The 198,052-nt window shown below is 46.1% G+C and carries 177 protein-coding genes, 1 tRNA gene and 1 pseudogene (1 of these 179 cut by a window edge); 57 read left to right on the top strand and 122 right to left on the bottom strand.

Annotated features, from left to right (window positions below; translation table 11 throughout):
• The 6 genes from ACFOEK_RS06680 to ACFOEK_RS06705 form a co-directional block, all read right to left on the bottom strand.
• Positions 1–649, bottom strand: the beginning of a protein-coding gene (locus ACFOEK_RS06680) for an ABC transporter substrate-binding protein (RefSeq protein ID WP_386718582.1). 1,031 nt of this gene lie to the left of the window's left edge; the window shows 649 of its 1,680 coding nt (coding positions 1–649); it begins with the start codon at positions 647–649; its stop codon lies beyond the left edge, outside the window.
• 189 nt (positions 650–838) lie between these two features.
• Entirely contained in the window at positions 839–1,111 is a 273-nt protein-coding gene (locus tag ACFOEK_RS06685; protein WP_386718585.1) for a DUF2160 domain-containing protein, read from the bottom strand.
• 25 nt (positions 1,112–1,136) lie between these two features.
• Positions 1,137–1,943: a carbohydrate ABC transporter permease gene (locus ACFOEK_RS06690; protein WP_449280219.1), complete on the bottom strand. Its 807-nt coding sequence runs from the start codon at positions 1,941–1,943 to the stop codon at positions 1,137–1,139.
• 10 nt (positions 1,944–1,953) lie between these two features.
• The gene (locus ACFOEK_RS06695) at positions 1,954–2,820 is read right to left on the bottom strand and encodes a carbohydrate ABC transporter permease (RefSeq protein WP_386717998.1); all 867 of its coding nucleotides are present in this window, start codon (positions 2,818–2,820) and stop codon (positions 1,954–1,956) included.
• On the bottom strand, positions 2,817–3,917 hold the full coding sequence (locus ACFOEK_RS06700) for an ABC transporter ATP-binding protein (protein WP_386718001.1): 1,101 nt from the start codon (positions 3,915–3,917) through the stop codon (positions 2,817–2,819). Before ACFOEK_RS06700 ends, ACFOEK_RS06695 begins: the two co-directional genes overlap by 4 nt.
• On the bottom strand, positions 3,910–5,010 hold the full coding sequence (locus ACFOEK_RS06705) for an ABC transporter ATP-binding protein (protein WP_386718004.1): 1,101 nt from the start codon (positions 5,008–5,010) through the stop codon (positions 3,910–3,912). The genes ACFOEK_RS06700 and ACFOEK_RS06705 overlap by 8 nt, the downstream gene beginning before the upstream one ends.
• A gap of 334 nt (positions 5,011–5,344) precedes the next feature.
• On the opposite strand from ACFOEK_RS06705, the gene ACFOEK_RS06710 reads away from it, so the two are divergent.
• The gene (locus ACFOEK_RS06710) at positions 5,345–7,306 is read left to right on the top strand and encodes a sigma-54-dependent Fis family transcriptional regulator (RefSeq protein ID WP_386718007.1); all 1,962 of its coding nucleotides are present in this window, start codon (positions 5,345–5,347) and stop codon (positions 7,304–7,306) included.
• A 37-nt stretch (positions 7,307–7,343) separates the two neighbouring features.
• Here the strand turns inward: ACFOEK_RS06710 and blaOXA are convergent, their stop codons facing one another.
• Both blaOXA and ACFOEK_RS06720 read right to left on the bottom strand, forming a co-directional pair.
• Positions 7,344–8,165 (bottom strand): class D beta-lactamase, encoded by an 822-nt coding sequence (blaOXA, locus tag ACFOEK_RS06715; protein ID WP_386718590.1) that lies wholly within the window; start codon positions 8,163–8,165, stop codon positions 7,344–7,346.
• 150 nt (positions 8,166–8,315) lie between these two features.
• On the bottom strand, positions 8,316–8,762 hold the full coding sequence (locus ACFOEK_RS06720; protein ID WP_386718010.1) for an HPP family protein: 447 nt from the start codon (positions 8,760–8,762) through the stop codon (positions 8,316–8,318).
• A 112-nt stretch (positions 8,763–8,874) separates the two neighbouring features.
• On the opposite strand from ACFOEK_RS06720, the gene ACFOEK_RS06725 reads away from it, so the two are divergent.
• A complete protein-coding gene (locus ACFOEK_RS06725) occupies positions 8,875–9,426 on the top strand; it encodes a TetR/AcrR family transcriptional regulator (RefSeq protein WP_386718013.1) in 552 nt (183 codons plus the stop codon).
• On the opposite strand, the gene ACFOEK_RS06730 is transcribed toward ACFOEK_RS06725, so the two are convergent.
• On the bottom strand, positions 9,421–10,002 hold the full coding sequence (locus tag ACFOEK_RS06730; protein ID WP_386718016.1) for a hypothetical protein: 582 nt from the start codon (positions 10,000–10,002) through the stop codon (positions 9,421–9,423). The genes ACFOEK_RS06725 and ACFOEK_RS06730 overlap by 6 nt on opposite strands.
• 377 nt (positions 10,003–10,379) lie before the next feature.
• Here ACFOEK_RS06730 and ACFOEK_RS06735 point away from each other — a divergent pair, with 377 nt between their 5' ends.
• Genes ACFOEK_RS06735 through ACFOEK_RS06745 form a run of 3 tightly spaced genes read left to right on the top strand, consistent with a single transcriptional unit; the run spans position 10,380 to position 14,107 of the window.
• Complete coding sequence (locus ACFOEK_RS06735; protein ID WP_386718019.1) at positions 10,380–12,134, top strand: hypothetical protein; 1,755 nt, start codon at positions 10,380–10,382, stop codon at positions 12,132–12,134.
• The gene (locus ACFOEK_RS06740) at positions 12,109–12,831 is read left to right on the top strand and encodes a response regulator transcription factor (protein WP_386718022.1); all 723 of its coding nucleotides are present in this window, start codon (positions 12,109–12,111) and stop codon (positions 12,829–12,831) included. Before ACFOEK_RS06735 ends, ACFOEK_RS06740 begins: the two co-directional genes overlap by 26 nt.
• Positions 12,818–14,107, top strand: a complete 1,290-nt coding sequence (locus ACFOEK_RS06745; protein ID WP_386718025.1) for an ATP-binding protein — start codon at positions 12,818–12,820, stop codon at positions 14,105–14,107. Before ACFOEK_RS06740 ends, ACFOEK_RS06745 begins: the two co-directional genes overlap by 14 nt.
• Before the next feature lie 28 nt (positions 14,108–14,135).
• Here the strand turns inward: ACFOEK_RS06745 and ACFOEK_RS06750 are convergent, their stop codons facing one another.
• Both ACFOEK_RS06750 and ACFOEK_RS06755 read right to left on the bottom strand, forming a co-directional pair.
• On the bottom strand, positions 14,136–14,975 hold the full coding sequence (locus ACFOEK_RS06750) for a hypothetical protein (protein ID WP_386718028.1): 840 nt from the start codon (positions 14,973–14,975) through the stop codon (positions 14,136–14,138).
• 163 nt (positions 14,976–15,138) lie between these two features.
• Positions 15,139–15,423, bottom strand: a complete 285-nt coding sequence (locus tag ACFOEK_RS06755; RefSeq protein WP_386718031.1) for a winged helix-turn-helix transcriptional regulator — start codon at positions 15,421–15,423, stop codon at positions 15,139–15,141.
• Between the two features lie 177 nt (positions 15,424–15,600).
• Here ACFOEK_RS06755 and ACFOEK_RS06760 point away from each other — a divergent pair, with 177 nt between their 5' ends.
• Positions 15,601–15,927 carry an ATP-binding protein gene (locus ACFOEK_RS06760; RefSeq protein ID WP_386718034.1) on the top strand — a complete coding sequence of 109 codons (327 nt, stop codon included), beginning with the start codon at positions 15,601–15,603 and terminating at the stop codon, positions 15,925–15,927.
• Between the two features lie 109 nt (positions 15,928–16,036).
• Here ACFOEK_RS06760 and ACFOEK_RS06765 read toward each other — a convergent pair whose 3' ends face one another.
• The 15 genes from ACFOEK_RS06765 to ACFOEK_RS06835 all read right to left on the bottom strand — a co-directional run bounded on the left by ACFOEK_RS06765 (position 16,037) and on the right by ACFOEK_RS06835 (position 26,707).
• Positions 16,037–16,363, bottom strand: a complete 327-nt coding sequence (locus ACFOEK_RS06765) for a DUF1801 domain-containing protein (RefSeq protein ID WP_386718037.1) — start codon at positions 16,361–16,363, stop codon at positions 16,037–16,039.
• A 151-nt stretch (positions 16,364–16,514) separates the two neighbouring features.
• A complete protein-coding gene (locus tag ACFOEK_RS06770; RefSeq protein WP_386718040.1) occupies positions 16,515–16,724 on the bottom strand; it encodes a cold-shock protein in 210 nt (69 codons plus the stop codon).
• Between the two features lie 204 nt (positions 16,725–16,928).
• Entirely contained in the window at positions 16,929–17,726 is a 798-nt protein-coding gene (locus tag ACFOEK_RS06775) for a DODA-type extradiol aromatic ring-opening family dioxygenase (protein ID WP_386718043.1), read from the bottom strand.
• A 99-nt stretch (positions 17,727–17,825) separates the two neighbouring features.
• On the bottom strand, positions 17,826–18,296 hold the full coding sequence (locus tag ACFOEK_RS06780) for a lysozyme inhibitor LprI family protein (protein WP_386718046.1): 471 nt from the start codon (positions 18,294–18,296) through the stop codon (positions 17,826–17,828).
• A gap of 1 nt (position 18,297) precedes the next feature.
• Entirely contained in the window at positions 18,298–18,681 is a 384-nt protein-coding gene (locus tag ACFOEK_RS06785; protein WP_386718049.1) for a winged helix-turn-helix transcriptional regulator, read from the bottom strand.
• A gap of 237 nt (positions 18,682–18,918) precedes the next feature.
• On the bottom strand, positions 18,919–19,470 hold the full coding sequence (locus ACFOEK_RS06790; RefSeq protein WP_386718052.1) for a prolyl hydroxylase family protein: 552 nt from the start codon (positions 19,468–19,470) through the stop codon (positions 18,919–18,921).
• Positions 19,471–19,506: 36 nt separating this feature from the next.
• Positions 19,507–20,253, bottom strand: a complete 747-nt coding sequence (gene map, locus ACFOEK_RS06795) for a type I methionyl aminopeptidase (RefSeq protein WP_386718055.1) — start codon at positions 20,251–20,253, stop codon at positions 19,507–19,509.
• Between the two features lie 154 nt (positions 20,254–20,407).
• The gene (locus ACFOEK_RS06800; RefSeq protein WP_386718058.1) at positions 20,408–20,944 is read right to left on the bottom strand and encodes a hypothetical protein; all 537 of its coding nucleotides are present in this window, start codon (positions 20,942–20,944) and stop codon (positions 20,408–20,410) included.
• Between the two features lie 240 nt (positions 20,945–21,184).
• On the bottom strand, positions 21,185–21,697 hold the full coding sequence (locus ACFOEK_RS06805; RefSeq protein WP_386718061.1) for a methylated-DNA--[protein]-cysteine S-methyltransferase: 513 nt from the start codon (positions 21,695–21,697) through the stop codon (positions 21,185–21,187).
• 25 nt (positions 21,698–21,722) lie between these two features.
• The gene (locus ACFOEK_RS06810) at positions 21,723–22,103 is read right to left on the bottom strand and encodes a DoxX-like family protein (protein WP_386718064.1); all 381 of its coding nucleotides are present in this window, start codon (positions 22,101–22,103) and stop codon (positions 21,723–21,725) included.
• Positions 22,104–22,170: 67 nt separating this feature from the next.
• Positions 22,171–22,542, bottom strand: a complete 372-nt coding sequence (locus ACFOEK_RS06815; RefSeq protein WP_386718066.1) for a DUF5329 family protein — start codon at positions 22,540–22,542, stop codon at positions 22,171–22,173.
• 87 nt (positions 22,543–22,629) lie between these two features.
• The gene (locus ACFOEK_RS06820; protein ID WP_386718069.1) at positions 22,630–23,166 is read right to left on the bottom strand and encodes a hypothetical protein; all 537 of its coding nucleotides are present in this window, start codon (positions 23,164–23,166) and stop codon (positions 22,630–22,632) included.
• 20 nt (positions 23,167–23,186) lie between these two features.
• Complete coding sequence (locus ACFOEK_RS06825) at positions 23,187–23,642, bottom strand: RebB family R body protein (RefSeq protein ID WP_386718072.1); 456 nt, start codon at positions 23,640–23,642, stop codon at positions 23,187–23,189.
• Between the two features lie 92 nt (positions 23,643–23,734).
• On the bottom strand, positions 23,735–24,061 hold the full coding sequence (locus tag ACFOEK_RS06830; RefSeq protein ID WP_386718075.1) for a hypothetical protein: 327 nt from the start codon (positions 24,059–24,061) through the stop codon (positions 23,735–23,737).
• A gap of 177 nt (positions 24,062–24,238) precedes the next feature.
• Positions 24,239–26,707 carry a LuxR C-terminal-related transcriptional regulator gene (locus ACFOEK_RS06835; protein WP_386718078.1) on the bottom strand — a complete coding sequence of 823 codons (2,469 nt, stop codon included), beginning with the start codon at positions 26,705–26,707 and terminating at the stop codon, positions 24,239–24,241.
• Positions 26,708–27,350: 643 nt separating this feature from the next.
• Here ACFOEK_RS06835 and ACFOEK_RS06840 point away from each other — a divergent pair.
• Complete coding sequence (locus ACFOEK_RS06840) at positions 27,351–30,101, top strand: peroxidase family protein (RefSeq protein ID WP_386718081.1); 2,751 nt, start codon at positions 27,351–27,353, stop codon at positions 30,099–30,101.
• A 128-nt stretch (positions 30,102–30,229) separates the two neighbouring features.
• On the opposite strand, the gene ACFOEK_RS06845 is transcribed toward ACFOEK_RS06840, so the two are convergent.
• Genes ACFOEK_RS06845 through ACFOEK_RS06870 form a run of 6 tightly spaced genes read right to left on the bottom strand, consistent with a single transcriptional unit; the run spans position 30,230 to position 33,543 of the window.
• On the bottom strand, positions 30,230–30,709 hold the full coding sequence (locus ACFOEK_RS06845) for a DoxX family protein (RefSeq protein ID WP_386718084.1): 480 nt from the start codon (positions 30,707–30,709) through the stop codon (positions 30,230–30,232).
• Positions 30,710–30,720: 11 nt separating this feature from the next.
• Positions 30,721–31,521: an HvfC/BufC family peptide modification chaperone gene (locus tag ACFOEK_RS06850; RefSeq protein WP_386718092.1), complete on the bottom strand. Its 801-nt coding sequence runs from the start codon at positions 31,519–31,521 to the stop codon at positions 30,721–30,723.
• Positions 31,514–32,416, bottom strand: a complete 903-nt coding sequence (bufB, locus tag ACFOEK_RS06855; protein WP_386718095.1) for an MNIO family bufferin maturase — start codon at positions 32,414–32,416, stop codon at positions 31,514–31,516. Before bufB ends, ACFOEK_RS06850 begins: the two co-directional genes overlap by 8 nt.
• 13 nt (positions 32,417–32,429) lie before the next feature.
• Positions 32,430–32,720 carry a BufA1 family periplasmic bufferin-type metallophore gene (locus ACFOEK_RS06860; RefSeq protein ID WP_386718098.1) on the bottom strand — a complete coding sequence of 97 codons (291 nt, stop codon included), beginning with the start codon at positions 32,718–32,720 and terminating at the stop codon, positions 32,430–32,432.
• Positions 32,721–32,728: 8 nt separating this feature from the next.
• Complete coding sequence (locus tag ACFOEK_RS06865) at positions 32,729–33,067, bottom strand: thioredoxin family protein (RefSeq protein WP_386718101.1); 339 nt, start codon at positions 33,065–33,067, stop codon at positions 32,729–32,731.
• A complete protein-coding gene (locus tag ACFOEK_RS06870; RefSeq protein ID WP_386718104.1) occupies positions 33,067–33,543 on the bottom strand; it encodes a YHS domain-containing (seleno)protein in 477 nt (158 codons plus the stop codon). The genes ACFOEK_RS06865 and ACFOEK_RS06870 overlap by 1 nt, the downstream gene beginning before the upstream one ends.
• Positions 33,544–33,688: 145 nt before the next feature.
• Here ACFOEK_RS06870 and ACFOEK_RS06875 point away from each other — a divergent pair, with 145 nt between their 5' ends.
• Both ACFOEK_RS06875 and ACFOEK_RS06880 read left to right on the top strand, forming a co-directional pair.
• The gene (locus tag ACFOEK_RS06875) at positions 33,689–34,513 is read left to right on the top strand and encodes a cupin domain-containing protein (protein WP_386718107.1); all 825 of its coding nucleotides are present in this window, start codon (positions 33,689–33,691) and stop codon (positions 34,511–34,513) included.
• 26 nt (positions 34,514–34,539) lie between these two features.
• The gene (locus ACFOEK_RS06880) at positions 34,540–36,483 is read left to right on the top strand and encodes a RecQ family ATP-dependent DNA helicase (protein WP_386718110.1); all 1,944 of its coding nucleotides are present in this window, start codon (positions 34,540–34,542) and stop codon (positions 36,481–36,483) included.
• Positions 36,484–36,572: 89 nt separating this feature from the next.
• Here ACFOEK_RS06880 and ACFOEK_RS06885 read toward each other — a convergent pair whose 3' ends face one another.
• The 3 genes from ACFOEK_RS06885 to ACFOEK_RS06895 are packed head-to-tail and all read right to left on the bottom strand — an operon-like array spanning position 36,573 to position 37,870.
• Entirely contained in the window at positions 36,573–36,779 is a 207-nt protein-coding gene (locus tag ACFOEK_RS06885; protein ID WP_386718113.1) for a 2-hydroxymuconate tautomerase family protein, read from the bottom strand.
• A gap of 48 nt (positions 36,780–36,827) precedes the next feature.
• Entirely contained in the window at positions 36,828–37,217 is a 390-nt protein-coding gene (locus ACFOEK_RS06890; RefSeq protein ID WP_386718116.1) for a nuclear transport factor 2 family protein, read from the bottom strand.
• Between the two features lie 44 nt (positions 37,218–37,261).
• Positions 37,262–37,870: a glutathione S-transferase family protein gene (locus ACFOEK_RS06895; RefSeq protein WP_386718119.1), complete on the bottom strand. Its 609-nt coding sequence runs from the start codon at positions 37,868–37,870 to the stop codon at positions 37,262–37,264.
• Positions 37,871–37,993: 123 nt separating this feature from the next.
• On the opposite strand from ACFOEK_RS06895, the gene ACFOEK_RS06900 reads away from it, so the two are divergent.
• Together ACFOEK_RS06900 and ACFOEK_RS06905 are read left to right on the top strand one after the other, a co-directional pair.
• Complete coding sequence (locus tag ACFOEK_RS06900; protein WP_386718121.1) at positions 37,994–38,890, top strand: LysR family transcriptional regulator; 897 nt, start codon at positions 37,994–37,996, stop codon at positions 38,888–38,890.
• Positions 38,891–38,993: 103 nt separating this feature from the next.
• On the top strand, positions 38,994–40,175 hold the full coding sequence (locus ACFOEK_RS06905) for an AAA family ATPase (RefSeq protein ID WP_386718124.1): 1,182 nt from the start codon (positions 38,994–38,996) through the stop codon (positions 40,173–40,175).
• Between the two features lie 71 nt (positions 40,176–40,246).
• Here ACFOEK_RS06905 and ACFOEK_RS06910 read toward each other — a convergent pair whose 3' ends face one another.
• From ACFOEK_RS06910 to nirB, 32 genes are all read right to left on the bottom strand, one after another.
• Positions 40,247–41,086, bottom strand: a complete 840-nt coding sequence (locus tag ACFOEK_RS06910; protein WP_386718127.1) for a hypothetical protein — start codon at positions 41,084–41,086, stop codon at positions 40,247–40,249.
• Between the two features lie 259 nt (positions 41,087–41,345).
• Positions 41,346–41,750, bottom strand: a complete 405-nt coding sequence (locus ACFOEK_RS06915) for an NUDIX hydrolase (RefSeq protein WP_386718130.1) — start codon at positions 41,748–41,750, stop codon at positions 41,346–41,348.
• Positions 41,751–42,037: 287 nt separating this feature from the next.
• On the bottom strand, positions 42,038–42,274 hold the full coding sequence (locus tag ACFOEK_RS06920) for a hypothetical protein (protein WP_386718133.1): 237 nt from the start codon (positions 42,272–42,274) through the stop codon (positions 42,038–42,040).
• A gap of 175 nt (positions 42,275–42,449) precedes the next feature.
• The gene (locus tag ACFOEK_RS06925; protein WP_386718136.1) at positions 42,450–42,890 is read right to left on the bottom strand and encodes a hypothetical protein; all 441 of its coding nucleotides are present in this window, start codon (positions 42,888–42,890) and stop codon (positions 42,450–42,452) included.
• A gap of 41 nt (positions 42,891–42,931) precedes the next feature.
• Entirely contained in the window at positions 42,932–43,477 is a 546-nt protein-coding gene (locus ACFOEK_RS06930) for a DinB family protein (RefSeq protein WP_386718139.1), read from the bottom strand.
• Positions 43,478–43,651: 174 nt separating this feature from the next.
• Complete coding sequence (locus ACFOEK_RS06935) at positions 43,652–45,736, bottom strand: hypothetical protein (protein ID WP_386718142.1); 2,085 nt, start codon at positions 45,734–45,736, stop codon at positions 43,652–43,654.
• Positions 45,737–45,923: 187 nt separating this feature from the next.
• The gene (locus tag ACFOEK_RS06940) at positions 45,924–46,418 is read right to left on the bottom strand and encodes a hypothetical protein (RefSeq protein ID WP_386718145.1); all 495 of its coding nucleotides are present in this window, start codon (positions 46,416–46,418) and stop codon (positions 45,924–45,926) included.
• A gap of 191 nt (positions 46,419–46,609) precedes the next feature.
• A complete protein-coding gene (locus ACFOEK_RS06945; protein WP_386718148.1) occupies positions 46,610–46,792 on the bottom strand; it encodes a hypothetical protein in 183 nt (60 codons plus the stop codon).
• 132 nt (positions 46,793–46,924) lie between these two features.
• Complete coding sequence (locus tag ACFOEK_RS06950; protein WP_386718151.1) at positions 46,925–47,401, bottom strand: YcxB family protein; 477 nt, start codon at positions 47,399–47,401, stop codon at positions 46,925–46,927.
• A gap of 168 nt (positions 47,402–47,569) precedes the next feature.
• Positions 47,570–48,022, bottom strand: coding sequence for a hypothetical protein (locus ACFOEK_RS06955; protein WP_386718154.1), 453 nt, complete (start codon positions 48,020–48,022; stop codon positions 47,570–47,572).
• Positions 48,023–48,066: 44 nt separating this feature from the next.
• The gene (locus ACFOEK_RS06960; protein ID WP_386718157.1) at positions 48,067–48,906 is read right to left on the bottom strand and encodes a hypothetical protein; all 840 of its coding nucleotides are present in this window, start codon (positions 48,904–48,906) and stop codon (positions 48,067–48,069) included.
• Between the two features lie 203 nt (positions 48,907–49,109).
• Complete coding sequence (locus tag ACFOEK_RS06965) at positions 49,110–51,851, bottom strand: molybdopterin-dependent oxidoreductase (RefSeq protein WP_386718160.1); 2,742 nt, start codon at positions 51,849–51,851, stop codon at positions 49,110–49,112.
• A 54-nt stretch (positions 51,852–51,905) separates the two neighbouring features.
• On the bottom strand, positions 51,906–53,123 hold the full coding sequence (locus ACFOEK_RS06970; RefSeq protein ID WP_386718163.1) for an NAD(P)/FAD-dependent oxidoreductase: 1,218 nt from the start codon (positions 53,121–53,123) through the stop codon (positions 51,906–51,908).
• Positions 53,124–53,381: 258 nt separating this feature from the next.
• Entirely contained in the window at positions 53,382–55,226 is a 1,845-nt protein-coding gene (locus ACFOEK_RS06975) for a sugar phosphorylase (RefSeq protein ID WP_386718166.1), read from the bottom strand.
• Between the two features lie 84 nt (positions 55,227–55,310).
• Entirely contained in the window at positions 55,311–56,534 is a 1,224-nt protein-coding gene (locus tag ACFOEK_RS06980; protein WP_386718169.1) for a glycosyl transferase, read from the bottom strand.
• A gap of 121 nt (positions 56,535–56,655) precedes the next feature.
• A complete protein-coding gene (locus ACFOEK_RS06985) occupies positions 56,656–57,519 on the bottom strand; it encodes an HAD-IIB family hydrolase (RefSeq protein ID WP_386718172.1) in 864 nt (287 codons plus the stop codon).
• Positions 57,520–57,521: 2 nt separating this feature from the next.
• Positions 57,522–58,532: a hypothetical protein gene (locus ACFOEK_RS06990; RefSeq protein ID WP_386718175.1), complete on the bottom strand. Its 1,011-nt coding sequence runs from the start codon at positions 58,530–58,532 to the stop codon at positions 57,522–57,524.
• Between the two features lie 759 nt (positions 58,533–59,291).
• On the bottom strand, positions 59,292–59,762 hold the full coding sequence (locus ACFOEK_RS06995) for a hypothetical protein (protein ID WP_386718178.1): 471 nt from the start codon (positions 59,760–59,762) through the stop codon (positions 59,292–59,294).
• A gap of 180 nt (positions 59,763–59,942) precedes the next feature.
• Complete coding sequence (locus ACFOEK_RS07000; RefSeq protein WP_386718180.1) at positions 59,943–61,196, bottom strand: alginate export family protein; 1,254 nt, start codon at positions 61,194–61,196, stop codon at positions 59,943–59,945.
• 424 nt (positions 61,197–61,620) lie between these two features.
• On the bottom strand, positions 61,621–62,598 hold the full coding sequence (locus ACFOEK_RS07005; protein ID WP_386718183.1) for a 2Fe-2S iron-sulfur cluster-binding protein: 978 nt from the start codon (positions 62,596–62,598) through the stop codon (positions 61,621–61,623).
• A gap of 60 nt (positions 62,599–62,658) precedes the next feature.
• Positions 62,659–63,012, bottom strand: coding sequence for a group I truncated hemoglobin (locus ACFOEK_RS07010; RefSeq protein ID WP_386718186.1), 354 nt, complete (start codon positions 63,010–63,012; stop codon positions 62,659–62,661).
• 40 nt (positions 63,013–63,052) lie between these two features.
• A complete protein-coding gene (locus ACFOEK_RS07015) occupies positions 63,053–63,397 on the bottom strand; it encodes a c-type cytochrome (RefSeq protein WP_386718188.1) in 345 nt (114 codons plus the stop codon).
• Positions 63,398–63,468: 71 nt separating this feature from the next.
• Complete coding sequence (locus ACFOEK_RS07020; RefSeq protein WP_386718190.1) at positions 63,469–64,065, bottom strand: Tll0287-like domain-containing protein; 597 nt, start codon at positions 64,063–64,065, stop codon at positions 63,469–63,471.
• 189 nt (positions 64,066–64,254) lie between these two features.
• Positions 64,255–65,640 carry a cytochrome c3 family protein gene (locus ACFOEK_RS07025; RefSeq protein WP_386718193.1) on the bottom strand — a complete coding sequence of 462 codons (1,386 nt, stop codon included), beginning with the start codon at positions 65,638–65,640 and terminating at the stop codon, positions 64,255–64,257.
• A gap of 27 nt (positions 65,641–65,667) precedes the next feature.
• Positions 65,668–67,737, bottom strand: coding sequence for an FAD-dependent oxidoreductase (locus tag ACFOEK_RS07030; RefSeq protein ID WP_386718196.1), 2,070 nt, complete (start codon positions 67,735–67,737; stop codon positions 65,668–65,670).
• 184 nt (positions 67,738–67,921) lie between these two features.
• Entirely contained in the window at positions 67,922–69,160 is a 1,239-nt protein-coding gene (locus ACFOEK_RS07035) for an alginate export family protein (RefSeq protein ID WP_386718199.1), read from the bottom strand.
• Between the two features lie 135 nt (positions 69,161–69,295).
• Positions 69,296–70,138, bottom strand: coding sequence for an ABC transporter ATP-binding protein (locus tag ACFOEK_RS07040; protein WP_386718202.1), 843 nt, complete (start codon positions 70,136–70,138; stop codon positions 69,296–69,298).
• 183 nt (positions 70,139–70,321) lie between these two features.
• Entirely contained in the window at positions 70,322–71,320 is a 999-nt protein-coding gene (locus ACFOEK_RS07045; RefSeq protein WP_386718205.1) for an ABC transporter permease, read from the bottom strand.
• A 104-nt stretch (positions 71,321–71,424) separates the two neighbouring features.
• Complete coding sequence (locus ACFOEK_RS07050) at positions 71,425–72,798, bottom strand: CmpA/NrtA family ABC transporter substrate-binding protein (protein ID WP_386718208.1); 1,374 nt, start codon at positions 72,796–72,798, stop codon at positions 71,425–71,427.
• Positions 72,799–73,393: 595 nt separating this feature from the next.
• A complete protein-coding gene (locus tag ACFOEK_RS07055) occupies positions 73,394–73,978 on the bottom strand; it encodes an ANTAR domain-containing response regulator (protein ID WP_386718211.1) in 585 nt (194 codons plus the stop codon).
• 170 nt (positions 73,979–74,148) lie between these two features.
• Positions 74,149–74,478, bottom strand: a complete 330-nt coding sequence (gene nirD, locus ACFOEK_RS07060; protein ID WP_386718214.1) for a nitrite reductase small subunit NirD — start codon at positions 74,476–74,478, stop codon at positions 74,149–74,151.
• Positions 74,479–74,536: 58 nt separating this feature from the next.
• Positions 74,537–77,080: a nitrite reductase large subunit NirB gene (nirB, locus tag ACFOEK_RS07065; protein ID WP_386718217.1), complete on the bottom strand. Its 2,544-nt coding sequence runs from the start codon at positions 77,078–77,080 to the stop codon at positions 74,537–74,539.
• Between the two features lie 524 nt (positions 77,081–77,604).
• Here nirB and ACFOEK_RS07070 point away from each other — a divergent pair.
• A complete protein-coding gene (locus tag ACFOEK_RS07070; RefSeq protein WP_386718220.1) occupies positions 77,605–78,411 on the top strand; it encodes a tetratricopeptide repeat protein in 807 nt (268 codons plus the stop codon).
• Between the two features lie 112 nt (positions 78,412–78,523).
• Here the strand turns inward: ACFOEK_RS07070 and ACFOEK_RS07075 are convergent, their stop codons facing one another.
• The 10 genes from ACFOEK_RS07075 to rpe all read right to left on the bottom strand — a co-directional run bounded on the left by ACFOEK_RS07075 (position 78,524) and on the right by rpe (position 91,876).
• Positions 78,524–80,443, bottom strand: a complete 1,920-nt coding sequence (locus ACFOEK_RS07075; protein WP_386718223.1) for a DmsC/YnfH family molybdoenzyme membrane anchor subunit — start codon at positions 80,441–80,443, stop codon at positions 78,524–78,526.
• A gap of 15 nt (positions 80,444–80,458) precedes the next feature.
• Positions 80,459–82,678, bottom strand: coding sequence for a molybdopterin oxidoreductase family protein (locus ACFOEK_RS07080; protein ID WP_386718226.1), 2,220 nt, complete (start codon positions 82,676–82,678; stop codon positions 80,459–80,461).
• Between the two features lie 263 nt (positions 82,679–82,941).
• Complete coding sequence (locus ACFOEK_RS07085) at positions 82,942–84,411, bottom strand: NarK family nitrate/nitrite MFS transporter (RefSeq protein ID WP_386718229.1); 1,470 nt, start codon at positions 84,409–84,411, stop codon at positions 82,942–82,944.
• A 211-nt stretch (positions 84,412–84,622) separates the two neighbouring features.
• On the bottom strand, positions 84,623–86,065 hold the full coding sequence (sbcB, locus tag ACFOEK_RS07090; RefSeq protein ID WP_386718231.1) for an exodeoxyribonuclease I: 1,443 nt from the start codon (positions 86,063–86,065) through the stop codon (positions 84,623–84,625).
• Positions 86,066–86,246: 181 nt separating this feature from the next.
• Complete coding sequence (gene trpC, locus ACFOEK_RS07095) at positions 86,247–87,041, bottom strand: indole-3-glycerol phosphate synthase TrpC (protein WP_386718234.1); 795 nt, start codon at positions 87,039–87,041, stop codon at positions 86,247–86,249.
• Positions 87,042–87,066: 25 nt separating this feature from the next.
• Positions 87,067–88,098, bottom strand: a complete 1,032-nt coding sequence (gene trpD / locus ACFOEK_RS07100) for an anthranilate phosphoribosyltransferase (RefSeq protein ID WP_386718237.1) — start codon at positions 88,096–88,098, stop codon at positions 87,067–87,069.
• An 81-nt stretch (positions 88,099–88,179) separates the two neighbouring features.
• Positions 88,180–88,767: an anthranilate synthase component II gene (locus tag ACFOEK_RS07105; protein ID WP_386718240.1), complete on the bottom strand. Its 588-nt coding sequence runs from the start codon at positions 88,765–88,767 to the stop codon at positions 88,180–88,182.
• 86 nt (positions 88,768–88,853) lie between these two features.
• A complete protein-coding gene (gene trpE, locus ACFOEK_RS07110) occupies positions 88,854–90,347 on the bottom strand; it encodes an anthranilate synthase component I (RefSeq protein WP_386718243.1) in 1,494 nt (497 codons plus the stop codon).
• 118 nt (positions 90,348–90,465) lie between these two features.
• Positions 90,466–91,191 carry a phosphoglycolate phosphatase gene (locus ACFOEK_RS07115; protein ID WP_386718246.1) on the bottom strand — a complete coding sequence of 242 codons (726 nt, stop codon included), beginning with the start codon at positions 91,189–91,191 and terminating at the stop codon, positions 90,466–90,468.
• A gap of 1 nt (position 91,192) precedes the next feature.
• The gene (gene rpe, locus ACFOEK_RS07120; protein WP_386718249.1) at positions 91,193–91,876 is read right to left on the bottom strand and encodes a ribulose-phosphate 3-epimerase; all 684 of its coding nucleotides are present in this window, start codon (positions 91,874–91,876) and stop codon (positions 91,193–91,195) included.
• A 153-nt stretch (positions 91,877–92,029) separates the two neighbouring features.
• Between rpe and ACFOEK_RS07125 the strand changes: the two genes are divergently transcribed.
• Entirely contained in the window at positions 92,030–93,286 is a 1,257-nt protein-coding gene (locus ACFOEK_RS07125) for a DUF3530 family protein (RefSeq protein WP_386718252.1), read from the top strand.
• 43 nt (positions 93,287–93,329) lie between these two features.
• On the opposite strand, the gene djlA is transcribed toward ACFOEK_RS07125, so the two are convergent.
• The 3 genes from djlA to ACFOEK_RS07140 are packed head-to-tail and all read right to left on the bottom strand — an operon-like array spanning position 93,330 to position 96,036.
• Positions 93,330–94,127 carry a co-chaperone DjlA gene (djlA, locus tag ACFOEK_RS07130; RefSeq protein WP_386718255.1) on the bottom strand — a complete coding sequence of 266 codons (798 nt, stop codon included), beginning with the start codon at positions 94,125–94,127 and terminating at the stop codon, positions 93,330–93,332.
• Positions 94,120–94,929: a nucleotidyltransferase family protein gene (locus ACFOEK_RS07135; RefSeq protein WP_386718258.1), complete on the bottom strand. Its 810-nt coding sequence runs from the start codon at positions 94,927–94,929 to the stop codon at positions 94,120–94,122. Before ACFOEK_RS07135 ends, djlA begins: the two co-directional genes overlap by 8 nt.
• A gap of 42 nt (positions 94,930–94,971) precedes the next feature.
• Positions 94,972–96,036 (bottom strand): aminoglycoside phosphotransferase family protein, encoded by a 1,065-nt coding sequence (locus ACFOEK_RS07140; protein ID WP_386718260.1) that lies wholly within the window; start codon positions 96,034–96,036, stop codon positions 94,972–94,974.
• Positions 96,037–96,205: 169 nt separating this feature from the next.
• Here ACFOEK_RS07140 and ACFOEK_RS07145 point away from each other — a divergent pair, with 169 nt between their 5' ends.
• From ACFOEK_RS07145 to glpE, 7 genes are all read left to right on the top strand, one after another.
• A complete protein-coding gene (locus tag ACFOEK_RS07145; protein WP_386718262.1) occupies positions 96,206–98,824 on the top strand; it encodes an LPS-assembly protein LptD in 2,619 nt (872 codons plus the stop codon).
• A complete protein-coding gene (locus ACFOEK_RS07150) occupies positions 98,814–100,184 on the top strand; it encodes a peptidylprolyl isomerase (protein WP_386718265.1) in 1,371 nt (456 codons plus the stop codon). The genes ACFOEK_RS07145 and ACFOEK_RS07150 overlap by 11 nt, the downstream gene beginning before the upstream one ends.
• A 39-nt stretch (positions 100,185–100,223) precedes the next feature.
• A complete protein-coding gene (pdxA, locus tag ACFOEK_RS07155; RefSeq protein ID WP_386718268.1) occupies positions 100,224–101,189 on the top strand; it encodes a 4-hydroxythreonine-4-phosphate dehydrogenase PdxA in 966 nt (321 codons plus the stop codon).
• 97 nt (positions 101,190–101,286) lie between these two features.
• Positions 101,287–102,075 carry a 16S rRNA (adenine(1518)-N(6)/adenine(1519)-N(6))-dimethyltransferase RsmA gene (rsmA, locus tag ACFOEK_RS07160; RefSeq protein WP_386718271.1) on the top strand — a complete coding sequence of 263 codons (789 nt, stop codon included), beginning with the start codon at positions 101,287–101,289 and terminating at the stop codon, positions 102,073–102,075.
• A gap of 72 nt (positions 102,076–102,147) precedes the next feature.
• Positions 102,148–102,552, top strand: a complete 405-nt coding sequence (gene apaG, locus ACFOEK_RS07165) for a Co2+/Mg2+ efflux protein ApaG (protein WP_386718274.1) — start codon at positions 102,148–102,150, stop codon at positions 102,550–102,552.
• Between the two features lie 54 nt (positions 102,553–102,606).
• Positions 102,607–103,425 carry a symmetrical bis(5'-nucleosyl)-tetraphosphatase gene (locus ACFOEK_RS07170; protein ID WP_386718277.1) on the top strand — a complete coding sequence of 273 codons (819 nt, stop codon included), beginning with the start codon at positions 102,607–102,609 and terminating at the stop codon, positions 103,423–103,425.
• A 37-nt stretch (positions 103,426–103,462) separates the two neighbouring features.
• Entirely contained in the window at positions 103,463–103,777 is a 315-nt protein-coding gene (gene glpE / locus ACFOEK_RS07175; RefSeq protein ID WP_386718280.1) for a thiosulfate sulfurtransferase GlpE, read from the top strand.
• Between the two features lie 117 nt (positions 103,778–103,894).
• Here the strand turns inward: glpE and ACFOEK_RS07180 are convergent, their stop codons facing one another.
• The gene (locus tag ACFOEK_RS07180; RefSeq protein WP_386718283.1) at positions 103,895–105,538 is read right to left on the bottom strand and encodes an alpha-D-glucose phosphate-specific phosphoglucomutase; all 1,644 of its coding nucleotides are present in this window, start codon (positions 105,536–105,538) and stop codon (positions 103,895–103,897) included.
• 136 nt (positions 105,539–105,674) lie between these two features.
• Between ACFOEK_RS07180 and ACFOEK_RS07185 the strand changes: the two genes are divergently transcribed.
• A complete protein-coding gene (locus tag ACFOEK_RS07185) occupies positions 105,675–106,244 on the top strand; it encodes a DUF4136 domain-containing protein (RefSeq protein WP_386718285.1) in 570 nt (189 codons plus the stop codon).
• 80 nt (positions 106,245–106,324) lie between these two features.
• On the opposite strand, the gene ACFOEK_RS07190 is transcribed toward ACFOEK_RS07185, so the two are convergent.
• The 3 genes from ACFOEK_RS07190 to ACFOEK_RS07200 form a co-directional block, all read right to left on the bottom strand.
• Positions 106,325–107,518, bottom strand: coding sequence for a flagellar assembly protein T N-terminal domain-containing protein (locus ACFOEK_RS07190; RefSeq protein WP_386718288.1), 1,194 nt, complete (start codon positions 107,516–107,518; stop codon positions 106,325–106,327).
• Between the two features lie 117 nt (positions 107,519–107,635).
• A complete protein-coding gene (locus ACFOEK_RS07195) occupies positions 107,636–108,259 on the bottom strand; it encodes an LPP20 family lipoprotein (RefSeq protein WP_386718291.1) in 624 nt (207 codons plus the stop codon).
• A 155-nt stretch (positions 108,260–108,414) separates the two neighbouring features.
• The gene (locus ACFOEK_RS07200) at positions 108,415–108,933 is read right to left on the bottom strand and encodes a hypothetical protein (RefSeq protein WP_386718294.1); all 519 of its coding nucleotides are present in this window, start codon (positions 108,931–108,933) and stop codon (positions 108,415–108,417) included.
• Positions 108,934–109,327: 394 nt separating this feature from the next.
• On the opposite strand from ACFOEK_RS07200, the gene ACFOEK_RS07205 reads away from it, so the two are divergent.
• Entirely contained in the window at positions 109,328–110,584 is a 1,257-nt protein-coding gene (locus ACFOEK_RS07205; protein WP_386718297.1) for a multifunctional CCA addition/repair protein, read from the top strand.
• Here ACFOEK_RS07205 and ampD read toward each other — a convergent pair.
• Both ampD and ACFOEK_RS07215 read right to left on the bottom strand, forming a co-directional pair.
• Positions 110,581–111,159, bottom strand: coding sequence for a 1,6-anhydro-N-acetylmuramyl-L-alanine amidase AmpD (ampD, locus tag ACFOEK_RS07210; protein WP_386718300.1), 579 nt, complete (start codon positions 111,157–111,159; stop codon positions 110,581–110,583). The genes ACFOEK_RS07205 and ampD overlap by 4 nt on opposite strands.
• A gap of 116 nt (positions 111,160–111,275) precedes the next feature.
• Positions 111,276–113,534, bottom strand: a complete 2,259-nt coding sequence (locus tag ACFOEK_RS07215; RefSeq protein ID WP_386718303.1) for a DUF1631 domain-containing protein — start codon at positions 113,532–113,534, stop codon at positions 111,276–111,278.
• Positions 113,535–113,848: 314 nt separating this feature from the next.
• On the opposite strand from ACFOEK_RS07215, the gene nadC reads away from it, so the two are divergent.
• From nadC to ACFOEK_RS07295, 16 genes and pseudogenes are all read left to right on the top strand, one after another.
• Positions 113,849–114,709, top strand: a complete 861-nt coding sequence (gene nadC / locus ACFOEK_RS07220; RefSeq protein WP_386718306.1) for a carboxylating nicotinate-nucleotide diphosphorylase — start codon at positions 113,849–113,851, stop codon at positions 114,707–114,709.
• A gap of 59 nt (positions 114,710–114,768) precedes the next feature.
• Positions 114,769–115,590, top strand: coding sequence for a hypothetical protein (locus ACFOEK_RS07225; protein ID WP_386718309.1), 822 nt, complete (start codon positions 114,769–114,771; stop codon positions 115,588–115,590).
• 215 nt (positions 115,591–115,805) lie between these two features.
• A pseudogene (locus tag ACFOEK_RS21235) lies at positions 115,806–115,911 on the top strand (pilin); the annotation flags it as partial.
• A 523-nt stretch (positions 115,912–116,434) separates the two neighbouring features.
• Entirely contained in the window at positions 116,435–116,824 is a 390-nt protein-coding gene (locus ACFOEK_RS07235; RefSeq protein WP_386718315.1) for a type IV pilin protein, read from the top strand.
• An 81-nt stretch (positions 116,825–116,905) separates the two neighbouring features.
• A complete protein-coding gene (gene pilB, locus ACFOEK_RS07240; RefSeq protein ID WP_386718318.1) occupies positions 116,906–118,612 on the top strand; it encodes a type IV-A pilus assembly ATPase PilB in 1,707 nt (568 codons plus the stop codon).
• A gap of 37 nt (positions 118,613–118,649) precedes the next feature.
• Complete coding sequence (locus tag ACFOEK_RS07245; protein ID WP_386718320.1) at positions 118,650–119,870, top strand: type II secretion system F family protein; 1,221 nt, start codon at positions 118,650–118,652, stop codon at positions 119,868–119,870.
• Between the two features lie 39 nt (positions 119,871–119,909).
• A complete protein-coding gene (locus tag ACFOEK_RS07250) occupies positions 119,910–120,767 on the top strand; it encodes a prepilin peptidase (protein ID WP_386718323.1) in 858 nt (285 codons plus the stop codon).
• 187 nt (positions 120,768–120,954) lie between these two features.
• Entirely contained in the window at positions 120,955–121,197 is a 243-nt protein-coding gene (locus tag ACFOEK_RS07255) for a hypothetical protein (RefSeq protein WP_386718326.1), read from the top strand.
• A 250-nt stretch (positions 121,198–121,447) separates the two neighbouring features.
• Entirely contained in the window at positions 121,448–123,067 is a 1,620-nt protein-coding gene (locus ACFOEK_RS07260; RefSeq protein WP_386718329.1) for a HAMP domain-containing methyl-accepting chemotaxis protein, read from the top strand.
• A gap of 468 nt (positions 123,068–123,535) precedes the next feature.
• Positions 123,536–124,306 carry an ABC transporter ATP-binding protein gene (locus ACFOEK_RS07265; protein WP_386718331.1) on the top strand — a complete coding sequence of 257 codons (771 nt, stop codon included), beginning with the start codon at positions 123,536–123,538 and terminating at the stop codon, positions 124,304–124,306.
• A 60-nt stretch (positions 124,307–124,366) separates the two neighbouring features.
• The gene (locus tag ACFOEK_RS07270) at positions 124,367–125,125 is read left to right on the top strand and encodes a transporter substrate-binding domain-containing protein (protein WP_386718334.1); all 759 of its coding nucleotides are present in this window, start codon (positions 124,367–124,369) and stop codon (positions 125,123–125,125) included.
• Between the two features lie 103 nt (positions 125,126–125,228).
• Complete coding sequence (locus ACFOEK_RS07275; RefSeq protein ID WP_386718337.1) at positions 125,229–125,930, top strand: ABC transporter permease; 702 nt, start codon at positions 125,229–125,231, stop codon at positions 125,928–125,930.
• Positions 125,931–125,949: 19 nt separating this feature from the next.
• Positions 125,950–126,666 carry an ABC transporter permease gene (locus ACFOEK_RS07280; RefSeq protein ID WP_386718339.1) on the top strand — a complete coding sequence of 239 codons (717 nt, stop codon included), beginning with the start codon at positions 125,950–125,952 and terminating at the stop codon, positions 126,664–126,666.
• A 133-nt stretch (positions 126,667–126,799) separates the two neighbouring features.
• Positions 126,800–127,837, top strand: a complete 1,038-nt coding sequence (gene astE, locus ACFOEK_RS07285; protein ID WP_386718342.1) for a succinylglutamate desuccinylase — start codon at positions 126,800–126,802, stop codon at positions 127,835–127,837.
• 112 nt (positions 127,838–127,949) lie between these two features.
• On the top strand, positions 127,950–128,675 hold the full coding sequence (locus tag ACFOEK_RS07290) for a hypothetical protein (RefSeq protein WP_386718345.1): 726 nt from the start codon (positions 127,950–127,952) through the stop codon (positions 128,673–128,675).
• 55 nt (positions 128,676–128,730) lie between these two features.
• Entirely contained in the window at positions 128,731–130,968 is a 2,238-nt protein-coding gene (locus tag ACFOEK_RS07295) for a CHASE2 domain-containing protein (RefSeq protein WP_386718348.1), read from the top strand.
• Positions 130,969–131,017: 49 nt separating this feature from the next.
• Here ACFOEK_RS07295 and ACFOEK_RS07300 read toward each other — a convergent pair whose 3' ends face one another.
• Positions 131,018–131,665 (bottom strand): TetR/AcrR family transcriptional regulator, encoded by a 648-nt coding sequence (locus ACFOEK_RS07300; RefSeq protein ID WP_386718351.1) that lies wholly within the window; start codon positions 131,663–131,665, stop codon positions 131,018–131,020.
• A 210-nt stretch (positions 131,666–131,875) separates the two neighbouring features.
• On the opposite strand from ACFOEK_RS07300, the gene ACFOEK_RS07305 reads away from it, so the two are divergent.
• On the top strand, positions 131,876–132,766 hold the full coding sequence (locus tag ACFOEK_RS07305) for an SDR family NAD(P)-dependent oxidoreductase (protein ID WP_386718354.1): 891 nt from the start codon (positions 131,876–131,878) through the stop codon (positions 132,764–132,766).
• 63 nt (positions 132,767–132,829) lie between these two features.
• Here ACFOEK_RS07305 and ACFOEK_RS07310 read toward each other — a convergent pair whose 3' ends face one another.
• The 6 genes from ACFOEK_RS07310 to ACFOEK_RS07335 all read right to left on the bottom strand — a co-directional run bounded on the left by ACFOEK_RS07310 (position 132,830) and on the right by ACFOEK_RS07335 (position 138,486).
• Entirely contained in the window at positions 132,830–133,240 is a 411-nt protein-coding gene (locus tag ACFOEK_RS07310) for a VanZ family protein (protein ID WP_386718357.1), read from the bottom strand.
• A complete protein-coding gene (gene creD, locus ACFOEK_RS07315; protein WP_386718359.1) occupies positions 133,240–134,658 on the bottom strand; it encodes a cell envelope integrity protein CreD in 1,419 nt (472 codons plus the stop codon). Before creD ends, ACFOEK_RS07310 begins: the two co-directional genes overlap by 1 nt.
• Before the next feature lie 157 nt (positions 134,659–134,815).
• Entirely contained in the window at positions 134,816–136,267 is a 1,452-nt protein-coding gene (gene creC, locus ACFOEK_RS07320) for a two-component system sensor histidine kinase CreC (protein ID WP_386718362.1), read from the bottom strand.
• Positions 136,264–136,992: a two-component system response regulator CreB gene (gene creB / locus ACFOEK_RS07325; RefSeq protein ID WP_386718364.1), complete on the bottom strand. Its 729-nt coding sequence runs from the start codon at positions 136,990–136,992 to the stop codon at positions 136,264–136,266. The genes creC and creB overlap by 4 nt, the downstream gene beginning before the upstream one ends.
• A gap of 14 nt (positions 136,993–137,006) precedes the next feature.
• A complete protein-coding gene (locus ACFOEK_RS07330; RefSeq protein WP_386718367.1) occupies positions 137,007–137,387 on the bottom strand; it encodes a nuclear transport factor 2 family protein in 381 nt (126 codons plus the stop codon).
• A gap of 136 nt (positions 137,388–137,523) precedes the next feature.
• A complete protein-coding gene (locus tag ACFOEK_RS07335; protein WP_386718371.1) occupies positions 137,524–138,486 on the bottom strand; it encodes a LysR family transcriptional regulator in 963 nt (320 codons plus the stop codon).
• 162 nt (positions 138,487–138,648) lie between these two features.
• Between ACFOEK_RS07335 and ACFOEK_RS07340 the strand changes: the two genes are divergently transcribed.
• From ACFOEK_RS07340 to ACFOEK_RS07350, 3 genes are all read left to right on the top strand, one after another.
• Positions 138,649–139,908 (top strand): MFS transporter, encoded by a 1,260-nt coding sequence (locus ACFOEK_RS07340; protein WP_386718374.1) that lies wholly within the window; start codon positions 138,649–138,651, stop codon positions 139,906–139,908.
• A 61-nt stretch (positions 139,909–139,969) separates the two neighbouring features.
• Entirely contained in the window at positions 139,970–140,539 is a 570-nt protein-coding gene (locus ACFOEK_RS07345) for a hypothetical protein (protein ID WP_386718377.1), read from the top strand.
• Positions 140,532–140,948 (top strand): hypothetical protein, encoded by a 417-nt coding sequence (locus tag ACFOEK_RS07350; RefSeq protein ID WP_386718379.1) that lies wholly within the window; start codon positions 140,532–140,534, stop codon positions 140,946–140,948. Before ACFOEK_RS07345 ends, ACFOEK_RS07350 begins: the two co-directional genes overlap by 8 nt.
• Before the next feature lie 160 nt (positions 140,949–141,108).
• Here ACFOEK_RS07350 and ACFOEK_RS07355 read toward each other — a convergent pair whose 3' ends face one another.
• From ACFOEK_RS07355 to ACFOEK_RS07420, 14 genes are all read right to left on the bottom strand, one after another.
• Positions 141,109–141,687, bottom strand: coding sequence for a hypothetical protein (locus ACFOEK_RS07355; protein WP_386718382.1), 579 nt, complete (start codon positions 141,685–141,687; stop codon positions 141,109–141,111).
• A 453-nt stretch (positions 141,688–142,140) separates the two neighbouring features.
• A complete protein-coding gene (locus ACFOEK_RS07360; RefSeq protein WP_386718385.1) occupies positions 142,141–142,545 on the bottom strand; it encodes a hypothetical protein in 405 nt (134 codons plus the stop codon).
• A 33-nt stretch (positions 142,546–142,578) separates the two neighbouring features.
• A complete protein-coding gene (locus ACFOEK_RS07365) occupies positions 142,579–143,307 on the bottom strand; it encodes a transporter substrate-binding domain-containing protein (protein WP_386718388.1) in 729 nt (242 codons plus the stop codon).
• A 160-nt stretch (positions 143,308–143,467) separates the two neighbouring features.
• Positions 143,468–144,310 (bottom strand): MBL fold metallo-hydrolase, encoded by an 843-nt coding sequence (locus tag ACFOEK_RS07370; RefSeq protein ID WP_386718391.1) that lies wholly within the window; start codon positions 144,308–144,310, stop codon positions 143,468–143,470.
• A gap of 108 nt (positions 144,311–144,418) precedes the next feature.
• Entirely contained in the window at positions 144,419–144,715 is a 297-nt protein-coding gene (locus tag ACFOEK_RS07375) for a putative quinol monooxygenase (RefSeq protein WP_386718394.1), read from the bottom strand.
• A 55-nt stretch (positions 144,716–144,770) separates the two neighbouring features.
• Positions 144,771–145,136, bottom strand: a complete 366-nt coding sequence (locus ACFOEK_RS07380) for a MerR family transcriptional regulator (RefSeq protein ID WP_386718396.1) — start codon at positions 145,134–145,136, stop codon at positions 144,771–144,773.
• Positions 145,137–145,460: 324 nt separating this feature from the next.
• Positions 145,461–145,703: a hypothetical protein gene (locus ACFOEK_RS07385; protein WP_386718399.1), complete on the bottom strand. Its 243-nt coding sequence runs from the start codon at positions 145,701–145,703 to the stop codon at positions 145,461–145,463.
• 10 nt (positions 145,704–145,713) lie between these two features.
• Positions 145,714–146,259 (bottom strand): hypothetical protein, encoded by a 546-nt coding sequence (locus ACFOEK_RS07390; RefSeq protein ID WP_386718402.1) that lies wholly within the window; start codon positions 146,257–146,259, stop codon positions 145,714–145,716.
• A gap of 234 nt (positions 146,260–146,493) precedes the next feature.
• Positions 146,494–148,749 (bottom strand): hypothetical protein, encoded by a 2,256-nt coding sequence (locus ACFOEK_RS07395; protein WP_386718405.1) that lies wholly within the window; start codon positions 148,747–148,749, stop codon positions 146,494–146,496.
• A gap of 2 nt (positions 148,750–148,751) precedes the next feature.
• Entirely contained in the window at positions 148,752–149,687 is a 936-nt protein-coding gene (locus ACFOEK_RS07400) for a hypothetical protein (RefSeq protein ID WP_386718408.1), read from the bottom strand.
• On the bottom strand, positions 149,688–154,589 hold the full coding sequence (locus tag ACFOEK_RS07405; RefSeq protein ID WP_386718411.1) for a putative Ig domain-containing protein: 4,902 nt from the start codon (positions 154,587–154,589) through the stop codon (positions 149,688–149,690). It lies immediately after the preceding gene.
• A 153-nt stretch (positions 154,590–154,742) separates the two neighbouring features.
• On the bottom strand, positions 154,743–156,047 hold the full coding sequence (locus ACFOEK_RS07410) for a GGDEF domain-containing protein (RefSeq protein ID WP_386718414.1): 1,305 nt from the start codon (positions 156,045–156,047) through the stop codon (positions 154,743–154,745).
• 26 nt (positions 156,048–156,073) lie between these two features.
• Complete coding sequence (locus ACFOEK_RS07415) at positions 156,074–157,111, bottom strand: ABC transporter substrate-binding protein (RefSeq protein WP_386718417.1); 1,038 nt, start codon at positions 157,109–157,111, stop codon at positions 156,074–156,076.
• A 426-nt stretch (positions 157,112–157,537) separates the two neighbouring features.
• Entirely contained in the window at positions 157,538–158,524 is a 987-nt protein-coding gene (locus tag ACFOEK_RS07420) for a GlxA family transcriptional regulator (protein ID WP_386718420.1), read from the bottom strand.
• A 166-nt stretch (positions 158,525–158,690) separates the two neighbouring features.
• On the opposite strand from ACFOEK_RS07420, the gene ACFOEK_RS07425 reads away from it, so the two are divergent.
• Positions 158,691–159,182, top strand: coding sequence for a nuclear transport factor 2 family protein (locus ACFOEK_RS07425; RefSeq protein WP_386718423.1), 492 nt, complete (start codon positions 158,691–158,693; stop codon positions 159,180–159,182).
• Positions 159,183–159,205: 23 nt separating this feature from the next.
• Here the strand turns inward: ACFOEK_RS07425 and ACFOEK_RS07430 are convergent, their stop codons facing one another.
• Positions 159,206–160,075: a LysR substrate-binding domain-containing protein gene (locus ACFOEK_RS07430; RefSeq protein ID WP_386718426.1), complete on the bottom strand. Its 870-nt coding sequence runs from the start codon at positions 160,073–160,075 to the stop codon at positions 159,206–159,208.
• A 206-nt stretch (positions 160,076–160,281) separates the two neighbouring features.
• On the opposite strand from ACFOEK_RS07430, the gene ACFOEK_RS07435 reads away from it, so the two are divergent.
• From ACFOEK_RS07435 to ACFOEK_RS07445, 3 genes are all read left to right on the top strand, one after another.
• Complete coding sequence (locus tag ACFOEK_RS07435) at positions 160,282–161,259, top strand: DMT family transporter (protein ID WP_386718429.1); 978 nt, start codon at positions 160,282–160,284, stop codon at positions 161,257–161,259.
• Complete coding sequence (locus ACFOEK_RS07440; protein ID WP_386718432.1) at positions 161,240–161,440, top strand: tautomerase family protein; 201 nt, start codon at positions 161,240–161,242, stop codon at positions 161,438–161,440. The genes ACFOEK_RS07435 and ACFOEK_RS07440 overlap by 20 nt, the downstream gene beginning before the upstream one ends.
• Positions 161,441–161,536: 96 nt before the next feature.
• Complete coding sequence (locus ACFOEK_RS07445) at positions 161,537–162,091, top strand: hypothetical protein (RefSeq protein WP_386718435.1); 555 nt, start codon at positions 161,537–161,539, stop codon at positions 162,089–162,091.
• On the opposite strand, the gene ACFOEK_RS07450 is transcribed toward ACFOEK_RS07445, so the two are convergent.
• The 4 genes from ACFOEK_RS07450 to ACFOEK_RS07465 all read right to left on the bottom strand — a co-directional run bounded on the left by ACFOEK_RS07450 (position 162,061) and on the right by ACFOEK_RS07465 (position 166,860).
• Positions 162,061–163,881: an ABC transporter transmembrane domain-containing protein gene (locus ACFOEK_RS07450; RefSeq protein ID WP_386718438.1), complete on the bottom strand. Its 1,821-nt coding sequence runs from the start codon at positions 163,879–163,881 to the stop codon at positions 162,061–162,063. The two genes, ACFOEK_RS07445 and ACFOEK_RS07450, sit on opposite strands and share 31 nt — an antisense overlap.
• Positions 163,882–163,953: 72 nt before the next feature.
• The gene (locus ACFOEK_RS07455; RefSeq protein WP_386718441.1) at positions 163,954–164,454 is read right to left on the bottom strand and encodes a M48 metallopeptidase family protein; all 501 of its coding nucleotides are present in this window, start codon (positions 164,452–164,454) and stop codon (positions 163,954–163,956) included.
• 53 nt (positions 164,455–164,507) lie between these two features.
• Positions 164,508–165,989, bottom strand: a complete 1,482-nt coding sequence (locus tag ACFOEK_RS07460) for a DUF5666 domain-containing protein (protein ID WP_386718444.1) — start codon at positions 165,987–165,989, stop codon at positions 164,508–164,510.
• Positions 165,976–166,860 carry a DUF6502 family protein gene (locus tag ACFOEK_RS07465; protein ID WP_386718446.1) on the bottom strand — a complete coding sequence of 295 codons (885 nt, stop codon included), beginning with the start codon at positions 166,858–166,860 and terminating at the stop codon, positions 165,976–165,978. The genes ACFOEK_RS07460 and ACFOEK_RS07465 overlap by 14 nt, the downstream gene beginning before the upstream one ends.
• A gap of 192 nt (positions 166,861–167,052) precedes the next feature.
• Between ACFOEK_RS07465 and ACFOEK_RS07470 the strand changes: the two genes are divergently transcribed.
• The 3 genes from ACFOEK_RS07470 (at position 167,053) to ACFOEK_RS07480 (ending at position 170,349) form a co-directional block, all read left to right on the top strand.
• The gene (locus ACFOEK_RS07470; protein WP_386718449.1) at positions 167,053–168,876 is read left to right on the top strand and encodes a serine protease; all 1,824 of its coding nucleotides are present in this window, start codon (positions 167,053–167,055) and stop codon (positions 168,874–168,876) included.
• A gap of 101 nt (positions 168,877–168,977) precedes the next feature.
• Positions 168,978–169,340: a hypothetical protein gene (locus ACFOEK_RS07475; protein WP_386718451.1), complete on the top strand. Its 363-nt coding sequence runs from the start codon at positions 168,978–168,980 to the stop codon at positions 169,338–169,340.
• A gap of 52 nt (positions 169,341–169,392) precedes the next feature.
• Entirely contained in the window at positions 169,393–170,349 is a 957-nt protein-coding gene (locus ACFOEK_RS07480) for a transporter (RefSeq protein ID WP_386718454.1), read from the top strand.
• 92 nt (positions 170,350–170,441) lie between these two features.
• Here the strand turns inward: ACFOEK_RS07480 and ACFOEK_RS07485 are convergent, their stop codons facing one another.
• From ACFOEK_RS07485 to aceE, 3 genes are all read right to left on the bottom strand, one after another.
• Positions 170,442–172,475, bottom strand: coding sequence for a methyl-accepting chemotaxis protein (locus ACFOEK_RS07485; protein ID WP_386718457.1), 2,034 nt, complete (start codon positions 172,473–172,475; stop codon positions 170,442–170,444).
• 24 nt (positions 172,476–172,499) lie between these two features.
• On the bottom strand, positions 172,500–174,200 hold the full coding sequence (gene aceF / locus ACFOEK_RS07490; RefSeq protein ID WP_386718460.1) for a dihydrolipoyllysine-residue acetyltransferase: 1,701 nt from the start codon (positions 174,198–174,200) through the stop codon (positions 172,500–172,502).
• Positions 174,201–174,301: 101 nt separating this feature from the next.
• A complete protein-coding gene (aceE, locus tag ACFOEK_RS07495) occupies positions 174,302–176,956 on the bottom strand; it encodes a pyruvate dehydrogenase (acetyl-transferring), homodimeric type (RefSeq protein ID WP_386718463.1) in 2,655 nt (884 codons plus the stop codon).
• A gap of 233 nt (positions 176,957–177,189) precedes the next feature.
• On the opposite strand from aceE, the gene ACFOEK_RS07500 reads away from it, so the two are divergent.
• Positions 177,190–177,942 (top strand): pteridine reductase, encoded by a 753-nt coding sequence (locus ACFOEK_RS07500; protein ID WP_386718466.1) that lies wholly within the window; start codon positions 177,190–177,192, stop codon positions 177,940–177,942.
• An 18-nt stretch (positions 177,943–177,960) separates the two neighbouring features.
• Here the strand turns inward: ACFOEK_RS07500 and folK are convergent, their stop codons facing one another.
• Positions 177,961–178,476, bottom strand: coding sequence for a 2-amino-4-hydroxy-6-hydroxymethyldihydropteridine diphosphokinase (gene folK, locus ACFOEK_RS07505; RefSeq protein ID WP_386718469.1), 516 nt, complete (start codon positions 178,474–178,476; stop codon positions 177,961–177,963).
• Between the two features lie 9 nt (positions 178,477–178,485).
• Complete coding sequence (folB, locus tag ACFOEK_RS07510; RefSeq protein WP_386718472.1) at positions 178,486–178,851, bottom strand: dihydroneopterin aldolase; 366 nt, start codon at positions 178,849–178,851, stop codon at positions 178,486–178,488.
• A 114-nt stretch (positions 178,852–178,965) separates the two neighbouring features.
• On the opposite strand from folB, the gene plsY reads away from it, so the two are divergent.
• Positions 178,966–179,559: a glycerol-3-phosphate 1-O-acyltransferase PlsY gene (plsY, locus tag ACFOEK_RS07515; RefSeq protein ID WP_386718475.1), complete on the top strand. Its 594-nt coding sequence runs from the start codon at positions 178,966–178,968 to the stop codon at positions 179,557–179,559.
• Between the two features lie 77 nt (positions 179,560–179,636).
• Here the strand turns inward: plsY and tsaD are convergent, their stop codons facing one another.
• Positions 179,637–180,665, bottom strand: coding sequence for a tRNA (adenosine(37)-N6)-threonylcarbamoyltransferase complex transferase subunit TsaD (tsaD, locus tag ACFOEK_RS07520; RefSeq protein WP_386718478.1), 1,029 nt, complete (start codon positions 180,663–180,665; stop codon positions 179,637–179,639).
• Between the two features lie 342 nt (positions 180,666–181,007).
• On the opposite strand from tsaD, the gene rpsU reads away from it, so the two are divergent.
• The 6 genes from rpsU (at position 181,008) to ACFOEK_RS07550 (ending at position 187,101) form a co-directional block, all read left to right on the top strand.
• Entirely contained in the window at positions 181,008–181,223 is a 216-nt protein-coding gene (gene rpsU / locus ACFOEK_RS07525; RefSeq protein ID WP_284383673.1) for a 30S ribosomal protein S21, read from the top strand.
• Between the two features lie 143 nt (positions 181,224–181,366).
• The gene (locus ACFOEK_RS07530) at positions 181,367–181,831 is read left to right on the top strand and encodes a GatB/YqeY domain-containing protein (protein ID WP_386718482.1); all 465 of its coding nucleotides are present in this window, start codon (positions 181,367–181,369) and stop codon (positions 181,829–181,831) included.
• Positions 181,832–181,858: 27 nt separating this feature from the next.
• Positions 181,859–183,898 (top strand): DNA primase, encoded by a 2,040-nt coding sequence (dnaG, locus tag ACFOEK_RS07535; RefSeq protein WP_386718485.1) that lies wholly within the window; start codon positions 181,859–181,861, stop codon positions 183,896–183,898.
• Between the two features lie 243 nt (positions 183,899–184,141).
• Positions 184,142–185,989, top strand: a complete 1,848-nt coding sequence (gene rpoD, locus ACFOEK_RS07540; RefSeq protein ID WP_386718488.1) for an RNA polymerase sigma factor RpoD — start codon at positions 184,142–184,144, stop codon at positions 185,987–185,989.
• A gap of 97 nt (positions 185,990–186,086) precedes the next feature.
• A tRNA-Ile gene (locus ACFOEK_RS07545) sits at positions 186,087–186,163 on the top strand.
• A 212-nt stretch (positions 186,164–186,375) separates the two neighbouring features.
• On the top strand, positions 186,376–187,101 hold the full coding sequence (locus ACFOEK_RS07550) for a transposase (protein WP_386718491.1): 726 nt from the start codon (positions 186,376–186,378) through the stop codon (positions 187,099–187,101).
• 602 nt (positions 187,102–187,703) lie between these two features.
• Here the strand turns inward: ACFOEK_RS07550 and ACFOEK_RS07555 are convergent.
• The 4 genes from ACFOEK_RS07555 to ACFOEK_RS07570 form a co-directional block, all read right to left on the bottom strand.
• Positions 187,704–187,901, bottom strand: coding sequence for a hypothetical protein (locus ACFOEK_RS07555; protein WP_386718494.1), 198 nt, complete (start codon positions 187,899–187,901; stop codon positions 187,704–187,706).
• 21 nt (positions 187,902–187,922) lie between these two features.
• Positions 187,923–188,357, bottom strand: a complete 435-nt coding sequence (locus ACFOEK_RS07560; RefSeq protein WP_386718497.1) for a hypothetical protein — start codon at positions 188,355–188,357, stop codon at positions 187,923–187,925.
• A gap of 13 nt (positions 188,358–188,370) precedes the next feature.
• Positions 188,371–195,234 carry an RHS repeat-associated core domain-containing protein gene (locus tag ACFOEK_RS07565; protein ID WP_386718500.1) on the bottom strand — a complete coding sequence of 2,288 codons (6,864 nt, stop codon included), beginning with the start codon at positions 195,232–195,234 and terminating at the stop codon, positions 188,371–188,373.
• Between the two features lie 78 nt (positions 195,235–195,312).
• Positions 195,313–198,052: outer membrane protein assembly factor BamB family protein (locus ACFOEK_RS07570; protein WP_386718503.1), on the bottom strand; the 2,740-nt coding region annotated here is incomplete at its 5' end.

Raw genomic sequence — 198,052 nt, forward strand, 5'->3', positions numbered from 1 at the left:
CATGCTTGCTGAAGAATTCAGCGATGTCTTCATAGGCTGACCAGTTCTTCGGTACACCTAGCTCATAGCCGTAAATATTCTGGAATTGCTTCTTAAGATCATCACGTGCAAACCAGTCGGCACGGAACCAATATAGGTTGGCAAACTGTTGATCAGGCAACTGGTAAATTTTACCGTCTGGGCCAGTCGTAAATTCAAGACCGATGAAGTCTTGCAGATCCAAAGACGGCAAGGTTAAATCTTTTGCTTCGTTTTCGATCATGTCTGAAATTGGCACCACTTTACCGTAACGGAAGTGCGTTCCGATCAGATCAGAATCGTTGATGTAAGCATCGTAAATGCTACGACCTGATTGCATCTGAGTTTGTAGTTTCTCAACCACATCCCCTTCCTGAATCAAGTCGTGATTAACTTTAATGCCTGTGATTTCTTCAAAGGCTTTCGCTAATACTTTTGACTCATACTCGTGTGTCGCGATGGTTTCAGAAACAACATTGATGGTCATGCCACGAAACGGTTTAGACGCTTCTGTGAACCATGCCAGTTCTTTCATCTGTTCTTCCTTGCTGATGCTGGACTGAGTGAATTCTTCACCTAGCCACTTCTTAGACGCATCAGAGTATTCATCGGCGTACACAGTCCCCCCCATTGCGGACAATGAAATGGCGGCACTAAGTGCGAGTCCCTTCGATGTTATTTTATTTATTTTCATGTCTAGCCTCTTATAGCTATCTCTAGTTTCGCGTCGCCAGTTTCGAAGAAAGCTGGCACGTAAAGCGTCCGTACATCTGGTTCAGACGAAAAATCGCTTCTTAACAGAGTAATCTCCAGAACAGAGTTATCCCCAACGAAGCACTATTCCTACCCACACCACTGAAATTGCCAGCGGTATCCATAAGGTGACTTCACTTAGCCCCACAAATAATAAGTGGATGAAAGCGCTACTGAGAAGCCCGATAAACAATCGATCCCCACGAGAGGTATCGATAGGTAGAAAACCTTTGCGTTCCGTACTCGGAACCTTAATTTCGTAAATGGTCATACAAACCAACATCATGGCAATGACGCTAAAGAAAATTGCCGTGGTTTGTGTCCATGCCATCCAACTCATCATAAAACTACTCCTGTCTCAGCGCTTATACGCGCCCAAGTGCAAAGCCTTTTGCGACATGGTTTCGAACAAACCAAATCACCAATAATCCTGGAATAATGGTCAAGACCCCGGCCGCTGCCAGTACCCCCCAATCGATTCCCGTCGCCCCGACCGTACGGGTCATGATGGCAGCAATTGGCTTGGCATCTACCGATGTCAGCGTTCTGGCCAACAGCAACTCTACCCAAGAGAACATAAAGGCAAAGAACGCCGTTACCCCAATCCCCGAACGAATCATAGGCAAGAAAATGCGTACGAAGAATCTTGGGAAACTATAACCGTCGATGTATGCCGTTTCGTCAATTTCACGCGGCACACCCGACATAAAGCCTTCCAGAATCCATACCGCCAAGGGTACGTTAAACAAACAATGCGCCAAGGCCACAGCAATATGGGTATCAAACAAACCAACCGACGAATACAGCTGGAAGAATGGCAACAAGAACACCGCTGGCGGAGCCATACGGTTAGTTAGAAGCCAGAAGAACATCTGCTTATCGCCCAAGAACTTATAACGACTGAACGCATACGCCGCTGGCAAAGCCACCAGCAAGGTAATGATCACGTTCATGGTCACGTAGATCATCGAGTTAAAGTAACCTGTGTACCAAGTAGGGTCTGTAAAGATCACGATGTAGTTCTCTAGCGTGAACTCCGTCGGCCACAACGATAATCCGCCCAGAATCTCTTCGTTGCTTTTGAACGACATGTTCAACAACCAATAGATAGGCACCAATACAAACAGAATGTAGAGGGTAATCCCCAAGGCTTTCTTACGAGTCATTTCCATGGTGCTCTCCTTACTTGTCCTTATCCATGTGACTGATTGTGGTAAAGAACAACCAAGAAACGAGTAATACGATTAAGAAATAGATCAATGAGAAAGCAGCCGCCGGCCCCAAATCAAATTGACCAATCGCCATTTTGGTTAATGTCTGACTCAAGAAGGTCGTCGAATTACCAGGGCCGCCGCCGGTTAATACGAAAGGCTCGGTATAGATCATGAAGCTGTCCATAAAGCGCAACAACACCGCGATTACCAACACGTTCTTTAATTTCGGTAACTGAATATGACGGAACACTGCCCACTTTGATGCACGGTCAATACGAGCCGCCTGATAGAAGGCTTCAGGGATTGCACGTAAACCGGAATAACACAGCAAGGCCACCAACGGCGTCCAGTGCCACACATCCATCAGCAATACCGTCGCCCAGGCATCGGTGGTGTTAGAGGCGTAGTTATAATCTAGACCGAGGCTGGTCATCGCCGAACCGAACAACCCAATATCCGCACGTCCAAAGATCTGCCAGATGGTGCCTACCACGTTCCAAGGAATCAGCAAGGGAATTGCCACCAGAATCAAACACACAGACGCCATTTTTCCTTTGGTTGGCATCATCAACGCAATGCCGATGCCCAATGGAATCTCAATCGCCAACACCGCAAACGAAAACATAAACTGACGCAACAAAGAGTCATGCAAACGGGTATCGGTCAAAATCTCGCGATACCACTCAGCACCTACGAAATACGCGGTATTTTGGTCAAAAATGTCCTGAACCGAATAGTTCACTACCGTCATCAAAGGCACAATCGCCGAGAAAGCCACCAGTAGGAAGACCGGAAGTACTAGGAACCAAGCCTTGTTGTTTTCTACTTTTCTCATGACAGAGCCTCCTCAACCAGATATTCATCGATGTAGAGCTTTAACCATTGCGCCGGAAAGCTCACGTAAGCAGTTTTGGTTGGAGAAACCGCACTCTCTTCAAGAATCGCTTTGATTTCCCAGTTACCCAGTTGCAATGCCAGCACTTTATAGGTGCCTAAGTCTTCTTCAAATAAGACCTCACACTGATACGACCCTTCAGTCGGCTCTTGGGTGACTTGAACAAACTCAGGACGAATACCGATTTTGATGTTGTTCGACGAAGACGCTTGGAGAATGTCATTAATTCCAGAAGGCAGCGCTAACTCAACACCATCAAAGAACACGCCTTCAGGGCTACGACGCACTTCGGTGATGTTCATCCCCGGACTACCAATAAAGTACCCCACGAACGTGTGATTTGGTCGTTCGAACAATTCACGAGGCGTACCGAATTGCACAATCTGACCGTCATACATTACGGCAATTTGATCGGCAAAGGTCGACGCTTCCAGCTGATCGTGCGTCACATACACCATGGTGATGTTGAACTGTTCATGAATTTGCTTGAGCTTACGACGTAACTTCCACTTCAAATGCGGGTCGATCACCGTTAACGGTTCATCAAACAAAATAGCGGATACGTTATCGCGCACCAGACCACGGCCCATCGACACTTTTTGCTTTTCATCGGCCGTAAGGTTCTTTGCTTTCTTCTTAAGCACGCTTTGCAGCTCAAGAATTTCAGCAATTTCATTTACTTTGGCGATGACTTTAGGTTCCGGGACTTTCTGATTACGAAGCGGGAACGCCAAGTTATCAAACACCGTCATCGAGTCATACACCACAGGGAACTGGAACACCTGTGCGATGTTACGATCTTCCGGTGGAATGTCGTTCACCACCACATTATCAAACAGAATTTCGCCACCCGATGGCGAAAGCAAACCGGAAATAATGTTCAGCAAGGTACTCTTGCCACAACCAGAAGGGCCAAGTAAGGCATACGCCTTACCTTGCTCCCATACATGATTCATTTCACGAATGGCGTAATCTTCCGGGCCACTCGGGTTTTTACTGTAACTGTGAGCCAGGGATTTCAGATGAATCTCAGCCATGAGCGGCACCTCCTACCACAGACGAAGGCGCTTTAATCAAGTTCCCCTCCGTATCAAATACAAACAAGCGATGCGCGGGCAGATATACATTCACATCGGTATCGGTGTGGAATTCATAGACACCGGACAGCTGCATCACCAAAGGGAAATGTTTATTACGAACATGCAGGAAGGACTCGGAGCCACTGATTTCAGACAGTTCAACGGTCACTGCCAACTCAAGGTCATCGTCGTTCTGAGGGACTAAACCGATATGGCTTGGACGAATACCAAACTTATAATCCCCTGGCGGTAAATCCTGAAGTTCCTGAACCATCGGGAAGTGGACTGCTTCGCTGATAAACACCTGGTTCTCTGTAATCTTGCCATCCACCAGATTAATCGGTGGCTCACTGAACAACTCAGCCGCATTAACATTGGCCGGATTACGATAGACCTCAGATGCAGGCCCGGTCTGAATCACATTGCCTTCATGAAGCAGAGTTGTGGTTCCCCCCAACGCCAGTGCTTCGTTCGGCTCAGTGGTGGCGTATACAGCGATGGTATTGCGTGCTCGGAACAGACTGCGCAATTCCTGTCTCAGTTCTTCACGCAGCTTGTAATCCAGATTAACCAAGGGTTCATCAAACAACACTAAGCTCGCATCCTTGACCAAGGCACGTGCCATCGCAGTTCGTTGCTGCTGACCACCCGATAATTCCATTGGGTGCTTTTTAAGGTGGGCTTCAATGTGCAGTAACTCAGCCACTTCTTGTACACGGCGTGTAATCTCTGCCGGTTTTACTTTGGCCAAGCGCAGCGGCGAAGCGATATTTTCCCAAACCGTCAGATTCGGGTAATTAATGAACTGCTGATACACCATGGAAATATTACGTTTCTGAACCGGTACACCAGTGACATCGACACCGTTCATTAACACTCGACCGGTACTTGGTCGATCTAAACCGGCCATCAGACGCATCAAGGACGTTTTTCCGGCCAAGGTTCGTCCTAACAACACATTAAAGGAACCTGGCTCCAGGATGAGCGATGCGTTGTTGATGTGAACTTCACCATCAACGATACGACTCACATTTTCTAAAGTAAGCGACATTCAGCTGTCCTTTCTTATTTTTCTCTTAACGAATTTTTTTCTTAACGACGCCATTCGCCCTACGGCTGAGCCCGCTACTACAAAAAAACCACAATGGGGCACGAAGAGAGCAATTCGAATGCCAGCCCAGCTCAAAACACCAAAACAAACCATATAAGCCATTGTTTTATATATACTTATAAACACAACTGAACAGATTCATTTATTAACACTGAACACTTTGGGTTTATCAAAGTGAACACTCAAACTGTTGACAATGAACACTTTTGAACACTTAATATGAACACTCCAAACCCAGCACTGAACAATTTTCATCCACCACGAGTTCCGACAGATGCAGTCATTTTCCCCCACACAAGAGCAAAGTGAGTTAATTGACAGCTCCTGGAACCGCTGTCGAAAATACGGGTTAGATCATCACACCTCACCCTATTTGCATAAGCTCACTCAGGGTGAAATCAGTTCTGTCATCGAAGAACACCAGACACTGGTTACCACGACTAATAATGAAGTCCTGCCCTATTACGAGAACATTCTCTCAAACACTCAATGTTTGATTGTGTTAACGGATAACCAAGGGCAATTGCTGGACAGCTGGGGCGATCAACGGTTTTTAGATCGCAATCGAAAGGAATTCTTCACTCAAGGTGTCAGCTGGACTGAACGCTACAACGGCACCAATGCCATAGGAACCGTGTTAGCCACTGGCAGTGCCGTACAAGTGGCCAAAGACGAACACTTCCTTAGAGCCAACCGTTTTATGATAGGTTCGGCAGCACCGATTCTTAATTCCAAGAAAGAAATCATTGGTGTACTGGATGTCTCCAGCGATGCCTATTTGCCCCATGCCCATACCTTTGGCTTAGTTAAACTCATGTCTCAGTCGGTGGAAAACCGCTTAATCATGAGCACCTTTCAGCGTGATCACTTCATTCTGATCTTCAATGCCAACCTAGATAACATCGACAGTGCCTGGTCTGGGCTAATCGTCTTTGATGAACAAGGCACCATTATCTCTGCCAATCGCAGGGCGGAATTGATTCTTGGCCACGACATCGCCCTGACTAAGATCACCAACTTATTCAATTGCTCACTGACCAACTTCAAGAATCACCCAGAAAACCTGCCCATTCCCCTGATGACCCTTAACAAGTATGAAATGCTCGGGCTGGTTAAGCGCCCGACGGCCAAGGGGATTCAGGTAAACGACTTCCGCCAACTGCAGACAGCAGAAACAGGTTCACAGCCTTCGCTTACGACCGTCGAACAATCAACGTTAGCCGATACAAGCTCGGCACCGGAAAGCGATTCTGAAATTTCCTTAGATCGCATTGGCTTTGGCGATGAAAAAGTTGCCCGTTGCATTCGTCAGGCAGAGCGCATCATCGAGAAAGAAATCCCCATTCTTATTCATGGGGAAACCGGGGTAGGTAAAGAAGTCTTCGTAAAAGCGTTGCATGAGAAGAGCACACGACAGTCTCACCCATTGGTAGCAGTGAACTGTGCCGCCATTCCCAGCGAATTGGTTGAATCGGAACTCTTTGGTTATGAAAAAGGAGCCTTTACCGGTGCCAATGCCAAGGGGGGCATTGGTTTTATCCGTAAAGCTAATAAGGGCACCCTCTTTCTCGATGAAATTGGCGAAATGCCGCTTAAGGCTCAGGCTCGTCTGCTTCGGGTATTACAAGAACGTAAAGTCACGCCACTGGGTTCAACCGAATCCTACCCGGTGGATATCAAAGTAATCTCCGCCACCAATCGTTCATTGAAAGACGACGTGGAGAAAGGGTTGTTTCGACAGGATTTATATTATCGAGTGAGCGGGCTCAACCTCGAACTTCCGCCATTAAGAGATCGCACCGACAAGACCGATCTATTCAAAGAGCTGCACCGCATTCACCGTGCTCCCGATCAAGCTCAAGAGCTGTCAGCTGACATTTTGGCCTTGTTTGAAAAACATCCCTGGCCGGGCAACATTCGTCAACTTGGCAGTGTGATTCAAATCTCTCTGGCCATGGCCGACGATGAAATTATTCGCCCAGATCATTTACCTGACGATTTCTTTGAAGACATTCGACGTCAGGAACGTCACTCGACTCATCAAGAAGAACAGCCCGAGGAAGCACCTATCTCAAACTCGTCTTCGCCGATGTTAGAAGCAACCCTCGATCAAGTGCATCAAGATACGTTAGAAGTCTACCAAACCAATAAAGGCAATATTTCTCGTACTGCCAAAGCCTTAGGCATCAGCCGAAACACCCTCTACAAACGTTTGAAAGCGTTAGGGATTAAATAGCGCTTTCAACCAATGTCTTTGTGCGTTCTGTAAAACATTACTCAGAAGGCAGCGCCTGAATGGATTTCAGAACTTCACGAACGATGGCCTGTCGTTTGTAGAGATCGTCCATCCGGTTTGGCGTATCAATATTCAGCGCAAAGAACACTGGTCCGGTCGGCCACTCAACCCAACCAACCCACCAGCCATGACGACCTTCCCAGCCGGTTTTCGCTCGAAGAATCCAATCACTACCCGCTTCAACAATCATAATGTCTTTAAGCAGTCGTTGATGATCGAGTTGGAAGGGTAATTCATTACGATACAGCCGTTCGAGGAAATTCACCTGCTCAACCGCAGAGATTGCTAACTTACCATCCACCCAATAGGTGCCTTTTGCTGTTGTCGGGTTTTGGTTGCCGTAGCGGATTTTCTCTAAGTAAGTTCGGGCGTTCTGTTCTCCCAATTGATCAGCAAAACCTTCATACACCCAAAGCGCAGAGTGACGCATGGCCGAGCGCAAGGTTTGATCCTGATTGTGCGGCGCATAACCCCGCTTTACACCGTCCCAAGGAAATACCTGAAACTCATCTTTGACTAGCCCTGCATCAAGCGCGAACAAGGTATGTGGGATTTTAAACGTTGACGCCGGTGATAAGCGCTGTGCCGCTCGTGTCGAATTAAACATCATGGTTTGATCTTCAGCCTTTCGCTGATCCATGACTACAATCGTGCCCTTGGCGTCAAACTGATCAAAGTACTGTGCCCAATCGGGGCGCTCAGCTGTATCACTCTGAACTATTTTGGCCTGAACAAGCTCGGCCTGAACACCACTAAAAGAAGCAAACAAAGAGATAAAACAGAGTACCCAGAATTTCATTTTCATAGTCAGCACAACATCACTCAGTTATGGGTTCATAGAAGAAGATTTATAAAAGATCATCAACAGACAATGCTATGAATTTCTGGTTCCCCACCCTCGCTCAATTAACTCATTAATGTCTAAACGAAAGAACCTAAGCGCAAGAACCTAGGCGAAAGAACGCTTGAGCCTGCGCATCATCAACCCCACCAACACGATCACAATCGCCCCGGACAACACCGGCGTGACTAAAAACAACCAACTTTGCCCGGTCAGCATAATCAACAACGGATTCGCGCCCGCTGGCGGGTGGGTCGTCTTAGTCAGCAACATTGCACTCACCGCAAGCCCCGTTGCTAACGCCAGTGTCAAAGGGGTTACTCCTACTAACTGAGTAAAGAAAACACCAATAAAAGCCGTAATTAAATGCCCGAAAATTACATTTTTCGGTTGAGCCAAAGGGCTGTCAGGTAAGCCAAACACCAACACAGTGGTTGCGCCAAAAGGTGCCATTAACAACGCCATGTTAGATATCTCGGCATCCGAGTATGCCAGCACACCAATGGCCAATGCTGCGCCAATACCGGCAAACAGCGCTAAGAAAAAGTTATTCATGATGTTCCCCCAAATAAGATCAAACAAAGTAGACCGATTTGTCTACCAACTTTCCGCATAGTAGACAAGTCGGTCTACTCATGTCAACATGCACTCACATCGGGAGATAAACATGAGTGATAAACGTCAACTGCTGGTCGATACCGCCCTCAAACTGTTCTATGAGAAGGGCATTCATTCCATTGGTATTAATGAAATCCTCAAGGTATCGGGTGTTGCCAAAAAAACCCTCTACACGCACTTTGAGAGCAAAGAAGCCTTGGTACTCGCCGCCTTAAAACAGCGGGATGATATTTTTGTTCAATGGCTGGACAAGAAACTGAGCGGTGCGGAAACCAATCACGAATTAGTTGAAAAACTGTTTAAGGCATTAGAGGAATGGTTTACCAGTGCCATCCCGGAACTGGGCCACTTTCGAGGCTGCTTTTTCGTAAATACTTCAGCGGAGTTCAGTGATTCGAACAGTGACATTTCCTTGTACTGTCAGACGCACAAACAACGAGTAAGACAGCTGGTTGAGACACACTTACCTACCCAGAATGACACCTTGCTCGATGCCATCTGTTTACTCAAGGAAGGCGCGATTAATACCGCGTATGTGGAAAGTGATTTTTCTACACCACGTAAATGCATTCAATTATTGCAGTCGATTGAAAAGCTATAGACCTTCTTTCGGCTCATTAAAAGCACACCCGAACGCACGACCATAGAACACCTGACCAAGTAGTTCCGGGATGCTACTCTCCTTAACGCTATAAGCCATGGTGACGGTATGACGCAACGGATCTTTTTTATGAATCCGACCTACCAAAGTGACGCTCTCATTGTATTTTTTCTTATTTAGCCACTTAATTTTATTCTCATTGCTTAAACGTAACGTGCAGTTCTTATATTCAAAATCAAAACTCCCCTTGAAACGGAAAGCCCCAACTTGCTTATAATCCGACACAGACGATTCCGTCTGAGTATCTGAGCTCCCAGCCGTTGGCGAATACAGTTTAACAATTTCAAAGTCTCGGCCACTGGGATATTTTTCCGGCTTACCGCCAAAGTACCGATATTCAGAGTAAATAGTGAGTTCATATTTATTCTCCAAATCCCTGGTTTCTAAATCCTGAATGGTCATCTTGCTGTACACGCCCGAATCGTCTTCGATGTCACGATGATTTGGGCCCTGATAATAAGCAATGCACCCGGAAAAAAAGAGCGAAAGAACAGAGAGAAAAGCTACACGCATCATTGGATCATCCTTGTTTGTTTGGCTAACTGAAGATGGAAGCTAGCCTCTTGTGAAGCAAAGCATTGTATGTGAAAAACCAACAAAACAAAAAGTATGCTTGAACCTTGTATCTCAATATGTTGTTCCATCCCCATGAGAAAATAGAAAGTACGAACAATAAGATGAAGACCAGATTACCCACACCGATTTTCATAAACTCATTCTGGGAAAGCCGTATTCTTCTATTTTCACGCACCCTGAATATTTCAATTGAGTGCCTCGGGGTAAAGAGCCTGAACATTCTCTCATCTGACATTTGCTGACAAAACTCAGACAGTATCCCTATCCGATCTCTCACGCCCCCTCGATAAGCTTGCACAAAGCCATAGGAGATCGTAATGAAAACACTCAAGAAAACCTTGATGCTGACAACGGCGCTGATTGCCGTATTGGGTCTGTCCGCCTGTAATGACTCATCAAGCAATAACAACAAAACCAAAACCGATACCGCCACAACCGCCGGCAGCTACCAAAGTGAGTTATTCACCGTGCGTGGCGACTGGGCGATTATGGAAGGTGAAATCGACAGCAACATTGTGACCGAACTCAATCAACTGGTCAGTGCCAACCCTCAGGTCACTACCATCGTGATGCAAGACGTGCCCGGCTCCATAGATGACGATGCCAACCTGCAAGCCGGATTACGATTACATGCGCTCGGTTTGAACACCTATCTTCCACCCGGCGGCCATATTGCATCTGGCGGAGTGGATCTTTTTCTGGCCGGTAAAGAGCGTTTTGCAGCACCCGACGTGTTAGTGGGCGTTCACTCCTGGGGCAGTGACGACATCACCGACGCCACCACGTTGCCACGCGGTCATGAAGATCACACACCCTATCTGGATTACTTCCAGGCCATTGGCATTGATCCGGATTTTTATTGGTTCACCATTCAGGCCGCCGATGCCAACAACATACACTGGATGAGTTCAGCGGAACGTACTCAATGGGGCATCACAACCCGAACCCCCACATTCCAGGAATTGAACATGATTACCGATCATGCCATTGCCAACGATACGATTAAGGACCTGTTCAACCAATACACCTGGCTGGATGCCGACAATAACAAACCGATTCACATCTTTGCGACGGAAGGGGTTTCTGCACTGCAAATAGCCAAAGCTCGTGCGGTGATGGCACATTATCTAAGCGATGTGGAAGGCCTGAAAAGCAAAGAAGCGATAGCCAACCAATTAGGTGACCATCAGGCCAGCCTGTTTATGTTTGCCAGCGAAGAAGCCGCTCAAACCGCCCTGGAAGGTGATCTCGGTGAACACGCCCTGGCCGAACATGGCCAAGACCTTTACGCCACCGAAGTATTTGTGGAAGGCGACAACCACTACCTTAACCGTCTAAATGCCGATGGCCGCGACGCCACCTACGAAGAAGTGCTGCACTTAGTACAGGGTCACGGATTGGCACCGGTGGAAAAAGCCCTGCAAGAACGCATCGTCACCTTGGCTGAAAATGCCTTGATGGATAAGGCCTGGAACCCAAGCGCAGAAGACGTTGCCGAGTGGAATGCCGAAGTCGACCAACAGGGTTACACCAGCCAAAACTACGAATACCTGGCCGCAGCTGTGGAAGGTTACTACGGGTTATGGGGCCACCTCACCGAAGGTCTGGATGGCTACCTGGGCATTAACCGCACCACACAGCAGGCCCAAGACCCGAACGGCTTAGCGCTGATTGAAGAAGTTTGGCCAAATCACATAGTCACAGCCATGCCTGTCAGCCCGGATTTCCCAGCCGGTGACACCTTCACACTCAGCTATCAGGCCGACAAAGCCTATACCCATCAATCCCAACATCTGCGCTATGTTTACCTGACAGGCAACAACGACAGCCATATACTTGGCAATGATGACAACAATGTTTTGCAAGGCAATGCTGGCAACAACCGCATCGATGGTGGTGCCGGTGATGAAAATGTGGTGTTATTCAGCGGCCTGCGTCGCGAATATCAAGTTGAAGAGCAAAACGGCGTTTGGCACGTGATTGACTCAGTAGCAGGCCGTGACGGTCACGATCAACTGGTCAACATCGACATGATCGAATTTCGGGATGAAGAACTGGAGCTCAACGATTAACGCACAACAGGACAAACACATACTGGTGGTCGAAGACGACGAAGAAATCAGCCGATTATTAACGCTGTTTCTGGAAACCGAAGGCTACCGGGTGGATATCTGTCATCGGGGCGATCAAGCCCCTTTGCGTGTGCGCCAATCGCCGCCGGACATCGTTATTCTCGACATCATGCTGCCCGGTCAAAACGGCCTCGAAGTCTGTCAGCAACTGCGCAGCTTTTACGATGGGCCTATTTTAATGCTCACTGCATTGGAAGACGACGTTTCGGAACTGACGGCCTTTCGGTCCGGTGCGGACGACTATGTCCGCAAACCCATCCGCCCAGATGTCTTGCTGATGCGCATTCAGGCCTTACTGAAACGCAGCGGCCCCATAGTCGCCAGTGCAAACCAATACCAAAGCGGCCCCATCACCATCATCCCTGGTCGACGTGAAGTCTTGGTAAACCAGCAAGTGATCGAACTGCAAAGCGCCGAATACGATTTATTGGAATTACTGGCGCGTCATCAAGGGCAACCGGTCAGTCGTGAACGCTGCTTTAAAGCGCTGCGCGGTATTGAATACGATGGGTGTGACCGTTCCCTGGACATGAGGATTTCATCCTTACGCAAACGTCTGGGCGACAGCACACCTCAACGTTGGATCAAAACCGTTCGCGGTGTCGGATACATGTTGGCAGCCGATGAAACCCGTTAATATTTTTTGGTACTTATATGGTGTCGTCGCGATGGCCTTAGTGCTGACGTTGGCCTCGCTGTTTTTCACTATTGATTACATAGAATATCAAAACGATCAGGAAGACTTTGCCTACGACCTGTTGGAAGTGCTCGACTTTGCAAAACAACCCTGCCAAAGCACACAACTGGACAGCCCTTGTGTGCAGCAATACTTAATGGAATCCGGTTTTGAAGTCAGCCCGGACTTTTACACAGTCAATGCAGAACGATTAGAACTGTGGTCAACAGACTCAAAAACGCTTCAAGTCTACAGCTACGAACATGGTTTTCAGGCGCAACTGGCCGATCAGCCCAGCTGGTGGATTCGGGACGATGAGGAACACCTGACCGAAGCTTTCGAAGACAATGACCCGCTCGACATGCTGTACACGGCAGCGGTGATCACCAGTATGTTGTTAGTGGGCATTGCGCTCTTTCTTTACTGGCCGGTACGAAGACTTAAACATTGGCTCACGCAACTGCAGCACGCTACCGATGCCCTGGCACAAGAAGATTACTCGGTGCGTTTATCACCGCTTAACATCACGCCATTAAGTGAACTCGCCCAACGTTTTAACCGAATGGCCGCGTTAATTGAAAACAATCTTGAAGAAAAACAATTGCTCTCCAATGCCATGGCCCATGAGTTACGCACTCCACTCAGCCGCGCCCGGTTAGCCCTTGCGCTACTGCAAAAACAACTGCCGGATGACAACACCAAAGCCTTGGTCAACGACCTAAGCCGCTACATCGATGAGCTGGAAAACGTCACCGATAACAGCCTGCAGTTGGTTAAGCTACAAAACACCGCGCCTCAGCTAACCGCCATAGAACTGCACCACTGGCTGGAACAAAAACTGGCATTACGACAAGGGCAAACGTCCCACATCCAATGGCACAGTGAGTTACCACCAATCACCATTAAAAGTGATGAACGCCTGCTGACACTGATTATCGATAACTTACTGAACAACGCCGAGCAATACGCCACCAGCCAAGTCTCGGTGCGTATTCATCAAGAACACCAACAAACAATACTTGAAATTCAGGACGACGGACCGGGCATTCCGGAAGAACAACAGCCACAAGCGCTACTGCCCTTCAGCCGCTTAGATCACAGCCGGGATCGACGCTCTGGCGGCATCGGCCTTGGGTTAGCCCTGGTCAACACCGCCTGCCAGCGTTTGAATATTCAGTTGGAGATGAACAACTGTAAAACCGGACTGTGCGTGGTACTGACATTTAGAGAAGTGTGAAAAGTCAGATGTAAAACGAATTTTTAAACTACTTTTTCATACATTTTTTGATTTCACAGCTTAAACTAGCTTGTAGAGCATCACCGTACACACTCAATTCTTCATCTTTTAAGCCTAATGTTTCTACTCTCGCAATAAGCAGACTTTCTATAGATTGATCTCTATCCGACGATGCATAGTAAAGGCGGTACAGACTGTCCCTTTCATCATCAGAGTAGAATTTATTCATAACAGAAATAGAACAAGCTACTGCATTATCAGCTTGCTGCTTAAATATCTTCTCAATGTTCAAGCTACTCTTAGATCCGAACTTACCTTTTAACAGCTTCGCCATGCCTTCCATTTGCTCTCTTACTTCTTTGAAATAATGTTGGCCAAGCTCTTCCTCAGTCAATGAAGAATCAACACTTTTGATAAGCTCAATATCATCATCACTAAACCCCTTAAATCGATCCGTGTCAGTCAAAGCATTTTGTGGCTTTTCATATTCGAAATCAGGACAAACCAACTCAGCAGTTTGCTTCTCCTCATCTTTCTTAATCGCGCTCTTCGCAGCCTCTACATCCTTAGGCTTGAAAGCATCACATTTATCCAACTTTTCTTTATTGTTAAACATCACCGCAAACAGATCGAGCTTATGGCTAGAAGCTCTGCCTCCAATGATATTTCGCTGCAAGTCCAAAGGAGTGATCTCAGCTAAAGTTTTACCCCAACATTCGCAATGTTCTGTTAGACCTTTATTTTTCAATAAACACCCTGTCTGCATTGCAGATTTAAATCTCTCGGTGGTTTGAGTATTTGCCACTTTAGAGTTTGCAGCACACGCTGTTAGAAATATGATTAGGGGAATTAACAGTAGTTTTTTCATATATAGCCTGAAATGTAAAAGCTGAGACAGCTGAGAACCAGCCACCTGTAGGATTAAAATTGGCTCGGCATACTAATCATTGTGTAGAGCAATCTCAATTGATCAATTAATTTGCTCGACCAAAGGTCAGTATCTCAAACTATAAATCAAAGAATTTCCCTAACTAATATCCATTCTCCTCATCATACGTCTGCCGAGCCGCCCGAATAGTTTCATGGTGTTCATCCGCCCAGGAAACCAAGCCCCAAACAGCTTTTGCTAACCCTTGCCCCATGTCGGTTAACTCGTATTCCACTTTGACAGGTGCTTGTGGATATACCGTGCGTTCCACATAGCCGTCCCGCTCCATGTCTTGAGTCAGCATGAGTTGCGAAATGCCCTCAATTCTTGTTTTCAACGAGTTAAAGCGATCCGGCCCATCAACCAGGCTGAATAAAATTAAGATCAACTACTTATCGCCAATCTGAGCCACTACATTACGAATCGGGCAGTTTTCATTCTTTAGGAATATTCTTTTCCCGTTTTTAGTTTCTATCGCCATCGGCTTGCCATCCCAACAGTTATCAAAAGGTAGCTAAGGCAGAAAAAGCTGCCATATTGCAAAGTAACATTCGGTACCTTACCTTTGCTGACACTGATTATCGATAACTTACTGAACAACGCCGAACAATACGCCACCAGTCAAGTCTCGGTGCGTGTTCATCAAAAACTCCAACAAACAATCCTTGAAATTCAGGACGACGGACCGGGTATTCCGGAAGAACAACAACCACAGGCGCTACTGCCCTTCAGCCGTTTAGATCACAGCCGGGACCGACGCTCTGGCGGCATCGGCCTTGGGTTAGCCCTGGTCAACACCGCCTGCCAGCGTTTGAATATTCAGTTGGAGATGATTAATACAAGCAATGGCTTATGCGTGACCTTACGATTTATTGATACAGCAAACCGTTAAGTACTATTTTACTTTTGTTAAGACACTGCTTACGCAGACAATCCAAATAGATCGGTATCACGACACGGTCTGACCGCTCAAACTTTTCAATAAACGCTCTTATCGGTTGTTATAGAGAAGCAGCCTGCTTCAACAAACCTTCAAGCACGTTAAAGTCCAGATTCGAAGCCGCTTTAAAGTTCACATGACGACGCCGCTTACCCGACCCTTCCAATACCCCAGCAGGGTCATGCAATTCAGCACCCAGACTAAAGGATAGCTGTACATGCTCCTTGTAAATAAAGACGCCGCAGAACTGCCCTTCTTTTTCTTCAGGCTTTAAAGTAAAAAGCACACCACCGTACTTAGAGACTTTTTCAGCGTCAGGAACCGTCGTCACAATAAAGTCTTCAAGCTGCTCTGCCAATGCCATCAATATCAAGGTTTGATCGCTCATAGTTAATTCCTTTTAATTAATCCCGTTCAACTAATTCCTTTGAGTGGATAAGCCATGACCCGATTAAACGCTTTTTTCAGGCAATAAAAAAGGGCAGCCTGTTAAGGCTACCCTTTTCACATTACAAGAAAGCTGTAATGGAAGGTCTGGCTTATAGAGCTACGATGTTCTCAGCCTGAGGACCTTTTTGACCTTGAGTAATAGTGAACTCAACAGCTTGGCCTTCTTGCAATGTTTTGAAACCGTCGCCAGAGATTGCGCTGAAGTGAGCAAAAACGTCTGGACCTGATTCTTGAGCGATGAAACCAAAACCTTTAGTTTCGTTGAACCACTTAACTGTACCTTTAACTGTATTAGACATAATAAATATCCTGTATAAAAATTTTTGTTTGCCTACGATAGGCGGGAATAGCTTTGAAACGTTGACTTTAACTTGGATACTTCAGGATGAGTTATTACGAATAAAACACGAAAAGTAGAAATCAAATTTAGGCACTCTTTCTAGCTGCTGGTCATATTATGAGCAAACCTTTCAGAAGTCCAGCCTTTATTTTTTTATTTTTATTCACCACAAATACATGCTCGATTTCTTATTCAAAATCTTAAGTTCAAAGCTTTCCACAAATGCCGTCTGAGCTAAGCCATAGCACACATGAAGAGGGATTAAATGTTCCTCTCGCGGATGACAAAATCGCGCTCCCGGCGCATCTTGCCAACGAATAAACGCTTCTGCTCGCTCGTCTTCCTGACACTCCCGATCACCACAAATTTCTAGTAACCATTCTTCAAACTCATGATTCAGCCTTCGAATCTCAGCGCTTTCTGGCTGGAAAAACGCTTTCATGTTGTGGAAAGAAAACCCTGAACCAATGACCAGCACATTTTCATCGCTGAGTGATTGAAGCGCTCGACCAATCGCAATGTGCTCAGCAGGGTCCAAGGTGTTGACCAAAGACAACTGTACACACGGAATATCAGCCTCTGGATACATAATTTTCATCGGCACAAATAAGCCATGATCAAAGCCACGTTCTTCATCAAGCTGCGAATCAATACCGGCTTTACCTAATAGAGCATGGACTTTATGAGCCAATTCAGGCTCCCCCGCACAAGGGTATTTGATGTCGTAGGACTCTTCCGGGAAACCGTAATAGTCATAAATCAACGAAGGGTTGGCAGCTGAAGTAATCGTCGCCCGATCCTCTTCCCAGTGAGCGCTAACAACCAATATTGCTTTTGGCTTGGCAATCCTTAACGCAATCTTTTTCAGACAGTCAATCATCTCCTGATGACCGACATCGCCAAGCAATGGCATTGGGCCGCCACCATGCGAAAGAAATAATGCTTTATAGCTGTTTGTCATGAGCTGATACCAAAAGAAAACAAATACACCTGTTATATACCTTAGGCTATCAGTCGAATATTGGGTTGATTGGTTCGCTACAACACCCCGTCACTCAAGCTACTGAAATCGTTCTTTTAGCCCCGAAGGAATGGCAGGCAGATCCATCAATTCCTCTTGCAGATACAAACGGTCAAGGTACTGGCTGCGCTCTTCTGTCATTTTGCTTAGACACACCATCTCATCCGTATTTCTGGATGTACCACCACTCCACACGCGGTAGTAAGCATTGCAATTGCTGTCTCGAAACTTCAACCATGCGCGTTGACTCTGAATCAGCCCTTCCTTGATATACTCTTTTTCCACCCTATAACCATCAAAACCACCCGAGTTTATCTTGCTCATAATGGCTTTATAGGTCTGATTAAGCTTGGTATCGGTAGCCTCGTAAAGCAAAAGATATCGACACTCAGGCGGCATATCCGCACACGGATCAGTTTCCTCAGCAACAGAACCAAAGGAGAAAAAGCATAAGAACAATAAAAGAATAATTCGCAACTTAGGTAACGTCCTAATATTTAAACCCAACACGCTACCCATTCTCCTTATCATATTGCTGGCGAGCGCTGCGAATATCCTTATGGTGCTCATCCGCCCATGAAACCAAGCCCCAAGCAGCTTTGGCTAGGCCTCGCCCTAAGTCGGTTAACTCATACTCAACCTTAACTGGAACCTGTGGATAAACCGTGCGATCCACATAGCCATCGCGTTCCATGTCTCTCAAGGTTTGGGTCAACATGCGTTGCGAAATACCCTCAATTCGTGTTTTCAACGAATTAAAGCGATCTGGCCCATCGAGCAAACTGAACAATATTAAGATCGACCACTTATCACCGATTTGAGCCACCACATTACGAATCGGGCACTCTTCGTTCTTTAAGAAAATTCTTTTTCCGTTCTTAGTTTCTGTCGCCATCGACTTGCCATCCTACTCGTTATCAAAAAGTAACCAAGGCAGCAAAAACTGCCATATAGCAATGCTATATCCAGTTTTCAATCTTAGTATATTTTAGTAACCCAAGCTATGACCCACATAATCATGGATAGTGCCATTGAGAAATCTAAACAATGGATCGAAACAGACTGAAAAGATCACAAGAAGAATAAGAAAGAGGAAATGACAAATCAGGCTCTCAAGAAATAAGAGCCGTGGTTAGATCTTTGCGTACATGACATCAGATCTAAGGACATACTTTGTACCTTGCAAGAGCGGCGTACCTTGATGACGAAGCTTATGAGGAAAGATTAAAAGCATGCCTGTTTTAGGTGTGACACTTAAACCTTCGAACTCAGTTTCACCGCCTTCATAGTCATCATTAAGGTAAAACAAAACCGTCAGTTTGCTGACTTCAAAGTAATCTCTTTTGAACGAGCCATCTACGTGCCACTTAAAAAATTGCTGACCGGAATATCGATAAAACCTGAATTTTTCATTAAGCCCACTCGGTTTCCACAAATCTATTTCAGCTGGTAACAGCGATTTAAGTTTCTCAAACAGGCTTTTTGCTAAATCGTAATCATCAAAAAGAATTCGCTCGTTGTTACGAATCGTTTTAATATCTTGTTCACCGAAACTGGTGTTGATTTTAGCCTCTTGGTAGCCCTTTTCTTCACTCTCTCGAATCAGCTGATTACATTCTTCAACCGTTAAAAAATTTTCAACAGAAAAAATACCGTTCCCTAAATCTAACGTCTGAAAATCCATTAAATAATCCCTGTATTTCCAACTCCCTAAGAAAATTTAAGCCACCGTCAACAAAATTGGCTTTCCTTTGGTAATCACCATCGTATGTTCAAACTGTGCCGATAAGTTGCCTTCCTGCCCAAGCAAGGTCCAGCCATCTTTCCCTTCTGATACAAAACTGCTTTTCGTCGATAGGAAAGGTTCGATGGTGATGACTAAACCTTCGTGCAGACGTCTTTTATCACGAGGCTCATAGTAGCCATAGATTTCAGTCGGTTCTTCGTGCAACCCTCGCCCAACACCATGGCTACAAAGGTTTTTAATGATTCGAAATCCTGTCTGTTCTGCTACGTTCTGAATGGACTTACCAATAAGGTTCAGAGGATTCCCGGCTTTAGCACTGACACACGCATTGCTTAACGCACGTTGTGTTGAAGCAATCAGCCGATCTTTAAGTTCATTACTCGGTGGCACCACAAAGGTTCCGCCGGTATCGCCAAAGTACCCGTCTTTTTCAGCGGACACATCAATATTCACGATATCACCGGGCTGAATTACTCGACTACCAGGAATGCCATGTGCCGCTTCTTCATTAATGCTGATACAGGTATAACCGGGAAAATCGTAAGTCACTTTGGGTGCTGAGTTCGCCCCATAACTTTCCAACAGTTTCTTGCCAATCTGGTCGAGTTCCCAAGTGGTCATTCCTGGCTCGGTAGACTGCATCATTTTCTTTAAGGTTGCTGCCACGATTCTTCCGATGGCTTTGAGCTTTAGTAAATCTTCTTCTGTTTCAATGGTCATCGCAGGCACCAAAATTAAGAGTTGCAGGGCATCATCTATTACTTATTAACTACTAATGCCCTGCGCTATAAGAGACTTTGCTTGAAAGAATAGCAAGAATGTAAGCAAGAAAGCTCACATCAGATGTGAATAATAGTGTGTATTCTAAAACACGTTATTCAAGTTCGAGGCTTACCATATTGGTTACAAATGGCTCAATCGTAAATTCGCCAGTCACAAAACGGTTTTGACCTGAATCCCAGTTATGGGCTTTGATATAGTAAGTTCCCGCCGCCAAAGTCAGCTCAGGATAATTCACGTCGTTAAAGGTAATAGGATCGTCTTTCAACCAACCTTCGGGTGTCACTTCAAACAGATGGCCACCGCAACGTAAGTTACCAATTCTAGGGTGGGTACAAGAATCCAATACTAATCGAGTCTGTTTTTTCGGGTTCGCTTCCGTTCTTACAATCGTAATTGCACCGTAATCTTTTCGGGTTTTCTTAGCCGTTTGCGTCGTAATACTCTCAGTTTCTACTGAGTAATTTCTTGAATTTGAACCCGTTGGTATCATCGAGCCACTGCCGCCCGCTGAATTCATCACACCATCAATTGCCCCAGAAACGGCATCCGTTGCAATCTTATTTAAGTCCGTCGTTGAACACCCTTGCATTAGTGCTACTGCAGAGATTATTAGTCCTAACTTTCTCATTATTCCCACTCCATTGTGTGCTGCTAACTGAGCTACTTGTCATTTTCGAGTCTTTTTAGCACATAAGACGTAAATCGACCATACTTTTGCCACCTTATTAGAAGAAACCAATGCCATCCTTCCTATGGAGAGGTTACTAACGCTTTTATGGAAAAGTAATCTATCTAGTCAGTATTTATACACAAAGAAAGGATCATTAATTTCGACCTGTTCAAACTTCAGGAACCTCTGGATAAGTTCCTATAGAAACAAATTTTGTTCTAATTCGAGAAGCCGTTTCTTCAATGGCAGACCACCGCCATACCCTACAAGTTCTCCATTCCGTCCAATAATGCGGTGACACGGAATAATGATCGCCAAGGCATTTGCACCGTTAGCTGTTCCAACGGCTCTTACCGCACCTTCATTTCCAATGGTGACAGCCAAGTCCATATAGCTTGCCGTTTCGCCGTATTTTACCTGCTCCAATGCCTGCCAAACCGATTTTTGAAAATCGGTACCGACCAGCAATAATGGCAGATCAAATTCACTGCGTTCGCCCAGGAAATACTCTTCGAGTTGGGTTTTAGTGCGCTCTAAGACCTCGTCGTTTCGTTCTACAAAAGAGGCATTAAGTCCACGACAAATACGATTATCAACAGACGTCCTCATTTTCCGATAACGAAAATCACACAGGCACAGCTGGCCTTCATACGAGCCAAGCACAAACTCTGCGTAAGGATGTTTAAAGTACTGAATATTAATTTGATTCATTCTAAGAAAGTAAATACAAAAGGTTTTATTTAGAAGGTTTAGGCGTCATGCCACTTAACAAAATAACACTGAACGCAATCATAGAAAGATTCGTCGTCACCGGGTTAAAAGCTTCTATCAGAATTTGCGGCTGCAGTAATGCAACAAACAACAGCAAACCAACCAGCCCAGCGATGTTGAAAATCACCAGCGGTCTTGACGTATAGAACACAAACAACAGAAGACCAAAGATCACCTCTCCCACTCCTGCCGTCTTTGTAATCCAATAAGAAATCTCTTCTGAAAAGCCAAAGCTTGCCGTCATCAACTGCTCCATCGGAGCAACATGAATCAACTTGGGAAAGATTCCATGGTAGATCCAGCCGAAGCTAACCATAAAACGCGCAATTTGAACTGAAGACAACATAAACATCCCTGTCACGATCAACCCAATAAGTAATTACTCATGCGTTGATCGTTTGTAATTCAAAACATTAATTCTGAGCAGATCTGTACAAGGTCAACTCAGAAAGCAGCCATTCAGAGCTCTCAATTTCCGGCGCAGTATCGCACTTAACCTTGTACTTTTTGCCAGAGAAACTGCTTTTAGTGGCAGAGTATTTAATAAAGTCTTCTGCGGTATCCACCAAGCCTTTATCTAACACGTAATCGTATTTTTTCTTGATGTGCTTCGCGGCATCACTGGCCTCATGCCATGTGCCGTTACGCATAAATTTACAAGACGACGCAGAAACAAACGACAACAGATGATTGATCTGCTTCTCAGCCTCGGGATTAAGATCCGAGGCATAGCCATGTAAAGGGAGTAAAAGGGTAAGAACAGAGAGTAGTTTTACGTGTTTCATATATAACCTAAAATGGCGCACATGCGTTCATAACAAGCTTAATACAGCTTCCTAAAGTTCCTATAAAAAATGAACCTGACTAACTTTTCAGTCATAGACAGGCGGATCAATATTATCAATAAACAAACTCACAACATCTTGTGAAGACGTCATGATTGTTCGTTCAGGTACACCCTGATTAATCCTCCACTCTACAACAAAGCTGGCTGCGGCATCAGAGAAGATACCTCTAAATGTACAGTTTGCTTGATACTGACAAACACCTGAAAAATATTTGATTGAACCGGGATGCTCTAATGGGCGATCTCCCCAAGCATTAAACATATTGGAAGTATCAAGTTGGTACGACAAACCATTCACTGTTGCTACTAACTTGCTTACATACGTTTCTGGAATATTCCCATCGACTCCCATAGGAGTCAGACCATTAATAAAACACACTCTTTTCGAGTTTGGGCAATATGAGATATTCCATTCACTGGAAATAAAGGCACTTTCGACAATCTTTATTGAAAGCCCCTCACCAAGAACGAACTGGTGTTCCTCTGCACTTAAAGAAGATGCGAATAGACACGTAATTATGAAGAGAGCTTTCATGAAGGCTAACTTTGATAGCTGAAACACACCTATTTCCAGTATGAGAATTATGTTGTTTTCGAAAAAAGCTTAGTGACCCCAAGCGTAGTCGCCGCTTGATACGTAACATTCGCTTGTTGCTGAGCATACACTGCATTAGCAGCAGCCATAGCAACAGCATTGCCAATGGTTTGATAAAGGCTGCCCATTGCCATCGCCGGAGCTTCCCCTAACACCTTTGTATTTGCTTGGGTGACAGAGTCAACTACCTTAGAATTCACTGTTTGAGGGGCTACTGCTTGAGAGTTGACAGAGGCAGCCGATGCAGTTGTGGCTGAAGAAGCATCTAAACACGCCATGGCATGTTTCGCGCCCTCCATGAAGGATAAAATATTGTTCGCCTGATGCTCGCCCAATTTGGAAAGCACTTCCGAATCGGAGATACCCATGGATTGCAGTTTTTCAATTTGATCTGGTCGCGCGTTTTGTTCGGATTCGTTTCTTTGAGGCATTTCGATGTTCATGGTCCACTCCTTGGTTTGATCCGTGATTTGATTTGTATTGCTTCGATTGATATTAAATCAGTCTAGCAAGCTCAGTTGATCACACGGCGACATCACACAGCCAAATAGCTCTTCATCCATTCAAGCATCACCTCAGCTGTAACACCACTAAACGGGATTTCCGTGAAACTGCCCTCAGGGTCTTTGTCCCGCCAAGCGAACTGGTAGCTGATGGAATCCGGCTTGTCGTCATGCAGTATCAGGATGATTCGCTTACCATTTTTCAGGCAATCAATGGTCATCACGTCCACTGGAATACCACTGTCGCGCATGTTCTGACTGACCCCCACAATAGGGTCAATGTCGGCGATTTCTTTCTGAAAACGTGTATGAGCTTCGGTGGCAATGTCACACAGTTCATGAAGGTATTTATGAGTCATAAGGTCCCGTTTTTGATCGCATCCGTTGATCACTCTTAGCAAACCTCACCAGAAGAATTACAAAGTGGTCATCGGAACTAAATAAACCCGAGCGAGATTACCAAGTCTGCTTATGTTTTGATACACCTAAAAAGATCACGAAAGGGAAGAGAACCGTTCATTTTAATCGCCTATGGATCAATCCACCTGACGAAGCACAAAGCTGACCGCTTCCGTGCGATTGCTCACGCCGAGCTTGGTGTATATGTTTTTTAAATGCCATTTTGTGGTGGAAAGCGCGATGCCTGATTGCTGACTAATCGACTCGTTGGTGATGCCGGATCGCAACAACTCAAAAATCTCAAACTCTTTTCCCGTTAAAAGATGCTTTAAAGAAACGTCGTGGGAAGACAGTCGCTGCGTCCCCAATAAGGAATCAAAAGTCTCACGAAACAAGCTCGGCAGTTTTATCTTATCCAGATCAATCCCAGCCTTAAAAACATCGGCCAACCCCGGGGCTTCATCAAACACACTGCGAGAAAAACACACCAAACCATAACGCTCTATGAGTTTAGTGAGTGAATGAATTGCCGATTCCACATGACCTTGGCGAAATGCAATCGAGATACAATTACTTCGTGCGATCAGCGCTCTGGACTTAATGCCGAGTAAATCAAGCGCATCCGCAAGCTCTTCCAGTAATTCGATGGCTTGTTTGTAACGAGTCTTCGCAATCAACCAATACACGGCAGCCAGCACTAAACGTTCACGCCTCTCTTCATAGTGACGTGACGATTGCACCTCCCCCTTCACCATGAATTCGGATAATCCATATCGCTCAAAGATCAAATCACACTCATTTTTTTTGGTATCCACCAATGCCTGACGAATTTTTTCCTGGATAACCTGACTGCAAAATCGTTGGTAATCACCCAGAGATAAAATTCGCTCTAGCTGTTCCAATAGTCGTCCGGCTTTTGCACCGTCACCTTCAATATGCATCAGCCTGGAGCTGTAGAGATAGGCCATGGCAACCGCTTCAGTGGCACATGAATGATTCACTAAGGGAACAAGCTCCGTGCCTAACTTCCACGCTTCATCCAGTTGGTTTTGTTCATAATCCACCACCATCATAGCCGTCGCCAAATTGATCCAGCGAGGCGTCTTTTTGCCATGTCTGATCGGATTAAACGCTTTAGACGTCTCTTGTACTGCTTCGATGCCCCGGCCTAAATTGCGATCGCAAAGAATAATAATGGGAGTCGCAAAGCTCTCGAAAAACTTGTGAGACATCCGTTGTAAACTCGGCAGGACATCATTGGCCACTCTGAAGGCTTCATTCAACTGCCCGTGACACATCAATAAATACGCATCCAGCAACTTATTAAACGCATCAACAACTACAGGGGTACTGGCTTGCCGTTTGGTTTTACGAAGGGTGTATTTTTCAACTTCAGAATCGTTTTGAAAGACCGCAAGAATGCGCTCAAAGAATCGGCAATAAGAGGTTAATTCCGTGTTGGAATCACAGCGTGCGATGTCCTTTAAGATCTCAAGATAATAAGCCGCTTGATTAAAACAGCGTGTAAAACTCAGAGCGTATAATTTATACAACAACAGCGAGGTATGGATATTCAAGAGTTCATCGGATACATCATTTAACGAGCGAACGATGGGCTCCAAGTCGCCTTCTTTAAACCAGTCGGAACAGACTTGGGTAAGAATCTGTAAATAGTAGTTCTGATCAGCGGACAACCGGGCGTGATAAATGGCTTCTGTCTTATCGCCAATGCTCAGATAAAATTCAGAGGCTTTAAGATGCAGTTGCTGAATGTATTCGATGCCGTTTTCCTGCTCCAAAATTTTCAACAAGAACTCTCTGAGCAACGGGTGATAGCGATACCAACCTTGTCGATTAGGGTCAGCCCCAAGAAACAAATCCTGCATCCGCACTTCTTCCAGCTTGGCACTGCCATAATCCAAACCAAATGCGTTTTCACATAACTCCCGATTGAACGACTGACACACCGAGGTCAATAATACAAACGTCTTCAAACCCGGGCTTAATCGGTGAATCACTTCATGGCCTAAGTAATCCAATAGCTCGGATCGACTTCCGTTAAACACCGTCATTGGCGTACCGTTGGATTTATCCAGAGCCAGCAACGCTAACTTAGTCCCCACAAACCAACCTTCAGTTTGTTGCAACACAGCCACCACCTGGGACGCATCCAACTGCGGGGCACCAATGGCCTTATTCAATCGTTCGAGATCATCCTCAGACAACTTGAAGTCATTACTGTCAATCACCAGGGCAATGCCATCCGTCTTCATTCGGGTTAACGACAATGCAGGATAATATCGGGATGAAATAACCACGGTAACGTGAGACGGGAGCGCATAAATCAGCTTCTCCAACGTGTGCTGTACCTGACCAGAACTCAAGTTATGAAAGTCATCGAAGACAATGACCAACGGAAAATCTAACTGAGTAAGCGCCTGACGAAAGACGTCGATCAGTAGCTCTGTTTCAACCTCCCGATCGTCTTTGAAGAGATTAAAGTAAGGTTCATCCCACAGCGGAGCAATGCGCTTAATCGCTTTAAACAGTTGAGCAAATAAACAGCTACCGCTTTTGTCATCGTGGCGCTCTGAAATATCAAACATAAGCACCTGAGTAGACGGAGATACCTTAGCTAAATGGTTGGAGAACTGTTCTAACAGAATACTCTTCCCTGACCCTGCTGGCGCAATGGACAAGATCAAAGAGTACTCACACCCCCTGTACAATAAATCAATAAGATTTTGTCGGACTATGTAGTTGCTCATCATTATTATTCTTATTTTTTAAAGCGACATTTGTGTACGTCATTTCCAGCGCACACTTGTTACTCAAAATATTGGGCCAGAGATTCACTGTCTACTATTTAAACAATCAAGCAAATATGAAACACCTCTCAAGATGAGCAAAAAACAGCCTCAAATCTAATGATATTTCCTTATTTTCAGATACAAAATCCCGCCCTGTTTCAGCCACCTTTTAACAATACCCAACCATCGCCTAAGTTCATCCCCCTTCTTTAGGACGGGTGTAAATAAAACAAACGTAGACAGTAAGATTTTCTCGCAGCTTCTCTGACCCCAGAAGTAAAAAGAACCTCTGTATCTTTTAACAAACGTCAGACCAAAGTGCGCTGCACAGCCATACGCGCTGTAAAAACACTCGTTAGAAGCTCGAAGTGCGAAAAGAAGAACAAAAAACGTGCAGTACAAAACACAATAAAAATAAAATTAATGGAGATCGAATATCATGAACTCGGTATGGGTGACCTGGCCATCGTTGGTCAAGTTCGGAACGCTGGGTGTCGCTGCGGCTGCGCTCACATTAAGTCTGGAACGAACCGAACTGCTTAAAAACAACATGTTTGCCACAGAAAATCTGGATGAGATTAATGACCAAATCGTCTGTGACGATCGAAGCCAAACGGCTCGAACAGAAGATGGGACATGTAACATTTTAGAAAATCCGGCAGAAGGCTCTGTACATCGACGCTTTGGTCGTAATGTTGAACTTGAAGCCGCATGGGGAGAAACCGAAGCGGATACCCTTCTGACCCCGAATCCCCGTGAAGTAAGTAATTCACTGATGGCGCGAGACAACTTCAAACCCGCCACCAGCATCAACTTCATTGCAGCGGCCTGGATTCAATTCATGGTGCACGACTGGGTAAGCCACGGCCCTAACACCAGTGACGACCCGATTTTAGTCAACCTACCGGATAACGACCCTCTCGGTAGTGGCGTTATGTCCATCCAAAGAACCGCTCCGGACACAGACCGTTCAACCGATGACGACATCAACCTTCCTCCGACCCACAGAAACGTCAACACCCACTGGTGGGATGGCTCTCAACTTTACGGCAGCAACAAAGAAACCAGCGATAAGGTTCGATCCTTTGTAGACGGTAAGTTAAAAGTAGAGTCCGATGGCACCTTGCCAACAGAATTCTGGAGTGGTGTTCCTGTCACCGGTTTCAATGACAACTGGTGGTTAGGGTTGAGCATGATGCACCAGCTCTTTACGTTAGAACATAACGCCATTGCCGACACACTTAAGCAATCCTACCCGAATGCAACGGACCAATGGCTCTATGATAAAGCGCGCTTGGTGAATTCTGCGTTGATGGCAAAAATTCATACCGTCGAATGGACGCCTGCACTGCTTCAAAACCCGGTGTTAGAGCTCTCCATGGAATCAAACTGGTGGGGCATCAGCAGAAACGCAGAAACTCGTGATCTCATACAAAAAGTCACGGATGATCTGAAAGGGCCGAATTCCTGGATCATCAACGCCATTGCCTTGTTTGATCCGGAAAAAGCCGCAGCACTCAGCACGCCAGGTGCAGTAGATCACGCCTTAGGCGGCCTGGTCGGTCAGTCCAAACCTAACAACTACGGTGTACCTTATACCCTGACCGAGGAATTCGTCGCTGTTTACAGAATGCACCCTCTTCTGCGTGATGAAGTCGACGTTTACGACATTGGCTCCAATATCGTATCCAACCGTATTCCGTTACAAGATACGCGCGACGGAGATGCAGAAGACATTCTTGATAGCGAAGGCGGCGACCGACTCTGGTACTCATTCGGCATTACTCACCCGGGGTCATTAACGCTGAATAACTACCCAGAATTCTTGCGTAATCTTTCAATGCCGTTAATCGGCGACATCGATCTCGCAACAATTGATATCATTCGTGATCGTGAACGTGGCGTGCCGCGTTATAACGAGTTCCGCCGTCAGATTGGCTTAACCCCGATTAATGAGTTCGAAGATCTGACCACCGACCCTACAACACTGGCCGAACTTAAACGCATCTACAACAACGACATCGAACAAATCGATGCCTTGGTTGGTCAACTTGCTGAAACCATCCGCCCAGACGGCTTTGCTTTTGGTGAAACCGCTTTCCAAATCTTCATTCTTAACGCGTCTCGTCGTCTGATGACCGACCGCTTCTACACCGAAAGTTATACCCCGGAAGTCTACACCCAAGAAGGTATCGACTGGGTGGAAGGTTACACCATGGTGGACGTACTGAAGCGTCACTTCCCTGAGCTGTCCTTGAGCTTAACCGGCGTTGATAATGCCTTTAAACCTTGGGATCTTAAAATCCCTGAAGACTATAAGAGCTGGGCAGCTTGTGACAAAGAATCACTGCTTTGGACCAATGGCGCAATGAGAACCGAATACGATCAAAGCGAGCGTCCAGAGCTAACGGAAGTGGATATCGGCGGACTGATCAACTCCGTTCTCTGGGAAAAAGTAAATCGTAAAGACGATGTTGCACCACTCGGATATGAAAAGCCGATCCATGCACATGGCACTATGGCCACCGTTGAATTTGAAGCCACAGCGAATCACCCCTACACCGGTGTATTCAAAGGCGCCGACTGTGGCTTGCTGCGTTTGTCCGTAACGGGTGATCCAAATGACAGAGGGTTTGCGCCTGGGCTTGCCTGGAAAGTGTTTGTCGATGGCAAAAACTCACGCAATGTCTCAGCCCTTTATACCTTATCAGGGCAAGGTGATAACCATAATTTCTTTGCCAATGAGCTATCCAACTACGTAGATAAAGAAATCAATGAAACCCTGGGTACAACTGCACTTTTCTCTTTGGTGTCAACCAAACCGACAACCTTAGCGGTGAGTAAGATGGCCAAAGTACAAGTGGACGGAACCAAGGAATCGAATGTTGTTTCGCCAACTCAAATTTACTTTGCGCCTCGCCCTGAAGTTCAAGGTCTGTTTGACAGCGCATCGCATGACTTCCGAGATGATCTGGAAAGCCTGCCAGAAGGCACACCGGTTTATGACGTCTATGCGACCTCTCAAGCCATCAAGACTTCTATCATTCCGTACTTCCACAATAAGTACGCGAACGAACGCAGAAACAGCGCGGTGAAAGTCGGCACCATTAAAACCACCTCTAAATTCAACAGCTCATCTTTTGGTGATGGCGGTGTTTTCTTCAGGCACCAACGTGTTGAAGATCAGTAATGCGTTGAAGATCAATAACGCGTTGAAGATTAATAGAACTCAAAAGCGCTTTTGAGGAGTAAACGCGTAAGCGCAATAAAGGCCCTAAACCCTTGCAGTTAGTTGCAAGAGTTCAGGGCCTTTTTCACTTATTTGGATGCGTTCGAAGCGCTTTCTAAGGACACAAATTTCTTAGCCAATAACGCTCTTAATGAGATAAACCCTGGCCCATGAAGAATCAACTGCGCCAGCAAAATCCCCCAAATAACGTGCAGATAAAGTGCCGCCGTTGCCATTTCTTCAAGACTGATCACAGCAACAATATTGAGAATGAATAAAGCAATGGCAGCGATGCGTGTTCCCATACCTGCAACCAATAGCAATGGAAACAGTAACTCAGAAAATGTCGCCAAGTATGCGGCCAGCTCAAACGGCAATAATGGCACCGCATACTCATATTCGAACAAAACGAGTGTGGTTTCCCAGTCAGTAATTTTTGTTAGCCCAGCACTGAAAAATACCTGGGCCAAGTACAAACGAATCATCAGTGATAACAAGGGATACGCCCGAGTTGCCAGTTCTGCGATTTGATCATGAACTCGAATGGATTGAACAACTAACGCTTTCATAAATAATGTCCTCATAGAGCGGTTAAATGGGGTTCTTGGTAATAAAGCCGGGTAATGAGCTGCTCCCGAATGGCCTTGGAAAGCCAAGTCGCAAAATCGAACTCAGGCTGATGGTCTAAAAGCTCACTGACACTTAAGCCTTTTTGAATGTTTTCGAGCCACGTAAATTCATCGTCTTCAATAGGCATCAAGGCCGGTTCTGGTAAGGAATGGATCACGAGACTCGGGCGATTGCTAAACACATTGAGCTGTTGCTGGAATACCTCAGGATCAAAACGCAGTTCGCCTTCGATAGGTTGATGGGCATACCAAATAGCCGCTACAGGGTGTGGGCTACTCATCACAAACACAGGTTCCGCCAACGTCAAATACACCGATTCAAGCGGTTGGTTCGATAGGTGAATCAAAGAGTCCGATTCAAAGTCCACAAGGTGATTTCGAGCACTGCAATGCACTGACCATTCAAGCTTGGCCATATCGCTGAGATACGGGTGTTCCTCAATTAATTCTGATGAGCGAATCACCTGATGAAGATCGCTTCCCCAATCGGCCCAATCTCCAGTATTTGGTGGCGTCATGTGTAAAAGTCGTCTTGCCAATTCGACCATCGCCTGTGACCCGACCATCGCGTCTAATACAGGGAAACTGATCGACAAGGCTTTCGTCGCCGTCATCACCAGATTATTTCGATAAATGGCTAAGCCCTTGGTATTGAAGGCGTCGGCCTGATTGGACGTCTTCTTAAAGGCAAAAATGGAAGACACCAGTTCGGCCTGGCGCTTCGCCAAAGTAGATTCAGGATGACTAGGCATCGTCTTCCTCCTTTGGCAGAGAGCTATTGATAAACCGAGAAGCTTTATGCGCTTGACCAACAAGAACCTGCCACTCGGGAAGATTGTTATCCCACTCGACAAGCGTGGTGATCGGCCCTAGCAGTTCAAGAGCGTACTGATACAAAGACCAACCTTCGTCACTCACCGCCTGACTGTGATCATCAATAATGAGTTCTCCACTAGGAACAGGCGAATACCCCGCCAAGTGGATTTCACCGATGGCCGCCAAAGGCAACTTATTAAGCCACTGTTTGGCGAATTCCAAGGCTGATCCTTCTTGAAAGTTATGTGCATTCACCAAAATGTTATTTAAATCCACCAGCAGCCCACACTGACTGCGCTCCACCACCTTCGTCAGGAACTCAACTTCACTCATGCGACTGGTATCGTACGAGACATAGGCCGATAGGTTTTCAACCAATATTCGACGACCTAACAACTGCTGAACTTGATCGATGTTTTCTACCATCACATCCAAGCTCTCCTCGGTGAACTCCAGGGGCAGTAAATCACCTGCATGAACAGGTCGGTTCTGATATTCACTCCAACTAAAGCTGGCATGATCCGATACCAGAATCGGGTTAATACGTTGAATTAATGCATCTAACTTTTGAAGATAATCCTGATTTATACCACTTGCCGATCCAAGCCCCATGGAGGTTGAGTGCAAACTGATCGGGTATTTGTCAGCGATTGCTTCCAATAATTGCAAAGAGGCACTACCACGCGAAAAGAAATTTTCCGCATGGATTTCAACAAAATCGATCTGTGATGGCCCGCTTAGCGCATCCTTGTAATGCGAATGTCTAAGACCGACACCCACAGATGCCGAACGATCATTGTTATCAACAGAACGCGAACTTAAGCGGGTCATACCGTTTCTCCTATCAGGAGTTTTGTGTTTCTTGATAGTATTTCTTGGCTTCTTTCTTCAACATGCCACCCAAATCGTGACACGTTCCTTTGGCAACCAATTTCCACTCACCAGGGTCGTTATCAACCTTCGATTGACCTGCACATGAATGCGTGCCAGCCAAATTACTACAGTCATTTTGTCCAGCAGCAGAAATGCCATAACACTTTTCTTTCCCTGCCGCATGAGCAGGGGCAGAGATGCTTGAGATAGTGGTAATTGCCATTGCAAATGCAGCGGTAGCAACCATACTTTTTGAGTTCATAAATCACCTCATTTCTGTGTAGCTTCTTGAACCTGAAGATCCAGCCACTTCGCCATCTCGGGTAAGCTGACTGCACCAGATCTCCGTGCGGTTTCAACGTCTTTATCTAGAAAGACAAAGGTCGGCACCGCTCGAATTTTGTAGCCTTGAGTCAAATGGGGGTACTCATCGGCATCCACGGGTAAGATGCTTATCCTGTCGGCAAAGTGTTTTTTTAACGCTTCCACTACAGGTTTCATTTGTTGACAAGGAGCACACCAGCTCGTGCTAAAGCACAATAAACTGAACTGATGTACTACTTCCCCAGACAAAGACTCAGGCATAACGGACTTTGTCGCCTGAACCATTAGTCCTCCGCATTAGTCTCAGCTACGGATAGATCTTCAATTCCTGACCAAGTGCGATTTGCCGTTTTAAGATAACCAGGAATATCGGTTACCCATTTTTTCTGAACGTCTTTATTCAGGTTGAGATAGAGTTTGTCTTTGTAGATGTAAAAAGCGTTTGGATCGATGTCCAGTTTCTTATCCAAAGCAACGCCCATTGCACAATAGCCACCAAACTGAGGGGCATAATGGCTTGGGTCACTGCTGAACAGATCGCGATTCTTTTTACTGGCGAAGCGGTAAATGGCACCGTCATGAATTGCAGTAAACTTTGCAGAGCCTTCTACCGCTTTGCTGTTAGTAAAATAAGCAACAGGGTCGTATCCGTGGATGGCAACATCGTTATCACCAATATTGACCGACGATGCGAAGCTCAAACTGCTAATCACTAATGCACTTGCAGCGGTTAAAAATTTAAGAGTTTTTGCGATTTTCATGCTATGTCCTTAATAAAAGTTTGGTTACTCTTTATTCGGGCGTATTGGCTGTTCGCCTCACCCATGAGACATAGATTACTGACGTGAATTTTTTAAAATGGACTAGGCGTCCAAAATAAAGCACCGATCGTCCAAAGGAGGCGACATGGATACCTTGAGTGATCTTTTGCAAGGCGTAGATGTTCGAGCTGAGGTCTTTTTCAGCGGTAATCTTTGTGGATTACAAAGCTTTGAAGAGGAAGGCGTTGGTCATCTTCACTTTCTTAAATCTGGTCAAATTACGGTTAAAACAGAAGATGGTCACGAGTTAACCATCAACCAATCAAGTGTTCTGTTTTTCCCCAAAGCGATGAGGCATTCGATCAATGTCGATGCTCAGTCGGGTGCTGAGCTGGTCTGTGCATCTATCCATTTCCCAGCCAAACAAATAGACTTCCTGCGCCAAGCACTGCCCAAGTTTATCTACATCGACATAGAAAGCGGTGGCAGCATCAACACCACAACCCAATCAATCTTTGATGAAGCCTTTAAAAAACAGCCCGGTTACCAATTATTGATTGATCGCCAGTGTGATGTATTTATGGTTCAACTGTTGCGTCATGTGGTAGACATAGGCATTGTCAGTTTCGGTATGATCGCCGGAAGCACGCACCCTAGATTGATGCCGTTAATGGAGATGCTAAAAAAACAACCGGAATACGAATGGACGGTGGAAGAAATGGCAGAAACCGTTGCTATGTCCCGCTCTAAATTCTCGGCACTATTTAAAGAGACGGTTGGCCAAGCGCCTTTGGATTATTTGACGGACCTTCGTATGGCTCTTGCCAAAGGGCTTTTGAAAAACAACAAACCGGTCGGTTTAGTCGCCAACAGTGTCGGCTATGAAAATGCATCCACACTGTCCAGAGTATTTAAGCGACGCTTTGGGGTTACACCAAAGCAGTGGATAAAAAACTACCTCAACCAATAAACCTACTTACGATCAACATGCACTCTATGAACCTTGTCCCAGCCTTACAATCGACTTTTTCCTTTGATCACTTTCGTCCGGGGCAAGAGCAAACCATCCAGCAGTTATTATCCGGGGTCAGTTCCCTGGCGATTTTTCCTACGGGTTCTGGTAAGTCACTTTGTTATCAATTTACCGCCACTCAGCTTCCGCATTTAACTCTGGTAGTCAGCCCGCTACTGGCGTTAATGAAAGACCAACTGGCGTTTCTACAAAGCAAAGGCATTGCGGCGGCAAGCATTGATTCCAGCTTAAGCGCCGAAGAAAACCAGCAGGTCATGACCGATGTGCGATCAGGCAAAATCAAAATTCTGATGATCAGTGTGGAACGCTTTAAAAACGAACGCTTCCGCCAGTTCATCGGTTCTGTGGCTATTTCCATGTTGGTGGTGGATGAAGCCCACTGTATTTCCGAATGGGGTCATAACTTTCGCCCTGATTACCTGAAACTGCCGCAATACAAAGCCGAGTTAAACATCCCGCTGGTGCTGCTGTTAACCGCCACGGCGACCAAAAAAGTGAAACGGGACATGAGCAATAAATTCGCCATTGCACCGGAGCATGTGGTGCAAACCGGCTTCTACCGACCGAACCTTGATCTCAACATTCTCCCAGTCACAGCCCAACAGCGAGATCAGACCTTGTTGAGCATCATTCAACAGCAACAAGGCACCGGTATTGTCTATGTCACCCTTCAAAACACTGCCGAAACCGTTGCTGAGTTTCTACAGCGCGCAGGCTTAAACGCTGTCGCTTATCACGCCGGGTTTGATAGCGAGCAACGAAAGCAAATTCAACATCAGTTTATGGCCGGCCAATACGATGTGGTGGTTGCCACCATTGCCTTTGGCATGGGCATTGATAAGTCCGACATTCGTTATGTGATTCATTACGACCTGCCAAAATCGATCGAGAATTACAGCCAGGAAATTGGCCGCGCCGGGCGAGATGGTCAACACGCCAACTGCTTTGTGCTCGCTAATTTAGACGGCATCAACACGGTCGAAAACTTCGTTTACGGAGACACCCCCGAGCTGAATGGCATTCAAGCGGTGATTGATAACATTCGAACGGAAAGCCAAAACGGTCAATGGGAAACCCAGATCATCCCGTTAAGCAACGCCAGTAACATTCGCCAACTGGCGCTGAAAACCTTGTTGGTTCAGCTGGAAATGATGAAGGCCATCAAGCCGGTTTACAGTTACTTCGCCGAATTCAAAATAAAACTCATCGAGAGCAAAGAGGCTATCCTCGGTCGCTTCAACGAAGAACGTCAGCAGTTCTTAAATCAAATTTTCGAGCATACCCAATTCAAAAAAATCTGGGGCACACTGAATTTTGATAGCCTCTACCATGCATATGGCAGTGACCGAAATCGAGTCATCGCCGCCCTCGAATACCTTGACGAGCAAGGTCTGATTCAACTCGAAACCAAAGGCATGACGGAAGTCTACCAAGTGAATATGGAGGTCATTCACCAAGCTAACCTAGCAAGTGATCTCACTCACTATTTCGCTGAAAAAGAAACCAGCGAAATTCAACGCATCGCCGCCATGGTTCGCTTCTTTGAATTAGAATCCTGCCTAAGCTGGAACCTCGCCCGCTACTTTGATGATCAAGCCGCACCGCAACATTGCGGGCATTGCTCGGTATGCCGAGGGCAGATTGCCAAACTTCAATATTCACAAACCGCAGTTTGGCCCGAAGATCCGTTTCTTATTCAAAGCATTCAGGCCATGACCACCGAGTTAATGGATAAAAAAGGCTTAGCAGCTCACGACATCTCCCCTGCATTGATCACCCGTTTTCTAACCGGTATTGCAGTACCCGTGTTTGCACGAACTCAGTTAAGAAAGATGAGCGGCTGGGCCAGTTGTGAGCACCTGCGATATCGAGAGGTGTTGGAGAAGGTGAGCGCTTTGATGAGCTAATCAATTGGGATCGGAGTAAGAACAACCTGCCTCAACTACTCTGATCCCCATTGATTAGCCCCCATTGATTACGTTTATCTTTCTAGTAACTATTTCTTTGCCTTTGCGCGCAAATCCGTCACTACATCGTAGCCAATACCCCAGTTGTCGGTATTCACTTCATCAATGACTACAAAGGTCGTTTGCGGATTCTTATCCAGTACGTCGACCATGAGTTGTGTTGCGCCTTGGATCAGCTTTTCTTTTTGCTCTCTAGTAACATTTTCATCGGTAATTTTAATATTGATGTACGGCATGTGAACTTCCTATTTTTTGCAGTGTTGATCTTAAGTGTTTAAGCGCAATTACTGGTTTACGTCCGTGTAAACCTTGCTAACGATCCGCCATTGACCGTCTTCTTTTAAGAAGATCAAGTAGTCGATATAGAAGTAATCAAACAAAGGGCATTCCACTTTCGCCATCGCCATATCATGTTCAATCTCGATATTTAACACCTTGAAACGGTAAGGCAACGACTCCGTCTCAGGAACTGGCCGCGTAGCAACATCCTGCAGCCATTCGTTTCGTGGGCGGCGTTTGCCGGGTGTTTTAAGAACAACATCATCATGGAATAAAGCTCGTAGTTTTTCCGTATCACCGGTATGTAAACCATCAAAGTAATCTTTCAGCATCTGCTCTAATTGCTTATAGGTTTCCGAATGATTTTTGATGTTGTTTTGCGTATGTGCGTTCATAGGCGAGCCCTTTGTTATGAGAATACTTGTCATAAAAATAAAAACTAAGCGGCCATTTTGGCGTCTTCAGCCGCCAACGCATCCTGGAACGTCTGGCGTTGCCAAACGCGTTCTAACATCTTTTTGGTGTTAGCGCCGATGTTGATAGAGACAGGAAAGAACTCGCCCCAACGAGCATACACAGCCAGCAGAATATCGGCCGGTGATACGTGGTCACCACCCAGATAGGCTTGGTTTGACAGTTTATGTTCAACCACTTGCCATAGGTGATTAATGCTATTGGCGGCTTGATCGAACGCCGCTTGTTTTACTTCACCGTCTTCAATGTTTTGAGCGATGAAAAACAGACGCCCGTAGGCTGGGTGCATGGTAGCATTGGCAAACAGCATCTCTTGAATGGCCTTCAAACGATCAGCACCGTGAGCAGGTATTAAGGTATTGCTGTGCTTTTCAAGCAGATGAAGCAAGATTGCCACGCCTTCTGTGATGGTCTGCTCTCCGTCTTGTAAAACAGGCACATTTCCAACCGGGTTTAACGTCGAAAATTGATCGTCAGCGTCTTTGTGGATCAAGGTAACTGGCTGCCCTAGTTCACGCAAAATTACTTGAGTCGCAAGTGAACAAGCACCGGGAATAAAATACAGTGAGTACATTAGAATTCTCCTAAAGTCAGTGTCTTTTTCTGTATCTGTTAAGAACAGAATCAAGGTTAGTGACTTTGTCTTTTCCGAAAAATAGCTACAATGGAGACTTACTGTTCTCAATATGGAAACACGATGGATAAACTGAGGGCCATCCAACTCTTTGTGCGCTTGGCAGACTTAGGCAGTTTCACCAAGGTGGCCGATGAAGTCGGGTCATCGAAATCAATGATCAGTAAGGAAGTGTCTCGACTGGAAGAATCGTTGGGCGCACGTTTACTGCATCGCTCCACTCGTAATCTCCAGTTAACGCCGGTGGGCGAAGGCTATCTGCAACATTGCCGGGAAATTCTGATCAAGTTATCGGACGCGGAAAGTTACATTCAGACCGTCCAGCAACAGCCCAAAGGTAAATTACGCATTAATGCGCCAATGGCCTTAGGGGTGACGGATCTGTCACGGCTGTTTGCAGAGTTCATGCGCCAGTATCCTGAGATTGAATTGGATATTCACCTGGACGATGAACCAATTGATCTCATTGAACAAGGGTTTGATCTTGGTTTTCGTGCGTCCAGCCGCCCGGTCGATTCCGCTTACATTGGCAAGCCACTGACCAGTTTCAGTTATCGCGTTTGTGCATCGCCCTCGTATCTGGCACGACGAGGCCCGATCAACACACCGAACGACTTAGCCGATCACAATTGTTATATCTACAGCTACTTTCAAGGAAAGCAAAACTGGCCATTGGCGGAAGGAATTCGAGTTAAAGGGAACTTAAAGGCGAACAATACCATCTTTATGATGGAAGCCATTAAAGCCGGGTTAGGCGTTGGGTTTATTCCGGATTTTGTGTGTCGCCCGATGCTGGAACAAGGCGATGTCGTTGAGATTCTCAAAGACGTAGATCGACCGAAATTAACTTTGTATGCCCTGTACCCGGCTCGACATCATTTGCCTCCGGCGCTTCGTCGTTGTGTCGATTTTGTGCAAGACTGGTTTCTCAACCCGAATAACAGATCACAAACATCGTAAACATCGTAAACAATGGTAAGAAACCAACGTCTGGTTCAGATACCATGGTTCAGATAGTCTGTCAGTAGCTATCCGTAATGGAATATGGAGATTCAAACGTCACATGATCAACGCCTTTTCAGTATCCAACTACCGCTCCCTAAAAGACATCGTGTCGCCGTTATCCGGGCTGAATGTTGTAACCGGCCCCAATGGCTGCGGTAAATCCAACCTCTATAAAGCACTGCGCTTATTGTCAGAAACGGCCAGGGGTAATTTGATCTCTTCCATTGCACAGGAAGGCGGGCTTGATTACACCTTTTGGGCTGGGCCGGAAACCTTCAGCAAATCCATGAAGGATGGTTCACAGCCCATTCAAGGGAGTGCCAGTAAGAAACAAACTCGATTACGATTAGGGTTTTCCGGCGAGAATTTCGGTTACTCTATTTCGTTGGGCATGCCCCCACCTCAAGGGTTCGCCGGGTATCATGATCCTTCCATGTTCCAGTTCGACCCAGAGATCAAACGCGAATGCATCTGGGCTGGAAACGCCTATCGCCCGAGTTCTTGTCTAGTCGATCGAAACGGGCCCATCGTCAAAGTACGTTCTGGCCGTAAATGGGAAGTGTATGACACTCGCCTCAATACCTATGAGAGCATCTTGAGTGAGATCACTGACCCGGTGTTAGCGCCTGAAATTTATGAAGTGAGACAAACGATCCGGAATTGGCGGTTCTACGATTCCTTCAGAACAGATGCTGACTCCATCATCAGAACCCCTCAAATTGGTACCCGAACCACTGTACTCGATCAGGATGGCCACAGCTTAGTGGCGGCATTAAGAACCATCCATGAAATTGGAGATCGGGATGCCATGTATGAATCCATAGAAGATGCCTTCCCCGGAGCCACCATAGGCTTTGAATCGGATGCGGGGAATCGCTTCTCACTGAAGTTCATTCAGCATGGGTTATTACGACCACTCAACCAAGCAGAACTGTCTGACGGAACACTTCGCTACTTGCTATTGGTCGCGGCCTTACTCACCCCCAGACCACCGTCACTGTTGGTACTAAACGAGCCGGAAACCAGCCTGCACCCTGATTTACTCCCAGCCTTGGGCCGCTTGATTATTCGTGCCGCAGAACAAACCCAAGTGTGGGTGGTGTCGCACGCTCCGCGCTTGATCGCAAGCCTGGAAGCGAACAGTGAATGTAACTCCATAGCCTTAAACAAAGACCTAGGAGAAACCTTTATTGTGGATCAGGGATTGTTGGATGGGCCGGCTTGGCATTGGCAGGATTGATGTTTTGATCAATAGCTTTAACGATATTGTCCAGAAAGACTGACACGGCCCCGAAGGGCCTGTTTCATTAATTATGATACTAATGTATCACTTTTTGAATTCTCAACCGCAGACTTAAGTAAAGTCTTAATACAAGGCGTAGATTTCGTATCATCATTTGTATTCATTGATTTCAACCAATCTTCTACATCTTGAGTATCCTGGCCTGACAAGATATCTGCATAGGCATGAATCTTGGCATCTAGTACTCTATAAGTAGATCTCGTCACCAAAAATGATTGACTACTTACTGAGCTTTTACCATCTTTTTGAGTTTCCATATGCAAATGGGTATAGGCAATCGTTACGATCGGATAACCAAAATCATTGTTGTATGACATAGCAATAACATTCTGAGCAAAGAGATCTTCTGACTGCTCTGCTTGTTCTTGGGAAAATACATTTTTGGCCATATTTTCCACACTATTCGTTATTGCTTCCACACTATCACTTAAGACTCCTTTGTATACATCTACGATAGAATCAATCAGTGAATCATAATCTTTGGAAGACACCATTCCTTCTTTTCTCGCTGTATCAGTCAGAGAAAAGAACGGACTTTGATCAACTTTATTTATGTACTGACTAAAATCTTCAGAGGTAGTATTTTTCTTAGGGTCTCCAGGATGAAAGTTCGCACTGTTCTGTGCTAGCCCCAGCAAGCTCGAAATAGCAGTAGGCAAATTCTTGGGATCTGAGAAAATCTCTATTTTTGAGGCATCAGGGGCGCTGGTATCTACACCCAGAAATACCCCGCCACCCACTACATATTCTTTGTTTTGTGAGTTAGCCAGACCTTTTCGGAGCAACTTAGCCTCAGAGAGGGCAGCCAACCATGCTTCAACCGCTTTAATTTCAGATTTAGTATCCATCTTAATCACCATTCCTAGTCGATTTAAGTGAATACAAAAAGTAGATTAGAAGATCAGAAATAAATATTACTCGGAATTACACAATAAGATTGAAATAACTTCTTACATAAGTTGATGGAAAGATTCGGAATTAATTAGCGATATCGTGGGAATAGTCTGATGTGCTTCAGAGTAGTTTCCTAATTCGACCTTTTTTGAGCATATTCCGTAACGAAAGGTTATAGAAAATATTGAGATACGTATGAATAGTGATTCCAGATTATCTTTCATTCTCTGGCTCTTCGATAATAAAACCCATATCACGGAATATTCTCAGCATCCGCTTAAGCTCCATAATCGGGCCTAACTTTAAAACGTCGGGAATAGAAACCCATTCATAAGCCTCACACTCATTGAGCTTGAGCACAATCTCATCGCTTTCATTGAGCATGAAACAATGAAAATAGTAAAACGACTCGTCCTTCCGAATCAGCGATTTGGTCTGTACAGCAAGACCAACCTCTTCTTTCACTTCACGCAAACACGCCGCCTCGGGTGTTTCTAGTTCCTTTACTCCGCCACCAGGCGGACACCATTGACCAGAACGACTCGTATTCTTACTGCGCTTTATAAATAGGAACTTCCCGTCTTTTTCAATTAGCCCCCAGGCTGAGGATTTTTTCATTTGGTTTTATCTCAACCCTGAATAAACACCATATAGACACCAAAGCCTACAATCAGCCAAAACACGAGACTTGTGAAAAAAACAATATAACTATCGGGGTTTATATCGCCCTTCGCGAATAACCTACAGATTAGGTAGCCAGGCCCTTTGATAAGAATCTCAAGTACTACCTCTACTAAAATCTGACCGATGAAGCGGCCAAGTCCCCTTAACAGTCCTTCTACGACATCCTCTATCATAAGGTTCCTTGTGGTGCTTAATGCTAAGAATCAATCTATTAGTTACAGTTACTTATCTTTAGGATTCCTTTTACGATCCCACCCAAGCGTATACATAAGTAAGCCCCCCATAAGTAAGCCACCTACAATAGTCATCTGAGTCGAATTGGTTGAAATCTGACGAAAATACAATCCAATTAAAATTGATAACATTCCTAAAATTCTAACCGGAGTGAAATACTTTTGCGTTTTAAGCTTGATGATTTTTGTAATTTCACCAATCAATAAAAATAAAATCCAAAACACTTTTCAATAACCTTAATTTACTTCTAAACGGAATTAACAGATCACAATCGCTTACTTGCACCAGATTAAGAGCCACATAAACCAGCGTGATAGCGGCGCAGCATGGTAGCATAAACAGTTATTTCAACGACAAGTGAATAGACGTACTGAGATCATCAAAACTCTATTAACACATTTACATAGTCCAAGGAGGTTTTTCTGGATTGTATGGGGCTGAATCTGAAAGAGCACCCATGCCATAGTGATAGAAAAAATCCATGAGTGTACCGTTATATTCAAGCGTCCCAATAAGATACCAATGCTGAACGGACAGTATTGAATAGACTTCTCGGGCCATAACACGTTTAACGGTTACCGTAGAACCTTTAGCTATTTGAGTAACGAGTTTTCCACGTGGACAGTGAATACGTCCTTGATTCTGATACATCTGATTAAAAGGAAACGAGTGATCGGGAAGGTCATCTACAGCCTTAGAGCAAAGATAAACATCCTGATCAAAAACAGCCTTACCAATCAATTGCTGAGATTCTTTTCTCTGAGAAACATTCTCAATCAGTGAACAAGCGGCCAGCAGGTTCAGCATTACTAAAATGGCGATTAATCTTCTCTTAGACATAATCCCTCTCTAATGAATCTATAAACACTCGCTCAACGATCCTACTCCACCCTCATATCCGGAATATCAATCAGAAAATCCGTCACGCCGACATCCACACCCAACTGATTCAGCAGGGCTGATGCCTGGCCTCGATGATGTGTTTGATGATTGAAAAAGTGAGAGGCAAGCTCACCGAAGTTTCTTTCACTCGTCACGCCTTTCACGTTTTGATAAGTCAGTGTCTTAGTGAAATCGGATGCTTCGACTTCAGTTTCCAGCCAACGCTTAATGGAAGCATCCACCTGCTGACGAACTGGGGTAAGCAATTCCAGACTTGGATATAGAACGTGATCCAAGCCCTCTGGTTGAGGTAAGTCTTTCAGTGCTCTTAGAGATTGATAGCGTGTCGAGTGCGTTGAGAATCGTGATAGCCAGATGAGATCACCCACCAATATATGATTGAGCGTACCAAGAATGGAACCGAAGAAGGCGCCTTTATCAGCACTGACTTCCTCTTCCGAGAGTTTGCCTGCAGCCTCATAAAACTGCTCGTTCATACGCAGATTGTAATCGGCCATCAATATGAAATGGGATTGGTATTCCATGCGTGCTCCAGACGGTTTACAAAAGCTCTAAGCTCTCTTAAATCAAGTGGGGTCAGAGTAAGTACAACCAACAAAGACAAGACCTGTAATCAACTCAAAAGCCAATTTCAATTTACTCTGACCCCATTGATTAATTTCAATTTACTCTGACCCCATTGATTATGACCCCATTGATTACAGGACGATGGGTATATTTTTACCACCAATACCTAACAGCTGAGTGAAAATCCAGCGCCAACCACCTTTAGTGCTGTATTCCTTTGTTTCAATGCTATCAATTACCCCGTCATCGTTAGTATCTGACTCGGTCCGAACCAGATCACCGTTATCATAATGATTGATTTCATTGATTGTACCGCTGGCATTATTATCCATCTCACTACGGATACGCTCTCCTTGCTGATCACTGAAAAATCGCTGAACGGAGTCTATAGTGCCATCGCTATCGGCATCTTTGTTTATCAGAGTTTGATTAAGGTTGCCATTGTCGTGGTAGGTATAACTTTCAGTGACTTCAGCTACGCCATCGCCATTATCGTCACTTGTATACGAGATTTTCCTACCATTTTCATAGGCATAGGTTCTGGATATATCGACAACCGTATCCCCATCACTGTCCTTGGTATAGAGGGTGAGGTTATCATCATTGTCGTACTGATAGGTCTCAGACAGAACTAAAGCACCATTTTCTTTCTCACTATGAAAGGTATGATTTCCTCGGTCATCGTAGGAATCGGTGATCACTTTTTCTGACTGATTATCGCCATTATTGTATTCAGCGAAGAGGGTTTGAATACCTTGGTCGTTGTACCTATAGATCTTGGTGAGATCTATGGTGCCATCATTATTACTGTCTTCAGTCACCCGTGTTAATTTATTATTGCTGTCGTAGGCACTGTTTCTTATAAAGTCCACAGAGCCGTCTCCGCGAAAATCTATGGCATATCGAGTTTGATTATTATTGGTATCAAAACGCCAGCTAGAAATTTTATTGATAGAGCCATCGCCACCTATGTCAGTCTCTAGGCTTAATCGATTGTTATTGTCATCGAACTCTGAATATTCGATGTAATCAGGCGTACCGTCGCCATCCCTATCTTTTTCAAATCGGATTTTATTTCCGTTCACATCATAGATATGGATTTCTATAAAATCGGCTTGGCCATTTCCATCCGTGTCATTTTCATATCTGGTCTTATAGCCTTCAGCATTAAATTCCCATTGTTCTATTGTCTCTGGGGTGCCGTCTGCATCGGAATCATTACTAAAATACGTTTGTCTTCCATAGGCATTGTAAGCGTAAACTTTGATGAAGTTATCTGACTCGTCTTGCTTGGCATACCTTATAAGATTGCTGTTTTCGTCGTAGGCCCAGCTTTCGGTAGTATCCAGTGTTCCATCATTATCTTCATCTATGGTTCGCAAGGTTAAGTTATCGTAATTATCGTAACTTCTGATTTCGACATAGTCTGGTGAGCCGTCGCCATCCATGTCTCTTTCTTTCCTCAACGGATTCCCGTTTACATCCAACGTTGTTTTATCAATGTAATCTAAAACGCCATCCGCATTACGGTCTTCGGTTCTACCTGTTTGAGTTGATATGGAATGCATACCTAAAGACCCATACATATGATCCATCACTAACCAAGGTTTTCTTATTTGACGAGGCTCACTGAAGACGGACTGATCATTTGCTTGCTCAAGTACCTGTCTAAAAAGTATGTCTTGTTCAAACAGGGAATAGAGCTGTTCAAGATTAAGCTGAACATTATTAAATAAGGCGGTAACTTCAGGCGTAATTTCAATCCCGTTATCCGGATTCCCATCTTGATCTAAAGTCTGCAATAGGGAGGCAATATTGATTGTGGTATGCAAAGGGGTTGTTTCAGCTTCATATATCAAAGGAAACGTAACCAAAATTAATGATATTTCAATAAAGCTATTCCCTGGGATAGTCGCTTTTGCTAAATCAAACGGTGTAACAGTCGCTTGCGCCGGAGAACTACCAAGCGTGGTTGCACCAATGGAAAAGGTAACGGTTTCTCCCGCTACATATTTAAATGAACCGTTGGCATCCGTAACACCGGATTGTGTTGCCGTAGTGTAGGTCAAACCACTTACCGGGCTGTCGGTAAATTGGCCTGTTAGAACGTTGTCCGAATCGCTATTCGAACCACCAGAACTATTGCTACTGCAACCATTAAGAAAAGCGGTACTTAAAGCTAAAACTAAGCTCAAGCGTGATGCTCGATTAAACATTACTGTTCCTTTTTATTGTAATTATTCTTCCGTGTTTTCTTAGTGCTAGCTAAGAAACTGTATAGGCAGGGGGATTGTATGTGCGTACCAAATGGAAGGGCAAGTGTTAACTTGAACACCTAGACAACACCTGAAACCAACTAATAAGCCAGAGTCAATTGCTCTGGTCTAATTAACTCGGGTCTCTTTAATATCTAAATCCACTTTTCAGTAACTCACGTTCTGATTGCTTCAACCCCAAAATCAGCAGTTCATCTTCTGATTTAGAGAAAGGCTTGAAGAGCCACTCCCACATAGAAACCCTGGTGTATATGGGTATTTCATGGATGTATTCTTGCGTTCCGTTTTTGTCGCTAATTTCATAGCGAAAATATGTTGTATCTGACAAGCTAACAGGAATTAAACCTAAAAATAGAGCTGACGCAATTAATGAGTTTCCGCACAGATACTCTCGTTGCGTAGATTCTAACGTGAGTTTTGTATCAGTCTCGCTTTCAGCCACTAACTCATATACTTCAGACGATTTAAGGATTTCGTACGGAGTGCCAATCTCGGGATTAGTAACGAATACCTTTTCCCTGACCTTGCTCATTTGAAAACCGACCTCAGCTCGATCCAGATACTGATTAGAAGCACAGCCGACACCAAGGGAGGTGAACATGATGATTAAAATTCGGTACAAATTTATTTTTCCTTTTCACTTAACAGTCAATCAAGAGCATCTATCAATTTAGAAACAGCAGGTGCCATGACCACGCCTTTCAACCGAAAGAACACTACCAAAGCGGCATACTTTCTCCAACAAAAAACGACCACTTTGGGCCGTTCTAGTAGGTTAGGTTTTTGATATTTTTATGGAAGAAGTAATGGAAATCAATTGGGATCAGAGTAAGTACAACCAACACAAACAAGACCTGCAATCAACTCAAAAGCCAATTTCAATTTACTCTGACCCCATTGATTCGCTTTCAACTTAACATCGGGTTCATAGATTTTTTCTGCCGATGAACTAAAAGACAACATCAGAGTAAAAAAGAAAATGGGTAATCTGAACATATTATCAAGTCCTTCATGAGACAAGGTTTCAAACATAGATGTTTGATAGCGCATCCTACGCTTTGGTTTGTTGATTAGTATTTTATAAAGAAGTTAACACTGGCGTGAACGGTAATACTGGAGCGTTGAATGTCATACCTTTTGAGGGCCAACATGCTTAAGTAGCAAACTTGATAGCTCATTCTCGTTTTCTAATGCTCTTAAAGGAACCATATGAAACATATTGCTGGTTATGTATAAAAGATACATACCGCCACCCAGCTTCCATTTATGAATATCACTCCAACTCAATTTACTTTCACCTGTTTCGGCTTTAAAACCAACTTCCTCATCTGAAAATGAAATCGTCAATTCGCCTCGCAAAGACCGATTTTCCTTAAACTGCCTCTTAGCATTAAAGGGGGTTATCAGGAACATAGTGACGAAATATCCAACAAGTCCACCGATAGCGCCGCCAAAGCCAATAAATTTAAACTTGGTAAACATGCCCAACAAGATTAAAGCGATACCTAGCACTGCGAGCACAATTAACGTCTTATTCGTCCCTCTGCCGTGAAGTTGCAACGCTTTTACAACCTCTGACTCAGACAATGTATAACTACATTCCATTTTCACCTCATGGGACAAATCAGTTCATCAATGACATTTACAAAACGTGAAACGGCATGAGCCGTTACAACTCCTTTAATGCTCAAGAACACTACCAAAGCTCCCTACTCTTTCCAACACAAAAAAACGGCCACTTTGGGCCGTTTTAATAGACTGTGTTCCTAATAGTTATTCTTTTATAGCATCCAGTAATTTACTTCGCTCTATACAACCTTTTTGAACCATTGTTTTGACAAGTTCAATTATCTTATCCTCCCCTAAAACGGGAGGCCCACCAGGCCCATATCCTAGCTTTAGCCGTCCCCCTAGATGACGAGTGTCCTTATAATATGAAAACCAAGCATCATTTGGATGTCCATTTGGCTCGTAACTCACTAAGAACACGAATGGCTGGTAGATATCCTCTGGGTTACCCAAAGTAACTATACCTTTCAAGTAAGGTTCCCATGTTTCACCTGGTTCCTGTAGAGCAAACCTCTTTTCAATATACCCATGACTTTGGCATTTTGAGCATTTAAACCATCCCTCTTCATTTCTATGTTTATCGATCAAATCCACAATGTTTCGTGCAGAAGTTTTAGCACCACATTTAAGATCACAACATTCAATTGACCATCCCACGAAATAATTCCTTTTACCTAAGCAACAACATCAAAATATCCCTATTAACTCTCAACTCTTTGCACAACGTCTTCCATTGTATAATGAACAAACTTAGAACCAAGTTCAGTAAGCTCATAAGGTTCTGAATCATCAAATGCTGATTTCATCACACCTGAAGAGCTTCCTCGTTTCTTTGTGGGCTGTTTTAAATATTGACCTGATGCATTGGTTGGTCTGTGTTGTCTAATAACGCTCCCCATACTTAGATCGCGTATTAACAATTTAAATAAATCCGCTTCAGCGGAGTCCTCTCTAGGCCTCTCGCCGTGGATTCTATCCCAAATCCCGCCCCTACTGATTCCTGGGTTTTGATATATTTGTTTAATCACTAAAAAATGAGCTTCGTGGTAACGATTAATCCAATCGAGAAAAAGCCTAACTAAATCATCTGGACATAATACAGTTGCCCCAGCATTCGTTAACAATCTACGAATTAAATCTCTTTTCTCCTGTGTTTCAGACTGATCCCACTCGCGAAATCCCTGCCTTACAAGTGATAAATATTGAGGGGACTCAATTCTATCCTGTATCTCTTCCCCAAAACCTTCAACCCTAGAAAGAATCTCAATAAATGCCTTCCCAAGTTCCTGTATTTTTAGTTGATGCTCTTTTAGCCAAAGGTGCGTTAACTTATTTATATTCTCTTGCTCATTTTCTGCATCTATTGCAGAGCTTGCAGCTAAAAATCCACCAACCCATGGAATACTTCCAAGTGCAGCTAACACAAAACGAGAATATTTCTTACGATTTCCGCCACCAAGGGCTTCTGAAAGGTCCTGTTGTATTTTTTGATCTATTTCTTCAGAATTTTGAACCAACTCCTTTCCATTGTCGTTTCTCATAGTTCCCTCTTTACTTGGCAATTAAACACAGCACTTGTCTCACTTATAACAACTACCTTACTTCGTCCGTGCTTCCTTTTTGACTCTCATTAACGCTAGTAGACAAACCATACCTTTTCCAATCTATTTTTTAGGAACAAAAAAAAACGGCCCCGCAGGGCCGCACAATAAGCAAGGTTTCAGAGCATTTCACACAAGCCTTATCAGCTATTCACTGCGCTAATAATCTCTTTAATTTCAGGAACACAGGAGCCGCAGTTGGTGCCGGCTTTACAGCATTTACCGACGTCTTGCGGAGTGGTGAGTTTGCCGTCTTTAATGGCGTTTTCGATGGTTTTGGCGCCAACGTTGAAGCAGGCGCAGACGATCTTGCCAACATCCGGTGTGCCGAGTGGTGGTTTGCCGGTGAGCAGTGCCATGCGTTCGTCGGCTTCCAGTTCAGTTTCACGGGCTGGGTCAAACAGTGAGCCAATCCACTCCCGTTCTGGCAGGTGACTGTCTGGGCCTGTGATTAACACAGCCTGCAGTTCGCCTTCGTGGAAGCAGGCGGTACGGAAGACTTTTTTGGTTTGATCTTGGAAGGTTTGCCAGTCCAGCTCGCCGGAATACGGTTTGAGCTGATACGCGAGGTGGCCTTGCCAGTTTTTCACGTCGCGTTTGCCCGCCAGTTCGTAACGGAAGTAGCCGTTGCCTTTTGTCAAGACCACGTAATCAATGCCGTCCAACACCAGTGGGTGACGGGAGAGAATGAAGCCGTGCCATGCGGCGCTAAAGGCAGAGATTCGTACCGGCGTGTGTTTGCTTTCCGGCTGGAAGGAAACCGGATCAACCACCGGGTTCACCACGCCACCCATGCGGCTGTGGCTGCTGAATTGCGCCGTCCAGTGCATGGGCACAAAGATTTCGCCTTGGGCAATGCGGTCGGTGACGGTAACGCGCGCCAGCATCTTACCCCATTGGCTTTCGATCAGAGCCAGTTGGCCTTGTTCTAAGCCATTGGCTTGTGCGTCTGCCGGTGTGATTTCCACAAAGGGTTCGGGCTTGTGCTGGTTAAGTCGCGCCGACAAACCAGTACGCGTCATGGTGTGCCATTGATCACGCAAACGGCCGGTATTGAGGATCAAAGGCCAGTCTGCATCCGGTGCATTTTGTGGTGCCCGGTGCTCTACCGCCACAAACTTGGCTTTGCGCGTTGGCGTGAAGAATCCACCCTCGGCAAAGAGGCGTTTGGTGTTCTCGAAGTTGTTAATATCTTGCAGCGCATCACTGGACACAATCGGCCATTGGGTCGGCGGGAAGGACTGGTATTGTTCATCCGTAATTTCTGCCAAGCCTGAAATGTTAAAGCTGCGAAGTCGTTGTTCCGGCGAGTTTTCAAAGCCGGAGAAACGGGCGTGTTCTCTAAAAACATCCGCAGGGGTTTCATACGGGAAGGCGTTCTCAAAGCCCATTTTTCTCGCCACCTGGGTGATGATCCACCAATCGGGTTTGGCGTTCCCGGCCAACGGCAATAAGGCCCGTTGTCTTGAAATACGACGTTCGGAGTTAGTGACGGTGCCGTCTTTCTCACTCCAACCCGCCGCCGGTAATTTCACATGCGCTAAATCGAGTGTGTCTGTGTGTGCCACGCAATCCGACACCACCACAAACTCACATTGTTGCAGCGCCTGTTTGACCTTATCGGCATTCGGCAGGCTCACCACCGGGTTGGTTGCCATGATCCAAATGGCTTTGATTTTCCCGTTCGCCACGGCATCAAACAGATCCACCGCCGGTAAGCCCGGTTTATCGGTGACATTGTCGGACTGCCAGAAACGCTGAACGATGTCTCTGTCTTGTTCGCTGAACTCCATGTGTTCAGCCAATTGAGTCGCCAAGCCACCCACTTCTCGGCCACCCATGGCATTCGGCTGACCAGTCAGAGAGAACGGTCCTGCCCCTTCTTTACCAATGCGGCCGGTAGCCAAGTGGCAGTTAATGATGGCGTTGACTTTGTCCGAACCAGACGACGATTGATTCACCCCTTGGCTGTACAACGTCAGGGTTTTATTGGTCTCTTTGAACCAGCGATAAAAGATCTCGACCACGTGTGGCGCCAAGCGACATTTCTCCGCCACGGTTGCGACGTTAAAGGCATCTAACTGAGCAGCTTGAATGGCCTGATCAAAGCCTTCTGTATGTTGATTGATGTAGTCCTGGTCCAATGCGTTTTCTTGATAAAGGTACGCCAATAAGCCATTAAACAAAGCCACATCGGAGCCGACTTTTACAGGCACATGCAGGTCGGCAATGTCACAGCTGTCGGTCTTGCGTGGGTCGATCACCACTACTTTCAGGTTCGGGTTGTTCTCTTTGGCCTGACGAATACGTTGAAAGGACACCGGGTGACACCACGCGGTGTTGGAGCCCACCAACACAATCAGATCAGTGTGCTCATAGTCTTCATAACAGTTCGGCACGGTGTCGGAACCGAACGCGCGTTTATGCCCAGACACAGACGACGACATGCACAAGCGGCTGTTGGTATCCATGTTGCCGCTGCCAAGGAAGCCCTTCATCAGTTTGTTGGCCACGTAATAATCTTCGGTAAGCAGCTGGCCGGAACCATAAAAAGCCACAGCCTCCGGGCCATGTTCTTCAATCACTTGTTGGAACTTGCTGGCCACCAGCGTTAAGGCATCGTCCCAAGAAGCCGTACGACCGTAGATTTGCGGTTCCAGCAATCGGCTGGAGAGATCGAGCGTTTCCGCCAAGGCCGAGCCTTTCGAACATAAGCGTCCGAAGTTAGCAGGATGTTCCGGGTCGCCCTTCACAGCAACGGTACGTTGAGAGTGAGACACCGTCGCCTGAATACCACAGCCGACACCGCAATAAGCGCAGGTCGTTTTGATGGTTTGAACGTCCGTCACTTCTTTTACCGGAATCTCGAATGTTTCAACTGTCATACTTTTTCCCAAATGTACTGCTATTCAAAGCGAGCCATTAGCCTGAGCTTTCTATTAACCAAAATAAGCTTGCCCGAAAATTAAATACTCACGCATCTCTTCGATATTGGTGCGCTGTTCTAATAAGCTTTGATACCAGGCACCGTCTTTGGTATCGCCATACAGCACCACGCCGATGATGCCGTTATTTTTGATTACGATCTTCTTATACACCTGCGCGGACGGATCAGAGAATTTGATGATTTCAGAGTCTTCATCGCCAATAAAATCACCGATGGAAAACAGATTAATGCCGGTGACTTTTAATTTGGTCGCGCTCGGTAAGGTTTTATACTTGGCCATGCCGTGACCGCTTAAATGATTGGCGCAGACCTTAGCCTGTTCAAACAACGGCGCCACCAACCCAAAGGTATCGCCACGGTGCTGAATGCATTCGCCCACCGCGTAAATCGACGGGTCAAAGGTTTGTAAGGTGTCGCTAACTACGATGCCACGTTCGCAATGAATGCCAGCCGCTTCGGCCAGTTTGTAATTCGGTCGAACGCCAATGGCCATCACAAACAAATCACAAGGCAACTCAACCCCATCGGCAAACTGAGCAGCACACACATGGCCTTCGCCGTTGTCGATCAAGGCCGTAGTTTTAGCCGACATCTTGAATTTCACGCCGCGCTTTTCCAGCTCCAATTGCAGCAGGTGTCCGGCGGTGTCGTCTAACTGACGATTCAGTAGGATTTCATTGCTATGAATGACGGTCACGTCCATGCCGCGTTGCACCAGACCGTTGGCGGCTTCCAGCCCAAGCAAGCCACCGCCCAGTACCACCGCGTGGCGTTTGCTCTCGCTGTAGCTGAGCATTTTGTTGACGTCGAAAATGTCACGGAAGGCAATGACGCCGTCCAAGTCATGACCTGGAATCGGCAGAATAAAGGGGTTGGAGCCGGTGGCGATCAACAGCTTGTCGTAATGACATTCAGTGCCATCTTTGGCGATCACCTGTTTGTGAGTACGATCAATATTCACCACCGCCTTGTCCGGCCCGGCATGTAGGGTGATGTGATTGTCTTCGTACCACTGACGATCATTAATGATGATGTCGTCAATGGACTTCTCCCCGCACAACACGGGGGAAAGCATAATGCGGTTGTAGTTGCCGTAAGGTTCGGCACCAAACACGGTGATCTCGAACTTATCCGGCGCAGCAGAAAGCAACTCTTCTACGGCTTTCATTCCGGCCATGCCATTACCAATGACCACTAACTGCTGTTTCATTCAGGACTCCTGGAAGGCGAATGAGGTAAATAAGACACTAAGAAACAGCAATACCTATACCACTGGTTTTAACTTATTGATTTATTTATAAATTCAACCATTCCCCCTGTATTCCAAAGATCTCAGAAACAACAAAGCGCACCAAATTAAGGCATAACAATAAACCTAAAAACCAAGGCACCAACTTAGTGCAACCTTCCCTAAATCAATTGGGGTCAGAGTAAAATCAATTCGCTTACTCTGACCCCATTGATTCTATTAACTATCCAACATATTAGTTATCCACAAGGCCTGATACGGCGCGAGCATCATCTCTTGTGCCAGATCGGTAATCTCTTCGCCGGAGATCAGTTCATGCCAACGATCCAAGCCAATCAAGTTCACTTCCGATAACGCCAAAGGTTGTGGCTCGTCTGAAATGTTATAGATGCAGAAAATGCTCTGACGACGATCCATGCTCTGACGCCAGAAACCAAATAGCTGATCCCCCAGATGCAAGGTAAATTGGGTCGCGTTGGGGTGGAATGCCTGCTGGCGGGTACGAATCTTCAACAATGCCTTTATCCGATGAAAGACTTTGTGGTGATCATTCAACGGATCATCAAGGCTTTCCTCCAAGGCTTCCACATCCCAACGGTGTCGGTTGATCGAGCGATTGTGGTTGGTGTGTTTTAGCTTGTCATAGTCGTTACGTGTACCGAGCAAGCTGTGAATGTACACGCCGGGAATGCCTTCCAACGCCAACATAATCGCATGAGCACAAATGAAGCGATCCAGCGCCCAACGATCCGGCCCTTTGGTGGTGCCTTGCAGTGCATCGAATAAAGAAATATTGATCTCGTACGGCTTGTTCTGACCGTCATCCAACGCACGCATGGAAACTCGCCCACCGAAGGATTGCATGGTGCTGATCAAAGTATTGAGTTCCTGATCTTCCAACAGCCCTTCGGCCGGTCGTAAGCCAATGCCGTCGTGGGAAGCAATGAAGTTAAAGTAGGCGGTGCCGTGTTGCGCCGGTGGCATACTCATCATCCATTGCTTGAGATAATGACAACTGCCGGTGACTAAGGTGTTCACCAACAAGGGCGGCAGCGAGAAGTTATACACACAATGGGCTTCGTTGGCGTTACCAAAGTACGCCAGATTCTCACGGTTAGGGATGTTGGTTTCGGTGATGATCACGGCATCCGGCTGCGCGTGTTCAATCAAGCTTCGCAGCAGTCGCACAACCTCGTGGGTTTCTTCGAGATTCAAACAACTGGTGCCAAGAATCTTCCACAGAAACGCCACTGCATCCATACGAAACAGACGCACACCATTGTCGAGATACAGGCGAATGATCCAGACGAACTCAATCAACACCTTGGGATTGGTGAAGTCGAAATCCACCTGATCATGACTGAAAGTACACCACACATGTTGCGTGCCGTTGGCTGTTTCCACTTCTTTCAACAAAGGCGAGGTGCGAGGTCGAACGACCTTGGAAGTATCGGCTTCCGGGTCAGCGGTAAAGAAGAAATCGTGCCCCGGCCCTTCACCTTTGATGAAGTTATCAAACCAGATGCTTCGGCTGGAACAGTGGTTAATCACCAAATCCGCCATTAACCGATAGTCTTCAGCGATGGCGTTAATGTCTGGCCAACCACCGAGGGATTCATTCACCGCCGAATAGTTAATCACCGCAAAGCCGTCGTCCGAGCTGTACGGGTAAAACGGCAGAATATGAACGCTGTTGATCACCTCTTTACAGCGCTCATCCAAAAACCGTTTGAGGGTTTTCAGCGGTTTTTCAGCCAAGCCGACGTCACCATCCATGTCCGAAAAGCCATATTCTTGCTCACCGGAAAGGCACGCTTGCTGACTGCTTCGTGAGCGGCGTTTTTCCAAACTGTCGCCATAGGTGATCAATACCACGTCTTGCTGCGACCAGTGATTCTGATACGCCACCGGTTCCGACATCTCATAGGCTTTCTCATTCAACCCCATGGCCGAGATCAATGCTTCTGCGATGCCGGGGTAATCCGACACCGTTGCTATGTCCCGATAGATAAATTCAAGCTGAGTTTCCAAGCGTTGACGAAGCTGCTCTAACACGTCCGACATCACTGTTTTCTCCCTTTCCGCGTCAACTCATTCATTCCGCTTTCTATTTCGCTGTTTATTCCACTTTTTATTTCACGCTAATCTTTAGCCAAGAAACTCTTCGTTGTCTTTTTCAACGGCGTCTTTCAGACGTTCCAAAACGTCCGGCATGGCGCTGACCACGCGGTTCCAACTTGGAATAAACGGGCGTTCCATTGGGCGCTCCAGGAAGTGCTGACCGGCTTTCATGATGTTTTCAGCAAACATTTCAACGGCTTTTTCTTCGTTGTGGATATCCAGTTTCAAGCCATTCATCACCGCGTCGTTGTGGTAGGTTTCAACGAAATCCAAGGCGATTCGGTAGTAGGTGGCTTTCAATGAACGGAAGGTTTCGGTCGTAAAGGTTTCACCCTGCGTCGCTAACTTACGGAACAGCGCTTTGGTGATGTCGATGGACATCTTCGACAAGCCACCTTGATCATTGCCGAACGACAAATCCTGATGCTTGTGATCGTAGGTTTTGGCGATGTCCACCTGACACAAACGATTATGTGCATAGTTGCGATACATCTCGGACAATACACCGATCTCCAAGCCCCAATCACTAGGAATGCGAATGTCGTTCAAGACATCACGACGGAAGGAAAACTCACCGGCCAATGGGTAGCGGAAGCTGTCCATGTACTCAATGTAATCACGATAACCCACCACACGTTTAAGCGATCTCAACAACGGCGTCACCAACAAACGGGACACACGGCCGTTGATCTTGCCATCTGCCACGCGCGCGTAATAGCCCTTACAGAATTCGTAGTTGAAACGTGGGTTAGCCACCGGATAGATCAACCGTGCTAACAACTCGCGGTCATAGGTGAGAATGTCACAATCATGCAACGCCACCGATTCAGCACGGCCAGAGGCCAACACATAACCCATGCAATACCAAACATTGCGACCTTTGCCCATTTCTCTCGGTGCCACCCCTAATTCCATTAACTCGGCATCGAGTGCTTTTAAACGTGGGCCATCGTTCCACAGCACGCGGTGATGTTGGGGTAATTCACCAAAGAATTTCAACGCATGTCGATACTGGGCTTCGTCTGCACGGTCGAGACCAATCACAACCTCCGACAAATACGGCACCTCTTTTAGATGCTGAATGATGTTCGGAAGCGCTTCGCCTTCTAACTCCGAAAACAGGGAGGGTAAGATCAACGACATAGGACGAGACTTGGAAAAATCCACCAGTTCCGATTCCAAATCCTCATGGGTGCGTTCCGATAAATTGTGCAGTGTGGTGATGATTCCGTTCTGATAAAAATCTGCCATAACAACCTCAAACTTATAAATTTTTTAATTCTTCAATTCTGGAATTCTTTAGTTCTGTAATGGACGTTCGATTTCCAGTGCGCTTTTAATTACTAATGCGCCCTTAATTTCCGATACGTCTTTAATTACCTATACGAAAGCCCAAATACCGGCTCACGGTATCGGCCCACCCTTCTGGCCCAGACAAGTGACTGTGAATAATGGGCTGGTCGGTTCGTAACTGAGGCGGGTGTTTTGTCGGTGAACGAATGACGATGGGTTGATCGCAGGCTTCTAACATCGAGACATCGTTGTGGCTGTCCCCCAGCGCGATGGTATGAATCGGCGTTTCCGTGTCTCGCGCTTGATAAAAGGCTTTTAGCCAACTCAAGGCTTTGCCCTTATCGCACCCGTTGCTGAGATGAAGAAAGCGACCGCCTTCTACGATCCAAATGCCCTCTTCCAGCAAGGCGTCTTTAAACTGAGCTTTGGTATCGTCGTCGCCCAACCAAAGCACCGGCTCGCTGAATTCGCGTTGGTTTGCCAACTCAGCGTCTTTGGCTGACAGCCCGGTGAATTCCTGAACGCCTTCCGTGCCCAACTTTGAGAAGTAAGTGAACTGATCCGGGAAGCGTTTCGATAACTTCTCTAATAACTCCACCCAATAGCTTCGTCTCGGTGCAAATGAACGCACCCAGAACTCTTCGCACTCATCGGTGCCCTGCGGCTGGGTATCAAAGAAGCCTTTGGGAATGAAGATCGCCGCTCCGTTTTCCACCACAAATGGGTTTCGGTTATTTAGCTCTTTTCGTAGCGCCAATAACTCGGATCGAGTCTTACTGGTCACAGGAATCACCGGAATGTGTGCTTCATCAAGGATGTGCAACAAACTGACGGCGGGCTGAAAATTATAGTTATAGTGATCAAGCAAAGTGCCATCCAAGTCAGTAAAGATTAAGACTTGGTGCGTGGCTCTGAGCAATTTCCCTTGTTGGTTTTCTGTCACGGTTACTCTCCTTCCCTATAGGAGGATGAATTTATGTGGTTGAATGAAGCACGGGTCGTACACAAACAAATGCGTCGATCCTCGTCCAGATGCCAAACCACATCAGCATGTTCCGGCAGCGTGATTAATAAACGCTCGGTAATCCGCTGATAAAACTGAATAAATTGGGCGATTTGTTCCGAAGTCATTAACCCTGATTGAGTGGTCATTAGCCCTGATTGATTAGCCATTAACCCGGAAGAAGCGGTTAACGACGCTGAATCGGTGTCTGAGTGAATGTCTGAGTGGACACTCAAACGTGCCCTTAACTTTTCTTCTTGTTCTAATCGCCAACGGTACACACAATCGAACGACGGCGCCTTCAACATCAGCCAGAAATCCATAAAGGCATACAAAGGTTCATAGTCCGATGTCAGGGTTTGATTGACGTGACCACGCCAAATGCCATCCGCATCTTGCGCCGTTTCCAAGTCGTTCACCGACGTTAAGAGATCATCCTCCGATTGATGACGAGCGCCCCAACACCAGCCTTCCAAGATAACGATATCCACAGGGCCTGAAATCGACGTCCATTCAGACGGCTCAACGCGATCGTCGATCGCCTTATTGAAACGGGGAATGTCTGTGGCTTTGCCTACCGCCAGTGAAGACAACACATCCACCATTAGCCCGGTATCGTGGGTTCCTGGTACGCCTCGGGTTTTGAACAAAGGATGAACCTGCTCGGCCAATGCCTGACGTTCGGCTTGGGTGAGATAGAAATCATCAAGCGAGATCGCAATGGCGGCCTTGCCATGCGCTTCAAACCAATGCACCAAGAAATCCGCCAAGGTGGACTTCCCCGACCCCTGACAACCGTTCAACGCCACAAAATACGGCGCTTGCTTGGCCTGCTGTAGTTCAAGAAGATGCTGAGCCACCGGCTCAAAATAACTGCGCGCACTGCTGGCGTAGCTATCAGGTAACTGATGCTGTGCAAGAAACGTTTGATACATATCCGCTGCTTCGCCCATAGAATGCTCACTGTAAAGGGAATTCTTTAACTGTAGATGAGCAGGATGTGTACCAACTTAGAAAAGCCCTGAAAAACACTACGACCAAGAGTGTTATTCAAGTTAAGACAGTAAATAAAGGGATGGAAAACGCACCAGACAAGTGCAGAACAGAACCCCAAGAAATATGGGATCTTTGGAATAGAGCGCACCATTTTTGCGCATTAATTAAAATAATAGAAGACTGATTAAAGTAGATTAACTGCAAATTGAAATCTAATTACTTTTATGAGTAGATGGAGAATAAAAGTCTACGCGCTGAACTATGAAAAGAGTAAACATCAATTACAGATTTCTGTTTCCTATTCTATTAATTATCGGGCTGAGTTATGGGATTTGGTTAACTTGTTCGATGTACTCAACTCAAAATTTGCTTCTGGAGTTAAACAAAGTTTCACCTGGAATGACAATAGAGGAAGTATCAGTCCTAACAACTTTAAAGCCTGAATCGGAAGTAAACATTACACAATTCGGTAAAGAAATAACTATTCTAAACTATGATAGCGAATTTGGTAGGTCGGAAGTTTCGCGGATTGTTTTTGATAAAGAATCAACTACGGTTCTTACTGTAGAGGGCTATGACCCGTATGGAGATAACTCGTTCAGGAAATCACGTCATCAAGGAAACTTTCAATAATTTATCTAGACACTCACTTGTCTGCACTAACCGCTCCCTCACCCAAAAATAACTTTAAAAGTCTGTGTAGCCAGTATTAGCGACTACTTTAGATTTTTAATATCAATACCCAACTGATCAAAATCGGGCATGGGTATAGCAAGTTCTTTGTATTCATATTTTTTGTTACCTAGAACCTCGCTTTTAACATTCATAAAAACACTATCAACTTCGTTCTTATCCACATCATAGTTTTTTAATATCAAGTGAGTAGCACTCGATAGCATATTCAGATATCCCTCTAATTCTTCATCTAAATTTGAGAACTCTTCATAAGGAAGCCAAATTGTCCATACAACCTCATCTCTAGAGTCAATAGGTCCCAACATATGAAAATTTTCACATGAATATTTCGTGGACACCGTAAATACTAAGCTCTTATCTCTAAGCTGTTCCGGATCATTCAGTTCGATTAAGTCTTGTAATTGTATTTTTAAATAATGAACCACCTTGTGAGAGATCTTAAAATTAACTCCTGGTTCAGGATAAATATGCGATATTGAAAAATTTTTCATGACATCGTTCTATATTTATAAAATAACTTTGATTTGGATAAGGTGAAGTCTAACACTACCGATCACAAATCCTCCCCCCCCAATAAGAAAGGCTCTACAGAGCAAACTGGACTGGCACGATCCAGTACACTCCTAGAGCCTTATACGCATTAGATTAACATGAAGCGTTAACCACAGGCGTTAGAACTTGGCACTTACCCACAACCAAGCTTTGTCAGTGTCGACTTTACCTGCGCCGCTGTCACCCGCTGAATAAGCCGCGTATTTGATACCGCCGGAGTAGTTGTCACTGAATTTCTTAGTGACGGATAAATCCAGTTCGCTACCCAGATCATCCACATCATCCGACGCATCGTCCGCTTCAAACTCGTGATACACCGCCGCCAGTTTCACACCAGCCAACATACCGCTCACGCTCAATGACATATCGACCAAACCTTCGTCTGGCGTCGCCAGGAACTGATCGGCCCAGCCATTGAACTTATGCAGGGTTGCTAATGGCGTGGAGAAACCATAGTCACCGTCGTCTGACCCCAGTACTTCGTAACCCAGTTTGGCGGTTACACCTTTGAACACGGCACCGGCTTCCAGATTCATGTAATCAGCATCCGCTTCGGCACTGCCTACTTCCACGTCTTGCATGGCATATTCAACGGTATAAAGTGCGCTTAGCTCAGACGACACTTCTTTCTTACCTGCGAAGCGTACACCATAGGTATCGAGCGCGTTATCTGTTGACTGATCCACTTCCAATAAATACGCATAGCCCGACAACTTACCGAACGGCGTTTGATAGCCCACATTCAATAGGTGATCTTTGGAGTTCACATCCGCTTCTTCGGCCAAAATACGATTGCGTTGATCAATGAACGCGTACTGAATCGACAAATCTTTCATCGGCGTGACATTTAAAGACACCGCATCGAACGTTTGTCTGTCTTGACGCCAGCCCACATGCCCGACAAAGCGGTGGTTATCTAACGTCAACACCTGACGACCAAACTTGGTGGTCACCATATCGGTTTTATATTGGAGATACATTTGATCAAGTTCAGTGGTTTCAGGATCAGCAATTACCGAACGATCTGGGTTCTTACCTTGCGTATCGTTGTACTCATCCATGCCCAAAACATTTCGGGAATCTTCAAACTCAATGACGCCTGAAAAACCTCGAACTTCACCGGTCTTGTAGCCTAGTCTCGATCGTAAGGTCAGCGCATCGGCATCTTTCAGAGCATTATCCTGATCAACGTTTTCGTATCTCAGTCGGAAATCGCCATAGGCCGTACCGCCTTTCAAGGCATCGGTAATTTCAGTTCCCAAATCCGCTGACGCCGTTGTCACCTGACCTGCCATTGCTGCTGCAATAGCCAAACCCAACACATTCAAACCTCGCGCATTTTGACCACGCGCTTTCAAGCTAGCTTTCTTCATATTGAACTCCAGTGATGTCCCTTGTGAGGCATCGTCTATCGTCATTTCTTGTAAGGATGTGAGTTGGAATACGACAGGAACACTTGGCTAAGTGCTTAGTTCTGGGTTTCTAGCTTGCTTTAGAAAGAGCCACCCGCCGATTCCAACAGTTGGCATCCTACGCCGAGCGGAAGGACAAACACTGATAGGTATCAATACCCGAGTATTACTATCAGGTTTTATACATTTCATTGATCTGTAACAAAAAAGTCATATTTAAGAGGAGATAGAAATAACTTGTAAGCTCTATACCCACAGACAAGTGCGAGCGGTTCCAAACAAGCGGCATCTAAAAAGATCATGCAGAAACAAAAAAAGAGCCGCCCATTAAAGAGACTGTCTTCAACGATTGGCTCAAAGGAGTGAAATCTTAAATCAATTGGCTTTATCCACCAGCCGGAATAAAAACATCGGCGGAGATGTCGCCCATTCCGGCTCCGGCTAAGAAACTTTGCTTACGCAGTTTTTTTACAAAGCTGTCGGCACCGCATAAGAAAATTCGATAGCCTTTTAGATTCGGCCAGAGTTCGTTGCAGTAGTCGTAAACATCAGACTGTACTGATGTAATGCCTTCACACTCTGCGATCGAAGCGTCCTGGCTGACAGCATGAATCGATAGGTTTTCATAGTGTTGAGCAAGTTCGGCTAAGGCTTCGAGGTAGTAAAAACCGCTGGCGTCTTTTGCGCCAAGCACCACATCAATAGGGCCAAAGTGTCCTTGCGCTAGAGCGTCTTTTAGAATGCCGTATATTGGCGCGAGGCCGGTGCCAATGGCCGCCATTAGAATCGGTTGTTCCGGAGAAGAAGCCGTGTAAAAACACTTCCCCATCGGCCCTTGCAGCGATACTTTCTCGCCTTCAGAAACGTCATTCGCTAACCATGAGCTTACTTGTCCTTCAGGGATGACTTTAATATGGAATTCGAGGAAGTCGTCCGATTCAGGATGACTCGCTAGAGAATAACTCCGAGCTAGTGTTTCATTTCGCCACAGAGTGACGTATTGGCCGGCACGATAGGTTAACGGTGCTTTAAGTCGCAACCCCAAAACATTGTCGTTCAGCCAATGCTTTTCGATGACTTCTGCTGGAATCATTTGAGCCGAGGCATCCACTCGTTTGATGGTCATGGTGCCCGTCGGCTGACACTGACAGCTCAACATGTATCCCAACGCGGTTTGGGCATCACTCAAGCCTTTCTGTGCATGGCTTGGCGGATCACCGTCTGAAACCTCAACCAAACACGACTGACACACCCCGGATTTACAACCAAAAGCGATGTCGACACCGGAACGAAGCAAGCCATCCAGCACACTTTCGCCTTCGTTTAAATCAATCACTGCGTCTTCAAAGTGAACCTGAGACATAACCCAAACCTGCTTGATGAATAATCATTACGTTGATGTATTACTCAGTGAGTTGATAAGTTATTTATTGAGCACATCGTCTTTAACACTGACGGCGATGCCGACAATTTCGTCGATGTATTCTTGCGGTACTTCCAGCTCCTCAAGTGTGCCAACCAAATTCTCGGCCACCGCATTAAAATGTTCTTCGGTCAGGTTCATGTGCTTGTGTGCTTCACGCATGTCTTTTCCGGTGTAACTGTTCGGCCCGCCAAACGCCATGGTTAAGAAGGCTTTTTGTTTGGCGTGCTGTGCTTCCATATCCACTGTATCGAAGAAGTCACTGATGCGATCATCCGCCAGGACTTTGCGATAAAAGATATCCACAGCTGCGTTTACTGCCGCGTCACCACCAATCTTTTCATAAACAGACATAGTCAGTTCCTCATCATCGTTGTTATTTATGTATTCGTTTTTAGTTTTCTAACTGGCTCAGCATGAACTTGACTGCTGCCGTGATCTCTTGTTCGTTGAGGCTGGTATTACCGCCCTTTGCCGGCATCAAGCCGTAACCGTTACTGGCGTGCTCGACCAAGGTCGGGATGCCCTGCGGTGCTCGTTTTGACCACATTTTGTTATTGCCAAGTATCGGCGCGCCGTTAATGCCTCCAGCATGGCAGGCTTTACAGGTTCCCGTGTAGATTTGTTCGCCCAACTCCAACTCAGGGTTACCGCATGCCGTAAGTACTAACGTGGTTAGGCATACTAACCCTAGTCGTCCGACAGTTCTTCGTTGTAGGCGGATGGCTGTCTTTTCCATAAGAGATTCTCCTGTTCATGAACGGAAGCAATCCACTAAGTGATTGCCTCACTTCAAACAACGTTTAATCGCTATAAAGGAACGCGGATCACCACCCCACCCATCACTTCCCCAATCTTAAAGTCGGTTTTCGGTGAATCTTTATGTTCGTTATGGCAGCTGGTGCAAGCTTCCGATACTGCTACGTCCGGGTAAACGGCGGTGAAATAAGTGGTGTCACCCAAGGTTTCTTCACCGTAGAAGTTCTCACCGGGATTGGCAGCAATGAACTCCAAACCTTCTTTTTCCATTGGCGTTTTCGGCGCATTTTGCGAGTTAATTGGCCAGTTCGATTGCAGTGAGTAAGTGAACTTGTCGGTCATCTCAGCCACGGCTTCAGCCCCTGCTCGGAACATCTGAGCTGGCAACAAGGCACCATTTTCGATGTCCTGCCAATGCTCGTCGGGCTTGATTACACCAGCGCCTTTTGGTCCTAAGCGCTTGATGATGTACTTGGTATAGTTGGTACGGTCGGCTTTCATAACAGCAAACAAGGAATCGGTATACAAGCTTGGCTCAATGCCTTTGCTTGCCTCCGATTCACCGCATCCGCTGACAGTTAATGCAGCCGCTGCAACGCTGGCCGAGAGTGCACACTTGATTGCTTTGCCTTTCATTAGTTTCTTCATAATTGCTTCCTCATCAGTGCAAAAATTGGTCGTTCTAATAATCGTGCTAATCAGTTATTGGTATTTCTTGAGTCTGTGCTCGCAGAAATCCGTGTTCACTCCGACAGCCCTGGGAACCTTTAACTGCGTCCCTCTTTTCTGACTGCCTTGGGTAATGAGTTACCCTTATTGTTTTATGTTTTGTATTCGTTACTCTTTACGAGCGTTCTTATTTTCCCGTTCCAGCGCCCAATCAATCGACTCTATGTGTTTACTGGGTTTGCCTTTGAAGTTGCTTTGAATCAGTGATTCATCGGCCAAGGCATCAATGGAAAACGCCAAGTTGTGACAATCGAGACAAACACTTCGAATCATCTTTTCATTGGGTCGAAGATTCAGATTTTGGTTATGTTCTACACGAACAACTTCTGTGCCAGCTTGCTTCTCTTTTACTCTTGGCATGTGGCATGTAGCGCAGGTTACTTGCGAAGCCGCAGCCAGACTGCCTTCCAGTACTTTGTCCTTAAGTTGAGCGTGAGGAGACGCCGTAAAATTCTTCGAATGTTCATCGGTATGACAGGATAAACAGGCTTCTGTAGCGGCGTATTCGGTATCAAAAGAGTGCGCGCTATGGCAGCTGTTGCACCCATGTTGGTTGTCTTGAACTAGCTCAGAAAACGACAGTCCTGAATATTCTGATGACATGTCTGAAATTTTGGCGATATAGCCCTGCGCCAACTTCATTCCATGCTTGCCTTCCAGAAAACCGGACGCTTCTTGTTGGTGGCAACTTTGGCATTGCTCGACGCCTGGTTGTTCGATCCACGCGGCTGCCAAAGAGGTCTGATCGTTTGTACTGGCCCCGGTAAGATGACAGCCACCGCAAGACAATCCCGCCTGCTCGTGGGCGCTGGCTTGCCAGTGATTATTGATGTCCGGATGCGATGCCATTTTCTGAGCAAAAAGCTCGGCCGTTAACGTGCTAATTTCTTGCTGATCCACGGATTGAGAAGCCGCATACGAGGGAATAGCACGATTGGTGTTGATCTCATCCAGATGCTTCAACCATTCACCACCGCTGTTTTTAACCAGGAAAGACTCATACAAAGCTTTGTTGTCGTGGTAGTTGTGACAGCCTGAACTGGCGCACGAATCAAACGGTAAATCTTTATGGCTAGGACGTTCTTCACCCACCGATTGATGGCAATGAAAGCAATAATCGTCCGGCAGGGTCACACCCATATCATGTGTTTGTTCTTCTTGGTGTTCAGTGTGGCAACTTACGCAATAACGCGCATCAATCACTTCTAATAGATCGGCATTACGAGGGTCAGTGAACTTCTTCTTCGGGTGTGAATCATGGGCGTCTTTGAGTTCTTGCTGATGGCAATTAGTACAGGCATTCTGAAGTACCTCTTGGCCGCCAAAGGGTTCACTATGACAGGACTCACAGGCCAGTTCGATCTGGAAATGACCGTGAGTTGCATCACCAATCAATAGCTCAGTTTTGTCCTCATCCAGTGTCATTTTGTAGCCATAAAAGCCGGTGACTGACAGCGTAATAAGTACCCAAAAAATCCATAACCACTTCTTCATTTCGTCTTCTCCGCTACCGTCTTCTCGCTAAAAGTAATACACAGACAAAATGTGAGCCGCGAGCAAAGCTGGCAACGGCCATGTCACTAAAATATGTAACCAAGTCCAGGTCTTACGAACATTCAACGCGGCTGATATGGGCAGTTTATGACTCAGTCCAACAACCGCGCCGGCCATAGCTCCCAAGGCAATCACTGCCAGAAAGTTAATCATCAACAGTTGATTAAGATTGACGCCCAGATGAAAGCCAGTATGAAAAATCAGCACAGCAACACACACCATGCCAAGCACTGTGTGTAAAGTCCGCCAGTATGCAAACTGCCCCATCCAAGACCAGTTAAGTCGTTTACGCAAAGACATGATCAAGCCAATCAGAGTCAGCCCAAGCAGAGTGAATCCGGTCACTTGTTTCCAAAAACCATCATTCCAGATGTGTTCAAACCAACCTTGTGTTTGAACACTGTCGGAGACGTGCGCTTCCGGTTGAAAAATAAGCAGCAAGGCCAGCAATACTGCCATCACACTGCCGAACAATACGGGCATCCATCCGCGTTCTTTTTCACGCTCTGCACTTTCACCAGAATGGTGTTCGACCAACTGCGAAAGTAATGGCTTGCATGAACCACATACGGTTCCGGCACCAGTCTGTTCAGAAAGCTCGGCGACCGAAGCGCAGCCTGTGGATAAGTAATGACTGAGCTCACCTTGAGAGATGTTATTGCATTGGCAGACTACGGCTTCAACTGGCCAGGTCGAGACATCCTGAGACTGCTCTTTGAGCCACAAACGGCCTGTTAATTGAAACGTCAGCAGTTGCCAAGGGTAAATGGTTCGACCTTGTTTAAAGGCTTCTTGAATTCGGTTTAACTCCGGCCATTCACCATAGGCCAAGGCGCCAATCAGTTTGCCTTTCAAAAACACCAGTTTTCGATATAGGCCTTGTTGCTTATCCTCAAAACACACCACGGTTTGAAACGGACGACGAACCAAATCAGTCACTTCGCCCATGCTGTAGACTTTTTGCCCCACCACTTTCAGGCGACTGACGGTAAGAGAGCCAAGATATTTTGAGTGTCCGCCTGAAATCACATCAGCAGCAATGGCCGCTTGTTCTAGCCCAGGGTTAACTAATCCGTAAGTTTCTCCCTGGTGTTCACAACATTCACCAATGGCATAGACCGCCTTATCGGACGTTTGTAAGTCATCGTTGACCACGATGCCATTGGCCACTTTGAGCTTGGAATCTCTGGCTAATTCGATATTGGGTTTGATGCCCGCGCATAGCACCACAGTGTCGCACTCGATGTCTTCACCGTAGTAAGTCGTTACACCAGTGACACTGTTGCGACCGGGAATCACCTCTTTCGCCGAGTGAATAGCTCGTACACCGGACGAGGTAATCACCCGAATCCCCAAGGCTTCCACTTGCTGTTTCAGTAACTCAGCGGCAGTTTCATCGAGCTGACGATTCATCAGTCGTGATCCCTGTTGCACCAAGGTGACTTTGGTATTGAGTCGGGATAACGCGCGCGCCGCTTCTAAGCCCAGTAAGCCGCCACCGACAACCACCACATGGCGAGCACTGGCAACGCGTGCGTATAAGAATTCTGTGTCTTTTAAATTTCGAAACGTATAAACACCGCTTTGATCCACACCAGGAATATTCGGCACATGTGCTCGTGCCCCCGTAGCGAAAATCAGTCGATCATAGGAATAACGTTGTCCGTTGGCATCCACCAGCGTTTTCTGCTCGGTATCAACACCTTTAATGGTGGCAATGAGGTAGTCAAAATTCGGATGTAGGTGGGAATCAGGTAACGACAGATCAATGTCATCACGAGTGACTTCCCCCGCTAACAGCGCCGAAAGTTGTACTCGGTTATAAGGTTGAAACGGCTCGTTTCCAAACAGTTGAATCTTCGCTAAGGGTTGTCTCGTCAACAGCTCTTTAACAAAACGCATGCCTACCGGGCCAGAACCAATAACAACGATTCGATCCGTTACCTTGGTCGGTCTGCTTTCGTTGGCAAGATCCACTGCAACCTCAGAAGGATCAACTATCTCTACGTCTTTCAGCGATACATTCGAGCTATTCATCACGGTCACTCTTCATCACAAAAACCTATCAAGTGACCCACTGATACTTATTCCCACCGATACTTAACTGCTTCAAAAAGCTGCGTGGCACTCGCGTACTAAGCACCGGGGTTAAGTCAGTTACTTTCAAGTCACTTGATAGTACTTCTTACTGCATGTTCAAAGTCAGGTTTCGCTACAAGACTTAGAACTTCGCACTCATCCACAACCACGCTTTATCGGTATCCACTTTGCCTGCGGCGTCATCACCCGCTGAATAGGCTGCGTATTTGATACCGCCGGAGTAGTTGTCGCTGAATTTCTTAGCCACTAACAGATCCAGTTCGCTGCCCAAATCGTCCACACCGTTAGATTCTTCATCGGCTTCAAACTCGTGATACACAGCCATCAGTTTTACACCAGCCACTTTGCCGCTGACCGTCAACGACATATCCACTAACCCTTGGCCTGGTGTACCCAAGAATTGATCCGCCCAACCGTTGAATTTATGAAGTGTCGCGAGAGGGGTTGTGAAACCGTAGGCACCGTCGTCTGAACCCAGTACTTCGTAGCCCAACTTGGCGGTCACGCCTTTGAACTCTGCCCCCGCTTCAAGATTCATGTAGTCGGCGTCGTTGTCACCCGCTGCAGATTCTTTGTCTTGGGTCGCGTATTCCAGGGTATACAGAGCTTTTAACTCTGAACTGACTTCGGTTTTGCCGCTGAAACGCAGGCCATAAGTGTCCAATGCATCGTCTTCAACATCTTCGTTTTCCAATAGATAGGCATAAGCGGACAACTTACCGAACGGCGTTTTGTAGCCCACGTTCAACAAATGGTCTTGAGAGTTAATGTCGGCTTCTTCCGCTAGAATACGATTGCGTTGATCCAGGAAGGCGTATTGAACAGACAAGTCTTTCATTGGCGTCACGTTCAACGTCACCGCATCAAAGGTCTGACGATCTTGTCTCCAGCCCACATGACCAACAAAACGGTGGTTATCCAACGTCAGCACCTGACGACCAAATTTGGTTGTCACCATCTCGTTTTTGTATTGGATGTAACCTTGATCCATTTCGGTGGTTTCAGGGTCAGCGATCACCGAATAGTCAGTGTTCTTACCTTGAGTATTGTTGTAGTCGTCCATGCCTAACACGTTGCGAGAATCTTCAAACTCGATAACCCCTGAGAAGCCTTGAACTTCACCGGTTTTGTACCCCAAACGCGAACGTAAGGTCAGCGCATCGGCGTCTTTTAGCGCATTGTCCTGATCCACCATTTCATAGCGTAAGCGGAAGTCACCGTAGGCTTTACCACCTTTCAGAGCTTCAGTGATGTCACTGCCCAAATCGGCAGAAGCCACGCTGGCCTGACCTGCTACCACGGCTGCTACGGCCAGGCTAAGTAGATTCGCTTTTGCTTTATTGTTTGAATACGCTTTCATTTACGCTTCTCCAAGTGCTGATGTTAGTAATTAGCTAGTTTTTTAATCGCGCCCACGACTTCTGATGATCGTGGTGCACGTTTTGGGTATTTCGTTTTAGAAATCTCTGACGTGACCTTTTCTAGGCGACCTCTTCTAAGCGACCTCTTCTGCTTTTCTATCTTTCTTAGCCGCTGCAGCCTTACTGATCGGTTCAACTTTGCGTTGTTTCTCATACAAGAACTTCAAGACTTCAGAACGCAAACGGTTGTATTCCGGGTCTTCCGCCAGCGACAAGCGATCCCGTGGTCGTTCCAGTTTCACATCCAGAATTTCGCCCACAGTTGCCGCCGGACCGTTGGTCATCATCACAATGCGATCCGACAGCAACACGGCTTCGTCCACATCGTGCGTAATCATGATGACGGTGTTGTTCAGTTCGTTCTGAATCTCCATCAGAGAATCCTGCATGTGAGCACGCGTTAGTGCATCCAGGGCACCGAACGGCTCATCCATTAGCAAGATTTCAGGTTGCATAGCCAATGCGCGGGCAATCCCTACACGCTGTTTCATACCGCCGGAGATTTCATCGGGGCGCTTATGCATGGCGTGATCCATGTGTACCAGTCTCAGGTTATGCTCCACCCACTCTTTGACTTCGGCTTTGCTTTTTGACTTTCCGAAGACTTGCTTCACTGCAAGCTCGACATTTTCGTAGGCAGATAACCAAGGCAATAAGGAATGATTCTGGAAAACTACCGCCCGCTCCGGGCCCGGTTCATTCACTTCTTTGCCATTAAGAACCACGCCGCCTTTAGACGCCTGATACAAGCCGGCCACCACGTTTAGTACGGTTGACTTACCACAACCTGAGTGACCGATTAGCGATACGAATTCACCTTTTTCAATTTTTAGATCGACACCCTGCAATGCGGTGAACGGGCCTTTCGGTGTATCAAACACCATGTCCATTTTTGAAATATCTAGAAGTGCGCTCATTGTTCTTTCCTCTCCTGAAAGCTATCGACGTGGCCGCTACTGTGTTAAAAACTGACTCAAAGTGCTCATTTATGAGTTATAAACTCCGCTTTTTCGTCAGTTTTTGCCTTGTATCGCCTGCCTTGATTACGCTTTCTAATAATGTTTTTCAGATTAAAGATGTTTCTTGTTAATGGCTTTTAGTTAACGGGAAGCTGACGATTTATCCCATGACACGATGCGCTGAATTTGAAGCATTGCGCGATCCAACAAGAAACCAATGAAACCAATTACGATTACTGCAGCCATAATGCGACCTAATGAATCGGAACTACCGTTTTGGAATTCATCCCAAACAAACTTACCTAGACCTGGGTTCTGAGCTAGCATTTCTGCAGCGATCAATACCATCCAAGCGATACCTAGTGATAAACGCATACCCGTGAAGATCATTGGAATAGACGCTGGTAAAACAATTTTCTGAACATGTTTAATCGCTGGTAGACGAAGTACGCGACTTACGTTCACCAAATCACTGTCGATGGAAGCCACACCTACTGACGTGTTGATTACCATTGGCCATAAGCAGCACAGGGTTACTGTGATCATTGAGTTAAGGAATGACTTAGCTACTAATGGATCAGAAGATGTGTACAGAGCACTGACCACCATGGTCACAAGTGGCAACCAGGCTAACGGGGATACCGGCTTAAAGATCTGAATAATCGGGTTCACTGCCGTGTTTAGTGTCTTGTTTAGACCAATGGCGATACCCAATGGAATAGCAATGATGGCAGCTAACAAGAAACCACTCATTACAGTAATTAAGCTGGTAAAGATCTGATCTAGAAAGGTTTCTTTACCGGTATAGGCGCGAATCTTAGGCACATAATCCGGATCAGCTTCCATACGCTTGGCATTTCGTGCTTCCTGACGCTCGTAGAAAGCTTCTTCCTTCTCTCGTGACGCCTGATGCTCTTCATATAAGCTACCGAACTGCTCCATCACCACCGATGGCCCCGGAAACTTACCGAGTGAGGTATCAATGTTTTTCGCCGCAACCGACCACAAAAACAAGAACACCAAAATTCCTAACATGGGGATACCCACGTACTGAACGCTCTTCTTAATGAATTCCTGAGCGGCATTTGGCAGTTCAAACTGCTCTTCTACTTTTTTGATTAATGATGTCGTACTGGACATAACATTCACTCCTGTCTCAATCCTGATGTTCGAGCGCAGGGTTCAGCGCAGTGCACCGAACCGCGTCTCTTGAGGCCCCCGTCAAGACGCCCCGTGTAACTGTCTTACAACTTGTCTCCGGCTTTTAAACCAATGCTGAACTTATTGATGTATTCGTTTGGCTTAGTACCGTCATAAACGATGTTGTCGATGAAGTGGGTTTGAGGGTCACGGAAACCGTCTTCAGAAGTGAAATCCGGGAAGTCTTTCGACGCCATCAGGCCTTCTTTGATAAGCGACTGAGCCGCTTTCTCGTAGATGTCCGGGCGATAGACTTTCTTAGCCATGTCTTTGTACCAGTCGTCCGACTTGTCTTCGCTGATTTGACCCCAGCGGCGCATTTGAGTCAGATACCAGATCGCATCTGAGTAGTACGGGTATGTGGCGTTGTAACGGAAGAACACGTTGAAGTCCGGCACGTCGCGCTTATCACCTTTCTCGTATTCGAACGTTCCTGTCATAGAGTTAGCGATCACGTCGTAATCGGCACCCACATAGTTAGGTTGAGACAAGATCTTCACTGCTGCCGGGCGGTTGGCGTTGTTGTTTTCATCCAACCATTTGGCCGCACGAATCAGAGCACGGGTTAAGCGAATGGTGGTATTAGGGTATTTTTCGGCGAACTCTTTGGTGATACCGAACACTTTCTCCGGGTTGTCTTTCCAGATCTCGTAATCGGTCACTACAGGTACACCAATGCCTTTGAATACCGCTTGCTGGTTCCATGGTTCACCTACGCAGTAACCGTAGATGGTGCCTGCTTCAAGGGTCGCTGGCATTTGTGGTGGTGGAGTAACTGATAACAAAGCATCGGCGTCAATCTGACCGGATGTATCCCCTTTATGCGGTGCATAGTAACCAGGGTGGATACCACCCGCTGCTAGCCAATAACGAAGTTCGTAGTTATGCGTAGATACGGGGAATACCATCCCCATATTGAAAGGCTTACCTTCCGAGTTGTATTTATCCACAACGGGCTTTAAAGCATCTGCCTTAATTGGATGAACTGGACGGCCGTCCGCCATTTTTGGAATGTTTGGTTTCATTTGCTCCCAAATTTCATTGGAAACCGTGATGCCATTACCGTTCAAATCCATGGAAAACGGGGTGATGATGTCGGCTTTAGTACCAAAGCCCATGGTGGCGGCAATGGGCTGACCTGCCAGCATGTGTGCACCATCTAGGCTGCCATCAATCACGCCGTTAAGTAGTACCTTCCAGTTGGCCTGAGCTTCGATGGTGACGTACAGACCTTCGTCTTCGAAGTAGCCATTTTCATAGGCAATCGCGATGGGGGCCATGTCGGTGAGCTTAATGAAGCCGAACTTCAGCTCTTCTTTCTCCGGATAACCCAATTTCTCAGCGTGTACCGTTGTGGCACCCAGGCTTACACATGCAGCGATTGCTGCAAACTTAAACGGTTTCAACCACTTTTTCATGGCTAGCTCCTATCTAATTGCTCGTTCTTATTGGAAGTACTATTCATTCCATTGTTGTTATCAGCAGTACCGATGTGTTCAGTACCAAATCCAAACCACAAAAAAAGGCGCTCATTCAGAGTGTTTCCAGCGGGAACTGAAACCTCTGAATGAGCGCCTTTGCTCTGCCTCTACCTAAGCGCCGTTGCTTAAAGAGACCTATGTATTCTGTCACTAGCCACCGCCGTTGGCAGCTAGTTAGTAGTTAGGCCTATTAAACAGATACCCCTGTTTAATAAACCTATTTCTTATAAAGCATCTAGTGTGCCAACTTTGAAACCCTTGATTTTCCAGGCTTACAGCCCATTTCACTTTCAAACGACTGTTTAAATGGCCCATTTCGCAACGCCTCCTTTAAACATCGCCCAAACTGTGTGCATAACCAGAAAAAGGACGAAATAGCCTGACCGTAGAGTCAATAATTTGCACAAGAAATGTTCGTCACATCCAACGACTATAAAATTCGCGCAAAAAATAAGCATTTCTGAAGAAAACGAGAAACGAAAATATTAGATCAATCAGATTGAAGTGAGAGAAATGGAAACGTAAAGAATACTTAGAGCGAAAGAACGTCCACAACCGACTGAGCAACGGTCGATAACGGCTCACCTTTGTCCATCGCCATTTTACGAAGCTTGGTATAAGCCTCTTCTTCGTTGATGTCTTGCTGATCCATCAACAAGCCTTTGGCCCGTTCAATGATTTTCCGTCCGGCCAATTGATTTTTTGCTTTATTAAGTTCACCAATCAAGCTTTGCTGTTCTTTAAAGCGTGCTACGGCAACAGTGATAATCGAGCGAATACGATGAGGGTGAATCTCTGCGGCGACATACGCGCTGACGCCCGATTTCACCACCTGCTCAATTACTGCGGGTGCATCTTGCTCGGCAAACATGATCACTGGTCTCGGCGCTCGATGGCTAAGCATAGACAATTGATGAATCAATTCATCATTGGGAGAGTCAGTCGATAGCACCACGATCTCGGCATTGGAGTCCTGTACTCTGTCGACCAAATTTACGATATCCGATAAATGACCAACCACGTGGTAGCTTTCATCTTCAAGCGCGTGCTTCAGTAACGAGCTTTGAATCTGAGTCGTATCAACTAATAAGACGGTAGATTGCGAAGCAAGAGTCATATCACTAACCTGAGAGTCGTTAAACACTGACCTTCAAACACTAACCTTTAAACATTCTGGGGAAAAAAAGCCCAACACAGAGTATTGGGCAAGTGGGGGAAGATGTTACCGAAGTAACAAATCGAAAAACTGTTTAATTCTGTTCAGACCTTATTCTGTGTAGGTCTTAATTACCCGGCTTGCACTGCGATCTTATCGTTAGCCGCTTTTACCGGGTACACGTTTAGCTTGACGCTTTCGTCTTCAAGGCACTCGCCCGTCGCTAAACAAAAATGCTGTTTGTAGACTGGTGACGCCACAACCAATTTGTCTCCCAAAGAACCAACAATGCCACGTGACAGCACATTGGCTTTGCTGAACGGGTCAAAATTATCGATGGCAAACAATTCACCGGTACGTGTTTTGAACAAAGCAACCTGCTTATCTTCAATCAAGGCACATACACCAGTGTCAGGAACGATGTCGTCTAGTGAACACACTTCAATCCAATTTTCGCTCATGATTTCTATCTCTCTCTATAGTCAGCTAATGGCTAGGTAAAGGTTCAAAAACGAACCCTTACGCTAACTCAGCCACTGGAATTTTTTTCTCATCTTCGGTGGCAGGACGAATCTGGCCACGCTCTTCAACAAATACTACGTTTTCGTCACTCTTATCTGAGTTCACAAAGTGACGGAAGCGTTTCAACTTCTCAGGATCATCAATCGCTTTCTTCCACTCACACTCATAGGTGTCAACGACGTACTGCATGTCTTTTTCAAGCTCATCACAGATTTCAAGCTTGTCGTCGATCACAACGCTCTTCAGATAATCCAAACCGCCTTCAAGGTTTTCGAACCATACCGACGTACGTTGTAGACGATCTGCCGTACGAACATAGAACATCAAGAAGCGGTCGATATATTTGATCAGGGTTTCTTTATCCAGATCGGTTGCAATCAAATCCGCGTGACGAGGCTTCATACCACCGTTACCACATACGTACAGGTTCCAACCGTTCTCTGTGGCGATGATGCCCACGTCTTTACCTTGAGCTTCCGCACACTCACGAGTACAACCGGAAACTGCAAATTTAATTTTGTGTGGCGAACGTAGGCCCTTATAACGATTTTCAACTTCAACCGCTAAGCCCACACTGTCATCCACACCGTAACGACACCACGTACTACCAACACAAGACTTCACTGTACGAAGCGACTTACCATAGGCATGACCAGTTTCGAAACCGGCATCAACCAGACGACGCCAGATTTCAGGAAGCTGCTCTGCACGAGCACCGAATAAGTCGATACGCTGACCACCTGTCACCTTGGTATACAGATTGTAATCACGAGCCACTTCACCCAACACGATTAGCTTGTCTGGCGTCACCTCACCACCAGCCATACGAGGCACGATGGAGTAGGTACCGTCTTTCTGAAGGTTGGCCATGTAGTAATCGTTGGTATCTTGTAATGGATGATTTTGTGCTTCCATCACGTGCTCATTCCATACGGAGGCTAAGATAGAACCAACGGTTGGTTTACAGATATCACAACCGTGACCTTTGCCGTGTTTCTCTAGCAACTCGTAGAATGACTTAATCTTTTCCACTTTGATGATATGGAACAGTTCCTGACGCGTGTGTGGGAAGTGCTCACAAATGTCTGTGTTCACTTCTACACCCAGCTTTTCAAGTTCACTGTTCATTACTTGGGTAACTAATGCAGCACAACCACCACAACCCGTTGCGGCTTTGGTTACATCTTTCACATCACCAATGGTGTGCGCGCCTTCTTGAACGCTGCAACAGATCGCCCCTTTGCTGACGTCATAACACGAACAGATTTGAGCCGTATCAGGCAGAGCATCTGGGCCAAGACCCACAGCTTCTGAACCGTCACGATTTGGAAGAATCAATGAATCCGGATGCTCTGGCAGATCAATGCCATTCAATGCGTACTGAAGCAAGGTACCGTAATCTTCGGCCTCACCCACCAATACCGCACCGAGTAATTTTTTCTTATCCGCACTGACCACTATGCGCTTATAGATTTCAGCAGGCTCGTCCACATAGGTGTAGTTGTGACAACCAGGGGTCTGGCTTAATGAATCACCAATACTCGCAACATCCACACCCATCAACTTCAATTTGGTCGACATGTCTGCACCGGTGAAGGCATTGTCAGTCGTACCTGAGGTTGCGATGTGATCGTACGCCACTTGCGCCATCTGATAACCTGGAGCAACCAAACCAAAGATCTGACCATTCCAAAGGGCACACTCACCAATCGCGTAAATGTCTTCGTTCGATGTCTGACACTGGTTGTTCACCACAATACCGCCACGAGGACCAACCTCTAGACCAACCTTGGTTGCCAACTCGTCTTGTGGGCGAATACCGGCAGAGAACAAAATCATATCTGTTTCAAGGAATTCGCCGTCTTCAAATTCCATACGATAGCGAGCGTTCTCGCCATCGGTAATGTTCAGAGTGTTCTTAGAGCAATGAACCTGTACGCCTAGCGACTCGATCTTATTCTTCAGCATTTCGCCACCGCCCACGTCCAACTGAACGTTCATTAGGCGATCCGCAAACTGAACCACATGCGCTTGAAGTTCTAAATCGTGCAGTGCTTTCGCGGCTTCCAAACCAAGCAAACCACCACCAACAACAACACCGGATTTAGAGACTTTTGCAGACGCTTTAATGGCTTCAAGGTCTTCAATCGTACGATAAACCAAACAATGTTCTTGATCGTGACCAGGAATAGGCGGAACAAACGGATATGAACCCGTCGCCAGAATCAGTTTGTCATAAGCAACACGGGCGCCACTGGCAGCAATAGCTTCTTTCGCATCAAGATCAATGTCTACGATTTTTTCATTGATATGAATCTCGACATCGTTTTCTTGGTAATAGCCTTCCGGAGCCATTAATAGGTCTTCAGCTGATCGTCCTGCAAAGTACTCTGTTAAATGAACTCGGTCATACGCTTGGCGTGGTTCTTCAGAGAAAGTGACGAGCTGATACTGATCGCGTGACTCACCTTCCAGTACGTTGTCGATGAACTTATGTCCAACCATGCCATTACCGACAATTACTATTCTTTGCTTACTCATGGAACTCTTCCCGCTACTCTAAGAAAATCACGATTGTTTCTAATACACATAGGACATAGCAGAGAGCGTGCCAAGAAAGAAAAAACTTATTTTTATAAATATTTTCAATGAGTTATAAAGTTATAGACACCTATTATTTTTAATTTCATCCGCTTTGGTAAATTAGGCGCACCAAATAAAACCACACACCCAGTATGAAATTACCAAAATGAGGCAGAACCCTCTTTTTCTAACTTTTTAGTTATCTTTCTGAATAAGTTCAGTGCAAAAACAAGCACTTGCTCAGTTTTGTCATCCCTCATCGCCCCAAGATCTAACAAGTCACACAGACAAATCAGCCAATAACAAAAAACGCACCATAAGAACTGACTATTTTTTGTACCAGCTCGAAGCACAAGACGTTTACATAAGCTTCTTTCTATAAATAAGGCGTAGACCTTGCATCTAATTAGCCTATTAATAGTCTTCACCCTTAAAGAACATTAATCAGGTTCGACAAGCGTGAGTTTTAATGGAAAACAGTTATGGTCTTAAAACAATTTATCAATAAGCTCTTTAATAGAGGGGCATCTGAGCAGGCACCCCCGGAAGCCTTATTGACCGAACAGCAACGAACAAAGCTCAACACCACCTTTATAGAAAGGTTGGCAGAGCTGGAAGACCCTCAAGCTCGGTATGATCTCGCCATTCAATTCTCTGAGAAAGGCGCGACGCAAGCGCTCTATACCTTGGGCGTGTTTTACGAACAAGGGGACGGTCAGAAAACCTACCCCGAGTTGGCAGCTGAATGTTATTGGCGTGCAGGTAAGTTCGATATTGCCGAAGCGCAGTACAACCTCGGGCTACTCTATGCCCAAGGGCAACTGGGTCAAGTGGATCTGGTGTCTGCTCACTATTGGTTTACCGAAGCCACCAAACAAAATCTGGCTCAGGCTCAATTTAATCTGGCTACCTTTTATGAAGACGGCTTGGGATGCGTCGAAGATCTCAAAAAAGCCTTTGAACTCTACCAAACCGCCGCCAACCAAGGATTCATTACTGCATGGCACAACCTGGCATTGATGCACTATTCAGGCAAAGGCACCCAACGCAACCCGATCACCGCCTACGCTTGGGTATTATTGGCGGCAAAAGCCGGACTGAAAGAAGCCCAGGAAACTGAACCAGTATTCACCGAAGAACTCAAAAGCGAACAGATTCTGGCAGGAAAGACTTTGCTTGAAGAACTGCAACAAGAGTTCAAAGCCTTCTTACCTAGTAATGAAAGCACAACGACTCAGGCCACTGATAATAAAAACGACGATGATGACAACTTCTATGAAGTGAAATAGCGTGATTGCGAGCAAGAGAAATAACGTCATTCACCTCTCACAGACATAAAAAAACGGAGCTGATAAATAGCTCCGTTTTTTATTGTCTTAACTCAGCGAAAACTAAAACGTTTTAGTGAAGATCAGGAACAACCCCCACCTGCGGCATCTCTGCCAAACCAATATCACGCGCGTGTTGCTCAAAGCCTTTGTTCTTCCAGAAGAAGGCCCCTGGCATTGTAGTTGGTATCACCAACACGTAGAACAAGGCACGACCGGCTAACAGTGCAAGCACCATAGCAAGCGAAGTTAATGCAGCAACAGTGACTGACATTGCGTTATCACCACCAAAAATAGCAATACCAGCCATGATCAGTGCACCGGCGCCAATCAATAGATTTCGTAGAAGATAGGTTTTACCAAAGGTCGTCCACTGGATGTAATGCGCTGCCGCACCTTCACCACTTTCGGTGTTCAAGTACTTCGCATGCGCTACCAAACCAATACCTTCAGCAATCAAACCAATAGCAGAGAAGGCCGCCAACATTGGCAACATGGTCGCTACCGACTCACCGGCAATCAGCATCGCCGGGATCACGAACGCACCCAACAATACCGCACCTAAGCTGAACATGGTGCCGAAGAACGACGTCAGTACCTGCCAGTGATTCCAGAACGGACGCGCTTCAATACGATAAATGCAGTGCATGAAGTACAAACCGATCAGGCCAGTCACAATGGCAAAGACACCAAAGCCATTAGCAATCAAATCAACCACGCCAAGCTCCAACCACACATTGACCAGCTTGAAGAAGGTAAAACCTGATAAGCCCGCCAGGAACATGGCAATGCCTAAGGCTTCCCGACTCAACGGCGAGGTTTGCAAGTTGTTAAAGCCTCGATAGAAACGCAGTGGTTTACCAAGATGCAAGGTCGACAATACAAGTACCAACACCTGCAAACCAACCATGCTGAACAACAATGGGAAGTAAACCGCGCTTTGCTCAACCGCTTCGATGGCATCCACACCTAACATGGAACCTAGGAACAACATCAAGAATGCACCAAGAATTGCTTGTGTCGTTAGCGTGAAGATCACCAACGGATTCTCACGAGAACTCAAACGACCCAAGTTCCAGAAACGATCCTTACCGGCTTTCTCATCCACCACAGAACGGAACGAACCATCGTCTTCTTTACGGTATTTAATCGGCATAGAGTCGGTACGACCCATTTCGTTCGGCATAGAACGGGTTTGCTGGAAACGAATGTTTGGCTGAGTGATCGATGGATCAGGGAAACCAGGAATCTGGGTTTTGATCTGCTCACGATTTTCTGGCGTATTTTCGATCACACCAAAATTCAGAGCATTCCCCAAACAAGCGGAAACACACGCAGGTTTCAGACCGACTTCGAGGCGATCCACACACATATTACATTTGGAAACGCGACCTTTGATCGGGTCTAACTGCGGCGCATTATACGGGCACACCCAAGTACAATAACCACAACCGAAGCAGGTTTCCGGGTCCTGCAACACCGCACCGTATTCTGAATGCTTGGTGTAAGCTTTAGTTGGGCAGCCTTTCAAACACACTGGATTATCACAGTGGTTACACGCCATTGAGATGTTGAGGCGTTTGAAGTCCGGGTACGAGCCCCCTTCCACATAACCCACCGAACGGAAGGCAATGTGCGCCGGGTTATCATTTTTCTCACTACACGCCGCTTCACAGGCATGACAGCCGATACAGTTATCCGCCGTAAAGTGGAAACCGTGTTGTTTATTACGATTCGGGTTACACCCCACTTCCGGGTTGCCGTTAATAAACATGGAGTTGCCTTCGCCACCAGTACTGTGGGTGATGTCCAGCAAGTTAATCTTTTCACCATAACGGTTCACATCCTGAACCGCAGGGTCTTTCAATTTTGCATACTCTTGCTCGCCAGGGCGAGGTTGGAAAATCGGACGCGCAGTGTCGTCCAAATCAGAGTTATCGGTTCCGATCTGATCAAGACGATCGCGAACTTTATACCAAGCATTCATCAACATATTCTGTCACTCCTCTTAAAACGCGCGTCGTTCTGCATTCAATTCAGCCGCTAATTGCTGATCGACCTTCTCAATACGCACCGCGCATTGTTTAAAGGCAGGTTGACGGGAGTGTGGGTCTAACAGACCTAATGACACACGGTTAACACAATCGTGGAAGTGGAATGGAATAAACACCATGTTGCGCGGTACACGCTGAGTGGTTTGCACCATCACTACCGCATCGCCACGTCGACTGACGATACGCACATACGATTGGTGCTGAATACCCAATTCCGCCGCCGCATCCGGGTTCATTTCCATGTAAGGCGTTGGGCTGAACTTGTTTAAGTTACCCAACTTACCGGTACGAGTACGAGTGTGGAAATGTTCAACCACACGCCCGGAGTTCATCCAGAATGGGTATTCGTCGTCCGGCACTTCGTTGTTATTAATGAAAGGCAACGGGATCAGGTTCGCTTTGCCATCCGGCGTTTGGAAAACACCGTCGGTATAAAGACGTGAGTTCCCTTTTACGCCTGAACCGGCTGTATCACCAGATGCTTCCAGCTCATTTTCACGGAACGGCCACTGAATACCACGCGATTTCTCAATCAAGTCATGGCTCATGCCGGAAATATCCAAGGTACGTTTATCGCCTTTGGACAATTGCTTCATTTCTTCGAATGCTCCCGAAGGTGTCTCAGGGAAATGAATCTTCTGGCCGTTCGGGAAACGTTTGGCCAATTCTTTGAAGATCCAGAAGTCAGGTTTTGAATCACCTTTCGGCTTAGTCACCTGACGTACAATATTGACTCGGCGTTCGGTATTAGTGAAACAACCTTCCTTTTCAGCCCATACCGCCGCAGGTAGGTACATGTGCGCGTAATGAGTCGTTTCCACATCCGCGTAGGCATCCTGAATCACCAGGAAGTCGAGTTTCTCTAACGTCTTACGAATACGTGCGGTGTTAGGCATCGAAGTCATTGGGTTAGTCGCTACCAACCATAAGCCTTTGATTTGTCCGGTTTCGATGGCAGGGAAAATATCGGTTTCGGTTAGACCGCGTTTTTTCGGGAAGAACTCTTCATCAATGCCCCAGAAATCGGCAATTTCTTTACGATGCTCGGGTTTTTCCAGCGCACGATAACCGGGCAGACCGGAACACGAAGACCACTCACGCGTCCCCATGGCATTACATTGACCGGTGATAGACAACGACGTACCGCCCGGCTTACCGATGTTCCCCGTGATCAGGTTCAGGCTGTTGATGCCTACGACACCGTCTGAGCCGTGAGTACTTTGGTTAATGCCCATGGTCCAGATCGACATTGCAGCACCGGCATTCGCATACAAGCGCGCCACGTTGCGAATGGTATCTTCGTCAATGCCACAGATTTTAGAGGCCGTAATCGGATCGTAATCCTTCACACAGGCTTCAACCTCTTCAATGCCCTTGGTGTGCGCATTGATGTAGTCGCGATCTTCCAGGCCTTCGTCCAGAATCACGTGCATTAAACTGTTCAGCAGCACCAAATCCGTGCCCGGTGTAATCGGAAGGTGCATATCGGCAAATTGAGCCAACATGGTCACACGCGGGTCAACTACGATCAGCGGAAATTTGCGCTTTTCCAGTGCTTCTTTTAAACGCCAATAAATAATCGGATGCTGCTCTGGCAGGTTCGAGCCCCAGGCAATCAAACACTCGGTATGTTCAAAGTCTTCGTAACATCCTGGTGGGCCATCGGAACCAAACGAACGCTTATAACCGGATACTGCCGACGCCATACACAGCGTGGTATTACCATCGTAGTTGTTGGAACCGATACAACCGCGAGCCAATTTACCCAAAGTATAGAATTCTTCTGTTAACAGCTGACCGGTCGAGATAATGGCAAAACTGTCTTTACCATAGGTGCTTTGAATGCGCTGAATTTCAGAGCCCATGTGATCAAGCGCGGTATCCCAATCGGTTTCTTGAAACTCGTCTTCATAGGGTCTTTGACGCATTAATGGTTTATTGCCCCGGCCTGGTGCTTCAAACAATTCATGCTCGAAAATACCCTTAATGCACAACTTGCCTCGGTTCACATCGGCGTCAGCCACCCCTTGAGTTGCAACGGCGTTGCCTTCTTTATCCAAACCAACGTGAATCGAACAACCGGTGGAACAATAACCACACGTTGTGTATTTCCACTCGGCTACCTTTTTATCGGCAATACGAATGGGGTTTCTGTCTTTACGACCAAAAAGCATGTTTCGCTCTCCTCACCACACCTCGCACCACAACAAAGCAACCTGATATCAATACTCCCTTTATCGCACCAGATTCATGCAGCACCAAGATGTAACTTATTGTTTTATATAAGCTTTAATTTTTCACTACCATTAATTAGCAAGAACCAAACCAGAATACCCATGCAAACTTTAGGTTTACTTAATTCAGCGCACCAATTTCTCTCACCCACAAAAAAGGCCGGTTCAAAAACCGGCCTTCCCAGAGCAATACACTGTAAGACTTAGCTCACGCTGATCATTTGTACCTGACCATGCTCATCAATTTCCGCGATCTCACCTTTAGGCTCTTTCATCAAGAACAAGGTTACAAAACCAAGTACCGCCGTCGCCGCGATCACCAAGAAGAAGGTTTGATAACTCACCATCGAAAGAACTGTTAGATAGAACACTGCACCGACGTTACCGTAAGCACCTGTCATACCAGCAATCTGACCTGTCAAACGACGCTTGATCAAAGGTACGGCTGCGAATACTGCCCCTTCACCCGCTTGCACAAAGAATGAACACGCCATCGCTGCAATAATCGCAACAACTAACGGCCAGCTTGAATCAATCATCGCCATGGTTAGATAACCAACCGCCAAACCAGCCGTTAAGATAAGCAGTGTTTTCTTACGACCGAATTTATCTGAAATCAAACCACCACCAGGACGAGACATTAGGTTCATAAAGGCATAAGCAGACGCCACCAAACCAGCCTGAACCATAGATAACTCGAAGGTTTCAGCAAAGAACAATGGCAACATAGAAATCACTGCCAGCTCAGAACCAAAGGTTGCAAAGTACAGGATGTTCAATACCGCCACTTGTTTGAACTCATAACGATGAATCTCAGGTACTTCTTCTTTAAAGATGTTTTTATTAATGCTGTAGGCTTTATAGCTGTCATAAACATAAAGTACTGCCAAACCAACGTAGATCAGGTTAGCGGCCAATTCAGAAAGCATTGAAACGCCATTTGGTGACAACTTCCAAGTCAACAACGCCAAGGCTGCATACATAGGAATCTTCATAATTAATAGCAATACAAAGTCACCTTTCGAGGTCACTTCCATACCACCGTTGTTCTTAGGCTTGAAATAGGTAGAACCTTTTGGTGTATCGGTAACGTTCTTGTACCAGATGAAGCTGAAGACTAAAGAAAGCAGACCCGTGATACCAATTGCATATCTCCAACCGTCTTCACCACCAAACAACAAAGCAATCGCCGGTAGACTCATCGCACCGGCTGCCGAACCGAAGTTACCCCAACCGCCGTAGATACCTTCCGCAGTACCCAGTTGTTTTGCAGGGAACCACTCAGACACCATACGAATACCAACTACAAAACCAGCACCCACGAAACCAAGAAGGAAACGCGCAATGGCCGCTTGTTCGAAGGTGTCCGCCAAAGCAAACATGAAGCAAGGAATACTGCCTAGGAACAAGATAGAAGAGTAAACGATACGAGGACCGTATTTGTCCGTCAGCATACCAATGATGACACGAGCAGGAATGGTCAAAGCCACGTTAAGAATCAGTAATGTCTTAAACTGAGCTGTGGTTAGTCCCAACGATTCAGAGATCACACCACCTAATGGCGCGTGGTTAAACCACACATAGAAAGTAAGGAAGAAGGCAATCCAACTCATGTGGAGGATTTTCATCTTCCCACTAAAGGAAAAGAGGTTGAATTTATCAGAAGTACTCATGGCAGAGGTCCTTGCTAAAATTAGAAATCGGATACCCGGAAATAGCAAGGCAAGTACCACCCAAAGAATTCATCAATAATTTCAATTAGTTAGAGATATAATTTTCTTATTTTCGATTCGTTCCACAAAAAAGATGCACTATTCCTAATCTCAAACAACAATTTGGTGCACGATAGCGTGCACCAAAAACTACACCGTCACCCCACTTTGGTTAGAACGCATCAAAAGGCGCGATGGATTGCGCATAGAGCATCAACTCTTCGAGCAAAAACTGCGCATCCGCTCTATCTTGGAACTCTACATGTGCCTTATTAAGAAGCTCTGGGTAATTAGCTAAGCAACGCGGTGCACCATAACCTTCTTCCATCAAGGCTCGGTATTTATGCTGCTCCCATTTCATGCGCTCTTCATCTGATAAGGCATCAGGGAAGCTTCGCGCTCTGCACCGAAACAGTAACTCTGGGCAACGGACATCCTGAAAGCTAAACGACGTAGGGTCGAGCTGTTCAATATCAGAGCGTCCAATGTAATCCATAGCCTCTTTATCACGACGGGGAAAGAAACCACTGTAGATCATACGATCCACATCAGTTTCTTCACTGCCTTCAAAAGCAAAGGCTTGCTGAATGATTGGTAGTAAATGCGTTTTGGACTGCCACTTTTTCCAATGCTGTCGACAGAGATTCAAATCATGCCCCCATTTCTCTGCAAGCTCACTTGTCATCATCTTCGCTGCCACCACCATTGGCGATTTATTGGCATGGATGGTTTTAAACGGAATACGTGGTGTTTCACCTAACTCTTGTTGCGAGGTAAACACGCGGCGTTGAATCTCTTCCACCGACAAGCCTTCCAGCTGATCAGGGTCAAACGACAAATCAATAGAGTGAATTGCATTGGCATTAGTCTGATCGGCACACAATGGCAGCACCAACGCCATACAACCACGCTCTGCACCAAACATGGAGGAGATATGCAGCACAGGCTTATTCGACCCCACCGCCAGAGCATCAAAGACCGTCTGCTTACTTCTGAGTGAGAATGCGTAATCGAATAATTTAGGCACCCTGTCTTTAATTAACTTGGCCATCGCGATGGTGGCGTAGACGTCTGATAACGCATCGTGCGCGTTTTCGTGCACAATACCGTTCGCTACAGTTAACTCTTCCAGTCGAAAACTGGTGGTTCCGTCTTCTTTCTTAGGCCACTCTATGCCTTCAGGACGCAACGCATGGGTTAAACGCACCACATCGATCAAATCCCAACGGCTGTTACCGTTCTTGTATTCGCGAGCATAAGGGTCGATAAAATTTCGGTAGAACAGGTTACGGGTAAACTCATCATCAAAACGAATCGAGTTATAGCCTAAGACGCAAGTGCCCGGTTCACTGAAACGATCATGAACTCGTCGTGCAAACTCCACTTCCGACAGCCCTTCACGATTAGCCTGCTGCGGCGTAATGCCTGTAACAAGACAAGCAATCGGATCAGGCAGATAGTCTTCCGCCTGACGACAGTAGAACATATCCGGTTCACCGATGATGTTTAAATCGGCATCGGTACGAATCCCCGCAAATTGAGAAATACGATCCACCCGAGCATCGGCACCAAAGGTTTCATAGTCATACCAATAAAAGGTGCCTTGATAACTCATACTTGCTCCACACAAAATAAAAAGAAGGGATAAGAAAATTCACGATTTAGGATAAATGGAAGCCAAATGGTAGGGAGACTGCCAGATAAGGTCAATTCAGAAACGAAAAAAGGCGCGACTTATTCAGCAGCGCCTTTCTCAATTCAACAGCACAATTCAACCGTTCGACTAAACCGTGCGATTAAACAAACAGTTTTGCCAACTCGTCACCCGGGTTTTCAGCACGCATAAAGGCTTCACCCACTAAGAAGGCATTCACCTGATGCGCACGCATGTCTGCTACATCGGCTGTGGTATGAATACCACTTTCTGTCACCACAATACGGTTATCAGGAATACGATCCAACAACTGATAGGTGTTGTCTAATGACACGTCAAAAGTGTGCAGATTACGGTTGTTGATGCCCACCAGCGGGTTATCCACCGTCAGAGCTACATCCAGCTCTTCACCATCGTGCACTTCGATCAACACATCCATGCCTAATTCATGGCTCAAACCAGTCAGATCGGCCAATTGCTGTTGAGACAAACACGCCACGATCAACAACACACAATCAGCACCAATGCTCTTAGCTTCGTAGATCTGATACTCATCCACCAAGAAATCTTTACGAATTGCAGGTAATGAACACGCCGCACGCGCTTGTTTCAAATAGTCTTCATGACCTTGGAAGAAATCCGCATCGGTCAGTACCGACATACACGCCGCACCACCTTGCTCGTAGCTTTTAGCGATCTCCGCAGGTACGAAATTTTCACGCAGCACACCTTTGCTCGGCGACGCTTTCTTGATCTCGGCAATCACGGCCGATTGGCCCTGATCCAGCTTGGTTTGAATGGCTTTCACAAAGCCACGTGCAGGCGCGATGTCCTGAGACATGGCTTTCAGATCTGCCAAAGAGACTGCCTTGGAGCGTTCAGCTATTTCTTCACGCTTACGATCCACAATTTTGGTCAGAATGGTAGGAGTGTTCATAGATCTCACTTATTTCAAAGATGTCCTAGGCCAAAGCTTCGGTGAAGCTTGCCAGTTCAATCATTTTTTCTTTGGCCAGGCCACTGTAAATAGCGTCTTGTGCCATTTCAACGCCATTTTTAAGGTTGGCCGCTAGCCCTGCTGCATAAATAGCAGCCCCCGCATTAAGTGCAATGATGTCAGCCGCCTTTTGGCCCGCTTCCGTTTCACGCTTACCTAATGCGTCGTTAATTAGCGCTAAGCTCTCTTGTGCCGAATCGACGGACAACCCAATCAAAGTCTGACTTTCAATGCCACACTCTTCCGGTGTGATTTCGTATTCGGTAATGTCACCATTATTAAGCTCAGCCACGAAGCTCTTACTCGCCAATGAGATTTCATCCAAGCCATCATCCGAGTGAACCACCAGCACATGGTCACTGCCCAGGTTCTTAAGCACTTCGGCCAGCGGACGACACAAGGCTTTGTTAAATACGCCGATCACTTGATTCTTCACACCCGCCGGGTTGGTCAGAGGACCTAACATATTGAAGATGGTCCGCATCTTCATTTCTTTACGAGGGCCAATGGCATGCTTCATCGCACCGTGATGGGCCGGCGCAAACATGAAGCCAACACCGATTTCTTCCACCGCACGTGCTACTTGTTCTGAATCCAGTTGTAGGTTTACGCCCGCCGCTTCCAACAAGTCGGCACTGCCCGTCTTACTGGAGACACTACGATTACCATGCTTCGCCACCGTACCACCAGCCGCAGCCACTACAAACGCAGAAGCGGTCGACACGTTAAACAGGTTGGCACCATCACCACCGGTACCACAGGTATCGACTACATGCTCGCCTGTCACTTTGACACCTGAGGCCAATTGACGCATGACCATTGCTGCGCCGGTAATTTCTTCGATGGTTTCGCCTTTCATGCGAAGCCCCATCAATAGCGCACCGATTTGGGCAGGCGTAGCTTCACCGGTCATTACCTGGGTCATCACCGACTGCATCTCTTCGGTGGATAAATCAATTCGATCTACAACTTTGGATAACGCTTGTTGAATGTCCATGTCTTTCCCTTCTAGCGAGCCTTACTCAGCTTCTATTCTCAAACCTTTGTTCTCAAACCTTTGTTCTCAAAAGTCTGACGTTCAGTGATTAGTGCGTTTCAAAAAGTTTCTAAGCATATCGTGACCATGCTGAGTCAAGATCGACTCAGGGTGGAACTGCACACCTTCAATCGACAACGTCTTATGACGTACGCCCATGATTTCGTCCATGCTGCCGTCCGTGTTTTCAGTCCACGCGGTAATTTCCAAGCAATCAGGAATGGTGTGTTTATCAATCACCAACGAATGGTAACGCGTGGCATTGAAGTCTTGCTCTAGGCCTTCAAAGACACCGCTGTCCAAATGACGAATCGGAGACGTCTTACCGTGCATCACTTCTCCGGCACGAATAACATCGCCACCAAACGCCTGACCAATACTTTGATGACCAAGACAAATACCAAGAATCGGGAGCTTTCCTGCGAAGTGTTTAATGGCTTCTACTGAGATGCCCGCTTCATTTGGGGTACATGGACCAGGTGAAACTACCAGATGATCCGGTTTCATGGCTTCAATTTCTTCGATGGTGATTTCATCGTTACGAAAAACTCGTACATCCGCGCCCAGCTCACCTAGGTACTGAACCACGTTGTAAGTGAAGGAGTCGTAATTATCAATCATGACTAGCATGAGCATGTCCTGCCTTAAATTCTGTATCGAGGCTAAACCTAGCCAAATACAGCACTATCGAATGGACAGTGCTGTTAAACCCAATTCTAAACGAGACCTTTGGTGGCCATCTCAACCGCTTTAAAGACCGCTCGCCCTTTATTCATGGTTTCTTTCCATTCAAGACGAGGAACAGAGTCGGCCACCACACCAGCACCGGCTTGGATATAAAGCGTTTTGTCTTTAATCACAGCGGTACGAATGGCGATAGCGGTGTCCATATTATCCTGCCATGAGACATAGCCCACAGCACCGCCATAGATACCGCGTTTCACAGGCTCTAATTCATCAATGATTTCCATTGCACGAATTTTCGGTGCACCACTCAATGTGCCCGCCGGCAAGGTCGCACGAAGAACATCCATGGCACTCATGCCGTCTTTTAGTTGTCCGGTGACGTTCGATACAATGTGCATTACATGAGAATAACGCTCAACTACCATCTGGTCGGTCACTTTGACGGTGCCAATTTCTGCAATACGACCGGCATCGTTACGACCTAAATCGATCAGCATCAAGTGCTCAGCAATCTCTTTTGGATCATCGAGTAACTCTTGCTCTAGTGCCAGATCTTCTTCTTCGGTATGACCACGACGACGCGTACCCGCAATTGGGCGTACCGTCACTTCACCATGATCAACTCGCGCCAGAATTTCAGGCGACGAGCCCACAATATGGAATTCTCCCAAATTCAGGAAGTACATATAAGGAGAAGGGTTCAGACAACGCAATGCGCGGTAAAGATTCATTGGCTCGGCTTCAAACGGAATCGACATACGTTGTGCGATCACCGTCTGCATCACATCACCGGCCAGGATGTATTCTTTAATCTTCTCGACCGATGCCATGAAATCGTCTTGTTCAAAGCGCGGTTTAAAGTCGCTCTCTTCGATGTCATTGCCTGGCGCATTGTCCGCTGACAAACGATTACGAATTTTTGTAGGCAGTGGTTTGCGAAGCTTTTCGGTCAACTCATCCAAGCGGGCTTGGGCTTGTTCGAAGGAATCTGCGTCAGAAGGATCGGCATGAACGATTAGCTGCAGCTTGCCTTTCAAATTATCGAAGACAACTAATTCATCAGACACCATTAATAGAATGTCCGGCGTATTCAAATCATCTTCAGGTACGGAATCTTTCAAACGCTTTTCAATAAAGCGAACCGTGTCGTAACCGAAGTAGCCCACCAGACCACCGTGGAATCGAGGTAACGCCTCAAGCTCTGGCACTTTATAGCGCTCACGAAACTCTTCAACAAAATCCAGAGGATCTTCTTTGATGAAAGACTCTGTCACCTTACCCTGTTCAATGATGTCAATGTTCGAGCCGGAAACCTTAAGCAAGGTTTTTGAAGGCAAGCCAATAATTGAGTAGCGTCCCCACTTCTCACCGCCTTGTACCGATTCAAAGAGGTAAGAGTAAGCTCCTTCAGCCAACTTAAGATAAGTTGACAGCGGAGTATCGAAATCGGCTGTGATCTCACGATACACAGGAACCCGATTATAGCCCTCACGGGCAAACGCTAAGAATTCTTGCTTGTCCATTATCTACTCAATTATGGGTTTCAATTAGTGCTAAATTAGTGTGTTTGTGTCAGTCCATCAGGACTGACAATGTCCAGGTATTATCAAAGCCAATCTGATAATCAAGACAGGTAAAAGATTAAACGAGCGCAGAAGACTGAGAGTAAAGGTTTACTAACCTGTCTTGCAACTCTTTTAGTGAATCGCATAGCCAATTCGGCGCTTCCACCGAAATCGGGCGACCATGATTATAACCGTAGGTTAATCCGACCACCGGACAGCCAGCCGCTTTTGCCGCTTCAACATCAGAGGCTGAGTCGCCGACCATCCAACAGTCAGTAATATCTACGTTGAGAGTTTTGGCCGCATGCAACAGAGGCAATGCCGACGGTTTTTTCTCCGCCAGGGTATCGCCGCCAATAATCGCACCGAAATGAGAAGCCAAGTCTAAGCCGTTCAACAGCATGTGCGTGTAGTGTTCTGGTTTATTGGTAATTAACGCGATAGGAAGTGCTTGCTCATTGCAATAGCTCAACAGTTCGCGCACACCAGGATACAAACCACTCGGAGTTTCACAGGCTTCATTATAAGCGCGATCGAACACTTGTTTCGCTTTCGGGTAGATGTCCGACATTTCAGACAGATTCAATTTAGCATCCACCAAAGCGCGTTCAATCAGCTTTTGCAGACCATTGCCAACCCAGGTAACAATCTTTTCAATTCCGACCTTTGGATAACCAAGAGCCTCTAACATTTCGCCGATGGCGTAGGTCAGATCAGATGCACTGTCGAGCAGTGTACCATCAAGATCAAATAAAATAGCGCTCGGTAAGCGCGTTGGAAGGTCGTTTGATACGCTCGTCATGTTACGCTTCTTTTGTTCCAGCCTTAGCCAATTCAGATCGCATTTCGTCGATGACGGTTTTGTAATCATCAGCACCAAAGATTGCTGAACCTGCGACGAAGGTATCGGCACCGGCCGCCGCAATCTCACGAATGTTCTGGGTATTTACACCACCGTCGATTTCAAGACGAATGTCCAAACCAGAGGCATCGATCTTGGCACGCGCTTCACGCAGTTTATCCAAGGTGCCAGGGATGAATTTCTGACCGCCAAAACCTGGGTTCACTGACATCAACAACACCATATCAAGTTTATCCATCACATAATCCATGTGATGCAAAGGCGTTGCCGGGTTGAACACTAAACCGGCTTTACAACCCGCACTCTTAATCAGCTGCAAAGAGCGGTCGATGTGCTCAGAACCTTCAGGGTGGAAAGTAATGTAAGACGCACCCGCTTCAAGGAAATCACCAATGATGCGATCCACCGGCTTAACCATCAGGTGCACATCAATCGGTGCGGTAACACCGTAATCGCGCAACGCCTTACATACCATAGGGCCAATGGTCAGGTTAGGTACATAGTGGTTATCCATCACATCAAAGTGGACAATATCTGCCCCTGCCTCTAGAACAGCATCCACATCTTGCCCCAAGCGAGCAAAATCGGCAGATAGAATTGATGGTGCGATCTTAAATGACTTCATGAATTAACCTCAATGGCGTTGGCTGTGCAATAAGCTCAGCATTCTACCCCAGCCGACATTAGCTTTCAGCTCAAAAGATGCGTTAGAAACTAATAAAAACGGCTCGATTCTTGTATAAACTCTAAATATTTATCAGAACGTCAAAAACCCGTTATGACCAAAACAAACTTTTCTACCCGTCATCAAACATTCACAGGAAGACTAAGCATTCTTGAGGCAAAATTGTCTAAAGAAATGCTTGGCAAGATATTCCTCTTTACTTTGTTTCTTGCTTTGGGAATAAGTTCTCCCCTGTATGCAGAAGAGGGTTCCGAGTCATCTACCGAAACCACCGCATCGGAAGAAACATCAGGTGAAGACACGGCGACTGAAGAATCGTCCGACGACAGCGACGAACAACAAAAACCAAAAGTCACGTTAACGACCAAAGATTGGAGTGAGATCAAACGACCTCGCCCATCTTCTGATCGAACCAAGATTGATCTCTTACTCAAAGAAGTCGATGACCGTGAAGTCCTGAAACTGCAGGCAGGCGACGAAGAATTCATTGGGCTCTTTCTGGAATACAACACCGCCCAACCGCTCGGTGCGGTCTTGATCCTTCATGATGAAGACTCTCATCCAGACAACAACCGTCTGATTGCGCCGCTTCGCAAATATCTACCGGATTACGGTTGGAATACCTTAGCCATCGCAATTCCTGAAGCCGACACGACCCCATTACCGGAACGTAAGTGGCCTAAGTATCCTGCAGATTTCACACTGAACCCGCCGGAGGCTGATGAAGAGGCAGATGAATCTGACACTGAAGCCAACGAAAACGAAGCTAACGAGAACAAAGAAAGCACCGACTCAGCGGACACCGGTTCTGACACTTCAACAGAAGACAGTGCAACATCAGAAGCTGGAACCGATGATTCTGCTGAAACAGCCAGTAAGGATTCAGAAGATGATAAACCAAGCGCTCAAGAAATCACCATGCAACGCATTGGCAGCGCTGTTCAGGAGTTAATCAACCGAGGCCAATTGAACATTGTCATCATTGGCCAAGGCATTGGCGCAAGCTGGGCGGTCAGTTATTTGGAATCCTCATCCGAACAGCAAATGTTTACGCTTGTGATGATCAACCCCAAACTACCGACCACTGAAACGGACAAGGACTTCATCAATACCCGTCTCGGGGAATTTGGAAATTTGCCGATCTTAGACATCGTTAGTCAATCGAATGAGCTTCCCAAACGCCAAGCCAAAGAGCGTTCAAACATTGCTCGCCGAAAACAATTACCGGCATTTCAGCAACTCTTTACTCGTCCGGTCAACGATCCTTGGACAGAGCATCATAGAATTGTAAAACGGGTCAGAGGCTGGTTGGCTCAGAACGCCCCCGGCGAAGAACAACCTATTCAGTAGCACTCGATTCCGTAATTAAGCGAGTGAGCTGACATCTGACCACTTACTTTCTAACGGCTGTGATGGCTTCGTAAGCTTTTTGAATCAACTGAGTCTGCTCGGTGGCAGTTTCAATCATTTGTTCGGTCGCCCCTTGGCTCATCAGCTTGTCCGGATGATGCTCGGACATAGCTCGGCGGTACGCCTGTTTAAGTTCTTGCTTGGAACAATTGGGCGGCACCTCCAACAGCGCATACGCGGATTCTAAATCCAAACCAGAGGCGTCACTTGGTTTAGCTTGAGACGTTCGTGCCTGAATACGACGGAGAATGTTGCCAGCCAATTGCTCGGAAAAACCCAGCTGACGAGCGATCATAATAAAAGGCCGTCTTCGTGCGGTGTCCATACCACCATCAGCAATCACAATGCGCGCCTGAATCTCTAAAAACACCTTGATCAAACTGCGATGCCGACGTGACACAGAGGCTAATGGATTTAATATGCTATCGAGATTGAATTCCGGATGCTTACCGGCGTTAAACAAGCGGATGGCCTCTTGTCGACCACCGCTGTCAAAATGAAAGGAATCAAAAATCTCCTCCGCCGTCGCAATTTCCTGTTCGCTGACACGACCGTCGGCTTTCGCTAGATACCCCATCATCAAGAAAGTCGATTGATGCAATAAATGCTGAAAGGCTTCATGGTCTTTGGACAGGTACTTACGATGACGCAAGATAGGGTCGGAACGACGCTCTAACCACACGCCAAACAGATAGCCAGACAAGGATAATAAGATCAACGCGGCTGTATTGAGAGCATTGCCCAGCAAAGCACCGACCAATAGCCCCAACCACTTAGCCATGAACAGCATCCAATGTCAGAGCAGTGTCGAGTTCTCTTAATCGCTCTGGCGTTCCCACATCCAACCAATAGCCGTCGTAGACCGAAGCTCGTAATAAGGATTGATCCGCCCATTGCCGTAAGAAAGGTCCAAGCGCTCCTGAATGTTTGGATAAAGACTTAAACAATGAAGGATGAAAGATACTGACACCACTGTAGGTGTAGCTCAATGAACTTGGCGCTTCAAAACCAGACTCATTTAAACCAGGTACTTTTAAACAAAGCTCATTTAACGACTTATTCTGCAAATACCCTTGCTCAGACACTGAGAAATCCCCCTCAGGGTTGTGATCAGGGTTCTGAACCAACACCAACTCACCCAGTGGATTTGCAGATGTAGTTGGTTCATCAGTTGTCAGCTGACGGGCTTTCTCGACCAATACCTGATAATCCAAATCAATCCAAACATCGCCGTTGATTAGAATAAACGCATCCTTTCCCAACAGAGCTGACGCATTAACAATGCCACCGGCCGTTTCCAACGGTTCCGCACCCTCATTAATGACGTCAATGATTAATCCATCGTCCGAGCGCTGAGAAAAGTACTCGTCTATTTTCTCTGCCAAATACGAAGCATTGATCACCACACGATGAACACCCGCCGCTTTTAACTTTTGCAAATGCCACTCAATCAGAGGTTGACCCGATACCGACAACAAAGGTTTGGGACAATGATCAGTCAAAGGGCGCATACGCGTTCCCTTGCCTGCGGCAAGTATCATGGCGACCGGTGCCATATCAGAACCGTTTGATTGTTCGTTCATGAATTAACCTAAACAGAGTTGCTACATATTACTCAGCAAACATCATTTTTCTAAAAATACCGTCAACGCAGGTATCAGCTTAGTTTCCCACAATGTTAACCAGCCCGATGGCAAAGCGTCTGTATGTGTTTGGTGAATTTCGTTAATGTGCGAAATCACCATAGGCAAATCCCCCAGATAGCCAGTTTTACCGTCTCTTAATGCCAAACGACAAAAAATTCCGAGCACTTTGATCAAACGCTGCATCGCGGTCATCGCAACCCAGCACTGAAACGCTTGTTCAGAGACAGAGATCAACCCTTCTGACGTCAGTAGCTTGTAATAATCGACCGCCACCGTCTGCTTAGTTTGTTGAGGAAACTGCCAATAGGCATCGTAAATCAACGAGATTAGGTCATAACAAATCGGGCCTTTCACCATATCCTGAAAATCAATCACCCCAATGTCGTTATCGGTGAGCATCAAATTTCTCGAATGAAAATCACGATGTACCCAAACCCAAGGTTGCTCAGCAAAGGCTTGCTCGAAACCATCGGCCAAAGCTTGTAAATAGGTTTGTTCTTGATCACTTAGTGTCAATCCTAAGGCTTTGCCAATACACCACTCAGTAAACAATCCGAAGTCCCGATTTAACAAGCTCTCGTCATAACTGGCCAGACTGCCTCTAACACGACCACCAGCAGAATCATCGTCTATTAGTAACTCATCGGAAATTTGCGACAAGCGCAATAGGTCATTCAGCACCCGATGTAACACGCTGTAAGACTGGCTGTGCGCGTTCATCTGGTAAACATCAATTAATAGGGTATTGCCAAGATCAGACAACAACATCAACCCCAGTTCATCATCGAATGCAAACACCAAGGGGGCCATGACCCCTACATGTTCTAAGGCCGAAGAAACCCGACGAAAGCGGGCATTACTGTCCAAATCCAGGCTTTTACACAGAATGAAACTCCGACCAGACAGCTTCACCCGAAAATACTGTCGAGCACTGGCATCACCGGTAAGCGCTTCAACTTCTGGAGTACCTTTCACCGACAAGCACGCGAGGCTTTCTTCCAGCCACAGCTGCTCTTGCTCATTGATGCTCTGATGGCGGGTCATGAGAAATCCTCACTCATTAACTGATGGCCAAGATGAAAAATTCGCGCTGAATACATATTTATTTGGACGATTATGCGTAGGATGAATTGGAGCTGACCTGAATTCAGTATAGAATCCCAAGCCATAAAAATTTCAATACTGGTAATCACCTAACCTTATCACTCTTTATATGAAGATACGAACCCACCGTCAGCCATCCAATGAACTGGCTACGCAACAAGGTAACACTTCAGTTAAACACGTCCAGCCAACGGCCTCATTAGTACGATCAAGGTTAGTGCCAGCACTGTTTATTCGCTCAATAATTGGCGGAGTCATTATGGGGGGAGCCGTTGCGGCCACAGCCCAAACCGATAACGCTAATAACACCGGTGAGACAGCTAAAACACCTAATTTTTGCGAACTGTCACCAGAGATAACCTCAACGGATTACGGTGAGATATTAAATTACACCGATAAACTCGGATGGGTAAAAAAAGCCGACTTACCTGCAGAACTGCAAGCAAAAGCCTCACCGCGTTGTGACGGGTTTTATGTAGAACGCAATCAAAACATCGAACACAACACCGAAGCGCCGGTGAGTATCGAAGCGGATCAAGTGTTGGGTTCTTCTCAAGCACAAACCAGCCGCTTCGATGGCAACGTAGTAATTACTCAGCAGAAGAGTCAAAGTCTGTCAGGCTCCGCCTGTTATGATAAGTTAAACAACCAGGCCAGTCTTTTTGGTGATGTGCTGATCAGTCATTCCGGTGTGCGCATGCTTGGCGACCAAGCCATGGTCGATCTGACCAAAGACAAAGGACAGCTCGACAATGCGCTGTTTGCCGTGGCAGATGCCCATTTACGGGGCCAATCCAACACTCTGAATTTTGATTTTCTCGGCGACACTCAATACGTGGAGATGGACGAAGGCTATATCACCTTCTGCGAACCTTCGAGCGATGCTTGGAAAATGCATGCCGAAGACATCGAGCTCGATTTTGCAGAAGGCTGGGGTGAAGCGTCTCACATTCAACTTAAGATCCAAGATGTACCCGTATTCTATATCCCCTGGATGAATTTCCCGCTGGATGATCGACGTAAAACAGGTTTCCTATACCCATCTTTCCAGTTGAAATCGGGTGAAAGTTCTCTGTCTACGCCGTTTTACATCAATTTAGCCCCTAACTACGATGCTACCTTAACGCCAAGGTACTTTGAAAATCGTGGCGAAATGCTGGAAGGCGAATTCCGTTATCTCAACGAATGGGGCATAAACCGCTTCAGTGGTGGGTTTCTTAGTAGCGATGACGATTACCCATCGGAAGATGATCGTCAACTTTCAGGAGAGCCAGCTGGCGAAGATCGCTGGTCGTTCCATTACGATCACTTAGGTAAAATCAACGATTGGAAAACCGAAGTTAACTTCAATCGAGTCAGTGATGACGACTACATATCGGACTTTGGTGGCCTACTGAAACGATCCACAGACGGAACCGTAGATCAAACCGCAAAAGCCAGCTGGGCTGGTGAAAATATTTCGATCAGTACACAGCTGCGCAGTTATCAAATTACCGATAAAGACGAAGTTGATTCCGATCAATATAAAACCCTTCCGGATCTCGCCATTTCCGGCCTATGGACAGACTTCGGTGCTTGGCGTCCGTCGCTGTTCCTCCAAACTTCCTACTTTGATCGTGTTGGAGCCGAAGAAGACTTAAACGCAATCGAACACGCAACGTCTGTTAGTTCGGCCATGAGAGGGGCGACTGAACTCACGCTAGATTACGACTTACGCAAAACCTGGGGCTTCTTAACGCCAGGTGTGTCAGTGTATGCCAGCCAATACAAATTAAACGGCTACGACGAACAAAACTTTGAATCCTCTGCAGGTTACACACTGCCGTCAGCACACGTTACTGGTGGTTTGTTCTTCGAACGTTCCACCTCTTTGTTTGGACAAGGCTTCTTGCAAACGCTGGAACCTCAGGTGATGTATGCCTACATTCCTTACGAGAACCAAGACGACATCCCTATTTTTGATGCCAAAGTCGCTGACTTAAGCTTTAACCAATTGTTTAAACCAAATCGCTTTACCGGCAGTGACCGTGTGGGGGATACCTCGCAGGTCAGCCTCGGCGTAACGTCTCGCCTGATCGATGACAATGGCAATCAAACGCTGCAAGCGCGTGCCGGCACCATCGTCTATTTGAAAGACCGCAAAGTAGATCTCACCAATAACCACGATGAAGTCAAAACCAATACCGATAACGACTACGACATGTCTAATTATGTGGGCGAAATCCGTTACAGCCCGTTTAGTCGTTGGTCTTATCAATTTGACTTTGAATGGAGCGATCGCCTTAATCAAACCGAGCGCAGTAGCCACGGTATTCTCTATCGTCAAGACAAAGATCATGTAGCGACACTTCGTTACAACGAGAAAAAGGACGGCTTGGCGAACCGGGAAGAATTTTTGGAATTTTCCACCGGATGGCAGGTCACACCTTTCTGGAGCCTTTTCCATCGTTGGGAGTACGACCTGACGTTGGATCGCACCTCGGACATCATGAACGGTGTTGAATACAATACCTGCTGCTGGAGAGCGTCGGTGGTTTATCGTAACTACTACACAGGCGACAAAGAAGTGATAGAAAAGAATGGTGTAACCGAGCTACGTGACGAGTTCGATAACGGCATCTTCTTTATGTTTGAATTGAAAGGTTTAGCAGGCACAGGCAGCTCCACCGAAGATCTGCTTCAAGAATTAATCGAAGGTATTAACCAACGGACCATTTATGACTATTAAGCTCAATCACTCTATTCACCAGACACACCAAGACATCACATCTGGGGAAAAAAGCTCAGGGTTAAAAACGTTGGCTCAGACCGTTTCTGCCTTTGCGTTTTCAATGGCAATCCTGACATCAGGATTAACTCTTTCCAATGACAGCTATGCCGCCAAGCAACCCTTGGATCGTGTAGCCGCACAAATCAACAATGACATCATCATGGAAAGCGAAGTGATTGATCGTATTGATTTGGTGAAAGTTCAAATTTTGGATTCTGGCCGCCCTCTTCCTCCGGAACACGTTCTAACCCAGCAGGTCATGGATCAACTGGTGGTTGAAGAACTTCAGCTACAAATGGCGCAACGAGCCGGAATTCGAATCAGCGATCAAGAGCTAAACCAATCTGTTGCTAATATCGCCAAAAAAAGCGGTATGACCCTTGAACAGTTTAAAGGCGCACTTGAAGCGGAAGGGACCAGCTATGCCAATGCTCGTGAGCAAATTAAGCGTGAAATGATTGTCAGCCGTATTCGTCAAAATCTGGTGAATCGTCGAATTAAAATTACCGATCAGGAAGTTCAGGCGTTTCTGGGCTCCGATGAAGGCAAAGAGAAAATTGCACCTGAATACAAGATTGCACATATCACCATTCCCGTATCAGCCAGCGCTTCGCCTGAAGCCGTTGCTGACGCTCACAAAAAAGCACAAGCCGTCATTAAGTTCTGGCGCCAAAAAGCTACTAGCTTTGAGACCCTAGCTGCAAAATTCCCGGACTACCGTTCAGGTACTATCGGTTGGGCAAAGATTCAGAACATCCCAAGTCTTTTCGCCGAAACCATTTCCACCATGAAAAAAGGCGAATTGAGTGACGTGATTAAGAGTGACATCGGTTATCACGTTTTGAAGCTTGAAGATAAGCAAGGTGGTGACGACTTCATCATTGAGAAGACTCACGTTCGTCATATCCTGATCAAACCAAACATCATTCGTGATTCCAGCCAAGCGAAGCAAATTGCTGACGATCTCTATCAAAAACTGATGGACGGTGCTGACTTTGCCAATCTTGCCCGAACTCATACCGACGATACCGGCTCAGCAGTCAATGGCGGTGACTTAGGTTGGATGAGCGGTGAAGAGCTGGTGCCCAGCTTTGCCAAAACCATGCACAACACCAAAATTGATGAGATCAGCAAACCGTTTGAAAGCCAGTTTGGCTGGCACATTCTGCAAGTGCTTGAACGTAAGAGCGAAAACATGGCCTCTCAATACCAGAAAGCCATCGCCAAGAATTTTATAAGAAAACGTAAGTTCCAAGACGAACTGGAAAACTGGCTTCAGGAACTGAAAGACGAAGCCTACATCGACGTCAAGCTGTAATCGTTATCGGATAAGAGAAACGCTCAAGAGGTCGTTACCGTGATTAAACTGGCTATCACCACCGGAGAACCTGCTGGCATCGGCCCAGAGCTCTCAGCGCAACTGCCATTTGAGCAGCTTTTTCACCAATACCCGGATCTCCATCTCACCCTGATCGGAGATCAGGCTTGGTTAGAACAGCAAGCTAAAGTGCCGCTGACCACCTTTGAACAGCGCTTATCCATTCATCATGTGCCGCTGACAGAAGCTGCCACTCATGGCCAACTGAACACCAAAAACGCACAATACGTATTGGATACTCTGACTCATGCCGCCAAGGGCTGTATGAATGACGTCTACCAAGGCATGGTCACCGCACCAGTTCAGAAAAGTGTGATCAATGATGCCGGCATTCCGTTTTCAGGCCATACCGAGTTTCTAGAAGAACTCACGGGGGCTAAGAAAGTGGTCATGATGCTGGCCACGCAAGGTCTTAAAGTGGCCTTAGTAACCACCCACTTACCCTTGAGAGACGTTGCCGACAGCATTACACCTTCGCTGCTGACAGAAATCATTCACGTCACCCATCAGGATTTACAGGGTTATTTTGGTATCGAGAACCCCCATATTTATGTCTGTGGATTAAATCCACATGCCGGTGAAGGCGGACATTTAGGCATGGAAGAGATTGAAATTATCGAACCCACCCTGCACCAACTTCGAAGTGAAGGCATTCAGTTAACCGGGCCTTTACCTGCAGATACGCTATTCACGGACAAATACTTAAAACACGCCGATGCCGTGCTTGCAATGTATCATGATCAAGGCCTACCGGTGCTGAAGTACAAAGGCTTTGGTAATGCCGCAAACATTACACTAGGCTTACCTATCATCCGTACCTCAGTAGATCACGGGACAGCATTGGATTTGGCCGGAAAAGGCATTGCTGATCAAGGCAGTCTCTTAACAGCCATCGATTACGGTTATAAAATGGCGGCAGCCAGAGCAAAACGTCAACGCGCTTAAATCTACCAGCATAGATCCACACATTTATGGGATACTGATTTGAGCTTTGCGGCTCATGCGTTTGTTCACTCTTTTAGATTCTTCGTTAGGACACTTCATGTCATCAGATTCTCAACACCGCGCCAAAAAACGCTTTGGCCAAAACTTCCTTCATGATCACCGTATCATTGATAACATTTTGGCGGCCGTATCCGCCAAACCCGGCGACAATGTGGTTGAAATCGGCCCAGGACAAGGGGCCATCACCGAAGGAATTTTAAAAGCCACCGAAGGTCATCTGAATGTCGTGGAATTGGATCGCGATCTTATCCCCATCTTGTTGAGTAAGTTTAGCGTCTATCCCGGATTTAAGCTCAATCAAGGGGACGCTCTGGAATTCGACTTTTCTCAATTAACCGAAGACAAACCGATGAAAGTTGTGGGTAACCTTCCCTACAATATTTCAACGCCACTGATTTTCCACCTATTAAGCTATCACGACCGCATCACTGACATGCACTTTATGCTGCAAAAAGAAGTGGTGGATCGAATTGCAGCAGGCCCTCGTGAGAAAAACTATGGCCGCCTAAGTATCATGGTTCAGTATTATTGCCAGGTGGCGTCTTTATTTATTGTGAAACCGGGATGTTTCCACCCCGTCCCCAAGGTAGATTCTGCCGTGATTCGCCTCGTTCCTTACAAAGAATTACCACACCCGGCAAAAGACGTTAAACAGCTCGAAAACGTGGTTCGTCAGGCGTTCAGTCAACGACGTAAAACCTTAAGAAACACCCTAAAAGGCTTAATTACATCGGAACAACTCGAAGCCTTAGGCATTGACCCTGGCGCCAGACCGGAAACGCTTTCGGTTGCTGAGTACGTGGCGATCAGTGACGCACTGTCCTAATCACCAACATTATCAGTCAATGACACAGATACACTGCAATCAACGCTACGTGCAACAGTGACAGGAAATTACATGAGTAAGCTATCTAACGCAGACAAGCTACCGACGTCGGATGCCATAAGCATCCACGTAATAACAAAATTTGTCGAAGAACAATCTGATCCGGCCAAAGAGCGTTTTGTCTTTGCCTACACCATCAGCATCACCAATAACGGTGACGAGCCTGCGCAATTACTGTCTCGTTATTGGAAGATAATTGACGGTAACGAACAAGTACACGAAGTTGAAGGCGAAGGCGTTGTCGGCCAAAAGCCTAACCTCGCGCCAGGAGAAGACTTCACCTACACCAGTGGTACGGCCATCGCGACACCAGTAGGTGCCATGGAAGGCTACTACATTTTTGAACGGGAAGACGGCACGCAATTTGTTGCTCCCATCGCACCGTTTCGCCTCGCCCATTCAGCAATGATTCACTAACCAGTAACGTGCTAACTGAAGCAATCTACGGATAAGAGACTAAGTAATCGGACTATGAGTACATACGCGATTGGCGATATTCAAGGCTGCTACGATGAACTGCTTGCGTTATTGGATCTCATCGAATTTGATCCATCAGAAGATACGGTGTGGCTCGCCGGCGATCTGGTTAATCGCGGCCCGAAATCACTGGAAACACTCAGATACGTTAAATCTCTGGGTAAGTCAGCCATTAGCGTACTGGGCAATCACGACCTTCATTTATTGGCCTGTGCTCACGGCATCAAAAAAGCGAAAGGCTCGTTAAAAGCCATCCTGGAAGCGCCGGATAGGGACGAATTACTGAACTGGCTCTGCCAGCAGCCGTTGGTCCACCACAGCTCAAAACTTAACTTCACTATGGTTCATGCTGGTATTCCACCGATTTGGGATCTTAAGAAAGCCATTAAACTCAGTCGTGAAGTCGAAGCCGTATTACAAAGCGACTCGCGTCAGAGCTACTTCGAGCACATGTACGGAGATCAACCCGATACCTGGTCGGATGATCTAACAGGACTGGATCGCCTGAGAGTGATTACTAACTATTTCACTCGTATGCGTTTCTGTAATGAAGCCGGTAAGCTGGAGCTGGAAACAAAAGAAACGGCCGATAACTGGCCAGAAGGCTATCAGCCCTGGTTTAACTTCCGACGAGCTAAACTTAAGAAACAACGCCTCGTCTTTGGCCATTGGGCGGCACTGGAAGGAAACACCCAATCTGATACAGTGTTCGGGCTGGACACCGGCTGTGTGTGGGGCGGCGCTTTAACCGCTTTACGATTAGAAGACTTACAAAGATTCAGTCTACCCTGCGATGCCTACAAACGCAGTTAGACGACTCCCCTTCTCAACTTGATTATTTAGGATTTCCATGTTTGAACGTATCTCACCACAACAAGCAAAAACATTGATTGATGATCAGGACGCTCAAATTGTTGATATTCGAGATCCTGGCAGCTATCAACTCGGTCACATTCCTAATGCTCTGTTACTGGATAATAACAACCTGGCGCAATTTATTGCCGATGCAGATTTCAGTAAACCATTGGTAGTCTATTGTTATCACGGAAATTCCAGCCAACCGGCAGCGGCTTATCTGGCAGAACAAGGCTTTGAAATGAGTTACAGCATGGACGGCGGCTTTGAACACTGGCGAGTATTATTTCCGGAAGCCATAACTCAATAACCATAGCTCAATAACCCGTTACAGATCTAGGGAACCTCTCTGAACATCAAACATAAAAAAGCCGGAATTGTTAACCATTAACAATCCCAGCTTTTTACGTGTGTCTAACCAAATAAATCAGGTAATAACATCCGGCGTGGTTCGACCAGAAAACTCATTAACCTTAGCAATGGTTAATGCCACTTCCGCTAACTCCTGAGTCACGACCTGGGCATCCCCCTGAAGGTCACCACTCGCATCCTGATATTGCTCCAGATAAACGCGTAACGTTGCGCCAACGGTACCTGTACCGGATAAGCGATAAACCACACGCGAACCATCAGTAAAGAACACTCGCACCCCTTGATTCTTCGCTTCGCTGGCATCCACCGGATCAGTGTATTCAAAGATATCTGCACGTTTCACTTGGTAGTTACCAAAGGTTTGATCGGCCAGAGAAGTCACCGACTTAGTCAGGGCCGTTATCATCTCATCTGCTGAGTCACTGGCAATGCCTTCAAAGTCATAGCGACAATAGTAAGAACGACCGAAACGCTGCCAATGTTCAGACATGATCTGAGCCACAGGCTTGTTCAAACTGTTCACAATCGTCAGCCAAGCCAACACCGCCCACAGGCCATCTTTTTCGCGTACATGGTCAGAACCGGTACCAAATGACTCTTCACCGCACAGCTGAATGCGCTTGTCGTCCAACAGATTACCGAAAAACTTCCACCCTGTTGGCGTTTCGTAGCAATCAATACCAAGCGATTCAGCAACGCGATCAACTGCGGTACTGGTTGGCATCGAACGAGCAACGCCCAAGATACCTTCGGAAAATTGAGGTAACAGCTTATGATGCTCCAACAGTACCGCCAGACTATCGCTTGGCGAAACAAACTGCTGCTTACCTAAAATCAGATTCCGATCGCCGTCACCGTCCGAAGCCGCACCTAACACAGGCGCATCTGCGGTGTTCATTTGCGCAACCAATTCTGCCGCATGAACCAGATTCGGATCCGGATGACCGCCACCAAAATCAGCTTTGGCTTCAGCATTAATCACTGACGTTTCGTCAGCCCCCAACGCATCCAAGAACAGGCGCTTTGCGTAAGGCCCGGTAACGGCATTCATGGCATCAAACAGAATACTGATTTGTTTTGATTCAAAGCCATCGCGAAGCGCATCAAAGTCAAACAGCGCCGCCATGTGATGAACGTAATCTTCGATACCATCCCGAATCACCACATGAGTGTGATTCAACAAGATATCTTGATCGTGAGTCAGATCCAACGCCTCAATCTTTGCGCGCTTATAAGAAGAAATGGACTTAGAGGTTTCAAACACGGCGGTTGTTAAGGCTTCTGGCGCTGGCGCACCATTGGCACCGTTGAACTTAATACCAAAATCGCCATTTTCACCCGCAGGATTATGGCTGGCAGAAAGGATAATTCCGGCATCTGCCTGGTATTTTCGAATCCAATGAGAAGCCGCAGGTGTCGATAAGATACCATCACGAGCGATCAGTAATTGAGGAACTTCATTCGCAACCGCAATTTCAACGATCGTCTGAATGGCATCTAAATTGAAAAATCGACCATCACCGCCAATGACGATCAATCGAGGTTCATCCTTTAGAACTACATTCAGAAAGCTCTGAACAAAGTTCTCCAGGTAGTGTTCTTGTTGAAACACCTGCACCTTCTTTCGAAGCCCGGATGTCCCTGGCTTTTGATCTGAAAAGGCTTTCGATGCGACCTCTACTACCTCAAATTCCTGCATGAGTGCGTCCTTAAGTCAAAAATCCGTCTCATAAACGTTAATCCATTAAGTTTAACATAGATATTTGATTTTAAAGTGCTAATCTAGACCAATTATCGACCAATACTAACAACAATAAGAAGAAGGAAGCCCAACAATGGTTCGCCTTATTAACTCCTTAAGCCGTACACCTAAAAAAGCGCTCAAAGCCGGATTATTCACCGCAACACTTTTAGCCTCTGGCGTATTACTGTCTGGATGTGCAACCACCTCAGATAATGTCAAAACACATCTCGAAGCCAATACCAAATACAACTATCAACAACTTTCCAGTTTCTCAATTAAACCCAAACAGTTCGTCGGAGCCGCCAGTGATGCAGAAGCCGACATTTACAACGCTGTAAAATCAGAACTCGGAAAAAAAGGCTATCAGTTCAGTAATGATAACGGCGACTTTGCCGTCGAGTTTTATGCTCGACGAACCGAAGAGAAAAAGATGGTAATGCGCCCGATCATTACACCCGCTGGCCAGTTCACCGATTATCGGATGGAAGACTTTTTAAAAGGTTCTTTAGTGATTCATTTAAGAGACACCAAGACCAACGAAGTGTTTTGGAAAAACTCCCTCTCTGCCGAAGGGAAACACAGAGCGGAAGGTGAAGAACTTAAGAAACGCATCAATTATGCGGTAAAACGGATCTTTGAAGCATTTCCAGAAAAAATCTAACGATTCAAAAAACACCGCCATAGTACGAAATAAGGGAAGCTTAGCTTCCCTTATTTACATAATTTTGTTGTTACTAGCTCTTACCAAGCAACCACCATATCCCGCATCTGGATCTGCAACACCGGCATAGAGCCTGTAATTTCAGCGAAAGCAAAGTGCGGCTGAACCTGCCCGACCTTGACGATAGTTTCCACTCTATTCATGGATGCATCTAATCGTACCGGATGCTCATAATGCTCTTTTGTACGATAAACCGTTAAGGTATCGCCCGGACGCAGTCCATCCAGAGCACCGGCATTGATGCGTAATTGGTTGCCTTCGGCTTGAAGAATTTCCGCCATAAATGGCTGACAGTTCATTAACATCGCCATGTCTTGACTGATATTTTCAATCACTCGTTCAACAGCAAAGCCATAATCACTCTTCCAGAAATTTTGGCTGCCAAAGCCCGCTTTAGAAAATTCACTTTCCGTCCAATTGCCTTCATCAGAATAGGCTGAACGATGCACTAGCGCGCCACTGTAGGCTTCATACACATAAAGATCCACTGAGATACGACGGGCAATAGGCTCAGGTTCAGACACCAAATCCAATAACGGCTGAATCAATAACTCTTCGCGTTGGTAATCTCCGCGATTACTCATATCGCGAATCACACCGGAAATTACATACTGAACCCCAAGATCTCGACCAATACGAGACAACTCAGAAAGACTGTAATCCGGCATCGAACGACTAGGTGCATTGGTTGTATCAGGATACAAACCTATGTGGGTTGCAGGTTGAACTCGCAGTCCACCATAAGAGCCCATAGTCAAAGCGATGCGCTGTGGCATTTCACGTTCAATGGCATCTAAATGACCTAACGTGGCTTCATCCATTTTTTGACGAGAGAAACCAAGAACAGCAACACGCTTGTTGTAGTTCTGAGATTTGCTCGGCGTACAGAAAGGTTCTGGTGCAACTTCCGCACGCACCTTCAGAGTCACCACGTTATTTTCAATAACCTCGGAAACCACATCAATGGAACCGAACTCGGCGTTACTCTGCATGCGAATGTTATCTTGAGTGATGTAACCATTCTGAGCGATTTCAGTACTGGTCACACGGACATTGGCTTGCAATGTGGCATCACGCAAGGCGCGTCGATACGCTAAATCTCGGGCAGACTCCAAATCGCTCTCGATCTTCGCATGCCCAGTCCCGGTGACAGACTTAGACCAGCTCACCACCGAGAACAGCATTAATAAACTAATCGTTATTGCACGCCACATAACGTCACCCAGTTACCTTTGCTCAACTAACACATTTGCACAGCTTAAACGTTTGCATACCTAACATGGCTCGTCTCACCAACTGCTTAGCTGTAAGACGGCCCATCCAGTCAAAACTTAGTCCAAGAAATAGCTACGCTTGTGACCTGCACGTATGTGCTTGTTTTGCTGATAGTAGTTAGAACGGCCTTGATGTTGCGGAGGCAGAGGTGAACGGCAATCGGTGTTGCTGGTCAGATAATTCACATCCGACAAACACACGAAGAACTCTTTATCCAGCGTCATTTCAAGAACGGTTTCATAAATACCGTCTTTTTTCTTCTCTGTATTTACGACTTTTGCGCCGTGTACAAAGGCATCAACGTAGGTTTTGAAACGATCATCTTGCATGATCAGATTTTCAATACTTGATCCACCTTCCAGCGCCGTTCCGTAAACACGTTCAGCCATCGCACGATAGGCATCAAGCTTTGACGCTCTCATTCCCATCAAATGCTTTTGAGCTGAATTTAACTGCTTAGAATTCTGGATCGTCCCGTAACCTTTTACTCGAATCACCTGAGGCTGGGCATTCGCCGGGCGCTCTTGATACTGAATAACCGGTTGTATTTGTTTTTCTACCTGATTCGCTTTACTTGCCTGAGCATCTTGCTGGGCCATAAAGTGATGATTTGTACAAGCTGTTACTGACAACACGAGCACCGCTGTAGAAACACCTTGTGCGAGTTTTGAAATCTTCATGACAAACCTCTGACAATTTTTGCCGCATAATTGACTGTTTAAGAAGATTGATCAAATTGTGTGCCAATTTCATACACTTTTCATACACCCATAAAAAAGCTCCTAATCAGGAGCTTTTAAAAGAAGATGATATGAGCCTGAAAATTTGGGGCGAGTTAATATTGATAGACAACGCCACCGGCAGGTTGGAATAGATAGGTCTTAATGTTGCTGTCGCTGTTTTTCGATGAATTAGACGACATCTGAATTGGCATGACCGGCTGTTGAACCGGCTGCATAGGCTGCTGATAGTAAGGCGAATAGCCCATTGGCTGAGTCATTGGCATGCTCCCTTGAGGCGTACCTTGTGACTGATTGCCCTGCGGCATCTTACTCGGATCTACCGGCGTCAAACGATAATACTCAGGCATTTCAACTTTTGGTGCGGGCGGCTGAGAATACATTGGCGCTTGAACAGCGTTATGAGCGTAAGGCGAAATTGGCTGATAAATAGGTGGCAAGATCTTTACGTTCTCGGAATCACTGAGAGGCAAATATTGTCCGCCACTCATTTGCATCGACGTAGCATTGCAATCGCATCCCGCTAACTCATTTTTATTAAAGTGATGAACGTGATGCATCTCGCACCCCGCCAGACCTATCGTTGCCGCCATGAGTAGCATGTTGAGTTTCATATCATTCCGCCCTGAAAGTTGAACCTATGTTTCAAAGTATCGACGAGAAACTCAATTACTTGAGTTCTTTTTGGTAGCTCAAATGTAAACGGATGTTGATCACCAGAATACTAGTTCACAATCAACAACACACATCAATAATGGTAATTCGCACAAGGTTGAATCTTACAGTACCTAGGCGCTTGTTCCGCCCCCCACACAGGCACTTCCGGATCCGGGAACTCATATTTGGGCCCTAAAATTTCTGATAAGATGCTGCACCCAGAGATGTTCATTATTAGCAAACTAAGTATTAGAATTCGTTTCATAACCATTCTCCCTTTGTGTGTGTATCGGCTTATCAAGCCAAAGGCTGAAATAAATTCTCCATCCCATCTATTAATTGAGGTTCACATTGAAAACCTACCTAGTTGGCGGCGCCGTTCGCGATCAATTATTAAATCTTTCGGTTTCTGACAGAGACTGGGTAGTGGTGGGTGCGTCACCAGAGGAGATGACAGCGCAAGGGTATCGCTCGGTTGGAAAAGACTTCCCGGTATTTTTACACCCAGAAAGCCACGAAGAATACGCCTTGGCTCGAAAAGAGAAAAAAGACGGCCACGGTTATAAAGGCTTTGTCTGTGATTTTTCACCGGACGTCACTCTCGAAGAAGATTTGCTTCGCCGAGATTTAACCATTAACGCCATGGCTCAGGGTTCACAAGGTGAAATCATTGATCCATACAACGGACAACAAGATCTAGAGGAGAAACAGTTACGTCATGTGTCGGACGCCTTCTCCGAAGATCCTTTACGCGTTCTGCGTGTCGCGCGCTTTGCCGCTCGTTTCCATCATTTAGGATTTCAGGTAGCAGCCGAGACTCTCCAGCTGATGTCAGACATTGCACACTCTGGTGAATTGGATTACCTGACCGCAGAACGAGTCTGGAAAGAGACGGAACGTGCCTTAACAGAGCAAAGTCCGCATGTTTATTTTGACGTACTTCGTCAATGCAACGCCTTAAAAATCATTTTTCCTGAAGTCGATCAATTGTTTGGCGTGCCACAGCGCAAGGAATATCACCCGGAAATCGATTCAGGCATTCATACCTTAATGGTTCTGGAACAGGCCACCGCTTTATCGGATGAAGTCGCAGTACGCTTTGCAGCACTAACACATGATTTGGGCAAAGGCATTACCCCAGAAGAAATGCTACCTCGTCACATTGGCCACGAGTTTAAAGGCCTTCAACTGGTGGAGGCTTTGTGCCAACGTCTTAAAGTCCCTAATAAGATGAGAGAGTTGGCGCTGTTAGTATGTGAACTTCATCTTCAGTGTCATACCGCCTTTCAACTCAAACCCAGTACCGTGCTGAAACTATTGGATAAACTGGACGCTTGGCGAAAGCCAGAGCGTTTCGAACACTTTTTATTGGCCTGTGAAGCCGATGCCAAAGGTCGAACCGGCTATGAGAACATTGACTACCCACAAGCCGAGTATCTACGACAAGCACATCAACAATGTCTCTCGGTTCAAGCCGGGGACATTGCCAAAGCCGGCTTTAAAGGCGCAGCCATTCGAGAGGAAGTAAACCGCCAACGAGTTATGCTACTTCAAGAGCATAAGCGGCTGAATGTGAATGTCACAGAAGACACGTCATCACACAGTTAATCTTCCGCTAACAGCGTCCGATAGTACTCCCAATCAAAAGCAGCACCAGGATCGGTTTTTCGACCTGGTGCAATGTCGCTGTGGCCAGTAATTCGTTGAGGCGTTAAGTTTGGGTAAGCCATCATTAGCGTCTTGGTCACTTGCACTAAGCTGAGATATTGAGCGTGCTCATACGCCTGATCATCGGTTCCTTCCATCTCAATACCAATGGAAAAGTCGTTGCAGTTTTCCCGCCCTAAAAATTCAGATTTCCCTGCATGCCAGGCCCGCTCTTCGGTGGAGACAAACTGAATCACCTCCCCTGTGCGCTTAATAAAAAAATGAGCCGACACCTCGACGCCTTCAATCTCTTTGAAGAACGGATGCTCACTGGAATCTAACTGATTTTGAAAAAAGCGTTCCACACAGCCCGTGCCAAACTGTCCTGGCGGCAAACTGATGTTGTGAATCACTAATAAATCAGGCTTTTCACCTATTGGCCGGTGATTAAAATTAGGCGAAGGCACAATATTCACATCGGCTAACCAGCCATCGTCTTGCCACCTTATTTTTGCGTTTTTTGAAAAATCACCCATATCGTTTTACTTTAATCCATACAGTTCTGGCCATGATAAACATCTATATTCCAGGCATAAAAAAGCCCAGCTTTGCCGGGCCAGAGTAGCATTTAGTAATTCTCAGTCTCAAGCAATTATGAAGCCGGTGTACGAAGATTCTGAACCACCGATTTTAAGGCTCGATCAAACACGGCACCGTTGTCGATTAAGCTGATTCGACCATCACGTAACATTTTTGCAAACTCAACCTTTCCGCATTCATGTACCTTCATACCAGCATGATTGACCAGAATGTACTTATCCAGTTTAGGTAATGCCGCCGCTAGCTTAGTACGAATTTCTCCTTCGTCTTTGCTCATACGGAACCAACTTCCTGCGCCAAAATCATCGATTTTTTGCAAGAACTCACCGAGCGAATCATCGTCTGAATCATGAGATTGCTGGGTTAACACCTGATCAATTGCCGCCATGGTTTCCGTCGGAGACAATTCCTCATCCGATTCCCTCAAACGCTCCGCCGGATTATGACTTTTCACCAGATAGTTTTTAGAGGTTTCCAATTCTTCTGGCGTGCCATCTTTGGTACTGGCTTCCTTCAGCATATTAATCTGAAGAGTTTCCAGTTCTTTTAACAGGCGGCTGCTGTCATACGGATTAAAAGAAACGTCATTCAAGCCTTTGCGCAGTTTCTTCTGTACCATAGGAATGACTTTCAGTAATACAGGACGAGTACTGCGATTGTGTTCGCCCGCCACCGTCCACAGCATTTGCTCAATAGTGAAAACCGCTTCATTCCACTCTTCGCTTTCAAAGCCGGACTTAAGCACATTCAGAAAGAGTACTTTACTCCAAGCGTCCGATAGTAAAGTTTCCACAAATTCAGGCAGTGGACGATAAGCTTCAGTCACTTGGCTGAGTGTCGCTTTCACCCACTGACGAGCTTTCTCGGTCTTGGCTTTCCCTTCTTCCGCATCTTGTAAACGCTGAGTTACCAGTGCTACACGATGAGATTCTTTTTCCTGGAAGACTTGGAAATCCGCCAACAGCATATCGAACAGATCAAGATTGGTTTCAAAGTCGTCACACACACGCGTCACAACTTCTTCAATCTTAAACTTCAATCGTTCCTGGAATCGATCCGACTCCTGATTAAAGCCCACCGCAGCAGATGCCAATGCATTTAATAGACTACGCGCCGGATGGGATTTTTGATCGAAGAAGCGCTGATCTTGTAGTGCCAGTTTTACCATCGGCAATTGTAGACGAGCCAATATGGCGCGAATCGTCGGTGTGATGTTTCGATCTTCAAGAATAAATTCAAACAACATCGCCACCAGATTAATGGCGTCATTGTCTTTACGACTCATTGGAAGCGCACGTCCATCACGGGCACCGGCTCTCATCGCACCACGTAAGTTTTCACGTATGTCGAACTTTAACCAGCCTTGAAGTTCATTCTCATCATTGGCTGATGGCACTTCCAAATCAGACAGCGTCTGACACAACTGACCAACCGATTGAGTAGGCCCCTGATAGGCAGGTGCCGCCACCATCACATCATGTTGACTGACTTGAACCTGAGACAACAGCTTCTGTAGCGAACGGAAAATAGGTTTGATATCACCAGCGGCCACACCACCTTGAGCACCACCCTGAGAGTTAGATGAATCATTCCCACCTTGAGCACCAGACGAAGCTGGTTGACGTTTTTTTGGTGATAAATCCGGCAAAGCACCGTGTGTCACCAGCAAGGTATCAAGAGATTCGTACAAATCAGATAATTTAGACAGCACAAACTGATCAAACAACTTATAAACAATCAATCGAGCTTCAATTTCAAGCTCAAGCAAATTAATGCATTCCGCAAAGTGATCACACAGATTAATAGGGGCTATCGGGTTGTCAGCTTCGGCTAAATCTTCTTTCGATAATAAATAGGCAATGCGCTTGTTCAAGTAGCTCAGAGTTGTCTTGTTAGCCGAGGTCGCTTTATTGGACATGGTCTCAAGCGCGACACGCTCTTCAAGCTCTTCATTCTCAACCAATGACAAGCTTTCCATAGACACCTTGTCTTGTTGACGAGCTGCAATGGAAATCCCTGAAGACAAATCACTGAATGATTTCGAAAAGCCTTCAAAAAATTTGGTTTCCATCTGACGACGCTTCAGACGAACCGCACGCATAGCATTAAAGTAGCGTTCTTGCTGTTCATTTGAGGAAGCTTTATCAGACAACTTAAACAAAGTGTCATCGGCACTGTCGAACATCGCGCGCAATAGCACTTTCAGCTCTTTCTGAGCCAAATCGCTATAGGCTTTAACCGGTACTGACAGTCCCTTAGGCTTTGACTGCACATTTGGGTTAATTGAAACCACTTTTTCCTGTGGACTCATGTTCTTCTCCAGTAGGAAGCTCGCTATGACGCTTCTGCAAAGTTGACTTAAATTCCCAGCCTTAAATGACCGATACTTTAGTACTACATTTATATAGGAATGGAGTTTAGTCCTAAGATACCGGAAAAATTCAGATTTATGTCACGTTTTTACTTAAATTTACGATAATAAATTGACGGTTACTCAGATCACTCAAAGCTATTACAATAGTGCGCTTGGGAAAATCCCTACCAATCAGTTATAACGTATCGTCGGTAAAGATGCCTTACCGTCTATCCTATTATTCAGTCATCAACACAACTATTGAGCCCATTATGAATTCTCTATCACCTGAACTCATTCAAAACATCGAAATCACTGTAAAGCAAGCACTGGCAGAAGATGTAGGAGACGGAGACATCACTGCCCAGCTCATCCCGGCAGAACGCATGGGGCACGCCAAAATCATCACCCGGGAAGAAGGCATTCTGTGCGGACAAGCCTGGGTGAACGAAGTGTTTAAACAATTCGATCCATCCGTTGATGTGATTTGGCACAAACAAGACGGCGATCCTATCTATGGCGACTCACTGCTATTTGAACTTAAAGGCCCTGCCCGCTCTCTACTTACAGGCGAACGATGCGCCTTAAATTTTCTACAAACATTATCCGCCACAGCCACTAAAGCAAACGAATACTCAAAACTAGTAGAAGGTACGACAGTAACCTTATTAGACACCCGCAAAACATTGCCCGGTTTTCGCCTGGCACAAAAATACGCAGTAAAAACGGGCGGCTGTGACAACCATCGCATTGGCTTATATGACGCTTTTCTAATCAAAGAAAACCACATTGCAGCCGCTGGTGGCATCAAACAAGCAATCGAAAAAGCTCACCAAATTGCCCCAGGCAAACCTGTTGAAGTCGAAGTCGAAACCTTTGAAGAATACGATCAAGCGTTAGAAGCTGGCGCCAACATCATCATGCTCGATAACTTTAGTAACGATGACCTGGTAAAAGCCGTTGAAATCAACAAAACCAAGCACAGCGGCAAAGCCAAATTGGAAGCCTCGGGCGGCATTACCAGAGAAACATTACGAGCAAAAGCTGAAACGGGTGTGGATTACATTTCAATTGGCGCATTGACGAAAGATGTTAAAGCGCTGGATTTATCGATGCGATTTGTTGAGTTGTGATTTAAACGTGCAACACACGTAATAATTCAAAAATAAAAACTGTAAAGGAAATAGAAACAATGCTCACTCTTGCTGGATTGAGAAAATACAATCGATACCAAGCTGCGCTTGGACATTTCGGCCTGAGCCTAATCATATTCGCAATTCTTGGTTACCTGGTATATTTCTGCTGGTACCCGCAACCACTGTTTTCTATCGATGCAGGTTGGCAAGGCATGCGCATCTTAGCATTCGTGGATTTTGTACTCGGCCCTTGCATCACATTGGTAATCTTTAATCCCAAAAAGAAAGAGTTATTTAAAGACTTAGCTATCATTGCCTTAATTCAAGTCAGCGCGCTGAGCTATGGGACTTATCATGTTTACCAATCAAGACCGGCGATTGTGGTATATGCAGACAACGGTTTTTACACCATAGCCTTAAGTGAATTAGAGCACTTCCCATTGAGCAAAGAACTATTGGATGAAGTTTCTTACATTTCACCAGTATACAAACTTCTGGACATTCCTAGAGAGAAACACTTAATTGAATACGCTGTCGAAACAGATGATTTTGTCAATTATGAAACCTTACAAGACTTAAGAATCCTCTCCATTCAAAAAGAAACACCCTTCTACTTACTAGAAGAATACTTAATGGACTATCAAGCTAATATAGCTACGATCAACAAGCACTCATATGATCTTAGCTCAGTTAAAAGTGAGCTACCGGAAGCAGATAAAAAGCTTCTTAACAAATGGATAGAAAGTAATCCTAATTATAAAAACTATTCCTATACCTCACTTATCGGGCGCTTTGGAAAAACAATCGTAAAGGTGGACAAAAAAACAGGTGTATTTTTAGGCTACATTCCTGTTGATTATCACGATGGTTATTTATAAACACATCAAAAGTGACGCTAAGCGTCACTTTCAAACAAAAATATTCACTTTAATTTCCCTCGCCAAAACCCTAAAAAACCAAAACAAAAAACATAACCAACTGATAAATATAAAAAAATACAATATTGGCACATAGTAAGCTTTACTCTAATCATCCAAAAACGGAGCAATCCGGAATTGAATAACCCAAACATACTTCCTGAGGGGAACACACAATGAAACAAGCAATTCAAAAAGGTTTTACACTGATTGAATTAATGATTGTAGTTGCGATCATCGGTATTCTGGCTGCAGTGGCAATTCCTGCTTACCAAGATTACATTGTAGCTACTGACATGACTAAAGTTGTTAACCAATTCGAAACCGGACGCAAGCTGGTCGAATCTGAAATGTCTAAGCAAAAGAACTTGAAAAAAGCGCGTAACGGCATGACAGATGCTGAAATTGCTGATCGCGTTGTTACAGATGCAGATACATTCCGCGCTCGCTTGAATCAAACAGGTACATCTCCTTCTGGTGATTTTGCATTTGCTGACGCGGTTGATGATGCAGCTGGCGTTATTGGATTAACTGGTGATGCTGCAGGTGATATCTGGGTTGAAGGCGAAGCTGTTACTGTAACCATCCCTGCATACAAGGATATCAATCCAGATGAAATTGATGGTGAAGCTGGTGTGGCAGGCTGTGGTGCTGGCCAACTACCTACATACTTAGAAGATGGTGTTTACACAGTAACTTTCTGCTTTAACTAATAGACAACAAGTAAAAGTAGTAAGCTAAACTTAAAGTAAAGCCCCTAGCGGGCTTTACTTGTTTCTATCTAATATCCAAGAGGCATTGCATTATGAAACATTTACACTCTGGATTTTCTTTAATTGAATTAATGATTGTTGTAGCAATTATCGGCATTATTTCAGCAATTGCAGTTCCTATGTATTCTGGTTACGTAGAAAGTAGTGAGAATAGCGTTGCTGACACACACCTCAACAGCATCATCCTATTTCAGGAGGCTTACCACCTAAATAACAGCACCTACCTAGAAGGAAACATGGTAGGAAATGATTCTGGAAATCCGTTTTATACCGAATTAGGTTTTAAACCTGGCCCAAACGGAGATAACTATACTTATGATGTTGAAGCTTGTGGCGCTGGAGATATCAGTGAGTGCTTCACTGCTACTGTATTTCTTACCGACAGTCCTTCTATTTCAGTAACTTATACAAAAGATCCCTAAACATAATTCATGACAAAACAGGGAAAGTTGAATCATCTTATGCTATAAAAGATAAGAATCTTAGATAGTTAGGTTGTGGTAATGGAAGAACAAAGACTAACAGGTCTGGCAAGACGTTTTTATGAAGATGGGGTAGTTTCTGAAGAGATTGCCAGAGAAAGTAACCTTTCCGCCAAGCAACAAGGCATCTCATTAATTGCTTACCTTACAAATAACGATTTAGCCGACCCTAAGCTGGTAGCCATATCCGCAGCTGAAGAGTTTGGACTACCTGTTTTTGATCTTGTTTCATACAATCCCGAAATCATTCCAAAATCAGCCGTTAAAGATGAACTGATTCAAAAACACAGAGTACTCCCGTTGCTTAAGCGAGGGAACACATTATTTGTTGCTGTTTCAGATCCGACAGACATCAAAGCCATTGACGATATAAAATTTAATACTGGCTTAACCGTAGAACCTGTCCTAACTGAGTTCGGTAAACTCAGTTCCACCATTTCCAGCTACCTTAGCTCTAAAGACATTAGCCTTCTAAACGACGACCAAGAAGAAGACTTCTCTGATTTTGAAGTTGAAGAAGATAAAGAAGACGAACAAGATGTAACCCAGTCAGAAACAGATGATGCGCCCGTTGTAAAATTCATCAATAAAATGTTGTTAACAGCCATCAAAACCGGTGCATCGGATTTACACTTTGAACCCTACGAAAAACGTTATCGAGTACGCTTCCGAACCGATGGTGTACTTCATGAAGTATCTTCACCTCCTAACCAGATTGCCACAAAGATATCTGCTCGTTTAAAAGTAATGTCCAGAATGGATATTGCTGAAAGACGCGTCCCTCAAGATGGACGTATTAAGCTCAAAATATCCAAAACTAAATCCATCGACTTCCGGGTAAATACCTTACCCTGCCTATTCGGTGAAAAAATTGTTCTCCGTATTCTGGATTCCAGTTCAGCTCAAATGGGTATTGATGCCTTAGGATATGAAGAAGAGCAGAAACAAATGTATATGGATGCCTTGGAACAACCTCAAGGCATGATTCTAGTTACAGGACCTACAGGATCAGGAAAAACCGTCTCTCTATACACTGGATTAAATATTTTAAATACCGCCGAGCGGAATATTTCTACGGCCGAAGATCCGGTTGAAATTAATCTGGAAGGCATTAACCAATGTAATGTTAATAACAAAGTAGGTCTTACCTTTGCGGAAGCATTGCGCTCTTTTCTTCGACAAGACCCTGACATCATCATGGTGGGAGAAATCCGGGATCTCGAAACTGCGGAAATCGCTATTAAAGCTGCCCAAACAGGGCACATGGTGATGTCTACACTCCATACCAACAGTGCACCTGAAACGTTGACTCGAATGCTGAACATGGGCGTTCCTGCGTTTAATTTAGCAACCTCTGTCAACTTAATTATTGCCCAACGCCTAGGAAGACGTCTGTGTTCGAACTGCAAACAAGAACTGGATGTTCCAAAAGATACGTTACTTGAAGCGGGCTTTACGCAAGAGGATGTATCGACCGGATTCAAACTATACCACCCAATAGGTTGTGAAAAATGCAATAAAGGTTACAAAGGTCGAGTCGGTATTTACGAAGTAGTAAAAGTCACACCCTCTATCTCTAAAATCATTATGGAAGGCGGTAATTCATTACAAATTGCAGAAGCCTGTGCAAAAGAAGGCTTCGACGATTTAAGACGATCCAGTCTTAAAAAAGTTATGCAGGGTGTCACCAGTTTAGAAGAAGCGAACAGGGTAACCTCTTCTCATTAAGTTCATAGAGTGCAGACAAAGACAAACGAGATAACTCATGGCAAAAAAACAAGAAAAGAAAAAGTTCATATGGGAAGGAAAAGATCGATCAGGTAAGGTCGTGAAAGGCGAGATGTCTGCTTTATCAACCGCGCTAGTTAAAACCCAACTCCGTTCTCAAGGAGTGAACCCTACCAAAGTAGTTCAAGAACGTACGCCCTTATTTGGTGGCAAAGGTAAACCCATTAAACCTATGGATGTGGCTATTTTTACTCGCCAACTGGCTACTATGATGAAGGCAGGGGTTCCTTTAGTTCAATCTTTCGATATCGTTGCCGACGGACTTCAAAATGCCAACATGAAAGATTTGGTTTTAAAAATCAAAACAGAAGTAGAAGGCGGAAGCAGCTTTGCACATGCCATTAGCCAACACCCACTTTATTTTGATGAACTCTTCTGTAACTTGGTAGATTCTGGTGAACAGTCTGGTGCTCTAGAAACGATGTTAGATCGAATTGCAACCTACAAAGAAAAAACGGAAGCACTGAAATCTAAAATCAAAAAAGCCATGAACTACCCAATTGCAGTAGTCTCGATTGCAATTATTGTAACCGCCGTACTCTTAGTAAAAGTTGTACCTCAATTTGAAATAGTATTTGGTAATTTTGGAGCAGAACTTCCTGCCTTTACTCAGATGGTTATTGGCATGTCTGAATTTATGCAAGAGTGGTGGCTCATCATACTTGCTGGCGCTGGCGGTACAGGCTTTGGCCTATCTCAATTATTCAAACGATCTAAATCAGCTCAAGATACCCTTGATAGAGGTCTACTTAAAGCACCTATCGTTGGCAACATCCTCTATGAATCAGCGGTCGCTCGTTATTGCCGTACGTTATCTACCACCTTTGCTGCTGGTGTCCCTCTCGTAGAAGCTCTAGACTCTGTCGCTGGTGCCACAGGTAATGTGGTATTCAAAAATGCAGTATTAGGTATTAAAGAAGACGTGTCTTCAGGTGTGCAATTAAATACCTCCATGAAACAAACTGGCTTATTTCCAGCCATGTGCTTACAGATGGTTGCTATTGGTGAAGAATCTGGTGCACTCGATGAAATGCTCGACAAAGTAGCCACACACTTTGAAGCAGAAGTAGATAACGCCGTTGATGGTTTAACCAGTCTAATGGAACCCATCATCATGGTTGTATTAGGTGTTCTTGTTGGTGGCCTAATCGTAGCTATGTACCTTCCGATCTTCCAGCTCGGCAAGACGGTAATGTAATTTATCTTCCCAAGAACATTCTTCTAGAGAGACTTAATTTTGTTCTTAGATATTTATTCAGGCGGGCAGTTGCTCGCCTTTTCTGTGATTTTAGGCCTGCTAGTAGGCAGTTTTTTGAACGTCGTAATTTATCGTGTTCCAGAGATACTGAAGCGCCAGTGGAAATCAGAGTGTACCGTATTTCTTGAAATAAAAACTGAAGAGCAAGAACAGCCTAAAGAGCCCTTCAATCTCGTAAAGCCCAATTCTACCTGCCCAAAGTGCGGTCATAAGATCAAGCCCTGGGAAAACATTCCTGTTATCAGTTACATTTTTCTGAGAGGAAAATGTAGTAACTGCAAGACACCTATTTCCCTGCGCTATCCCGCGATTGAAGCATTAACAGGCCTTATGACAGGCCTTATGATTTTCCAGTTCGGTGCCTATTGGACTGGCTTATTTGCAATGCTGTTTATATGGATGCTCATTGCCCTGTTCTTCATTGATTTTGATGAACAGTTACTACCAGATAACATCACTCTTCCTTTACTTTGGCTTGGCTTAATTGCTAACTCTCAAGGGCTCTTTGTGGACTTATCCACAGCTCTTTACGGAGCAATCTTTGGCTACCTCAGTCTATGGAGTGTCTACTGGCTGTTTAAGCTGGTTACAGGTAAGGAAGGCATGGGCTATGGCGACTTCAAATTACTGGGAGCACTTGGCGCTTGGTGTGGTTGGATGATGTTGCCTCAAATCATCATACTATCTTCAGTGATCGGCTTATGTTTTGGGTTAACCCAGATGTTTCGCTCTGGCGAAAATCAGCCCTTTGCATTTGGACCCAGCCTGATAATCGCGGGACTCATTGCTTTCATTTGGGGAGCAGATATTAATCACTGGTATCTGGCGAACATTTAAATCATTCTCTGAGAAAAGGCCTGATCGCTGAGCCTTTTCTCAGACCATCGTTATAAACAACCACTTATCCGAACTTATTCGACCCATTCCAACTTTTTTATGTATAGTGACCTAGAGCACACATTTTTATAAAGTGGAGACTACACTTTAGTTAATTTCGTTAACTGCTTAATAACTAAGGATGAATATGAGTAGCGCCAAACTCCAAGCATCGGATTTGGTACGCCCGGTCTTTGATGCTTTTCACCAGCAATACATACGTTCAGAAGCAGAACTAAGATTCCTGCTTATCAATCTTTCTGATCAGGGAGCAATCAGAGATTTTGAAGTAGAGATCATTCTTGAAATTCTCACAAGCGCTTCCGCAAGCACCCTTGATTTAAAGCGTGTTAACAGCTGGATTGGGCCGCACTTACGCATCGACATCTGATCCAAGCACTGCAAGAGTCATAACCCCCTTATCGCTTGAGCTTACTCACCATTGCTCAACAACACTGCGACCCTGCCTTATAGTCATTCCCTGCGATCATGTTCATATTCTTATACTAAATTCCTTCCAACTTTCCATTATTTTACTAGCTGGCTTTGCGTCTCTGGCTACACTTCTATAACACACTGTAAGGAAATCCCATTGGGTGTCGATATAACACGAAGACCCAACTACTTTTTACGAGCAGGCTATGCGCATCCAAAACCTTTCAATTAAATCTCGATTAACACTCAGTTTCACAATCATTCTCATTTTATTGATTATCGTCTCGCTATTAGCCTTTACCGGTATGACACGACTCTCAAAATCCTCCGAGAGCTTTGTTGAAAGGGATGTATCGGAAGTTCTCTTTGCCAGTGAAATCAACATCGAAGCCCAGGCCGCGGCATTAAGTTTATTGCAAATCCTCCCGAACAAAGACAGAAATGCTCGTATTGCTTTATACAAAGAAATGGATCAACACAGTGCTAGAGTCACCGAATTAGTTAATGCACTGAAAGAACAAGATCCAGAAGGAATGGATAACTTGGTATCCAACATCGTTAAACACCGTAAGGATTACCAAGCAGCCTTTCTAGACACAGTAGACCTCGTCGAGTTGGATGCAAACGAGGCTATCCAGCACTTTAATAAGCACACCAAGCCCGCTCTTGACCGCCTGTTATCAGACATTAAAGAACTGCTGACACAGAAACATGCTCACATGCAGGCCAAACATGAAGAAACAGAAACCCATAGCAGCCAGTTACTGACATTGATGGCAATACTCTCTTTGGTTGCTATCATCTTAGGCATTATCCTAGCCGCATTAACCAGTAAAAGTATCGTTTCTCCTCTTAATGAAGCCGTTCTCGCAGCAAGAAGGATCTCTTCAGGTGACTTTAGTCACACTGCGATGACCACCCGAAAAGATGAAATTGGCGCCCTATTACATGCCTTCCAAGGAATTACGAATGAGTTAGGGAGCCTGATTGCCTCAATTAAGCACTCTTCTGAAAGCGTCGAGGATTCAGCCAGCCACCTTAATGAGCCTGTTCAAGCCGTTGTCGCCGCATCAAATAACCAGTCAAAAGCCGCAACAGAAATCACAACCCTGATTCACAACTTCATTGACGAAAATGCACAAGCTGCGAATACCGCATCCGAAGCCAAACACCAAGCAGAGCTTGCCAGCGATCTCGCCAGCGAAGGCTGTCGCCGCATCACCTCGGCCTCGCAGGAGTTTGGAAAAATAGCCGACACCATTAATCGATCAGCTGATTCCGTCGAAGGCTTACGTCAACAAGCGGTATCCGTTCGGGAAATGGTTACCTCGATCAAAGAAATCGCAGAGCAAACCAACTTACTTGCTTTAAATGCAGCTATTGAAGCCGCTCGCGCAGGTGAACAAGGCCGAGGCTTTGCCGTCGTAGCCGACGAGGTCCGTAACTTGGCAAGTCGTACCGCACAAGCCACCACCGAGATTAACGACATTATTGATGCCATTGATGGCAGTACACAACTTGCGGTGGAACAGATTGGTGCAGGTCGTCAGGAAATGGAAGCCGGAGTACAACTTATTGAAGATATGGTTGAACCCTTAATGGAGCTCAAATCCGGTTCACAAGCGTCCCTGGAACAACTTGAACTGCTCTCAGAAGCGATTATAAAACAAGCGCAAGACAGTCAATTAATCGGACAAAACATTCGAGAGATTGGCGAACTGGCGAAGGAAAATTGTACAGAAGTTAATAGCGTTTCTGGTTACACACTGACCTTAAAAGAAGTTTCTTCAAATCTGGGAGAGCAAGTTCGACGCTTTGTTTTGTAATAAGCATTCAACTATTTTAATAAACATATCAATACATTAGCTGACTCATTACAAAAACATGACGAATTCGTAAAGATACAGTTACTTAAAAAGTATTGATTTTCAAAAATAACCACTACAGAATGTCCCCACGCTTGCCATGAAGCATTTCTCATTGCTACTGGCAGTAAAAAATAATTAATACAGTGCTTTTTTATGCTGAAAACAACTCATCAAGACATTGACAGTGTTCTTATCTCCGTCTGCAAGTATCCGCCTGCAGTCTTGTTGTCTCAGCCGTCTCCAGTTGCAAAACTTGTACTCGCAGAAGTTCACGACGAGTAGATTTCATTTCCTATTCAGCAAACAAGTGTCTTAAACCTAAGGCATGGTTTTTGCGTTCACAGTTATATTTTCGTTCGTACATTGACGATTGGAACTTTCAGTTCTTAACTTTTCTAACAAACCCTTTAAATTGGGAGAATTACGATGGGAGAAGCTACTCCCCTGGTCGTTAGGGATATCCATAAAACCTTTAACGATCTGGAAGTACTTAAGGGCATCTCACTTGAAGCTGAGAAAGGCGATGTAATTTCAATGATCGGCTCTTCTGGCTCAGGTAAAAGTACCTTTCTTAGATGTATCAACCTGCTAGAAACACCGACATCTGGTGACATTATAGTGCACGGTGAAAACATCGACTTTAAGACCGACAAACAAGGTGTTCGTGTTCCAGCCAACAACAAACAAGTCGAAGCCATGCGTTCTCGCCTGTCTATGGTATTCCAAGGCTTTAACCTGTGGTCTCACATGACGGTGATGGAAAACATCATTGAAGCACCGGTGAATGTACTTGGTAAATCCAAGAAAGAAGCGATGGAACACGCCAAAGAACTATTGGACAAGGTGGGCATCTACGAGCGTCGTGACTATTACCCATCGCAAATGTCCGGTGGTCAACAACAGCGTGCTGCGATTGCTCGAGCGTTGGCGATGGAACCTGAAGTGATGCTGTTCGACGAACCAACTTCAGCACTTGATCCTGAGCTGGTTGGCGAAGTATTAAAAGTTATGAGAAGCCTTGCCGAAGAAGGTCGAACTATGATTGTGGTAACCCACGAAATGGCGTTCGCTCGCGATGTTTCAAATAAAGTTATCTTCCTTCATCAAGGGAAGATTGAAGAACAAGGACCACCACAAAAAGTCTTTGAAAACCCAGATTCTGAGCGAATGAAGCAATTCCTAGCTCCGAAATACTAGTAATTAAAAACAAAAACCAATAGACCTTCTAAAGGGACCACATAACGAGGAAAGAGTGTTATGAAAAAAGTAATTGCAGCCTTAGCTTGCGGACTAGCATTAACCAGCGGTTTTGCATCAGCCAAAGAATACACAGAAGTTCGTTTGGCCGTTGACGTACCTTACGAGCCGTTTGAATATAAAGCACCTGACGGTTCACTTACCGGCTTCGAAATCGACCTTGGTAATGCCGTTTGTGCTGAAATGCAGGTTAAATGTGAGTGGGTAATTCAAGCATGGGACGGCATCATCCCTGGTCTTCTTGCTCGTAAATACGACGCTATCTTCTCTTCTATGTCGATCAACGAAGATCGTAAAAAGAAAGTGCTTTTCTCTGAGCCATACTACAACACTCCATCGTCTTGGTTCGGTCCTGACAGCAACAAACAACTAGACGTATCAAGCAAAGACGCACTTAAAGGCAAGAGCGTGGGCGTTCAGCGCGGTACTATCCAAGACAAATACGTTACCAAAAACTTCGGTGACGTGGTTGATGTTAAGCGTTACACCACCTCTGACGATCTAGTATTGGATCTTCAAGGCGGCCGTTTGGATCTTGTGTTCCTGGATTATCCAGTAGGTGAATCTACCATCATGAAGCAAGACGGTTTTGACTCTATCAGCGATACCATTCAACTAGGCGACGGTGTTGCGGTTGCTATGCGTAAGCGTGATAAAGATCTTGCAGCGCAATTCAACAAAGCGTTGAAGGCCGTGAAAGACAACGGTACTTACGACAAGATCATGAAGAAGTACTTCTCTTACAACATCAAAATGTAAGAACCCTAACGGGACCCAGAGAGCTACCAAGGTAGCTCTCTTACTTTGGCCTCATCATTCGGGCCATACAGCGATTTAATATCAGCCAAGACAGCGAAATATTATGATTGATTTTCACGGCTACGGCCCATCCATATTTTACGGCGCGATTCTCACTATTGAGATTGCTTTCTTATCGTTATTTCTAGCCGTAATCCTCGGTTTGTTAGGCGCCATTGCCAAAGTATCCAAGAATAAAGTTGCCAATGGCATCGCGACTGTCTACACCACAGTCATTCGTGGCGTACCTGATTTGGTATTAATGCTGCTCATTTTCTTTGGCGGTCAGGTGTTAATGAATAACTTCTCTGACTGGCTTTATGAAGCTTATGAAATTGATGTGTTCTTTAACATCAATGAGTTTATTGCTGGCGTTGTCACCATTGGTTTTATCTTTGGGGCGTATATGTCAGAAACCTTCCGTGGTGCGTTCCAGTCCGTTGAAAACGGACAAATTGAAGCAGGCAAAGCTTACGGAATGAGTAACGTACAGATTTTCAAACGTATCATGTTTCCGCAAATGATGCGCCATGCTCTACCAGGCCTGGGTAACAACTGGATGGTTCTACTGAAGACCACCGCCCTGGTCTCTATCATTGGTCTAGCCGATATGGTGCGCTTGGCCTCAGAAGCGGCAAAAGCCGTACACGAACCTTTTACCTTCTTTATCCCTGTTGCTGCTGTCTATCTAGCACTGACCGCTATTTCAGAAATTGTTATCAAGAAGTTAGAACACCGTTATAGCGCCGGTGTGATTAAGGGTTAAGGGCAAGAGGTAATTACCGATGGACAGTTTAATCGCACTGATCGACCAGAACGAAATTTTTAACGTACAGACCCTACTGCATTATTGGGATGGGTTTGTAATGACCATTCAGCTGGTGTTCTTATCGCTCGTGGTAGGCGCCGTTCTTTCTATTCCGTTAGCGTTGATGAGAAGCTCCAACAACCCATGGATCTCAAGACCGGTTTGGTTATACACCTACATTTTCCGTGGCACCCCGCTACTGATTCAGCTTTACATTATTTATTACGGTGTTGTGTTTATTGAAGGCATTCAGGATTCTATGTTCTGGCCTATCGTAAAAGACGCCTTTTACCCATGTTTAATCGCCTTTGTCTTAAATACCGCTGCCTACACCACAGAAATTTTACGTGGTGCTTTGGTAGCAACACCAAAAGGGGAGATCGAAGCGGCCAAAGCCTACGGCATGTCTTGGTGGCAAATGACCCGACGCATTGTTCTGCCGAGCGCTTTCCGTCGTGCACTGCCAGCCTACGGTAACGAAGTAATCTTTATGCTTCACGCCAGTGCCATTGCCAGCGTTGTCACCATCGTTGATTTAACCGGTGCCGCCCGTGACGTTTATGCACAGCACTATGCGCCTTTTGAAGCCTATACCTTCGTTGCTCTGATCTATCTGTGTGTCACCTTCTGTTTGATCTATCTGTTCAAATTCCTTGAAAAGAAAATGCTGGCGCATTTACGCCCACTGTCGTAAGTCTCTCTATACTTACTCTTGTCAGATACCTGTGTGATTCGCAGGATCTGACACCTGACATGTACCGTCCATTATTAGTATCAGCCGTTATCAATATCAGCCGTTCAGTAATCCAACTCTAAAGGTGAATGGAATGACGCTTAACTTTTTTGCACCCAACCAAGACTTCCTTTCTGAAACACTGAACGACTTAATCCCTGCACCACCAACCAATGAGATGACGTTAGACGATGGTACGCGCGTAACTCGGATGGGTTTAGGCGCCCTATGGTTTCAGCCAAAATCACCTACTGATGAACAAGTATTGATCTTTTCATCCGCGATTCACGGCAATGAAACGGCTCCGATTGAAGTCTGCAATCACATCGTTAACGACATTTTCGCGGGCAAAATAAAGGTGTTGCGTCCAACTTTGTTTCTTTTGGGTAATCCAGCCTCCATGCGCATCGCGGAACGCTTTGTGGAAGAAAACCTCAACCGGCTGTTTTTAGGCAAACACTCGGCCGAAGGGAAAACGCAGAACCTTGAAACTCAACGCGCTCAAGTCTTGGAAAGCTGGGTCGACGAGTTTATACAAGCTCAACCAAAGGATTCACAGCTTCTGCATTACGATCTGCATACTGCCATTCGAGGCTCGCACAGAGAGAAGTTTGCCCTCTACCCTTATGTGCCGAATCGCGACGCCCCTCGCCAACAAGTCGCCTTCATGTGTGCTGCGGATGTTCACACTATCCTGTTGCAATCGACGCCTGCCGGCACGTTTTCAGCATTAACCTCAGTAAAATACGGGGCCGAAAGTTTCACCATTGAATTAGGCAGCGTTAACCCCTTTGGAGAGAACGATCTCAGCCGTTATGAAGGCATTCATTCTTTACTCTGCTTACTACTGGAAGCGAGAGAGTCCTGTATTGAGGAAAGCCAAGCCGACGCAGTTGACCTCTTTGTGGCCTGCCATGAAATTCTAAACACAGGCGATAGCTTTGAGTTGAACATCGAAGAAGACGTGTGGAACTTCGCACCTTATGAATCCGGTGCGCTCATTTGGAAAGACGACCAACAAGAGTATCGCGTCGAAGGTGAAACCCAATACATTGTGTTTCCCAACAGTAAAGTACCCGTCGGCCAACGTGCTGGATTACTGCTTAAAAAACAACCCAGTCCAAAGCCCTAAACTGAGACGTTCCCCAGCCTACAACAATCACAGAACAAGCTAATCCATAGTAGGAACAGTCAGTTCGTATTCCTTGTGCTATACCTCATAAATAGCCTGTAGGAATTCATCTATGGATAAACGTTTTCTTCGACGAGATTTTATTCGCCGTAGCCTGATCGGCAGCGGTTACCTTGCACTAACGGGAACAAATATTCTTGCCCCCTTAGTTCATGCATTTGGCAATATTCCGGAAGAACTTCCCCCTGGCCAGTCTATTTATGACATGGGCGGGGAAGTTTATGTAGACGGTCAGCTCGCGGACAAGTCCACCTTTATCAGTGCCCAATCCCTTGTGGAAACCGGTAGCAATAGTTTTGTGATCTTTGTGGTGGGTAAAGACGCACACATCCTCAGAGAAAACAGCCGACTCCAGCTAGAAGGCGAAACCAGTATCATTGAAACCGGATTACGACTCTTTACCGGCAAGCTGTTATCGGTGTTTGGCAAACGCTCTTCCAACGAAAGTCACACCATCAAAACCTCTACCGCCACCATTGGTATTCGAGGCACAGGCATTTACACAGAGTCTGACCCTGACGTTAGCTACGTCTGTACTTGTTATGGTCATGTGGACTTATTAGCGAACACCGATCAACAAAGCTCAGAAACCATTATCTCGGAACATCACGATGCACCTCGCTATATTCTGGCGGACGGCAACGCCGGAAAGTTAATCACGCCTGCCCCGTTTAAAAATCACAGTGATGAAGAGTTGATGCTGATCGAAGCGATCACCGGAAGAACACCGCCCTTCTCATCGGTTATGGGGTATAGTTCACCGAGAAGGGGTTATTGATGAAACATCAGTCTCAACCTATGTTCTTCAACTGATCTCCTAATCATTACGACCTATGGCAGACTTAGGCGAAACAAAGTCCAAGTTATTTAAGAGACTTAATTCTCTTACGACCAAGCGTTTTATTCGCTTGATGTTGAGTTTTTCCATTTTACTCGTGTTCTTGTTGCACAGCTCAGGAGTCCTGCAAGTTACCTTACTGGATGCTCTAGAGCGTTTTTCATACGACGTAAAACTCAACAGCACCGCACCACATACCACAGACCATCGCATTGTAATTGTCGATCTCGACGAGAAAAGCCTGCAACAACATGGACAGTGGCCCTGGAATCGAGGCCTGGTCGCAGACATGGTGTCCAAGCTTCTGGAGCAACATCAGGTTCAAAGCATTAGTTTTGATATGGTCTTTGCCGAACCTGATTTCTCAGATGGCATATCGGTGCTTGAAGATGTCGGTCAATACCTTCCCCAAGAGGTCGTTCAAAAGTGGCAACGGATCTTAGACTTTGATCAGCAATTTGCTCAGGTGATCAAGGATCAACCCGTGGTTCTGGGTTATGTCTTTCAACAAAACTCAGAAGACATCATCAACCAACTGACCGAGCCTAGCACTCTCTTATCGCCATCCATACAAGAAAAACTCGATCTGATTTCCCCGAAAGGTTTTACGGCAAACATTGCGTCTTTGGAAGCAGCTAGCCCCATATCCGGTTTCTTCGATAACCCGATTGTGGATGAAGATGGCGTCTATCGCAGAGTACCGTTAGTACAAACGTACCAAGGGGGTATTTACCCATCTCTGGCTTTAAGCACGCTCATCATTAATCAAGATGCCCCCAAACTCAGACTGGATATTCAACAAGAACAAGATTACGCCGCCATTGAAGGCTTGTACCTTGGCTCAAATTATATTGCGACCGGAGCGCTGACCGATGTTTATGTGCCCTATCGTGGCCGACAAGAGAGCTATCCATACGTTTCTGCCAGCGATGTCTTGCAATCGAACGAACCAATTCCAATACTAAAAAATGCCATAGTATTGATCGGTACAACTGCGCCCGGCTTGCTGGATCTGCGTTCAACGCCTTTACAGAAAAACTATCCCGGAGTTGAGGTTCACGCCAACCTGATCAGCGGCATGCTCGACGGGACGACACGTCATCGTCCCAGTTACAGCCTGGCCATTGAGTTTTTGACCTTAATGCTCATCGGTTTGGTGATCATCTTCTCCCCCTTCATTAATGCCCCTTTCAAGCATTTAAGTTTGTTATCGGCCTTAGCGCTGGCACATACTCTGATTAATCTGTACCTCTGGAATAGCCAACTCGTTATTCATCTGGTGTCTCCTCTGGCCTTAATCTTTACGCTGCTCGCTTTTCAAACCAGTTGGGGTTTCTTCATTGAAGCCCGCGCCAAGCGTCACCTCGCTAAGTTGTTTAGCCAATACATCCCCAAAGAATTGGTCAATCGAATGGCCGAAGCGCCAGAGAGCTTTGAACTCAGCGGAGAAAGTCGTGAAATGACGGTGCTGTTTACCGACATTCGAGGCTTTACCAATATCTCCGAAAGTCTCCCCCCGAAGGAACTCTCGAAACTAATGAAGGAGTTTCTGACGCCCATGACCGAAATCATCCACAAACACAACGGCACCATCGATAAGTACATGGGCGACGCTATCATGGCGTTTTGGGGCGCCCCTCTGCCTGATGATCAGCACAGATACAATGCCATTCATGCCGCAGAAGAAATGGTTGAAGCACTAAAGAAAATCAATAATAAATTCGCAACAAGAAACTGGCCGACGCTCGACATCGGTATCGGTATCAACACGGGAATGATGGACGTTGGCAACATGGGCTCAGAATACCGTATGGCGTACACAGTATTGGGCGACGCAGTGAACTTAGGCTCACGGCTAGAAGGCTTAACCAAAAGCTACGGCGTTTCAACCATCATAGGAGAAGACACCTTCCGCAACCTCGACGGCATTTTATGCCGAGAAATTGACCGTGTTAAAGTGAAAGGCAAAGATCGGCCCGTCAGTATTTTCGAGCCCATAGGCTATCAGGATTTACTGTCGCCAGATGAAATCCAATTCATTGATGACTTTAACGAAATGCTGTTGAAGTATCGTGCGCAAGACTGGCCAGGTTGTCTCGAGATTATTCAGAAGTTAATCAAGCGCTCAGGGCCACACCCCATTTTTAAAGTCTATTTGGAACGAATCCGAACCTATCAAAAACAGCCTCCCGGTCTGGATTGGGATGGTGTCTTTGTTCATACCTCGAAATAACAATAGAAATTACCTTACAGAAAGGATTCCCAACATAAACACGTTAGCCTTAAGAGCGCTTGGACTTATACAGGGTCTCAATGGCTGTAAATAAGGTTTCCAGCGCACCATCGAAACGATCCCAGGTCGCTTGGTCATTCAAATCCAACCCGGCAAAAGGGGACTTTAACGATTCCCTGATCGTTAGATGAAGTAACGCCGCACCCAACATAGCCGTAATTTCATGGTCGTATTCAGTCATCTCAATATGATCTTGGCCCATCATTTCTTTGACAAGATTGAGTGAACTTTGTGTACGGGAAGCAACCAGACTTTCGGTGATCTCATTGTTCTCCACCATTTCCCAAGCGTAGATAGCAACGGTATGAGGTCGTTTTTTCAACGCAATTCTGAAATTTCTGAAGATGGTTCGACAGCGCTCTCTTAAAGTCAGCCCTTTAAACTCATCTTCCGACATGCCGCGAATTTCATCCACCGATGGCCAGAAACTGTCGGTTTCACCATAGGCCTGAATCAAACCTTCCAAACCACCGAAGTAACGATAAATCAATGCCTTAGCAACACCCGCCTGCTTCGCAATGCGGTTAATACCTAAGCCCTGATAACCATCTTGAGCTAATACTTCACCCACCGCCGACAAGATCTTCGACTTGGTTTGCTCTTTGTTCTTCACTTGCGACATGTCATCTACTGCCATTGACCGATTCTTAGTTCTGTATCATACCTTTGAGCAAAGACTCTAAACATTAACCACCCCACAAAAATGTTACTTATCGGTAACATCTGTATTGACGAACATTTTTTGAACACCTAAATTATGTAACCAGTTGGTAACATAACAAATACAACACATCCCAATAGGCAGGTGGACGTCGCCTAATGATGGTTATTGAAAAGGACACATAACATGGCTCTTGAAACACTTCTTTCTGAAACACTTGGCATTGTTCGTAAACCCTTCCTGCCTAAAGTTCTGAACAAAAAACTCACCTTGATCACCGGCGGCAGCAGCGGCATTGGTTTGGCCGTCGCACGACAAATTGGTGAGGCCAAAGGGACTGTTATTCTAGTTGCTCGTGGCATCGAAAACTTGGAAAAAGCTAAGAAAGAAGTGGAAGATCTGGGTGGTACTGCTTACATCTACAGTTGTAACCTAAGCTGCACGGAATCCTGTAAAGAGCTCGTAGAAAAAGTGCTTGCAGAGCATGGCCCAATTGATGTGTTAATCAACAACGCTGGCCGTTCAATCCGTCGTTCAGTAAACGATGCCTATGATCGTATGCACGACTTCCAACGCACCATGGACTTGAACTACTTCGGTTGCCTGCAATTGATTCTTGGTTTCTTGCCTGCCATGCGTGAGCGCAAAAAAGGTCACATCATCAATATTTCTTCTGCTGGCTGCCAGTCCAATGTTCCGCGTTTCTCTGCGTACATTGCCAGTAAATCAGCACTGGATGCCTTCAGCCGTTGCTTAACCAACGAAGTAGCACAAGATAACGTCAACATCACCACGGTTTACATGCCATTGGTTCGTACGCCGATGATTGCACCGACCAAGAGCTACGATTACTTGCCGGTGATGTCACCGGAACGTGCGGCAGATTTGGTATTGAAATCACTGATCACCAAGCAGAAAAAAGTGACTACACCACTAGGTTCTCTTGCGGAAGTGGTTTATGACGTTTCCCCAACCACAGCAACTCGTATCATGAACTTGAGCTATCAGTTTGAAGAGAAACTAAAGGCCTACCAGAAGAAACAAAAGGAAAAAGCGGCCAAAACCCAAACCGCTTAATACAGAGAGATTCAACAACGAAAAAAGCCTACCGTGGAAAACACGGTAGGCTTTTTTTTGTGGTCAGACCGTCTTATCCAATACCCGTTTGGACAGTAAATAAAAGACCGCCATGCCCACCGCATCACATCCAAGATCCATAAAATCAAAGTTACGCGAAGCAATGTATAGCTGACTGAATTCTTCTGTAACTGCAAACAGCCCAACCAATAACAACGCCAGATTCACCTGCACACCCTTTTTTACGCCGGGAACACCTAACCTTACCGACTTACCAAGCAAGGTTAGATTGAGCATAAAAGTCAGTACACCAAAGATCATCAAGTGCCCAATTTTATCGCCATTAGGCACGTGTTGAAGCCACTCCACCAGAAAGTAAGTTTCGCCTTGATTGACTTGATATAAGGTGCCAAAGATCAACAGCACCATACACACCAACCCCATCACCGCTTTATGCCGAAAGTGCATCGTCATTACTTCTCGTCCTCGGTTGATTTAGTAAACTTCTCCGCGGCGGCACGATCCCCCAGGTCATACCAATCGATGTTTCGAGTTACCACCATCACAATCACCAGAATTACAAAGGTCAGTGTCGAGCCCATCAGAAAAGCCAAGTCTTCAGAGCTGATAATCAGGTAAAGACACAGATACAACACCGACAGCAGACCACTGTACAAAGCCGCAAGCTTGAAGCCTTTTAGAACGAAGCTCAGATAAAACATCAGCAAGGCAATACAGGCTACAGAGGCAACAGCGTAAGACACCCCAAAGGCCAGATGTTCAGACAAAGACACCAACAACAGATAGAAAATCGCGTTAGCAAAGCCCACCAACGTGTATTGAATGGCATGGATCGGTAGCTTCTTCACAATTTCAAAAATGAAGAAGGAGATGAAGGTCAAACCAATAAATAAGATGCCGTATTTCAACGCTCGATCCGACTGTTGATACACATCGATGGTTTCAATGTGCTTAACGCCAAAACCACTACTAATGAGGTCGGCACATTCACCGTTCGCACAGTTCGCAACTTTCTCGTTGATGTTATTTGCGAAGGACGTAGTCTTCCAAGTTGCTTGATACCCCGCTTCGGAAATAGATCGTTCTACCGGTAGAAACATCCCAGTAAATTCAGGGTGCGGCCAATCCGAGGTAACAGACACCTGAGTCTCGACACCTGTGGGAACAAAGGAAATAGACTCCATGCCACGCAATACCAACTGATAACTGAAGTCTAACGATGTTAGGGGATTTGCCTGATCATCAGTTTCTTTGCTCTCGTGAATATCTTTAGCAATTCCAGGCACAAAGGCATGAATGCCATTGCCATTAGAAGAAAATTTGCTGCCCGGTAAAAACTTAATGGTTTGATTCAACCATCGCAGCTGCGGAATGCTATTGATACCGCGCGGATCAAATACCGTGCTGAATAAATAGGGTTTGGAAAGCTCTACCTTCTCTGCCGACCCAAAGATACGAACTAATTCTTTCTGGATACGTGTCTGATCAAATGCACCCGACACATCGAAGGTTCCGGTATACACAGGCACTTTATAAATACCTTTGTATCGAAGGTCGTTTTCAATCTGACTTTTGATACTGAGGCTTTCAGGATTGATAAACAGCTTGCGGTGACGCACCACTTCCTTCTTATGTTTCTTCGTTTCATCTTTGTTCCACACATCCACGTAATCCGTTGTGGTGTATGGGATTACCAGAATCGGCCCCATCAGCTCCTGAGCGCCCGTCCAGCTTTGAGAAACGCTATATTTTGCGGACTGCAGATAATCATTTCGCTCGTAGATTTTCTCAGAAATCATCCCCAGAGGGATTAGTAAGATAAGGGCGATTAAGCCAATCACACAGAGTTTTATTGCCAGTGCTTTTTGCATGAGATTTCTCCTAAAAGTTAGATGCTTTTAAGATAAATCGCCTGTGTGGGGTCTTTATGAGTTGAATGTGTAGATAGTTTGTAGTGCGTGTGAAGCACTTTTTGTGGTCTGTTGTAGCGGTTAGTTTGAGTGTTTTTTTAGTGGTTTTTTAGTGCATCTAGGCTGGCAACCACACCCGTGCGCAACAACCCTGAGTGAGTCGGTTTTCCAAAGACACTTGCCCTTGGTGTAAAGCCACAATTTCATTAACAAAACACAGCCCGAGCCCGGTGCTTTTTTTATTGGTATCCGGTCGATTCAGTGAATAAAAACGCTCAAACACTCTGGATAGCGCATACTCAGGAATCCCCGGCCCTTGATCTTGTACCTCCAGAACACAGCCTTGATGGTCACGCGTTATTTGAAGAACAATCTGTCCAGCCGAGGGGCTAAATTCGATGGCGTTCTGAAGTAAATTATCCAACACCTGAGTTAACAGAAAAGCATCGCCTTCCACCTCAAAGGCATCTTGATTGGCATCGTTCGGAATCACCTCAATGGTCACGCCTTTCGCCAATAACGCCACCCGCTTACTCTCAATGACGCTGTGTGCCAGAGACAACAAAGATACTCGTTCTGTCGTTTCCAAATTTCCGCGTTTCTCCAAACTGGCCAAAGCCAACAAACGATTGATCATCACATCAATGCGATCGGTTTCATCCAGAATATTGCTTTGAAAACGTTCAAAATCGGCCTCAGGCATGGTGGGAGATAACAACTCGGCAGCGCCTTTAATGGCCGACACCGGGCTCTTCAATTCATGAGTTAAGGCATGGACGTAGTTTTCCACGTACGCTTTCCCTTCCAGCTGCTCACGCATGTTCTCGATGGCATCCGCAAGCTTCGTTAACTCCACTTCGCCAACCTTGGGAACGCTTGCCTTTCGTCCTTTAGCAATCTGATCCGCGTAGTCCACCAGCTTACGAATCGACCGTGTTAACCCAAAGGAAAACACCGCACCGATCACAATCGAAATCACAATCAACCAAAAACTGGTGGTTTTGATCTTCAACTGAGCCATGTCTATAAATGGCTGAACCGTTTGATTGGGCTTGGCAACAGTCAATGAGCCCACTATGCGCCCATTGTTTAGAATTGGGGCCGCTACGTGCATCACCGTACTCATTTCATCGTCCGGCCTTAACTTCGTACTACGAGCTCCGTATTGGCCACGCAAGGTCAGATAAACGTCATTCCACCGCGAATAATCTGCGCCTACATCCTTGCCCGACGAATCGTATTGCACAATGCCCTGATCGTCCGTGATGTAAATGCGAATCTGGCTGGACTCTTTATCCACAGAAAAGATTTTGGCGCGATAGGAACGCGCTAAAAAGCGCTCGATGCTTTGAGCAAAATTCAGTTGCGCAAAATTCTGGCTGGTCAACTGATCCTGCAGGAACTCATTGGAAACCACTTCGGCCAGTAAATTTGCCGTATCCACCAAGGTATCTTCAGTGGTCTGACGCATCCCCGGACGAAGCTCAGACATAAACACATTCAGCAACAAGTAAGTCGCAACACCGAGAATAGAAAAATTGGCTAAGAAGATTCGAAGGTTAAGACTCATTGTCCGGCCTTTAAGCTGTAACCCAGGCCACGATGCGTCTGAATGATATCGCCTTGATCATCCACCTGTTTGAGTTTGGCGCGTAAGGTTTTAATGTGCGTATCAACCGCTCGGTCGAAACTTTCTTCCGGCGAACGCCAAACTTTTTCCATCAGCTGTTCACGTGAAAAAATGCGTTCCGGCTGCTGCATTAACGTCTCCAGAATACCAAACTCGTAAGCCGTTAAATCCAACATCTGGTCATTAAAGAAGGCGCGTTTCAGCTGACTGTCCAGACGTAAACGCCCACGAACGAGCACAGAAGCTTGCGATTCGTCCGAGCTTGCCGTGGATGCCCCCGAAACACCCGAAGGGCTCAGCAAGCCCGACTGCCGACGTAAAATGGCTTTCACCCGAGCCGATAACTCTCTCGGACTAAAGGGCTTCACCACATAATCGTCACCGCCGATTTCCAAACCCACCACACGATCAATTTCATCGCCTCGTGCGGTTAAGAAAATCACGGGTACGGAAGAAAACGTTCGAATCGCTTTGCAGACATCGAAGCCCGAGAGATCAGGCAAACCCACATCCAAAATCACCACATCCACGGACTGATGCTGACAATGCTCGACCGCCGCCTGACCTAACGACAACCACTCAACATCCAGCCCTTCCTGACGTAAGGCATAAATAACGTTATCAGCAATGCTTTGCTCGTCTTCGACTAACAGGACTTTATGCACAATATGACTCAAAACTATTGAGCTTTCAGCTCGCCTTCCACATGGAAAAGCTTGTTGTAGATCTGCCACTGCCCGTCCACTTTAATCAGCGACAGCGTGTCCAAAAACATCAAACCAAGATACGCGTCTCTCACTCTCGCCACCGCTGTATCACCCGCAACCTCGATGGACAACACATCAAGAATCGCGGCCTCACCCTTTTCTTTTGGTGACGGCTGATGCGAAGCAACCAACTCCGCAAATTGCCCAACGGTCGACTCTTGCAAGCCACCACCAATGTAACCTGTGATCATCGCATTTGGGTGGAATGCATCGTGCGCTTTCTGTGCGCTTGATTCGTACATACACTCAAAGTACGTCTGAATTACGCTTTGAATTTGTTGTTCGTTGTTCACGTTAATGTCCTTATTATTTTTCAATTTTGATGTGGAACAGCAGAGTCGTTTCCGAAGATAACGAAGATTATCTGCTTTCAATCCCCTTGTCGAAACGATGCTCTATTTATTCACAAAATAGGGAAGTTGATAAGCCCTACCCACCAAAATCAATCATAGGCTTCCAACCTTCCGCCCAAGTGTAGGTGGAACCTTCGCCCACATCCGCTAAGGATCGAGTCAGAAAATCAACAAACACTCTCACTTTAGCAGGCAAATATTCTCGCTTCGGATAAATCGCGAACACGCCACTGTCGGGTTGCGGCGGTCTGAAATACGGATACAGAGAAACCAGTTCGCCACGTTCCAAGCCCTTCTTGGCAAGAAAGTGAGGGAGTTGAGCAAAGCCCAAACCGTCAGCACACATATAGGCCATCGCTTCGCCATCATCGGTGATATGGCTACGCTCTAACTCGTAAGGAATGTATTCCCCTGTTTCATCGGGTAAAAAGATCGGTTGAAGCTGTTGAGTTTCCTTGATTCGAAAACCAATCCAACGGTGTTGATGGAAGTCTTCGGGGCAGCTTGGCGTGCCATGCGTTTCCAAATAGTCCGGCGATGCACATATCAGGAAATCCATTGGGCTCAAGCACCGCGCCACTAGCCGACTGTCTTTAACATACCCTGTGCGTAAGGCGATATCGATGTCGTTTTCGATGATGTCCACATGGAAATCGTTGATATCCAATTCCAGCTTGATGTCTGGGTATTGCTCGCAAAACGCTTTTAATAACGGGCGAAGATACAGGTGGCCATAACACACGGCCGAATTGATTCGGAGAGTGCCGCAAGGGGAGTCATTTAGGTGCTTCAGCTCATCCTCACAGGTGGTGAGATCCTGGACCATCTTTCGCACTGTATCGGCATAACGTTGACCGGCGGTGGTGATTCGCAACTGTCGGGTCGAGCGCTGAAACAAGGTTAATCCCAGCTGTGCTTCCAATCGGCCAATGGCCTTACTGACGGTGGAAGGATCACTGTTACACAGCCTTGCCGCCGCAGCAAAACTGCCGCCATCACAGGTGGCTAAGAAGATTTCTAATGATCTAAGTTTGTCCATGATTTGCACACGAAAAATAGTGTATTTGGTGATTGACTATACCAAGAAAGATTCATGAATAGTATTCATGACTAATTGGGATATCGACCTATTTTTCCAACACGTTCCTGTTCATAAAATCCTCACCTATAGACGTTCACAGATCTATGAGATTGAGAATTTATGTTGAAGCACTTCATTTCAAACAAACTACCCGCTGGTCATCCTCTGACCTATTTATTCCTGGCATTTATCACCATGGCAGGGCTTTCCTACATTAACTTCATGCCAGGACTGGTTAACGCACTGGCCGGTGAGATCGGTTTCAACGAAGCAGAGGCCGGTCAAATCGTTGCGCTCAATGGTTATGGCGGCTTGATTGGCAGCACAATCGCCATCTTTCTGGTGCGACGCATTCAATGGCAACCGGCCATGCTCTTGTTCTTAGTGTTATTGGCAGCGATTGACCTCTCAACAGTATGGGTGGGTGAACTATCAGCAACTACGTTAGGGGTTAGTAATTACACGCTGATGCTGGGCTGGCGATTTCTGGCAGGCACCTTCGGTGGTCTGAGCCTTGGGATCGGTTTTGCTGTTCTTGCTAGATTGAACAACCCGGATCGCGCCTTTGGAACCTTGCTGTTCATACAGTTCAGCATCGGCTCCATCGTCATGTATCTCTTACCCGAACTAGAAGCGCAAATGAACGCCTATGCGGTGTTTTATGTGATGGCAGCGTTCGTAGTCTTAAGCCTAGTATTTTTGCCTTTTTTACCGGCACTTTCTCTCAAGCACTCAACATCAAATCAACCAATAAGTGGCCGCACTGCATCTGTGCCTTGCACATCAAACGTACCTGGCACATCACACAATGCCTTATTGCTGATGCTCGCCATCATCACCTACCAAATCTCCGCCAGTGCTATTTGGGCTTACGTTGGGTTGATTGGCCTTGGCGCGAACATGAGCAACGACGATGTCAGCATGTACATTGCGACGACCGGGTTGTTAGGGCTGCTCGGCGCCATGTTACCTGTGATCAGTGGCAATCGTTATGGGCGCTTGTATTGGATCATTGCTGGCGTAGCCATGTCGGTAGTATCCGCCATCATGCTCAGCGTAACGCACCTAACACCGCTGTTTTATGTCATCGCGATGTCTCTGCTGTTTTTCTCCTGGCCAGCCATTCAATCCTATCTATTGGCGGTCACAGCAGAACAAGACCCAAGTGGCAAGCTATCTACTGTTGCTGCCGTTGTGTCATCAATCGGCTTAGCAAGCGGCCCACTGATCGCCTCTGGTTTGCTGAATGAAGAGAGCTTTTCACTGATGCTCTACGTCTGCGCCGCCATCTTCGTGTTGAGTTTCATCCTCTTACTCAAGCCCGTTCAGGCCCAGGAGAAAGATCACAGCATGAGACTACCGGCTCAATATCCGTCGTGATCTTACAAGCACCACCAACAAGGTTTTAATTCAGAATCAAGTCAATAGAAGGAACACAACCATGATCCGATACCTCTTCAACAAAATGCTTTTGGCAATGAAAACCCGTTACGACTATGACGTGCGTTACATGCAGGACATTCTTAAAACCAGCTTGGGCGCCTTTCTCAAATTAATGGGCTTTCAAACCATGTCCTCCCACTCAGGGAACCTACCTCCCGAGCCTCTGTATGCCGCCAGACTTCGTGCCATCATTTGGGATGACTGCGGGCCGTGTACCCAACTGGTCGTCAATATGGCGTTAGAGGAAAAAGTCGCCCCTGAGATGGTTCGCGCCATCATTGATAGAAATTTGGACAAACTGCCCGAGGAGATCGCACTCGTCGTGCAATTCACCGAATTTGTCTTGGCGCACAACCCGGAAGCCGATGATCTACGCGAACAAATTGTGGCCTTATGGGGCCAAGAAGGACTGATTACCATCGCCTATTGCATCAGTTCTTATCGCGTCTACCCGGCTCTCAAATACGCATTGGGCTACGGTAAAGCCTGTAGTCGAGTCACAGTCAATGAGGATTCTCTTGCCCCAACACGATCCGCCACATTAGCGATGGGTGCCGAGCATGATTAGTAAAGTCATCATCGCAATTGCCAGCCTGTTAGGGCTGGCAGCCTTTACCAATGGCCTGTTCATGTTGATCGCCCCTGAACAGTGGTATTGGCTTGTCCCTGGCGTACCTGAGCGCGGCCCGTTCAACCAACACTTCTTGCGAGACATAGGCATGATCTACATGCTGATCGGCTCAGCATTGTTTTATGGCGCCCTCTATAACAGCGCCCTTTACAAAAACTTCCGATTACTGCTTTGGTTAATGCCGATTTCATGGCTGGTGTTCCATGCCATATTTCACGCCTGGGAAGTGGTGGTTGGCATCTCCGGACCTGAAGCCCTGCTCGTCGATTTTGCAGGAGTCACACTGCCTGCGATTGTGGGAATTGGCTTGCTCTATGCAAGTTATAAATTGCAGGGAAAAGAGTAGATGTTTGGTTTGTGGGGTTAGAGAGTTAATTGAGTATAGGATAGGCGCCGGGATTAGGCGCCTTAGTAACCTAAGAACATAAAAATACTTCGAAACTTAATAATACCGAACCAGTGTAGCCGTATACGGAACATAGAGCTCTTTTAACGGTTGTTCTTAATTAAAATTGTCCAGAAGACGAAAACGAGGACTTAGTGACAATATCTTCACTATTAAACTCAACTATTAACATATCTTGCTTGAATTTAACTCCTTTTGTTTGAGTTAACATATAAATAATCGCAGACCCATCTTTATCATTTACTAACGGATATATTTGTTGACTTCTGCTCTGACCAAGAATCTTTATCACTTCGCTCTTCGACTGACCTTCCTTAATAGTTCTAGCTAGCTCTTTATCAAAGCTCGTATTATCAACTTTGAATGAACTCGAATAGTTCTTACCTACTAAAGTACCGTCAACGAAAAACAAACCCTGTGATCGAGCTGGAGTGATACCTGGGTTCACAGCTTCATCACTCAAGCTTGCGTAAGAATAGTTGATAATTTCAACCTCTACGCCATTAAATTCAGCAATTCCTGTTGTGTTAGGTTCTCCCATAGCCATTAAAACCTTTTCTTTTGTGGTTTTACCTAGCACTAACTGGTTTTCTTCAAGTTTTTTGAAGTTTGTCCCTGCTGCACAACCAACTAGCATCAATACAGCTAAAGAAATAAAAACTAATCTGAATTTTTTCATTTATTTCCCCTTCCTGGGTTTGTTTAATATTTTTAGGCTAACAATCAATCCAAAATCACAAAGACAAAGATCACTTGTTTCTAAGCGGCACACATTCTCCTGCATATCTCTTTCTAAAACAATAAGTGAATTGACACTAGATGAAACCATAGTTCCAAGACGGCGAATTTAATATCTAAATACAACGAGTTATACAAAAAATCCCAGCCAAAGCTAGGATCTGAAAATTCATTTCTAATGAAAGAAATATATAGAAGGCATATATTCAGACATTAAACTGCCTTCAAAGATACTTTATTCATATCACCCGCTTTATCTCTTTCAATGCTCTCACCAAACCTAGATCAAAGCAGCTACTAATAAAGCTTCGCATAGTACCTAAGCGAGCTTTAATTCTCTAGAAATAAACTTTTAATACACTCCTTCTTTACTCATTATTTTGCCTAATAAGTCTTAACATACCTCATCCCGCCAAAGCCTTAGCTCTGCAGCAATACCTTTCCCCTCTAAAGAAGCATCCAACTTCTGAAGAATATCTTCGAATGCTGATTCATCCGCACTGTAGGCCTCAAAAATGATTGAGGTTAAAACCAACGTCCAATCTTTCTGAAACCGCACTTTAAGGTTGGCACATCGCTCTGGTAATGTGCCACCACATGCGATTTCAATTAAAAAAGGTGCCAGGGCATCCAGATCCATATTGCTTAGCCATTCTTTGATCAGCGCATCGAAACACAATGGTTCTTTGGCTAGTTCCTTTTGGACTTTACTGCCAAACCCTGCAAAGACCTCCGGCCCAACAGGCGCGGTAAGATCTGCGATGAAATCTAAGACGGTGGTTTTATCAATGTCTTTCATGGTTATGGTCGGGGTCACCCTATGTTGGGAAACTCACTTCTTATCAGGTTTTAACAAGTTTTCTTCGCCGAAGTACTTCTTCCAAATACGATCATACGTACCACTTTCTTTGATTGCTTTCAGCCCCATATTGAACTTGTTAATAATCTCTTCATTTTTAGGATCTACGCTGCAATTCAATCGATCCGTATAGGAATACTGAATAAAGTTCGGGTCAAAGTGGGTTTGATTGAGCACATTATGGTGATCTGGATAATACCCTAAAATGGCAGAAATCCGATTGAGTTTGAGCATTTTCAAGTGACTTTCGAATAGTCCCAATTCAACTTTCACGTCACTGAAATCGTCTTTAAGGATGTTAATGTCAATCCCTCGTTCAACACCAATCCGCTTCCCTTTCAGCTGAGCTAACGAACTGATCATCGGCTCGGATTTTAATGTCGAAATCACGTAATGCACTTCCAAAAACAACTCTGATGAACGCACCTGCAGCTGTGCCAAATCGTTAAATATCTTTTTATCCCCACCTATAAAACAATCGGACTTGTTTTCCTTGAATGAATAAATGGCACGGATCAAAGGCAAGGCTCGAACCTGTGCATTCAGAGGAACTTCTCTATCGACGGCCTGGAATACCTCATTGGCAAATCCAGTGCCATCCGTCAGATACCAACCACTAAGCTCCTGAACCGCAACGTTCGTTGCGTGAAGACGCATACTCAATGTCAAAGAAAGGCAGGTAATGAATAGATAGCGACGCATATCCCTTCCTAAAGGAATACAAACAATTAAGAAAGTATATGAAATGACACGCAGAGTGCTAATTGAAAGGGTCGGCAGCTGCGCCAATAAGAGAAATGAAGCTGGCTAACCTGCCAACGAATCATCATCACATCCAACGCATCGATTCGAAATCAAGTGTCTATTTGGCTTGCTCTTCCAACAACTTCTTGGCTCCCCGCGCGTCCAGTACATCCAAAAATGCTTGGAACCCATCTTGATCAATAAACGGATTATTCCTTCCGGAGTGTTTCGCTTTTCGTTCAAAAATCTGAGCCAATCTTGGATGACTCGCTAAGTTAACTTCAACTTTCGGCGAAGATTGTGAGATGCGCCTTATCCGTTCTACACTTTTAACATAGTTTGCAGCCAAATCCAGGCCATTAAAGTTGGTGCCGTTCCCACCAACAATGAACGCTCTATGATCAATGCCGTTATCCTTAACGGAAAAGTCTATTGAAAGGCACCCTTTAGTATGTCCTGGGGTCAAATAAAATTTAAACCGCTTGTTTCCAACGATTAACTCATCGTTATCTTTCGTAAAGCTATCTACCTTAGGGGGAATAAAATGAGTTTTTCCTTCAGAGGCTTCCGATTGAGATTGCGTAAGTAGAAAGCCTTCGTAAGATATTATTACCTTACCGCCATAATTACGCTGGATATATTCTGCAGATCCTACATGGTCCGAATGCCCATGAGTGATGAGGATGTACTTTAGATCTTTTGGATCCAGCCCAAGCCTCTTAATATTTCCAGGAATCCAACGTCCGTATGGGCTTTCTAATGAGTCAACGAGAACCAGACCATCTGACGTAGAGATAAGATATGAAGACACCCATTTATCGCCAACGTAATACACATCATCAAACATCTTAAATGGTTCGACATATCCATTTTTATCCGTCCGTTCAGGGATAAATTCAGAGTGATCCAAAGAAAAAGATTTAAACGACAGAAAGATAAGTAAAAACAAAGAATACTTCATGAATGTCTCTAGAGTGTTAGTGCTACCGGCACAACGGTTAGATAAACTGGCACATAATTGCAGAGCAATTAAGCGCCAGGTTGCGAAGTCCGTTACTGGCGCTTGATGTTAACCGCCGACGACATCAGACTGAAAGAATTGAACAACTTCAGTAAGATCCAACTCTAAATACGCTTTTGTATGCGGTTCCACAAAATGTTGCTTGAAAGCGGCCTCATCTTCAAACCTTTCCCATAAAATGAAACGGTCTTCGTTCTCAGAACAGTGGTGCAATGTAAACAAACTGCAGCCAGGCTCTTTTAGCGTTTTCTCACACAATATTTTTAATGCGGATTTCGCGTCAGCAATCATTGCTTTATCTTTTACTTTTAATTCAGCCGTTACAAAGTAGCCTTTTTCAAACATCTCAAATACTCCCTCAATCTCAATGAAGGGAGCATCTTACAAGCTAGAGTTTACTCTAGGTCAAGAGCTTATTTTCTTTCTCTTGGTAAGCAGCAATTTTGTACTCAACAATCTCAAGTTCGTCTTTGAGGTGCTGAATATCATTTTTCAGTACCTGAGCATGCTCAATGAGCATATTTTTTCTGTCAGATATGCTCGAATCCCCCATTGATCTCAAGACTGAAAATCGCTTAATGCCTTCAAGGCTCATTCCCGTTGACTTCAACCTCTGAATCCAAGCCAACCATGCGAGATCCGTTTCAGAATACACTCTTCTGCCCGATTCATTCCTGGATATATTGGTTAGCAACCCTTCTTTTTCGTAATACCTCAAGGTATGAATCGATAATCCAGTGCGCTCTGAAATTTCTGAAATATACACGGCCCTCTCCTAAGCACTTAGATAAATGACGTCCAACAAAAGAATGCTGGCCTCCAATTCGTGAGTCAGCTAAGCCAGCGCCATAATAGAGTTTTCGACGACTATAAATAGAGATCAGCACCATGAAAAGTGACGCATACATTTTGTCAGCTTAAGTGCTACAAAGAATATACAGGAGGTTATTACGAGCTTGGAATTAAGACCTTGGAGAAGTCTTCAGGTTTGCCAAAGCCAAAAACCAGGCTGAAACAATACTTCCTGCGTAATCGGGAACCGAAAACTAAAGAGTAGTTTTAGGTTGATCCTGAGCCGTTACAAATATCCCTACTTAACCCGTTTTAACTTATTTTTCTTTTGCTCTTTATCTATTTTAATATCTTCAGAGATAGTTCTTTCTGGCATTAAATCTTCTGGTTTCTCTGGGCCAGCAATAATCCCCATTCCAACATCCGATAATTCTTCAGGAATGTCTTTAGAGAATATTTCCTGTGCTCTATTTTTGGCCCTATTATTCAACCAAATCTCAAACTCAGGTGTGCCGGGTTCCGGTCTGTTATTTTTCGCCATCTCTATACACCTATAGGTTTCGCCAAAGATAGGTAGGCGTGTTGCTTTGTTTACCGTTAAAAAGAGTAAAACCAAATTCTTGATAGTACTTAATAACCTGATTGTTAACAGGCCGCATGATTCGAATTTGCTCCGCGCCTATAGAATCGCCATAAACTTCTGCAGCCGCCACGGATAGTTCAACTACTTTACGTTTCAAAGGATGATTCCATGGAGCACCTTCAATAACATCCAGCCTAAGTTTAGCTCCTGAGTAAGTTGGCTTACCAATGCTCAATCCGCAAAGCTCCGCTTTAGCATACCAAATAGCTAATTCAAAACGCTTAGGATGCCTATATGCATAACTCCGAAAGCCATTCTCCCAAGACCAATCAGCATCATCAGAACGAGATAAACTGTATTCCCATCGTCTTGCTTGCGATATTGCTCTTAAATCAATTTTCTTCAAATCTACAAGGTCTTTTAATCCTTGAGGTAAGTTATTCTGAGCCACCTCCAAACTTAAATCCCTAAGCTGGTTGTATTTGGCCTCTGTACTTGAATGGCTAGTTTGCATTTTTCATCCTTGATTGATGTTTTTCTTTTAGAAATAACGCAGTTAGAGCGATCATCCTGCCCATTTATCCAGGCCGTAAAGCTTTGTACAAATGAGAAATCTGATAAAGACCACTACCTAAGAATTGATACTAATTCACTAACTATCACTTAAATGAGAGGTATCTGAGAGTAACCACCAAAAATCCCAGCTGAAGCTGGGATTAAATCACCGTAAAACCACTAAGAGTGAACGTTAATTCGGGCAGATGTTTTCGTCGTCACCACAGACGGCGCCTTCGCGAATCCAGTTGAGCAGGGTTTGATACTCGGCTTCGCCGCTGACGGTGTTGCGGTTGATTTGTATACCACCGCCGTGCTGCAGTTGTGTGGGTTTGAGCAGTAGTAAGCTGTCTTGTGGATAGGCAAGATTCACACGCGCTAAGACGTCATGATATTGGTTGGGGTTGCTATCGTCGTAATACACGGGAATGCCTTGGCGACCGGTGGCTTGGTTATGGCAGTTGCTGCATCGTGCTAGTGTGTCACTGCCTAATATGGGGCGAACGTCATCCACAAAGTTGAGGCTGGTTTGATCAATGCCTTGGCTGTCGATGGTTAATACGAAGCTTGCACTGTCGGATTCCCCAGAGCCATTGCTGACGGTGAGTTGAATTTCATAGTCGCCATCGGTGTCGGTGATAAACACAGGGCTGATGCTGCTACTGGTGGTGCTAGTGACAGAAGAAGTGGCGCTGAAGCTGTACTCGGCACCGGCAGGGGCATCCATCACTTGCCAGGCATATTGATCACTGAACAGGCTTTCAACAGCGGTAAGTTGCACCGGGCTTCGGGCTTGTCGGTCTTCGCCGGGCCTTGCATACGGTTGACCGGGTTCTTCGACTTCCCGATCCTCATTGAAGACATCAAAGCCGGTGAGGAAGGAAGCTAAGGTCGACGGAGCTCCGTCCGGGTCATCCCAGAACTTTTCATAGTTCCGTAAGGACAAAGGCATCACCCCACGACGAAAGACATATTCGATGATTTTGTCGTTGTAGCTGATGAACTGCTCGTAAGAGGAGAAGGAAATGGCGTTGGCTAAGCTGATGACCTCACCGTTCACGGTAGTGGTTTCACGGTTGCCCGCTTCGGTGCCACGCAGTGAATGGCAACTAACACAATGGGGCTCGATGACGTCAGTAAACAACACTTCCACACCTTCGGGGCGCGTGTCTGAGGCTTGCCAACCAGAAGGCACTTCCACGTCATAAGTATCGTTCGGTAAGCCTGCGCCGCCGTAATGGCCTTCCATCATTTCAATGGCGTAATCGCCCCACCACTTACCGCGCGTATCCTGATTCCGTGCATTGATTTCCTGGTAGCTGTTTAAGATCCATTGATTCAGTTGTTTAAGGTTGGCTTCTTGATCTAAACGGGTCTGGCCTTGCTCCTCACCGTATTCAAAAGAATCCAGCTCCAAACGGTTATATTTGGCGCTTAGCACCGATTGCACGGGAAAGGTGCCATCATCATTCAACGGTAGCATGGTGCCGCCGTGGCATACCAAACACATGGTAGGCATGTATTTAATGCCTCGACCATCGAGATTGGCCTTCAATAAACGCGCCTGTTCACCAGTACTCTCTTCCGGTGAAAAGGTGAAGAACTTGAGCACTCTCGGTGAGGTCGGGTCGTCCGGATCAAGCCGTGAAAACTCAATGGCGTTGGTACCAATGTGTCGATTACGATCTTGGGCCAGTGCTGCATCCAGATTGAGTGGCCCATAGTTGGAACTGCTGCCTTCCTGAAAGATCACCACATAGTTATCCACATAAAAGGCCAGTCCGCCCGCTTCGGTCTCACGCACATACATGTCCCGACCATAGCCCAAGTCTTTGGTATCACGAAACACCACATGAGTTACGCCCCCCTGATCAAAGCCGTTTACGGTTTTCCAGTCGGCTAAAGTAGTGCGCTCGTTATTTGGATCAACCAACTCATAATAGGCTTCGGCATAGGCTTGAGAGTCAATTTCAGACGCATCCAATGTCCAGCTGAGAGAGGGTGATGTACCTGCTTCATCTGCAATGAGTGACCCATTTTTCATCAAGTACAAATGCCCTGCCACGCTGGAACTTAAGCTAAAAGATAATGCGCCGGATTGACTCAGGCTGATGTCATGGGAAGGGTTATTTTCCGGCGATGCCGCAGTGGTGGCAGCAGCGCCGCTCACCACAGGCCAACTGCCAGAAAAGTTTTGGCTGGAACCGTCTGGCAGAGTCACGGTTAATTGGTAGCTGCCGGTATCGCCGTCGTTTTCTGGTGACACCACCACTTGGTAATCACCAATGCCCAATTGCGCTTGATCGTTAATGAACGACAAGAAGCGGTCCGGCGTCATGGTGCTGTCGACGGTGGCCGCGTCGACTTCGGTATCATCACGGCTGTCGCAGCCCCAAAGCCCGAATAGAGAAGTGAACACTAATCCCAAGTGAAGAGGCTTCCATGTCATGATCAGAACCTCGCCAAGACGGATAAACGATAGATACGACGATAGTAATCGTTATCGCCTTCGCCATTCACCGACGCCCACAGCATAGAGGCGTCCAATGACCAACTTCGACCAAAGCCGTAATTGAACCCCGTTATGATGGCGTTGGTGGTGGCGTCTAAACGGTAAGCAACCCACTCACCACAAAAGTCTTCGGATAAAGCTTCGTCGGTTTCCAGTTCTGTGGAGGATTGAATCAAACCATAAATGTCATCGGCCACCACGCCGTTGCAGAACACCACCTGAGCCGAGGAGGTGACATCGCCTTTCAAAAAACTGTAGGTGGAATAGAAAGCCAATTGCTTGGTCAGCATCAGATCACCGTTCAGAAAGAAGCGCCAATCATCGGTATCCCACACACTGCCATCGGAATTTCGGTAACGATATTCAGTTCCTAAACTGGCCGTCATCTGATCAGTCATGCGTTTCGTGGCTACTAATTGCGCTTTGATGAGATCACTGTCTCGTTGGTCGGACTCGTATTCATCGATCTGAGCCGTTACGGTGAAGCGATAGAAAGGCGACAAAAAGCCGAATTCCGGTTGGTAACGAACAGAGGCTTCGACCCCTGCCGAGCCACGGCTCATATTTTTTGCCGTCTCATAGGCAATGCCTGACAAAAACCCTTTTACCGACGCCGCCGCATGAAAGTTGATTTTGTGGTTGTACAGGAGCCCTAATTTCCCTTCCGCGAAGTGATCTTCAATGGTATCGCGCTCTCGTTCAGCCTGAGATAAGTTATCGTCGTATCCGACCGTTAACTCACTTTCTACAAACACCGAAGGTGCTTCGGCCCAAGCCGGACGAACCATGAACAAACTCAGGGCGAATACCCCAAACATTGCCATCAAACCATAACACCATGGAAGATCGAACGTTCCTTTCGGGAGTATCACCATCTATCCCTGACTCCTAAACCGATTGATTGCCAAAAGTCTTATTACCAGTAAAGACAACAAGCCGAGAATTGCCCAGAAACCAAACACACCACCCGAGCCAGACGGCTGATCATCCGGTGCAGACAAGGACACCTCAGACGAAGACGCCGGAATCGCCGAAACTCCGCTTGGGTCTTCAATAACACCATTAGCCACGCCATCAGCATCGTTCGGGCCACCGTCAGAAATGTTCAATTGCACACAATCCGCGAAACGCAATAAACCGGTTTGGTAGGCCTCATCGCCCGGTGCAGGGCACACTCCATCCACTCGATTGGCGGACTCGATAAAGTCGGTACTGTTTTCGATAAACTCAAACCACTGCCCTTGCGAAAACTTACGGTAGCTGGCATCGGAAGGCACACTTTGCGCGAGCGGAATAACGATGCGCGCCACCCGATTGGCTTCGGTTAACCCTTTCACCACGAAGTCATACAAGCCACCAACCACAGAGTAATCCCCATCGGTCACCACATTACCCTCGCCGTCGGTCATATCCTGGGCGCGAACAAAAGCTCCGCCCTGACCTTTTCTTAGGGCAGTACGCCCCATGGACATTTGCAAACCGGATTCAACCGCCATTAAGTTGGTCGCTTCTGAGCCAGACGTGCCAGCAGATAAACGCGTAGCGTCATTGATTGCATCTTGATAGTCCGGCACGCCATCGCCATCGGAATCAGCCAGACCTTCCGTAAGGTCATCTATGCCATCACCGTCAGAGTCGGTAGCCGCATCCAATGTTGGCGAGGTACTTCCGACTAAGAAGGACACAGACAATTCCGAGTTCAAAATCTCGTCAGACACGGAGACACTAACATCGTACAGTTCACCCGCCGTTAACTGTTGCGGATCAAAACTGCGGCTTTCCTGTACCTCGGCCACCCCTGCGGTTAAGGCTCCGGCAATGGCTTCCACATCCCAAGTCAGCGTCAGGTCATCATTGTTTGCATCGCTGGCGGTGGCCGATATCGTCACCTCACCGCCATCCTGATATACCTGACTGGCGGTCAAGCCATTTTGGCGGATGGTTACCGAGAGTTGAGGCGCGACATTGCGATCCACAATCAAGACTTTGTATGCGGACACGCTGCCGAAATACGCACCATCACTGATGGACGATACCGACAAGGTTAGAGTTTCATCGCTTTCGGTGATTTGATCAGGGTTTATCGTTACGGCCACGGTCGCGGCGTTGGATTCGTCAATCTCAACTTGAGTCGCCGCCAGAGTAAAGTCCGAAGACGAGGTGCTACCTGATGTTGCCAAGGAAACCGTAACTGGATACGCCGTCGCATTACCGCTTAAGGTCAATGGAATCTCAAAGCTGTTGCCTTCACCAGAAACACGAGATCCACCAAATATTAATGCAGGTTTTAACTGAATACTCTGAGTCACGGTCGCCGTATTGCCAGCCTCATCAGAAGCCTGCCATACCAACTCATAAGCCCCTGGTCGGAGTGCAGTTTCCCCTTCGATTAAGGTCACAGTAACAATGCCATCGTTAGCATCTCGGGCACTGACATCAAGATCCAGCTGCGTAATAAAGTTCACGGCATTGATCACCAGCGGAGTCTCAAGTGAAATCACGGGGGCCACATTATCAATGGCGATGGTTTCACAGATATCATCCTGTTGACTCACGCAGATTTCAGACTCTTGCAGATTGGTGAGGCCGTCATTATCAAGATCCAGTACCGCATCATCAGCATCGAGCGGGTCTAAGTCATTCGCAGTTTCTATGATGTCCGGGATTCCATCATTATCGTCGTCGCTATCGCAAACATCACCCAGGTCATCCAGATCTGTATCAAGCTGATCAAGATTGGCGATATTCGGGCAATTGTCGTCATAATCCGCGACCGTATCTTCGTCGCTGTCCAGCAAGGCCACATTCAAAATCAGGGTTAATATTCTGGCTGATACGCCATCTTCCAAGCCATCCGCCACGCGAAGGGTAGATGTATAACTGCCTGCAGACTCGGCTTCCGGCGTCCATGCCAACACACCGGTGTTCGAGATCGTTAAGCCCGTCGGTGCCGTCAGCAATTCAAAGGTGATGCTATCACCGTCGTTATCATCGTCTACATCCGTTACCGCCAATTGCAGTTGCCAAGGCGTTAATTCCACCAGCGATTGAATACCCGGATTAGTCAGCTCCACCGCATCATTCACAGGTGTTACTGAGATAGAGAACGACTGCTCAGCATTAAATTCACCATCGGTTACTACCAAGGCCACCGATGCTGAGGTGATGCCATTTTCTGGTACCCACTCAATAAGGCCATCCACACTTACCGTCATGCCTTCGGGCGCTTGTGAGAAAAGATAAAGCAGAGGATCGCCTTCGGGATCAGTTGCCATGACCTGATATTGATAGCTTTCGTCTTCGGTAGCGTCTGTGCCTGGGGTGCTGGAAATCACCGGCGTTTCATTTACCGGCGTCACCAGAACCGTAAAGCTGTGACTCACTTGGCTTGTCCCATCACTGACACGGACATCGACGTTCTCAGAAGTGATGCCCTCAGTGGGCGTCCATGCAATCAACCCCGTGTCACTGTCGATGGTCATGCCCGTCGGTGCCGTGGTCAAACTAAAACTGATGGCGTCGCCTTCTTCATCGGTGGCGTCCACATCGTATTCATAGGCAATGTCTTCGGTGGCGGTTGTAACCGCTGTTGATGTCACTACTGGAGCATCATTTACCGCCGTCACACTGACTGTAAAGAGTTCGGTATCCGGTTGCGCGTCACTTTCACCACCGTCGGAAACGATCAGGGTCACTTCCCCTGAACTGGTGATACCATGCGTTGGCGTCCAGCTGATCAAACCTGTCGCTGATACCGTCATTCCCGTTGGCGCATTGGTTAAATCAAAACTTAGATCGATGCCATTGTTTTGATCGTCCGGATCATCCACTGCCACTTGGTAACTGTATTCCACGTCTTCAGTGGCGGTGGTTCCGGCGCTGGAAGTAATGACCGGCGGATCGTTCACACTGTCCACCGCAATCGTCCAATCCTGAGTTGCTGCGGCGGCGCCGTCTTCACCTCCGTCCGCAGCAATCACAGTCACAACGCCCGAGGTGGTAGTGTTATCTCCCGGCGTCCAGGTAACTAAGCCTGTACTGGAAACCGTCATACCACTGGGTTCGTTCGCCAATGAAAAGCTGATGTCGGTGCCGTTGTTGGTGTCGTCCGGGTCGGAGATGGTGACTTGATACGAATATAGCACTGCTTCAATGGCCGAGGTGGATGGGCTTGAGGTAATGGATGGTGCATCATTGACGGCAGTGACCGTCACCGTAAATTGTTCACTGTCGCTGGTTGCGCCGTCTTCACCACCATCTTCGACGCTCACCGTCACCTGTCCGGAGGTAGTAATGCCTTCCGTGGCAGTCCATGTGATCAAGCCTGTGCTTGATATCGTCATACCCGTCGGTTGATTGCTCAACGAGAAACTGAGGTCAGTGCCATTGTTGCTGTCGTCCGGGTCAGTCACATCCACCTGATAGCTGTACTCCACATCTTCAGACGCAGAGGTTCCGGCGGTTGAGCTGATAACCGGTGAATCGTTGACCGATGTTACCGATACCGTAAAGATCTCACTGTCACTGGTGGCACCATTTTCACCACCGTCTTGTACCGTCACAGTCACCGCTCCGGATGTACTGACGCCTTCAGTAGGCGTCCAGGTCACCAAGCCCGTTGAAGAGACCGTCATGCCCGCCGGTTCGTTGGAGAGCGAGAAAGTTAAGTCGGTGCCATTGTTGGAGTCGTCCGGGTCAGAAACCGTCAATTGATAGGAATATTGCTGATCTTCCATCGCCGCAGTGCCTGCAGTCGAGGTAATACTGGGCGAATCATTTACGGCTGTAACAGAGACGGTAAAGATTTCACTGTCTCCGGTTGCGCCATCTTCCCCGCCGTCTTCCACGGTGACGGTCACAGAACCCGAGGTCGTTACGCCTTCGGTGGGTGTCCAGGTGACCAGGCCGGTAGTCGACACAGACATGCCCGCCGGTTCGTTGGTTAACGAGAAGGTTAAATCGGTACCGTTGTTGGAATCGTCAGGGTCAGTGATGGTGAGCTGATAGGAGTACTGTTGATCTTCCGTAGCTGCAGTGTCAGCGGTTGACGTAATCGTTGGGCCGACATTGCAATCACTGGTGGTAAAATTGAGCGTCGAACCATTATCACTGCCTTCCGAGTTAGTACCTTCCAAACGGAAATAATAGGTCGTACCACAATCGAGGCCGGTTTGGGTCGCCGAAACCGCCCCCGAAGACGTCCCTCCGCCGGTACCAGACGGCGAAGATGCGGACTTATTAGAGGTTAAGCTCATGGAACTGAGGCCATAAGCAAAGGTCATCGTGGTGTTAGCTCCGTTCTCAAATACAGAGCCATTGAAGGTCGCCTGATACTTACTGACCGAACTGGCCGCACTGGTGGTCACCGCCGGAGCCGCATGTTCCAGCCCGCCATCGGAGACCCATTGAGCGATTAAGCTTTTCTCTGACGCGTTCAGCGCACCGTTGGGCGGCATGGTACCAGCATTGACCCGAAAACTGGCGCGCACATGGTTGGCATCATCACCATCGATCATGCCACTAGAATCAAGATCAGCCACCGTGGCAGTGGCTTCCGCATAATTATCAAAGTTGACACCATCCGGCGCAGAGCTCCTCGCTACAGCCCCAACCAAGGCGCTATTGTGACACCCCGTACACACCTGAACGCTGTTGCTGTTAAAGATGTTGGCAAGCACCCCGTCCGTCCCGTTATAGGTTACAACGGCATGGGCCAAGGAAGTACACATCCCCCAGACCAACGGATACTTAATAGATGAGAAAAGAATCTTCTTCACAGGTACACCAAAAGCTGACTACTTTTCTCAGTCTAGCCATTCTCTGAACGTCGATACCGACATTGCTTACCCAAATTTAGAACACATATTTTCACAATCAGAATAGTGGGCCGAAAGATGAACGTCAGAAGATGAAAGGCGGGAGATGAAAACTCAACTAAACGAAGAGCCTGGGACTTTAACGAAAGGCCTTGTTTCAGAGACTTTCACGCAGTTACGGCCCGCTTGCTTAGCACGATAAAGGGCTCCATCTGCGTCATTAAGCAAATCCGTAAAGCTCTGATTTAAACTCAGCGTGGCGATGCCAATACTGATGGTAATTGGAACGTCTTCCCCCTGATTAATAAAAGGTTGTTCTTTTAATCGGGCCTGAATTCGCTGAGCTAATTCCGACGCGCCGGTAATGTCCGTGTGTGGCAATAAGATCACAAATTCCTCACCACCATAGCGAGCAATGAGATCATTCTCCCGCATTTCGGCTTCGCTGAGACGGCACAAATGAATCAGTACTTGATCACCCACTGCATGGCCGTAGGTATCGTTGATCTTCTTGAAGTGATCGGCATCGAACAGTAATACCGTCAAGGGTTCTTGGTGACGCAGCGATCTTGCCATTTCCAGCTCGGCCTGTTCCATCAACTTACGACGGTTAGAGACCTGAGTTAACGGGTCGGTACTGGCAATGTGTTTCAAGGCATAGGTTCGCTGATCAATCTCTTTTTGCAGCGCGTCCCGTGAAATGGTCGTTTCTTCGAGGGTTTTCTGCATATGATTAAACTCACGGATAAATTCTGCAAATTCATCCGCGCCTACACTGGCAAGCTTGGTGCTGAAATTCCCGGCCTCCATTTCTTTTACGCCGCCTTTTAATAAATCCAGATAATTTCTGAGACGAATGGAAAGGCTCACCGCAAGCGCAGTAAGTAATACCGACCCCACCAACAACATAGTGGCAATCATGTAGATCTGATCGAGTTGACTCTCTCGTAACGACTGCCGCGCCAACAGCACCAGCTGATTGGAGTCTTCAACGATGGTTTCCAACTGAGCAATGAGTTTTTCACGGAAGTGGCGGCGTAAGGCATGAGTTTCAGGTTTGGGGTCACGCGATAAATACTGTAAGCGTTCAAATAAAACATTGAGGCCGCGATTAAGCCCCTGAATACTGTTCAGCAAGGTTTGTTGTTCTGGTGGCAACGACGGCGAATCATGCAACACCACGGTTAGCTGTTTGTGGCGTTCTTCCCAACGTTTGATGTAATCACGGCTGGGATTTTCCTCATAAAGCAATAAATTACTTTCGAGGTGGCTGACCAGACTATTGATTTCTGCCACATAACCTTCACGTTCAAACACAGCATCCGATTGCTTCCAAACCCAATACAAGCTAACGAAAATACACAGGGTGATGAACACCACCCCCGTGGGAAACATATAGAGCTGTGTCTTAAGCTTCATTCAATCAGTAGTCCACATGCTTCAAGTTATTCTAGATTTCCTTGCAACGAAGCGGCTTCCGGTTTGATTTTTGCCAAAGGGCCAGGATCTAGCACCTTCATGAAATCAGGCGCTTCCGTCTTTTGAGTTCCGCCGGTTTGAACCACCCACTGCGCCTGACTCTCCAAATTCATCAGCAACGATTTATTTAAGGATAGCTTGAATATGTAGTCCGGCCACATCCAAAAAATAAAGTCGCTTTCCAAGCTCAACCGTCGGCCAATGACATTCTGGGTTTGTGACGGGTTACTGGAAATATAATCAATGGCATCACTCAAAGCACTAAGAACACACGCGCTTTTCACGGGTTGTGCTGCCATATTTTTCTTATTGCCAATCAAATTAAAACTTAATGAATAAAGATTTTTAGTCGGTAAGACATTGGCACTACCGTCCAACAGTTGAACGGTTTTATAGCCATAAGGTTCCCAAGGGACGATGGCATCGACCTCACCACTGGCCAGCATTTGAGGCATGGTATCTGGTGTTGCATTGATCAGTGTGACATTAGCTATATCAACGCCTTCGAGCGCCAGATAGGTGGTTAAGAAATACTCACTGGCGGAATTCTTATATACCGCAATTTTGCGGTTAACAAAGTCCCCGCCCTGAATTAATGAAGAATCTTCCCGCGTAATAAACTTCACATCGTTATCGGCCTGCACAAAGCTGGCTAAGGTGACAAAATCAGAACGATCAAACGCGTTATAAACGATGACCGAATCAGAACTGGTCGCAAAGTCGGCTTTTCCCGAAGCCATCATCTCAAAACTGCGTTTTCCGCCGACCACTTCCACCAGCTCTACGTTTGAACAATGGGCATCGAAATAACCCATTTCATCGGCAATAAAAACCGGAGCTGATAACGGGGTTTTGGATACCGCAATTCGAATCGCTATATCGTCATGCAAGGCGCCTCTGGAAGAGGATAAGAAGACTGCACTCACAACCAGCCCAATCAGAATCACAATGGCCAAAACCCAATAATAACGATTAGGTTTCTGTGTCATTTGCTGAATATTCAATGCCGAGCTCCTTGGAAAACTGTATGAGATGGTTAGAAACGTGTGATTACGTTCCTAGCCTATTTAATGCAAGTTCAGTGTATTTTTTTATAAACAATCTCATAAGTTTGATGAAAGAACAGCTCACTTACCAGAATACCCGAGGTAAGCTCTGTCCATCAGTTACAAGAATAGTCCAGCTCAAGTCGCTGGAAATCACTCATAACATCAGTCCAGCCGGGAATATCTGGAATAAACCAATCAACATCCCTTCGATATGAACGAAATCAACGTATGGAATAACAGCACCAACCTCAGAGTTTTTTCAGTCATTTCCTAATTTAAAATCAGGCAAAGACTTACACATACAACTTACATCTGTAAGGCGGCTGGGATGCTCAAAACCTTAGAGAACGGCATCCGCACCTATATAGAGCACACAAACCTCTACCTTCTGCCTGACAAGTGAAAGACACTTTGGTCTCGATACTCTGAAGGCGCCACCCCCACAGTGCGCTTAAATAGCTTGCGGAAAAAACGCACATCCTCATAGCCAACGCTTAAGGCAATTTGCTCAACACTGTCGTTGCTTTTGGATAATAAACGCTTTGCTTGCTCGATTCGTAGCGCTTGCAGATACTCCAACGGCGCTTTGCCCGTCGCCTGTTTAAAACGACGCTTAAACTGACGTTCACTGAGATGAACACCCTCTGCCAACCCTGCGACTGAGGCATGTTTCCATTGCTGTTCCAGAGCATCCTGAACCTGATGAATCACCGTGTCCTGATGTTGTCGCGATGGCATAAAGTGCATGTATTTCAGCTGACTGATTCGATCCAAGTCGATCAACATCAATTTAGCGACCTGTTCAGCCACTAAGTCGCCATAATCGTTTCGAATCAACATCAAGGTGATGTCCTGATAACTACTGGCACCGCCAGAACACCAGAGGTCATTTTCACGAGTGATCATTTGCGAGCAATCCAGGCGCACCTTGGGGTAAAGACGCTGAAAAGCCTCGGAGGTTGCCCAATGCGTGGTCGCACTCACCCCATCTAACACACCGGTCGCCGCCAACAAAAATGCGCCCGTACAAACACTGACTAAACGAGCCCCTTGCTGATGTTGCTGTCGCAGCCAAACTAAGGTTTTCGGATCAAAATTCAAGCTTCGCTCGTTGGGCTGACCAATGGCACCAATCACAATGCAATCATAACGTCGCGAAACCTCAATACTAGACGCGCCCTGAAGCTCTAAACCTCCCAAGCAAGGTAACGGCTGAGCGTTTTCTGAGACAATCGAAACATGTAAACGTTGTTCTTTCGCCACCAAAGAGTTGGCCAGAGCCAACATTTCTAGCGGTCCCGAGACCGACGTCAAAGGCCCGCCTCTCGGAGCAAAAATGGCAATGGACTTGATCGCAGTAGAGTTCATCGTAAGCACTCTCACCTAATTTTTAGTTCTTAATAACCCAATAAGACACATTCAACTACCTAAGTTGTCATTTATGTCACTTATCACCCTGAAACACAAGGGACTAAAATACAAACCATCAGGAACCAACACGATCTATAGAAACCAAAAGAAAAGAGAAATCACCATGGCCCAGCAGCAAACCAACGAACATAAAGCACTGATTGAAACACTGTACCGAGCTTTCCAGGCTAAAGACTTTAAAACCATGGGCGAGTGTTATCACCCAGACGCCTATTTCAAAGACGAAGCGTTTGAACTCAGGGGTAAGGAAATCGCGGCCATGTGGCACATGCTGGTGTCACGCGGTAAAGACCTGACGCTGGAGTTTTCTGTGTCAGAAAAGGCTGGCAACATCACCGCACACTGGGAGCCTAAATATACCTTCAGTCAGAGCGGCCGTTATGTGCATAACATCATTGATGCCGAATTCGAGTTCAAAGACGGTAAGATCTCTCGTCATCGTGATCGTTTCAATTTCTGGCGCTGGAGTCGCCAAGCCATAGGGGCTCCTGGCTATCTGTTGGGCTGGTCTGACTTTTTCCATAACAAAGTCCGAGCCACCGCCGGCGGCAGCCTTAAGGACTTTATCAAAAAACATCCTGAATACAGTAACTAGAGCCTGCAGGCATAAGCCCATATCTATTGGATGTTTGAGGCCGCTTGAAGAATGTCTAAATACGCAGAGACACTGGGACGCACCGTGTCTTTGCGCCAAATGGCGGTCGATACAGTATCAGCGATGGTATCGGGTAACGCGTGGGTATTAAGATCCTTAGCAAAGGGATACAGCTCCAACAACTTTTCGGGCACTAATCCCACGCCCATCCCTGCGGTGACACAATTCAGCAAGGTGTGATAAGAATTGATTTCGACCACTTTCGCCGTCAGTTTCCCTTGTTTCACCCATTGGGTCAGACGATTACGATAGGCGCATTGGCTGCTGAACCCGAGAAGCGTGAGATCATCTCCCAGCTGCTTAGGGTCAGAAATATCAGTGGTCGCTTTATCGGATACCAACACCAAACGTTCCTCAAAGATCGGCAGACGATGCAAACGTGCATCGTCTAATGGATCAGCCACCAACGCCACATCCAATTGCCCGTTCAAGACTTTGTCGATGAGATCGCCGGTAGGTCGCGTAGTGACTTCCAAGGTCACCTCCGGATAAGCCTTGTGATAATCGTATAAGACACTGCTCAGTCGCGACGCCGCCACCGCCTCCATCGAACCGACACGCAGCACGCCGGTCGGCACATCACTGTTGAGGTGCTCGACCGCCTGATCCGCCAACGACAAAATACGTTGGGCATAACTCAGTAATTGCTCGCCTTCCTGGGAAATTCTCAACCGGTTCTTTTCACGATGAAACAGATCCCGCCCTAATTCCAACTCCAACTTCTGAATGCGGGCAGTAATGTTAGATGGTACACGATGCAGCATTTCTGCGGCTTTACTGATCCCGCCTTGTTCCGCGACCGTACAAAACACCTTTAGATCCGACAATTCCATGAGTGTCTCCTAGCACATTGTCTTAGCACAAACCTAGTAATTCATTATTTATGAAAGATAAGTTCATTATTATTCAATATCAATGAAAAAATATTCTCACTATAGTTCTAAGCACGCCCAACTCTTTGCTAAGAATCTTTGTTAAGACACTTTGCTAAGACTTTTGCCAACACACTAAGTCAAAGCACTTGCCAGGAACGCTCGTTATGAAACACCCCTCGAATCATCAGAAATACGCCTCTTTGTTGACGAATAAACAAGCGGGCTACGTGTGTGCAGCATTGGCTGTATTGATCTGGTCGGGGTTTATTTTGGTGTCGCGACAGGGCGGGATAAGTGCACTGACCGCCTATGATGTCATCGCCATTCGTTACAGCGTGTGTAGCCTGATTCTGTTTCCGCTGTGGTTGGTTTATCGCTTCAAGCTTTGGCAACCCAAACTCATCATCAGCAGTTTGGTTGGTGCACTGCTCTATGCCTTATTTGCATTTAACGGCTTTGAATCCACACCGGCATCCCACTCGGCGGTGTTACTTCCGGGGTTAATGCCGATCGCCATTAGCTTGATGTCGATCCCGTTATTAGGTAGCCAAATTCCAAAACAAAAGTGGTTGGGCTTATCCATCATTACCTTGGGTGTGCTGTTACTGTTCTGGCAGGCGTGGCAAACCACCGATACACAAACAGGGCTTCAACTCGGACATGGGTTTATTTTGGCCGCCGGATTGTGCTGGGCACTCTATTCGGTGTTATTGAGTAAATGGCACATCACGCCATGGCAGGCCACCGTCAGCTTGGCGCTCATCACGTTCTGCTTGTACATGCCAATTTACCTGCTGTGGTTACCGTCCGAGATTTCTTTCCAACAGCTGACACCAGCACTCTGGCAGGAAATCGCATTGCAAGCGGTATATCAAGGCATTCTCGCGACCATTATCCAGATGCTGCTGTATGTGCGCGCGGTACAAACCATCGGCGCACAGTCAATGGGCGCGATGATGGCGTTAGTACCGATCTTGGCCGGTTTGGCCGCCACCGTAATTTTTAACGAACCACTTACACCGTTACTAGCCACGGCCTTTATCACCGTCAGCTTTGGCGTGTGGGTGACCAACCAAGCACACCTTATTTTCAACCGAACTTTGTGGACGAAGGAGCCTCAACATGCCGTACGTAAACATTAAGATCACCGACGAACAAGTGACCCCAGAACAGAAACAAGCCTTGATCGAAGGCGCAACACAACTGCTAGTGGATGTACTCAACAAGAACCCAAAAACCACCTTTGTGATTATTGAAGAAGTGAACACAGATAATTGGGGAATTGGCGGCCAAACAGTGACGCATCTTCGAAAACAATCTTAGGGCGCTTTGTCAGGGATGGCACTTTATTAAATTGCACTTTAAAAGATTCCCAAGGATACTGGCGACCCTCTTGTTAACGATGAAAGGCCTGAATTAGTGACTATGACTCTGTGGATGACGCTCGTTATCGCCTTGTTACTGTTGATTCTGGTCTTCATCGTGATCGGCACACTGCACTCCGGCATCTCGCCTATGCCCAGTTCGAAGAAAGCTTATCAAGCCATGGAAACCATGGCCGATCAAACGGGGAATACACCGTTAGTGGATCTCGGCAGTGGTTGGGGAAATCTTGCGCTTCGTCTAGCTAAGCGATATCCAGATCGGCAGGTGTATGGTTACGAAGTATCCTGGATACCCTTTCTCTTCAGCGTGATGATGAAAAAGCTATTAAAGCTGGATAACCTAACTCTGGCTCGACAAGACTTCTTTACGGCCGATTGGCCAGACAACGCCACCCTACTTTGCTACCTCTTTCCCGGCGCTATGCAACGGGTGGCAGACGTTCTGAAACAGGACAAGACCTCAGTGGACTATGTGATTTGCAATAACTTTGCCCTGCCAGGACACCAACCAGAGCAAAGCATGCAAATTCAAGACTTCTACCGCTCACCGATCTATTTTTATCGACTTGCCTCAATTACTTCATCTTGAAGCGACTCACTGAGTACCTGATCACTATCAACCGATGGCACACTTTGATTGAACTGTAATTCCGCAAGACGCGCATACAAGGGTGAGCTCGACAACAATTGCTGATGAGTCCCGATATCCACCAACTTGCCATGATCAAACACGGCAATGCGATCCACATGAGCAACCGTTGCCAAACGGTGAGCGATGATGAAGGTCGTCCGATTCTTCATTAATTCATCCAATGCTTGCTGAACCAGATACTCACTTTGTGCATCCAAGGCACTGGTGGCTTCGTCCAATAACAGAATCTTAGGATCACGAAGAATCGCTCGGGCAATGGCCAAGCGTTGCTTCTGACCGCCGGACAATTTAACGCCCTGCTCGCCCAGGAAGGACTGGTAGCCATCCGGCAATTGCATGATGAACTCATGGGCATGAGCCGCCTTTGCGGCTTCAATCACTTCGGCTTCTGTGGCATCCGGACGACCGTATCTCAAGTTCTCCCACACTGAGGTGCTGAACAACACAGGTTGTTGAGGTACCAGTGCAAAGTAGGATCTGAGTTCTTTAGGATCAAGCCTATCAATGGCTCGCCCATCAATTGAGATTTGACCGAATTTAGGGTCTCGGAAGCGCAACAGCAAATCAAACAGTGTCGATTTTCCTGCACCAGACGGCCCCACCAAGGCGATACGTTCGCCACTTTTGACCGATAAACTGAGCTGATCAATAGCATTTTGTGCAGGTCGTGATGGGTAGCTGAACGACACCTGATCAAACACCACCTCACCTGCTAAGTTGTCAGAGCTTTCTGATTTACTGCTCTGACTTGCAGTCGGTTCATCTGCTCTGGAAACAATTTCCGGTTCGGTATCCAGCAACTCACGAATGCGCTCTGCCGCCCCTGCTGCTCGCTGTACTTCACCATAAACTTCCGTCACCGCCGCCAGAGAGGCCGCCACCATAATGGCATAAAACACGAACGCCCCAAGCTCGCCCGCCGACAGCTGGCCCGACAACACATCGCTACCGCCCACATACAACATGCCTGCGATAGACCCCATCACCAACACCATCACCAAGGCAATTAACAGTGCACGCTGACGAATACGTTTCAAGGCCACACTGAAGGCGCCTTCCGCGGCCACCGAAAACTGCTGGCTGACCAAGTCTTCACGAGTAAAGGCTTGTACGACTTTAATGTTTTGAAGGCTTTCTCCGGCCCAAGCACCCACCGACGCCACTTTATCCTGACTCTCGCGAGACAGCTTCTTCACCTTGCGACCAAAGAAAATCAGAGGAAAGACAATAAAAGGCACCACCAAGAGTACGATCAGAGACAACTTCACATTGCTGTAGAACATCAGCCCCAAGCCGCCGATGAAGGTTAAGCTGTTTCGAAGTGCAAAGGAAAAAGACGAGCCAATCACCGTTTGCAGTAAAGTGGTATCTGTGGTGATTCGGCTTTGAATTTCACCGCTGAGATTGTCTTCAAAAAAGCTCGGAGAGAGTTTTAACAAATGTTGATAGAGACGTTTTCGAATGTCTGCGACGACACGCTCGCCCAGCCAAGACACCATATAGAATCGGAAATAAGCACCAATCGACAAGGCCACCACGATGACACCAAACATCAACAAGGCATCAGCCAGACCATCCAGCGACTGCGCCGCAAAGCCTTGATCGAGCATTAAACGGACACCTTGTCCAAGCGACAGAGTCAGCGCGGTGGTTGCCAACAAGGCAATGGCCGCAATGACCAAGCGTGTTCGATAGGGTTTTACAAAAGACCAAAGCCAGGACAGCATTTGCGTACTCCAAAAGAGATAAATTCATACAATCCGCTGGCAAGGGTGCGTATTCTCAAACTGATCAGCAGGTCAGTAGATCGCGCCAAAAAATTCAATTTGCGTCAAATACAAGCGGCTTTCAAATTCCAATTGATGGTAATCGGGGAGCATGTGTTCGCAGAGTTTATAGAAGGCTTTGTTATGATCTTTTTCTTTAAGATGCGCCAACTCATGCACCACTATCATATTTAATAAGGGCTCTGGCGCTTTTTTAAACAGGGTACTGACACGAATTTCATTTTTACTTTTTAACTTGCCGCCCTGTACCTGAGATTTATAGGTATGCAGCCCCAAAGCATGATTCACTACATGAATTTTATTGTCATAGACCACTTTGTTTAACGGGCCGGATTTACGCATGTACTGATTTTTTAAGTCCATTGCGTAATCACGTAACGCGCCATCGTTAGTAATGTCGTGCGGCTGTGGGTATTTTTTCAACAGAAAGCTGGCCAACCGATTTTTTTCTAACAACGACTGAACCTGTTGTTGAACATTGGGGGCGTATGCGGATAGGTATTTCAGGGACATGCAGCTTAACCAAAGATCATCACGAAAGATATCAAGTATACATCAACCAGCGTTTATTCTTCGTACACCTCTTCGTACTCTATCTCTTCGTCGTAATAGTCATCACTGTATTCATCATAATACTCATCCTGGTATTCCTGATCATCATCAAAAAATTCATCATCTAGAAATTCGTCTTCGATTATCTCGTCATCAACCATCTCGTCATCAAAATAATCATCCGCAGACCAGTCGTCCTCAGGAAGCAGATCATAATAGTCGTCGCCCTCTTCGATCCACAGGTCGTACGCCTCATACGCGCCATCCTCAAGCTGCTGGGCATTGATCCGAACCGGCTCGTCGTCCCAATCGCCGTTCGTGAAGTCCAGCACTTCCGGTAAGCTGAATATTTGCCCACCGACATTAATGGCACCGTCGAGGTCTTCTTCGAAAATATACCCTTCGTAAATGAGTTCATTGACCCGCTCAAAAATCACATCAATGGAATCCTGATCGAGTTGTTCAACCACCAGCTGATCACCGTCCAGTACCCCACTGATCAGTACACGATTACCGAGATAATCAGAATCGTCGGTATCCAACAACGCCGGATCAATCACCAACCCTTGATCATGGATTTGCCACTGACCGGTATCCGACTGAGACAAAGGCCCGATCAACTCGAGCTGTGTCACGGTATCCACCACATCCAAACGACTGGCGATGATGTCGCCATCCGGCTGACGCAGACCACTCACTTGAATATGGGATCCGACCCCCAGATCCGCCAACATCAATGACTGCCCGGTACGTCGATCAACGATGGCCGTCCGCTCACTCACAAACACGTCCTGATTGAGAATTTGAAGGCGATCATCCTTAGACGATATGCGGCTGACAGGCCCGACCACTTCATACACGATGTCGATGGCTTTTGCCTGGAAGTTAGAGCGATCCGCTTTGCGGTGATCGTCACCAAAGAACACTTCTTGCGGAGAATGCCAGCTTTCGGTATCGACCGGCTCCTCTTGATAGCGCTGAGAAGTCACCGCGACGACTTGCCCAAGCTCAAAATCACCCGAGGTCGCCGGTTGCTGATTGATGGTAATCGGCGTGTACTGGTCAAAGGTCACGCGCGTGTTATTAACCCAAATACTGCCGAAACCAGTAATGGTGCCAACGATACCAGTGCCACCAATACCGCCGGTACCTGAGCCTTCACCAGACTGTGCATCATCTAACTGTGCTTGCTGGCCTGTACCGCCAATGCCATTGTCTAGCGCCTTGCCAGTACCTCCGATGCCTTGTTCCGATACGACTCCGGTTCCACCAATGCCGCCGCCAATAGCACCAGCGATCCCCTTACTCGCGAGACCATTATCCGCAAGACCATCAGCAACACGATTCTCATTCGAAATAACGCCCGTACCACCGATGCCACCGCTGTTATTTCCGCCATTACCAGAGTGTTGTGTCAGAACATCATGAGGCGTAACGCAGCCGACCAGCGTCAACAGGCACCATAACGCCACCTGGATCAACTTAGAGATGTTCATCCGTTTTCTCTGACGTGAGTTCATGGAAGAAATAAAAGCCCAAGTTCATGCGTTGCGACGGGTTAGTATTCGAGTCTTGAACATTGGACTCATTGGCTTGCAAAGCCTGTAACTCCAAAGCGCGCTTATTAAGAGCTTCCAACATCGCCATGCCTTGCGCTTCAGCCAACTGTTTTAATTCCTGAATAGCCTCATCAGTCAACCCATCGTAATAGACACAGCGCTCCACAAACGGCGGCTTGTTTGAACGCAGGTTTTGACTGGCGGCTTCCAAATGATCCGTCAGATTCATACCGAGAAAGAAGGCTTTTTCATCCAAACTGGTATCTGCAATAAAGGCTTTTTTGTTGAGTTCTACCCAGTGACCGTCAACCAGCGTAGCCATACCCACCCGTTGCCATTCATCCAAAACCACTCGCGCTCGAATGTCTTGTTTACAGACGCTGGCAACCAGAGTTTCAAAATCAGCGTCCCCCGGCTGTTCAGACTTAAACGGCAATCGCTTGGGATTTCCTTCCGCGTCCAGATATTCTGCTTTAGAAATCCACCGAGCAACCAATTGAGCACCAATACTGGTGTTGCTTTCGGCAACGCAATCCTGAGTGTCAGAATTCCGAAGACGACGGGTATCTTTTCGATGAACCCCCGTCAGCAGACTGATACGGGTATCGGTTTGTTTCTTGTTATCCAGTTTGAAATCTTCATCGGCGACTTCCACGTAGGTTCGTTTCAGCAGCTCAATCAAATACGGCAGGGTAATTTGGAACGACAACAACAGACGCACTAAAGGCCTAAGCAGCTTCTTCAGCGCCGATAACACCGCTTTTGGTGGCTCTGCGGCATCGCTTGAGATTGGGGGTTTAGCAGACATAGTGCCAATCATAGCTCCATGAGGGATTTATTCCCACCCAAATTTCATTTCTGTGATTCATTCGTCGGTCTGATAAGAATTTTAGTCGTTTTATTTTGACAAGGGAAATTTTCCCACATATTTTTAAAAACACAAAACAAGGGAAATTTTCCCACAACATAAAAAACAACACAGAAAGCGGAGACTAACCTTATGAGCATCCGATTCACTAAAGCAGCGTTAACCCTGGCAGTATCCAGTGCCCTGGCAACCTCCACCCAAGCAGCGCCACAATTGGCGTCTCAAGCAACCTTAGATAGCGGGAAAGATACCCGTATGATCCGAATCATTGGCGGCTCCGATGCCGTTGCGAATACCTATCCATGGATGGTTTCCGTACAGAACACCGGTGACCAACAGCACTTTTGTGGTGCCAGCCTAGTGGCCTCAAAATACGTACTGACCGCAGCGCACTGCATCGAGAATGAGAGTGCCGTCAATCTACAGGTCGTCATCAGCGAGTACGATCTGAATCAGCAAAGCGCTGAGGAAGAAAAACTCACCGTGAAGAACATCTATATGCACGGGGAATATGGCGACGATCACGACATCGCCTTACTGGAGCTCAGCACGGCATCAGCTAAAGCACCTCTGACTCTGGCCACTCCAGATGCTATGAGCGCACTGGCTGTAGGCGCCAACCTAACGGTGATGGGTTGGGGCAATCGCTCTACCTCAGGCGAAGACTTCCCGACCATTTTGCAGGAAGTACAAGTGCCACTAGCAGATCACGCCACCTGTAAAACCAATTATCAAGGACTTGGCATTGAGATCACCGACAATATGGTGTGTGCCGGATTAACCACTGGCGGAAAAGACTCATGCCAGGGTGATAGCGGTGGCCCTCTGGTATTCCAAAAAGATTCGGATTGGGTGCAAGCAGGCGTTGTAAGTTTCGGCGAAGGGTGTGCACAAGCAGACTACTTTGGCGTCTATACCAAGGTCTCCAACTACCAGGAGTGGATTGCCAAAGCCCAGGCAGGCGAGCTCGACCCTTACGTCAATGATGGTTCTGGGGGCGGAGACCCTGACGGTGGCGTTGATGATCATGATGACGACGGGATTGATTTACCTGACTTTGACTACGAAGACTCACCCTTTGAATTACCACCTTATTTGGGCTTCCTCGCAGCAGGTCAAGGAGAAACCGTTGAAGAGGCCGTTTATGTATTTAACAACACAGAACAAGACATCACCATTCAAGGCATCAACCTCGACAACACCACTAATTTCAATATTTTGGAAAACCATTGCGACGGTGCAACCCTTGAGCAAGAAAAGGAATGTGAAATCCTGATCGGCTTCTCGGCTCAAGACAGCGAGGTACATGAAGGTATTTTAACCATCTCAACTACAGACTCTGACACACCAACCGCAGAAGTTGAGTTGTTTGGAGTCGCTCTCGATAAATTGGACGTTACCGACGATTTCGATGGCATGGAAGGTTTAGACAATGAAGAATGGTACTTCGATGGCGACACTCAATGGTCCGAAGACTCTGAGGACGGCGGTTTTGAACTGTCCTGTGATCAGGTTGATGAAAACGAAGATGCCTTGTTAATGACCGAGATCGAAGGCCCAGGCGAATTCGAGTTTGATGTAAATCTCGAAGGCGATGCGCCACTCAACGCCATTCACTTCATGGTCGACGGCGAAGTGGTCATGACCATCTCAGGCTCTCGGGCGACTTCTCGTGGTAAGCACCACAGCACCACACTGACCGAGGGCAAGCATCAGGTAGGCTGGGTATATCGTAAAAAGTCAGCCAACTCTGCCAGCGCCAAAGCCAGCGTCAGCAATGTAAAGTTCAAAAGCACCAAGAACAGTACACCAGCAGCATCAGCATCAGCATCAAACGCCGACTCAGGCTCAAAAAGTTCCGGCGGTGGCAGTTCTGATCTGTGGTTCCTGTCCGTACTAAGTCTATTAGGCTTGGGCTTATTCACACGAAAAGCCGGTAAGAAAGCTCAGAAGTAAGTAAATTCGATCCTTTTCTTCTAAGAACCCTTCGTTAGCGTAACGTGCGCTAGGGCGATCTCAATGTGAGATCGCCCGCCTTTTTTGATCAGGAGCCTACGATGTACAAGATCAAATACGCCCCCATCAAGTTCGTTATGATTGCAATGATCGCCGGTTGTTCTACCTGCGTCTCAGCACAATCAAACGCGCCCCTTGAACCACTTCATGCCATTTTTCTGGAACGTGATAACCAAAGCCTTGCCGTACACTTCAAAGCCATCAGTCACGGCTGCACCACCACACAAGACTTTGAGTTAACCATCAAAGAAAGTAATGAAATCAACCAACTCTCAATTACACGCTTGAGACCAGATCGTTGTCGCAAGATGCCCAAGTTGGTGTCTCTAACCAAGCGATTAAGGTACGACGAAATTAACGCGTCTTTACCTATACAACTCAAAAACCATTTGTTTATCAAGTAGCTAACATCCCCCTATACTTAGGGGCTGAACACACCACTTAGTTGTAGAGCTGATGACCCGACACCGTTTTAATAAGCATCCAACCCCGTTAACCGCCTTGTCAGGTGCAACAACCCTGACCTTAGTGTTATCGAGTATTTCGGGTCACAGCTCTGCCGACGCACCGTCGGCGACTCAAGCCAACGAACACAACCGTCCACCGCTTACAACACCATCTGAACCTAGAACGACAGCGAAACAGACACCATCTTCCGCCCCCAAGAGACTGACCCGCACCACCACCCATGAAAAGCTTACCTTTGCAGTAGGCAGTTATTTCAGCCACGGAGATTACAGCTCGACCAAACCTACGGATGTCATCAGTGTACCGTTTCGCATCAGCTATCAAAGAAATCAGTGGAGCTTCAACGCCCAGCTGCCCTATCTCCACATATCCGGCCCTGAAAATGTTTTGGTTATTCGGGAAGGCGGAGAAACCGTCGTCGAAGCCAGTGATCAGGATACTCAGCGCCAAGGCTTTGGAGATCTTCGGCTGTCTTCACAGTATGTTCTGCCTTGGCAACCCATCAACAAGGCGCGCTGGCATCTGGGAGGCGGAGTAAAAGTACCCACCGCGGACGAAAACGAAAATCTCGGAACAGGTGAATTTGACTATCACCTCTACACTGGCGGTTACTACCGACAAGGCAGCTGGATCATGGATGGTAAGGTAGGCCATCAGTGGATGGGCGATACTAACGACACCGATTACAACAATCGTGTGTTTTTCTCCCTAGGCGGCCGACACCTGCTCAGTCGTAGCCAAAGCATCAGCCTGCACTACAGCCATAAGGATGCGTCGTCGGATCGCAGCGAAGCGGTTGAGTCACTGACCGCCAGTTTTCATCAAAAGCTCAATTATGGTTGGAAAGTCAGCTTTTCCGCAGGCATGGGGTTAAGTGATTCCAGTGCCGATGTGTTCGGTGGTTTGCAGATCAGTAAAAGCTTGATTCGAAAAAGACGTCGCTAAGCGTTCTCTTTAATACCAGCCTCTTTAAATCCCCGCTATCCAAGCACAAAAAAGGCCTCAATCATGAGGCCTCTTCGATAACAATCAGCGTATTACACTTTAAACGCGCTGATCAGTTCTTGTAACGAGCTGGTTAATTGCGCCATTTCCGCCGAAGCGCGAGCGGTACTTTCGGCGTCACCAGAGGTTTCCTGGCTTAAATCGGAAATGGAGTTAATGTTGCGATCAATCTCCACTACCACTTTGGTTTGTTCACTACAGGCCAATGCAATCTGTTGGCTCATCGCGGTAATAGAACTGATCATGCTGGTGATATTACCGAGTACTTCACCAACTTTACCAGATTCATCCACGGTTTGAGTGGCTCGATCGTGACTGACTTCCATCGCTTTTACTGCGTCCTTCACACCGGATTGCAGGCGGGAAATCATTTCTTCAATTTCTTCGGTAGATGATTGTGTACGCTGCGCCAGAGTACGCACTTCGTCTGCAACCACAGCGAAACCACGCCCTTGCTCACCAGCACGAGCAGCCTCAATAGCCGCGTTCAACGCCAATAGGTTGGTTTGTTCGGCAATGCCTTTAATCACATCCAAGACTTGACTGATATTGGCGCTGTCTTTTGCCACTCGGTTAATCACAGATACTGAGTTTTCAATTTCAGAAGCTAATACATCAATATTTTTCAGCGCTGCATCGACCTGATGCGAACCGGTATTGGCTTCTTGCATTGCAGACTCCGCTTCCTTGGTCGCTTGGCCTGCATTCTGTTCAACTTGTTGTACCTGAGCGGTCAGCTCATTTACTGCCACCGTCACTTGTTCGGTTTCCTGCATTTGGCGATCCACCGAATCACGACTTTTGGTCGAGATCGACTCTAACTTACTGGATTGAGTATCCACTTCCACCGCGGTCATACTGACCGCTTGGATCAGGTCATGAATGCGCTGCACCATGGTATTAAATTCGGTGGTTAGCTGGCCCATTTCATCGCGGGTTTGAAGGTTCATTCGTACCTTCATATCACCATTAGACACCATGGTAGCTGATTCACGGAAGCTGTTGATGGTTTCGTTTACAGATACGTAAAACGCCAAGAACATCAGTAATACAATCACCAGTAATACAGTGATTGCGATTAAAAACATACGCAAGGTCGAGCTTTGTTCTTCGTATCGGTTTTCCAGAATACGGTTCATCAACGGTGTAACCGTGCCGTTCATTACCTGGAATAAGGTATCCACATAGCCAGAAATATCGCTATAAAAGTTATCCCACGAACCTTCGAGCTGCATGGCTGAAATCAGACGCTCATCGAGATAGCCCATCATGTCGTTCATGCCGCTGGCAAGATTCATTACCGGCTCTTCCAGGGCTCGTGCCAAACGAGGATCTTCTTCCATCAATACGCCCACATCTTTGTCAAAGCGCCCTAGCGCGTCAACAAAACCGTCATAGGCATCGTTTAGAGAGTCAGACGTTCCAGAATCCAGGAAACCGGCATTGAATGCCACCATACCGGTAGCACGCACTTTAGCAACCAATGGAGAAAATTCTGGGTAGAGACGAATCAGCATTTCTTGAAGAGATAACACGGCTGGATCAGGCGCTTGAGCCAACCCCGATGCACGGGTGGTGGTTTTTAGGATGCGGATAATCGGATTAAGCATGTCCTGATAACGCTTAACCTGCTCGTCGGAATAGTAATCACGGATATTGTCAGTTTTGAGCTTTTGCCAGCTTTCATTCGCCAAACCGAGTTGAGTAACGATACGACCATCTTTATCCCAACGTGGTTGCCATTCAGACAGTTTACTGAAGGCGCTCTCGACCTTGGCTTCAGTATCGGCAATTAGACCGCGCATGTCTTCGTTGCCTTTATAGACATACGCTGCTTTTAAATCCCGGTATTCTGCAGTGACTCGCAATAGCGCGAAGGTGTCCTCGAGAATGGCCACACCTTCAAGCTGACTTTCCGTCGCTTCGATGTCTGCTTCTAGTTCTTCAACTAAGCCGTAGCTTAATAACAACAAAGGGAGCAGGAACATGACGTTGATGAGACTGAATTTGTATGCGTAATTCAGTTGATTCATCAACTTTACAAAAGGACGTATGATCAGCTTCATAAATACACCAATTCTTTAAAAGCTTTAGAGCAGTAGATGCCTACTGTCTTCCAGCAGCTGTTTCAGCCGGGTGGTAAATTTCGCTGCCAGAACTCCATCGACGACTCTATGATCATAGGACAAAGCCACTGGCAAAATTAATCTTGGTTGCCATTCTCCATCCTGCCAAATGGGCTTTATCGAGGCTTTAGACACCCCCAAAATAGCAACTTCCGGGGCATTCACAATAGGTGTGAACTGAGTGCCTCCAATTCCACCTAAGCTCGAAATGGAGAAGCAACTGCCTTGAAGTGCGTCCGGTTTAAGCTTGCCTGCTCTCGCCTGTTGTGCATATTGCATGCAATCGGCCGCAATATTCAAGACACTTTTTGTATCCACATTTTTTACGACCGGAACCATCAAGCCCTGATCGGTATCAACAGCAACACCAATGTTGTAATACTCTTTGACAATCAATGCGTTACCGTCTGGTGCCAAAGAGGAATTAAAGCGTGGCATTTCAGTTAATACTTTTTGAACTGCTTTGACTAAGAATGGAAGCATCGTCAGTTTGGTATCGTACGTTCCTTCTTTATTTACTGACTTTCTAAAGTCTTCCAGCTCCGTAATGTCTATTTCATCAAACTGCGTAACATGAGGAATGTTCAACCAACAACGGTGAAGATGTTGAGAACTTATTTTTTGTATTCTACTGAGCTCTTCACGCCGCACATTCCCAAAACGACTGAAGTCTACTTCCGGTATCGGTTCTATACCCATACCGCGTGCACCGCCAGAATTTTCGGCTGGTGCCTCATTTAATCGATGTTTTACATAGGCCTGAATGTCTTCTTGCAGTACCCGGTTTCTGGGGCCACTGGCACCGGTTGAGGTTAAAACTTCATCCAGAGAAACACCAAATTCTCTTGCTAATTTTCGTACTGCAGGCCCAGCATAAACCTTGTCACTGGGTCCTTTAGGCTCGGTTTGTCGACCTACCGAACCTTGCTTATCTGAGGCCATGTCATTAAAACTATCGGCGCTAGGCGATTGAACTTTAACCTTTTCTTCTGAGATTTTTTCATCCGAATCACTGGAAACAGCAGTAACATCAGTTGTTGAAGCTGACAAAACAGTACTTTTAAGCACTGCTATAGTATCACCTTCATTAACCTTGTCACCCAAAGAGACCTTGATACTTAACACCTCTCCGGCCACAGGCGCTGGAATTTCCATGGTCGCTTTATCGGTTTCCAGAACCAATAAAGTATCCTCTTCTTCTACGGCTTGGCCCACTTCAACCGAGACTTCAATCACTTCCACATCAGAGAAGCCACCTAAGTCCGGCACTTTAACGACTTGTTCGGCAGATTGAGTGCTTGCAGAAGAAGATGCCGATGGCGATGACTGAGAATCACTCTCGGATGTTTCTGAAGACGCTTCATTGACCGCAGGCGTAGAGTCGTCTTCAGAGCTGCCCGAGGTATCATCTTGAGACTCGGAACTCTGTGCTCCCGAGCCTTCCATCAGTGCAACCAAATCACCTTCACTGACCTTGTCACCTTCTTTCACTTTCAGTTCAACTATTTTTCCCGCCGCTGGGGCCGGAATTTCCATGGTCGCTTTATCGGTTTCGACCACTATGATGGCATCGTCTTGCTCCACCACATCACCGGCCGATACGGAGACTTCAATGATTTCCACTCCTTCGAAGCCGCCCAGATCAGGTACTTTGATCTCATCCATCCTATTCAAACCTCATGTATCTTGTCCTTGTAGACTGACGATGAACCGACAACGCATTGAAGGCTCATCATTCAGAGTCATATTTGTGTGAGTCGGACTCGCTACAACAACATTGGATCTATTTTTTCAGCGTCGATATCAAACTCTTTCATAGCTTTCTTCACTACGGCCGGCTTTATTACGCCTTGCTGAGCCAAGCCATACAACGCAGCAATGCAGACATAATCACGATCGACTTCGAAGAAATGCCTTAACTTCTTACGAGTGTCACTTCGACCAAAGCCATCCGTCCCCAAGGTAATGTATTCCATAGGAACGTCTTTTCTGATCTGATCGGAATAGGCCTTCATATAATCGGTTGCGGCAACGGCCGCTTGGCCACGATTCAGCAAGCAATCTTTAACATAGGAAGATTTCGGTTTCTTATCAGCGTGAAGCATGTTCCAACGATCCACCGATTGAACATCACGGCCTAGCTCGTTGAAACTGGTCACACTCCACACATCACACGCCACGTCGTATTTCTCAGACAGAATTTCCGCCGCGGCTTCTACTTCTCTGAGAATGGTGCCACTGCCCAGCAACTGTACTCGGGCTTTTCGGTTGGTCTTGTCTTCTTTGAGCAGATACATGCCTTTGATGATGCCCTCTTCCGCACCTTCCGGCATATCCGGGTGTTCATAGTTCTCATTCATTACGGTGATGTAGTAATAAACATTCTTCTGATCAGCGTACATTTCCTGCAAACCGTGCTGAACAATGGTCGTTAACTCATAACCATAGGTCGGGTCATACGCCCGGCAGTTAGGAATGGTTGAGGCCAGAATATGAGAGTGGCCGTCCTGATGCTGAAGCCCTTCCCCGTTTAGCGTAGTTCGACCGGCCGTGCCACCCAGCAAGAAACCTCGCGCTTGAATATCCCCAGCCGCCCAAGCCAGATCACCAATGCGCTGAAAACCAAACATGGAATAGAAGATATAGAAGGGTACCATCGGGAAGTTGTTGTTACTGTACGAGGTCGCAGCCGCAATCCACGCCGCCATGGCACCGGCTTCGTTGATCCCTTCCTCAAGAATGCGCCCCTTGATGTCCTCTTTGTAATACATTAATTGGCCGGAATCGTGTGGCTCGTACAATTGCCCCACCGCAGAATAAATCCCTAACTGACGGAACATCCCTTCCATGCCAAAGGTACGCGCTTCATCTGGAACGATAGGCACAATGCGTTCGCCAATTTTCTTATCTTTCACCAAAGTCGATAGCAAGCGAACAAACGCCATGGTGGTTGAAATTTCACGGCCATTCGAGCCTTTCAAATGCGTTTTCAAAGAAGCCAGCGTTGGTACGGTAAGACTTTCCGAATGCGCTCGCCGTGCCGGATAGTGACCTCCCAATTTCTCACGCTGTTTATTCATATAGCGCATTTCAGCGGAATCTTGTTCCGGACGGTAATAAGGCAACGACTCCAACTGTTCGTCCGAAACAGGAATATCAAAGCGATCTCGGAAGGCCTGAAGCGATTCCATTTCCAGCTTCTTAACCGAATGAGTTTTGTTCTGAGCTTCACCCGCCTGTCCCATACCATAGCCCTTAACCGTCTTGGCTAAAATCACCGTTGGTTGACCTTTATGGCTGGCTGCGGCGGCATACGCTGCATAAATTTTGTACGGATCATGACCACCGCGATTGAGCTGATACAACTGCTCATCGCTGTAGTCTTTCACTAAATCTAACAGCTCTGGGTACGCCCCAAAGAAATGCTCACGGGTATAAGCACCACCCTTGGTTTTGTAGTTTTGGTATTCACCATCGACCACTTCATCCATTCGACGCTCAAGGATGCCATCCTTGTCTTTCTCTAGTAGAGGGTCCCAATGACGCCCCCACACCACTTTAACGACATTCCACCCCGCACCTCGGAACTGCCCTTCCAGTTCCTGAATGATCTTACCGTTACCACGCACCGGTCCATCGAGCCGCTGCAAATTACAATTCACCACAAACACCAAGTTATCGAGCTTTTCCCGACCCGCGAGTGCAATGGCGCCCAAGGTTTCTGGCTCATCAGTTTCACCATCGCCAATGTACGCCCAGACTTTTCGATCCTGAATATCCACCAAACCACGACTGGCCAGGTACTTCATAAAGTGCGCCTGATAAATGGCCTGCAACGGCCCAAGCCCCATGGATACGGTTGGAAATTGCCAATAATCTGGCATCAACCACGGGTGCGGATACGACGACAAACCACCGCCATCCACTTCTCGTCGGAAGTGATCGAGCTGATCTTCACTTAGTCGCCCCTCCAAGAAAGAGCGTGCATACACGCCTGGCGAACTGTGCCCCTGCACATACACCAAATCCCCGCCATGTTGCTCAGACGCCGCTCGGAAAAAGTGATTAAAGCCGATGTCATACAAGGTCGCACTGGATGAGAAACTGGCAATGTGTCCACCAATGTCCGACGACTCTTTATTAGCACGCATCACCATGGCCAAGGCGTTCCAACGAATAATGGAGCGAATACGACGCTCCATAAACACATCGCCCGGATATGGCGGCTCAGCCTCTTTGGGAATTGAATTTCGATAAGGTGTGGTCAACGCATAAGGCGTCATTGAGCCAAGCTGGCTGGCTTTATTAAGAAGTTTATCGAGTAGAAATTGTGCTCGTTGCTTACCACTGAAGTGAATAACCGATTGAAAGGCCGCTAACCATTCTTCCGTTTCCGTAGGATCAATATCGTGCTGACTCATGCGCTCTCCAAGTCCTTTCTATAACGATGGCGATTTATTGGAATAAACCTTTAAGATGAATCGCTCATTAAAAAACCAATGGTTTTCAGTATAGACAACTCTATGAATTTGAAAGGATATTGAAGCAAAACTTTACAAATCTGACCAACTAGGCAGGTTTTTAATTTCTACTAAGGAATGCATATCACCCGAAAGTGTCATAAGGTGTGTTTATTTTTAAGCAAACTAAAGCCATGAACGCGAACAAAACCATTCTTATCACAGGCGCATCTCAACGACTAGGCGCAGCGATGACGCGCGCCTTTCACCAAAACGACTTCACTGTGATCATTCATTACAACCAATCGCATACGGAAGCGGATGCATTAGCAACGGAACTGAATGAGCTCTGCCCAAACTCAGCCTTTCTCTGTCAGGGCAAACTCAGTGATATTGAGAAAATCAAAGAGCAAGTTACAGCCATTACGGATCATTTGGACGTATTAATCAATAATGCATCCAGCTTTTATCCAACACAGATCGGTGAAGTCTCCGAAACTCAGTGGGATGATCTATTCGAGAGCAACGCCAAAGCCCCTTTATTCTTAACACAAGCATTATTACCGCTGTTGAATAAACGTCATGAGAAAAACAATACACCTGGCAGCGTGATCAACATGCTGGACATTCATGCTCAACGGCCGCTTAAAGATCACACTGTCTATTGCATGGCCAAAGCCGCCAACCAGATGATGACTCAATCATTGGCGAAAGAACTGGCGCCAAGGATTCGTGTGAACGGCATCGCTCCAGGCGCAATTCTCTGGCCAGATCAGGATGGCGAGATAGCCAACAGTTATAAGCAACAAACATTGGAGAAAATTCCCAGTCAGCGACTGGGAAGCATTGAAGATATCGTAGAAACGGCGTTATTTCTTGGCTGTGGACCGAGCTACATTACGGGTGAAATCATTTCTGTGGATGGCGGTCGCCGACTGTACAGCTGACTCTAAAACCGCGCTCGGCTAGGAAGCCTTTGAGATTGCCTGGCCTTGCCATTCAAAATCGACAGACCAAAGTTTTTGCTTGGCCTTATCGTAGTCGGCCCACAGTTGGCCGTAACTGCGATCATACGCCGGATGCTGAACGTCCGCAGCGATCTCTGACAAGGGTAACAATACAAAGGCATTTTTAGTGACTTCATCACGTGGCAGTTCAATGCCGTCGACGTCCCCAAGCAGATCATCGTAAGTCAGAATGTCGATATCCAATGTACGCGCACTGAATTTTTCAGAATCACGACAACGGCCGTAATCATCCTCTAATCGTTTTAACCAACGAGATAATTCAGCCACCGGAAGTTGAGTATCAAACCGAGCAACCAGGTTCAGAAAATTATCGCCATCAAACCCCACCGCTTCACTTTCGTACACTTGAGAAACATCCAGCGCACCGAAGAAGGCTTGTAAGTGATCCAATGCCGCGGTCACATGGGTATAACGATCGATATTGGTACCAATGCTGACGTACACCGAAGCCATAACTTACCTCTACGAAATAATTGAACGATTAGAACGAGTAATTTCGACGCCAACAGCCGCTGCTGCAGGCACCGCATCCGGTTTTGATATTCGAATCGTTACCGACTGCGGCTGATATTTTTCAAGAATCATGGTCGCCACTGCATCCGCCAACCGTTCAATCAACAAAGGTTTAAGCGACTTCGTCAAATCAATAACATCCTGACTGACGGCGGCATAATTGATTGCCTGATTAAGGTCATCCGATTGAGCGGCACCGGTTAAATCCGAGGTCATTTCAATATCGAAACTTAAAGGTTGCGCATGCTTGCGTTCAAAGTCGTATACACCAATAACTGCATGCACTTTGAGGTCGCGAATAAAGGTTTTATCCATGGAGATTCTATGACGTTAAATGATGGTCTTTGATTTGAAAGGGCGTATGATACCAGAGGATCACCCGGACAGAGACGACTTTCTTATTCACAAGATGCCGTTAATCAAATAGACATGGAACAGACTCCTTTCGACTCGTCAGCCTTTATCATTTTTGCTTACTTATTGGGCTCGCTTCCGACCGCCTTGGTGATCAGTTACTTTAAAGGACTGAATGATCCTCGAAGCTCAGGCTCAGGAAATGCCGGCGCCACCAATATGATGCGGCTTTACGGCAAGAGCTTTGCCTTATTGACGTTACTAGGGGATGTACTGAAAGGCTTCTTGGTTATTTGGCTCTATCAACACTGGCTGGGAGAGGACATTGCCTGGATGACCCTTACTGGCATGGCCGCCATCTTAGGCCATATCTATCCGATCTTTTTTCAATTCAAAGGCGGGAAAGGCGTCGCTACGATACTTGGGGTGATGCTCGCCACATCGCTTGGGTTAGCCTTATTTACGTTATTTTGCTGGCTAACGGCGTTGTTTATTACGCGCGTGTCAGCGCATGCAGCACTAATTGCAGCCTTCATCAGCCCATTAGTGGCTTTTATTCTTGAAGATCCATATACCGTTCTATGGCTGGCCTGCAGCCTGGTGCTGGTCTTCAGCCACCGAAGTAACATCAAACAACTGATCCATTCGAAGAAAGGGTTCTCCGAGTGAATTCAGCTTTTATCTGGTAAATAACCCGGATCTGATCAATAAAACCGAGACCTGAGAAATAAAACCGAATCATCGAATTAGATAGCAGGAAGTTCAGTCAACGGCCAACGCGCTACGGGTTTCACCGCCAAATCGTCTTGCTGCCCGGCATCAAGACGCTGCGCGCCAGCAAAAGCAATCATGGCACCATTATCGGTACAAAACTGAGGTCGCGCATAGAACACCTGCCCTCCCACTTTCGCCAACGCCTGCTCAAGCTTTTCACGTAGACGAGTATTTGCTGATACACCACCGGCCATCACCAACTGCTTCATGCTGGTTTGTTCAAGCGCACGACGACACTTAATAGCAAGAGTATCCACCACGGCTTCCTGAAACGCATGAGCAATATCCGCTTTATCCTGATCAGATAACTGACCTTGCTCTTTCTCCAAGGCTTGTACGGTATTTAAGGTATAGGTTTTTAAGCCACTGAAGCTAAAATCCAAGCCTGGACGATCCACCATTGGGCGAGGAAACTTGAAACGCCCTTCGGTTCCCTGAGAAGCTAACTTGGCAATGTGCGGGCCACCGGGATACGGCAAACCCATCATTTTAGCTGCCTTATCAAAGGCTTCACCCGCCGCATCATCCAAAGATTCACCCAGCAATTGATATTGACCGATGCCTTGCACCTCAACCAGTTGCGTATGGCCTCCCGACACTAACAAAGCGACGAACGGAAACTCTGGCGGAGTATCTTCCAACATAGGAGCCAATAAATGACCTTCCATATGATGAACGCCTAAGGCAGGAATACCCCAGGCAAAAGCAATCGCTCTGGCTGTCATGGTACCTACCATTAACGCACCCACCAAACCAGGCCCCTTAGTGTAGGCAATGGCATCGACCTGCTGTTTCTGGATTCCGGCTTTATCTAAGGTTGATTGAATTAATGGCAGAAGCTTCTTTACATGATCACGAGATGCAAGCTCAGGCACCACACCACCGTACTCATTATGCATCTCAATTTGGCTGTACAACGCATCCGCAAGCAAGCCTTTCTCTGTATCATAGAGCGCCACTCCGGTTTCATCACAGGACGTCTCAATACCGAGTACCAACATAACAACCTCAGATAAATGTTTCAGACAAAAGAAAAGCGGCTAGTGTAATGTCTAAGAGAGACATTGAATAGCCCATCCCATCTGCATTCCGCTGTAAAAATGACCAAACAGCGAACAAAAATTGACCAAAAAATATACATCCTTATAATGGCCAGTTAATTCCATTCAAATGCAAAAATAGGGATTTACTTTTCCCTATGACGAATATAGAATGTGCGGCCTCACGAATTGACGCTATTGTTTCTTGGCGTAGGGCTCTGAAGTGAAGTACTTACCTTCTATATAGGGCATTCGAAGAGACAAGAGTTAATAAACTGGTCACACAACAATAGGTAATTATTGATGCCAGCGGTAAAAGTTAAAGAAAACGAACCATTTGATATCGCATTGCGCCGTTTTAAGCGTTCTTGCGAAAAAGCGGGCGTTCTTTCTGAAGTACGTCGTCGCGAGTTCTACGAAAAACCAACTTCTGTTCGCAAGCGTAAGCTAGCTGCAGCAGTTAAGCGTCACGCGAAAAAAGTTCAGCGCGAGCAAAAGCGCTTCGAGCGTCTTTACTAAGACTGAGCTAGTTGCAGTGACCAGTACAAAAGAAGCTTCGGCTTCTTTTGTTGTTTCTGGACTACAGAAACTATAAGCTCTCAATCCCAACCCCCTTTCTCTAAATTTATTTAGTTGGCGCCACCTCGGCCAAGGAGACCATCATGTCAGGTGAATTACTGGAAGATAAAATTAAAGCCGCTGTAAAAGACGCAATGCGTAACAAAGAAAAGAGCCGTCTAACGGTACTTCGCGGCGCGCAAGCTGCATTCAAACAAATACGTGTTGATGAAGGGATGGAACGAGATGCAATCATCGAAGATACTCGCATAATTGCGACTATCGACAAGATGGTCAAACAGCGTAAAGACGCTGCCAGCCAGTACAAAGATGCCGATCGTCAGGATTTGTACGACCAAGAAATGCTGGAGGTGGGCATTCTTTCTGAATTCCTGCCTGCACAACTTACTGAAGATGAACTGAAAGACATCATCAACACCGCCAAAGAAGAAACTGGCGCTGCCGGCATGCAAGACATGGGCAAACTGATGGGCGTCATCAAACCTCAAGTAGTCGGTAAAGCAGACATGGGCCAGGTTAGCCAGCTAGTCAAAGCTGCCTTGCAATAATTTACCTCCCTAGATCTAAATAGCCCTATGGCCGGACGCATTCCTGAGCAATTCATCGACGATGTCGTTGCACGTACTGACCTCGTCGAACTCATTGGCAACCGCATCAAGCTCAAAAAGTCCGGCAGCAACCATATGGGCTTATGCCCTTTTCATAACGAAAAAAGCCCGTCATTTAGTGTCAGTGAAAGCAAACAGCTTTATCATTGCTTCGGTTGCGGCGCGAGCGGCAATGCCCTTACCTTCCTGATTGAACACGACCGACTCGACTTTGTTGAAGCCATCGAAACATTGGCAGGTTCCCTCGGCATGGAAGTGCCTCGCGAAGAAGCCAGCCAACAAAACAAAGAAGCGTATCTAAAAAAGAAACAAGAACAGCAAGCCCTGTTCGATCTCATGGAAAAAGCTAATCACTATTTCCAACAACAATTGCGACAACACCCAACCAAACAAAGAGCAGTGAACTACCTCAAAGGGCGAGGCATGACCGGCCATACCGCTAAGGCCTTTCAACTGGGCTTTGCACCAGCGGGTTGGGACAACCTACTCAAAGCGCTGGGTACAGACAAAGACACCCGAAAGCTATTAGCCACTGCCGGCTTATTGGCTGAGAAAGAACAAAAAGATGACGATTACTATGATCGCTTCCGTGATCGCATCATCTTCCCTATTCTCGACACCAGCGGACGAACCATCGCCTTTGGCGGGCGTGTTTTAGCGAAAGACGAAAAGCCCAAATACTACAACTCCCCGGAAACACCGATTTTCCATAAGAGCAACACCCTATACGGCCTATATCAAGCTCGTAAACACGATCGCCACCCAAAACAGCTAGTAGTGGTTGAAGGCTACATGGACGTCATCGCTCTGGCACAACATCAGATCCACAACGCCGTAGCGTGCCTGGGAACAGCACTTACCGAAGAACACGTTCGATTACTGTTCAAACAAACCTCCCACATTGTGTTTTGTTTTGATGGCGACCATGCCGGATTAAAGGCGGCTAAAAAGGCACTAGAGCTCTCTCTCAGTCAACTTATCGATGGCCGAGAAGTCAGTTTCTTATTCCTGGCAGACGGTGAAGATCCCGACACACTTGTTTCCGCTGGAGGCAAAGCGGCCTTTGACGCAGCCTTGAAAAACGCCAATAGTATCGATCAGTTTTTGTTCAGCCAATTCCAGGACACCTCCAGCTTGGAAGGCAAAGCTCGTATGGCAAAAGAAGCCATGCCCATGATTCAGCAAGTCCCTGGGGATTTCATTAAAAACTTACTCATTCAAGAGTTGGCGCGCCGTACAGGGCTGACCCAAGAAACCCTGATCCAACAGTCGAAATCGCTACAATCGAAATCACCACAATCAAAAGCCCTGCATTCAAAAACGCCGCATTTGAAGCTAGCGTCACCAAGTACAACAAAGAAGGGGCAGTCTGGTAACTTTTCACAGGATAAACAACCAAAGCCTAATCGTTTCTCTAGTGCTTCCGAACCATCACCGCATTCAACCTCTGCACAGAACACTAATTTCTCAGGGCATGAGTTTTACGACAATTACAACGACAACTCTTACCCACCCAACTACGACTACGCTGATGCCTATGCCGATGAGGATTTTTATACCAATGAAGCAGCCAAGCCGGTATCTCTGGAAAGCCGACTTGCGATCAACGCATTGCGCCTTATAACTCACAATCCGCATCTGATTAAGGAATTACCCAAGCAGGCATTTCAATTCAGCACAAATACCCCTCAAGAAGTATTGCTCAATGACATATTCCATTATCTTGAGGGCACATCCGATCTTGTAAGCACAGCTCAACTGGCAGGCTACTTTCAAGACTCAGAGAACTTCATCCATCTGGAAAGAGCACTTGAACACCCTCCTCATACCGAAAATATAAACTTAGTGAGCGAACTAGAAAGCACCCTAGGAAAGCTAATAGAAGAGCAAGAAACTAAGAAAATGCTCGAGATCAAAGAAAAAATTGACCTCAAAACAGCAACAAAAGAAGAAATCCGTCTATATTATCAATGGCAATCAAAGAAAAAGGCGTTTTTCAAAAAATAACAACCGAAACAAAGTATCGACAAAGTTAGTGCGAATTTTTTATTCATTCCTTTGTCTTAGAGATTAACCAGTACAAACAACTGAACATACATTGCGTATTTAATGAAAAGAAAGAAGTTTCTTACGTCCCCTTGTTTTTTTAAGTAACAACCCAAAGTTACTTTATGGAACAAGTACATTTTATATGCTAAAATTGTTCGCTTTCGTGTTCTACATCTTCATCGGTTTTTTTACAGGCAGGATATGTCCGACAAGTCCCAACAATCGAGTCTAAAAGAGCTAATTACACGCGGTAAAGAGCAAGGTTACCTTACTTACGCAGAAGTAAACGACCACTTGCCCGAAGATATCTCAGATCCAGATCAGGTCGAAGATATCATCCGCATGATCAACGACATGGGAATCAATGTTGTTGAAACTGCACCAGATGCCGATTCCCTTATGATGGGCGAAGTCTCATCAGACGACGCCGCTGCCGAGGAAGCTGCTGCTGCACTGGCCGCCGTGGAAAGCGACGGCACTCGTACTACAGACCCTGTCCGCATGTACATGCGTGAAATGGGGACGGTAGAACTGCTTACTCGCGAAGGCGAGATCGTCATTGCCAAGCGTATCGAAGAAGGTCTTAGAGAGACCATGTCAGCCGTTGCCTACTTCCCTGGCATCGTTGACACCATTCTCTCAGACTTTAACGAAGCGTTGGAAAGTGAAGAAGGCCGCATCAGCGACATCTTCAGTGGCTTTATCGATCCTCTGGCTGACGACGAAACCGTTGCGGTTGCCAGCGACAGCCCAGAAGCAGAGCCTAGCGACATTAACGACGATGATGATAGCGACGATGACGATGATGACGATTCGTCCGACGATGAAGAAACCAAAGGCCCAGACCCTGAGGTCGCCAAAGAACGTTTCGGCGAGTTAGAAGCCGCATGGTCTAAATTCCTGGCTCTGGCAGAAAGCAAAGGCCGCAGCAGCAAAGAAGCCTCTGAAGCGCTACAGAAAGCCAGTGAAATCTTCGCGCCAATCAAACTAACACCTAAATACTATGATTTCGGTGTTGATACCGTTCGTGGCACGCTAGACAACATTCGCAGCCAAGAAAAAGCAGTCATGGATCTGTGCATTCGCAGAGCTAAGATGCCGCGTAAAACCTTCATCAAAGAATTCCCAGGCAATGAAGTCAATATGGATTGGATTCAAAGCCACATTGATGCGGATGAGCCCTTCTCTCAAATGCTTGAAGTCTATCGCATTGAGATCATCCGAGCTCAGCGTAAGCTGAAAGAAATCGAAGAGAAAAGCGCTCTAACGATCCCTGAGATTAAAGAAATCAATCGTCGCATGTCGATTGGTGAAGCGAAAGCTCGCCGTGCCAAGAAAGAAATGGTTGAAGCGAACCTTCGTCTGGTAATTTCTATCGCTAAGAAATATACCAACCGTGGCCTACAGTTCCTTGATCTTATTCAGGAAGGCAACATTGGTCTGATGAAAGCGGTAGACAAGTTTGAATACCGTCGTGGTTATAAGTTCTCGACCTATGCCACTTGGTGGATTCGTCAGGCAATTACTCGTTCAATTGCTGACCAGGCGCGTACCATTCGTATTCCAGTGCACATGATCGAAACGATCAACAAGCTGAACCGCATTTCTCGCCAAATGCTTCAGGAAATGGGTCGTGAAGCAACACCTGAAGAACTTGCCGAGCGCATGGACATGCCAGAAGACAAGATTCGTAAAGTTCTGAAGATTGCGAAAGAGCCAATCTCTATGGAAACACCTGTAGGTGATGACGAAGATTCGCATCTTGGTGACTTTATCGAAGACGTCAACATCAGTTCTCCGGTTGAAACGGCAACTGGCGATGGCCTGTCAGACGCAACCAAAGAAGTATTATCCGGCCTAACCGCTCGTGAAGCCAAAGTACTTCGTATGCGTTTCGGTATCAATATGAACACTGACCACACCTTGGAAGAAGTTGGTAAGCAGTTCGATGTAACTCGTGAACGTATTCGTCAGATCGAAGCGAAAGCACTTCGCAAGCTTCGTCACCCAAGTCGCTCCGAGCACCTTCGTAGCTTCCTGGACGAATAAATCATCTCAAAAGTGTAGCGCGATATTTATCTAATCGTTATAATGTCGCGCACATTTCGATGGCCTCCTGACCTCAGGAAAGCACATCAAGGAAGAAGGGCCTGTAGCTCAGCTGGTTAGAGCACTCGACTCATAATCGATAGGTCCACGGTTCAAGTCCGTGCAGGCCCACCATTCATTCCTTCCCTCTTCCTTGCATTATTCCTCTCGCCCCAAGTACTACAACAGATCAAACTATATCAATCTTAGTCATACATTTTGACGACATTAAACCAAACCTTCCGCTGATAAATAATTATTACTACTCTTTACATCACATATAGTTTTGCCGTCGATGACTTCTTGTTGATGATCAAACATCTAATTCATTAACAGATATGTTTCTTATGGCAAGAAAACCAAGATTAAGCTTACCTAATATTCCTCAACACATTATTCAAAGAGGCAATAATCGCCAGCCCTGTTTCTTTGATCAGCAAGACTTCAAGGTTTATCTATGTAAACTGGAAGAATACACACAGAAATACCAAGTATCTGTCCATGCCTTTGTTCTGATGACCAATCACGTTCACCTACTAATGGCTCCAACAGAAAGCAATGGAATCAGTAAAGTCATGCAATCACTTGGCAGATATTATGTCCGCTACTTTAATCACACCTATAAGCGCACAGGTACTCTCTGGGAAGGGCGTTACAAATCATCCCTTATCGACTCAGACAATTACTTTCTTACCGTCAGTCGATACATTGAACTAAACCCTGTTAGAGCAGCAATGGTACAACACCCTGCTGAATATCCCTGGTCAAGCTATCAAGGTAATGCCCTAGGAAAGCCAATATCGCTGTTAACACCGCACCCCTGCTACTTACAACTCGGTCATACCCCCGCAGCCCAACAACAGCGCTACCGGTCATTGTTTACTCATCAAATTCCAAACTGGACTATAGACCAAATAAACACAGCCACCAATAAAGAGTGGGTTTTAGGAAACCATCGTTTCAAAGACTACATCGAACAACAAACAGGAAGACAAACAGAACCAAAGCCAAAAGGCGGTGATAGAAGATCTGCCAACTGGCAGCGAAGCCAGGAGCTCGCACAGAATCGATAACTAGACCATTGAACAACAAACAGGAAGACAAACGGAACCAAAGCCAAAAGGCGGCGATAGAAGATCTGCCAACTGGCAGCAAAATCAGGGACTTGCACAGAATTGATAGCTAGACCAGCCAAAATCAATAGGGGTCAGAGTAAGAACAACCAACGAAGTCAAAGCCTGAAACCAGCTCAAAAGCCTATTTCAATTTACTCTGACCCCATTGATTTTTGGTCAAGCTATCAAGGTAATGCCCTAGGAAAGCCAATATCGCTGTTAACAACACACCCCTGCTACTCACAACTCGGTCATACCCCCGCAGCCCAACAACAGCGCTACCGGTCATTGTTTACTCATCAAATTCCAAACTGGACTATCGACCAAATAAACACAGCCACCAATAAAGAGTGGGTTTTAGGAAACCATCGTTTCAAAGACTATATCGAACAACAAACAGGAAGACAAACAGAACCAAAGCCAAAAGGCGGTGATAGAAGATCTGCCAACTGGCAGAAAAATCAGGGACTTGAATCAATAGGGGGCAGAGTAAGAACAACCAACGAAGTCAAAGCCTCGCACAGAATCGATAGCTAGACCAGCATGCTCGGAAGGAAGAATCAATCGGGGTCAGAGTAAGAACAACCAACGAAGTCAAAGCCAGAATCCAACTCAAGAGCCTGTTTCAATTTACTCTGACCCCATTGATTCATTACATTGATTTCAACATTGATTTCAGAGTAAGAACACCCAACGAAGACAGAGCCTGAAACTAACTCAAAAGCCAGTTTCAATTTACTCTGACCCCATTGATTCATTGATTACTCTGACCCCATTGATTACATTGATTTTGATTTGAACACTACACATAAAGGAGCATTGAGAATTTCATCATCCAATGAAGGAACATTAAACTCGAATGCTCCGATATCAAAGGCTTTCTCACCATTTTGATAGACACCAACGAACTCACAAAACGCCGTCAAGACTATTTCTTGATAAAAACTGTTTTGCCCAAGTTTCTCGTCGCTAATTACTTGAAAAAATGGTGACTGCATATCACTTAGATTTGGGTTTTCGGATAGCCAATTAAAATCTGACGCTATGATCCAGACATTATTGTATCGCACAACCCTTACACTCTTGGCACCCAATATAAGGGCCTGAGAGGTATAACGACCACAGAATTTTTCAGCGTTAAAATCCAAACCATCTATAAATAAGCGAGGTCTTTTCCTTACCAAAGAAACAGCATCTAACTGATCATTACTCATAATAATATATACATTAATCCAAAGGGTCGACTGCAGGAACAGCAGTTATTTGTCCAGAGGCCCTTAGGCCATCAAATACTCCAAAAGCAGTCGGAGGTATATAGAGCTCATTACCAGGTATAAAGCCACCTCCAGCATTTTGAGGAATAGGAGTAAGAGTCGCTCCTGACTCAAATAATACACTTTGAGCTTTAGCTGTTAAAGCAAACTCCACCACAGCAAAACCTTCTCCTCGAGAAAGCCTTCTGCTAGCAAAGAAAAAGGCAGCATCATAATTATCAGCCATATAAAAACCAACCTGACCATCAATATGCTTACTTGTCGCAGCTTGTACTGATAACGGCAAACCAGCTAAAAGAGCTGCAGCAGATGACTCGCCGGTTCCGTGATAATATCTATAGACCGAAGAGTCACCTAAACCACCATCAACAATAGCTAAAGCGAATACACCAAGAAGCCTAGAACCGAGCCACTTAGTTAGCTCTCCCAAACTTCCAGTTGATGTACCAAGCCCTGGAAGAGGAATGGCAACTGGCGATCCCGCCTTCTGTGCAACACTCCCACTTTGCCTTGGCAACGTAGGCTGAGCACCAAAACTAAACTCCGAGTTTTCCTGCTCTGGTACATTCGTAAGTTTCTTTTTTGGTTTCTTCTTAGGCTTAGGTTTAGGCTTGGTCTGATTCCTATCAGGAACAGGATTACTCGTTCTATCGCCCCCCCCTCCAAACTCAGGGAGATCCCAATTTGGATTTGTAGGAATAGGGTTATTTCCAATAGTTCGATCAATGCCAATTTGAATTCTGTCAATTGGCAATAAAGGAGGCTCATCCGGTAAAGCAGGAGCTGTAATAACAATAGTATTAGTTTCAGGCACATAATAATACCCACTCGGATCCGCCGCATTCAACGGGTTATTCCACACATAGCTATAACGATTAAAACTCTGACTAAACTCTGGTGCCTGTACAAACGGATCGGCACTCAAGAATCGGCCAATCTGAGGGTCATAAATCCGACCATTCATGTGAATCAGGCCAAAATCATCCAACATTTCATGGCCGGTAAAGCCATCGGTTGTTGTATCGTATAAGATCTTTTCCAGTTCAGGCCCCATCAATAGGTCAGATGGACGTTGCTGTCTTCTTTCTCCGAACGGTTCAAAGGTCATGCTATTTAGCATCTGCCCCGCTTCGTTAGAAATAACGTCAATAGACCCTAGATGATCTTTGTGAAGGTATTGAACATCAATATCGCCTTTTAACTGTCCTGGCTTGGTCGTTTCAACAAGCTGAACCTTATCCCCAAACCGTTGTTTGGATTTAATGGTTCCTGAGGCAACATCATAAGTTTCTTCGTAGTCGCCTCCGTTGAGGTAATAAGTTTGACGTTTTATTTGGCTGTTTTTGATGTCTTCACGGTAGTAACGTGCCCAACTTGGGCCATACTCAAACTTGGTTTTTAAGGCACCGTCTTGAATTAAGGTCGGCTTATTAAAGCTGTTATAGGTCAACTGCGTTGAACCTCGCTTCACCATGTTTCCGGCGGCATCATAGGTATAATTTGTCGTGACACCCGCTCGTGTAATCTGACTAACTTGATGCACTTTATTGTTATATTTGTACCCATTTACATCAGACACATTGCTCTTTTGGGTAATATTGCCTAGTGCATCGTATTGATAGGTTACGCCCTGTGAAGCAGTAAGACGGTTCAAATTATCGTAAGAAAAATTCTCTGCGATACCATTTTGAGTACGCTGTATCAGATTGCCAATAGAATCGCGCTTAAAGGTCAGGTTCTGTAAACTAACACCCGCTTTATTAGTAGTGTCGACATCGACAACTGAACCAGAGTTCGGGTCATACGATTTCGTGGTAACAACCCCATTGCCAAACACTTCTTCTGTGATATTCCCGAAATGATCAACTTTATTCCATGCCCAGTAGGTTTGCTCATTCACTGGATTAAAAATGGCGTTTAATGCACCGGCATGGTTGTACTGATAACCCGCTTTGATACCGCTTGGGTAGCTTTGCTCAACCATACGACTGTATGCATCGTACTTATATTCAAAGTTTCTTGCCGGCTGACCTTTCAACTCATAACTTTCCGACACTAAACGGCTGAAACCGTCATAACTGAAGTTCGCCTTATATTGGTTATTGCTTAAAGAAACTGTACTTAATAACCCTTTTGCCTTGCTCCCTACATCATAAACATAAGTGGTTGTAATACCGTCAGCCACTTCAGTTTTAATACGGTCGAGTTTGTCATAGGTATAACTCAGGGTCCTATTTCGAGCATCTTTTTGGGTAAGCATGCGGCCAAGCGCATCATAGGTGAAACTTGTCTCACCAGTGTTAGGGTCTTCCAAACTGGTTCGAAAGCCGGCGTCGTTATACGTGACATTGACAACAGTTTTATCATCTCCATTTACTTGAGACCAACGCAAATTGCCATTACCGTCATAAGCGTATTCTGTCTCAGTACCCGCAGAATCTTCCGTTTTTACCAACATGCCTGCCGCATCGTAATACTCTTTACGGATTTGCGTTTTATTAGAGCCACCTGTTTTAGTAACAGTTGTTGTGCTGGTATGAAGAAGTAAATCGCCTGATAACTGATAACTGTGGCGTACTGTCGTTCCATTTGGATAACTGACCGTTAAAGGACGGTTTAATGCATCATAATTGGAGTAAGTAACGTATTTAGGTGTTCCAGAGCTGTATGGAAGGGATTGTTTAAATAGACGACCAATGTGATCAAAGACAAAATCAATGTGACTCACAGAGCCATCAGGTAACGTTGAACTCTCTTTAATCACTCGCCCTTGTACATCAAAATACTGGGTAGTCACGGGTGCACCTAAGCCAACTGCATTGTGATTCGTGACTATGGTGGTTAGAGCCCAGACTGCATTATCCGGGCAATTGCTGGTGCATTCTCTTTTATAGATTCGAGATTGAGTACCATCTGCGGCAATTTCAGCGATTGGGTTACCAGCGACATTATATTTGACTTTGGTCACCAGACCATTTGCATCGGTATATTGCAGCGGAACACCAAAGCGATCGTCATAAATGACGTTTGTGCTCATTCCTAATGCGTTAGTTACGGTTTGCGGTAAAATCCCATGTTTAAAGTTTGAACTAGAGAGATCAGTTCTTGTTGTAAAACCACTGCCGCTGGTAATTACAGATGACAAGGCACCAGTGCTTGTATAGCCATTAGTACTCGTTAATTCTGCCGATGTTCCTACATTGGCAGTCGTAGAGCCAACCAAATTTGTGCTTTGATAACGGGAGCTTTTTGACGTTGAAGACTTAGTATCTGTAGTTCCAAGCTGGCTAGATACCACCTTAGATGTCGTACTCACCTCCTTTGGAAAACCAAATAACCAATTGGTTAAGTCTTTGTCATAGTCGCTTAAGGTAGTACTAACTTGAGAAACAAGTGTATCTGAAGCAGACCTTGCCTGAGACACAGACGACGTCATCACCCCATATGTGGAATTGAAACCACTGTTCGTTTGCTTACTGATACCCGCAAGATCACCATTGCTTTCATAAGCCTTAGTTTCAGACGACACTAGATAATTAACAAACCGTTTATTTGCCCCACTACCTATGGTGGTGGTTTGCCAATTGTTAGATCGGGACTTAAGAAGTGTTGAGTAGCGTTTCTCTTCCACATTAGACACCATCCCCGTAAGAGGGAAATGTCTATATTTAGTAATAAGCGAGACCCCTCCCGATAGGTTATTAAAGGTTTTAACCTGTTTAAACCCTAAGAAACCTCGGCCTTCCATATTGGCTCTCGCGCCATAGTAGGTATAGGTATCGGTGGATAAATACTCCTGATTTGTATAGGTGTTCTTTACACCAGTAGGACGTGTCACTTTATATACAACAGGCAACGACTCTCGAACCAGTCGATTTGGATAACCACGGTCATTTCCTTCGTGATGTGCATCATGAACAGTTTGATCACCAAGCGTTGAATACTCGATAGCAACTTTATTACTCAGCCCTTGATCAATAGATGCTACCAAGTCAGCAGGCTCACCATTGCGTTTATATAAATAAAGCGTATTGCCCTTACCATATAAGATGTCGGTCAGACCATTACCATCAAAATCGACATACAATGGTTTGATTGATGTTAGCTTCAGATCACTGGCTTTTGTATTTCTGAGATCACGATATACACTTGGCGAGAAATGCATTGCCCCCTGCGAGGCAAAGCTTTGAACCTTGCTGTGAACACGCACACTGCCATTATCTAGAGAGGTTGAAATCGACACCACTTTAATATTTGAGCCGGTATCAAAAATTAAATCAGGTCGACCGTCACCTTCATAATCCATGACACCAAGATTATATGGATCCACATCAAAATTAATATTCAAACTAAGCTTAGAGTGAAACGTACCGCCTTTATTTAAATGTACATACCACCTAGCACTGCCATTCTCCATTTCTTTTTGAACAAAGTCTGCCAATCCGTCAGAGTTAATATCCAATAACCGACCATTACCGTTAACCGTACGTGAGGTAATCTCACCAGTAATTGAATCAACATAAGAACGACTCCAACCAGCCCCGACAGGTAAACTCACATTATTAAACGCTGCAGACTGCCCATCAGCAGCAACATCTACAATTTTCCAACTGGTTGTATTGCTGTCTGAGTCTTTAATTGGCACCAAAAATTCAAGATGGCCATCACCTTGATAGTCGAACGGCATCGCATCGGTAAGACTTAGTCCATCAGGCACATTATCAATGAAGTATTCGAAGTAATGATCAGGGCCTTCAGGGGTTCTAAGTAAAACGGCCATATCACCGATCGTTTTATAACGTTCGGTAATTCTTTTTCCTGAATCACTGCTACATGAAGAATGAGAAGGTCTACCAATACAGAACTTTGAATAGTTACGTAGAAACTCCTGCCAATAATCAGGAATCAGCGTTACAACATCAGGTAGGCCATCGCCATTAACGTCATAAATTAACGGAGCTTCACCACTGTTATAGGCAACAATCCCTGTTCCAGTGGTGTTGGATGCAAAGTTTGGAACCTGAATTTCCCATATAAAATAGTCCTTAGGAAAAGTCTCTTTATCATCACAGGGGTTATAACCGGGAGGGCCTGCCAAACGGACATTACCATTGACAATACATGCTGCAATCCAATCATCAGTCGGTGAAAGAATGGATGTCTGATTTGAGCTATCATTATTGATTGCAGTTACAATTGGGCGCCCCAAATTCGAATACTCTTTGGCATTCCGTCCAATGTTTTGACTCATCAAAGATGAGGTCACTACACCCTCGGTAACATACATACCTTTCCAATTATCTTCGTCAGCCCACATTAGATCCCGGTAACCATCCCCATTAATATCAAGCAAATGCAACTGGTTGGTGTCTAATTTAGAGATCGACGTTACCGTCTGGCGGCTACTGAATGAGATGTCTGCGTCATTCCATTGAATATCAACGGGTTTGCTACACACGGTTTTAGCTGAATTAAAACAATGGCGAATAGTATCTAAACGAGTACGGTCACTTTTTGGAGATAACGAATAATCAAAACTGTAATTATCAACCAAGTTATTACTTGCTTTGACAGTAATACCTTCAATGATTTTTGAGGAACTTAATACCGAATTGCTACCAGGGTAGTAATGTACATCCTTCAGAACCATGCCATTACTCGGCGTTAGAATATCCCGATAATCGATATCAACCGTTACATGGCCATAAGTAATTCCCGTAGGATAAACTTCAGTGGAACTGTTGTTATAGGAATACGTGATCGTGTTACCAAGACGATCTTCAATGGTTGTTAACATCCAAACGGCAGCTTTGGTACCTGCTGCGTTATATTGAAATGGCTTGCCGTAAGTACTAATCAAACCATCAGATGACCATACTTTAAATTGAGATTCGCTCACCTTTTGAATTTTGGCATAACTGTCCAGTTCCGTGCGATAAGTAGAACCGTTGCCATGGTAAGTCCCACTGTACAACTTCAGCTTCTGGCCATCTAAACACAATCTCTCTTGATTCGAGTAGGAGGCTGCCACATTATAACCGTCACTGGCCTTAGTCGGCTTACATCGGCTAATTTGGGAAAAACCGCCTAAGCTCCAGCCTACACCTAGATTTGAATTCCCACCCTGGCTGTTATAAGAAATACCTAAAGAAGGTACTAAACCACCAACACCTTCAGGTAACGAAACAGGTAACGAATAACTAGCAGCACCTGAGGATCCAACCCCTACATGACCGCCCATAGTATGAATAAACTGATCTAACGAAGAGCTTGGTGTACTGCCTGACTGGGCAGGAGAAATCTGAGAATCTTCTGCTGATGTTTTTACAGCCTCTAGAACGCCATCACCATCAATATCGATAAAGGACGTTCCTTTCAGGGTGTTTGAAGAAACTTTTGCTGACACCCCAACAACAGTTTCACCATCCAATGAGAGCGCTACAGTTCCACCAGTTGTACGGGACACGAGCAATTCATCAACTCCATCACCATCAATATCTTGATAGATTAATTCGCCGTTGTACCTTCCCCAGATTAAGTTATCCACATCTCCTTGAGCATCTGCGGACATGACGGTGTAAGTGCCGTCTTCATTCTGTATGAGCAGATAGTCTGTGGATTCAGAATTCGCTAACTCGACTTCAATCTCATACGGAAGCAAGATGGATTTCTTCGGTTTTCTCACCAATATATCAGTGGCGTGATCGTTATTGTAATCGCCAAAATACACTTCGAAGTCATTTTGTTCTGCTGAATATGCAAACCCTGAAGTCAGCGTTAGACATCCCAGTACAAGCAGAATACGCTTCAATGACATAATTCAATCCTTTTACTTTTTTATTCGGCTATCTTCGGGGCCAATCGGCCCCTAATCTTTTGTTTTTGTTATTTGTATTTACTGCGCGGAACCGGTTTCAGCGTGTACAGCATGAACTTTTCCACCGAGAGTACCAAAGTGGAGTACACCTTCAGCATCTATGGACGGTTTTCCTCGAATACCAGCCTCAGCTTCGTAGGTCCATTCGATATCACCCTCTTGAGTAATGGCGTATACCATCCCTTCGCGTGTACCGAAGTAGATTAACCCGCTCTCCCCAATAACTGGTGATGAAGTGAAATTCCCCCCAGTCTCAAGCTGCCAACGCTCACTACCGCTTGAGTCCAGAGAGAAGAAGACGCCGTTCTCTGATGCAAAATAAACATTGTTCTGAGCATCAATCACGGGAGTGGTTTCTACCGACGCTGGCGTTTCAAATGTCCAAAGCTCATTGCCATCGGAATCAAAGGCATACAAATTACGGTCTTCTGAACCAACATATGCATTACCGTCAGAATCAAACGCAACACTTGCATTAATGGCACCCGTCGTTGAAGCAATCCACTTGTTAAGGCCTGGCGCGCCCGGATACCAACGAGGATCTAGCGGGCTAGTATTAACAACATACTCTTCGGCATTCGAGTAACCATCGCCATCGTAGTCAGCCAAGCCATCTGAACTGTCATTTGGATCAAGATTGTAGGTAACTTCCCAACCATCAGGAATCGAATCACCGTCCGAATCACTGTTATTTGGTTCTGTAGAATAACCATACTCTTCTAGGTTCGTTAACCCATCATTATCAGAATCCAACGAGGCATCTGACGCATCAAGAGGGTTCAACTGATAGTTATATTCCCAACCATCATCCATACCGTCATCATCCGTATCGGAAGAGTTAGGATGAGAACCAATGGTGTTTACTTCAAGACCATTACTTAATCCATCACCATCCAGGTCAGATTCAGAGTCATCAACGAATGGATCTAATCCATAGGCCAGCTCATCTTCATCTAACATGCCATCGTTATCATCATCAGGGTCGGCATTATTACCAATACCATCAGCATCATTATCGTATTGCTCGGAAGGATCGTTCGGGAACGCATCACTGTTATTCCCCACGCCATCCTTATCGGTGTCATATTGCTCCGAAGGATCATTAGGGAAGGCATCAAACAGATCTTCTACGCCATCATTATCCGCGTCAGGACGACCAATGCCTTTATAGGCCATGGAGATGACTTTGATACCATTACCAGACGCGCCAATGGCATAACCAAAGTCACCTTTCTTCGCTGGAGTAAAGGATTGAATTTCTAAAGCAGAAAGTTTAGAGAACTCAGCAAATATCACATCACCAAGGTAATATGCAGTAATAGAGTCACTCGTTACAGCGTAACTCATCAGTTCAGGCTGTATCCTGACAACAGCAGGAAAATCCAAACCGTTACTTGATGTACCCACAAGCTCTGACTGAATCTCAACACCATCACGACCTAACAGCAACAAGTTATAGCTATACGGCGAAGACTCTGTTCGATTGACATTAAAGAAGAACTCAGAATCCCCCGAATTACTCATTGAAGAGAAGGTATAGGTTGATAACTGTGAGTAGTTAGATAACGTTCCTGTTATAGGATCTCGTTCAATCACACCATTTGAAGTCACAACTCTTGAACCGTCATCAGTAATGCTCAAATGATATGGTAAATATCTAAACAGTGGTGCAGCCGTATTCCAATCAGAACCCACGCCAAATGGCGTGAAATGCTCACGGAAGGTCAAAGCACCAGTAGTGATGTTTTTGTCCAAAACAATCACACCTGTTTTAAAGGTACCAATGTATATCTGTTTACCATCCGGTGACTCGACTAAATGATAAATCGACACCTCGGTGGACAAACTATTACCTTGTCCAATAACCGGGGTTGATTCATTACCAGTCCAACTGTCCGAACTAGATAAACGATCAAATATCAGTGAACTTGAAGGAATCAATGCGCCGCTTGCCTGATCAATAACGTATTGATAAAGCGTTGGTTGAACACCATCTACTATTACATAGGCAAATAAGCCATCCTGACTGAGAATAAACTCCTCAACATCAGGCAGGTCCAGCATATTAGAAGAAACACTTAGCGCTCCAGTTGATGCATCTCTGTTGTAAACAGTAATGTATCTATTCGATGAAAGTGCATAAGCCCATTGCCCACTTGAATGAATCTCAAGCTGGTTAAGGCCTGTTAAATAGTTGAATGTTTCACCATTACTATCCAATTCGCCATTATCGATTTCTGAAACCAAAGCTAACTGACGATCATCAAACTCATTTTCATTCGCCTTAGTACCTAAGTTGAACTCCCACAGGTTGTCATAACCATCGCCATCAGGATCAAGAGCGCTGTCATCAACATTAACATCTAGGCCATTGGCGACTTCATAGTTATCAGGCATACCATCGCCATCGGTATCCGTTAGTAACGGGCTACTGCCTGCGGTTTGCTCCTCCAAGTCCGTTAAACCATCGCCGTCGGTATCTAAATTCGGATCGTTATAAGCCCATTTATCATAACCATCGTAAGCTTCCTCGAAGGCGTCTGTCAGACCATCGTTATCGTCATCTGGATCACTGTTATCACCGATACCATCCATATCAAAGTCCACGGTCTCAGTTGAATCCATAGGGAAGAGGTCAAGAGGATCGTCAACACCATCAGCATCTGAATCAGCTAAAGACGGTAACGAGCCGTGCGCATATTCTTCGATCGCTGTTAGACCATCGTTATCAATATCCAACGCCGCATCGGAGGCATCG

Source organism: Litoribrevibacter euphylliae (assembly GCF_042646085.1).
Lineage (GTDB): Bacteria > Pseudomonadota > Gammaproteobacteria > Pseudomonadales > Litoribrevibacteraceae > Litoribrevibacter > Litoribrevibacter euphylliae.

Bases quoted from the DNA above. Each gene is read 5' to 3' on its own strand.
- ACFOEK_RS07300 (WP_386718351.1), bottom strand. From the start codon at position 131,665: ATGGCAGTAGATGACATGTCGCAAGTGAAGAACAAAGAGCAAACCAAG.
- ACFOEK_RS06930 (WP_386718139.1), bottom strand. From the start codon at position 43,477: ATGGAATACCAATCCCATTTCATATTGATGGCCGATTACAATCTGCGT.
- ACFOEK_RS06870 (WP_386718104.1), bottom strand. From the start codon at position 33,543: ATGAAAATCGCAAAAACTCTTAAATTTTTAACCGCTGCAAGTGCATTA.
- ACFOEK_RS07030 (WP_386718196.1), bottom strand. From the start codon at position 67,737: ATGAATAGCTCGAATGTATCGCTGAAAGACGTAGAGATAGTTGATCCT.
- ACFOEK_RS07480 (WP_386718454.1), top strand. From the start codon at position 169,393: ATGACCCGACACCGTTTTAATAAGCATCCAACCCCGTTAACCGCCTTG.
- ACFOEK_RS06890 (WP_386718116.1), bottom strand. From the start codon at position 37,217: ATGAACGCACATACGCAAAACAACATCAAAAATCATTCGGAAACCTAT.
- ACFOEK_RS07485 (WP_386718457.1), bottom strand. From the start codon at position 172,475: ATGAAGCTGATCATACGTCCTTTTGTAAAGTTGATGAATCAACTGAAT.
- ACFOEK_RS07500 (WP_386718466.1), top strand. From the start codon at position 177,190: ATGAACGCGAACAAAACCATTCTTATCACAGGCGCATCTCAACGACTA.
- trpC (WP_386718234.1), bottom strand. From the start codon at position 87,041: ATGAACACTCCTACCATTCTGACCAAAATTGTGGATCGTAAGCGTGAA.
- ACFOEK_RS06695 (WP_386717998.1), bottom strand. From the start codon at position 2,820: ATGAGAAAAGTAGAAAACAACAAGGCTTGGTTCCTAGTACTTCCGGTC.
- ACFOEK_RS07390 (WP_386718402.1), bottom strand. From the start codon at position 146,259: ATGCAAACTAGCCATTCAAGTACAGAGGCCAAATACAACCAGCTTAGG.
- ACFOEK_RS06910 (WP_386718127.1), bottom strand. From the start codon at position 41,086: ATGGATACTAAATCTGAAATTAAAGCGGTTGAAGCATGGTTGGCTGCC.
- ACFOEK_RS06845 (WP_386718084.1), bottom strand. From the start codon at position 30,709: ATGAAAGCGTTAGTTGTTCAATCCATTCGAGTTCATGATCAAATCGCA.
- ACFOEK_RS07075 (WP_386718223.1), bottom strand. From the start codon at position 80,443: ATGTTGATGAATGCTTGGTATAAAGTTCGCGATCGTCTTGATCAGATC.
- ACFOEK_RS07025 (WP_386718193.1), bottom strand. From the start codon at position 65,640: ATGAAGAAGTGGTTATGGATTTTTTGGGTACTTATTACGCTGTCAGTC.
- ACFOEK_RS07440 (WP_386718432.1), top strand. From the start codon at position 161,240: ATGCCGTACGTAAACATTAAGATCACCGACGAACAAGTGACCCCAGAA.
- ACFOEK_RS06945 (WP_386718148.1), bottom strand. From the start codon at position 46,792: ATGTTCAGATTACCCATTTTCTTTTTTACTCTGATGTTGTCTTTTAGT.
- ACFOEK_RS07225 (WP_386718309.1), top strand. From the start codon at position 114,769: ATGCTCACTCTTGCTGGATTGAGAAAATACAATCGATACCAAGCTGCG.
- ACFOEK_RS07260 (WP_386718329.1), top strand. From the start codon at position 121,448: ATGCGCATCCAAAACCTTTCAATTAAATCTCGATTAACACTCAGTTTC.
- ACFOEK_RS07355 (WP_386718382.1), bottom strand. From the start codon at position 141,687: ATGAAAAAATTCAGATTAGTTTTTATTTCTTTAGCTGTATTGATGCTA.
- ACFOEK_RS06925 (WP_386718136.1), bottom strand. From the start codon at position 42,890: ATGTCTAAGAGAAGATTAATCGCCATTTTAGTAATGCTGAACCTGCTG.
- rpoD (WP_386718488.1), top strand. From the start codon at position 184,142: ATGTCCGACAAGTCCCAACAATCGAGTCTAAAAGAGCTAATTACACGC.
- ACFOEK_RS06905 (WP_386718124.1), top strand. From the start codon at position 38,994: ATGATCAACGCCTTTTCAGTATCCAACTACCGCTCCCTAAAAGACATC.
- ACFOEK_RS06835 (WP_386718078.1), bottom strand. From the start codon at position 26,707: ATGTTTGATATTTCAGAGCGCCACGATGACAAAAGCGGTAGCTGTTTA.
- ACFOEK_RS07245 (WP_386718320.1), top strand. From the start codon at position 118,650: ATGGCAAAAAAACAAGAAAAGAAAAAGTTCATATGGGAAGGAAAAGAT.
- ACFOEK_RS07070 (WP_386718220.1), top strand. From the start codon at position 77,605: ATGGTCTTAAAACAATTTATCAATAAGCTCTTTAATAGAGGGGCATCT.
- creC (WP_386718362.1), bottom strand. From the start codon at position 136,267: ATGAGTCTTAACCTTCGAATCTTCTTAGCCAATTTTTCTATTCTCGGT.
- apaG (WP_386718274.1), top strand. From the start codon at position 102,148: ATGAGTAAGCTATCTAACGCAGACAAGCTACCGACGTCGGATGCCATA.
- ACFOEK_RS06900 (WP_386718121.1), top strand. From the start codon at position 37,994: ATGGATAAACTGAGGGCCATCCAACTCTTTGTGCGCTTGGCAGACTTA.
- ACFOEK_RS06875 (WP_386718107.1), top strand. From the start codon at position 33,689: ATGGATACCTTGAGTGATCTTTTGCAAGGCGTAGATGTTCGAGCTGAG.
- ACFOEK_RS07005 (WP_386718183.1), bottom strand. From the start codon at position 62,598: ATGTCTCAGGTTCACTTTGAAGACGCAGTGATTGATTTAAACGAAGGC.
- pilB (WP_386718318.1), top strand. From the start codon at position 116,906: ATGGAAGAACAAAGACTAACAGGTCTGGCAAGACGTTTTTATGAAGAT.
- ACFOEK_RS07040 (WP_386718202.1), bottom strand. From the start codon at position 70,138: ATGAGCGCACTTCTAGATATTTCAAAAATGGACATGGTGTTTGATACA.
- ACFOEK_RS07340 (WP_386718374.1), top strand. From the start codon at position 138,649: ATGTTGAAGCACTTCATTTCAAACAAACTACCCGCTGGTCATCCTCTG.
- ACFOEK_RS06685 (WP_386718585.1), bottom strand. From the start codon at position 1,111: ATGAGTTGGATGGCATGGACACAAACCACGGCAATTTTCTTTAGCGTC.
- ACFOEK_RS07185 (WP_386718285.1), top strand. From the start codon at position 105,675: ATGGTTCGCCTTATTAACTCCTTAAGCCGTACACCTAAAAAAGCGCTC.
- ACFOEK_RS06990 (WP_386718175.1), bottom strand. From the start codon at position 58,532: ATGGGCGAAGCAGCGGATATGTATCAAACGTTTCTTGCACAGCATCAG.
- folB (WP_386718472.1), bottom strand. From the start codon at position 178,851: ATGGATAAAACCTTTATTCGCGACCTCAAAGTGCATGCAGTTATTGGT.
- bufB (WP_386718095.1), bottom strand. From the start codon at position 32,416: ATGACCCGCTTAAGTTCGCGTTCTGTTGATAACAATGATCGTTCGGCA.
- ACFOEK_RS07035 (WP_386718199.1), bottom strand. From the start codon at position 69,160: ATGAAAGCGTATTCAAACAATAAAGCAAAAGCGAATCTACTTAGCCTG.
- ACFOEK_RS07145 (WP_386718262.1), top strand. From the start codon at position 96,206: ATGAAGATACGAACCCACCGTCAGCCATCCAATGAACTGGCTACGCAA.
- ACFOEK_RS07470 (WP_386718449.1), top strand. From the start codon at position 167,053: ATGAGCATCCGATTCACTAAAGCAGCGTTAACCCTGGCAGTATCCAGT.
- ACFOEK_RS07555 (WP_386718494.1), bottom strand. From the start codon at position 187,901: ATGAATCAATGGGGTCAGAGTAAATTGAAACTGGCTTTTGAGTTAGTT.
- ACFOEK_RS07235 (WP_386718315.1), top strand. From the start codon at position 116,435: ATGAAACATTTACACTCTGGATTTTCTTTAATTGAATTAATGATTGTT.
- ACFOEK_RS07270 (WP_386718334.1), top strand. From the start codon at position 124,367: ATGAAAAAAGTAATTGCAGCCTTAGCTTGCGGACTAGCATTAACCAGC.
- ACFOEK_RS06705 (WP_386718004.1), bottom strand. From the start codon at position 5,010: ATGTCGCTTACTTTAGAAAATGTGAGTCGTATCGTTGATGGTGAAGTT.
- ACFOEK_RS07135 (WP_386718258.1), bottom strand. From the start codon at position 94,929: ATGAACGAACAATCAAACGGTTCTGATATGGCACCGGTCGCCATGATA.
- ACFOEK_RS07345 (WP_386718377.1), top strand. From the start codon at position 139,970: ATGATCCGATACCTCTTCAACAAAATGCTTTTGGCAATGAAAACCCGT.
- ACFOEK_RS06785 (WP_386718049.1), bottom strand. From the start codon at position 18,681: ATGGCGACAGAAACTAAGAACGGAAAAAGAATTTTCTTAAAGAACGAA.
- ACFOEK_RS06950 (WP_386718151.1), bottom strand. From the start codon at position 47,401: ATGGAATGTAGTTATACATTGTCTGAGTCAGAGGTTGTAAAAGCGTTG.
- ACFOEK_RS06710 (WP_386718007.1), top strand. From the start codon at position 5,345: ATGCAGTCATTTTCCCCCACACAAGAGCAAAGTGAGTTAATTGACAGC.
- ACFOEK_RS06915 (WP_386718130.1), bottom strand. From the start codon at position 41,750: ATGAAAAAATCCTCAGCCTGGGGGCTAATTGAAAAAGACGGGAAGTTC.
- ACFOEK_RS07360 (WP_386718385.1), bottom strand. From the start codon at position 142,545: ATGAAAGACATTGATAAAACCACCGTCTTAGATTTCATCGCAGATCTT.
- ACFOEK_RS06725 (WP_386718013.1), top strand. From the start codon at position 8,875: ATGAGTGATAAACGTCAACTGCTGGTCGATACCGCCCTCAAACTGTTC.
- djlA (WP_386718255.1), bottom strand. From the start codon at position 94,127: ATGGCTAAGTGGTTGGGGCTATTGGTCGGTGCTTTGCTGGGCAATGCT.
- ACFOEK_RS07565 (WP_386718500.1), bottom strand. From the start codon at position 195,234: ATGTCATTGAAGCGTATTCTGCTTGTACTGGGATGTCTAACGCTGACT.
- creD (WP_386718359.1), bottom strand. From the start codon at position 134,658: ATGCAAAAAGCACTGGCAATAAAACTCTGTGTGATTGGCTTAATCGCC.
- ACFOEK_RS06860 (WP_386718098.1), bottom strand. From the start codon at position 32,720: ATGAACTCAAAAAGTATGGTTGCTACCGCTGCATTTGCAATGGCAATT.
- ACFOEK_RS07290 (WP_386718345.1), top strand. From the start codon at position 127,950: ATGGATAAACGTTTTCTTCGACGAGATTTTATTCGCCGTAGCCTGATC.
- ACFOEK_RS07425 (WP_386718423.1), top strand. From the start codon at position 158,691: ATGGCCCAGCAGCAAACCAACGAACATAAAGCACTGATTGAAACACTG.
- ampD (WP_386718300.1), bottom strand. From the start codon at position 111,159: ATGGGTGATTTTTCAAAAAACGCAAAAATAAGGTGGCAAGACGATGGC.
- ACFOEK_RS07295 (WP_386718348.1), top strand. From the start codon at position 128,731: ATGGCAGACTTAGGCGAAACAAAGTCCAAGTTATTTAAGAGACTTAAT.
- ACFOEK_RS07190 (WP_386718288.1), bottom strand. From the start codon at position 107,518: ATGTGGCGTGCAATAACGATTAGTTTATTAATGCTGTTCTCGGTGGTG.
- tsaD (WP_386718478.1), bottom strand. From the start codon at position 180,665: ATGTTGGTACTCGGTATTGAGACGTCCTGTGATGAAACCGGAGTGGCG.
- ACFOEK_RS06770 (WP_386718040.1), bottom strand. From the start codon at position 16,724: ATGTCTAATACAGTTAAAGGTACAGTTAAGTGGTTCAACGAAACTAAA.
- ACFOEK_RS06970 (WP_386718163.1), bottom strand. From the start codon at position 53,123: ATGAAACAGCAGTTAGTGGTCATTGGTAATGGCATGGCCGGAATGAAA.
- ACFOEK_RS07275 (WP_386718337.1), top strand. From the start codon at position 125,229: ATGATTGATTTTCACGGCTACGGCCCATCCATATTTTACGGCGCGATT.
- rpe (WP_386718249.1), bottom strand. From the start codon at position 91,876: ATGAAGTCATTTAAGATCGCACCATCAATTCTATCTGCCGATTTTGCT.
- ACFOEK_RS07400 (WP_386718408.1), bottom strand. From the start codon at position 149,687: ATGGTGATACTCCCGAAAGGAACGTTCGATCTTCCATGGTGTTATGGT.
- ACFOEK_RS07055 (WP_386718211.1), bottom strand. From the start codon at position 73,978: ATGACTCTTGCTTCGCAATCTACCGTCTTATTAGTTGATACGACTCAG.
- ACFOEK_RS07105 (WP_386718240.1), bottom strand. From the start codon at position 88,767: ATGCTAGTCATGATTGATAATTACGACTCCTTCACTTACAACGTGGTT.
- astE (WP_386718342.1), top strand. From the start codon at position 126,800: ATGACGCTTAACTTTTTTGCACCCAACCAAGACTTCCTTTCTGAAACA.
- ACFOEK_RS06815 (WP_386718066.1), bottom strand. From the start codon at position 22,542: ATGAAACACGTAAAACTACTCTCTGTTCTTACCCTTTTACTCCCTTTA.
- aceF (WP_386718460.1), bottom strand. From the start codon at position 174,200: ATGGATGAGATCAAAGTACCTGATCTGGGCGGCTTCGAAGGAGTGGAA.
- ACFOEK_RS06730 (WP_386718016.1), bottom strand. From the start codon at position 10,002: ATGATGCGTGTAGCTTTTCTCTCTGTTCTTTCGCTCTTTTTTTCCGGG.
- ACFOEK_RS06720 (WP_386718010.1), bottom strand. From the start codon at position 8,762: ATGAATAACTTTTTCTTAGCGCTGTTTGCCGGTATTGGCGCAGCATTG.
- ACFOEK_RS07365 (WP_386718388.1), bottom strand. From the start codon at position 143,307: ATGCGTCGCTATCTATTCATTACCTGCCTTTCTTTGACATTGAGTATG.
- ACFOEK_RS07195 (WP_386718291.1), bottom strand. From the start codon at position 108,259: ATGAAGATTTCAAAACTCGCACAAGGTGTTTCTACAGCGGTGCTCGTG.
- ACFOEK_RS06800 (WP_386718058.1), bottom strand. From the start codon at position 20,944: ATGAGAAAGTTAGGACTAATAATCTCTGCAGTAGCACTAATGCAAGGG.
- ACFOEK_RS07020 (WP_386718190.1), bottom strand. From the start codon at position 64,065: ATGAAGAAACTAATGAAAGGCAAAGCAATCAAGTGTGCACTCTCGGCC.
- ACFOEK_RS07050 (WP_386718208.1), bottom strand. From the start codon at position 72,798: ATGAAAAAGTGGTTGAAACCGTTTAAGTTTGCAGCAATCGCTGCATGT.
- ACFOEK_RS07550 (WP_386718491.1), top strand. From the start codon at position 186,376: ATGGCAAGAAAACCAAGATTAAGCTTACCTAATATTCCTCAACACATT.
- ACFOEK_RS07530 (WP_386718482.1), top strand. From the start codon at position 181,367: ATGTCAGGTGAATTACTGGAAGATAAAATTAAAGCCGCTGTAAAAGAC.
- ACFOEK_RS06825 (WP_386718072.1), bottom strand. From the start codon at position 23,642: ATGAACATCGAAATGCCTCAAAGAAACGAATCCGAACAAAACGCGCGA.
- ACFOEK_RS07450 (WP_386718438.1), bottom strand. From the start codon at position 163,881: ATGCTGTCCTGGCTTTGGTCTTTTGTAAAACCCTATCGAACACGCTTG.
- ACFOEK_RS06740 (WP_386718022.1), top strand. From the start codon at position 12,109: ATGAAGAACTGGAGCTCAACGATTAACGCACAACAGGACAAACACATA.
- ACFOEK_RS06765 (WP_386718037.1), bottom strand. From the start codon at position 16,363: ATGAGCGATCAAACCTTGATATTGATGGCATTGGCAGAGCAGCTTGAA.
- ACFOEK_RS06880 (WP_386718110.1), top strand. From the start codon at position 34,540: ATGAACCTTGTCCCAGCCTTACAATCGACTTTTTCCTTTGATCACTTT.
- ACFOEK_RS07265 (WP_386718331.1), top strand. From the start codon at position 123,536: ATGGGAGAAGCTACTCCCCTGGTCGTTAGGGATATCCATAAAACCTTT.
- ACFOEK_RS06790 (WP_386718052.1), bottom strand. From the start codon at position 19,470: ATGGATTTTCAGACGTTAGATTTAGGGAACGGTATTTTTTCTGTTGAA.
- ACFOEK_RS07215 (WP_386718303.1), bottom strand. From the start codon at position 113,534: ATGAGTCCACAGGAAAAAGTGGTTTCAATTAACCCAAATGTGCAGTCA.
- ACFOEK_RS06810 (WP_386718064.1), bottom strand. From the start codon at position 22,103: ATGTTGTCTTCAGTTCAAATTGCGCGTTTTATGGTTAGCTTCGGCTGG.
- ACFOEK_RS07430 (WP_386718426.1), bottom strand. From the start codon at position 160,075: ATGGAATTGTCGGATCTAAAGGTGTTTTGTACGGTCGCGGAACAAGGC.
- ACFOEK_RS07280 (WP_386718339.1), top strand. From the start codon at position 125,950: ATGGACAGTTTAATCGCACTGATCGACCAGAACGAAATTTTTAACGTA.
- ACFOEK_RS06995 (WP_386718178.1), bottom strand. From the start codon at position 59,762: ATGAAAAATTTTTCAATATCGCATATTTATCCTGAACCAGGAGTTAAT.
- ACFOEK_RS06805 (WP_386718061.1), bottom strand. From the start codon at position 21,697: ATGAATCAAATTAATATTCAGTACTTTAAACATCCTTACGCAGAGTTT.
- ACFOEK_RS07010 (WP_386718186.1), bottom strand. From the start codon at position 63,012: ATGTCTGTTTATGAAAAGATTGGTGGTGACGCGGCAGTAAACGCAGCT.
- ACFOEK_RS07200 (WP_386718294.1), bottom strand. From the start codon at position 108,933: ATGAAACTCAACATGCTACTCATGGCGGCAACGATAGGTCTGGCGGGG.
- ACFOEK_RS06690 (WP_449280219.1), bottom strand. From the start codon at position 1,943: ATGGAAATGACTCGTAAGAAAGCCTTGGGGATTACCCTCTACATTCTG.
- rpsU (WP_284383673.1), top strand. From the start codon at position 181,008: ATGCCAGCGGTAAAAGTTAAAGAAAACGAACCATTTGATATCGCATTG.
- sbcB (WP_386718231.1), bottom strand. From the start codon at position 86,065: ATGAGTTATCAAGGCACCTTTTATTGGTATGACTATGAAACCTTTGGT.
- ACFOEK_RS07150 (WP_386718265.1), top strand. From the start codon at position 98,814: ATGACTATTAAGCTCAATCACTCTATTCACCAGACACACCAAGACATC.
- map (WP_386718055.1), bottom strand. From the start codon at position 20,253: ATGACCATTGAAACAGAAGAAGATTTACTAAAGCTCAAAGCCATCGGA.
- ACFOEK_RS07475 (WP_386718451.1), top strand. From the start codon at position 168,978: ATGTACAAGATCAAATACGCCCCCATCAAGTTCGTTATGATTGCAATG.
- ACFOEK_RS06830 (WP_386718075.1), bottom strand. From the start codon at position 24,061: ATGACTCATAAATACCTTCATGAACTGTGTGACATTGCCACCGAAGCT.
- ACFOEK_RS07335 (WP_386718371.1), bottom strand. From the start codon at position 138,486: ATGGACAAACTTAGATCATTAGAAATCTTCTTAGCCACCTGTGATGGC.
- ACFOEK_RS06775 (WP_386718043.1), bottom strand. From the start codon at position 17,726: ATGACAAACAGCTATAAAGCATTATTTCTTTCGCATGGTGGCGGCCCA.
- ACFOEK_RS07015 (WP_386718188.1), bottom strand. From the start codon at position 63,397: ATGGAAAAGACAGCCATCCGCCTACAACGAAGAACTGTCGGACGACTA.
- ACFOEK_RS07080 (WP_386718226.1), bottom strand. From the start codon at position 82,678: ATGCTTTTTGGTCGTAAAGACAGAAACCCCATTCGTATTGCCGATAAA.
- rsmA (WP_386718271.1), top strand. From the start codon at position 101,287: ATGTCATCAGATTCTCAACACCGCGCCAAAAAACGCTTTGGCCAAAAC.
- ACFOEK_RS06750 (WP_386718028.1), bottom strand. From the start codon at position 14,975: ATGAAAAAACTACTGTTAATTCCCCTAATCATATTTCTAACAGCGTGT.
- nirD (WP_386718214.1), bottom strand. From the start codon at position 74,478: ATGAGCGAAAATTGGATTGAAGTGTGTTCACTAGACGACATCGTTCCT.
- ACFOEK_RS07180 (WP_386718283.1), bottom strand. From the start codon at position 105,538: ATGCAGGAATTTGAGGTAGTAGAGGTCGCATCGAAAGCCTTTTCAGAT.
- ACFOEK_RS07455 (WP_386718441.1), bottom strand. From the start codon at position 164,454: ATGTCCCTGAAATACCTATCCGCATACGCCCCCAATGTTCAACAACAG.
- ACFOEK_RS06840 (WP_386718081.1), top strand. From the start codon at position 27,351: ATGAACTCGGTATGGGTGACCTGGCCATCGTTGGTCAAGTTCGGAACG.
- ACFOEK_RS06960 (WP_386718157.1), bottom strand. From the start codon at position 48,906: ATGAGAAACGACAATGGAAAGGAGTTGGTTCAAAATTCTGAAGAAATA.
- ACFOEK_RS06975 (WP_386718166.1), bottom strand. From the start codon at position 55,226: ATGTCGGACGTGTTAGAGCAGCTTCGTCAACGCTTGGAAACTCAGCTT.
- folK (WP_386718469.1), bottom strand. From the start codon at position 178,476: ATGGCTTCGGTGTACGTCAGCATTGGTACCAATATCGATCGTTATACC.
- trpD (WP_386718237.1), bottom strand. From the start codon at position 88,098: ATGGACATTCAACAAGCGTTATCCAAAGTTGTAGATCGAATTGATTTA.
- ACFOEK_RS07465 (WP_386718446.1), bottom strand. From the start codon at position 166,860: ATGTCTGCTAAACCCCCAATCTCAAGCGATGCCGCAGAGCCACCAAAA.
- ACFOEK_RS07460 (WP_386718444.1), bottom strand. From the start codon at position 165,989: ATGAACATCTCTAAGTTGATCCAGGTGGCGTTATGGTGCCTGTTGACG.
- ACFOEK_RS06965 (WP_386718160.1), bottom strand. From the start codon at position 51,851: ATGACAGTTGAAACATTCGAGATTCCGGTAAAAGAAGTGACGGACGTT.
- ACFOEK_RS06865 (WP_386718101.1), bottom strand. From the start codon at position 33,067: ATGGTTCAGGCGACAAAGTCCGTTATGCCTGAGTCTTTGTCTGGGGAA.
- ACFOEK_RS07115 (WP_386718246.1), bottom strand. From the start codon at position 91,191: ATGACGAGCGTATCAAACGACCTTCCAACGCGCTTACCGAGCGCTATT.
- ACFOEK_RS07000 (WP_386718180.1), bottom strand. From the start codon at position 61,196: ATGAAGAAAGCTAGCTTGAAAGCGCGTGGTCAAAATGCGCGAGGTTTG.
- aceE (WP_386718463.1), bottom strand. From the start codon at position 176,956: ATGAGTCAGCACGATATTGATCCTACGGAAACGGAAGAATGGTTAGCG.
- ACFOEK_RS06885 (WP_386718113.1), bottom strand. From the start codon at position 36,779: ATGCCGTACATCAATATTAAAATTACCGATGAAAATGTTACTAGAGAG.
- ACFOEK_RS07125 (WP_386718252.1), top strand. From the start codon at position 92,030: ATGACCAAAACAAACTTTTCTACCCGTCATCAAACATTCACAGGAAGA.
- ACFOEK_RS07305 (WP_386718354.1), top strand. From the start codon at position 131,876: ATGGCTCTTGAAACACTTCTTTCTGAAACACTTGGCATTGTTCGTAAA.
- ACFOEK_RS06935 (WP_386718142.1), bottom strand. From the start codon at position 45,736: ATGTTTAATCGAGCATCACGCTTGAGCTTAGTTTTAGCTTTAAGTACC.
- ACFOEK_RS07045 (WP_386718205.1), bottom strand. From the start codon at position 71,320: ATGTCCAGTACGACATCATTAATCAAAAAAGTAGAAGAGCAGTTTGAA.
- ACFOEK_RS06700 (WP_386718001.1), bottom strand. From the start codon at position 3,917: ATGGCTGAGATTCATCTGAAATCCCTGGCTCACAGTTACAGTAAAAAC.
- trpE (WP_386718243.1), bottom strand. From the start codon at position 90,347: ATGGACAAGCAAGAATTCTTAGCGTTTGCCCGTGAGGGCTATAATCGG.
- ACFOEK_RS07170 (WP_386718277.1), top strand. From the start codon at position 102,607: ATGAGTACATACGCGATTGGCGATATTCAAGGCTGCTACGATGAACTG.
- ACFOEK_RS06735 (WP_386718019.1), top strand. From the start codon at position 10,380: ATGAAAACACTCAAGAAAACCTTGATGCTGACAACGGCGCTGATTGCC.
- ACFOEK_RS07375 (WP_386718394.1), bottom strand. From the start codon at position 144,715: ATGTTTGAAAAAGGCTACTTTGTAACGGCTGAATTAAAAGTAAAAGAT.
- ACFOEK_RS06850 (WP_386718092.1), bottom strand. From the start codon at position 31,521: ATGCCTAGTCATCCTGAATCTACTTTGGCGAAGCGCCAGGCCGAACTG.
- glpE (WP_386718280.1), top strand. From the start codon at position 103,463: ATGTTTGAACGTATCTCACCACAACAAGCAAAAACATTGATTGATGAT.
- ACFOEK_RS07370 (WP_386718391.1), bottom strand. From the start codon at position 144,310: ATGAAGTATTCTTTGTTTTTACTTATCTTTCTGTCGTTTAAATCTTTT.
- ACFOEK_RS06980 (WP_386718169.1), bottom strand. From the start codon at position 56,534: ATGGCAGATTTTTATCAGAACGGAATCATCACCACACTGCACAATTTA.
- ACFOEK_RS07140 (WP_386718260.1), bottom strand. From the start codon at position 96,036: ATGACCCGCCATCAGAGCATCAATGAGCAAGAGCAGCTGTGGCTGGAA.
- ACFOEK_RS07420 (WP_386718420.1), bottom strand. From the start codon at position 158,524: ATGAACTCTACTGCGATCAAGTCCATTGCCATTTTTGCTCCGAGAGGC.
- nadC (WP_386718306.1), top strand. From the start codon at position 113,849: ATGAATTCTCTATCACCTGAACTCATTCAAAACATCGAAATCACTGTA.
- ACFOEK_RS07350 (WP_386718379.1), top strand. From the start codon at position 140,532: ATGATTAGTAAAGTCATCATCGCAATTGCCAGCCTGTTAGGGCTGGCA.
- ACFOEK_RS07395 (WP_386718405.1), bottom strand. From the start codon at position 148,749: ATGACATGGAAGCCTCTTCACTTGGGATTAGTGTTCACTTCTCTATTC.
- ACFOEK_RS06895 (WP_386718119.1), bottom strand. From the start codon at position 37,870: ATGTACTCACTGTATTTTATTCCCGGTGCTTGTTCACTTGCGACTCAA.
- ACFOEK_RS07385 (WP_386718399.1), bottom strand. From the start codon at position 145,703: ATGGCGAAAAATAACAGACCGGAACCCGGCACACCTGAGTTTGAGATT.
- ACFOEK_RS07435 (WP_386718429.1), top strand. From the start codon at position 160,282: ATGAAACACCCCTCGAATCATCAGAAATACGCCTCTTTGTTGACGAAT.
- nirB (WP_386718217.1), bottom strand. From the start codon at position 77,080: ATGAGTAAGCAAAGAATAGTAATTGTCGGTAATGGCATGGTTGGACAT.
- ACFOEK_RS06745 (WP_386718025.1), top strand. From the start codon at position 12,818: ATGAAACCCGTTAATATTTTTTGGTACTTATATGGTGTCGTCGCGATG.
- blaOXA (WP_386718590.1), bottom strand. From the start codon at position 8,165: ATGAAATTCTGGGTACTCTGTTTTATCTCTTTGTTTGCTTCTTTTAGT.
- ACFOEK_RS07255 (WP_386718326.1), top strand. From the start codon at position 120,955: ATGAGTAGCGCCAAACTCCAAGCATCGGATTTGGTACGCCCGGTCTTT.
- ACFOEK_RS07410 (WP_386718414.1), bottom strand. From the start codon at position 156,047: ATGAAGCTTAAGACACAGCTCTATATGTTTCCCACGGGGGTGGTGTTC.
- plsY (WP_386718475.1), top strand. From the start codon at position 178,966: ATGGAACAGACTCCTTTCGACTCGTCAGCCTTTATCATTTTTGCTTAC.
- ACFOEK_RS07560 (WP_386718497.1), bottom strand. From the start codon at position 188,357: ATGAGTAATGATCAGTTAGATGCTGTTTCTTTGGTAAGGAAAAGACCT.
- dnaG (WP_386718485.1), top strand. From the start codon at position 181,859: ATGGCCGGACGCATTCCTGAGCAATTCATCGACGATGTCGTTGCACGT.
- ACFOEK_RS07085 (WP_386718229.1), bottom strand. From the start codon at position 84,411: ATGAGTACTTCTGATAAATTCAACCTCTTTTCCTTTAGTGGGAAGATG.
- ACFOEK_RS07310 (WP_386718357.1), bottom strand. From the start codon at position 133,240: ATGACGATGCACTTTCGGCATAAAGCGGTGATGGGGTTGGTGTGTATG.